We start from the raw sequence: 221793 nt of genomic DNA on the forward strand, positions 1-221793 counted from the left end.
CGGCGTGGCTGTTCAGCAATTCGCGTGCCCAATGGGGGCGTGCGCCGCTAGCCCTCATTGCCTTGGGTATTTTCGCTGGCGTCGCTTGGGTTGACGGGGGGCGGCTTGTCAGGTGGTTGGGGGGATTTATCGGCCGGCCTTGCAGGTTCGGGCGCTTTGGAGGGGGGCGTGTCAGATGCGGAGATGTTCATGCTGCTGACCTTGAAGATAGGAATGCGAGCCGAGGCAGCAAAACTCATGCCGAAAGAAGCATGCCGGGAAGGCGCTTTCCGAAAGGGGTATGCCGACAGATGCATCCCGAAAAGCGTATCCCGCAAGACAGGCTACGCGGCGACACCGACGGCACAGGTTGGGAAAGAGACTTGCTGATCCGTCGATGACAATCCAAAAAAGCGCCTCACCCACGGAGGATTTCGAAAATGATGATCGAAGTTTTTCAGCTTACCGACGGCCATTGGAGTTTTCGGCGCATCGCTTTGCTAGGCGTGGAAGAAGACGCCGGGCATTACCCCACGCGGGATGAAGCCGTTACCGCCGCCAGTCTTAAATACCCAGGCGAGTCGGTATCTACCGTTGAGGCGACGACGGACCCCGCGACTGGCAAGCTTCGGTCGGATTGACACAGCGTCGTTCGGGCCGTGGCCCGGGGCTGTCTCGGGGGCGTTATCTCGGCGTTATCTGATAAGGTCCGGGTACGTCCCCCACTGCCCAGCCCATGCATAACGTCTTGAAGCCCATCGTCTTGATCCCCGCCCTGTGGCTTGCCGGGTGCGCGATTACGCCGCCGCCGGAAAAGCCGGCGCAATCGCGCCTGGACGAGCTGCCCATGTATGGCGGCATGGACCGGTCGGCCGCCGCTGAACTTCAAGCCAGTGACAAAAAGCTCATCGCGGATGCGACTCGCGCATTTGGTTCTGCGGAAACGGCGTCGCAGGCGTGGGTCGGGCAGGGATACCGCTTCTATCAGTCAGACCAGTTGGGCATGGCGATGCGGCGCTTCAATCAGGCGTGGCTGCTGAACCCCGACAACCCAGAGGTCTACACCGGCTTTGCCGCGGTGCTGCATGACCAGGGGAAATATTGCCAGGCCATGAGCATGATGGACCAGGCGATCAGCCATGATCCGCCTACGTTCCAAGGCATTTATGCGGACGCCGGGCGCATTGCCGCGCGCTGCGCGGCGGACGATAAGACCTTGCCGCCCGAAGCCCGGGTGGCGGCAACGGCCCGTTCCGATGAGTGGTACCGCAAGGGCGAAGCCGTGGAGCCGGACAAGGGCTATCTGTATGCGTCGTGGGCAACGGCCTATTACTGGCGTGGCCAGTATGACCAGGCGTGGGCGATGGTCGTCAAGTCTCGTGCAGCGGGCGGTAACCCCAGCCCGAGATTCATGGACATGCTGCGCGCCAAGCAGCCGGAACCCCGGTCGTAACCGTTGCCGCGCGTCTGCCTGCTCGGCTCCGGCCCCGCATTTGCGATATTCTGCTGACCATCATGATCAAAGCTCTATGGTTGGCGTTGGGCTGCGTGATGCTGGCACTGGGCGTCATCGGCGCGTTCCTGCCGGTCATGCCGACGACGATATTTCTGATTCTTGCCGTGGGCTGCTTCTCGCGGTCGTCGCCGCGTTTGGAAAAGTGGCTGCTGGATAGCCCCACCTACGGCCCAGCGCTGCGCACGTGGCGCGAACAGGGCGCGGTGTCGCGCAAGGGCAAGACGTATGCCTGCCTGGGCATGGCGGTGGGTTACGGGGTGTTCTGGTGGAGCGCGCATCCGTCCTGGCTGCTGGCCGCGGGCGTTGGTCTCTTCTTCATTGCCAGCGCGGCCTACGTGCTGAGCCGCCCGGCGCCAAAAGCGGCTGATTCCCCCGATCGGTTCGGCCAACGGTCAGGCGATTGATATCTGCTTGAAAGACAAGGGCTTGGCGTAACGCAGCGAAATGGTTCGCGCCATTTCGCCTGCTCGCAGCTGGCGCCTTCTCTGATGTAATGCCCCACAGTCGGGCTGTTCAAGCAGCGGCGCATCGTTCCGAAGGCGCCCATGGTCCGGGCAAGGATGCGTCATGTTGAACAAGCGTCGGGAACTTCTATTTGCGGCCATGTCGGGGGCGGCGCTGGGGTGGGCGAGTCCGTCGTCTGCGGTCGCCACGCTGACCACGCAGCAAGAGACCTTGGACCTGTGGCCGGGCAATCGCGCGCCTGACGGGCGCGGCCCGGAAGGGCCTGAGCAGGTCAGCGCCAAGGGTTCCATCACGCAGGTGTCGCGGCCACGTCTGGTGGTCTACCGCCCGGCGCAACCCAACGGTACGGCGGCGCTGGTGATTGCCGGCGGCGGCTACGCGCATATCGAATGCGGAACGGAAAGCACGCCCACTTGCCTATGGTTGCAGGCGCAAGGCGTGACCGCGTTTGAGCTGGTGTATCGCCTGCCGGGCGAGCATTGGCCAGCGATCGCGCCTTTGCAAGACGGGCAGCGCGCATTGCGGGTGATCCGGGCGGCGGCAGGGCGGTTTGGTCTGGATGGCGGGCGTATCGGCGTAATCGGTTTTTCCGCCGGCGGGCATCTGGCGGGCTTTACCGCGGCCACGCCCACCGTGCCGCATTACGCTGCGGTGGACGCTGCCGACAGCATGTCGTCGCGCCCCGATTTTGCAGCGCTGATCTACCCGGTGCTGACCTTCATGCCGCCGTTTGACCACACCCATGCGCGCCGCGAAATTGTGGGCGAACATCCCACGGCCGAGCAAAGCGCGGCGTACTCGGTAGATCATCTGGTGACGGCGCAGATGCCGCCGGTATTCCTGGCGCAAGCGCAGGACGACCCGATCTCGCCCGTCGATAACAGCCTGCTGATGTTCAACGCGCTGCGCCGGGTGGGCGTGCCCGCCGAGATGCACATCTTTCCCCAAGGCAGGCATGGCTGGGGGCTGGGCAAACCAGGCACGCGCGTGCATGCCTGGCCGGACTTGTTCACAGCGTGGCTGGCGTACAACCAGTCAATGTGAATGCCGGGGGTCGCCCCGCGTTTCAATCACCTTCAGATACAGCGTGGCCGGTTCCAGGCAGCCGCCGGTGGATAGTTGGCCGACCAGTTGCCGATAAAGCTCTTGCCACGGTGTTTGCGAGGCGGGCGCCTGATACGGGGGTTCCTGTTTGCGCCGCGCCATTTCGGCGTCATCCACCAAGGCCGTGACGCTGCGTTGATTCAAATCGACGCGGATCTTGTCGCCCGTGCGCAGCAGCGCCAGGCCGCCGCCCACGGCCGCTTCGGGTGACATGTTCAGAATGGACGGGCTGGCCGACGTTCCGCTTTGCCGGCCGTCGCCCAGGCAGGGCAGGGAATCCACGCCGCGCTTGATCAGGTGTGACGGCGGTGCCATGTTGACGACTTCGGCGCTGCCCGGGTAGCCCACCGTGCCCGCGCCGCGTATCACCAGAATGCAGTGCTCGTCGATGTTCAGCGCAGGGTCTTCGATGCGCGCGTGATAGTCCTCGGGGCCTTCGAACACGATGGCGCGCGCTTCGAACGCGTTCTCGGAACCGGGTTCGGACAAGTAGGCGCGGCGGAAGGCTTCGCCCACGACCGACATCTTGATGATGGCGCTGTCGAAGAAATTGCCCGACAGCACGATGAAGCCCGCGCGATGTTTCAGCGGCGCATCGCAGGTGCGAATCACGTCGGCGTCTCGCGTCTTGGCAGCCGAAGCAATGTCGCCAATCGTCTTGCCGGACACGGTGGGGCAGTCGGCATGCAGGCGCCCGGCGACCAGCAATTCATGCATGACGGCCGGCACGCCGCCCGCACGGTGGAAGCCTTCTCCCAGATGCTCGCCGGCTGGCACGCAGTTGACCAGCAAGGGTACGTCTTCGCCCAGCCGCTGCCAGTCGTCCAGGCTTAGGTCGATACCGGCGTGCCGGGCCATCGCAATCAGGTGAGGCGGACAGTTGGTGGACGCGCCCAATGCCGAGGCCACCACGATGGCGTTTTCAAACGCTTGCCGCGTCAGGATGTGCGACGGCCGCAAGTCTTCGCGCACCATGTCGCAGATGCGCAAGCCCGTGGCATAGGCCATTTGCGCGCGTTCCCGGTAGGGCGCCGGGATGCTGGCGCAGGTGGGCAGCGACATGCCCAGCGCTTCGGCCAGCGAGTTCATGGAGAGCGCGGTGCCCATGGTGTTGCAGTGGCCCACCGATGGCGATGATGCCGTGGCCAGCGTCATGAAGCCTTCGTAGTCCAGCTTGCCGGCCGCCATCAAGTTGCGCGCATGCCAGATGACGGTGCCTGACCCCACCCGCTGGCCGTCGTGCCAGCCGTCCAGCATCGGGCCGCCCGACAGCACGATGGCGGGCAGGTCGACCGTGGCGGCGGCCATCAGACAGGCGGGCGTGGTCTTGTCGCAACCGGTCGTCAAGACCACGCCGTCCAGCGGATAGCCGTGCAGAATTTCAACCAGGCCCAGATAGGCCAGGTTGCGATCCAGCGCCGCCGTGGGCCGCCGCCCCTGTTCGGCCAGCGGATGCACGGGGAACTCCATCGGAATGCCCCCCGCGTCCCGGATACCCGCCTTGATGCGTTCAGCCAGCGCCAGGTGATGGCGGTTGCAGGGCGCCAGGTCGCTGCCGGTCTGGGCGATGCCGATGATCGGCCGTCCGGATTGCAGCTCCTGCCGCGTCAGGCCGTAGTTCAGATAGCGCTCGACATAGATCGCCGTCATGTCGGCGTGAGACGGATCGTCGAACCATTTCTGGCTGCGTAACTTGCGGGGTGTCTGAGACATGAGAGGCTCGCTTGCTTCACTTGCGTCAATCGGGAGGCGTCAGTTGCGCGCCTTCTGGATCTCGTCGTTCAACTGCTTGACGAGGTCAGGGCCGAGTTCCTGCGTGTACTTGTCCACCACGGGCTGCACCTTTTGCCGCATGCGCGCCACTTCTTCGGGCGTGACGGTATTGATCTTCATGCCGGCTTGCTCAAGCGTGGTCATGGCCTTGGTGGAATCGGCGCGGCTGTCCTTGCGTTCAAAATCACGCGACGCCGCAGCGGCTTGCCGAATCAGTTTCTGTTCGTCAGGCGACAGGGTGTCCCACCATTTCTTGGACGCCAGCACCACCCACGGCGTGTAGACGTGGCGCGTGATGGTCAGGAAGGGCTGCACTTCATAGAACTTGCTGCTCTGGATAGTGGTGATGGGGTTTTCCTGGCCGTCGACCGTGCGGGTTTCCAGCGCGGTGAACAATTCCGAGAACGGCATGGGCACGGCGTTGGCGCCCAGCGTGTTGAAGACCCCTAGCGCGATCTGGTTCTGCATGACGCGCAGCTTGATGCCTTGCAGGTCTTCCGCGCGCGTGATGGGGCGCTTGGAATTGGTCATGTTGCGAAAGCCGTTTTCCCAATAGACCAGGCCGACCAGGCCCTTGGCTTCCAGCTTCTTCATCAGGTCTTGGCCCAAGGGGCCATCAAGCACCGCGTCGGCTTCCTTTTCGCTGTTGAACAGGAAGGGAAGGTCGAACACGCCGAATTCCTTCACCATGCCCGCCAAGGGCGCGGTGGAGCCCACCATCATTTCCTGCGCGCCGCCGGCCAGCGCGCCTTGCATCTGTTCGTCAGAGCCCAGGTTGGCCGAGCCGAACGTCTTCATCTTCAGCTTGCCATCGCTGACTTTTTCCAGCTCTTGCGCCAGGAAGCGCGCGGCGCGGCCCTGGACGCTTTCTTCATTCAGGCCGTAGCCAAAACGGATCAGGCGCGGCTTGACGTCGGCCGCCGCAGCCACGCCGGCAACAGCGCAGGACAGCGCCGTCGCCAGCACAAGCAGACGAGTCTTGAATTGGATGATCATGGTGCTCCTCCTTGGGGTTTTTCTATGCCGCTAGTGCAACCAGCGTGCGGGTACGGTGATCAGTTCAGGGAAGATCACCAGCAGGACCAGCAGAAGCGTGTAGGCCACAACGTAGCGCCACACGCCTCTGCAGATGGTTTCCATATTGATGCGGGCCACGCCGCAGACCACGTTCAGCACCGTGCCGACGGGCGGGGTCAACAGGCCCACGCTGCCCACCATGACGAACATGACGCCGAAGTAGACGGGGTCGATGCCCGCCTTGATGACGACGGGCATGAGCACCGGGCCAAGAATCAGGATGGTGGGCGTCAGGTCCATCACCGTGCCCACCAGCGTCAGCAGGATCAGCAGCGCGAACATCAGCATCTTGGGCTGGTCCATCACGGGTTCCAGCAGCGCGATCAGGTCTTGCGGCATGTCGGCCAGCGTGATCATGTAGGACGACACCATGGCGGCCGCCACCAGAAACATGACGACGGCAGTGGTGCGCGCGGCGTTGACGAACAGCGGCGCCAGGTCGCGCAGGCCGATCTCGCGGTAGACGAACAGGCTGACCAGCAATGCGTAGACGGCGGCGACGACGGCGGCCTCGGTGGGCGTGAAGACGCCGCCGCGCAAGCCGCCGATGATGATCACGGGCAGCATCAGCGCCCAGAGCGAATCGCGCAGCGCCTTCAGGCGGCTGGCCCACGGCACGCGCGGTGACGGCTTGATGCTGCCGTGCTTGCGCGCCACCCACGCCCACACCGCGATCAGCGTCAGGCCCATCATCAGCCCGGGGGCGATGCCGGCGAAGAACAGCTTGGTGATGGAGACGTTGGTGGCAACGCCGAAGATGATGAACGAAATGGATGGCGGAATGATGGGGGCGATGATGCCGCCCGCCGCGATCAGCCCGGATGCCTGGCCGGCCTCATAGCCTTTCTCGCGCAGCATCGGGATCAGCAGCGAACCCAGCGCGGCGGCGTCCGCCACGGCCGAGCCTGACAGTGACGCCAACAGCACGCTGGCGAAGATGGCGACGTATCCCAGGCCGCCCTGGATGTGTCCCACAAACGAGGTGGCCAGGTTGACGATGCGGCGCGAAATGCCGCCGGCGTTCATCAGTTCACCGGCCAGCATGAACAGCGGCACCGCCATCAAGGTGAAGCTGTTGGCGCCCGTAAGCATGTTCTGCGCCAGGATTTGCGTGTCGTAGAAGTCCAGCTGGAACATCATGGCCAAGGCGCTGAGCAGCAGCGCAAAGGCAATCGGCATGCCCAGGGCGATCAGCCCCAGCAGCACAAGCAGGAAGACGGTCAGGATCATTGCGGGTGTCCGGGCGGGAAGGGGGCTGTTGGGGGGGGCTGTAGTCGGGATCAGACCAAGGGATCTTCGGGGCTGGACTCGGCGGGCAAGGGGCCGCCCATCAAGACCCGTATCAGGTCGATCACCGTCAGCACGCCCATGGCGACGGCTGCGTACAGTGCCGCGGTGTTGAACACCGCCAGGCGCATGCCCGTGACAGGCAGCACCGTGTCCATGCCAATCACGGTCTGCACCCAGCTGCCTTGCGCCATCAGCCACAGCACCCACAGCACCAGCAATTGGCAGAACACGTGGGACACGCGGCGCGCACGCGGGCCGAATCGCTCGACCAGCATCGTGACGCCAATGTGCTGGTGGTCGCGCAGCGCAATGACCGCACCCAGAAAGATCATCCAGACGAATGCCAGGCGGGCGACTTCGTCTGACGCGTTGATGCCGGAATTGAACAGGTAGCGCAGGGCGACGTTGCCGAACAGCAGCACGACCATGACGATCAGACAGGCAACCATCAGCCATGTCTGCAAGGTGAAACACCAGTCGGCGGCGCGGGCCAAAGGCGTACCGCCCGGCCGGCCCGAAGGGCTTGCGTGCATTGTTGTCTCCTATCCGTTTCCCGGAATTTTTTGGATTATGCTGTGGCGAATGTTAGCGCTAACATTTTCTATTTGGCAAGCCCCATTTGTTGCGTCAGACTACGCGCTTCCCATCCCACGCTGCGAGGGCCAATGTCCGTTCGTAAACCCCGAAGCACCCGCGTTGGCCGCGTCACCATGCAGGACGTGGCGCGCCGGGTGGGCGTCAGCGCCATCACGGTTTCGCGCGCCTTGCGCACGCCGGACAAGGTCGCGGAAACGCTGCGGATGCGTATTGCGCAGGTGTGCCAGGAATTGGGGTATGTCCCTAACCACGCCGCCAGCGCGCTGGCGTCGGCGCGGTCGCAGACCATCGTGGTGCTGATCCCGTCGTTGAGCAACGTGGTGTTCGTGGACATCATCACGGGCATCAAAGACGTGCTGGACCGCCACGGTTATCACATGCTGATTGGCGTGACGGGTTATTCGCCGGACGCGGAAGAAGCCTTGGTGCGCAAGTATTTGCAGCATTCGCCCGATGGGCTGATCTTGACGGGCATCGACCACAATCCCGGCGTTTGGGCGCTGTTGCGCGCGCAGCATATTCCCACCGTCCATACGATTGAAACGCTGTCGGACGGCGAGGACATGAGCGTCGGATTTTCTCAATTCGACTCCGGCTACGCGGCCTGCCGGCATCTGGCCGAACGGGGGCATCGGCGAGTGGCCATCGTGGGGGCGCAGCTGGACCCGCGTTCTTTGCGCCGTTGCGAAGGCGCGCGGCAGGCGTTGCGCGATGCCGGCTGCTACGACGAAGCGCTAGAAATCATGACGCCGGAAAAATCGTCCATCAGCCTGGGCGCGTCGTTGATGGAAGACCTGCTGGCGCGGCATCCTGATTGCGACGCCGTGTTTTTCTGCAATGACGATCTGGCCCAAGGCGCGGTATTTCAATGCGGGCGGCTGGGCGTGGAGGTACCAGGGCAGATGGCCATCATCGGCTTTCATGACTTGGCCGGCACGGCGTGGACGACACCGCCTTTGTCGACGATTGCCACGCCGCGCTATCAGATCGGCGTGTCGGCGGCCGACCTGCTGATGCGGCATTTGGCGGGCGATGACATCGACGAGCGGCATGTGGATCTGGGTTTCGCGCTGGTGCAGCGCGAGACCAGTTGAGTCGGCCGCAGATGCCGCATTGGGCGGTTCGCGATCAGGCTGCCCGGCGCATCGCCAGGAACACGCCTGCCGCCATGATCAAGCTCATGCCCGCCAACGCCAGCGCATCGGGCGGACGCTGAAACCAGAACGTGCTGAACAGCACGGCCAGCAACAGCTGAAAGTAATTCAACGGGGCCAGCGTGGCTGCCGACACGCGTTGGAACGCGGCGATCAGCAGAATCTGCGCCAGCCCGCTGCATGCGCCCAGCGCGATGATGAAGATGGCGTCGGCCAGATCTGGCCAGGGGTCGGGCAGGAAGAACGGCGCAGGCAGCGCCGTGACAATCAGGCAAATGATGGCCGTATAGGCGTACTGAACCGGCCCGGGAACCTTGCCAGACAGCTTGCGTGTCAGCACCTGAAAGATGGCGTAGCTGACGGCCGATACCGCCATCAGCACCGTGCCCAGCAGCGGCAAATCGGCGCCGGGGCGCACGATCAGCAGCATGCCCGCAAAGCCCGCCGCCACCGCCAGCCATTGCACCGGCCGCACGCGTTCACCCAGCAGCCACGGCGACAGCGCCACCATGATCAATGGCGAGGTGAAGTAGATGGCCGTGGCTTCTGATAGCGGCATCCAGATCAGGGCGGTCATGAAGCACGTGGCAACCGTTGCCAGCATGACGCCGCGCAGCACCAGCAACGGCTTTTCCGGCGCATCGCGCAAGCGCACGCCCGCGCCGTGCCGCCACAGCATGAACATGGCCAGCGTGATTACCGCCAGATAGCGCATCACGTTGAGAAAAGGCGCGGGGTAGCGTTCCAGCAGGTGCTTGGACCCGGCATCAAAGGTGGCGAACGCCACCAGCGCGGCAAAGAACAGCAGGATGCCGGCGTTGCGCGTGGCGGCAGGCGCGGGCAGGATCGCAGAGGGGACGGAGGCCATGGGGGGTGAACGCGTCAGGCGCCGGCGTGGCCCATGCCTTGCAGAAACGCGTCCAGCGCGGGGCCGATCGCCTGCACCATGTATCCGCCTTCCTGCACGACAACCGTGGGCAGGCGCAGGCTGGCGACACGGGCGCCGATGTCACGATAGGCGTCGATGTCCAGCTTCAGGACGCTGATGGGGTCGTCTTTGTAGGTGTCAAAGCCTAAGGCCAATACCAGCGCTTCGGGGGCGTAGCCCGTCAATGCAGTCAATGCCGTGTCCAACGCAGCCAGGAAGGGATCGTTGCCCGAGCCGTGCGCAAGCGGCAGGTTCAGGTTGTAGCCTTCGCCCGCGCCATAGCCGCGTTCTTCCGCATAGCCCGTGTAGAACGGGTAGTAGGCGCTGGGGTCGGCATGCAGCGACACGGTCATCACATCGGCGCGCTGGTAGAAGATGTTCTGCGTGCCGTCGCCGTGATGCGCGTCCACGTCCAGCACCGCCACTTTGGACCACGTTTGCAGCAAACGGCTTGCCGCCGCGGCGCTGCTGTTCAGGTAGCAGAAGCCGCCCGCGCGGTCACGATGGGCATGGTGGCCTGATGGCCGGCACAGCGCATAGGCCATGCCGTGCGTGCTGGCGACGTGATCGGCGGCCGCTACCGCGCTGTGGGTGGAGCGCAGCGCCGACCGCCATGTCTGCGGGCCGATCGGGCAGGACAGGTCGCTTAAGTAGTAGCCCGTTTGGGCCACGATGGACGGCGACGGACAAGGGCCGCGGCCGGCTTGTTCGACGCGGCCGTTGTAGTAGGGCGACAGGTTGGGCAGGACCTCGGGGCCGGGGTCCACCCCGGGCGCCTTCAGCGACTGCCAACGTGAATACGCCGTTTCCAGGTAGTTCAGGTAATCGGCACTGTGGATGCTATCCAAAGGCTTGCGGCCGTAGTCCGAGGGCGCTTCAACCTTGATGCCCCGCGACGCCAGCGCGCCTTGCAGGCTTTCCGCGCGGGACGGCAAATCGGTGGGGGCGCTGAGCCGGCCCAGCCGCATGAATTGCTGCGGAGTGTGCAGCAACTGTTCTTCCGAGAAAAACGCCTTCATGATGGTCCTCGCTGACGCGTCAAGCCTGCTTGAGTTCGATCTCGACGAAAACGAATTCGGTATCGCTGGGATTGATGACGTTGTGTTCCACGCCAACCGGTCGATAGTAGGCGATGCCGGTCGTCAGCTGGCTGGTGATCTGGCCATCGGGCGTGTCAAGCAGCAAGGGGCCGGTCGTTTGCGGCACCACCACATAGTTCATGCCATGGCGGTGCCAGCCGGTTTCGCCGCCGGGCGGAAAGCGCCACTCGGTGACGGTGACCATGTCGTTGTCGATCTGCACGGTAGGCACGGCGGCGGGGCGTTGCACGGGGGAATCTCCTGGTGGGGTCATGGGCAGGTATCGGAATCAGGCCATTGTCGCCTGGGTCGGGTCCCAGTGCTGGCCGGGCACGGCGGCAATCAGTTGCCGCGTGTACGCGTGTTGCGGGTTATCGAAAATCTGGGCGGGCGAGCCGTACTCAACCACTTTGCCCCGGTGCATCACCAGCACGGAATTGCAGATCTGTGCGGCCACGCGCAGGTCGTGGGTGATGAACACCAGCGCAATCTTCAGGCGCTGTTGCAGGTCGTGCAGCAGTTGCAGCACCTGCGCCTGCACGGACACATCCAGCGCCGATACCGATTCATCGGCCACCAGCACTTTGGGTTCCAGCGCCAGCGCCCGCGCGATGCCGATGCGTTGGCGTTGCCCGCCCGAGAACTGGTTGGGGTAGCGGTCGAAGGCGGACGGGTCCAGCCCTACCAATTGCAGCAGCTCGCGCACCCGGGCTTCGGCCTGCGCGCGCGGCACGCCATTGGCGACCGGGCCGTCGCTGATGATGCGGCCCACGGTGTGGCGCGGGTTCAGCGATGCAAAGGGGTCTTGGAAGATCATCTGGATGTCGTGGCGCATCGGTCGAAAGCGCGACTCCGGCAGCGTAGCGATGTCCTGGCCATTGAAAATCAGCTGGCCGCCATTGATGCCCACCAGCTTCAGCAGGCACTTGCCGATGGTGGATTTGCCTGAGCCGGATTCGCCCACGATACCCAAGGTCTCGCCGCGGCGCACCGCGAAGCTCACGCCATCCACGGCATGCACTTCGCGCTTGCCGCCCAGCCAGCCGTGGCCGATGACGTAGGTTTTTTTCAGGTCTTTCACTTCCAGCACGGGCGCGTCGTTCTCGGTTGCCACGCGTTCTTCGCCACGGCGATGCGGCACGGCGGCAATCAAACGCTGCGTGTAAGGATGGCGCGGGCGGTTGAGCACATCATCGGCCAGGCCTTGCTCGACCAGCACGCCTTTTTCCATGACGGCGACGCGGTGCGCAATTTCGGCCACCACGCCGAAGTCATGCGTGACGAACATCACGCCCATGCCTTTTTCTTTCTGGATGCGAGCGATCAGCGCCAGGATCTGCGCCTGCGTTGTGACGTCCAACGCGGTGGTGGGTTCGTCGGCGATCAGCAGCGCCGGTTCCAGCACTAGCGCCATTGCGATCATCACGCGTTGGCGCTGCCCGCCCGATAGCCGGAACGGATACACGTGATAAAGCGTGGCCGGGTCGGGCAGCCCAACAAACGCCAGCAGCTCCAGCGTGCGCTTCATGCGCTCGGCGCCCGGGTAGGCGTTGTGCACGCGCATGACTTCGCTGATCTGTTCACCCACGGTCATCAGCGGGTTCAGCGCTGACAGGGGTTCCTGGAAAATCATCGCCATGTCTTTGCCGCGCATGGCTTGCAAGGTGGCTTCGTCTTGTTGCAGCAGGTCTTGGCCGCGGAACAGGATGCGGCCTTGTTGCGGCGTCAGGTAATCGGGCAAAAGGCCCATGATGGCGTTGGCGCTCATCGATTTTCCCGACCCGGACTCCCCCACGATGCACAGGATTTCACCCGCGTGGATGTCGTAGGAAACATCCTGCACGGCAAAGGGGCGGTCGCCGCCGCGAGGCAGCGCAATGCTCAGATTCTGGATGGACAACAGAGGCGTGGCTTCGGTCATGTCGGCCTCCTATTCGCCGCGCTTGCGCAGTTGCGGGTTCAGGGCGTCGTTCAGCCCTTCGCCGATCAGGTTGATGGCCAGCACGGTCAGCAAGATGGCCACCCCGGGCCACACGCTCATCCACCAGGCTTCGCGGATCATCGTGCGCGCGGCGCCAATCATGAAGCCCCAGCTCATCAGGTTGCGGTCGCCCAGGCCCAGAAAGGACAGGGACGATTCCGTCAGGATGGCGGTGGCCACCATGAAGGACGCCGACACGATGATGGGCGACATGGCGTTGGGCAGGATCTGCGTGCTGACGATGCGCGCGGGCGTCTGGCCGATGACGATGGCCGCCTGCACGAACTCACGCTGTTTGAGCGTCATGAACTCGGATCGCACCAGCCGCGCGGCCGGCGGCCACGACACGATGGCGATTGCGCCCATGATCGAATACACGGATGGGCTAAGAATGGCCACCAGCACCACCGCCATGGCCAGTTGTGGAATGGTCTGGAAGAACTCGGTGAAGCGCATCAGCGCGTCGTCCACACGGCCGCCGCAGTAGCCGGCCACGGCCCCCACCAGAATGCCGAACAGCAGCGCCACCGCGGTCGACAACAGGCCCACCATCAGCGACACCCGCGCGCCCCAGACGAGGCCTGCCGTGATGTCGCGGCCCAGCATGTCGGTGCCGAACGGGTAGTCGGCGTTGGTGAAGGGCGGAATCAGCGGGTCGGCCACCATCATCCAGGGGGATTCCTGGTACAGCAGTGGGGCGGCCAGCGCCACGACAACCACGATCAGCATGATGGCAAGTCCCGCCACCGCGCCGTAGTTGCGCATATAACGTTGGGCAAAGGCTTTCATGCGGCGGCTCCTTGCTGCGCCCCGGCGCCGATGCGGGGGTCGATCAGGCGGTACATCACATCGGTCAGCAGGTTGAAAATCACGACCATGATTGAGGTGACCAGGAAGATGCCCAGCAGCAATTGGTAATCACGTTGCAGCAGGGCGTCGAACATCAGGCGGCCGATGCCGGGCCACGCGAACACGGTTTCGGTCAGCACCGCGCCACCGGCCATCTGGCCCAGCTGGATGCCGGCAAAGGTGATGACGGGCAGCAGTGCGTTGCGCAAGACGTGCGCGCGGATCACGCGGCTGGGGCTCACGCCCTTGGCGCGCGCCGTTTTCACGAAGTCCATGCCAATCACTTCCAGCATCGACGCGCGGGTCAGCCGCACATACACGGCCATGAAGAAGCAGCCGAGCGTGACGGTGGGCAGGATCAGATGCTGCGCGATGTCTCCAGCGCGGGCCCAGCCGGTAAGCCCCGAGCCCACGGTTTCCATGCCAAAGGCGGGCAGCCAGCCCAGCACTACGGAAAACAGCAGGATGCCCATCAAAGACAGCCAGAACAGCGGGGTGGCGTACAGCAGCAGCGCGCCCGTCATGACCGAGCTGTCGATCCAGCGGCGCTTGTTGCGGTAGCGGGCCTTGGCGGCCACCACCCCCAGGAAAACGCCCAGCACGATGGAAAACACAAACGCGCAGGACATCAGCAGAAAGGTCGCGGGCAGGCGCTCGACGATCAGGTCCAGCACCGGCACGTGGTTGCGATAGGAAAAGCCCAGGTCCAGTTGGACCACGCCCTTCAGGTACAGCATCAGCTGCGTCAGGATCGGCTTGTCCAGGCCGAAGGCCACGCGCAACTGGTCGACATAGGCGGCGTCGCCCGCGCCGGCCTGGCCCGCCAGTACGGCGGCCGGGTCGCCTGGCGCCAGGCGGATCAGGAAGAAATTGATGATCACCACACCCAGCACCACCACCAGGGCTTTGCCGATGCGGGATAAAAGAAAAGACAGGAATTTCATGCGGGGTCCTCTCTGGTCCGCCGCCGTGGAACGCTCCACGGCGGCGTCTTGCTGCACTTGGCTTGCTGCGTATTACCTGGCTGCGCTTACTTCTCGATGTAGACGTCGTCGAACGATTCGTTCAGGCCGATGGCCGTCTTGACCAGGTTCTTGACGTTGGCGCGATACAGCGTGGGGAACTCCATGTCCACCAGGAAGCCGTTGGCCACGTCATTGACCAGCGTCGTTTGCAGCTGCGTATAGAGCGCCTGGCGCTTGGCCGGGTCCACTTCCGAGGCGGCGGCTTCCCACTGCTTGTCGGTCTCGGGGTTGCTGTAGCCCTGCACGTTGGCAAACGGCGAACCCTTGACGATGTTCGACGAGATATACAGGCGCTGCACGCCCAGCGCGGGGTCGCCGTACTGGTAGGTGAACGTCGTCGTTACGTCGAAGTCCCAGTTGCCCGTGCGGCTGGCCCAGCCGCCCGCGTCGGTGGATTCCAGGTTGACCTTGAAGCCCAGTTGCTCCAGCGCCTGCTTGGTGTATTCGCCCAGGCGGTCCCACGTGGAGCCGTAGGGGAAGCTCAGTTGGCGGATCGTGTAGTCCTCAGGCTTGATGCCCGATTCCTTGATCAGCGCGCGCGCCTTCTTCATGTCGAACGGCATGGCCGGCATGTTCTTGTCGTAGAACATCTCGGTCGTCACGAAGGGGCTGGTCGACACCTTGCCCAGGCCAAAGAAAATATTGTTGACCACCATATTGCGGTTCATCGCCGCCATGATCGCCTGACGCACCTTGACGTTGTCGAACGGCGGCTTGCGCATATTGAAGATCAGGTACGCCTGCGGCGAGAACATTTCCCAGCCGGCCGTGGTGTATTCCACCTTGGGCAGGGCGCGCAGGCGCTTGATATCGACGTTGTCGACGTCACCACCGCGCAGCACGTCCACGCTGCCGCGTTCAAACGCCACCGCGCGCGAGGCCGCATCAGGGATCACGTTGAACACCAGCTCATCCAGGTACGGCATGCCCGGCTTCCAGTATTCGGGGTTGCGTGTCAGCTTGATGTATTCGCCGCGCTTCCATTCCTTGAACATGAAGGGGCCGGTGCCAACGGGCTTCTGGTTGGCCGGATTGGTCATGTAGTCGGTGCCGGCATAGAGGTGCTTGGGCATCATCGGCGCAAAGCCCGGTTCGAACATCAGCATGAAGGCGGGGAAGGGCGTCTTCAGCTTGATGACGACGGTCTTGGCGTCGGGCGCCGTCACGGAATCCACGAACTTGTTCAGGATGACGCGGGCGCGCGCATGCGTTTTGGGCAGCATGTCCGCCAGCGAGAAGACCACGTCTTCGGACGTGAACGGCTTGCCGTCATGCCACTTCACGTTGTCTTGCAGGTGGAAGGTGTACGTCAGGCCGTCGGCGGCGGCCTCCCAGGACTTGGCCAGGCCGGGCTGCGGCTTCAGGTCGGTGGAATAGGTCAGCAGACTTTCATAGATCTTGCCTGCGACGAATTGCGTGGGGCCTTGCTGGTTGATGGCCGTGACAATCACGGGCGGCTCGGGCTGAACGATCATGTTCAAGGTGCCGCCCTTGGTCTGGGCCAGGGCTTGGGTCGCGGGCAGCGCGGCCGCAAGGACCAATGCGCCGATGCTTAGGGAGAACCATTTCTTCGATTTCACTGCGAGCCTCCGGGCTGGAAAGGGACGGACAGGTGACCGCCGTTGCACGGCAGATGCCGGGCAATAACAAGCAAACCTCGTGCCACCTGCGTTTCTCAGGGGTACAACGGGTGAAGCCGCACCATTCGTGCTTCATACAGGTGCTGGGTAAGGCGGCCGCGCACCATTGCGGCGAAATCGGCGGTGCTAACGCGCGGCGTTGGCGCGCGCCACCATGGCGTCAAGCAGGACGTTGCAACCGGCTTCCAGATGCCCGGGTTGCGCGTCTTCAATCTCGTTGTGGCTGATGCCGTCTTTGCACGGCACGAAAATCATGGCGGTGGGCGCGACGGCGGCCATGTACACGGCGTCGTGTCCTGCGCCCGTCACGATGTTCATGGCGGGCAAGCCCCGGCTGGCCGCGCCTTGGCGCACCTTGTCCACCAGGTCGGTATCGAACGGCGTGGGCGGGAAGGTCTGCACGTCTTTCACATCCACGTGTACGCCATGCGCCACGGCGATGTCGTCGCAGGCGCGGCGCCAGGCCTGATCCATGCGTGCGAGCGTGGCGGCGTCTTCGTGGCGCAGGTCGGCGGTGAAGCGGACCTGGCCGGGGATGACGTTGCGCGAACCCGGATGCGCATGGATTTCGCCAACGGTGCCGCGCCCATGCGGCTGATGCGCGTTGGCGATGTTGATCACCGATTGCACGAGGAAGCTGGCGGCGAACAGCGCGTCGCGGCGGATGGCCATGGGCGTGGGGCCCGCGTGCATTTCCATGCCGGTGACGGTGACGTCGTACCAGCGCAAGCCCAGTGATCCGGTCACGATGCCGATGGTCTTTTCTTCATGCTCAAGAATCGGGCCCTGTTCGATATGCGCTTCGAAGTAGGCATCGACCGGCCGGCCGCCCACGGGGTCTGCGCCGGCGTAGCCGATGGCTTGAAGCTCATCGCCCACCGTCAAGCCCTGCGCATCGCGTGCGGATAGCGCCGTCTCCAGCGGGAACTTGCCCGCAAACACGCCTGATCCCATCATCACTGGCACGAAGCGCGAGCCTTCTTCGTTCGTCCAGATGGCGACTTCCAGCGGCGCTTCCGTTTGCACGCCAGCGTCGTTCAATGTGCGCATGACCTCCAGCCCGGCCAGCACGCCATAACAGCCGTCGAACTTGCCGCCGGTGGGTTGGGTGTCGATGTGGCTGCCGGTCATGACGGGGGGCAGTGCGTTGTTCCGGCCGTCGCGGCGCGCGAAGATGTTGCCCACTTGATCCACCCGCACCGTCAACCCGGCGTCGCGCATCCAGCCCGTGACCAGATCGCGGCCCTGGCCGTCCAATGCGGTCAGGGCAAGGCGGCAATTGCCGCCCTTGGGCGTGGCGCCGATCTGCGCCAGATCCATCAACGACTGCCAGAGCCGTTGGCCGTTGATGGACAAGGAAGACGATGTCATGGATAGCCTCGGTGGTCGGTGAGTGAATCGACGTCTTCGCGCAGCCGCGCCAGGATGCCCAGCAGATGCGTGTGCATTGCGTGGCGGGCGCGGATCGGGTCGCGCGCCATGATGGCGGCCAGGATGCGCTGGTGCTCGGCATGGGCCGCGGCCCACACCTGTGTGTTCACGAAGTAGTCCTGCATGCGGCTGTACAGCGAGCTCGCCTGGGTCAGATTCCACAAGTGCGCCACCGCTGACGCCAACGCCGCGTTGCCGCAGGCCATGGCGATGGCGCTGTGGAATTCGCGGTCATGCTGGCCTGGGGAATCGGTCAGCGACATGGCGGCGTGCGTGTCGCGGATGGTGGCAATCTGCGCGGGCGTGGCCTGTTGCGCGGCCAGCGCGGCGCATTCCGGTTCGATCAGCATGCGGGCTTCGAGCAAGTCGAAGGGGCCGATGTCATCGTGGCCGGGCAGGGCATTGGCGGCTGTGGAGGACGCTGCGGGAAACGCGGCGCCCTCGGGCGTGATCGTGACGAACACGCCCGTGCCGACGCGCACTTCCACATACCCCTCGATCTCCAGGGCGATCAACGCTTCGCGGATCGACGCCCGGCTGACTTGCAGTTGCTCCGCCAGTTCACGTTCCGAAGGCAGGCGCCCGCCGCGGGGGAAATCGCCCGCCCGGATGCGGCCGGCGATCTGGTCGGCAATGATGCGGTACAGGCGGGTGACGGCGACAGCCTGGAAGGTGCTCATAACGGATCGGTGTATCGATATGGCCTGGTGGTCAGGCCACCAATATAGGCACGCCGTTATTGAAATAACAGGGAAATTTGAGGATTTCAGGGAAAACGATCAGAGGGATTCCACGTCTTCCTATCTGGTGGTCAGGCCAGTTAGGCGTGCGCAGGGCGCACGCCTGAAGTGCAGCTAGCTTGAGGGGCAGCCAGCCTGAAGTACAGCTAGCTTGAGGTGCAGCCAGTCTGAAGTGCGGCCTTATTCGGCCGCGTCGTCCGGTTCGGGCGTTTGCGTGAAGGCGCGGACCAGGCGGGCGATGCCGTCCAGCTCATCTTGCGCGCCGACGACCCATTCGGGTTTGTCAAACGGGCTGTCGGACGGCGCCTTGTCCATGCCATCCTTCAAGTCATTGAGCAGCTCCAGCGCCATGTCGGTCGCTTGGGGGCTGCTGCGGGTGGAAAGGGCGATGGCAATGGCCAAGGCTTGGCGCATGGCCAGCAGGCGGCCATCCAGTTCGGTGTCCATGGGGTGTGTCCTGGTTCTGCAACGTGAATGGGCGCATTTTACGGGCGCAAGCAACGGGCGCTTCGGGGTTTGCGCCAGATCAAGGTGCGTGGGGCCCCGCAGGCGAATAATTCGGGGTATGCAAGCCGCCCTCCGCCCACTCGTTTCAGACTCCCCGGCTCCTGCCGCCGCCGAACCTTTTTTTCCTCCCCAGTTGCTGGCTCGGCTGGACAAGAACGGGCCGCGCTACACCTCGTATCCCACGGCCGACCGCTATCACGCTGGCTTTGGCGAACAAGACTACCGGCTGGCGTTGCAGCAACGCCGCGCCACGCAACCGGCCGAACCGCTGTCGCTCTACGTGCACATTCCGTTCTGTGATTCGGTCTGCTATTACTGCGCCTGTAACAAGGTGGTGACGCGTCACCACGATCGCGCGGCGCGTTATCTGGACGCGCTGGCGCATGAAGTGGCGCTGCATGTCGAGGAGCTTGGTGCCGGCGTTCCGGTGTCGCAACTGCACTTTGGCGGCGGTACGCCCACCTTTCTATCAGACGCTGAATTGACGCGTCTGATGGACGATCTGCGCACGGCCTTCCGCTTTGAGCCGGATGCCGAAATCTCCATCGAAGTTGATCCGCGCACGGCCACCCCCGAGCGCCTGGCGCATCTGCGCAAACTGGGCTTCAACCGGCTGAGTTTCGGCGTTCAGGACTTTGATCCGCGCGTGCAAGTGGCGGTGCATCGCGTGCAGTCTTTCGAAGATGTGCGGACGCTGATGCAAAGTGCGCGGGGGCTGGGCTATGCCTCGGTCAATGTCGACCTGATCTACGGGCTGCCGTTGCAGACCACCGAATCGTTCGAGCGAACCATCGCGCAAGTGGTGGCATTGCGCCCGGACCGCATTGCGCTCTACGCCTACGCGCACCTGCCGGAACGCTTCAAGCCGCAACGCCGCATCAACGAAGCTGACCTACCCGACCGCGCCACGCGCGTGGGTCTGCTCAGCTCGGCCATCGATGGCTTTTTGCAGCAGGGCTACACCTACATTGGAATGGACCATTTCGCGCTGAATACGGATGCGCTGGCCATTGCCAAACAGCGTGGCGAGCTGCACCGAAATTTCCAGGGCTACAGCACGCAGCCGGATCGCGACCTGGTCGCGCTGGGCGTATCCGCCATCGGCCGCATCGGCAATACCTACAGCCAGAACGCCAAGGTGCTGGACGAGTATTACGCTGCGATCGAAGCCGGGAGCTTTGCGGTCGAACGCGGGCTGGAATTGAACGCCGATGACCTCGCGCGCCGTGAAGTCATCATGGACATCATGTGCCAGGGCCGCGTGGATTTTGCGCGCATCGAGGCCCGGCACGGCCTGCGCTTTGGCGACTACTTCAGCCGCGAATTGCTGCAAATGGCGAATCTGGCGGAGTTGGGCCTGGTCAACCTGCGGTCGGGCGAGGTGCAGGTGACCGGTCTGGGCTGGTATTTTGTGCGCGCCGTCGCCATGGCGTTTGACGGCTATCTGCGCAGCGTGAGCAGTGGCGCCAGCTATTCCCGCATCATCTGAAGCGGGCTGCGCAGGCGAGGGAAGTGATGCTTCACTCGGCGAATTTCTCGCGCAGATAGAGCGCCAGTGACAGGTCGTCGGCTAATTGCAGCTTGCGCATTGCCCGCCGCTTGTGCGTGCTGACGGTCTTCTTGCTGCGCATCAGCCGGGCGGCAATCTGCGTGACAGACAAGCCCTGGCTGATGTGGCGAAGAATTTCGACTTCAGACGTCGTCAGCAGCGCGTGGGGGTGGGTGGGCTCAAGCGGGCGTATCTTTCCCTCGTGCACCGACAGAAAAGCGTTCTTGCCGCTAAGCACGCCGCGAATCATTTCCGGCAGCAGCATCATCCCCCATTGCTTTGCAAGATACCCATTTGCGCCTGCGCGAAATGCTGCGTACTGGGTCTCTTGGCGGTTGCCCGCCGAAAACGTGATGATCGCCAGGTTCGGGTGATAGCGCCGCAGCCGGCGCAAGTAATTGACGCCGTCCCAGGGCTCCTGGGGCAGATAGAAATCAATCAGGGCAACGTCACAGGGGGCGTGGGTCAGCTTTTCGAGCATGGCCCGCGCCGACGTTTCGCGATGCAGCACGCGAAACCCTGGCCGGCTTTCCAGATACGCATCCACGCCTAGCGCCACGACGGGATGGTCGTCCAGGATGGCGACTTTGATGACGGTTGGCGTGCGCGACAGCAACAAATGCCGGCGGCCGCCCTGACGGCCACCCCCTTCGTTCCCGCGCGGCGGGTTTGATTGGGATGACGCTTTGGTCACACGTATTGAGACAGCTTTCATCGATGCTCCACGAGCCGTAAGGAGGACGTCGGTGGCGGTTTTCGCTCGGCGTGAGGCGACATCCGAAGCACGCTCCGCACGTAGTCTTAAATTTGCGAAGGCAGATTACGTTTTCATACGGCTGTGCGGACGAGAAACGCGTCAAAATCAGACCGTTGCACCCTCGGCCTAGTAGTGAGCGCGAGCATGACCAAGAAGATTCTGCTGTTAGGACGCGACGGCCAACTGGGTTTTGAGCTGCGGCGCAGCCTTGCTCCGCTCGGTGTGGTGGTGGCGGTTGGGCGCAGTGATTGCGACCTGACCTACCCCTTGCAACTGGCGCGCCTGGTGCGTCAAGAGAAGCCGGATGTCATCGTCAACGCCGCCGCGCTCACGGCGGTGGATCGTGCCGAGGAAGACGCAGTTCGCGCCATGCGGATCAACGCAGAGGCGGCCGGAGAGCTGGCCGCCCTGGCCGCAAGCCGGGCAGCGCTGATCGTTCATTACTCATCGGACTATGTGTTCGACGGCGCGAAATCCAGCCCCTATTTCGAAACCGACACGCCCGGCCCGCTGAACGTCTACGGGCGCAGCAAGCTGGCGGGTGAGCGCGCGGTGCAGGCCATGAATGCCGCCCACCTGGTGTTTCGCACGTCGTGGATCTACGGCGTGTTCGGCAACTCTTTCCTGAAATCAATGTTGATGGCGTTGCGCCAGCCCGAGGCGTTGCGCGTGGTCAGTGATCAGCATGGCGCGCCCACCGGCGCCGCCTTCATCGCCGATGTGACCGCGGTGGCGGTTGCGCGCTATTTTCTTGAACGCGCCGGGTTTCCATTCGGGCTGTACCACGTGGCTGCTGCGGGGCGGGTCAGTTGGCATGAGTACGCCTGCTTCATCGCCGAGCAGGCGCGGCGCGCGGGCTTGCCGGTGACGCTGACCCCGGGCGATATCCAAGCCGTGTCCGCGGATCAGCACCCGAACACAGCGGCCAGGCCCTTGAACTCCTGCCTGGATACGGGCCTGCTGGCCCGGCAGTTCGGTATCCACGCGCCGCCCTGGCAAGAGGGCGTGCGCCACGCGCTGGCGGCCCTTGCGAATTGCCGCAACCTGGTCTGATCAGGGCGGATTTGTCGCGCATTTGCGACGGAAAGGGCGCGAAGGGTGCTACAATCGGCAACGATAAATGCAGTTGATCCGTTGATGTCGCAGGTTGACTCGGGCTTAAGCCCGATTTGTTTTCAACGTTGATCTTGATTGCGCAACATTGCTTCGCGCCGCCTCGGGCGCGTACCAACAGGCTTAGAATCATGTTTTTCCCGCTGGCACGAACTACGACCCGGAACTTTCGCCCTATGTCGCGTTAGTTTTTCGTGCGTCGGGTTTCACCGTGTCAGGTCGGCGGTAGAACTCAGCAAGACAACCAAAAGAACGCGGCTCTCAAGCCGCGTTTTTCGTTTCTGATTTTCGATTTTTAGTTCCAAGAACCCCAGGAAGCACTCCCGATGGTACAGATCACATTGCCCGATGGTTCGCAGCGCCAATATCCGGGGCCGGTAACGGTTGCCGAAGTGGCGCAATCGATCGGTACGGGCCTGGCCAAAGCCGCCTTGGGCGGCCGCGTAACGGTTGAAGGCTCGGAATCCAAGCTGGTCGACACCAGCTTTCGCATCGAAGGCGATGCGCGTCTGGCCATCGTTACCGCCAAAGACGCCGACGGCCTGGACCTGATCCGCCACTCCACGGCTCACCTGCTGGCCTACGCGGTCAAGCAGCTGTTCCCGGACGCCCAGGTCACCATCGGCCCCGTGATCGACAACGGCTTCTACTACGACTTCTCGTACAAGCGCCCGTTCACGCCTGAAGACTTGGCCGCCATCGAAAAGAAGATGGCTGAGCTCGTCAAAAAGGACGAAATTGTCACGCGTGAAGAATGGACGCGCGACGACGCCGTTGAATTCTTCAAGAGCATTGGCGAACAGTACAAGGCCGAGATCATCGCTTCGATTCCGTCGAACGAACCGCTCAGCCTGTACCGCGAAGGCGACTTCATCGACCTGTGCCGCGGCCCCCACGTGCCGTCCACGGGCAAGCTGAAGGTCTTCAAGCTGATGAAGGTGGCCGGCGCCTACTGGCGCGGCGACAGCAAGAACGAGATGCTCCAGCGCATCTACGGCACCGCCTGGGCCACGAAGGAAGAACAGGAAGCCTACCTGCACATGCTGGAAGAGGCCGAGCGCCGCGACCATCGCAAGATCGGCCGCGAACTTGACCTGTTCCACTTCCAGGACGAAGCGCCTGGCCTGATCTTCTGGCACCCCAAGGGCTGGGCCCTGTGGCAGCAGGTTGAGCAGTACATGCGCGCCGTTTACAACAACAACGGCTACCAGGAAGTCAAAGCGCCGCAGATCCTGGATCTGTCGCTGTGGAAGAAGACGGGCCACTGGGACAACTATCGTGAAAACATGTTCACGACCGAGTCCGAGAACCGCGTCTATGGCTTGAAGCCGATGAACTGCCCGGGCCACGTGCAGATCTTCAATTCCGGCCTGCATTCCTACCGCGAGCTGCCCCTGCGCTATGGCGAATTCGGTCAATGCCACCGCAACGAACCTTCGGGCTCGCTGCACGGCATGATGCGCGTGCGCGGATTTACGCAAGACGACGGTCACATTTTCTGTACCGAAGAACAGCTCCAGGACGAATGCGCCGACTTCACGGCCCTGCTGCAAAAGGTCTACCGCGACTTCGGCTTCACCGAAGTGCTGTATAAGGTCGCTACGCGTCCTGAAAAGCGTATCGGCTCGGACGAAGTCTGGGATACGGCCGAACAGGCGCTGATGGAAAGCCTGCGCCGCACCGGCTGCGAATTCGAAATTTCGCCGGGCGAGGGCGCGTTCTACGGCCCCAAGGTCGAGTACACGCTGAAGGACGCTATTGGCCGTCACTGGCAATGCGGTACGATTCAGGTCGACTTCTCCATGCCGGTGCGCTTAGGCGCCGAGTACGTGGACCAGAACGACCAGCGCCGTCCGCCGGTTATGCTGCACCGTGCCATCCTGGGTTCGCTCGAGCGTTTTATCGGTATGCTTATCGAAAACCACGCCGGTGCGATGCCTCCTTGGCTGGCTCCGGTGCAGGCTGTCGTATGCTGCATTTCTGAACCTTCGGCCGATTATGCGGCTGAAATCACACAAAGCCTGAAAAAACAAGGCTTTAGAGTAGAGTCCGATTTGCGTGGTGAAAAAATCACTCGTAAAATCCGGGAGCACAGCCTGCAAAAGGTGCCGTACATTCTTGTCGTCGGCGACAAGGAGAAGCAAAACGGCACCGTAGCCGTACGCGGTCTGGGCGGATTGGACCTTGGCGCCATCGCATACGACGAGTTCGTCGCGCGATTGTCCGAGGATGTCTCCTCCCGTCGCGACGTCAATCAACCTGATAGCAGTGCTGCTTAACATTTCTAGGAGCTTTCAACATCGCCACTGAAAAAGCCAATCGCATCAACGGTGAAATCCGCGTCCCCGAGGTGCGCCTGATAGGTCTGGAAGGAGAACAGCTGGGCATCGTCAAGATCGCCGACGCGTTCCGTCTTTCCGAGCAAAGCGACGTGGATCTGGTGGAAATCGCGCCGAACGCCGAGCCGCCGGTCTGCCGTTTGATGGACTACGGTAAGTTCAAGTACCAAGAGCAGAAGCGTCAAGCCGAAGCTCGTTCCAAGCAGAAGGTCATTCAGGTCAAGGAAGTCAAATTCCGTCCGGCCACCGACGAGGGCGACTACCAAGTCAAGCTGCGCAACCTGCGCCGCTTCCTCGAAGAGGGCGACAAGGCCAAGGTGACGCTGCGTTTCCGTGGCCGCGAAATGGCTCACCAGGAACTCGGTATGCGGGTGCTTGAACGTGTGCGCGATGATCTGCTGGAACTTGCCCAGGTCGAAGCCATGCCGAAGCTCGAAGGCCGTCAGATGGTCATGGTGCTGGCGCCCAAGAAGAAGGCCGTGCCGGTTGGCAAGCCTGAATCGGCGGCCTGAGTTCCAGCCGTAGCCTTCCCCGGAAGGCTTGGCCGCTAGACATCCGACCCGCCGTCCACCTCGTGACCGGCGGGTTCGCTTATTGGGCGGCTCTGCGCTACGATGTCATATAGCCGCCTTCCCGCGAGGGAAGGCGGCGTCCGTTCAGGGTGTCGCGATGCATGTTTTGTTCGTTTTGGATCCCTTGCCGCTGCTCAAAGCGTACAAGGACAGTTCGGTTGCCATGATGCGTGCCCTGGTGGCGCGCGGGCATACGCTTAGCGTGGCCATGCAGGGCGACCTCTACATCGAGGGCGGCACGGTCAAAGCCGTCACCACGCCGATCGCGCTGGTGGCTGATGCCGACCTGCACGGCCACGACTGGTGGACGGAGTCCCCCGCCCAAGATCTGCCGCTGGCCGATTTCGGGGCGGTCGTCATGCGCAAAGACCCGCCTTTCGACATGGAATACGTGTATTCCACGCACTTGCTCGAATACGCCGAGGCCCAAGGCGCCCGCGTGTTCAACAGCGGCGCGGCGATTCGCAACCATCCTGAAAAGCTGGCCATCACCGAGATCAGCGAGTTCACCGCGCCCACGCTGGTGACCCGCAACATGGCTCGCCTGAAGGCTTTCCACGATACGCACCACGACGTGATCGTGAAGCCGCTGGACGGCATGGGCGGCACGGGCGTGTTCCGCCTGCAGCCCAAGGACCCGAACCTGAACGCCATTTTGGAAACGCTGACCGACAACGGCGCGCGCACCATCATGGCTCAGCGTTACATCCCCGATATCGTCAAGGGCGACAAGCGGATTTTGCTGATTGGCGGAAAACCCGTGCCGTATTCGCTGGCGCGTATTCCGCTGGCCGGCGAAACCCGCGGCAATCTGGCCGCAGGCGGCCGTGGCGTGGCGCAGGAATTGTCGCCGCGCGACCGCGAAATCGCCGAAGCCGTGGCTCCCAAGCTGGCGGCTCGCGGCCTGCTGCTGGTGGGCCTGGACGTCATTGGCGATTACGTCACCGAAGTGAATGTCACCAGCCCCACCTGTTTCGTAGAGATTGCCGAACAGACCGGTTTCGATGTCGCGCGCATGTTCGTCCAGGCGCTTGAAAACGCCGTGGCGACCACTGCCACCGCGGCCTGATCTCTCTGGAATCCGTCATGACCACGGGTATTGTTATCGTCGTGCACGCGCCTTTGGGCGCGGCGATGCGCGAGTGCGCCAGCCACGTCATGGGCAACCTTGACGGCATGCTGGCCATTCACGATATCCAGCCTGAAGACCGTCCGGACGATTTGGCGCCGGACGTCCTGAAGGACATTCTTGAGCAGGACCACGGCGCCGGTGTTCTGGTGCTGACGGATCTGATCGGCGCGACGCCCGCAAATATCTCCAAGCGCGCCGTCGCCGATGCGCAAGCACAAGGCATTCAATGCTGCGTGCTGGCAGGTTTGAATACCCCGATGCTGCTGCGCGCTTTGACATATCGCAATCTGCCGTTGGCTGATACGCGCGAAAAGGCGCTGGCCGGCGGAGTGCAGGGCGTCTTGCGTGTAGACTGACGGGCGGGAATTTGCCCTATTATGTCGGCTGGCAATCCAAGCCGAAGAGCGGTTAGCGGTTTGGTTTGTTGCTGCGATCAACACTGCGGCGTTAATCCGCAGTCATAATATTTCCTATGCCTACAAAAGACATCGTCATCAGCAATAAATTGGGTTTGCATGCGCGGGCCGCCGCCAAGCTGACGCAACTGGCCAGCAAGTTCTCAAGCGAGATCTTTATCTCGCGTGGCGCGCAGCGCGTGAACGCCAAGAGCATCATGGGCGTCATGATGTTGGCGGCCGGGCTGGGCGTGACGGTCAAACTGGAGGCTTCCGGCGGCGACGCCGATCAAGCCCTTTCCGAAATCGAAACCTTGTTCGACAGCAAATTCGGTGAGCAGGAATAGAAACTCCCATGAATCCGCCAGCCTGAGCGTTGCTGAGGCTGGCGCGTCTACGACCCCGAACAATGCTCACGACGGAGCTGGCCCTGCCAGCCCCGTCGTTTGTCTTTATGGCAAAGGCGTTGCGAAGGGATATGCCATCGGACGCGCCGTCGTCATGGGCGCCGCTGCCTTGGAAGTGGCGCACTACCGGATATCGCCCGAGGATGTGCCCGCCGAAAGCAGCCGCCTGACTGAGGCCCTGGCTTCGGCGCAGCACGAATTGCTGCTGTTGGCCGACACCTTGCCGGCCGATGCGCCGCGCGAGCTGGGCGCCATGCTGAACGTGCACAGCCTGCTGTTGGGCGACCCGCTATTGGCCGAGCAGACGCTGGCTCTGATCGCCGAACGACACTACAACGCCGAATGGGCGCTGACGACGCAAGGCCAGATTCTTGGCCAGCAGTTTGACGCCATGGAAGACGAGTACCTGCGCGAGCGCGGGGCTGATGTCCGCCAAGTCATCGAGCGCGTGCTGCACGTGCTGTCCGGCACGTCGGCGATCTTGCCCGACATGTCGCACATGGGCGGCGACGATGCGCTGGTGGTGGTGGCGCACGATATCTCGCCGGCCGACATGCTGCGCTTGCGCGGTGGGCGCTTTGCGGCCTTCGTGACCGACCTGGGTGGCCCCACGTCGCACACGGCCATCGTAGCCCGCAGCATGGGCGTGCCTGCCGTGGTGGCCATGGGCAACGTGCGCGAATTGGTTCGCGACGGCGACATGCTGATCATCGACGGCGCGGCCGGCGCCGTGGTCGTCAATCCGTCGGACCGCATTCTTCAGGAATACCGCCGCCGTCAGGCTGTATATGCCGACGAGCGCGCCGAACTCGGCCTGCTGCGTGATGAACCTTCGGTCACGCTGGATGGTATCGATATCGTCCTGCACGCCAATATCGAACTGCCCGAAGAGGCCGCGCTGGCGCTGGCTTCGGGTGCGCATGGCATTGGCCTGTTCCGTAGCGAATTCCTCTTCATGGGTCGCCCGGACCTGCCTGGCGAAGAAGAACAGTACGAAGCCTATTCTTCGGTGGTGAAGGTGATGGCGGGCCGGCCCGTCACAATTCGCACGTTGGATATCGGGTCGGACAAAACGCTGGATGGTGAAGCCACCGTGGCCACCAACCCGGCGTTGGGGCAACGCGCCATCCGGTATTGCCTGGCGCGTCCGGAAATGTTCGCGACGCAGTTACGCGCCATTCTGCGGGCGTCGGCTCACGGTCCTGTGCGGCTGCTGATCCCCATGATTGCGCACATGCATGAAGTGGTGGCGACCAAGGCAGCCATCGAATCCGCACGGCGCGAACTCGATGCGCGCGGTCAAGCCTACGCGCCGCACATGGAAGTGGGCGCCATGGTCGAGGTGCCCGCCATCGCGATTGCAATCGAACCGTTTGCCCAGGCGCTGGATTTCCTGTCGATCGGCACGAACGATCTCATCCAATACACCTTGGCGATCGACCGCGGCGACCACGATGTGGCCGCGCTCTACGATCCGCTGCATCCCGCTGTGCTGCGCCTGGTGGCCAATACCATCAATGCGGGTGAGCGGGCGGGCAAGCCAGTTGCGGTCTGCGGCGAAATGGCGGGCGATTCGCGCATGACGCGCTTGCTGCTGGGCTTGGGGCTGACCGAGTTCTCGATGCATCCGCAGCAGTTGCTGGACGTGAAGCGTGAAGTGCGCCGCGCGCATTCCAACGCGTTGCGCATCAAGGTGGCGACGGCGCTGAACCGCGCCTTGCCCGTTGATCTGGATGCGCTTGATCCGGCTTGATCCCATTTGATCCGCTCCACCCCGGACAGTAGAACGCCCCGATTCGGGGCGTTTTTTTGTCTTCGCGCAACGCAAAAAAAAGCGCCGGGATGTGATCCCGGCGCCGTTTCTTGCCGGCCCGCCACATTTTGCGGCGGGCCGAGATACCGCATTAGCTGTGATACGCCGATTCGCCGTGGCTCGTGACGTCCAGGCCTTCGCGCTCCTGGTCTTCCGGCACACGCATGCCGCACAGGGCATTGGCGATCTTGTAGGCAATCCACGCCACCACGCCGGACCAGACGATGGTCAGCAGCACGCCTTCCAGCTGGACCCACAGTTGGTGGGCGATCATGCCAGGCTCAGCCAGGCCGGGGCCACCGAGGACTTGCGCGTTGAACACGCCGGTCAGCAGGGCGCCGACGATACCGCCCACGCCGTGGATGCCGAACACATCCAGTGCGTCATCGGCACGCAGCATGCGCTTCAGGCCATTCACACCCCAGACGCAGACGATACCGGCAACCACGCCGATGATCAGTGCGCCCACCGGGCCAACCAGGCCGGCGGCGGGGGTGATGCCCACCAGGCCGGCAATCGCGCCGGAGGCGGCGCCCAGCATCGAGGGCTTGCCCTTGATGGCCCATTCCGTGAACAGCCAGGCCAGCACCGCACCCGCCGTGGCGATCATCGTGTTGAAGAAGGCCAGGGTGGCGTTCTCGTTGGCGGCCAGCGCCGAACCCGCGTTGAAACCGAACCAGCCCACCCACAGCAGGGCGGCGCCGATAAACGTCATCGGCAGGTTGTGCGGCTGCATGGCTTCGCGGCCGTAGCCCACACGCTTGCCGACCACATATGCGCCCACCAGACCGGCCACGCCAGCATTGATGTGCACCACGGTGCCGCCGGCAAAGTCCAGTGCGCCCTTGGCATTGAGCAGGCCCGGCGCCGTTTCGGACGCGAACCACACCATGTGGGCGATGGGAATGTAGGCGAACGTGAACCAGATCACCGTAAACACCAGCACCCCGGAGAAGCGGGCGCGTTCAGCAAAGCTGCCCACGATCAGCGCGCAGGTGATGCCGGCGAACGTGGCCTGGAACGAGGCGAACAGCAGCTCGGTCAAGGTGTTCGACATGGCGTACTTGCCGTCAGCCGGTGTGAACATGCCAGAGAAGAAGGCGCGCGACAGGCCGCCGAAGAAGGCGTTGCCCTCGGTGAATGCAAGGGAATAGCCGTAGATGAACCAGAGAACCAGGCCCAGCACAAACGTGCACAGCACTTGGAGCAACACCGACAGCACGTTCTTGCTGCGTACCAGGCCGCCATAGAACAACGCCAGACCGGGTACGGCCATCATCAATACAAGCAGGGTAGAGACGAGCAACCAGGAGATATCTGCTTTATCCATTTTCAGGCTCCAATGAGTCTTTCTTTATTTATTTACAGCGCAGCTTCGCCAGCTTCACCCGTGCGGATACGGATCACTTGTTCCAGGGGCGCGGCGAAGATCTTGCCGTCGCCGATCTTTCCGGTACGGGCGGCTTGTTCAATCGCTTCGATGACCTGATCGACAAGGTGGTCGGGCACGGCCGCTTCAACTCGCAGCTTGGGCAGAAAGTCGACGGCGTATTCAGCGCCGCGATACAGCTCGGTATGGCCCTTTTGGCGGCCAAAACCCTTTACTTCGGTAACAGTCAGGCCCTGGACGCCGATCCCGGATAGAGCCACCCGCACTTCGTCGAGCTTGAAGGGCTTGATGATGGCGATGATGAGTTTCATGGCATTTCCTCTCATGGTTGCACGTTGGCCTCGACTATCAAGCAAGATCCATGCCATGTTGGTGCGTACCCGGAAAGGGGAGGTGCAGGCGCATGAGTTGTGCCTGTTTGCACCAATATAGTGCGCCATGCACCACGCGTCAGCCTCAATGTGGTGCGTAACGTGGTGAATGCCGGTGATGCAACGAAATATGTTTCGCCGCTGGCATTTGTAGCCAGTTGATGCTGTGGCGGTTGCGGTTTGTATTGGATTTTGCATCGATGAACAGCACCCTCGGCGCCTGTTCCGCAGGCCGCACAGCCTTACGGGCCGGGCGTGCAGCCCAAAGTGGCGAGGCATTCAGTTGCCAGCCAGCGATGTTGCAAGGTGCCCAAAATGGGGGAGGGCTTGATACGGGGGTTTACACCCATCAGCTTGTTGACGGCAGCTGGCTGAAGAAGAATCAAGACCAGCTCCTGTTTTCTGGTGAGCGGATCGGGCCGCATAAGGGGTTCCGGTGATGTGGCTCTTAATAAAAAGCAAGAACGGAAAGAGGACACAATGAAGAGTCAACGCAAGTTAATCGGCGTGTTGGCGCTGGCCGCGTCAATAGGGGTACTGGCCGGCTGCGTCGCCTCCCGTGGCAAGTGCGGCAGCGGTGCCGGCGGAGTGCGAAGCGTATCTGGCCAAGGTCAACGCATGCATGGATAAATTAGGCAGCAGCAACCCGGCCGCAGCCAGCATCAAGCAGCAGCTTGATGCGGCCAAAACGCAGTGGGCGTCCATTCCCGACAAGACGCAGTTGGCGGCGCAATGCAAGCAGTCGTCAGATATGTTCGCGCAATCGGCAAGCCAGATGGGCTGCCCGTAACGATGTTGGTAGGGGGTTGCCGCCATGGCAGCCCGGTTTTCTCCTGTGCTTTGATGGGCGGTCACCGCATGCGGCCCGCCCTCTTTTTTTGCATAATCCTTTTCGGACTTCTGCGCCGGATCGGCAAAGCACTACACTTGAGGCATCAAGAACACAGAGAGGCCGCTATGAACAATCGCACCCAATGGATGGAAGACATCCAGAAGAATATTTCCGACCTGATCGCCCGCAGCCCGGCCGCCGACGTTGAAAAGAACGTGCGCGCGATGATGGCTCAAGCCTTCACCAAGATGGATCTGGTCACCCGCGAAGAATTCGACGTGCAGGCGGATTTGCTTGCCCGTACACGCGCCAAGGTTGATCAATTGGCGGCGCAAGTGCAGCAGCTGGAGTCGCGTTTGTCGGCCCTGGACAAGTAAGCTGGCGCCTGTCGTAGGAATATCAAAACGACCGCTAATCGCGGTCGTTTTTCATTGGGTGTAGTGGTTCGAAAAGGGCGGTTGATCGTGGCTAGGTAAGGGATGTTTATGTCCCAGCCCAGTCCACGAGCGCTTGCCGATTGCCGATACTGACGGTCTTGTTCCGCACGGGAGACCGTCTTGACGCTTGCCGTTCTAGCCAGCCGGGCGCTTAGCGGCCTGCATGCGCATGCCGTGCGCGTGGAAACGCATCTTGGCCCAGGGTTGCCGAGTTTCAATGTGGTCGGCTTGGCTGACACCGAGGTGCGCGAAAGCCGCGAACGCGTGCGCGCCGCCATATTGAATAGTGGTTTCACATTTCCGCCAGGCAGAATCACCGTTAACTTGTCGCCGGCCGATTTGCCGAAAGAGTCGGGCCGATTCGACCTGCCTATTGCGCTGGGGCTGTTGCTGGCTTCCGGCCAACTGGCCGCTCCGACCGATGGTGGTGATCCCGTGTTGCCGGCGCCAGACCCCTCCCTGGCGAATCTGGTGTTGGCGGGTGAGCTTTCGCTGACGGGGGCGTTGGTGCCGGTTGCGTCGCCACTGATCATCGCGCTAAGCGTGGCGCGGGATGCCTCCCACACCACGCTGATCCTGCCGGCGGGCAGCGCGGAACAGGCGGCGTGGGTGCCGGGCTTGCGTGTCCTGTCGGCGCGTAGCCTGGCCGATGTGGCCGCGCATGCCGCAGGGGTTTGTTTGTTGCCGGACGCCGTGCCCAAGCCATGGCCGCAAGCGGCCCCCGCGCCATGCCTGTCGGATGTCCGCGGTCAGCCGGCGGCCCGGCGAGCGCTGGAAGTGGCGGCGGCAGGCGGCCATAGCTTGTTGATGATCGGGCCGCCCGGGGCGGGCAAAAGCATGTTGGCCGCGCGCATGCCCGGCCTGTTGCCGCCCCTGGGCCGCGCCGAGGCCTTGGAGGCGGCGGCCGTAGCTGCGCTAGCGGGCTTGCCCGACGTCTTGATGGGGCAGCCCCCGTTTCGGTCTCCACACCATTCCGCTACCGTGGCCGCGCTGGTGGGCGGCGGCAGCCGGCCCCGTCCGGGTGAGATCAGCCTTGCCCACCATGGCGTCTTGTTTTTGGATGAATTACCTGAGTTCAGTCGCCGTACGCTTGAAGCCCTGCGCGAACCGTTAGAGGCGGGCAGGGTGGTCATTGCACGGGCGTTGCGTGCGGCGCAATTTCCCGCACGCTTCCAGCTGATCGCCGCCATGAACCCTTGCCCATGCGGCTGGCGCGGCCATCCCGGCCGGCCCTGTGTCTGCACGCCGGATCAGGTGGCGCGCTATGTGGGCAAGATATCGGGCCCTTTACTGGACCGCATCGACCTGCATATGGCGTTGCCGCCATCCGACCCCGAATCCATGGGAGGGCCGCCCGGCGAAGCTTCCGCGCCCGTCCAGGAGCGCGTCATGCGCTGCCGGGCTCGCCAAATGGCCCGGCAGGGCAAGCTGAATGCGGCGCTGGCGGGGCCGGAGCTTGATCAGCACTGTGTGATGGAAAAGGACGCGCAAACACTGCTGTTCCAGGCGATGCGACGTCTGGCGGGGTCTGGACGCGCCCTGCACCGGGCGTTGCGTGTTGCCCGCACAATCGCCGATCTGGACGGAGAGGCAACGCTAGCCGCCCGGCATGTGGCGCAAGCGGTGCAGTACCGGCGTCCGGGCGTATGATGCGTCTCTGGAAACGTCCCGTGCGCGCTGTTGAGCTTTTTGCGCCGGCTGACTCGACAACAGGCCGGAAATCACCATATAATCAAAGGCTTTCCCGGATCTCGGCTACCTTTTTGCCAAGACCTGGGAGGAAGCCGTGTCTGGCAGCAATGCCATTTCGCGGTTCGCAGCAAGTTGGCACTACGCCAAGAAGTACCTCAGAAGTGGCAACAGGTTTACAAGTTTTGCCGTCGCATCGGTGCTAGCCCTAGGGCTTTTTGCCAGCAACGCCAAACACCTCGCGTCATGTCAAATCAACTACGAGTTTAAGTTTAGGGAATCATCATGCCCAAGATGAAAACCAAGAAAAGCGCCTCCAAGCGCTTTAAGGTTCGCGGCAGCGGCTCCATCAAGCGCGGTCAGGCGTTCAAGCGCCACATTCTGACCAAGAAGACCACGAAGGCCAAGCGTCAATTGCGCGGCTCGACGGCCGTTCATGAATCCAACGTGGCCTCCGTCAAGGCCATGATGCCTTTCGCTTGATAAGGGAGATCTAATATGCCTCGCGTCAAACGCGGCGTAACTGCCCGCGCACGTCACAAAAAAGTCATTGCCGCCGCCAAGGGTTACCGTGGCCGCCGCGGTAATGTGTTCCGTATTGCCAAGCAAGCAGTCATGCGCGCTGGCCAATACGCCTACCGCGACCGTCGTAACAAGAAGCGCACCTTCCGCGCTCTGTGGATCACGCGTATCAACGCCGCCGTCCGCGAACATGGCGTTAGCTACAGCGTGTTCATCGCTGGTCTGAAGAAGGCTTCGATCGAACTGGACCGTAAGGTTCTGGCCGATCTGGCCGTGCGCGATAAGGCCGGCTTTGCCGCCATCGTGCAGCAAGCCAAGGCTGCCTTGGCTGCCTGATCGCGCGCTTTAACTCATCGCGCATCGCTGCAAACGGGGCTGTAATAGCCCCGTTTGCGTTTTGAAGGCTGGATTTCATGACTCTATTGGTTGACGACCTGGTCTCCCAGGCGCAAGAACGGTTCGCCGCGGCTACGGATGCCGCCGCGCTTGAGAACGCAAAGGCTCGATTCCTGGGTAAGGAAGGCGCACTGACGGTGCTGCTGAAAGGCCTGGGCAAGCTCGATCCCGAGCAGAAGCGCGAGATGGGCGCCCGGATCAATCAGGCCAAACAACAAGTCGAAGAGCTCCTGACTTCGCGCCGCGCCGCATTGGCGCAGGCGGAACTGGACGCCCGGCTGGCCTCCGAAACCATTGACGTCACCCTGCCTGGCCGCGGTCGCGCGCCGGGAGGCATCCATCCGGTGATCCGGACCTGGGAACGCGTGGAAGCCATCTTCCGTTCCATTGGCTTCGATGTGGCCGACGGCCCCGAAGTGGAAAATGACTGGACCAATTTCACCGCATTGAACAACCCGCTGGACCACCCGGCGCGTTCCATGCAGGACACGTTCTACGTCGACATGAACGACGCCGACGGCCTGCCGCTGCTGCTGCGCACGCACACCAGCCCCATGCAGGTGCGTTACGCCCGCATGCACAAGCCGCCCATCAAGGTCATTGCGCCGGGGCGCACTTATCGCGTCGACAGCGACGCCACGCACTCGCCCATGTTCCATCAGGTGGAAGGGCTCTGGATCGCCGAGGACATCTCGTTTGCCGATCTGAAAGGCGTGTACACCGATTTCCTGCGTTGCTTCTTTGAAAGCGACGATCTCGTCGTGCGCTTCCGTCCGTCGTTCTTCCCGTTCACGGAACCGTCCGCCGAAATCGACATGATGTTCACCTCGGGTCCCAACCGTGGCCGCTGGCTGGAAATCTCCGGCTCGGGTCAGGTGCACCCCGAAGTGGTGCGCAACTTCGGCCTTGATCCCGAGCGCTACATCGGCTTTGCCTTCGGCTCCGGACTTGAGCGCCTGACGATGTTGCGCTACGGCGTCAACGATCTGCGCCAGTTCTACGAAGGCGATTTGCGCTTCTTGCGCCAGTTCAACGAATAACAGACGGCTGATCATGCAATTTCCCGAATCCTGGCTGCGTACGCTGGTCAACCCTCCGATCGCAACCGACGAACTCGCGCACCGGCTCACCATGGCTGGCCTGGAAGTCGAAGACACCGCGCCCGCCGCACCCGCCTTCACTGGCGTGGTTGTGGGCCACATCGTCGAGATCGCTCCGCATCCCGACGCCGATAAGCTGCGCGTTTGCCAAGTGGACGATGGTTCCGGCGAGCGCCTGCAAATCGTGTGCGGCGCGCCGAACGCTGCCGCTGGCCTGAAAGTGCCGCTGGCTCGCGTGGGCGCAGAACTGCCTGGCGGCATGAAGATTGGCGTGGCGAAAATGCGCGGCGTGCAATCGTCGGGCATGTTGTGCTCGGCCCGCGAACTGGGCTTGTCGCAAGACCACGCTGGGCTGCTGGAACTGCCCGCCGACATGGTGCCCGGCCAGTCCATCCGCGAAGCGCTGGACTTGGACGACACGCTTTTCACGCTCAAGCTCACGCCCAATCGCGCCGACTGCCTGTCGATCCTTGGCGTGGCGCGCGAAGTCGCTGCCCTGACGGGTGCGCCGTTGTCCGTGCCGACGGCCGTCGCCGTGCCGGTCACGCTGGATGAGCGCCTGCCCGTCAAGATTGAAGCGCCTGACTTGTGCGGCCGTTTCGGTGGCCGTGTGATCCGCGGCGTGAACGCCCGCGCGGCAACGCCCGACTGGATGAAGACGCGCCTGGAGCGCGCGGGCCAACGCTCGCTGTCGGCGCTGGTGGATATCTCCAACTACGCCATGCTTGAGCTGGGCCGTCCGTCGCATGTGTTCGATCTGGACAAGATCGGCGGCGACATCTCCGTGCGCTGGGCGCGCGAAGGCGAGACCCTTGAACTGCTGAACGGCCAGACCATCACGCTCGACCCGAAGGTCGGCGTGGTCGTGGCCGGCGATCAGGTGGAGAGCCTGGCCGGCATCATGGGTGGCGAAGCAACCTCGGTCACGCTGGACACGCAAAACATCTATCTGGAAGCCGCGTTCTGGTGGCCGCAAGCCATCGCCGGCCGCGCGCGCCGCTACAAGTTCAGCTCCGAAGCCAGCCATCGCTTCGAGCGTGGCGTGGACTACGCCAGCATTCCTGAACACCTTGAATTCATCACCCGCCTGATCGTTGACATCTGCGGCGGCCAGGTCGGCCCCATCGACGACCAGATCGTCAACCTGCCGGCGCGTCCGCCTGTGCGCATGCGCCTGGCGCGTTGCCATCGCGTGCTGGGTGTGCCCGTCACGCAAGAGCAGGTCGCGAAGATTTTCGCCAGCCTGGGTCTGGAATTCACGGTCGAAGGCGACGACTTCATTGTCAGCCCGCCGTCGTACCGTTTCGATCTGGAAATCGAAGAAGACCTGATCGAAGAAGTGGCCCGCATCTACGGTTTCGAAAGCATTCCTGACGTGCCGCCGATGGCGCGCGCGAAGATGTTCTCGCAGCCCGAAGTGCATCGCGGTGCGCACGCGCTGCGCCGCCTGACCGCTGCGCAGGACTACCAGGAAGTCGTCAACTACAGCTTCGTCGAAGCAGATTGGGAGCGCGACTACGCTGGTAACGACACGCCCGTGCGTCTGGTGAACCCGATTGCAAGCCATCTGTCGGTCATGCGTTCGAGCCTGATCGGCGGCCTGATCGCCAACATTCGCCACAACGCCAACCGCAAGCAGTCGCGCGTGCGTGTGTTTGAATTGGGCCGCGTGTTCATGCGTGATGCATCCGCACAGGATGGTCCGCTGGAAGTGGCCGGCGTGCGTCAACCGATGCGTTTGTCGGGTGCTGCGTGGGGCCCGGCGGTTGAAGAGCAGTGGGGCGTGGCCACGCGTCAAGTGGACTTCTTTGATGTGAAGATGGATGTCGAAGCGCTGTTCGGCGCACGCGGCCGCCGTCTGCGTTTTGAAGCCGCTGCGCATCCGGCGCTGCATCCGGGCCGCAGCGCTCGCATCGAGTTGGACGGCAAGCAAGTGGGTTGGGTCGGTGAACTGCATCCGCGTTGGGCGCAGCAAGCAGACCTGGCGCATGCGCCCGTCGTCTTCGAACTCGATGTTGACGCCTTGTCCGAAGGTGAGTTGCCGCAAGTGCGCGAGCTCTCTCGCCAGCCGGTGGTGGTGCGCGATCTGGCCTTGTGGGTCGATGCTCCCGTGTCCACGCAAGCCATGCTCGACACCGTTGCCGCCGCCGTCAAAGCGGATGCGCAACTGGCTGTGGTGCAGGACGTGCGCGTGTTCGACGTGTGGCGCGAGAAGGCCCACGGCAGCGAGCCCGTCACCGAGAAAAGCCTTGCTTTCCGATTCTGGCTACAGGACACTGAAGTCACTCTGGACGAAGCCCGTGTGGCGGAATGCCTGTCCCGCATCAAGGATGCATTGGTCAGTGCTCACGGCGCGCGCCAGCGTACATGAACCATGGGGAACAGTATGCTTGCTGCCGAGCCACGCACCTTGACCAAGGCTGAGCTGGCCGAACTGCTCTTTGAGCGGGTCGGTCTGAACAAGCGCGAGGCCAAGGACATCGTCGATACTTTCTTCGAAGAAATCCGCGACGCCCTGGCGCGCGGAGACTCCGTCAAGCTCTCGGGCTTTGGCAACTTCCAGGTGCGCGACAAACCGCCGCGCCCGGGCCGCAACCCCAAGACCGGCGAGACCATTCCCATCGCCGCACGCCGCGTGGTTACGTTCCACGCGAGTCAGAAACTCAAGAGCGTGGTGGAGCAGGCAACCCCTGCTGCACCCGAAGCCGCGGAGTGATACGCTTTGTCGGTAATTGTTATCGGCTCCCGGCGCCTTCGCGGCATAAAATTCGCTTATGACACGTACTGAATCCACCGTTACCCTACCGCCCATTCCCGCCAAGCGTTACTTCACCATTGGTGAAGTCAGCGAGCTGTGTGGCGTCAAGCCTCACGTCTTGCGGTACTGGGAACAGGAATTCACGCAGCTCAAGCCGGTGAAGCGGCGCGGCAACCGCCGCTACTATCAGCACCACGAAGTGCTGCTGATCCGCCGCATCCGTTCCTTGCTGTACGAACAAGGCTTCACGATCAGCGGCGCTCGCAATCGCTTGGGCGATGCGCGCGATATGCCGCACGATCAAGACGCCGCCGTGCGTTTGTCGGGCGCCGAGATGCAAGCCTTGCGCAACGAACTCGGCAACGTTTCGACGATGCTTGCCGATGCTTTGGGCTTGCCTGCCAACGTGTCCGCCAACGCAAGCAGCAACGCCAGCACCACGGCTTGAGCGCGTTGATTTCCTCGTCGTCCAAGATGGTTTGATTGATCGCAGTACCCGCAACGCGCGTTGCTCTTGAAGCCATGCGCATTGCACACCGCAGTACGTTGCGCCTCGCGCGCCGCTTTGCATGACGTTAGTGCAAGCGACGAACACGAGGCGCAAATTTTTTTGAGTATTCAGCACTTTTTTTGCACCAATGCGTGCAAACTTATTTTTGTTCTGCTATACTCTTTTTCTTTCGGGGCGTAGCGCAGCCTGGTAGCGCACTTGCATGGGGTGCAAGGGGTCGCGAGTTCGAATCCCGCCGTCCCGACCAGCAATACCCTAAGGGGGTTAGTGATGAAAATCACTAACCCCCTTTCTCATTTACGCGACTTTTGTGTGACGTCTTCTTCACTCGAATCGCCGCCTCCGCGTCGTCAACGCAGGAGTGCACCTGCTGCTTGCTGCAAGACGGTTGGCAAACTCCGTCAGCTTGGCCAGTGCCGCCGACGAACGTAGCCTCGCTGCTTGCGGACGACGGACCTATCCACATCGTTCAGTACGACAAGCCGCTCCTGACCCTAAAGCTCTATTTGCAGACGTACCCGTAAGGTTGCCCACTTGGCCCACACATTCCAGGGCAAGCTACCAAAATGACTTGCTGGCTCATGCATTGAGGTTCATATGCTGTGAAGTTCGGAGTAGACCCCCAACACCCACACATCTGCATGGTGAACCCAGATCCTAATAACGCTGCGCGGACTGGCTGCGGTGCTTGATTTGTTGGCTGGGTCGACGAGCTTTGCTGCGGCGGGATGATAGCCCCCGTCGCCGCCCCACGCGGCGTATTGCACCAGCATGGAGTTCCGACCGGGACGTTGCGATCCACATCGCAAGCGGTGACCGCAGTGCTGCACATTGAGGAAAGCTGAGTTTGGGGAAACTCGTATACGGGTCGATCAATCCGCGGGGCCGGAATAACACCTGTTGGGGCCATGAAAGTGCGCGATGTGTTACGTGCGGCTACCCAGGCCATGTAGCGTTGTTCAGCTTCATACGCAACTGTTTCCACAGAATTGTGATTTCTCACATAGCGAATGGCAAAGTCTCGAAGACCCCAGTCTTGATATTGCTGAACATGCGTAAGCTCGTGTGCCCACAGCACGGGGTTAAAAAATGCATCGTTTTGGTTGGCGAAAACGATGACGTAATCTAGCGTAATTGCTGCTGCGTCACCATACCGAATCGCGTTGACTTGAATGGATAAGTCTCCCCCTCCGCCGACCCGAAAGCGCGCAATGTTCAAGATATGATCCGGGATGTACCCGCTGAGATTCTGCCGAATGGCGGGCGGTATCGGAGAGACGCCTGAGCGCAGGGCGTCATCTCGAGATCTTGCAATGGCTTCTTGGAGCAGAGGGGCGGTTGCTTGAGTCAGGCCTTCGTTCACCACTTTCGACCCGCCTTCCTCGACATCTTTGTACAAAGGAAGATTGTCTTTTATCCCGGCGTGAACTTGGTCCAATGCGGTGCCAGCTCCCGGTGCCACGTGGTTGATGATATCTCCCAGCAGTCCTCCCGCAGATACTGGCCCCCACACGATGCAACAGTACAGTAGTGCCGCAATCTTGCATGTGCTGTTCATGTGGCCACTCCTTTTGTGATGGCTTTTTCTGCTTTCTCATATGCCGGCTCTATGCGGAGCGTCGAAGAGGTATAGACGGTAACAAACGGACAAAACAAGAGCCGTCTGCTCCGGCGTAGTTTGACTATTCCTATTCGTCAGGCTGCTTTTGCACTACAGCCACTGCTGCTGCGCTTTTTCGAATCGGCATGACGCATCAACGATTGCGAACCTCTAGCAGTCGTCTGCCACGAGCGGGGATGCTGGGAAATGTCATGTATACGGTTGTGGAGAGCTCCGAGATTTTGGTCTGTGAGGCCATTTCGTGGGTGCTTTTGCACGGGCGCAATGGCTCGAAGGATCGAACGTGGGAATGTGCCTTGCTACAGCACCTCACCGATGCCTCTATCCCACAATCGAATGCCCTACGATCTGAATCTCTCCAACGCGGCCTTTAGCCCCATGGTCCCGAATGGGCCGCTCGTCATCATTTCGCCTCACCTCGATGACGCGGTGTTCAGCTGTGGCAGCTTGCTTTCTCACAGTGCCGGCAGCACCGTTGTGACGGTCTTTACCGGGGTGCCGCACGAAGGGGGAATCCTTACTGAGTGGGATCGAGAATGTGGCTTTCTTAGTGCGGCAGAAGCCATGCGTGCGCGTGAAGCCGAAGACTGCCGCGCGCTGGAGGCCATACGCTGTTGCGGGCGTTCGTTGGGGTTCATTGACTGCCAGTATCTTGAGCATCCCGATCACGCCATGCCGGCGCTGATGGAGTCTCTGCTGAGTACCGTGATCGACTTGGCGCCGGGCAGGGTGGGCATTCCGCTTGGGCTCTTCCATGGAGATCATCTTCGGGTCAGCGAGGCCGCGCTACGCGTCAGGCAGCTCCTGCCTGACATTGCCTGGTTCTTCTACGAAGACGCGCCGTACCGGGCGCATAGCGGCGTTGTGCAAGCGCGTCTGGTGCAGCTGTATGGCCGGGGCATGGTGTTGACGCCTGCGTGCGGCCAGGCCGATTTAGGCAGCAAGGAAGTGGCCATTGCGGCCTACGCGTCGCAGCTGAAGGCGTTCAACGGAGTGCCGGACGACCTGCGCAGGCCAGAGCGTTATTGGCATATCGAGGCGGATGTCCAAGTCCCCAGCCACGCTTTGCCTGAAGGCTGCTGACTGGAAGGTCGGTATCAAGCCGGACATGTCGCCAACCCGCTCATCAAAAAAACGCCCCGCTAAAAAAACTGAACTGACCCCAAAGGTTGGACGGGTGTCCAACTTTTGGGGTGCAGTTCAAACTCGGGGGCGTTTTGTATGCCTGCACGTGCAACATGGGCGATGGCCCCGGACGTGTCCAACGATGCGGATCACTCGCTGATGTGATTGACCTTGATGGAGTTCGGGTCAATGCCACCCAGGCGGAGTCGTGCATCGATGTCTTCGTCTTGACCCGCCGATGCGGCAATGTCAGGAAGATCCAGCTTGTTGGCCAGTTCCCGCTTGGCCTGAAGCGTGCTTGACGCATCGCCGTCAAGCAGTGCAACACCATCGGAACCATCGGTCTTTTTGAAGCTGATCTGGGTTTTCATCTCGCCTCCTGTTGTGCGGGTGATCCGCAGATAAACCGTAGCACATCGATGAAAGCCGGCGGGGAGGGTGCAATTAAGCCTTAGGTCTTAGCCCTTAGTGCTGGTCCGATTCAACGCCAATCGCTAGCAGCCGCTCTTCTTCTCGCCCATTGCGGCGCTGGTGGGCCGGTAAGGTATATTCTTCGCGGATCATGTTGGGAGCAGGCAAGTCGGCCCCCGATGTGTCAGCCCAAGAACCTATCCACCAGACCAAGGAATACCGTGTCGAAGCCACTTGCGGCGGGTCGCTTTTTTGCTGAGGCGTTCGGTGTCATCCGGCAGCAAGGCCGACGCATGGTGGCCGCTGCGCCATGGTCGTTCGGCCTCTTTGTGTTGAGCTTGCCGTTTGCCTTGCTGGTGTCACGGTCGTTCGGGTCAATTCAATACGCGTTTCTTGTGCTGGCGCTGGTCAACATGATCGCGTTGGCGCGCATGACCTTTGCCTGGCACCGCGTGATTGTGTTGGGCGATGCCGTGGATACGGGGGGCGGAGGCAACGCCGAAGCAAAGCATCTGGCGTTGCTGATGCTGTTCATCATTGTGGCGGCGGCAGTGCTGCGAGCGACGGCCGACATGCCGATCATGATTTATTTTGCGATGGGCGGGGTGGGCGACACCCGCTTCTTCGTCACGCTGTTCGGCATCCTGGCGGTGCTGTGGGTGCCGATGCTGTATGCGGGCTCTATATACGCGCTGAGCCTTCCGCGCGCCGCGGTGGCGGGCGAGTATGGCTTCCGGGAAGCGCGCGCGGCGATGCCGTTCAAGCGTTGGCCGCTGGCCGCCGCGTTGTTCGCGCTGATCCTGTCAGCGGGCCTGGCCAAAGTCATGATGCTCAATGTGGCGAACCGCTTGAAGGTATCGGACATTGCGTATGGTGTGTTGTTTCTGGCATTCACCATCATCATGACGCTCGTCGTGACCGCGATGTGCGCCGTTGCGTATCGGGAATCCACACGTGGCGTGAAGGCGGCGTAGCGGCTCTGTTCGGTCGCCACGTTTGTCGTCGTCCGCGTGCGATTGCTGCGCCGGATTGTCTGCGCGAAGGGTATATTTTCGACTTCGCCATTCCTTTCACCTTGCCCCATGAACACGCTTCGTCATCAGATTCCATCTGGCCGTGCGATGTTGGCGGCCGAGACCGCCGGTAGCGGAGACCCCGTCGTTTTTCTGCATGCCGCCATTTGTGATCGGCGCATGTGGCAGGCGCAGATGCGCGCGCTCAGTTCTAGCAATAAGGTGATTGCTTATGATCGGCGCGGTTTTGGGCAGACGCATAGCGCGCCGGAAGATCATTCCGCCGTGGCGGACCTGATGGCGGTGATGGATGCCTTGGCGGATGGCAAGCCTGTGATTCTGGTGGGTTGCTCGCAAGGCGGGCGCGTGGCGCTCGACGCCGCGCTGCTGCACTCGGATCGTGTGCGCGGGCTGGTGTTGATTGCGCCGACGGTGCCGGGCGCGCCTGACTTGGCCCAACCCGCCGCCATTCAAGAAGCGATGGCTACGTTGAAGCAAGCCGAATCCGCTCGCGATCTGGATCGCGTGAACGCGTTGAAGGCGCGTCTGTTCCTGGATGGTCCGCTGGAACCCGAGGGGCGAGTCGAAGGCGCTGCGCGCCAGCTTTTTCTTGAGATGCACGCGGGCGTACTGCGGTCGCCACCGACCGGGCCGAGCGTCGACCACTTGCCGACGTATCAACGTTTGAATGAGATCAGGGCGCCGTCCATGGTGATGTGGGGATGCAGTGACTTTCCCAACATTCAGGCGCGCAGCCAGCGGGTGGCGTCGATGCTGGCGAACGGTAGTGGACATGAGCTCACGGACACCGCCCATTTGCCGAGTCTGGACCGGCCGGACGAAGTGACGGATTTGCTCGTCACGTTCATCCGGCGTATGGCTGGCAACGTTGCGGGCGCAGCGTAGCCGCTGCGCTGCGTATCAACGCTGGGTATCTGGGCTGCGCATCAAGCCTTCTTATCAACGCTGGGTATCTGGGGTGCGCATCAAGCCATCGCATCAACGCCGGGTATCTGAGCTGCGCATCAAGCCTTCGCATCAACGCAGCGTTTCACTGCTCGACGATCAACGCTTCCGGCTCGGTCGTTTAGGCGCTGGCGTCAGCGGGTCGCCCACATGCGTGGCGAGCCAGTGTTCGATCTTGTCGTCGCGCCGGGCGGCCCAATCCTTGCCCAGTTCCAGCACCAGCATGTTGCGCGTGTCGCCGTAATCCTGGCCGGGTTCCTTTTGGAACATTTCCTTCCAGATCTCTGAGGCAACCAGATCCGTCGTGAGCAGCACGCCGATGCCTTTGGCGTCGATCCACAAGGGCGCGGCACGTTCGTCGACGTGCTTCTTCAGGTTTTCAAGCAGCTTTTGGGCGAGTGAGGCGTTGTCTTTCGATGCCGCGATCAGGACCAGATATTGACGGTGGTCGATGGCGGGTTCGTCGGAGTCGCCAAAAGGGTTTTCCATGGTGCATTCCTTCCGGGTAAGTCTGCTTCGGGCCGCGAGGGCGGCGCCGTGGTACAGGGTACTCGACCCGCGCGCTGGCAAGCGCGTTTTGGTACACTTCGGCCATCTTTGGGGAGTAGCCTGCTGTCAGCCGCGCTGACAGGGTTTGCGTCAACATTCTTGACCTTTCGGTCATGGCGCAACGGCCGATTCGGCTTGGCGAGACCACGGACTATTCCATAGCCTTGTCCGGGCGATATGGAAAGTCTGTGTGTGTCGCCCGGACGGAGCCACCCCCGTGAACCCCCTTTCCACCCTTATCCTGGCTTTTGCCATGTCGACCGACGCGTTTGCCGCCGCGGTCGGCAAGGGCGCAGCGCTGCACAAGCCGCGCCTGTCTGAAGCCCTGCGCACCGGTGTCATCTTTGGCGTCATCGAAGCGATTACACCGGTGATCGGCTGGGCGCTCGGTTCCGTCGCGGCGACGTTCGTTGCCGATTGGGACCACTGGATTGCGTTCTGTATGCTCTGCGTGCTCGGTGCGATGATGATCCGCAACGGCTACAAGGACGATCCCGAAGAGGCCGCGCCGGTTGTGCGCCATTCGTTCTGGCTGCTGGCGGCCACAGGCTTTGCCACCAGCATCGATGCGATGGCGGTGGGCGTCAGCCTGGCCTTCATCGAAAACAACATCTGGATCACGGCGGCGGCGATTGGTCTTGCGACCATGCTGATGGTGACGATCGGCGTGATGGTCGGCCGCTTGGTTGGCAGCGTGGCGGGCAAACGTGCAGAGATATTGGGCGGCATTGCGCTGATCGGTATCGGGGCCACGATCCTGTACGAGCATCTGTCGGCTTGATGCGGGTGACGTGACGGCAAGGCGCCCGCAAGCGCCTTGCTGGGTCAGCCCGGCGGGCTGTTATGGGAAAAGTCCTTCCGTTCTGTGTCTGTTGGCTGCGCCATGGTGTCCGCATACTCGTCTCATTCAACCAGAAAGAGAGACGCTTCTCATGCGCTACCGTTACGTCACCGCCGATGTGTTCACCAGCCAGACCTATTGCGGCAACCCCTTGGCAGTTGTGCTGGATGCCCAAGGTCTGGATACCGCGCAGATGCAACGCATTGCCCGTGAATTCAATTACTCGGAAACCAGTTTCGTGTTGCCGCCGAAAGACCCGGCGCACACGGCCTGGGTGCGGATCTTCACCCCGGATCGCGAAGTGCCGTTCGCCGGGCATCCCAACGTTGGCACTGCTGTGGTGCTGGCGCGCGAAATGATCACCGCTGGCCATCCGGCCCCGGACTCCTTTGTGTTTGAAGAGGCCGCAGGCCTGGTGCGGATTGCACTGAAGTCGGGCGCCAAGGGCGTCGACAGCGTCGAGCTGCTGGCGCCCCAACCGTTGTCGCGCGCAAGCGAGGTGTCGGCGGCGGCGTTGGCGCGGGCGCTGAAGCTGCAGGCGTCTGACATTGATACGTCAGAGCACGCGCCGCAAGTGGTGTCGGTGGGGCTGATATTCCTGGTTGCGCAACTGGCCAGCCGCGATGCCTTGCGCCGCGCGTCGCCAGATTCGCAGGGCTATGCGGCGTTGCTGCCGTTGGACGGGGCAAAGTCCATCTACGTCTACACGACGGACACGGCCTCGGATACGGTGGATGCGCCCACCGACATTCAGGCGCGCATGTTCACCGGCCGCATGACGGAAGACCCGGCAACGGGCAGCGCAACCGCGGCGGTGACGGCGTTGCGCGCGGCGTTGCGTGGCGAAGGCATGCTGCGGCTGCGCGTGGGCCAGGGCGTGGACATGGGCCGCGCCAGCTTGTTGCTGGCGCACGCCGAACCGCGTGCCGATGGCGTGTGGGCGGGTGTGGCGGGGCAAGCCGTTGTGGTCATGGAAGGAACCTTGCCGGCGCCGTCTTTGATCTGATTTCCATCTTGCCGGCACGGTTTTTGACCTGATCGCATTCTTGCCGGCGGCGCGGGCCCTCGTGTATGCTTGCCCGCATGAACGAACTGCAATCCGCACCAAAATTCGCGCCGGCATGCCGCGCGGACAACCGACGAGTCACTCGACGTCTACGTTGAGTGGCAAGTCACGTTCAGGCGCTGAAACTTCGGCGCTTCCTCTTGAAGGCCACGATACCCCTCGTGGCCTTTTTGTTTTCACGTCCGTTGGCGCTTCATCCTTCGGCGGCTATTGAGGGGAATCTTCCGGCCTTCGTTTTCCTACGTTAAGGAACGAAGCATGACCCAACAAGCACTGGCCGTCCGGCCCTACCATCCCTCAGACGAGGCCGCCCTCATTCAGTTGTGGCGCGACTGCGGCCTGACTCGCCCGTGGAACGACCCGGTGAAGGATGTCGCGCGCAAGCTCACGGTGCAGCCCGATCTGTTTCTGGTGGGCGAGGCGGATGGCGTCATCGTGGGCACGCTGATGGGCGGCTACGACGGTCATCGGGGATGGATCAATTATCTGGCCGTGTCGCCCGCACACCAGCGGCGCGGCTACGCGACGGTGCTGATGCGTGCCGTCGAACGAAAGCTGCTTGAGATGGGCTGCCCGAAGATCAATTTGCTGATCCGCTCGGGCAATGCCGCCGTGCAGGGCTTCTACGAAAGCCTGGGCTTCTCGCAGGACGAGGTGATCAGCTTGGGCAAGCGCTTGATCCCCGATCTTTGATTGCCATGCGGGCGTCGGATGCGCGTGATTTAGTCCGACACTCTTGCATGAGATCGCGGCTTGGTCCTACAAACGGGCTTGCCGTCTGGTGAGGCCGTTTGATCCTGAGCACACTCCGTTGAATTGACCTGGGCAGGGGCCTGGGAAATGACACGGGGTTGATGATCATGCGGGGTTCGATTCAAGGCTGGCGCTGGGGCGCTTTCATCCTGCTGGCGCTTGCCGGGATGTCAGTGCAGGCGGATACCGTCCGGCTCAAGATGTCTCACTTTCTTGGGGCCAACAGCTTTTTCCAGGTGGACCTGGTGGAGCCCTGGGCGCGCGAGCTGGAACGCAAGACGGGCGGCAAGGTGCAGGTAGAGGTGCTGAACGCCAGTTCGCCGTTGGGTAACGTGCGCAAGCAGGCCAGTCAGGTGCAAAGCGGGGAAGTGGATATTGCGCTTGGGTTGCGCGGCGCGGAAGGCGACCGCTTTCCACGCAGCGCCATCGTCGAATTGCCGTTCGTGGTGGCGGACGCGGGCAGCGGTTCCAAAGCGCTGTGGCGGCTGTATCAAGAGGGCGTGCTTGCCGAGGAATACCAGGGCTTCAAAGTGCTGGCGCTATTTGTGCACAACCCGGGGCTGGTTCACACCAAGGCCACGCTTGTGACTGAGCCTGCCGACTTGAAGGGCTTGCGCCTGCGTGCGCCCAACGCCACGGTCGCAATGATGCTTGAGCATGTGGGCGCCGTTCCGAAGTTGCTGCAACCCGACGAGATCATTCCCGCGCTACGCGCCCATCAATTGGACGGCATCGTCACGAACTGGGGCACGCCCATTGCGGGCTTCAACGACGAAATGACGCGGCATACGGCGGTGCCGTTCTATGCCTCTGCCTTCTTCATTGTGATGAAGCAGTCGCGCTTTGACGCGTTGCCTGCGGATGTGAGGCAAGCGATCGACAGCCTGTCTGGCGATGGGCTGGTGGCGCGTTTCGGGCCGCTATGGAATCAATGGGACCAGCCCTTTCACGATGGCGCACAGGCGCCGGGCAAAGTGATTTTGCGTCCGGACGCAGCGTTGCTTCAACGGTGGAAGGTGGCGCTGCATCCGGTGTCGGATGCGTATGTCAGCCGGCTCCAGGCCCAGGGCTTTGCGAACGCACGAGAAGTGTACGAACGCTTGCTGGCGGAACCGGCTGGACGCTGACGGCTTAGATTGCCACGGTCAGGTAGACGGCTTCGCGGCCCACGATCGGCATGCGCGTGGGCATGAAGATCGTGCAGTTGTCGCACGGCGAACGAATTTCTTCGGTGCCGTTCATGGCGATCAGCTCGTCTTTGTTGAAGGTCTCGAAACCGATGACAGGGCGCGTGAAGCGGAAGTCTTCGGACTTCACCATGTGCACTTCCAGCAGGCGGTAGCGCTGCGGAGCGGGAGGCGGTACGGCATCGGCGGGCGTGTCGATCAGGCCCGTGTGAGCCAGGAAGCGCAGGGTGACGTCGGTGGCAAGGTCGGCCGCAGACTTCGCGAAGTGCTGGCCGCATTCCACCACCAGCGCGCCGCCGCTATCGGAGTCGGGATCACCGTGGTGACCGTAGCCCATGACGCCCGTGCCAGGGAACTTGTGCTGTGGCATGACCAGGTGCACTAGCGGCGCGCCGACGGCTGCGGCAAGCGCCGTGTTGCGGTCCATCTCGTTATAGACCCAGAAGGGCTGCACCGGCGCACGGGTAGAGTGAATGTCCAGCACGAAATCGGCGGCGTCCAGCACCGGGCGCAATTCACGCGCGCGTTGCAGCTCGGGGCTGTCTTCGGCGCCGTCCAGCATGGCGGCGGACCAGATGCGGTTCAGGTTGTGAACCAGTTGGCGGTTTTCATAAGGCTGGTTGATGTCGAAGGCCTCGTAGGCTTCAACGTGCGCAAAGCTGACAGTCAGTGTGCCGATCTTCGGCCGCACGCCCGTGTCCAGCAGGTGCGTGGCGGCGACCATGCCACAGATCTCATTGCCATGCGTGATGGCGTTGATCAGCACGTGGGGGCCTGGCACGCCGGACTCGAAGCGGTGCACGTACGGAATGCCGGTGTTGCCTTCGCGGTAGGCGGAGAGGTCGCGCGGCAAGACTTCAAGCGGCGCGGTGTCGGGTTCAAAAGCAGGATTTTGCATGGGATGGGGCCTATTCTGGGCGGATGCCGGCGCGGTCGATCAGGTCTTTATACAAGGCCAACCGTTCGGACATCATGGAGGTGAACTGTTGCGGGGTCTGGTCTTCGGGGGGCAGGGCGCCAGCCTTTTCCAACGCTTGCGGCATGCCGTCCTGGCGGGCCACCGAGCGCACGGCGGCCAGCAGTTTTTGGATGATGTCGTCGGGTGTGCCGGCGGGGGCGGCCAGGCCAATCCACGACATGGAGTTCAATACCGGATAGCCCAGTTCTGCGAAGGTGGGCACATCGGGCAGCGCGTCCAGGCGTTTGGGTGCAGCCACCGCCAGTGCACGCATTTTGCCTACCTGGATATGCGGCAGGAACGGCGCCAGGTTGTCCAGCGCAAATTGCGCCTGGTTGGACAGCAGGGCATTGATCAGCGGCGCGCCGCCGCGGTACGGCACGTGCATGGCCTGCACCTGCACGGTGTTTTTCATCAGCTCGGCGTTGAGCTGCCCCATGCTGCCGATGCCGGCGGTGGCAAAGTGCAGTTCGTCGGGGCGCGCTTTCAGCAAAGCGACGAATTCCGCGAACGTCTTGGCCGGAACGTCGATGTTGGTGACCAGCACATTGGGCGTGCGGGACAACTGCGAAATCGATGTGAAGTCTTTGATCGGGTCGTAGCCCAAATCGTTGCGCATCAGCGGGTTGGCCAGGTGCGAGCTTTGCGACGACGCAACCAGCGTGTAGCCGTCGGGTTTGGCGCGGGCGACGCGTTGGCTGCCGATGGCGCCGCCTGCGCCGTCGCGGTTTTCAATGATGATGGTGGTGCCCAGCGCCTTGCCCAATGCCTCGGCGTAGATGCGGCCGATCAGGTCCACCGAACCGCCGGCAGGAAACGGCACAACCAGCGTAATGGGACGCGATGGGTAGGCATTGGCGCGCGCGGCCAGGGGCAGCAGGGCGGCGCCTAGGCCGGCAAGGACGAGGCTACGGCGAGCCAGCGAGGGCGCCGCGATGGGGTGCTTCATGAAACTCTCTTGTGATGGCAATCTGTTTGGACTATCTTGCAATACGCATTGCAGAATGAAATATAAGATGCAATGAATTTTGTGGAATTTAGGGTTATCACCTAGGTTCGTCTTTTGTCCTGTTGCAGCGCTATGTTGCCGCTACCATGAATCTGAACCAACGCATCGCCAGCTACGGCAAGAAACTCAGCAAGACGGAGTGCCTGCTGGTCGAGGAAATGCAGGCCCGCTATCCGCAAAGCCTGCTGGAATCCGCCACGGCATTGGCCAAGCGGGTGGGCACGAGTGCGTCAACGGTGGTGCGCTTGCTGGCCAAGCTGGGGTATGACAGCTATCCGCAGGCGCAGATGGAGGCGCGCTCTGAAGTCACGGCACGTCTGGCCTCGCCGGGCGAACGCGCGGATGCGGTGGGCGCAGACAACTTGTCGGCCAGGGCCTGCCTGCACAACGCATTGCTGCATGACCAGCACAATCTGCAAGAGACGTTCGCATCGATTGACGTAGCGGCGTTTGAGGCGGCGGTGCGTGTGTTGACCCAGCGCAAGGCGCGCGTCCACGTCCTGGGTCTGCGGCAAGCGGCGCCGCTGGCGAGCCACGCGGCGCTGTACCTGAACCTGTGCTTGCCGTCCGTGCGGCACATGGGGGGCGCAAGCCCGATGTTTTTGGAAGACGAGTTGCTTTGGGTGGACGACAACGATGTATTGTTGGCGTTCACGTTCAGGCGCTATTCAATCGCCACTGCCAACGCGGTGAAGGTGTTCCGCGAGCGGGGCGGCAAGGTGCTGTTGGTGACCGATGCGCCGTCGGCGCCGGCCGCTGCGTCGGCGCATCACGTGTTGATCGCGCGATGTTCCAGCGCGTCGCCGTTTGATTCCTACACCGCGGCGTTTTCGGTCTGCAACGCGCTGCTTGCTGCGGTTGCCCAGCGACGCAAAAAAGAACTGGGTGCGGCGCTGGAAAGAGGCGAAGGCTTGTGGGAGTCGAAGTGGATTCGGCCGATGGGAGATGCGCAGGGTTTTTGACTGCGATTGAAAAATCGGCCAAAAGTGCCTGAATTCAGGCCGATTTTGATGTCTGCAAGATGCATGTGTACTAGACGAGTTAGTGCCTGATTACCCGCTAAAAGCATTGCTTTTCAAGCGGTTTTTTTTTTGGCATATTGCGCCCGGATACTCAGATTTCAGGAGCGCAAGCATGAACGCGTGCCCGCAACGCCATATCGATGGATTTCAAGTGGGATGCGAAATCGTCAGCTTGGATGCTGGCGTGTTGGCCATCGTCGTCACGGTGAGCCGTACGGGCAATGGCGATTTTCAACAACGCTGGTCCTTGCCCAGATTCGTGACGTTTGCAGATGCGGCCGTCGCCCGGCGCCATGCCGACCTGGTCTTGTCCGGCATCGTCTCCGTAGACGCTGCAACGGGCGAGCCGCGGTACGGCATTCTGTAGCTACGCCATGATTGGCGCCCGTGGCTGGCCCAGGTAATTGCCCTACCAAATGTTGCTGAGCCGCCACCGCTGTTTTTCCTCGGTCAGGCGCATGGGTTCTGGAGATGGCTCACTTTAATGGGGGCGACATCAGGTAGGTTTTGTTTCGTTTATCACAATCGTGTGCCATGCGCGGTAGAGTTTGGCCGGTACATTGGTACCGGATGACAACAATAAAGGAGAGTTCCATGTTTGATACTTTTCCTGTCCTGCGTCGTGTTGGTCTAGCGGCAGCGACTATCGGTGTGGCAGGCCTGCTGTTTGCGGGTTGCACCACCACCAGCCCCAAGTCCACCGCAACAGCGACTGACAAGCGCGAGTCAATGAACAGCGCTGCGAACGCGACCCTCTCCAAGCTCTACGAAGCATCGCCGCAATCCAAGGAATTGGTGGCGCGCGCCAAGGGCGTCCTGGTCTTTCCTGACGTGTTGAGCGGCAGCTTCATCGTGGGCGCTGAACACGGCAATGGCGTCTTGCGGGTGGGCGGCTCCAATGCCGGCTACTACAGCACGACGGCGGGTTCGATTGGCTTCCAGGCTGGCGCGCAATCCAAGGCCATGGTGCTGTTGTTCATGACGGATGATTCCCTGAACAAGTTCCGCAACAGCAGCGGCTGGACCGTGGGCGCGGATGCGACAGTGGCTGTCGTGAATATCGGCGCCAATGGCCGCATCGACACCAACACGGCGCAGCAGCCGGTGGTCGGTTTCGTGATGAACAACGGTGGCCTGATGGCGGGCGTGTCGTTGGCCGGTACCAAGATTTCGAAGTTGAACTGGTAATCGGTTAATCGGTCACCCCCAAGCAAAACGCCGCGGAGAGTTTTCCGCGGCGTTTTTTTGTGGGTGGCTGGTTTAGCCGAGCAGGGTATCGCCGTTATTGCGGACGGCGCTTTCGCGTTGCATTTCGGCTTCTTCGATGTTCGGGTCCAGGCCGCGCCAACGCACGATGTGGCCGCGGTCTTGCTCGGGTTCCCAACCCAGCATGCCGTAGCGCGTGATTTCAGTTTCGCCTGTGTCGAATTCCACTTCAAAGTAGCCCTGACGATCGGGTAGCGTGCCACCGGGGAACCATTCTGTTTCGGGCATGGTTTGCTCCTTGCTAAGCGATGGGAGGGACGCCGGCGCGCAAGTGCGCACCGACGGATTCATTGTGCGGGCGCGGCCGTGATCCCGCAAGTTTCTGAAAGCGTCGCGCGGTATCTTCAGGCGAGCGGAACGGCGGTGGTGTAGAGCACCTGCTTGAGCGCAAAGCTTGAGCGGATACTGGCCACGCCCGGGATACGCGTGATGTGTTCGACGATCAAGCGTTCCAGCGCATCGACATCCGGCACCAGCGCGCGGATCAGATAGTCGGCATCGCCCGACATCAAATAGCACTCCATGATTTCGGGCAGGACGGCAATTTCGCGTTCGAAGACATCCAGCGCGGCCTTGCGCTGTTTGTCCAGCGAGATCTGGATGAACACGTTGACCTTCAGGCCCAGCTTGCGCGCATTCAGCAAGGTGACGCGGCGATCAATCAGCCCTTCGGTTTCCAGCCGGCGCACGCGCGCCAGGCATGGCGAGGCCGACAGATTGACCCGCGCGGCGAGCTCGACATTGGTCAGACGCGCATCGCGCTGCAGTTCGTTAAGAATTCGGATGTCAGTGGCATCCAGGTTGATTTCCGGCATAAGTCACCTAAGGGCTTTGAATAGACAGTGCATTCGTGCTGTGCGTGCAGTGTATCGAAGTGAATTGAGGTGAAATATGCTGGGGTTTACCCTATAGACTATTCCTTCCTTTGGCTAATCGGCCAAAGCGCAGAATAATCCAGCAGTCATCGAGCAGTAATGAGTCAGCAAAGCACGTTGCGCAAGTTCTTGCCCCTGGTGGGTGCGGTCATGATCTGGGGCGGCAATTGGCCCGTCATGAAGCTTGGGCTGGCGCACATGAGTCCGCTCTGGCTGGCCGCCAGCCGGTTCGGGTCTGCTGCCTTGATCAGTGTGCTGGTGCTGGGCGTGATGGGCCGCTTGCGTCTGCCCACGCGCCAGGAATGGCCATTGGTGGCGGGGGTGGCGCTGCTGCAGATGGGCGCGTTCACCGCGTTGGCGCTGTGGGCCTTGCAATATGTGGCGCCGGGTCGCGCGTCGGTGATTGCCTATGCGACGTCGATATGGGTGATTCCGCTGTCGGCGCTGATTTTGAAAGAACGGTTGTCGGCCGGGCAATGGCTGGCCACCGCGTTGAGCTATGCGGGTATTGGCGTGATCGTTGCACCTGCCTTCAGCCCGTGGCAGGCGCACACGGTGATCGGATTGGTCATGCTGTTGGGCGCGTCATTCGCCTGGGCGTGCAACATCATCCAGTTGCGCGGCAATCGTCATGTGCGATTGGGGGCAGACATGATTCCGTGGCAGACGGCAATTGCAACGGTGCCGCTGGCGGCGCTGGCCTGGATGCGCGACGGTGCGCCCACGTTCCTGACGGTGCCGGACGCCTGGCCCATCATCTTGTACACGGGGCCGCTTGCCACCGCGTTGACGTTCATCGTGGTACTGGGCATGACGCAAAAGATGCCGCCGGTCGCAACGTCCATCGCGATGCTGTGCGTGCCGGTGATCGGGCTCATTGTGTCGTCAGTGGTTTTCCATGAACGCATTTCGGCTGATCTGGCGTTGGGCCTCTCGTTGATCGGTGTGAGCGTGGTGCTGTCTGCTGTGGCCTCGCGCTTCAAGCGGCCGCTGGTGCTGCGTCCGTCGTAGCGGGCCCATGCGCGGATGGGCGGATAGAGACTTGCCTCGTCGTGCTATCGTTTCGCAATTGAAGAGAGAGTCACGCATGGCATTGCATCGTTTCCAGAAGGGCGAACTGGGTCATTGGCTTCGGGCGGTTGCCGACCAAGACGAACCGGGCGCCGCACCCGCTGAAGTGCCTGCCGAGGTTTCGCAGGCGCTCGTGACGCTGCGCTGCATTGTGGCCAGCGCCGATGGCCATTGGCAGATCACTGAAAAGGGCAAACTCGCCCTGCGCATGGAAGAACCGGGCGCCATTCACGTGCGCTAAGCGATCACAGGGCCAGCATTCGCTGGCCTATCGTCACCATCGCTGCGGTCCCCGATATCCCACTTGGCTCGCTGCGTCTTGCATCAAGACGTGCCGGTTTGCTGCATATCTTGCGAATTTTTTCGCTGTATGTCGCGTATTTGCGGGTAAATCTTGCGCAGTACGGGAATCTCCTGAGACGGAATGTGGCAATTGGCATCCTCCGGACGTATCGCGCACATCGGGTCGCCAGTAAGATGAACTTGCGTGACGCTTTCAGGTCTATTTGTTTACGCGGGAATTTGATCCCGCCACGTCACGCGTGGTTCACGCGTTTAGGTAACCGACTGGGAGGTAGCACATGCAGCATCGTGACCAGGAAGTTCTGATCGACGTTTCCACAGCGGCCATGGATACCGGCGGATATGGCGTTTTGCTGACGGTAACGGCCGAGGGCGGCACCGAAGTGGATGCCGCGTTTTCCCACTTGGGCAACTGCGCTTCCTTGGACGAAGCACGTGATCGCGCGGAAATATTCGCGCAGAACTGGGTCGAGGAAAACATCTTCCGATAGGGCGTACTTCCCTTGACGGAGCTGATCGGTTGAACCGGTCTGTGTGTGCATGACGCTTCGGAGAATACTCAAAAATTTGCGACGAAAATTTCGGTTATCGTTGCTGCTCCAAAACCTGGGGCCCTTTTTGGGTATGCGTCGTTCCAAGATGACTGCCGCACAGACCAATCTCTCTCTGACGGAGCATATCCGCGCGCTGCGCGAGCATTACGCCTCTGTCATCCTGCCCATGTGGATGGGGCAGGGCTTCAATAGCGCACTCGGTCTCCCATTTGAATCGCTGGATGGCGCAAGCGGCGAACCCTTGCCGCCCGCGCGTTATCGCGCGATGGCCTGCGCGCGTCAGCTGTATGTGTTTGCGCAAGCGCCGGGCGCGGCCGCGGGTCAGCATGCGGATCGCCTGTTCGAATCGTTGCGCCGTGTGTTCCGTAGCGAACACGGGGGCTGGCGCTACAGCGTGGACGCCCAAGCGCTTCCGCTCGATGACACCCAGGATCTTTATACGCACGCGTTCATCGTGCTGGCCTGCGCTGCGTACTTTCAGCGCAGCCGCAACGCCGATGCGCGCAAGCTCATGCTGGCAACGGCCTCGACGATCGAGTCGCGCTTCAAGACGCAGGATGGGCTTTACCATGCTGCGCTCAGCCCCGATTTAGCCCAGCCGCTGCGCCCGCCTGCGCAGAATCCCATGATGCATTTGACCGAAGCGTATCTGGCTGCCGCTCAAGTTGCGGAGCCGGCGTTGTTTGCTCAGCATCTGCGCAGCCTGGCGCAAGGCATGAGCCAGTTCTTCGTGCATGCCCCCACGCAGTGCATTTCGGAAGCGTTGCAAGGCACTGCCGATAACCGGCTGGAGCCAGGACATCAATTCGAATGGTTGTCATTGGTGCAAGGCGCCGCCCAGGTTTTCGAAGGGCTGGATCTGGTTGAAACCTTGCCGCGCGCCATGCAATGGTCGCGCCTTCATGGCGTGGATGTGGGCGGGCCTGGCGTGTTGGCGTCGTTGGATGAGTCGGGGGCGATGGTGGATGACACCCGCCGTATCTGGGCCCAAACAGAATACTTGCGCGCGCTGGCCGTGGTGGGCGATCTGCCTGCGTTGGCGTCTGGCTTGGCGGCTTTCCGGGCCAATTTCCTGCACCCCGGCGGCTGGTACGAGTGCCTGGACGGCACCGGTGCGGTGGTGCGCAGCGATATGCCTTCGACCTCGCCTTACCATTTGGCGACCTGCCTGGCGGCGTTACCAATCGTTGTTTAATTGCCGTATTAACAATTATTGTTGTTTGATTGACATAAATTGATAGAAAAATATTGGTGAAATCCCTTACAATTTGGCAACACTGTTTGTGGGGAAGCATCAATGAGCGTTATGTGCTTGGCTTGCCAACGCATTAACCCGGGACTTTCGGGCGTGGCCCCGCATTCGCACCTGGGACATCAAGGTTTCACCAATCCGACCCAAAAAGGGCGGGAAGAAAGCCGTGAAGACCACTTTCGGTGCCTAAGTTGCGGGGCAAAGTGGTTGCGCGAGACCGATAAGTGGGGCGTGGATCTCGGATTCAAGCTCGCACCCTGATCGCTTTAGGGCGGTTTTCGGTCGCTTTCCGTCGCATTACAAGCGGGCCTCTGAAAAGAGGCCCGTTTCATTTGGAATTATCTAGCCGTCAAAGGCAGAAACTGAAAGTTTCTTAATATGACCAGACGTTGCTATTCGGCTTGACCCGCCGCCACCACGTCAGGGTCCGCGCTGGCCGTTTGCAGCAGCCATTGGCGAAAGCAGGCCAGCGCGTAGTGGTCTCGCCGCTGCGTGGGTGCGCACAGGTGGTAGCCGCGGCTCAGCCGAATCGGCAGATCGGGGAACGGGGCGGCGACACGGCCGGCCTGAAGCTCATCGCGCACCAGGCAGCGTTGCAGGACGGCGATGCCCATATCGGCCATCACCGCCCGAATCAGGATGGACACCTGATCGAACCCATTGGACAAGGTCACGGCATCCCGCGGCACGCCCGCCGCGGTGAACCACTGCGCCCAATTGCCCATGCCATTCGTGTGATACAGCAGCGGCTCGCCCAGCAAACCGTGGGGCGTGCTCCACAGCCCTTGAGTCTGACGCAAGGCCAGACGATCGGGGTGGCAGATCACGACCATCTCGCGGCCGATCACGTAGTCGGCATCCCAGCCCGGCCATTGCTCCGGCGTGCCAGACAGAATGCTGGCGTCGGGCGTTGCGCCGGAGAAGTCCTCGTTGCGGCGGTAGGCCGCAAAACTCAGCTGAATGTCTGGATGGCGCCGATGAAAATCGGGCAGATGAGGCACGAGCCAGGCGCTGGCCAGCGTGGGCACCGTGGACAAGGTCAGGCGCAGCCGGCGGTCGTCGGCGCGCAATTCGGTGCTGAGCGTTTCGATGGCCTGCAAGGGCGCTTGCGCGCCGTCGTATAGCCGTTGGCCCATCTCGGTCAGGGTCAGCCCGTGCGCGTTTCGATGCATCAACGGCTGGCCGAAATGCGCTTCCAGGCGGGCGATGGCGCGGCTGATCGCGCCCTGCGTGACGCACAGCGTCTGCGCGGCTTGCGTAAAGCTGCCCAAGCGTGCCGCCGTGATGAAGGCATGCAGCTCGGACATGGAGGGCGAATGCAGCCGCATCTAGCATGACCGTTGGTAATGAAGGCGTGCAATATAGTCGTTTGAAAGCAGACCGTAAAGTTCGGACACTGGCGGCCGTGTTCGCAGACCCGCGAACGACCTCACCTTCGGAGTTGCTCCATGTCTCGCCGCCTGTTTGGCCGGTCCGCGCGTTGCGCGCTTGCCGGCATGTTCGCCACGTTGTCCTTTGCCGGCATCGCGCATGCCGCCGGTTATCCCGAGCGCCCCATCAAGCTGGTGGTGCCGTTTGCCGCGGGCGGATCGACCGATATCGTTGCCCGCCTGGTGGCGGAATACGCCGGCCGCGACTTGAAGCAGACCATCGTGGTCGAGAACAAGGCGGGCGCAGGCGGCTCCATGGGCATGGAGCAGGTGGCGCGGTCGACCCCCGACGGCTACACGATCGGCATGGCCACGATGAGCACGCACGGCTCGAACCCGGCCGTGTACCGCAAGATGAATTACGACCCCATCAAGGATTTCGCGCCCGTGGCGAATGTGCTGGCCGTGCCCAGCGTGTTTGCCATCAACCCGAATCTGCCCGCCAAGAACATGGCCGAATTCGTGGCGCTGTCCAAGAGCGCACCCGCCGACCGCTACAGCTTCGCGTCGCCCGGTATCGGTTCGCTGGGACACGTGAACATTGAGAACTTCATGATGCTGTCGGGCATCAAGCTGCTGCATGTGCCGTATCGCGGCGCAGGCCCGGCATTGAATGATGTGATGGGCGGCCAGGTGGATGCGATCACCGACAACCTGTCGTCGACCTTGCCGCAAGTGCTGGGCGGCAAGCTGCGCGCGCTGGCTGTGTTGGGCGCCGAACGTTCGCCGTTGCTGCCGGATGTGCCCACTTACATTGAGCTGGGTTACCCCGACATGGGCACGGGCGGCTGGTTCGGTCTGGTGGCCCCGGCTGGCACGCCGACTGCTGTCATCGACCGCTTGAACCAAGCCGTGCGCGCCGCGATGCAAGACCCGGAATTCCGCAAGAAGGCCGAGGACGTGGGTGGTACGCTGATGCCCACGACGCCCCAAGAATTCCAGGTCCAGATCGAACAGGCCCTGGCCCGTTACGCCAAGGTGGCCAAGGCCGCCAACATTCAGGCTGATTGACGATGACACACGCCGATTTCAACGCGGTATCCGTGCATGAACCCGAAGGACCCGCCTTGCCGCTGGTCTGTGATTCGCCGCACAGCGGCGAACGCTATCCCGATGATTTCGGGGCAGCCGCGACGCAGGCGCAACTGCGCCAAGGCGAAGACACGCACGTGGACGCGTTGTGGTCGGCGGCCCCCGCGCTGGGCGCGACGCTGATTGCGGCGAACTTTCCGCGTGTCTACATCGACCCCAACCGCACGTTGCAGGATCTGGACCCGGAGTTGTTGGCCGAGCCCTGGCCCCACCCCCTGGACCCGGGCGAGAAGACGCGTCTGGGCAAGGGGCTGATCTGGCGCCGGATGGACAAGGCCACGCCCATTTACGACCGCAAGCTGAGCCTGGCCGAAGTGCGCCATCGCATTCAGGCTTATTACGAGCCTTATCACGCGGCCTTGTCGCAAGCGATCAGCCGTGTCGAACAGCGCTTTGGCGCGGTCTGGCACTTGAATCTGCATTCCATGCCGAACGACGCCTACGAGCGTCTGGGCCGGCACAGCGAACATCCGCTTGCCGACTTCGTCTTGGGTGATCGTGATGGCACCACGTGCGAGCCAGAGTTCATCGCACTGATCGAAAAAGCCCTGCGTGACCTGGGCTACACGGTGGCGCGCAATGATCCCTACAAGGGCGTGCAACTGATCGCGCAGATCGGCCAGCCCGCGCTGAACCGGCACAGCCTGCAAGTGGAGATTCGCCGCCCCTTGTACATGGACGAGGCGACGCGTGAACGCAACGCGGGCTTCGAAATTCTGCGCGGGCATTTGTCGACGGTGCTGGAACAGGTGGCGGGCTATGTGCGTGTGCGCATGGAGGCGGTTACGTCGACAAAATAAAATCGTTTGTATGTGCGTTGCGCGCGCCGCACACGACTAAGCCGGGATTGATTCACATCAACCCCGGCTTTTTGTTGGGCGCTTAAGTTTTCTACCGGACGGCCGTTGTCGCTAACAATGAGCTGCGCCGTTTTTGGCCGCAGCGATTGGGGACCGCAATGCTAGAGAAGACGATCAACGGATTTTCAGTGGTGGCGTACGCGACGCAGCCCGAAGGGCGCACGCCCGCTCGCGCGTTTCTGGAGACGAGGCGCCTGCCGCCCAAGGTGAAGCCGGGCGAGGCTGTCGAGCAGGAAGACGCCGATGCCGCAGCGGTTGAGGACAAGCCCGAAGGCCAGCCCTTCGAGATTTTTGTCAGCCGGCGTTTTCGCAGCGCGATCGAAGCGATGTCGGCCGCGCGCAACGCGTTGGACCGCGTGAAAAGCGTGGATGAAGAGGGCGTGCCGGACCATTTGCCCGAATAAGCACAAGCAACACCCACGCGGGATTCCGCTAGCCTGAGGCGCGCTGCGCGGCCATCAGGCCCATATTGTTATCCCCACTTTGTATTTGTCGAACGCCTGAGCACAGGCTGATGATGCCGCATGGCAATCATCGCCATTCACAGTCTGCTCATAAGGAAGGTTGATGAATACGAACGTCCATTCCAGCGCGAATTCGTCGCGTGGAGTTTCACGCCGCGCGCTGTTGCGTGCGGCCGGCATTGCGGGATTGGCCGCGCCGCTTGGCATGCTGGGTTCACGCGTGCTGGCGGCCGATGCGTCGCCCCGAACGTTCAAAATTGCCTGGAGCCAGACGGCAGTGTGCCAGTCGCCGGTGTCGGTGGCGCTGGAACGCGGCTTCTTCGAAAAGTACAACCTGAAGGTCGAACGCATCAATTTCAGCGGGTCCACCGATCAACTGCTGGAAGCGATTGCCACGGGCCATGCCGACGGCGGCATCGGCATGGCGCTGCGCTGGCTTAAACCGCTGGAGCAAGGCTTTGACGTGAAGCTGGCGGTGGGCACGCACGGGGGTTGCATGCGTTTGCTGACGGCTGAAGACTCGCCCATCAAGAGCGTCAACGACCTGAAAGGCCGTCGCGTGGCCGTGTCCGACCAGGCCAGCCCCGTGAAGAATTTCTTTGCGATCCGCGTGGCGCAGTTGGGCATTGACCCGGAATCCGTGGACTGGCGCCAGTACCCACAAGACCTGTTCGGCGAGGTGCTGCGCAAGGGCGAAGTGGACGCCATTGCGGGCGATGACCCCTTGATCTACACGCTGCGCGAAGACAACAAGCTGCGCGAAATTGCCACCAACATCGAAGGCGACTACGAGAACCGCACCTGCTGCGTGCTGGGGCTGCGCGGCGACTTGGTGCGCAAGGACCCGGAGTCGGCCGCGGCCATCACGCGTGCGGTGATTGATGCACAGCGCTGGACGGCATCAAACCCGGATGAAACCGCGCGCATCTTCGCGCCCTATGTGCCGGGCAAGGTGCCCGCCGAACGCGTGGCCGCCATCTTGCGCAGCCATAGTCACGGCCACGCATCGACCGGTGCGGCGCTGCGCGAGGAAATCGTGGGCTACGCCAAAGACTTGAAAACCATCAAAGTCCTGAGCGCCAACCTGGACATCAACAAGTACGCACAAGTGGTGGTGCCCAATGTCCTCGGCTGACGCGTCGTTGCCCGTGCGCGGGGCGGCGCTGGCCGCCGCGCCGGGGTGGAGGCTGTGGAAGACCGGCGTTGCCGCCGCCGCGTTGTGGGCGGGCGTGGGAGCGGTGACGCTGGCATGGCCGAATGTGGAAGTGGGCTTTTCGTCTTGGGGCTACACGCGCGAATTTGGCGTGGCGGCGCTGGTGCTGGCGGTGCTGCTGTTGCTGTTGGCCGCATCCGGCGCAGAACAGCCGCGCGCCGTGCAGGCCGTGCGGCGCGCAGGGCCGTGGCTGCTGGCGCTGGCCATTGCCGTGGGCGCGTGGGAAATCGCCACGGCGAAACTGGCGTGGCTGCCCAGCCCGTTCTTTGCACCCCCGCAGTCGCTGATTGAGGTCTACGTGACCGACTACAAGCGGCTTGCAGACAGCCTGCTGAATTCGCTGTGGCTGCTGGCCAATGGCTTTCTGCTGGGCGCGGCCGCCGGATTTTTAACGGGTGTGGCCATCGGCTGGTCGCGCGGGCTGGGCTATTGGGTGCATCCCGTGCTGCGCTTTCTGGGTCCGGTGCCGTCTACCGCCTTGCTGCCGATGGCGTTCTTCTTCTTTCCCTCCAGCTGGTCGGCCGCTGTGTTTCTGATCGCGCTGGCGACGTGGTTTCCGGTGACTGTGCTGACGTGGTCGGGCGTGGCGGGCGTGAACCGCGCTTACTACGACGTGGCGCGCACCATGGGGGCGAACGAATGGTTCCTGGTGCTGCGCGTGGCCATTCCCGCCGCGTTGCCGCAAGTCTTCGTGGGCTTGTTCATGGGGCTGGGCGCCTCGTTCTCGGTGCTGGTTGCGGCCGAAATGATGGGCGTGAAATCGGGCTTGGGCTGGTACTTGTCGTGGGCGCAGGGCTGGGCGTCGTACGCAAATATGTATGGCGCGCTCATCGTGATGGCGCTGGTGTTTTCCGGTTTGATCACCTTGCTGTTCCTGGGACGCGACCGTCTTCTGGCCTGGCAGAAAGGAGTCGTGAAATGGTGAGCGCAGCGGTGACGGCGGCAAAGACGATGAACCCGCACGCGGTTTCGCGCGGCGCGGCGTTGGCCGTGCAGGGCGTGAATCATCACTTCGATCTGGAAGGCGCGGCGTTGCCGGTGCTGGACAACATCGACCTGGAGGTCAAGCCCGGTGAATTCGTGGCCTTGCTGGGCCCCAGCGGCTGCGGCAAGTCGACGTTGCTGCGGCTGGTGGCTGGGCTGGAGCCGCCGGCGCAAGGCGGCTTGCTGGCTGACGGTGCGCCGATTGATGGGCCATCGCCGTCGCGCATCGTGGTCTTTCAAGACCCGACGCTGTACCCCTGGCGCACCGTGTGGAACAACGTGGCGCTGGGCTTGCAGGCGCGCGGTTTGTTGAAAGCCGAACGTCACCGGGTAGACGACGCGTTGCAGCGCGTGGGCTTGGCGGACTTCAGCCAGGCGTATCCGCATCAGTTGTCGGGCGGCATGGCGCAGCGTGCGGCGTTGGCGCGCGCGTTGGTGAATGATCCGCGCATCCTGATTCTGGACGAGCCGTTGGGCAAGCTGGATTCGCTGACGCGCATCGCCATGCAATCCGAATTGGTCGAGCTTTGGCAGCGCACGGGTTTTACGGCCTTGCTGGTGACGCACGATGTGGAAGAGGCGCTGTTCATGGCGTCGCGCATTATTGTGCTGAGCGAACGGCCCGCGCGGATCAAGGACGAGATCATCAACGATCTGCCGTATCCCAGGCATCGCGGCGACCCGCGTTTGGCGGAACTGCGCCATCGCGCACTGGCCTTGTTGGGGCTGGATGCAACGTGGTGAGGCTGCTGGGGCTGGCGGTGGCGGCGCTGGCGTTATTGACGCTTGCCGCCGCCGTGGTGATCTGGCGGCAACCGCCTTCTGCGTTAGCCATTTCGCACTGGCCGTTCGCGTGGCGCTACGACCCGGATCTGCCCGTCAGCCCGCATACGTGGCGGCAGCTGTGGCTGGCGTTGGCGCAGAGTGGCGTGGCGCTGGTGTTGCTGGTGTGGGCGTTGTTTGTCCGACGCTGGCGGGTGGGTTTGCTGGTGGCCGCAGCGGTGTTGGCCGCAAGCGCGCATTGGCCGCGTCCGCAAATGCTGCTGACCGAGGCGCATCGCACGTCGTATCAGCGTTCACCGCTGGCGTTCTCGGAGGCCAACGTGTTGCAAGGCGGGCGGCTATACCAGGCGCGTTGCGCTGGGTGCCATGGCGTGGCGGCAGACGGGCGGGGGCCGCGCGCGGCCAGCCTGCCTGTGTGGCCCAGCGTGCTGGGCGCGGCGCTGTTTGATAACCGGCTGGAAGGTGACTTGCATTGGCAGGTGGCGCAGGGCGACGCGAGTGCGTCGATGCATGGTTTTCACGCGGTGTTGCATGACGACGAGATTTGGCAGGTGCTGGACTACCTGCGCTTGCAAGCGTACGGCGCAAGTGGCGGCGTGGGCATGCCGGCCATCCCCGCACCCGTCGTGCCGCTGACATGCCGTGACGGACGCGCGCAAGATCTACGCGGACTGCGCGGCTTGCCGCTGCGCGTGGTGGCAGTGGCGCCCGGCGCGCCGGAAGAACCCCAAGACCCGCGTGTGCTGACGGTGGCATTGACGCGGGGGTCGGCGAGTGACGTCAACGCTGATTGCGTCGCGTCTGGCGCGGGGGCGTGGGACGCCTATGCGTTGGCCGCTGGTTTGAGCGCAGATGCGCTGGCTGCTGGCGCCAACGCAGATACGCAGGCTGCTGGGGCCAACGTGGATGCGCTCGCCGGCGCGCAGTTCATGGTGGACCGGCGCGGTTGGCTGCGCGCGCGCCGCTTGCCAGGCGCGGCGCCCGCCTGGACCAGCGCCGACAACGTCTGCGGCCCGGGCGGCCGGATGGAGGGTGCGTCCGCCCGAGGCCTGGGCGATCTATTGCAGGCGATGGACGACACGCCCATCGCCTTGCCTGACCGGCGGCTGCCTTAAAGGGCACCACGATTGGGCACCACGATTGGGCGCCACAAGTTGGCGTCACGAGTTTGCGTCACGAGTTTGCGCCACGATTTCTCTGCACTTTTCTCACTACAAGCGAGGGTTGCACGATGAGTACGTTGAACGAATACCTGGGTCAGAAACGCGCGGCCGTACTGGTGCGCAATGGGCGCGATCCCCAAACCGTGGAGCCCGTGAAACTGCGCGCCCACGTCAGCGCGGAAGGGCGCAGCGGCGTGCGGCGCATCCGCATTCGCGATCATCAGGTGGTCAGTGACAGCCCTGCCGATTTCGCGGGCTACGACTTGGGGCCGAGCTCGCCGGAGCTGTTGTTGGGGTCGTTGGGCAGTTGCCTGACGCATATCTTTCTGATCAAGGCGGCCGAGCTTGAACTGCCGCTGGAGTCGTTGGAAGTGGAGATCGAGGGCGATCTGGACCCGCGTGGCGGCAAGCCGGGGTTCGAGAAGGTGCCGTTCTTTCCGCACAATATCCGCTACACCGCGCACATCGTGTCGCCAGCGGATGACGCGGCGGTGCGCGCCGTGCATGAAGCGGTGGAGCAGTGGTGCCCGATTTTGAACCTGTTGAAGCAGCCGCAGCCGCTGGAAGGCAGCGTGCGGCATACGCGCCCCGCGGCGCAATAGGCGAGGGCGGTTCAGGTCAGCGTGCTGCGCATCAGAATCTCGGTCAGGGCGCGCGTGGGCTTGTTGGGCGCGGGGGCCGAGATGACGATGAATTCCACTTGCGGCAGCGCGGGCAGTTGGGCGCTGGCGGCGGGTGCGGCCAGCCCCGCCGTGGATAAGTGCGACGGCTGCACCGTGATGCCCAGCCCCGCGCGGGCGGCCGCCTGGCAGCCCGCGTAGCTGGTGCTGGTACACACGATCTGCCAACTGCGGCCGGCGCGTGCCAGCGCATCCAGCGTCAGCGTGCGCGTCACGCTGGGTTCGCGCAGCAGGATCAGCGGCAGCGGCTCATCCGGCGCAATGCGCAGGCCGTCCTTGGCGCGCCATAGCAGCGCTTCCTTATGCAGCGTCTGGCCCCGGCGGTCGCCGCGGCGGCGTTTGCCAATCATCACGTCCAGCCCATCGTCGTCCAGCAGCTTGTAGAGCTCACTGGTGACGCCGATGGTCAGGTCCAGCTCGACTTCGGGATGCGCCAGCCGGAACGCCGCCAGCACATCAGGCAGCGGCCCCATGGCCAAGTCATCAGAGGTGCCCAGGCGAACCCGGCCGCGCAACCGGGGCGCATCGAACAGGCGTTCGGCGCGCTCATGCGCATCCAGGATGATGTCGGCGTGCACCAGCAGGCTGCGGCCGTCGCTGGTCAGCGTCAGCGAATGCGTGTCGCGCAGGAACAGCCGGCGGTTGACGGCCTGCTCCAGCTGCCGGATGTGTTCGCTGACGGTGGGCTGGGTCAGGCCCAGGCGCCGCGCGGCCTCGGTGAAACTGGGCGCGGCGGCGGCGGCCTGGAAGGTCTTGAGCCACAAAGGGTTGAGCATGGCGGCGTTGCCTGGTCATTGGATATTCCGATGACAGTTAAAGTAATCAGTGGCCTTCACGATGGCAAGAGGCACGCCTATAGTTCGCGGTAACTTTTCTGGAATCGCCTTTGCTATGCGCCGCTTTTTGCCCGACCAATTCACCCTGATCCTGATCGCCACCGTGGCCTTCGCCAGCTTTTTCCCGGCCGTGGGCAAGGGGGCGTCGTTCATGATGGTGGCCAGCAACGTCGCCATTTCGCTGCTGTTCTTTCTGCACGGCGCGCGCCTGTCCACCGACGCCATCGTGGCGGGCGTGAAGGATGTGCGCTTGCACGCGCTGATTCTGGCTTGCACCTTTTTGTTGTTTCCGGCCTTGGGGCTGGGCCTGCGGGCGCTGTTTCCGGGGCTGCTGACGCCGTCGCTGTGGCTGGGCGTGCTGTTCGTGTGCACCTTGTCGTCGACGGTGCAGTCGTCCATTGCGTTCACGTCAATGGCGCGCGGCAACGTGCCGGGCGCGATCTGCGCGGCGACCGCGTCGAACCTGTTGGGTACCGTGCTGACGCCGTTGCTGGTGGCGGTGCTGCTGCATCGCCAGGGGGGCGGCCATGGGCTGGCCGACGCGGGCCGCATTCTGTTGCAGCTGCTGTTGCCGTTCGCGGTGGGCAGCTTGTTGCGGCCGTGGATTGGCGCGTGGGCGCAACGCAATAGCCGGACCCTGTCCAAGGTGGATCGCAGTTCGATTCTGCTGGCGGTTTACACGGCCTTCAGTGAAGCCGTGGCGCAGGGCATCTGGCACGCGTTTCCGGCAATTGATCTGGCCACGATGGTGCTGGTGAACGCCTTGCTGCTGGGCTCGGTGCTGCTGATCACCACCTGGGGCAGCCGCAAGCTGGGGCTGTCCAAGGAAAACGAGATCACGCTGGTGTTCTGCGGATCGAAGAAGTCATTGGCTTCCGGCATTCCGCTGGCGACGGTGCTGTTTGGCACGTCGCAGATGGGCGTGGTGGTGTTGCCGCTGATGATCTTTCACCAGATGCAGCTGATGGTGTGCGCGGTGCTGGCGCGCCGTTATGCGGAACGCCAGCAGCCGGAGCAGGTGGCGGTGGCGAGCGCGTAGAGGAAGTTGCCCGGGCTTGCCGGATCGGCGGGGTTCGTCCGGTCGGTCAGGGCCAAACCGGCCTTGGCCGGGGCGGTCAGGGCCAAGCCGGCCAGGGCCGGGGCGGCCAGAGCCAAGCCGGCCAGGGTCGGGGTGGCCACAGGGCCAAGCCGGTTTTAGGCAGCAGCCTCGTCCCGCGGGCGAATCTTGCCCGTCGGCTGCCAGAAGACGCTGCCGTCGCGTTCGTCCACCGTCAGCACGGTCAGCCGGCCATTCTTACAGGGGCCGCCCACGCACAGGCCGGTGTCGGGCTGATACGTCGCGCCGTGGCGGGCGCACATGATCAGGTCGCCCGCGCGGGTGAAGAAACTGCCTTCCCAGTCGAGTTCAACGCCGACGTGCGCGCAACGGTTCAGGTAGCCGTGCACGCGGTCCTGGTAGCGGACGAAGAAGGCGGTGGTCTGGCCCGCGCCGTCGGTCACCGGCACCTTGACGCCCAGGCCGCCATTGACAAGCTCAGCGGCGGCGCAAACGCGGACTTCGGGGGCGGCGGAGGAATCCAGCATGGCGGGGCCTTCAATGAAAGGGTGCGATCTTCGGGCAGGTGAAAGGGGTTGTCAATCCGCGGGCGCGTCAGGGCCGCTGTTGGGATTGCTGGCGGACGCGTCATGGGCGCTGGGCGTGCTGTCCTGCTGACGCGCCCACATGCCGGCATACGCGCCGCCTAGGGCCAGCAGCTGCGGATGGCGGCCGCGTTCCAAAATGCGGCCGTCGGACAGCACGATGATCTCGTCCGCGTCGGCCACGGTGGACAGGCGGTGGGCGATGATCAGCGTGCTGCGGCCCTGGCTGACTTCGCGCAGGTTCGCCTGGATTTCGCGTTCGGTATGGGTGTCCAGCGCGCTGGTGGCTTCGTCGAACAGGAAGATGGCGGGGTTCTTCAGAATGGTGCGTGCAATCGCCACGCGCTGTTTTTCACCGCCCGACAGTTTCAGGCCGCGCTCGCCCACCATGGTCTGGTAGCCGTCGGGCATGGTCATGATCAGGTCGTGGATGTGCGCCAGGCGCGCGGCGGCCTGGATTTCCGCGTCAGTCGCGCCGGGGCGGCCATAGCCGATGTTGTAGTGGATGGTGTCGTTGAACAGCACCGTGTCTTGCGGCACCACGCCAATCGCCGCGCGCAGGCTGGCCTGGGTCACGTCGCGCACGTCCTGGCCGTCGACAAGAATTGACCCGCTGTCGGCGTCATAGAAGCGGAACAACAGCCGGGCGATCGTGGATTTGCCCGCGCCTGACGTGCCCACGACCGCAACGGTTTTGCCCGCCGGAATGGTGAAGCTGACGCCCTTCAGGATGGGCCGGCGTGCGTCGTAGCCGAAATACACATCCTTGAATTCGACCTGGCCGCCCGCCACGCGCAGCGGTTGGGCCTCGGGGCGGTCGGCCACTTCGCGGTCTTGGCCCAGCAGTTCGAACATGCGTTCCATGTCGATGATGGCTTGCTTGATCTCGCGGTAGATGAAGCCGAAGAAGCTCAGCGGCTGGTACAGCTGGAGCAGGTACGTGTTGACCAGCACGAAGTCGCCCAGCGTGTAGCGGCCTTCGGCGATGCCGGTGGCGGCCATCCACATGACTAGCGTCAGCCCCACCGAGATGATCGCGGCCTGGCCGATGTTCAGAATGGACAGGCTGACCTGGCTGCGCACGGCGGCGCGTTCGTAGCGGGTCAGCGACGCATCGTAGCGTTGCGCCTCGTGCTCTTCATTGCCGAAGTATTTGACTGTCTCGTAGTTCAACAGGCTTTCGATGGCCTTGGTGTTGGCCTCGGAATCCGTTTCGTTCATCTGCCGCCGGAACTTGGTGCGCCATTCGGTGACGGCCAGCGTGTACGCCATGTACGTGATGACGGTGACGCCGGTGGCCAGCGCCAGCCACACGTCGAACATCTTCCACAACACAATGCAGACAAGCCCGATCTCGAAAAACGTCGGCAGGATGTTGAACAGCAGAAACGACAGCAGTGTCTGGATGCCCTTGGTGCCGCGTTCGATGGCGCGCGTCAGCCCGCCCGTTTGGCGCGACAGGTGAAAGCGCAGCGCCAGCGCGTGCAGATGGCGGAAGATTCGCAGCCCGACCGCGCGGATGGCGTGCTGGCCGACGCGCGCGAAGATAGCGTCGCGCAATTCCGAAAACAGCAATGACAACACGCGTGCCGTGCCGTAAGCCAGGATCAGCCCCAGCGGCACGGTGACGGCCCCGGGCGCGCCTTTGCCGAGCTCGTCGATGGCGTGCTTGTAGATCAGCGGCACGTAGACGGTGGCGGCCTTGGCGGCGAACAGACAGAGCAGGGCCGCCACGACCCGCACCTTCAGCCCGGTCTGGCCGGGCGGCCACAGGTAGGGAAAGAGGGTGCGCAGGGTGGAAAATCCGCCGCGATTCTTGGGCTGCGCGTCAGGGGAATTCATGGTTTTTCAGGGGTGCCGATGCAAGGGCCAGAGGCCGTGTGACGGGCATTATCGGACACGGGCGCTATTATTTGGCAGATAACCCCTGGTACTTGTATACCCTGGCCGGGGGATGAGGTTCCGATATCGTGACGCGGGCGCAGCTCGGCAAGCTCGCTCTTTTTTCTCTTCAATCCTGGGTTAAGCCGGGCTGTGCCCAGGGTTGCGCGATCTGGCGCGTATTCGCCGCGCCAGTGTTGCGGTGCATGTTTCGGAGGGTCTTATGGCGAAGGTACCCGCAGTGAAATTGAACGACGGAAACAAGATTCCCCAGTTGGGGCTGGGCGTTTGGCAAGTGCCGGACGAGCAGGCCGCGGCCAGCGTGAAAGAGGCGCTGGCGGCGGGTTACCGGTCGGTGGACACCGCGGCCATCTATGGCAACGAGGCGGGCGTGGGCACGGGTCTGCGCGCCTCCGGCGTGGCGCGCAAGGATCTGTTCATCACCACCAAGCTCTGGAATGACCGGCACGGCTATGAAGACGCCCACAAGGCCATGGACGAAAGCCTGGAGAAGCTGGGCCTGGCCTACGTGGACTTGTATTTGATCCACTGGCCCGTTGCCGGCAGCACGAAGTTCCTGGACGCGTGGCGCGCCATGGTCGAGATGAAGGAAGACGGCCGGGCGCGTTCCATTGGCGTGTCCAATTTCACGCGGGCCAATCTGGAACAGCTGATGGAGGCATCGAAAGTGGTGCCGGCCGTGAATCAGATCGAGCTGCATCCGGGGTTCGCCCAGCCCGAGCTGCGCGCGTTCCATGCCAAGCACGGCATCGCCACGGAGTCGTGGAGCCCGCTGGCCCAAGGCGGCATCACCAAGGAAAAGGTCATCCTGGATCTGGCGGAGAAGCACGGCAAGTCACCCGCCCAGATCACGCTGCGCTGGCACTTGCAGAGCAATCTGATCGTGATTCCAAAGTCGGTCACGCCTGCGCGCATCCGCGAGAACATCGACGTGTTCGATTTTGAGCTGTCGGCCGACGAAATCGCCGCCATCGACGGCATCAAGGAAGGCGCGCGCCTGGGGCCAGACCCGGAAAAGTTCGGTAAGTAGGTGGGGGCGCCTAGCTGGGGGGCGCCTGGCTGGGGGCGCCTAGCTGGGGCGCCGAGCTGGGGGGGCGCCGAGCCGGCGCCTAGCCGGGGGCGCCAAGTCAGGCGTCTAGCCGGGTGCGGGGCAGCGGGGCCCCGTCTCCGGCCTAGTGTTTCAGCGGGAACACCCAGTAGCGCACGATCACCACAAGAAGCACGGTCAGCGTGATCCACGACGCCCAGTGCCATGCGCCGGTGCCCAGCAGCGCGGCCAGCAGGCCGAATACGCTCAGCACGCCCAGCACGATCGGCGCGCCCCAGACGAACATGAAGCCGCGGCCCCCTTTGGTTTTGCTCTTGCTCATGCAGGGGTCCTTTGCGGGGCGGCGGCGGCCTGGTGCCGTTTCACGAGTTCGTTGATGCGGGCTTCGGTGGCGCGGCGGCGCGCCACCCACAGGTACAGGCCGCTGACGAGCACCACGATGGTGATCAGGTCCAGCAGCGCCCAGATGATCTTCAGCGGCAAGCCGGCGTAATCGCCAAAGTGCAGCGGACGCGACACTTCCAGCGCAGTCAGATACCAGGGCATCTTGGCCACGGTGGTGAGCTCGCCCGTCTTGCCGTCCACCAGCACGGGCGTGTTCAGCTTGGACGTCAGCGGTGTATCGCCACGCATCCAGGCGATGTAGTGGTGCGGGCTGCCGAAGGCGTTGCCGGGGAACGCGATGAACGACACTTCATTGCCGGGCATGGCTTTCTTTGCGGTATCGGCCGCAAGCTGCGCCGACGCCAGTTCGGTGGGCACGCTCTGGCCCTTGTACGGTTCCAGGATGCGGACGAGTTCAGTCGATTGCCACAGGCGGAACAGCGGCGTCGACAGCTCGTTGATAACGCCGGTAAACCCCACCACGAATGCCCAGACCAGCGTGACGATGCCCAGCAGGTTGTGCAGGTCCAGCCATTTCAGGCGCGTGGAGCGCGTGGCGCGCACGGTGCCGAATTCCAGTTTCTTCATGAACGGGCCATACAGCACCACGCCCGACACGATGGCCACGCAGAACAGCAAGCCCATGAAGCCCAGGAACAGCTCGCCGGGCAGCCCCGCAAACAGGTCCACGTGCAGCGCCAGCATGATGCCCATGAACGAAAACTTGTCTTCGGCGTAGGGCGGGCCATCCAGCAGCACATCGCCCGTGCGGCCGTCCATGCGCACGGCGTGGCCAGACACCTGGCCGTCACCCGGCTTCTTCGCCATGCCGACATACACCTGCGGTTCATCGGGATCGAAGAACAGGTAATCAATGACTTCGCCCGGGTACATGGACTTGGCGCTGTTGACCAGCTTGTCCAGGTTGGCGGGCGGGGTGCCGGCAGGCACGTCCGACAAGGGCTTGGCGTCGTCGAGCCAGTGTTCGATCTCGTGATGGAACACCAGCGGCAAGCCGGTCAGACAGATGATGAGCAGGAAGATCGTGCAGACAAGGCTGGTCCATTTGTGGACCCAGTACCAAGTTTTGATGGTGGACGCGGCAGTCATGGCGACGGCAGGAGGGCGGCGTGCGCGGCCCCCCTTTAAGGTATTTGTGAGGAAAGTCGAAACATTATCACGAATAATAGCGATTCTCGTAACGTAATATTTTGACCCCTCTGGCGACAGAGGCCAAGGCCTGCCGCAGGGTAAAGCAGGTTAAAAAGAAGGGTCGTATTTCAACAGGCACGAATCGCCCCGGCGAGCTACCAAGAGACGGATTGCGTCCGTTTGGCGCCGGTGGCTGCGGATCATCATGGAGCAGCGTTTTTTAAAAGTCCCGCGTAACGAACGTGGCCGCGATTTTGCGGTGGGCGACGTACACGGGCATTTTTCACGTTTACAGGAAAGCCTGGACCGGCTGGGCTTCGACCCCGGCGCTGACCGGCTGTTCTCAGTCGGCGACCTGGTCGACCGCGGCCCCGAAAGCGAGGCCGCGCTGGACTGGCTGGCCCGCCCGTGGTTTTTCGCGGTGCAAGGCAACCACGAGGACTACGCGATCCGCCACGTGCGCACAGGGCAGGTCGATGTAATGAACTGGCGCGGCTACGGCGGCGGCTGGTTCCTGGACCTGCCCGAAGACCGCCAGAAGGTCTACGCCGAAGCGTTTGCGCAACTGCCCATCGCGATCGAGGTCGAGACCTCTGACGGCGCCGTGGGGCTGCTGCACGCGGACTGTCCGGTGCTGTTCTGGCCGCGCCTGGAATCCGCCTTGCAAGACCGCTACAAGCGCACCAGCGCGGCGTGCCAGTGGTCGCGAGACCGGCTGCGGCAAATGAACCGGACGGGCATTCAGGGCGTGCGGGCGGTGGTGGCCGGGCATACGCCGGTGGCCGCGCCCCTGCAACTGGGCAACGTTTATCACATTGATACCGAGGGCTGGCGCGAGGGGTATTTCACGTTCCTGGACTTGGAATCCCTGGCGGCTTGGCCGCACGAGGTGGTGACGGAGCTGATGGCCGAGGAATAGGGCGTGTCCGCTGCGGCAACGGCGGCAACGGCGGCAACGGCGGCAACTGTGGCCGCTGTGGCCCGCGCATGAACCGCACTGGAAAAAAAATGGGCGCCGCAAGGGCGCCCATTGTGTTTGGCGGAGAGCCGGTCAGAGCGGGCGTGCGGTCACGGAGCCCACGGGGGTCACCGCACTGGCGCTGGCGGGCGCACCATCGGCGCCGAGCGGGGCGGCGACGGGCGCCGCAGCCGGTGCCGCGCCGTTATCCGTGCGCGGGACTTGAATCGGTTGCAGCGGCGCCTGGACGGCGCTGGTGTTCGGATTCTGCGGCAAGGCCGCGCCGGGCGTCGGCAGCGGCTTGACCGAAGTGTCCACGCCGTCGGTCGAGCGGTTGTTGTTCAGGAAGTCGGTCAGGGCATCGCCCGAAGACAGATCCAGCGACGCCACGGCCTGGCCCGGCGGGAATTCCGAGAAATAGTATTCACCGTTGTCCACCAGCAGCCCGTCCGGACGCGGCGCGGGCTTGCCTTCCGGCACGCCCTTGAGCACCGGCTGCATGTAGTCCAGCCACGTCGACAGGGCCAGGCCGCTGCCGAATTCGTTGGTGCCCAGCGACTTGGGCTGGTCAAAGCCCATCCAGACGGTGGTGGCCAGCGTGGGCGTGAAGCCCGAGAACCACACGTCCACGGCTTCGTTGGTGGTGCCGGTCTTGCCGCCAACATCGTTGCGCTTGAGCACCTGATGCGCACGCGCGGCGGTGCCGCTGGTGGTGACGCCGCGCAGGATGTCGGCCATGACCCAGGCCGTGCGCGGGTCGATGGCGCGCGCGGCTTCATCGCCTGCGGTGACGGGCTGGGCTTCCATCAGGATCTTGCCCGAGCGGTCGGTGACGTGGGCAATCAGATACGGCGTGACGCGGTAGCCGCCGTTAGCGAAGACGCTGTAGCCGTTGACGACTTGCAGCGGCGTGGCGCCGCCCGCGCCCAGCGCCAGCGGCAACACGGCCGGCCAGCGGGATTTGTCGAAGCCGAAGCGGGTCAGGTAGTCCTGCGCGTACTGCGGCGAAATCGCTTGCAGGATGCGGATCGACACCATGTTCTTCGACCGGTACAAGCCCTGGCGCAAGGTCAGCATGGGTTCGTACTTGTTGCCGTCGTTCTTGGGCTGCCAGTCTTTGGAGCCGGTCTGCGCGGCGGTCAGCATGAAGGGCTGGTCCGAGATCTGGGTGGCCGGCGTAAAGCCGCGCTCCAGTGCGGCCGCGTAGACGAACGGCTTGATGTTGGAACCTGGCTGGCGCCATGCCTGCGTCACGCGGTTGAAGTTGCCGCGGTTGTAGTCAAAGCCGCCGATCATCGCGCGGATGGCGCCGTCTTCGGGAACCATCGACACCAGCGCCGCCTGCAGCGCCGGCATGTTGATGATTTCCCAGTTGGTGCTGTCCTTGTCGCCGGTCTTGTGGATGTAGACCACCGAGCCACGGCGGATGCGCTGGCTGTCGCTGGCCTTCGGGTTCAGCGCGCGGGCCACCACGGCCAGCGCCTTCTTGTCGGAAATGGTGATGATGTCGCGCGAGCTGCGGGCCACCTTCACTTCGGTGGGGCTGGCCGACAGCACGACGGCCGCAAGCAGGTCTTCGCTGTCGGGCGTCTTGTCTTGCACGCCGTCCAGAATTTCGTCCAGCGCCTGCCCGTCGTTTTCGACGTTGTCAGGCAGGTCGATCTGGTCTTCCGGGCCGGGGTAAACGGCGCGGCGCGTGTAGTCCATCACGCCGTCGCGCACGGCGCGGTAGGCGGCTTCCTGGGCTTTCGAGTCGATCGTGGTGTAGACGTCGATGCCCTTGGAATAGGTTTCTTCCTGGAACACGCCGTACATCAGCTGGCGCGCCAGTTCGGCGGGGTAGTCGCCGTGCACCGCGAAGCCGCGCGCGCTGGAGCCGTCCGCGCCGCGGATGGTCAGGTGCTGCTTCAGGGCTTCGTCGGCCTGTTCGGGCGTCAGATAGCCCAGCGTTTTCATGCGGCCCAGCACATAGTGCTGGCGGATTTCGGCGCGCGGGAAGTTGGTGATGGGGTTGAATCGCGACGGGGCCTTCGGGATGCCCGCCAGCATGGCGGCTTCGGCCGGCGTCACTTCCGACAAGGGCTTGCCGAAGTACGTGCGCGACGCCGCCGCGAAGCCATAGGCGCGGTGGCCCAGATAGATCTGGTTCATGTAGAGCTCAAGGATCTGGTCCTTGGTGAGCTCGTTTTCAATCTTGAACGTGAGCAGCAGTTCGTAGAACTTGCGCGAATAGGTCTTTTCGGACGACAGGTAGAAGTTGCGCGCCACCTGCATCGTGATCGTGCTGCCGCCCTGCGTCTTGGACCCCTTGACCACGTTGGTCAGCACGGCGCGCGCAACGCCCATCCAGTCGACGCCACCGTGGCTGTAGAAGCGGTCGTCTTCGGCCGCCAGCACGGCTTGGCGCATCACGGGCGGGATTTCGTCAAAGCGCAGCACATTGCGGTGCTCTTCGCCGTATTCGCCGATCAGGACTTTGTCCGCCGTGTAGATGCGCAGCGGCACGCGCGGCCGGTAGTCGGTCATCGCGTGCAGGTCGGGCAGGCTGGGCCAGGCCAACGCCAGGGCGAGCCCCAGCAGAACGGCGCCGCACACGGCGGCGCCGGCCGCGAGGATGCCCGCTTTGACCAGGAGTCGTTTCCAGGGAAGGCCCGATTTGCCGCCCGGGGTGGCGGTGGATTGCTGGGGGGTGCTCATTGCAGGCGATTCTAGGACAGAACGCTATAGACCGGCCAGGGCGCAATAAGGTTTCGGTAACCAAACTTGCCGGGGGCTGGGTGGGGGCGATTTGCCACGTAAATAAGGGGACGGGGTCTAGCATACGCGGGGCGCGGCGTTCGTGCGCGGGCGCGTGAAAAACCTTGATGAAATGCGCTGTGAAATGTATTGCGCGCGGTGACAAACGGCAAGGCCCCAAGCGTGCTTTTTTTGCGCACCCGGCGCGGGTTTGGGGGGCTCGCGCGCGCTTGCGCCGAGCTTAAGCGCGGTTTTATTAGGTATTCAGCTTGCGTTCAGCGCATCGGCATTTTGCAGATATCGCTGGGGCGGCGCGCCCAGCGCCCGATGGAACATGGCGCTGAAGGCGCTGGGGCTGCGGTAGCCCAGGTCGGCGGCAATGCGCGCCACCGGCACGCCCAGCGACAAGCGGCATACCGCATCCGCCAGTCGCACTTGCTGCACCCATTGGCGGTAGTTCAGCCCCAGCTCGGCCTGAAATAGCCGGATCAACGTGCGCGCGCTGGCGCCCACTTCGCTGCCCCAGGCTTCGATGCTGCGTTGCAGGCCCGGCTGGTCCAGGATGGCCGTGCAAATGGTTTGCAGACGGCGATCGCGCGGCCATGGAATCTGGATGGGCACCACGCGCGCCGCCGCCAGTTCGGACAGAATCAGCGACGCAATCTGCTCGACCCGGCCTCCCAGCGGATAGTCGATGGGCTCGGCGGTCAGCGCCAGGATCAGTTCGCGCAGCAGGCCGCTGACTTCGATCACCTGGCATTGCGGCCAGAAGCGGGCGGCGGCGTCGGCCTGAATGTAGAGCGACCGCATTGACACCGGCCCCACCATGTCCACCCCATGCGGCATGCCCGCCGGCACCCAGAGCGCGCGCAGCGGCGGCAGCGCCCAAAAACCGCTGGGCGTGGTGACGCGCATGACGCCGTCGACGGCATACAGCAGTTGGGCGCGGGGGTGGGAGTGCGCGCCGGTCTGGGCGCTGGCGGGAAATTCCTTGGCCATCGCGGTGACCACGCGAGGGCGATGCTGATAGTCCTGCGCATTGACGCTGCGGTCGGGATCGGGGCGCTGAGGCAAGGGCAGGCGGATGGGCATGATGTCACTTCCGACAAAAGGATGAGTCGAACGGTGAAAGGAGGATGCCGGTATTTTGTCACTTGTGCGACGAAAGTTGGCAGATCAATCTGCCAGCGGATTCCTACACTGTAGACGGAGCCCGGCACCGTTGCCGGGCCGTCTTTTCTCTTACGCATACGCCCATGCCCCCCGCCCAGAATCCCGCCGCAGTTTCGCCTGCCTCCGACTCTTCCACCGCCTTCAAGGTTTTGGGCGCCATCAGCGTCGCGCACCTGATGAACGACATGATCCAGTCGATCCTGTTGGCGATCTATCCGATGCTGAAGGAATCGTTCAGCCTGTCGTTCGCGCAGATCGGGCTGATCACGCTGGTGTACCAGCTGGCCGCCTCGCTGTTGCAGCCCTTCATCGGCTTCTACACGGACCGCAATCCCAAGCCGTATTCGCTGCCGGTAGGCATGGGCTTTACGTTGGCGGGGCTTCTGCTTCTGTCGGTCGCCCCGTCGTTCGGCTGGCTGCTGGTGGCGGCGGTGCTGGTGGGCACGGGTTCGTCGGTGTTCCATCCCGAGTCGTCGCGGGTGGCGCGCATGGCCTCGGGCGGGCGGCATGGCCTGGCGCAGTCGCTGTTCCAGGTGGGGGGCAACGTGGGTTCAGCGCTGGGGCCGCTGCTGGCGGCGCTGTTCATCATTCCGCACGGGCAGGGCAGTGTGGCGTGGTTCTCGCTGGCGGCGCTGTTTGGCATCGTGGTGCTGACGGGCATCGGCCGCTGGTATAGCGCCAACCGGGTCCGGCTCAAGCCGCGCGCGCGCAGCGCAGGCGCCGAAAACGGGCTGAGCCGCAATCAGGTGCTGGGCGCTTTGGCCGTGCTGGGCGTGCTGGTGTTCTCCAAGTACTTTTATCTGGCCAGCCTGAACAGCTACTTCACGTTTTATCTCATCGACAAGTTCGGCTTGTCGGTGCGTGAGGCGCAGCTTTACCTGTTCCTGTTCCTGGCGGCGGTGGCGGTGGGCACGGTAGTGGGCGGCCCGGTGGGCGACCGCATCGGCCGCAAGATCGTGATCTGGGTGTCGATTCTTGGCGTGGCGCCATTCACGTTGCTGCTGCCCTATGCGAACCTGTTCTGGACGGCGGCGCTGGTTGTGATCATCGGCATGGTGCTCGCGTCAGCCTTTTCCGCCATCGTGGTCTATGCGCAGGAGCTGGTGCCGGGCAAGGTGGGCATGATCGCCGGCCTGTTCTTCGGGTTCGCCTTCGGCATGGGCGGGGTGGGGGCGGCCGCGTTGGGCAAGCTGGCGGACGCCACCAGCATTGCTTATGTGTATCAGGTGTGCGCCTATCTGCCGCTGCTGGGCGTGGTGGCGATTCTGCTGCCGAATGTCGAAAGAAAGGCATCCGGGGGTAAGCCCGCAAAGTAGAAGTTTTAACTGTCAAATACTGCAAAGGGTGATCCACACGCCCTGAGCTTGGCGTATTCTTCGCTGCATACCGTGCAATCGTCTTGGCGCGGGTAGTAAAGGTTCTGGACACTGACACCGGCCGTCGCGACCGAAAATCGTCGCGACCCCGGTGGTTTCTTTTGTCCTGCTGGTAACAAAAAGCATCAAGCATGCTGACGTGTAACGCGTCCCCACCCATGAACCCAGTGCAACGGCAGATCCAAGCGACGGCGAACGCTAAACAGGCGCCCGCCGGCAGAAACCATGACGACTTCCTTATTCTTCTTGATGTGGGGGCTGGCTACGGCGTTGGCGTTGCCGTTGCTTTTGCCTTTCCACACGCGCGGCGTCGGCGGCATTCAGGCTTTTACCGCGGCCAATGCCCTGGCCGTGGTGTCTCTGCTGTCTTATGCGTCGGCCGAGATCGTGCCCCCTGGCATTTACATCATGCTGTCCAACGCCGCCTGGGTCTGTGCGGCAAGCCTGGTGTATGTGGGCGTGCGCCAGTTCTTTGGCCTGCGTCCGCAGATCGGGCGCATGGTGTGCATCACCCTGGCCTGTTTGGCCGGATTTGCGGTGATGCTGTATGGCCATGACGCAATGAGCGGCCGCATGCTGCTGTTTTCGGCCTACACCTGCGTCGTGATGACCGCCACGGGCCAGATTGTGTTCCAGCAACGCAAGCGCATTGCCACGCGCGGCGTAACGCTCTACCTGATGCTGGCGATCTTCGGCCTGGCCTTGCTGCATGCGGGACGCGTGTTGGTGTATGGCACCGGCCTGGCTGAGCCCGTGTCCATGCTGCACCCCTCGGCGTGGGGGTTGTTCTACATCGTATGCGGGTCGGTGACGGTGCCAGCGTTGTTTCTGGCGCTGCTGCTGATGGTGCAGACCCGCTTGTCGGAACAGATGCAGGCCGCCTTGACGTTCGACAGCCTGACCCACGTGTATTCCCGGCGCACCATTCTTGACGAGCTTGAGCGCGAATTACAGCGTTGCGGGCGTTCGGGTTGCCAGCTGGCGGTGCTGGTGTTGGACATCGACCATTTCAAATCCATCAACGACCGCTACGGCCATGCCGCGGGCGACACGGCGTTGCGTCATTACGCGAAAGTGGTGCAGAACGCGGTGCGCGGAACCGACCGCTTGGGCCGGCTGGGCGGTGAAGAATTTGTGCTGCTGATGGTGGATTGCGACCCGGCGCGCGCGCTGGTGCACGCGCAGCGCGTGTGCGATGCCTTGCGCGATGCGCCGTTGTACCTGCAAGGCGTCGAGGTGCCGATGACCACCAGCGGCGGGTTGGCGTCTTACCAGCCGGGTGATAGCGCCGACGTGATTTTGGCGCGTGCCGACGTGGCCTTGTACCGCGCCAAGGACGAAGGGCGCGATCGCGTGGAGATGGCGTTTACCGGTTTGGGCGCAGGCCGCCCGCAAATGGGCGGCCTGGCCAGCGGCGCGGCGGCAAATGCGCCCGTCGCCGCTCAGCAAGCAGCGGGGACTACGGTTTGAGGTGTTCCGTCAGGAACTTCTCCATGGCTTCGTAGAACTCGAACTTGTTCTCGTCGTTGTGGAAGCCGTGGCCTTCGTTGTCCTTGACCATGTATTCCACTTCGACGCCGCGCGCTTTCAGCGCCTTGACCATCTGATCGCTTTCGTCCTTGTTGACGCGGGGGTCCTTCGCGCCTTGGGCAATGAACAGCGGCGTTTTGATCTTGTCCGCATGCAGCGCGGGCGAGGTCGCGGCCAGCCGGTCCTTGTCGCGTTCCGGGTGGCCCACCATGTCCTGCATCTTGTCGAGCATGGGCTTCCAGTACGGCGGAATCGACTTCATGAACGTGAACAGATTCGACACGCCCACATAGTCCACGGCGGCGGCGTACAGATCAGGCGTGAACGTCACACCCGCCAGCGTGGCGTAGCCGCCGTAGCTTGCGCCATAGATGCCGATGCGTTTGGGGTCGGCGATGCCTTGCTGGATCAGCCATTGGACGCCGTCGGTGATGTCGTCCTGCATCTTCAGGCCCCATTGGCCGAAGCTGGCTTCCCAGAACGCGCGGCCGTAGCCGGTGGAGCCGCGGAAGTTCATCTGCAATACGCAGAAGCCGCGGTTGGCCAGGAATTGCGTTTCCGGGTTGTAGCCCCAGCCGTCGCGCGCCCACGGGCCGCCATGCGGGTTCACGATGCAAGGCAGGTTCTTGGGATCGCGGCCTTTGGGCAGCGTCAGGTAGCCGTGAATGGTCAGGCCGTCGCGGCTTTGATAGCTGATGGGCTGTACCTGCGACATGTCGCTTTCCGGAATGGCCGGGTTGATGTCGGCCAGCTTGGTCAGCGTGTCGGAGGCGGCGTCGTACAGGTAGCGCGAGCCCGGCGTGCGGTCGTTGTAGGCGGCCACGATGAAGACGTTCTCGTCGCGGTTGGAGCCTTGCAGCGCGATGTCGTAGCCCTTCAGTTTTTCAGACAGCGTCTTGAACAGGGCTTCGGATTGCGCGTCGAAGAATTTGTATTGCGGCTTGTCGGTCTGGTAGGCCGCCAACGTCAGCACGCGGCGCTTGCGCGAATAGCCGGCGCCGTCGAGATCAACGGTGTCGGGCGTGAAGACTTCTTCTTCGGCGTCGGGCTTGGCCGGGTCGATGACCACCAGCGAGAGCCGGTCGCGGCCGCGGTTGCTCAGCGCGTACATCTTCTTGTCGTCGAACGTGAAGAATGACGGGCTGACGCTCGTGCGGTAGTCGGTCGTGATCAGCGGACGGAATTCGGACGCTTCGTCGTCGCGGTAGAGCAGGGTGGTGTTCAGGCCGTCGCTGGTGACGGCGGCGCGCACCTTGCCCGCGTGGTCCGTTTGCCAGCCGACGATATTGCCCGGGTTCTGCGCCACCAGCACGGCGGCGCCCGTATGGACGTTGACGCGGTACACGTCGAAGACTTCGGGGTTGCGCTGGTTGTGGCTGATCAGGACGTGGTCGGGATCATCTTCCAGATCGTCTTCGATGCTGGCGCGTGCGCCTTCGTACGGGGTCAGGTCGGTGACCTTGCCGGTCTTGGCGTTGACGGCCAGCACGTGGTAGTTCTCATCGCCGCCGAAGTCCTTCTGGTAGAGCACGACGTCGCCGCCCTTCCAGAAGTAGTTGCTGATGTCGCGGGCGGTTTCGCTGGTGATCTGGCGCGGTTCGCCGATCAGCTTGCTGCCTTCCAGCGGCTGCACATAGATGTTCATGCGGGCCGGGTTGCCGTCCACGCTGGTGGGCTGCATGAAGGCTAGCGTCTTGCCGTCTTCGGCCAGGCGGAAAAAGCCGCGCTCCGGATTGCGGAAGAAATCTTTCAGGGGGTAGGCGCGGGGCGGCGGCTGCGTGGCGCAGGCGCCCAGCGTGGTGCCGACGATGCCGGCGGCCAAAATGGTGCGCGTCATGAATGCAAACAAGGGAAGACCTCCGTGATTTCAATGCCTTAGCTTGCGGTTGGCACGGCTGCGGCATTGTTGCGGATATGGCGCGGGCCGGCATTTGCCGGCCCCGCGAAAGCCACGGGCGCCAGGCGCCAGCGGCTCGTCGATAATGCCATAGTCGCGCGGGCGGTGTCGAACCGGCCCTACTTATGCCGCCGTACGGTTTGCGGGATAATCGCGGCAATTCATCTGGAGAATTACATGTACAGGAATCTGGTCGCGGCATCGGCGCTGGCCCTCGGCCTGGCGGGCTGCTCGCTGGGCATTTCGAAAGACAGCGCGGGGCCTCACAGCGAGTTCAAGGCCCCGGTCGCGTTCAAGGACGCCTACGCCACGGTGATCCGGCAGTCGAACAACTGCCTGCGCAGCACCGACAACGCCTATCGTGTGATTTCTGATCTGAACGAAGGCGCGCAGTCGGGCGTGGTGCGCGTGCTGGCGCCGTACACCGACAATGAAATGTCGCGCGTCGAGCTGAAAGCGGCGGGCGCAAAAAGCACCGACGTGCGCATCGTGATGTGGGGCAAGGGCACCTGGGATGCCGCGGCGATGCAGGCGATGCAGGACGCGATCTACTACAGCATCACGTCGTGCAGCACCTACATGCCGCTGGACCCGCGCCCGGCCGTGAAGCCGTCGCGCGACCTGCCGAAATAAGCGGATGGCGGCGTCCGGCCGGACGCCGCATCTGGCGCGGCTTAATCGCCGCCCGGGCGGCGGCGGATGATCTTGAAGGTGGCGGTGGCGCGCGCGACCAGTTCGCCATCGGCGCGGCGAATATCGCCTTCACAGAACGCGATGGACGCGCCACGGCGCAGGCAGCGCGCTTCGATGACCAGATTGTCCGTGCCGGGAGACAGGAACGTGGTGTTCATGTCGATGGTGGCCATGCCTTCGGTGGCGTCGGCCGAGCCACGCGCCGCCGCGCTGAGCGTGAAGTCCAGCACGCTCATCAGCGTGCCGCCATGCACGTCGCCGCGGCTGTTGGTCAAGTCCTGGCGCCAGGGCAGCGTCGTGCGGGCATAGGCCGGCGCAATGCTTTCAGGCACCAGGCCGATGAAGCTCATGAAGGGAATCGTCAGGCCGAAATAGTCGGTTTGGGCGGGTGCTGTCATGGGTAGGCGTGGACGCAAGGGATAAGCGGATAAGCCGGTCATAATATATTTTTTTGGTGTGGGCGCCATTGCCAGCTGCGGGCGGCCACGTTGTCTTGAACGGAATGTCTGAACTCTTGCGCAAGATCGTGCATGTGGACATGGATGCGTTTTACGCGTCTGTAGAGCAGCGCGACAATCCTGAACTGCGGGGCAAGCCGGTCGTCGTGGCCTGGACTGGCCCGCGTTCGGTCGTGTGCGCCGCATCCTATGAGGCGCGGCGCTTTGGCGTTCACTCGGCCATGTCGGCCATTCGCGCTGAACGGCTCTGTCCGCAAGCCATCTACGTGCCGCCGGATTTCAACCGCTACCGCGAGGTCTCGCGCCAGATACGGCAGATCTTCGCGCGCCACACCGACCTGATCGAACCCTTGTCGCTGGACGAGGCCTACCTGGATGTCACCGTCAACAAATGCGGGTTGCCGTCAGCCACGGAAGTGGCGCTGGTCATTCGCCAGCAGATTCGCGAAGAGACCGGGCTGACGGCCTCGGCCGGCATTGCGCCCAACAAGTTTCTGGCGAAGATTGCATCCGACTGGAACAAGCCCGACGGCCAGTTTGTGGTGCGCCCAACCAAGGTGCTGGAATTCTTGCAGCCCTTGCCCGTGCGCAAGGTGCCGGGCGTGGGCAAGGTGACGCAGGCGCGGCTGGAGCAACTGGGCATTCAGACGGTGGGCGACCTGGCCACGCACAGCGTTGAAGAGCTGACCCATTATTTCGGCCGTTACGGCAGGCGCCTGTATGAGCTGGCGCGCGGCATCGACGAGCGCGAGGTGCAGACCGATCAGCCCTTGCAGCAGGTGTCGGCCGAGACGACGTTTTCAGAAGACATCCGGCTGGACGCGCTGGGCGACGCCATTGACCGCATGGCGGACAAGGTGTGGGATCAGGCGCTGAAGAAGGGGGCGCTGGGGCGCACGGTGGTGCTCAAGCTGAAGACCGACCGCTTTCGCATCCTGACGCGCAGCCAGACCAGCCCGAACCCGCCGGGGTCGGCGGCCGAGCTGGCCGCGGTGGCCAGGCTGCTGTGCGAGCGCGTGGAATTGCCGCCGGAAACGCTGTACCGGCTGGCGGGCGTGGGGATGAGCAACTTTGCCGACCCCGCCGAGCAGTCGCGCCAGCCGGATCTTTTCGGCGGTGCGTTTTAGGGGCTAAAAGCGGGGGCTAAAAAGCAGGGGCTAAAAAGCGGTGGCTAAAGCGCGGCGGCTAAAGCGCGGCGGCTAAAGCAGCGGCTGATGCCGCGGCCATAGCCCCCGCGGCAGGCGATCAGGCCAGACGGGCCTTCACTTGGGCCGACAATGCGGTCATGTCGGCACGGCCGGCCAGCGCTTGCTTGAGCAGGCCCATGACCTTGCCCATGGCGGGTGCGCCCGTCACGCCTTGCGCGGCCACTTCGGCGAACGCGGCGTCGATGGCGGCGGCGACTTCTTCAGGGCTTGCGGCCTGCGGCAGGAATTCCTGCAGCACCAGCAATTCAGCCTTTTCCTGCTCCGCCGTTTCGGTGCGGCCGGCCTGTTCGAACGCGGCGATGGACTCGCGGCGTTGCTTGACCTGCTTTTCGATGATGGCGGTGACTTCGGCGTCGTTCAGTTCGCGGCGTTCGTCCACTTCTTTCTGCTTGACGGCAGCCAGCAGGAAACGCAGCGTGGTCAGGCGCTCGGAGGCCTTGGCGCGCATGGCGTCCTTGACGGCGTCCGAGAGGCGGGTCTTGAGCGTAGCAGTGCTCATGGGGAAACCTTTAATGTGGTGTTGCGGCAATCGCCAAGTGTAAACCGGGCGTGCTGAATCGGGCGTCGCCTGAATCGGCTTTACTTCACCTGGGTCAAGTCGCCGCGCAGCGCCACGCCCGCCACCGTGGCGCCCGCATGGCATTCGTAATCCGTCTTGCTGGTGGACACGTTCTTGCGATAGTAGCTAACGATATTGGTCACCGCATTGGCGTTGGCCTTTTTGGCGGCTTCGTGCAGGGCGATCACGGCGGATTGCGCCACCCATTCGCAGGCCACGGCGTCCTTCTTGGCGATGGCGTTGGTCTTGCGGTTGGTGACCACGCCCGATTCCAGCACCTTACCCTTGGGGCCCGTGCCGGCCAGGTAGAACTTGACGCTGCCGTCGATCTTGCCTGCCGCCAGCGCGGCGTCGATGGCGGGTTGCAGCGGCAGGAAGACGGTGCGATCCGCAGCCAGCGCCTGGGCCGAGCAGGCAAACGACAAGGAGAGGGCGCCGAACAGCTTGTAGGAAATCTTCATGACTTCTCGTTCCAAAAGTGAAGGTTGAAATACGCGCGCGCGTTGTCGGCGCTCAAGGCCAGCGGCGGAAAATAAGGGACGTATTTATCCCGCCAAACGCGAAATTGTTGTTCATGACGTATTCGTTATTCATGTGGCGGCCCTCGCCCTGCAGGTAATCGAGCTCGCCGCAACGCGGGTCGATATTGCGCAGGTTCAAGGTGGGCGCGTACCAGTCGCGGTTCATCATTTCGATGCTGAACCACGACTCCAGCACGCCGCACGCGCCCAGCGTGTGGCCCAGAAAACTCTTCTGCGAGCTGATCGGCATGCGGCTGCCAAACAGGTTGTGGGTGGCTTGGGTTTCGGCGATGTCGCCTTGTTCTGTAGCGGTGCCGTGGCCGTTCACGTAGCCGATCGCCTCGGGCGGCAAGGCGGCATCAGCCAGCGCCATTTCCATGGCGATGCGCATGGTGGCGGCTTCGGGGCGGGTGATGTGCGTGCCGTCGGAGTTGCTGCCAAAGCCCACGATTTCTGCGTGGATGCGCGCACCGCGCGCCAGCGCGTGGTCCAGCGATTCCAGCACCAGCATGCCGCCGCCTTCGCCAATGACCAGGCCGTCGCGGTCACGGTCATAGGGGCGCGGCGTCAGTTCCGGCGTGCCGTTCTGCTGGCTGGTGGCGTAGAGCGCGTCGAACACCAGCGCTTCGCTGGCGCACAACTCTTCCGAGCCGCCCGCCAGCATCATTTCCTGACGGCCGTAGCGGATGGCTTCGTAGGCGTAGCCGATGCCCTGGCTGCCCGACGTGCAGGCGCTGGAGGTCGGGATGATGCGGCCTTTCAGCTCGAAGAAGATGCCGACGTTGGCGGCGGTGGTGTGCGGCATCATGCGCACGTAGGAGTTTGCGTTCAGGTCTTCCGTGACGCCGTTGAGCAGCATGTTGCCGAAGGCGCGGATTTCGGCGGTGCTGCCCACTGATGACCCGCAAGCCACGCCCATGCGGCCATCGGTAATGCTGGGGTCGCCCAAGAGCGCGGCGTCGGCCAGCGCCAGTTCGGCGGCGCGCACCGATAACTGCGACACGCGGCCCATGCTGCGCAGTTGCTTGCGGGTCCAGTGCGCGGGCACCTTGAAATCTTCAATCGGGCCTGCCAAACGGGTATTCAGTTCGGCAAAGCGCGACCAATCGGGCATGTAGCGGATGGCGCTGCGGCCCGATGCAAAGGCTTGCTGGACGCTTGCCCAATCGGAACCCAGTGCGCTGATGCCGGCCATGCCGGTGATGACGACGCGTTTCATCAGCACAGCCCTCCGTTCACAGCGATGACCTGGCGCGTGATGTAGGCCGCACCGGGCGACATCAGGAACACCACGGTGGCGGCAACCTCTTCGGGCCGCCCCATGCGTTGGGCCGGCACGGCTTTCAAGATTTCTTCCACGGGCACGTGCTCGTCAATCATGTCGGTGTCGATCAGGCCGGGGGCCACGCAATTCACGGTGATCTGGCGTTTGGCCAGTTCAACCGCCAGCGCTTTCGCCGCGCCGATCAGCCCGGCTTTGGAGGCGCTGTAGTTGACCTGGCCACGGTTGCCCACCAAGCCCGACACCGACGCCATGCAGACCACCCGGCCTGCCGCACGGCGCCGGATCATGGGCATGGCAAGCGGGCTGAGCACGTTGTAGAAGCCGTCGAGATTGGTGCGCAGCACCTGGTCCCAGTCGTCGCCCGTCAGCGCGGGGAACGCGCCGTCGCGAGTCAGGCCGGCATTCAGCACAACACCGTAATACGCGCCGTGCGCATCAACGTCTGCTTGCAGGACGGCGGCGCATTGGGCGCGGTCAGACACGTCAAATTGCAGGACGCGGGCTTGCCGGCCGCGCGCCTGGACTTCGGCCTGTACGGCTTCGGCTTGTTCGCGTTGCTGGCGGCAGTGCAGCACCAGGTCATGGCCTGCGTCGGCCAGGGCCAGCGCGATGGCGCGGCCGATGCCGCGGCTTGAGCCGGTTACGAGGATGGGGGCAGCGCTCATTGAAGGGGGGCTTCCTGAATAAATGCAGTGGGGTCTTTGGGCTGATAGACATTCAGCCGGGCCAGGGCCAGCAGGCGGGTCTCGTCGCGCAGTTCGCACTCGAAGACGCTCATGCCGCTGGCGTCGATCAGGCCGCGTTGGACGTGGATGAATAGCGCCGCGCCTGCGGGCAGGCGGTCGATATGGCATTCGTAGCGGCGCGTGCCAAGCAGAAAGCCCAGCTTCACGGCGTCACCCGCCTGGCGCGCCTGGCAACCGGCCCACGCGCCAACGGCTTGCGCCATGAGCTCCATGCCCAGCCAGGGCGGCAGCGAACCGTCGGGCAGCGAGTACGGGCCGGGTCTGACGACGGCGCGGGCGCGCAGGCTGTCATCGTCATAGCCGTCGACGTGGTCGATCAAAATCATGTTGCCGGCGTGCGGCAACAGGCTGGCCACGGGCCAGGGGCAGGCGTTCATGTGCGGGCTCCCAGGATCAGGCTGGCGTTGTTGCCGCCGAAGGCAAACGAGTTGCTCATGGCGATGCGCGCGCGTCCGCCGGCGTAGTGTTGCTGGCCGGTGCTGAACGTCAGGGCGGGCAACGCCGGGTCGCCTTGGCCGTCCCACACGTGGGGCATCAGGCGGCCGTCGGCATTGCGTGACGACAGCGTCATCCACGCCAGCGCGGCTTCCATGGCGCCGGCCGCGCCCAGCGTGTGGCCGGTCAGCGCCTTGGTCGACGCGCACGGCACGCCGTCGGGGAACACGGCTTGCATGGCGTGGCTTTCCATGGCGTCGTTGTGCGGGGTGCCAGTGCCGTGCAGGTTGACCCAGCCGATGCTGGCGGGCGTCACGTTCGCCGATTGCAGGGCCGCCAGCATGGCCTGCCGCGCGCCTGCGCCGGTGGGTTCGGGCGCTGACATGTGCCAGGCGTCGGAACTGGCGCCGCCGCCCAGAAGCGCCACGGCATCGGCGTCGGCGGCCTCGCGCTCCATCACGAACAGAACACCGGCTTCACCGATGTTGATGCCGCGGCGGTTGGCCGAGAACGGCAGGCAGAGCGCGTCGTCCACGGCTTCCAGCGTGGCGAACCCATTGATCGTCAGGCGGCACAGCGTGTCTGCGCCGCCGCAGACGACGGCGTCGCACAGGCCGGCGACCAGCAGCCGGCGCGCCGACAGCAGCGCGCGGGCGCTAGACGTGCAGGCGGTGGACAGCGTGTAGGCCGGGCCCGTCACACCCAGGTGCGCCGCCAGAAACGAGGCGGGCGACGACAAGGCCTGGCGCCGATAGTCGTAGCGGGCGGGCCAGGCCCCGTGCGCCGCCAGATGGCGGAAGTCGGGCGCGTTGTCGTTCACGCCCGACGTGCTGGTGCCCAGCACCACCGCCACGCGGTCCGCGCCGTAGCGGGCGATGGCGCGTTGCAGTTGCGGTGCGATCTGGTCTGCGCACGCCAGCAGCAATTGGTTGTTGCGGCTGTGATGCTGCGCGGGCAGGGCGTCAGGGATGGCGGGCAACGCGCCTGCGTAGCCGCCCAGCGTCAGGCTGCGGCCATCGACCCAGCCGGTTTGCGCGCGCATGCCCGAGGTGTCGCCGTTGAACGCGGCTTGCGCGACCGTATCGACGCCTGCACCTAGCGCGCAGACGATACCCGGGGTGCCCAACCAGCTGTTCATGGTTGCTCCTTGAGCGGCGAGATGCGCCACGTGACGCCGCTAGCGGTGGTAATCGAAAACACGTCGGCGTTTGAGACGTTTGTTGTTGTGGTTTGCGCATTCGTGGCTTGCGCATTGGTGGCTTTCGCGTTGGTGGCTTGCGCATTCGTGGCTTGCGCATTGGCGGCGTCCGCGTTGTTGGCTTGCGGCCAGCGGACCTTCCAGCGCACCGCGCCCCGCTCCAGCAGGCTGCGTTCGGCCGCGCCGCCGCTGTCTGTCTGCGCACGCCAGTTGCCCGCGCCATAGGCGGCATCCAGATTTTCTTGCGGCGTCCACGCGAACATCAGCGCGGCGAACAGGTCGCGCGCCTGCGCATTGGGCCGCAAGAAACCGTCATTGCGCCATTGCCCGTGTTCCAGCATCTGGCGCGCCTGCGGCACGCCCATGGGGTCGAACAGCGACCAACGCAGCGCCGCGCCTTCGCGCTGCACGACCAGCATCGCGTCCAGTGCCGGTTGGCCCGGCGCTTCCTGCACCACATGCAACTGGCGCGGAACGGAAAAATCGGCATCGCGCGCAGGCATGGGCGGCGCGCCCGCGCAGCCGGCCAGCAGGGCGAACGTCATTGCCACGGCCAGCGTGCGGCAAGAGAGCAGGAAGGACGGAATGGCGCGCATCGTTGGAATCAGACCGGTTCCGCTTGCGCGTCGGCGCTGCGGCACAGTTCGCTCAGCATGCGCAGACGGCGCTGCGGGCTGGCGACGAAAGGGTTGCTCGCGTCCCAGGCGTAGCCGGCAAGAATCGAGCTGATCATGCGGCGGATTTCCGGCTGCGCGTTCTTGTAGAACACGACGTCCTGGAATTCGCCGCTGTACCAGCCTTGCACGTAAGCGCGGAACGTTTCCACGCCCACCATCAAGGGGTCGGCAAAGTCCGCTTGCCAATCCACGATTTCACCGCCCAGCTGGCGGTGCAAGGCGTCGGTGGCCAGTTTCGACGAGCGCAGCGCAATGGTGACGCCGGAGGAAAACACCGGGTCCAGGAATTCGGCGGCGTTACCCAGCAGCGCATAGCCCGGGCCATGCAAGCGCGTGACGCTGGCGGAATAGCCGCCGATGGTGTTGGCGGGCGTGTCCCAGACCGCGTTGGCCAGCACGCGCTTCAGGTTGGGGGCGGCGTCGGCCATGGCGCGCAAGGTGGTCATCAGGTCTTGGTCGGGGCCGCCGAAAAGGTCTTGCCCGCCCACCACGCCGAACGAGCAGCGGCCGTTCGAGAACGGAATCAGCCAATACCAGATGCCCGGTTCTTCGGGGTGCACGCTGATCAGGATCTTTTCGCGGTCAAAGCCGGCGTCGTCGATGCGGTCTTCGATGTGCGTGAAGATGGCCTTGCGCGGCGGCATCGACGACGGGCGTTCCAGGTCCAGCAGGCGCGCCAGCACCCGGCCGTAGCCGCTGGCGTCCAGCACAAAGCGGCTCTTGATTTGGCGGGTGACGCCGTCGGCGTCGCGCACGTCCAGCACGGGGCTGTCGCCGTTGAAATCCGCCGCCGTGACTTCTTGCAGATAGCGCACTTCAACGCCCTGGCGGGCGGCGTCGTCGGCCAGCACCTTGTCGAAGGTGGCGCGCTGCACCTGGAAGGTGGTGCCGGGGCCGGGGCTGAATTTGTCGCGGAAATCGAAGTAGGTGTATTCATCGCCGCGCGCGAAGGCGGCGCCGTTCTTGACCTGGAAGCCTGCGGCCTGAACGGCGGGCATCATGCCGGCCTCTTCCACGAATTCCAGGCAGTGCGCCAGCAGGCTTTCGCCAATGGAAAAGCGCGGGAACTGCTGGCGTTCCAACATCAGCACATCGTGCCCTTGCCGCTTGAGCAGGGCGGCCGCGACTGCGCCGGCAGGGCCTGCTCCGATAACGACGACTTCACGATGTTCCATGCGAGATGCTTCCATGTCAGTGTGATGAGTGGGGGTAAAGGTCAGGCGGATTGCGGTGGGCGTATCCACGGGGCCCACAGCAACGAGAACGCAACGCCTAGCGCCACCGCCAGCCCGAAATTGGCGATGGCGGGCGTTTGGCTGATGGCCAGCAGGCCGAACGACAACAGCGTGGTGACGGCGCCCAGCAAGATGCCGACAAGGCTGGCCGCCGCGCCCGCCACGCGTTCGTACATGAAGATGGCGTAGTCCACGCCGATGGCGGACACCAGCAGCAGGCCGAACAGGCTGAACAACGTCAGCGGTTGGCCCAGGTATCCCAGCGCGGCCAGCGCGCAGGCGGTGGCGGCCAGCGGCACCGCCAGAATGCGCCAGGTTGCCGCGCGCCCCAAGGTCAACAGCAGCAGCACGGCGGCCACGCCGTAGGACAGCAGCTTGAGCTCGGCGGCTTCAATGCGGGTGGCGGCGAACATGTGGTTCAGGTCGCCGCTGCGGTCCACCAGCACGACTCCCGGCAGGCCTTCTGCAATGCCCTCTAGCGCGGCGGCGTTGCGCAGGCCCAGTAACGTGACCATGCCTGCTGCTTCGCCGTCGTGCACGCCCAGCCATTGACCGCGCCAGCGTTCGGCCAATGGCCCTTGCAACGCGTCGTCAATGGTGATTGCGGGCAGCGTGGCCATGGCTTGCAAAGTCTGCTGCAAGGCGTCAAACGGAATACCGATGTCTGTCAGCGGCTTCCACACGTCAGGCTGCGCGGCCAAGGTTGCCAGGCGTGCGCCTAGCGCTTGTTGATCGGCTGCCGGCGACACCAGCTGGCTAAGCGCGTTGTAGGCGGCAAGGTCGCCGTTCTTGACCAGCGCATCCAGCTTTCGGCCCACTTGCGCTTGACGGCGCAACAGCTCGTCGGCGTTGGCGGCGCGAACCAGGAAGAACTGGCTCGTCGGCGTGAAGCCGGTGATCTCGCCAATCTGGCGCGCCTGTTGCAAGAGCGGCGCGGGCAGGCTCAGCCATTGGCGCAAATCATCCTGGATGACCAGCCGGCTGATGCCGCCCACCGTGGCGGCGGCCATGATCAGCGCGCCGATGCCCAACAGCGCGCGCCGGCTGGCCAGACGTTCGCGCGCGCGCAGCGCGGCGTTGGCGGCGTGCAGCAGCGGCGGCCAGGGGCGCGGACGCCATCCGTCCATCCAGGCGGGCAGCTGGCAGACCGTGCAGGCGTAAGCGCCCAGCAGGCCAGCGGCGGAAAACACGGCCGTCTGCGTCAAGGCGGGGAAGGGGGTGAAGGCCAGCGCGATGTAGCCGACCAGGCTGGCGGCCAGGCTGATCGTCAGGCCCGGCAACACGCGGCGCAACGCCGGCCACGCGCGCCAGTCGGGCATGCCATAGCTTTTGCCGAGCCAATGCATGGGAAAGTCCACGGCCACGCCGATGAGGCTGGCGCCAATCACCAGCGTCAGTACATGGATCGACCCAAACACCGCCACGCAAGCCACCGCGCCCGTCAGCAAGCCCACCGCTACCGGCACAAACGCCAGCAGCGCGCGCACGCGGCGCAAGGCCAGCAGCAAGACCAGGATGATGCCGGCCATGGCGCTGGAACCGATCCACGAACTTTCCGCTACCGCCTGCTGGCGGCCGGACGCAGCGTACAGCGGGCCGCCCGCCACGAGCAGTTCCGCGCCATCCGCGCGCAGCGCTTCGCGGTCTCGCTCGATTTGTGCCGACATGCCTTGCGGCGCATCGGTGTCGAACGCGTCGGCGCGCGTTTCAGCGCGCACCAACACCCAGTGCTTGCCGCCGTGCTCGGCTTGCAGCATGCCCGTGCCCATGTCGTACTGCACCGCGCCGCCCGGGCGCAGCGCTTGTTCGGCGCGGCGGGTCAAGCCCAGCCAATCCTGGTCCACGGGCACCAGCCCCGATGACGAGAACGGGTCCGACAGCTCGCGCGCGCGCCGTTGGGCGTAGGCGGTGGGGTCGGACAGCAACTGATCACGGTCGGCCGCAGGCAGCATGGCCAAACGGCCGGCCAGCAATTGCGCGCGCACGGCGGACAGGTCCACGTTCAGTTCAAGCTTGACCGACGCGAACAAGCCGCTGCGCGCCCAGCGTTCGGCGAGCAACTTCGCGGGCGCGGCCGGGTCCGCGGCGTCAGCTCGGGCGGCAACCAGCGCCAGCACTTGGCGCGACAGCGGCTCCTGGATGCGGGCTTCGGCCAATTGGCGCGTGGCGTCTGCGGTGGCGGCGTGCGGCACCAGCTCCATCAGGTTGGCCGACACCGGCCAGCCGTGGCGGCACTGCCAGGCGCCTACACACAGCACCAGCAGCAAGCCCAGCTTGAATAGCCGGGGCAGCCAGCGTTCAATCGGCAAACGCACGTTGCTCCTCGGGGGTCAGCGCGTCGGCGGCAGCGGCGTCCGTCATTTGCAGCACGCTGCGGTCGCCTTGGGTTTCGCGCAGTTCGATGCGGTCGACGAGCTTGCCGCCGTTGATCTGAATGTTGTCGAAAATCTGGCGCAGCAAGGCCGAACGCGGCGTCAAGAGCAGTTGCCAGGCATCGGCCTCGCCGGTCAACGCCAGGTCAAAGTTCTCTTGCAGCCCTCGGGTATCGCCCGCCAGCACCGACAGGAACAACCGGTTTTCACGGCCCGAGCCGGTCTGTTGCGGAAGCGCCTGCCACACGCCGGCCTCGTTGCGCCGCGAAATGCCATTGGCGTTGATGCGCAGGTCTTGGGCGATGGGCGTGCGCAGCAGCCACAACAGCCCCTTGCCAGCAGCCAGCGTGAAGTCGCCACGGCTCGTCAGCGGTTGCGGCAGTGAACGCAGAAATTTCTGCTGCACGAAATGGCCGCGCACGATGGGCGTGGCGCGCAGCTGCGTTTGCAAGTCGTTCAGGTCGAACGCTTGGGCGGACCAGGGCAGGGCGGCGAGCGTGAGCAGCAGGGATCGCAGCAGGAGCGGCAGCAGGAATCGCTGGTGGATTCGCCGTTGGAACCGCAGTTGGAACCGCAGTTGCAATATGCTGCGCGGCATGTGTGCCGCAACGGCGCGTTGGGCGAATAGCGTCAACATCTTCATGCCGTGGCCTCCAGGGCTTGCAGCTTGCGTTCCACCGCCTCAACAAATACGGCAGGCGAGGCCAGCTGCATTTCACGCGTCTCAATGCTGACCGCGACTTGTTCAGTGGTGGCGCGCGTCAAACGCGTGCCGGTGGCCGAATCCAGAATCAGGTAGTTGATCTTCAAGCGGTTTTCCCATTCCACCAGTTCGGCGCGCACGGTCAGGCGCTGGCCGAACTGGGCGGGTTGCGCGTAGCGCAGGTGCAGGTCGATGACCGGCCAGGCGTAGCCGCTGGCGCGCATGGCGTCGTAGTTGTGGCCCAGCAGGTCCAGCAATTCGCAGCGCGCCTGTTCCAGATACTTCACGTAGTGGCCATGCCAGACCACGTGGATGGAATCGACATCGAAAAAGGGCACGCGGATCTCGACTTCGGCGCCGATCAGGCCTCGTTTACGCATCGTCTTTCCAGAAAGGGTAGAAGTTGAACCATTGCAGCGGCGCCAGGCGGCAGTGCGCGGCCAGGCGGTCGGCGTAGCGCTGCGCCCAATAGGCGATGCGTGCCTGCCGCGTGGCGCGCGTCCATTCGATACCGTCAGATAGCCGTTCCATGGCCACGCGATACCGCGCGCCGTGCCGCGTGCAGAACAGCACGTTGACGGGGCAGCGCAACAGGCCGGCCAGCAGCCATGGGCCTTGCGGCAGCGGGGCGCTTGCCCCCAGAAACTGGACGGGCGTGGTGCGGTCGCCTTGCAGTGGCACACGGTCACCGGCGATGGCGAGCCATTCGCCGCGGTCCAGCCGCTGCGCCAGGTCCAGCATCACGGGCGCATCCAGCTCGCTGACTTGAATCATGCGCAGCCCGCCGCCCGCTTCGCTCAGCAGGCGGTTGAAATGCACCGCGTGTTTGTTGTGGACCAACACGTTCAGGCGCAGCGCGCCCGAGCGTTCGGCCAAGGCGCGGCACACTTCAATGTTGCCCAGGTGCGAGCCCACCAGAATCTGGCCCCGGCCCGCGCCCATTTGTGCGTGCAGGCCGTCAGGGTCGGCAATGTCCAGATCCGCCATCGTGATCTTGCTTTGCCAGACGTCCAGCTTGTCCAGCATGGCGTCGGCAAACGCCAGGTACTGGCGGTACACGGGCAGGGTGCGCGGCAGCGGCACGGGCAGGTCGCCCGATTGCGTCAGCCGCTGCTGGTATTGCGCGATGGCGCGGCGGGCGCGGCCGCCGAAGGCGTAGAAGTACAGCACCACCCCCCACACCACGGGCGCAACCACGCGGCGGCCCAGCTTGCGGGCGGCCCACGCGGTCAGGCGCATCAGCAGCGGGTTGCCGCGTTCGGGCTGAGCCGCCCAATGCGGATCGGCGGCGGTCAAGGCGCGAGCCCTCGCGTCAGACGGCGCCATAGCAGGGCTGGCGAGCGGGCCAGCATGCCAAAGAACAGCCGCGCATGCATCCGGCTGATCAGCAGGTTGTCTTGCAGGCCCTTGAAGTGCGAGACGCCGCCTTCGGGATAGACCACGCGCGTGGGCAGCCACGCCATGGGAACGCCACGCCAATGCAGGCGCACCAGGATGGCGATGTCGAAATCCATGCGGCGGCCCACATGCGTGCCGTTGATGACGGGCAGCACTGCCGCCAGCGGGTACACGCGAAAGCCGCACATGGCGTCGGGAATATCCAGCGACAAGGTGTTGATCCACACCCACACGCGCGTGAGCCAGCGGCCATAGAGACGGCTGCGCGGCACGTCGTCGCCGTAGACGGGCGCGCCGCAGATGACGGCTTGCGGCTGCGCTTGGGACGCGCGGGCAAACGCCGCGGCATCCGGCAGCGCGTGCTGGCCGTCGGCGTCCACTTGCAAGGCGTGGGTGTATCCCAGTGCGGCAGCGGCGCGCAGGCCATCTTGCACGGCGGCGCCCTTGCCGCCGTTTTCGGCGCGGCGGACCAGATGCGTATGCGGCAAGGCGCCCAGCGCGTCCAGCGCCGCGGCGCAACCGGGTTCGGAGCCATCGTCCACCAGCACGCAGGGCAAGCCTTGCGCGGCCAGTTGTGCGTGGACGGCGGCAACCGTGGCGCCGTGGTTGTAGACCGGGATGACGGCGCAGAGCTTATAGGCCGTCATGGCCATCCGCCTGAAGAATGCGGCCCGACGAGCAAGGCGCATCGTCCACCGTGCACGTGAAATACAGCTTCTGTTTGGCGTCGTCCCAACGCAGGGCTAGCTGCGCAATGTCGCCGGGGCGTAGCAGGCGTTGAAACTTCAACGCCTCCATGCCGCCGAAGCGCAAGCCAGGGCACAAGCCGCGCTGGGCCAGCGACATCGCCCAACTGATCTGCGCCACGCCCGGCACGACAGGCACCGACGGAAAATGCCCGCTGAAGTGCGCCAGGTCGTAGGGGATGTCCAGCGTGTAGCGGCGTTCGTTGTCGGGCTGGCCAGGCAGTTCCACGGCAACCGGCTCCACCGGACGGAGGCCGGCGGCGATGTCAAAAACGGACTGCGGCAGCTTGCATTGCGCGTTGGCGGGCAGGTGCCGGAAGAAGCGCCAGGTGCGCGGAATGGCGAGCGATTCGAAGCCCCCGGCCAGATGCGCGCGCAAGGCATCCACCAACGTTTTGCGGCCCTGGTTGCGCAAGGCATGCAGGCCCGCGGCGGACAGGGCGATCAGGCCGGTCAGACGGGCGCTGCCGCGGTGATCCGCGCGTCCGGGTTGCCTCGTGTCACCGGGGCCGTCGGGTTGAGCTGGCTGGCCGGGTTGGCCCAGCCGGGCGTCGGCCACGAAGGCATGGCGCATCAGCGCCTGCTCCAGCATGGGCAGCGAGATGCGCTTTTCCTCAATCTTCACGATGCGGTCCAGGCGGCCCAGCAATTGGAAGCCGCCGGACGTGAGCTGGGCGCCGTCGGACGTCTGCTCATCGGCCGCGTTCACCCAAGGCGATTGCACGTGCAAGGCACCGTCCGCATTCAGGCTGACCACCGCGCCGGGCAAGGGCTGCCAGTCGGCCGAACCGGTGCGCCACGCCACCGCGCCCGTTTCGGAACTGCCGTAGATTTCGGTGGGGCGCAGGCCCAGACCGCGTTCGATATCGTCGGACACGTCGGGCGGCAGCGCGCCGCCTGATGAATGGATGCGGGTCAAGCGGCCGCGCAGTTGCGCCCAGTCCAGACGCTGCCCCAGCCGGCGCAGCAGCGCGGGGCTGGCGATCCAGGTGAAGGACGGGTAACGCAGGCTGGCCTGTTGCAGCTCTTCGGGATAGAGCCGTTGGCGGCGGTCGATCTGGCGGCCCGAACACAGGGGCCACAACACACGAAACGGCAGGCCGTACATGTGTTGGGCGGACACGCTGCCCAGCACGGGCGCGCTGGAGTCCGGCCATTGCTGTTGCAAGGCCTGAACCTCTGCCGCCAATTGCCGCCACTGTTTGCTCAACGGCTTGGGCGTGCCGCTGGACCCGGATGTGCACAGCACAAGCGTCACGGACGGGTCCAGCGCGGCGGGGGGCAATGCGGCGTGGTCTTGCAGAGTGTCCAGGCGCCATTGCCGGGTGGCGGGCACGGGCAGGTCGATATCGGTTAGCCAGGCATCGACGTCCGCATCCAGCGCGGCGCAAGTTTGCGCCTGCGCGTCGCCAGGAAGCACGGCGACGACGCCCGCGCGCCAGCACGCGAACAGGGCGATGGCCAGTGCGGCGGCGTCGTCGAACCAGAGGGCGACCCGGCGGGGGCCGCGCGCCTGCAACGCGCCGGCGGCGAGCAGGCTGGCGTGCGCGAACGCCGCGCGCGTCAACAGCGGGTGATCAGCGACCGGGGCGGCAGCGGCGGCAGGGGCTGCGGCGGCAGCAGGGGCGGCAGGGGCGGCAGCGGCAGCGGCGGCAGCAGGGGATGCAGCAGCAGCAGCAGCAGCAGCGTCCCCGGCGTTATCCGCGTCCGACGCCGGCAGCAACAGGTGGGGAAGCGGTGTCCAGCGCATGATCAAACCGCCCGCGCGGCTGCGGGGCGCAGCAGCCATTCGCCCGCGATCAGCAGGCCCATCAGGCCGTAGCTGGCCGCGCCGTTATAGGCGACCCACCAGCTCCACGGCGCCCATGCCGCCAAGCCCGCCGCAATGCCGCCGTTCACCGCAAAGAACACGCACCACGCGCGCGTGACATTGCGGGTATAGCGCACGCCTTCGGGCGGCAGATCGGGGTGGCGCAGACGCGCCAATTGTTCGATGACCGGGCGGCCAACGCGCAGGCTGATGCCGAAGACGGCAAGCATCATGGCGTTGACCAGCACCGGGTACCAGCGCAGCCACGCCTGTGAATTCGAGACGGCAAGGATCAGGCAAAAGGCAACCGCCACGGCGGGCAGCAAGCGTCCGCCGGGCTGGGCGCTGCGCGCGGTGAGCCCGCGCGCGAGCCACAACAGGGCGAGCGGCAGCGCCAGCCACGCCGGGCTGACGCGCCCCAGCGTTGCGTAAACCACAAAGGGATACGCCACGCCGGCAACGGCCAACGCGGCCGCAGCCCCGCGCCTCATGCGTCGGGCGCCTGCTTTTGCCACATGGCCTGGACGACGTCCTCAACGGTGCGCACCGTGCGGAAGTCGTTGGCGTCCAGCTTGCGGCCGGTCTGGCGGCGTACGTGGTCGATCAGGTCGATGGCGTCGATGCTGTCGATCTCAAGGTCCGTATAAAGATTGGCCTCGGGCGTGACGCGTTCCGGTTCGATTTCAAACAGTTCGACCAGCGCATCGCGCAACGTGTTGAAGATGTCCTCGCGGGTATGCATCGTGGACTCCGTATGCGTTAATCGCGCCGTTGCGCGGTGACAAAGGCCGCAAGGCTATTGATGCTGGTGAAGTGTTCGCGCATGTTGCGCGTTTCGGGGTCGATGGTGATGCTGTAGCGCTTTTGCAGCGCCAGGCCCAGTTCCAGGGCATCTACCGAGTCCAGGCCCAAGCCGTCACCAAAGAGCGGGGCGTCGGACGCGATATCGTCGGGGGTGATGTCTTCCAGCCCCAGCGATTCGATGACGAGCGTTTTCAGCTCAAGTTCCAATTCATTCATCCCGCTTAGACTCCGCTGCCACCGTCAGGGGTGGCGTGTTCGTTCATGAGAGCACCGGCCGGCGCGGTGCGCGCCAGTTCGGCTTCGAAATAGGCATGCAGCCAGGCATTCATCTTGCGTCCCGCCGCCGGCAGCGGGTGCGCGCTGCTCCAGACGGCCGGATCAATATCTTCGCCAACCTGAATCACGTAACGCATCCGGCGCGCCGGAATGCGGTACCAGGGCTCGCCTTTGGTCAGGCTGCGCGGATTCATCTGGATGACGACGGGCGTGACGACCCGCGCGCCGCGCAGCGCAATGGCGCAGGCGCCACGGTGAAATTGGGGCAACGCGTCCGGCGGCGTGCGCGTGCCTTCGGGAAAGACGATCAGCGTTTCGCCGTTGCGCAGCACGTCGGCGGCGCGGTCGAACATGTCGAAGCTTTCATCGTTGGTGATGTAGCCGGCGTTGGCGATGGGGCCGCGCGTGAAGGGGTTGGTGGCCAGCCCGTGCTTGACGATGCAGTTGGCGTTCTTGACGTGGCCCACCAGGAACACGACATCAAGCAGCGACGGGTGGTTCGCCAGAATCATCTGGCCCGGCTTGCCCAGGCGTTCCGCGCCCTTGAACTCCACCGTCAGGATGCCCACGCGGACCATGAACCGGATGAAAAGACGGAACGTGCCGTTCAACGCCCAGCGGGCGCGGCGCTGGCGGTCCAGCCTGTCGCCCGGAAAGAGCCGCTGCGGCGGGAAGACCAGCACGCGCAGCAGCAGGCCGCCCAGGCCGAACATCGTGAACGCCATGCCGGTGGCGACCAGGCGCCAGAGCCAGAAATCCTGGCGGGGTTGCGTGGTGCTAGTCATGCAGTACGGGTCCAGGTCCAGCAGCGGACGTCATTCGCGTGCCGCCATGTGGGCGTGCAAAGCGTCAGGTGGCGCAGCAGATTCAAGGGGTTGGGCCAGGCGGGCGCCGCTGCCGGGGCGGGCAGGGCGGATGCGCTGGCCGATGCATTGGCCGACGGGGCAGCCGCTGTATTAGTGGATGCCGTCAGCGTCCAGTCCGTGCCCGGACGCAGGTGAAACGCGGCGGCGTAGGTATAAGGCGCGTCGTCGATCCAGGGGGCGTAGGGCGCGGGCGGGCGTTCTTCGGCCAGCACGACGAGCACGTCTTCATGCCCCTCGCCAAACAGCATGGCGGCTTCCAGGAAGGCGTGCTCCAGCCCGTCGTCTTCCACAGAAAGCGCGATGGACTCGGTGGTTTCGCGGCGTATGATCGACCACTGCGCGGCAATGGCGTTGTGCACCGACAAGCCGAACGCCGTGGGCGACAGCGGCTCATCGGCCGCCAGCGCTTGCAGCAAACCGAAATTGCGCGTGGTTTCCCCATGGCGCGAGGCGAACACCAGCGGCATGGCGGGGCGTTCTGCGGCTAACGGCCAGGCGCACTCGAACACCGCGCGGGCCAGCGGGCTGAGCCGGCGGCGCTGCATGGGCGGCAGAAAGTCGAGGCAGGGCGCGCGTTGTTCACCAAGGGGGCAGTAAGGATGTTCGGCCCACTGTAACCAGTCAGCGGGGGAGTCGATTCCTTGCGCCCAACCTTGCCATTGCGCGATTGAGAACGTCAACATAGCGCGCGATTCTACTATGGCCGCGCGCCTGGATTTTGTTTTTGATGGTTACGTTGTATTCAGTTACTGCCTGTGGGCGTGGTTTTTTTGACCAATAATTAGTTACTTAATTCCGTGGAAGTTCAGGAACTATTCATGTATTGGGCGGACCAACGCGCCGCCGCTCACTATCAAGTGAAGGATCTGTCACCTGATGACGCCCGGCGGGCGCCTCGCGTCACGCCCCGGGCCATAGCAGACTGGCAGGTCAGCCGCGTGTTGCTGCACGCCGTCAGGCAAACCCACCCTCTTTCTGGCGTGACGTCGCTGAGCCACAGCCATGGCCACGCGCTGTGTGGGCGCGCGCCTGCGGGCTGGGCGCTGGGCGTGGATCTGGAACGCCTGCGCCCGCGCAACTTTCTCCAATTGGCGGCCTGGGTGTGTTCCGCGCAAGAGGCGGCGGCGCTGTCCGCGCTGACGGGCAAGGCGCAAGCGGAACGGTTCTATCTGCTGTGGACATTGAAAGAAGCGTTCATCAAGGCCGCCGGGCTGGACTTTCCGGCGGACATGGCCACGGTGGGCCTGGAAACGGACGCGCAAGGCCGGTGCCGGCTGCGCGCGCCGGCAGGCGCCTGGCGCGCGTGCACCTGGCGGGTGGGAACGGAATGGATGGCGTCGGCGGTGTGGCTGGCGCCAGATGGTGACGCGACGTTTCCGTCGTGGCGTCCGGTGGCCGATTGCGGCTTGCCCGCGCTGACACAACTGGGCATCTGGTCTTCCTGAAAGTAGGGATTGGCGCCTGCGCAGCGGGCGTTTTGCCATTGGCCGTTAAAGATGTATTATGAATATATATTTAAGAGCGAGCACGATCGCAATCCAAGGAGCAGCAGATGTTGAGCCCCCAAATCCGCGCGCTGGTCAAAGCCACGGCCCCCGTTCTCAAGACCCATGGCGTGGCGTTGACCCGCCATTTTTACGCGCGCATGTTCGAGCACAACCCCGAGCTCAAGCACATCTTCAATCAGGGCCATCAGGCCGGCGGCCAGCAGCAGCACGCGCTGGCGGGCGCGGTCACGGCCTATGCGGAACATATCGACGATCCCTCAGTGCTGATGCCGGTGGTGACGCGGATCGTGCACAAGCATGTCAGCCTGGGCATCCGCCCCGAGCACTACGCCATCGTGGGCAAGCATTTGCTGGCGTCCATCCGCGAAGTGCTGGGCGAGGCCGCCACCGACGAACTGGTGGACGCCTGGGCGGCCGCGTATGGGCAGTTGGCCGATCTGCTGATCGCCGAAGAGGCGCGGCTGTACGCCGAGTCGGCCGGCAAGCCGGGCGGCTGGACGGGGTGGCGCGCATTCCGAGTGGTGGGCAAGCAGCCCGAAAGCGCCGAGATCACGTCGTTCTATCTGGCGCCCGCCGATGGCGGCGCAGTGCCGGCTTATCAGCCCGGCCAGTATGTGTCCGTGCGCGTCTACGTGCCGGAACTGGGCTTGATGCAGCCGCGCCAATACAGCTTGTCGGATGCGCCGGGCCAGGACCGCCTGCGCATCTCGGTCAAGCGCGAAGCTGCGGGTGCGCAGACGCCGGCCGGGCGTGTGTCCAATGCCCTGCATGACCGTCTGGAAGAGGGCGGCGTGCTGGACGTGGCGCCGCCGCAAGGGGATTTCCATCTGAAGCAAGACGGCGATGCGCCGGTGGTGCTGCTGAGCGGCGGGGTGGGGCTGACGCCGATGGTGTCGATGCTGAACCATCTGGTCAAAACCAACGACGCGCGCCAGATCCGCTTTGTGCACGGCTGTCGCAACCGCTCGGTGCATGCCATGAAAGACCACGTGAACCGCATCGCCGCCGAACGCGGCAACGTGCAAAAGGCCGTGTTCTACGAGGAAATCGCCCACGACGACCAGCCCGGACGCGACTACGATCACGCGGGCCGCGTGGACTTGCACGCCATCCGCGACAACGCCATCGTGCCCGGCGCCGACTATTACCTGTGCGGCCCGGCGCCCTTCATGCAGGCGCAGCGCGCGGCTTTGCTGGAACTGGGTGTTGCCGCCGATCGCATTCACGCCGAGGCCTTTGGCACCGGAGGCGCGCCGGCCTGAGCGGTGTATCCTGGCGGGCTGATCCGGCTGATCCGGCTAATCCCAGCTGATCCCGGCTGATCCGGCTGATCCGGCTGAGTCCGCCCGACCCGGCTGACCTGCCTTACCCGCCTGATCTGCCTGGGCTGACCGCAACCCCGCCGCCCCTGCCACTCCTGCCATGCAACTGACCCGATTCACTGACTTCGGCCTGCGCGTCCTGATGTACCTGACGCAATGCCGCGACCGGCCCGCCGCCGTGACCATTCCCGAAATTGCGGAACGGTTCGCGGTGTCGCGCAATCACCTGGTCAAAGTCGTGCATTTCATGTCGCAGCGGGGGTGGGTCAGCACGTCGCGCGGCAAGGGCGGGGGCATGAGCCTGGCGCGCCCGCCCTGCGATTACCGCGTGGGTGACCTGATCCGCGAACTGGAACAGCAAGGCCCGCTGATCGATTGCCGCGAACCGCCCTGTGCGCTGGACGGCGCCTGCCGCCTGGCCGGCGTGCTGGCGCAGACCTTGAATGCCTTCTACGACGCCCTTAACGGCTACACGCTGGCCGATCTGGTGCGCGACCCGACCGCCGCCGCCATCATCAAGCTGCACCGCGCCGCCTGAGCCGGGGCATGATGTTTTGTTATGGATGCTGCGGCGTTTGGCATTTGCCGGGCGGGCGGCGCGCGTTTCAGAATAGCGGCAACTTCCCGTTTTCTTGGATATAGGTATGCGCGTTTGCGTGATCGGTGCGGGCGTCGTCGGCGTGACGTCCGCCTATTTCCTGGCGCGCCAGGGGCACGACGTGGTGCTGGTGGACAGCCAGGCGCGTCCGGCCGAGGTGTCCAGCTACGCCAACGGCGGCCAGCTCAGCTATAGCTATGTGGCGCCGCTGGCCGGCCCCGGCGTGCTGCCCAGCGTGCCGGGCTGGCTGTTGCGCCGCGATTCCCCGCTGCGGTTCCGGCCCCGGATGGATCTGCATCAATGGCGCTGGTGCCTGCAATTTGCGCTGGCGTGCCGCGCATCGGTGGCCAAGGCGTCCACCGCGCAACTGTTGGGGCTGTCCTATCTCAGCCGCGACGTCATGCATACGCTGCTGGCGCAGGAAGACCTGGCGTTCGGCCATCTTAAAAACGGCAAGCTGATCGCGTATCGCAGCCCGGCCTTGCTCGACAAGGCGCGCGCGCTGGTGGCGTATCAGGCGGGGCATGGCGCCGAACAACAGGTGCTGGACGCCGCACAAACGCTGGCCATGGAGCCAGCGCTGGCCGCCATGGGCAGCAAGCTGGCGGGCGCCATCTACACGCCCAGCGAAGAAGCGGGCGACTGCCGCCAGTTCACAGAAGCCTTGTTCGACCGCCTGCAAGCCATGGGCAATGTGGAATGCGCCATGTCGAACCCGGTGTCGGGCTTGCAGCGCGAAGGCCGGCGCATTGTGGCCGTGAACACGCGCAACGGCGATATCGGCGCGGACGCCGTCGTGCTGGCTACCGGCATCGGCACGCGTAATTTGCTCAAGCCGTTGGGCCAGGACGTGCCGCTGTATCCGCTGAAGGGCTACAGCCTGAGCGTGCCGCTGGCTGATGACGAGACCGTCGCGCCGCGCATCAGCGTGACGGACTACGAACGCCGCATCGTCTATGCGCGCGTGGGCGGCGTGTTGCGCATCGCGGCCATGGTGGATATCGGCAGCGCAAACGCCGACATCGACCCTGCGCGCGTGGCCTTGCTGAAAGAACAGGTGCTGGAAGCGTTCCCCTCGTTGGACCTGCGCCAGGCCATTCCCTGGGCGGGTCTGCGCCCGGCCACGCCCACCGGCAAGCCCCTGATCGGGCGCAGCGGCGCGGCAGACAACCTGTGGCTGAACGTCGGCCAGGGCGCGCTGGGCTTCACCTTGGCTTGCGGCAGCGCGGCGCTCTTGACGGCCCAGATGGCCGGCGTGGAGCTGCCCTTGGACCCGGCGCCTTTCAGGCCCTGATGAATCCACGTTTTGTACGGCAGGCCCTAGTCAGCGGCGCAATATCCAGCAGAGCAATGTCCATTTTGCGATAGTCCGTGCCATTTCATCGGGAGACGGGCTGAACGCCGCTCAATAGGATAGCGATCGTCCCCCGCGCCAACGCGCTTGCGCACGTTGAACGCGGGCGGGTCCGATCCCCTTCCTGCGAGCGTACGCATCATGTCCTATCTGTTCCCCTTGTTCGCCATTCTGTTCTGGGCGGGCAATGTCATCGTGTCGAAGATGGCCGCCAGCGCCATCTCGCCCACCGCCATCACCTTCTACCGCCTGGTGCTGGCGCTGTTTCTGATGGGCCTGTTCACGGCCCGCCCGGCCTGGCGCAACCGCAAGGTCATTCTTCGCCACTGGCCCAAGCTGGCGCTGTACGGCGCACTGTCGTCGGCGGTGTTTCAGGCGCTGTCGTATCGCGCGGCCGAAACCACCACCGCCACCAACATGGCCATCCTGACGGCGCTGATTCCGTTGCTGAGCATGCTGCTCAGCGTCGTGATCCTTCGCGATCCGCTGACGCTGGGGATGGCGGCGGGCGGTGTGATGTCGTTTCTGGGGCTGCTGTACCTGGTGGGGCAGGGCGACATGCTTAGCGTGTTTCAGCACGGCATCCACGTGGGCGACGGCCTGATGCTGCTGGCCGCCTTGTCTTATGCGCTGTACGGCGTGCTGCTGCGTCATTGGAAGGTGCCGGTCCCGGCCTGGCAGTCCACGTTCGTGCAATCGATTTTTGCGCTGCTCTACATGCTGCCGCTGTATCTGCGCGTGCCGGCGGCGCAGGCCGCGCTGGATGTGAACACGATTCCGCTCATTCTCTACGCGGGCATTTTCTCGTCGGTGCTGCTGTCGTACCTGTGGATTGAAGGCGTGCACCGGCTTGGCCCCAACCGTTGCAGCATCTTCATCAACCTGCTGCCGCTGTTCACGGCGTTGGCGGCCTTCCTGATGCTGCGCGAGCAACTGCACGGCTATCACTTGCTGGGCGGCGCGGTGACCTTGGCGGGCGTGCTGTTGGCGCAGACGGTGCAACGCCCGCTGTTCGGCCGCACGCCGGCCGCGACGCTGGTCAGTGGCAAGGTGTAGGCGGAGGCGGTTCGATAGCCGCGGCTGAACCACGGGGCGTCCCGCTTCACGGGCGTCCCGCTGCACGGGCGTCTCGCTGCACGAGCGTCTCGCTGCACGAGCGTCCCGCTGCACGGGCGTCTCGCTGCACGAGCGTCTCGCTGCACGAGCGTCCCGCTGCACGAGCGTCCCGCTGCACGAGCGCCCCGCTGCACGAGCGTCCCACTGCACGGGCGTCCCGATTCGCCGGGCGACCCGATTAGCCGGGCGGCCCATTCACGGGCGTTCAATACGGACGCCCGCCAGCCCGCCATAGTGGTGCTCTCTAGCGGGAGCACCCATGAGCATTTTTCAAAGAACCACCATCGCGCTGGCGCGCAGCCCCCTGATGGGCCGCACGATGCGGGCGATGGCGGCCCGGACGTCACTGGCGCGCCGCTTTGTTGGCGGCGCGGACGTCGATGCGGCCGTCCAGACCGCCTTGCGGCTGCGCGACGCGCACGGCATCCGCGCATCACTCTTCTATCTGGGTGAGTACGTGGCCGAGCCGGTCGCGATCAAGCACAACGTGTCGCAAGCCATCGAAGCGTGCCACGCATTGGGCGCGGCGGGCCTGGACGTGCATGTCTCCATCGATCCCACTGCCATCGGCTTCATGGCAAGCGACGCACTGGGCACGGAAAACGCCCGGCGTATTGGGGCGGCGGCTAGTGCAGCGGCTGGTGCGACGGCCAGTTCGGCGGCCAGTTCGGCGGCCAGTGCGACGACTGGTGCGGCGGCCAGTGCGGCGGGATGGGCGGCTGATGCGGCAGCTCGTGCGACAGCTGACTCGGCCGCTCCCCGCATCGGCGGCGCCGCCCGCAATTGGGTTGTGCTGGACATGGAAGACTCGGGCATCCGCGACCGCACCTGCGCGCTGCATCGCGACTTGCTGCAAGCCGGGCTACCCGCCGGGCTGACCTTGCAGGCGCGCCGCCGCCGCACGCCGGAAGACCTGGCCTGGGCGATCCGGCAACGCACGTCGCTGCGTCTGGTCAAAGGGGCATTCCCCGAGCGCGCGCTTGACCACGCGGGCCGCGCGCGCATCGATCAGGCCTATCTGGATGCGGCCGGCATCATGTTGTCGCACGAGGCCCGCGAGTCCGGCTTCTACCCCGTCTTCGGCACGCATGACGACCGCTTGGCGGGCGCCATCATGACGCTGGCGCGCGAGCGCGGATGGCCGCCGGACGCGTTCGAATTCGAGATGCTTTACGGCGTGCGCCCCGACTGGCAACTGGCCCTGCGCGGCTTGGGCTATAACGTCAGGGTCTATCTTCCTTTCGGCGCCGATTGGTGGCCCTACGCCATCCGCCGGGTGGGAGAAAATCCTCGTAACGCGTGGCTGCTGGCCCGGTCGCTGACCTCCGACGGGCACTACTTCGGCTAGCCCCAAGATGGCGGTTTCATGGCGGTTTCCCAACATATCTGGCATTGCGGCGCGGGCCTGCCCGGCGACGTGCTGATCGCCGATCTGCGCGCGTATCGCTACGCGCCCCATTTTCACGACGCCTGGTCCATCGGCGCCATCGAACAAGGGCGCTGCTCCTTCACCGTGCATGGGCAAGCCCATGTGGCCGGCGAGGGCGATCTGGTGGTGATTGCGCCCGGCCAGGTCCACACCGGCGGCACGTCGGCCGCGCCGCTGGCGTATCGCATGGCGTATATCGACGCGGCCTGGTTCAACGACCATGCGCGCGCCTTGTTCGAAGGCGATGCGCAACTGCCCGGGCCGGTTATCAGCGCGCCCGCTTTGTGCACGCAGTGGCTGGCGGCGTTGGCGCCGGATGCCATGGCCGGGGCGGAGCGGGGCAAACAGCTATCCGCTGCCTTGTTCAGCTTGTTGGCGGCCCATGCCCATTGCGCCGACACCGCTTCCACGGATGCCCCAGACGTTTGCGAGCTGCTGCGCGCGCGCATGGCCGCCGATCCCGCTTGCGCGCCAGACTTGGAAGCCTTGGCGCGCGCGCAGCGCCGCCATCGCACCACGCTCGTCAAACAGTTCGCGCGCCGCTATGGCCTGCCGCCACAGGCATGGCTGCGCAATTGGCGGGTGGCGCGCGCCCGCGTGTTGCTACGCGATGGCTTGCCGCTGGCGCAGGCGGCGCACGCGGTGGGTTTCGCGGATCAAGCCCATCTGACCCGCGTCTTCAAGCAGGTTTACGGCAGCACGCCCGGCGTGTTGCTGCGCGCGGGCGCGGCCGCTTCCCAGACGTTGTGAGGGCGGGGCGTTTCAACGCGGTAGTCTGAATACTTCCGTTCAAAGAACGACGCGCCCAATTGCTCGGCCGCCAGCAGCGGCTGGCGCGGGTCGGCCGCAATTTCACCCCGGTGGTTGCCCGCGCCATGCACGTAGCCAACAAAATCCGAATGCGTGTAGCGCGAAAATTCCTGCAACTGATGCACGATGCCCAGCGCTGCGCCCGGGTAGGTTTCCTCGGACGCCACCGCCAGCCCCAGCCGCTTGCCCGTCATGCGGGCCTTGACCCGTTCCGGCTCGGGCCCCGCGCCCGCGTAGTGGCTGAACGAGCGGTCAAAGAACGCCTTGGTCTGCGCCGACATCCCGTACCAGTAGATTGGCGTGCAGAACAACACGCCGTCGGCGGGCAGAAAATGTTCCAGGAATAGCTCGTCGTAGCGGTCGGCGGGCACGGGCCGGTGGCGCAGGTCGGGCAGGAAGCCCTGGATGTAATCGTCCAGGAACAACAGGCTGGCGGGCGTGCCGGCCGCCTCGGCGCCGCGTTGCGCAGCGGCGCCCAATGCGGCGCTGTTGCCGTCTTTCCGGGGGCTGCCCACCAGGATGAGCAGGCGCTTTGATTGATGATGTGAATTCATGTCGGGGTCCTTGGTTTCGTAAGGCGCGCCGCGAAAAGGGGCGGGATGCCTTGGTGTCGATGAATCAATATCGATGCCCCAATGTAGAAAACCCGGTCCGCCGCGACAAATGACGATTCCTTGATTAAGATGAATTCACTTCATCTATATAAGCCGCCTCATGTTCGCCTCATTGCCCGTGACCGCCTTGCGCGCTTTTGAAGCAGCCGCCCGGCTGCGCAGTTTCAAGCTGGCGGCGGCTGAGCTGTCGGTCACGCCGACGGCGGTATCGCATCAGATCAAGGCGTTGGAGCGCCAGGCGGGATGCGCGCTGTTTGACCGCGTGCCGCGCGGCGTGCGGCTGACGGACAAGGGCGCGCGCCTGTTTGTCAGCGTGCATGGCGGCTTGCTGGACATTGCGCAGACGCTGGACGCGCTGCGGCCCGCGCCGGCATCGGGGGCGTTGACGGTATCCACCACGCATTCGTTTGCAGCCTTGTGGCTGGTGCCCAGACTTGGCCGCTTCTATCAGGCCTTTCCGCAGTACCAGCTGAATCTGAATGCCAGCGCCGAGCCGGTGGATCTGCTGCAAGACGCCAGCGTGGACGTCGCGGTGCGTTACAGCCCGCATAGCTACCCGGCGTTGCACACCGCCTGTGTATTGCAGGAATGGTTTGGCGTCTACGGCGCGCCCGCGTTGCTTGCCCACATGGGCAAGCGCAGCGCAAATCGCGCACCCGCGTTGGTGACCGTGCGCTGGCGTGATTCCGAGCTGTACGAACAGGGCTGGCAGGCATGGTGCGGTGCAGCCGGCTTGCCCGCCTGGCGCAAGCCGTCGGCCGTGCATGCCTATGCGGAAGAACACTACGCGTTGCAGGCGGCCATTGCCGGGCAGGGGTTGGTGCTGGCCAGTTCCGTGATGGTGTCTGACAGCGTGGGCGCGGGCACCTTGGCCGCCGTGCGGCCAGACGTGCGCGTGCCGGGTTCGGCGTACACGGCGCTGTGCGCGCCGGGCCGCGAACGCCATCCGCCGGTCAAGGCGTTTCTGGGCTGGCTGAACCAGGAATTTCAGGCGTAGCGCGCGATCGGGCAGGCGCGGCTGGCCGGGGCAGCAAGGGCAACGCGGCCAGCATGCACAGGCCAGCCACCGCCCAAACCAAGGGCCACGAACTTGCCGCAACGCCATGCGCAATGGCAAGCGGCGTCAGGAACAAACCCAGGTAGACGCAGGTGTTGGCCAGCCCCAAGGCGGTGCCTGCGCGTTTGGCACCCGCCAGCGTTGCCAGTTCCGTGTACGCCACCCCGTGCCAGGCCGACGCGCAGATGCCCGCCACCGCCAGCAGGCACGCCACTGCCGTTACGGCCAACGGCGCCGATGCCGTGTCGTTGATGGCCCAGGCCAACGCGCCCAGCGCGGCAAACAATACAAAGCTCAACTGCACGCATCGGCGGAGAAAGGCGCGCCGGTTGCCATGGCGGTCGGTCCACCGGCCCGCGGCAATGCGCGCCACCATTGCACCCAGTTGGACGGCCACCATCACCGCCGTCAATGTGCCGATGCCGGCGTGGCTGAAGTCGTGGAGGAAGACGGTGGCGAAGGTCAGCACGGCAAATTGCGGGCAGCACATCACTCCGATGGCGACGGCCGCCCGCCAGACGCGAGCATCGCGTAACGGCGAGGCAGGGGCGGGGCCTGCATCGCGTGCTGACGTGGCGGTGGGCGAGCCGCCGTCAGAGGGCGCTACGCTGCCCGGCCTGACGGGTTCGCGCAGCCAGCAGACCGCAAGTAGCGCCGCCGTGGCGCACATCCCGGCCAGCACGCCATACACCGCCGCGAAGCCGGCGTGCGCCGCCAGCCACGGCAGCAACAACGCGCCCAGGCCGCCGCCCAATGGCACGGCGGTTTGCCGGATGCTCATCGCCAGGCCGCGTTCGCCTTCGTCGAACCAGGCCATCACCGCGCGGCCACTGGCGCCGTTGACGCTGCCGCCCAGCATGCCCACCAGCAACAGGCCCAGCGCCAGCAGCCACAAGCCAGGCACGTCGGCGCCGGCCGGGGCTGCGTACAGACTCATCCACGCCAACGCCGCAGCGGTGGCGCCCAGGCCGGTCAGCAGCACCGGGCGGTCGCCCCAGCGGTCGGTCAGCAATCCCCATGGCAGTTCGAATAGCGCCACGCCCAGGCCCATCAAGCCCAATGCCAAGCCCAGTTGATCGTTGTCCAGCCGGTAGCCGGCGCGCATGTACACGGCGGTGGTCGGCAAGCCTGCGGCGGCGGCGGAAAAGGCGGCGTTGGCGGCCACGCCCACGGCCAGCACTTTCCAGCGGTGGGCGGGGCGTTCGGCGGGGTCAAGAGTGACAGGCATGCAAGGCTCCAGCAGACAAATCAAAAAAAGACCTGGCCAGTCTGCGCCTCTGCTATCGTTCTGAAAATCAGGAAATATTGATTCAATAGTTTTGAAAATCAGGATTATTCATTGAGGACAACCATGCGGCAGATCACTTTCGACCTGGACGTGTTGCGCAGCTTCGTCGCAGGCGTGGACCTGGGCAGCTTCGGCCGGGCGGCGGATCGGCTGGGCCGGTCTACATCAGCGGTCAGCGCCCAGATGAAGAAGCTGGAAGAACAGGCCGGCGTGCCGCTGCTGCGCAAAGAAGGGCGAGGCCTGGCGTTGACCGACGCCGGTGAAACGATGCTGGCGTATGCGCGCCGGTTGCTGGACTTGAACGATCAGGCGGCGCGCGCCGTGCGCGGGGTCGAGCTGCAAGGCATCGTGCGCCTGGGCTTGCAGGAAGACTTCGGCGAAATGCTGTTGCCCCAGGTGTTGGGGCAATTCGCGCGGGCGCATCCAAAAGTCAGGATCGAAGCGCGGGTCGCGCGCAACACCGACTTGCTGGAACGCATTGCGCTAGGCCAGTTGGATCTGGCGCTGGCGTGGGATCACGACGCGCGGGTGCCGCATGCACAGCATTTGCTGGACTTGCCGATGCGCTGGATCGGCCCCGCACAACCCGTGTCCGCGCCGCTGCGGGACGACGCAGGCGAGATGCCGCTGGTGGCCTTCGAGGCGCCTTGCCTGTTCCGCAACTGCGCGACGGGCGCGCTGGACCGCGCCAATCAGCCGTGGCGCGCGGTCTACACCAGCCCCAGTCTGGCGGGGTTGTGGGCGGCGGTGGCGGCGGGCCTGGGGGTAATGGTGCGCACCCCGCTTGGGTTGCCCGCATCGGTGCGCGCCTTGGCCCCGGGCGAGCACGATTTGCCGGCGCTGCCATCCATAGCGCTATCGCTGTATCGCAGCCAGGCGCAGCCCGATTCCGTTGCGGCCGCGTTAGGCGATATCGTTCGCCAGTGCATCCAGGACAGCGCCGCCCGCCTGTAGGCCGCGCAAGACCGAGACCCCTCCATGAATCAATTCCATGAAATGACCGTGTTCCTGGCCGTGGCCGACGCGCAAAGCTTCGCCGCCGCCGCCCGGCGTCTGGCCATGTCGGCGCCGACGGTGACGCGCAGCGTGGCGGCGCTTGAACGGCGGCTGGGCGCGTTGTTGCTGGTGCGCACCACGCGCAGCTTGCGTCTGACCGAAGCGGGCCAGCGCTATGCCGCCGACTGCCGCCGCATTCTGGACGAGGTCGAGCAAGCCGACGACGCCGCCGCCGGCGTGATGGCCGCCCCGCGTGGCGCGCTGCACATCACCGCGCCCGCGCTCTTCGGCGAGCTTCACGTGATGCCGGCGGTTTTGGGCTATTTGCGCGCGCATCGCGAAGTGTCGGTGCGCACCTTGCTGGTGGACCGCGTGGTGAATTTGATGGACGAGGGCGTGGACGTGGCCGTGCGCATCGGCCCCTTGCCGGATTCGTCATTGACGGCGGTGCCGGTGGGGCAGGTGCGCCGCGTGGTGTGCGCCTCGCCCGCCTTCCTGCGCGAACACGGGGTGCCGGAAGATCTGGAAGCGTTGCAACGGCGCTGCACGATCACCGCCGCCATGGAAGGGCGCAGCGCGCAATGGCGCTTCATGCAAGACGGCGAACTGCACCGTCTGAGCATGGAATCGCAGCTGACGGTCACGTCGTTTCAGGCCGCCGTGCTGGCCGCGTGCGAAGGGTGGGGGTTGACGCAGGTGGTGTCGTATCAAGTGGCCCGCCACCTGCAAAGCGGCGCCTTGCAGGTGGTGCTGCGCGAATTCGAAGCGCCGCCGATGCCGGTGCATGTGGTGTATCCCGAGGGCCGGCGCAGCTCCGCCAAGGTGCGCAGCTTTGTGGAATTCTGCGTTGAGGCCTTGCGCCGGGATCTGGCGGCGCTGCCGGTATAGGCGCCGCGCGTCCGGCGTTCTTTCAGTTTCTGTAATAGTGTCTTGCCGCCGCTGGCGGTTCACGGCAGGCGCGCATCGGCTCAAGATGCAGACATCGCTTATCCATTTGGAAACTACGCCATGTCTGCCGCTCCGTTGACCTTCTACAGCTTCCCCTTGTCTGGCCACGCGCACCGCGTCGCGCTGATGTTGTCTTTGCTTGACGTGCCGCATCGTTGCGTTGACGTCAATTTGCGCCAGGCCGAACAGAAGCGTCCCGAATTCCTGGCGCTGAACGCCTTCGGCCAGGTGCCGGTGATTGACGACAACGGCACCGTAGTGGCGGATTCCAATGCCATCCTGGTCTATCTGGCCAAGCGCTACGGGGGTGCTGCGTGGTTGCCCGAAGACGCCGTGGGTGCGGCGGCGGTGCAGCGCTGGTTGTCAGTAGCGGCCGGCCCCTTGGCCAACGGCCCCGCTACGGCCCGCCTCGTGACCGTGTTTGGCGCGGCATTCGATATCGACGCCACGCTGGCGCGCGCACATGCCTTGCTGGCGGTGATGGACAGCGAACTCAGCCGCCGCGACTTCCTGGCGGGCGACACCCCGACCATCGCGGACGTGGCCTGCTACACCTATGTGTCGCATGCGCCCGAAGGCAATGTGGCGCTGACGGGGTATCCGAACATCCAGCAGTGGCTTGCCCGCATCGAGTCCCTGCCGCGCTTCGTGCCGATGGCGCGCACGGCGGCCGGCTTGCAAGCGGCTTGAATGGCTTAACGGCTTGAACGGCTTAATGGCTTGACCGCCTTAACGCCTTAACGGCTTAACGGTTCGAGCGGCTTGAACGGAATGTACCCCGGCCCCCGCGCCGGCAAGGAGCGCATCATGATCCCCGCTGATTCCCTACCCGAAGCCTCGCCCTGGCATGCCGGCGAACGCGCGCTGCATGCGCACGTCGGCATGGCCGAACGCATGGCGCAGATCGGCCCCAAGCTGCTGCGCGACTACATGCCGGACCAGCACCGCATGTTCTTCGCGCAACTGCCTTTTCTAGTGATGGGAACGGTGGACGAGCAGGGCGACCCCTGGGCGGGCGTGCTGGAAGGCCAGCCGGGGTTTGCGATGTCGCCGGACCCCCACCTGCTGCGCGTGGCGGCCGTGCCGGATGCCGACGACCCGCTGCGCGCGGGCCTGGCCGATGGCAAGTCGGTTGGCCTGCTGGGCATTGAACTGCATACCCGCCGGCGCAATCGCATGAATGGCCGGATCGCAGCCTGGGACGGCAAGCGTTTCGACGTGGCGGTGTCGCAGTCCTTCGGCAATTGCCCGCAGTACATCCAGTCGCGCGAGTTTTATTTCTCGCGCTCGCCCGCATTGCGATTCGCCGCCCCGCCGCAAGAAAAATCGCAGCTGGACGACGCCGCCCGCGCGCTGATCCAGGCGTCCGACACGTTCTTCGTGGCGACCTATGTTGACGACGCGAATGGCGGCCGCTCGGTCGATGTGTCGCACCGGGGCGGCAAGCCGGGCTTCGTGCGCGTAGACGGCAACGTGCTGACCATTCCCGATTTTTCAGGCAACCGGTTCTTCAACACGCTGGGCAACATCGTGGCGAACCCGCGCGCGGGACTCGTCTTCATCGACTTTGAACGCGGTGATGTCTTGCAGGTGTCAGGCCAGGCGGAAGTGGTGCTGGACAGCCCCGAGATCGACACCTTCGCCGGCGCGGAACGGCTCTGGCGTGTGGACGTGCGCCGCGTGGTCCGGCGGCCCGGCGCGTTGGCGCTGCGGTGGAAATTCGACGCGTATTCGCCGACGTCGCTGGGGACGGGGGCGTGGCCAGCGGGCCTTATCGCAGGAATTTGACCATGGCCCAGCAGACGTCGCGGCCATTCACCTGCGGCATCGGGGTTTGGTACGCGAAGGGTTGCGGGGCGCCGGGCTCGTCTTCACAGACCCAGATTCCCGGATAAGGGCAGGGCTCGCCTGAGCGTACGCGAACCGCGCCAGGCGACGCCAGACTTGGCGGTTCAGCCTTCGCGGCGTCTTGATCGATGTCGCGTTGCCAGATGACTCGGCCCCGTGATGCGCCCTGCGAGATTTGCGGGGCTAGATCGCCTGCCTTGAAATGCTGGCGCGAGCCGTGCTTGGCCAGCGTGTACCACCAGCCTTCGGTCGGGATCGGTTCCCCGGCGATGACGTGTGAGGGCGTAGGTTCGATCAAGGGGGCGCGGGGCGCCAGGCCACGAATTTCCGGTGTGGGCCAATCGCTGTCGTCGTCGAATCGGGCAAGCCAGCGTTGCGTATCGCGGCGGTTGAAGCGTTCGTTGGGGTCCCCATCCCATTCGCCGGAACCGATCAAATCCAACTGCGGATGGCGGATGCGGCGCAGCATGCGATTGAGCATAACGGGCAGCTCGGGCAAGCCATTTTCAACGGGATAGAGGTCGGGTTGCTGGCCGAGCTCTATCCATTGCCCGGCGCTTAGCGTGTCGATGCGGATACGCGAGTCGTGCAAATGGGCGGCCACGTCCTCGCGTGTCATCGAGAGTTTTTTTCGCCACACGTCAGACAGGAAGAACCCCCACGTGGGCGGGCGGATGCCAGAAGGCAGGTCGGGCGTGAACATCATGCCGAAGGGATAGTCGGTGTCCAGCCCATAGAAGTGCGGGGCCAACGCCCGGTCCCAGACCGCGACCTCCGAACGCATGCCGAATTCCAACGGGTTTGCCATGGAGAAGCCGCTGTAGACCTGCGCGGGTTTCAATCGGGCGATCGTGTCCAGAACGAATTTGCGCCACGCCTCTTTGTTGTCCAGCCACCATTGCCAGCGGTAGTAGAACTGGATTGAGGAGTAGCACTGCTCACGTTGTCCAAGAGTCGGTTCGCGCCAAAGATAGGCGGCATGAGTCGGCGAGCTTTGATGGTTTTCTTCGTCTGTAAATTTGACGGTGAATGTCTCTTCCACGGGTGTCTTTTTTATCCACTCCCGCAGGTCTCCCAGCTTCTTTGATCCGTAGGGATGCGGACGTTCAGAGTCCGGGTGGGTAGCGATCAAATACGGATTGCCCAGTAATGCTTCGAAGGCCGTATGGACATCGACCATATCCAAGGTGGCTTGTAGGAAATGTACGGGCTCGTAGGTGAAATAGAAGGTGAGGTAGGGCGTGACCGCGAGTTCAAAAGGGCCATGGTCAATCGCTACGTTGGGCCACCGTTTCAGGTCGGTCACCATGCCCGATAGGTCGTCTTCGTCTAGCAGAGGATGGCTGGTGCTCATCGGTCTCTCCGGGGGCGCGCGCCGCGCTCGGGTTTTCCATCGGCGCTGGGCTCATATCCCGTGCAATCTTCTGGAACCCGCATCAGGGCCACTTTGGTCTTGTCTTCGTTCATCAGACGCGCGTAGTCTCCCATCTGCTTCCCTTTCACCCAGTCATTCGGAAACTTGATCTCGATCGCAGCAAACACGTTGTTCACCTCAAACGGCTGCTGCCGATACTCGACGATGACGAGGTCCGGCGCCAGGCTGCCTCTGGGGCGGGGCCAGAAGGGGAAGTATTTGCTGATCCGCTTGGGGCGTGTCGCCGGTTCGCCCAGCAGCGCTACGCGAGACGCCGCGTCGTAGTTCGGCTCTGCCTTGAGCGGGCTTTGCCAAGTCAGCAAGTCATCTACCGCTTCAAACACCAGTGACGCGGTGGTCTGCTTCAGCGCAATATCGATCGTGGTTTCAATGACCTCGCCAGGAATTCTCTTGCGTATCCGGCGAGGCACTTTCAGCGGCGATTTCAACGCCCATTGGCACACGGTGCTGATGATGGGACGGAATGGAATCTTGCGTTCTATGTATTGCCGATAGGTCACGTTTTCGCTTCGGCCGCGCGACACCGTGACGTTGCCGCCGGTACGGACGAACGTGGAGCTTTTGATGTCGATCTCTTCCTTCATGCCTTTGATGACATCCTTCAGAAGCGCCTCAACGTCCTTCTTGCGCTGCTGAATCTGCGCCAGTGTTTCCGCCGATTCGATGGCGGTCTGTGCGGTTTCGTAGGCGGCGTAAGCGCGATAGGCCCGGTAGCCCCAGATCAGCGCGGCCGCAACGGGGGCGGCCATCAGGCGTCCCCGAGCTGGGGAGAAAAACGCAGGTCATTGAAATGCGATGGCACGGCCACCCCCTGACAGGACAAGGCGGGAGAGGCAATCTTGCGTTGCGGGGTGCGCGCGCGTCTATAGAAGAAGTCTGATATTGAAAGCGCGGGGCCGCAGTTGTCAGCGGCCTAAACCACCTACGCCGCCTGCGCTGTCTTCTGCACCAGCGTGTCGTCCGGCTCCAGCAACCGTCCGTCTTGCGCGCGGATTTCCAGGCGGCGTACCGGCTGGCCGCGCTTGCGGTCGATCAGGGTGGAATGGGCTTCGGACGGGCCGTAGTAATGGTCTTCGCCCCATTGGCGCAAGCCCACGATGACGGGGAAGAGCGCGCGGCCTTTGTCCGTGAGCACGTATTCCTGATAGGCGCTGCCGTCCGACGCGGGAGCCACGGCAAGGATGCCGTGGGCGACCAGGGTGCGCAGCCGGTCGCTCAGGATGTTCTTGGCCACGCCCAGGCTTTTCTGGAATTCCCCAAAGCGCCGCAATCCATCAAACGCATCGCGCACGATCAACAGCGACCACCAGTCGCCGATCGCGTCTAAGGAACGCGCCACCGGACAGGCGGCGCCTTCAAGGCTGGTGCGTTTGACCATGTCGAACCCTTAAGCAAGTAGAAGACGGGGGACTGCGCATCGGACTTAACGGTTGCATTATAAAACCTTAAGATCTAGCATTCTGGTTTCGTAATAAAACCACAAGAGGAAACCTGATGCTGCCCGAATCTGACCCTGCAAGGGGGGAACCCGAGGTTCGCCTGCCCACGTCGACGGTGTTGCTGCTGGCCGTGGCTTGCGCGTTGAGCGTGGCCAACGTCTATTACGCGCAACCCTTGCTGGATGCGATCGGGCGCGAGTTCGCGCTGGACGACGCCGCGGTGGGCGTCGTTGTCACCGCCACGCAATTGGGCTGCGCGCTGGCCTTGCTGTTCGTCGTGCCGCTGGGTGATTTGCTGGACCGGCGCCGTTTGATGATCGGGCAATTGGGCTTGCTGGTGCTGGCGTTGATGGCGGTGGCGCTGTCGTCCAACACGCCCTGGCTGCTGACCGGCATGGTGGCGCTGGGATTGCTGGGAACGGCGATGACGCAGGGCTTGCTGGCGCTGTCTGCCGCGTTGGCCGCGCCGGGGGAGCGCGGGAGTGTCGTGGGCGCGGCGCAGGGCGGGGTGGTGATTGGTTTGCTGCTGGCGCGCACGGTGGCGGGCGTGGTGGCGGATGCCGCGGGATGGCGTGCGGTGTATGTCGTGTCAGCGATAGTGGCCGCCGTGTTGGCGATGGTGCTGATGCGCCGCTTGCCGCAACGCCGCTTGCCCACGGCGAACCTGTCGTACTGGGCGCTGCTGCGTTCGCTGTACACGTTGCTGGCCACCGAGCCGGTGCTGCGCGTGCGCGGCATGATCGCCTTGCTGATGTTTGCGGCCATCAGCGCATTCTGGACGGCGCTGGTGTTGCCGTTGAGCGCGCCGCCGCATGGCTTGTCGCACACGGCGATTGGCGCGTTTGGGCTGGTCGGCGTGTTGGGCGTGTTGATGGCGGCGCGGGCCGGGCGTTGGGCTGACAGTGGGTTCGCGCAGCGCACCACGGGCGCGGGCTTGCTGCTGTTATGCCTGGCGTGGGCGCCCATTGCGTTGCTGGACCACAGCCTGTGGGCGCTGGCGCTGGGCGTGCTGATTCTGGACGTGGCGCTGCAAGCGCTGCACGTGACCAATCAGACGATGATCTTCAGCATCAGCGCGCAGGCGCACAGCCGCCTGGTCGGGGCCTACATGATGTTCTACGCCGTGGGCAGCGGGCTGGGCGGCATTGCCTCCACGGCGGTGTATGCGCGCGCGGGTTGGCTGGGGGTGTGTGCGCTGGGCGCCGGCATCAGCGCGGCGGCGTTGCTGTTCTGGGTGGTGACCTTGCCGCGCAAGGTATCGCAGCCGCTGCGGTGCTGAATCAAGCCCGTGATTTCAAGCCCGCATATACGCCCAGCCGTCCGCCTGACGCTGCGCAATATGCAGCACCGCGGCAGGCGCCGTTTGCACGTGGGCTGGCGCGGTGGCGCCCGTCGCGGTCAGCGTGTTCTGGCACAGCACCAGATGTTCGTCCGTGGGATGCGGTTCGGCCAGCGCGGCGGCCACGGCGCCGGCGTTGGCCACGATCTCCACCCGGGCTTGCGGGTCGGCCTTCTTCAGGTTCGCGGCGTTGCGGCGGGCGCGGTCCAGCGAGGCGGGAGTGGGGGCGTGTATCAGCAGTTGAATCATGTCAGTGGTGTTCCAGCGTGTGGGCGATGGCCGCCACCTGTGCGGCGAAGGCCGCCGTACCCCGGTCGCGGGGGCGCGGCAGGCCGATATCGTAACTGCCCACGATATTGGCGGGGTGCCCGCCTAGCACCACGACCTTGTCGGCCAGGAACACCGCTTCTTCGATGTCGTGCGTCACGAACAGCACCGCCGCGCCAGAAGCCTGCCAGACGCGGATCAGCTCTTGTTGCAGGTTGCGGCGCGTGATGGCGTCAACCGCGCTGAAGGGTTCGTCCATCAGCAGCAGGTCGGGCTTGACCGCCAGGGCGCGCGCAATGCCCACCCGCTGCGCCTGGCCGCCCGACAGCTGATGCGGCCAGCGCCGGCCGTAGTCGGCCATGTCCGTCAGTTGCAACGCCGAGGCGATGCGTTGCGATTTTTCTTCGCGGTCCAGCCCCAGGCCTTCCAGCCCATAGCCCACATTGCCGCCCACCGTGCGCCACGGCATCAGGCGGCTGTCTTGAAACACCACGGCGCGCGTGCGGCGGCCCGGGCGCGGCTGCGCCTGGAACCGGACGTCGCCGGAGGTCGGTTCGGTCAGCCCGGCGGCGGCGCGCAGCAAGGTGGACTTGCCCACACCCGAGCCGCCCACCACCGCCACAAAGCTGCCCGCTTCAATCTGCAACGACAAGCCCTGGATGACCGGCGCGGCCGCGCCCGGATGCTGATAAGACAGCTTCGAAAACTCAATTACGGACGCCATTGCAGCACCTTGCTTTCGACGGCGGAGAACGCCAGGTCGCAGATTGTGTAGACCAGCGAAATGATCAGCATGTAGACGACGACGGCGTCGTAAGCGCCGACGCCGGCCGCAGCGTTCATCTCTTGGCCCATGCCCGGCACGCCCAACAGTTCGGCCGCGATCAAGGTCATCCAGGCCTGGCCGATGCCGGTGCGCACGCCCGACAAGGCGCCGGGCGCGATGGCGGGCAGCGTCACGGAAAACGCGCGCGCCAGATAGCCGCCGTGGCCAAACGCGCGGGCCAGTTCGTAATAGCGCGGGTCTACGTTGCGCACGGCGCTGTAGGTGGCGAAGTAGTTCACCCAGAACACGCCGATGGCGATGACGAAGGCCGCGCCAGCGTGGCTGACCTTGAACCAGGCAATGGCGAATACCACCCAGGCCAGCGGCGGAATCGGGCGCAGGATGCGGGCCAGATACGCCTGCATCAGATCAAAGCGCGGCAGCGTCGCGGCGGCCAGCCCCACTCCGAAGCCCAGCGCAGTGCCCAGCGCCAGCCCCCAGAAATAGTGCACCAGGCTGGACCCGATGGCGGGCAGCAAACGGCCCGATTGCCATTCCTGCGCCAAGGTGCCGGGCAGCGCGAACGGATCGGGCAGGGTGCCGCGCGGCGCCCATTCCCAGATCAGCGCGGCTTTCCAGATTCCAATGAAAATGATCAGCCCGGCAATGCCATAGGCCGCCCGGCGCGCGGCGGCCAGCCAGGGCGGCGGGCCGTTGCGGGGCGATGACTGCGGGGCTGTCCGCAGGGATGATGACCCCGGCGCGGCGGTCACGTGCGCGCCCTGGCTCATGGCTTGGCGGCCTTGTCGTAGTAGCGGGTGTCGAACAATTGCTTCACATCCACGGGCGGCGCTTCCACCGTGCCAAGCGTGGCCTGGAACGTTTGCAGCTCGGCCGTCGCATTGACGATGGCGTGCGGGTTGGCCTCGAACTGGTCGTGCGAGCTGCGGATGGCTTTCTCGACCAGCGCGCGGTCCAGGCGGCCGCCACCCACGTATTTCTGTACGTAGCCTGCGGCCTTGGCCGGGTCGTTCTTCAACAGCGCCGTGGCCGCCAGATGCGCGTTCACCAGTTGCTGCACGGTGTCGGGATGGTCGGCGATGAGCTTTTCACGCACCAGCAGCACAGCGCCCGGCTGCTTGGGAAACAGCTCGGACCCCCGCGCCACCACGCGCGATTCCGGGGCGCGGGTCAGCACGGTGGTGACGGTGGGTTCGAGGATGGCCGCGCCATCAATGGCGCCCGTCAGCAGCGATTGCTGGATCTGGGCTTCGCCTTGATAGATGAGTTCGACGCTGGCCGGGTCAGCCTTGATCTGATTGCGCAGCCAATATTGCAATGCGGCTTCCGGCACGGCGCCCTTGGGATAGCTGGCGATGACGGGCTTGCGGCCGTGATCCTTGGCGAAGCGGGCGAAGGCGGTGGCCGGGTCGCCCGACGCGAAGTAGGGCGCCAACGGGCCCAGCGCCACCACATTGACCTGTTCAACGATGTTCGACGCCACGACCTTGATCGGCGCGCCCTTTGCGCGCGCCACCAGCGCCGGCCCAATGCCCACGTAGGCAGCGTCTAACTGGCCGGCGATCAGCGCTTGCGTCAGCGCCGGGCCGCTCTGGAATTGCACCAGCTTGGGCGCGGGGGCGCCCTTGGCTTGCAGCGTGCCTTCTTCCAGTCCGACGAACAATTGCGCGTCGGGCAAGATCGGCAGATAGCCGATTTCCAGGACGGGCGGGGCGGACAGGGCGGGGGCAGTGGCGGCAGCGGAAAGCAGGGTGGCAATCAAGAGCTTGCGGAACATGGGGAATCCTGTGAATCGCGCCTTGATACGGCTGGCGCTTTGCCTACGGGCAAAGGGTTTTCCGGTGTCCGTTTAATGATTTTAAATATGTTTATTCTCGTTCTTTATTCTTTATGGTTATATGCTTAATGACGGGGCCAGAGCGCATTCTGACCGCCCGCGCATGCAAAGAGACCGCCCTGAAGGCGGTCTCTTTGGGTAGCACACGCTGTCACGCTGGCTATTGCGCTCGTTGTCGCACGAGGGGCAAGCCAAGTGCCCAGCTGCCGCGCTCGTTATCCTTCCGGGCGCGAACCCCGTGCCGAGCCGGTCGCTTGCTGGCTTAAGGCTGGACCTCGTAATCCTTCGAACCCAGCACCACCGCTGCCAAGCCCGGCGCCTGCGTCAGCTTGTGCAAGGCGTAGCACTGCACGGTGGCGATCTTGGCGTCGTGGAACGCCGGGTCTTCCTGGCGATGGTCCAGGCTCGCGAGCAACGCGCGCGCCATCTGCCAACCGGCCAGCGTCGTGCCCGCCAGCAGCAGATACGGCACGGCCGAACCGAAGACGGCGTTGGGCGCGCCGGCCGCGTTGGCCAGCACGAAGTCCACCACATTCGCCAACGCCATCCGTGCCTGGCGCAGCGGCTTCAGCACCAGAGCAGCGGCCGGTTCGCTGCGCGATTCCAGCTCCTTTTCCGTTTGCTGGATGCCGGCGAGCAAGGCTTGCGCCACCGCGCCGCCATCGCGCAAGGTCTTGCGGCCGACCAGGTCATTCGCCTGGATGGCGGTGGTGCCTTCATAGATGGTCAGGATGCGGGCGTCGCGGTAGTACTGCGCGGCGCCGGTTTCCTCGATGAAGCCCATGCCGCCGTGCACCTGCACGCCCAGGCTGGCGACGTCGATCGACATTTCGGTGCACCAGCCTTTCACGATGGGCACCAGAAATTCCTGGATGGCCAACTGGTGTTTGCGTTCGGTGGCGTCGGGGCTGGCGTGCGCCAGATCGGCATGGCCGGCGGTCACATAGGCCAGCGCGCGGCCCGCTTCGGTCAGGGCGCGCATCGTGCCCAGCATGCGGCGCACGTCGGGGTGCTGGATGATGGGCACTGCCTCGCGCGATGAACCATCAACCGGGCGGCTCTGCACGCGTTCGGCGGCGTAGGCCAGCGCATGCTGGTACGCGCGGTCAGCGATGGCGATACCCTGCACGCCCACCGCGTAGCGCGCGGCGTTCATCATGATGAACATGGCGTCCAGCCCGCGGTTTTCCTGGCCGACCAGATAGCCCAGCGCGCCGCCCGCATCGCCGAATTGCAGCGTGGCGGTGGGACTGGCCTTGATGCCCAGCTTGTGCTCAATCGACACGCACTCGACGTCGTTGCGGGCGCCCAGCGAGCCGTCTTCGTTCACCAGGAACTTGGGCACCAGGAACAGCGAAATGCCCTTCACGCCTTCGGGCGCGTCGGGCAGCCGGGCCAGCACCAGGTGCAGGATGTTCTCGGTCAGGTCGTGGTCGCCATAGGTGATGAAGATCTTGGTGCCGGACAGCCGGTACGTGCCATCGCCCACGGGCTGTGCGCGCGTGCGGATCATGGCCAGGTCGGAACCGGCCTGCGGCTCGGTCAGGTTCATGGTGCCCGTCCACTGGCCCGAAATCATGGGGCCGATGAAGCGCGATTTCAATTCGGGCGAGCCGGCCGTCAGCAGGGCTTCGATGGCGCCGTTGGTCAGCAGCGGGCACAGCGCGAACGACAGGTTGGCGGCGTTCAGCATTTCAGAGCAGGGCGAGCCGATCAGGCCGGGCAGGCCCTGGCCGCCGTACTCAACGGGATGCGACATGCCCTGCCAGCCGGCTTCGGTGTATTGGCGGAAAGCCTGCTTGAAGCCGGGCGAGGTCGTGACCTTGCCGTCGCGCCAGGCGCTGGGTTCGCGGTCGGCGGCGTGGTTCAGCGGCGCCAGCACATCGGCGGCGAAGTGGGCGGACTCTTCCAGCACGGCTTGGGCGGTGTCGGGCGTGGCCTCCTCGTAACCGGGCAGCGCGGCAACTTGCTGCAGGCCGGCCAGATGGTTCAACACGAACAACATGTCTTTCACGGGGGCTTGGTACGTCATGGCCTCGGAGCTCCTGATTGGGGGTGTTGGCGCCGGCGTTCAGACGGCTTTCTTGGGATTGGCCACCGCGGTGGCCTCGGGATTGGCGTTGGGCTTGGCGTCGGACTTCGCATCAGACTTCGCGCCAGGAATGGCCACATCAATGGCCTGGGTCGCGCCGACCGCGGCGCGCAGTTCAAACTTCTGGATCTTGCCGGTGGATGTCTTGGGCAGTTCACCAAAGCGCACCGCGCGCGGGACCTTGAAGCCCGGCAGCAGCAGCTTGCAGTGCGCGATGATTTCTTCTGCGGTAGCCGTGAACCCGGGCTTCAGTTCCACGAAGGCGCACGGCGTTTCGCCCCACTTCGGGTCGGGCATGGCCACCACCGCCACGGCGGCAACCGAAGGGTGGCGGTACAACGCGTCTTCGACCTCGATGCTCGAGATGTTTTCACCGCCCGAAATAATGATGTCCTTGCTGCGGTCTTTGATGCGCACGTACCCGTCCGCCGTCATCACGCCCAGGTCACCTGTGTGGAACCAGCCGCCCGCAAACGCATCGTCGGTGGCGCGGTCATTCTTCAGATAGCCCTTCATGCAGATGTTGCCGCGGAACATGACTTCGCCAACGGTCTGTTCGTCGGCGGGCACTTCTTCCATGGTCTCGGGGTTGCGCACCGACACGCCCGCCTGCAAGTGATAGCGCACGCCCTGGCGCGCGGTCAGCATTGCGCGGCGTTCGTCGTCCAGCGCGTCCCACGCTTCCTGGCGGGCGCAGACGGCGGCCGGGCCATAGACTTCCGTCAAGCCATAAACGTGCGTCAGCTCGAAGCCGATGTCGCGCATCTTTGCGATGACGGCCGGCGCGGGCGCGGCGCCCGCGACCATCGTGCGCACGGTATGCGTGATGCCGGCGCGCATCTCGGCGGGCGCATTCGCCAGCGCGCTTTGCACGATAGGCGCGCCGCAGTAATGCGTGACGCCTTCGGCACGGATCAGGTCGAACACGGTCTGGGGATCAAACTTGCGCAGGCACACGTTCACGCCCGCGCGCGCGGCCACCGTCCAGGGGAAGCACCAGCCATTGCAATGGAACATGGGCAGCGTCCACAGATAGACCGCGTGCTTGGGCATGTCCCATTCCAGGATGTTGCTGATGGCGTTCAGGTAGGCGCCGCGGTAGTGGTAGACCACGCCCTTCGGGTCGCCTGTGGTGCCTGACGTGTAATTCAGCGCGATGGCGTCCCATTCATCAGCGGGCGGTTTCCAGTCGAACGTGGCGGGCGCGTCGGCCAGGAAGGCTTCGTAGTCGGTCGCGCCAGGCAGGGTGGCGGGCGCGGACGCCAGGTCGTGCACGGACACGATCTTCAGATGCGGGAATTCGGCGCGGGCGCGCTGCGCGACGTCGCCGTATTCGGTGTCAACGATCAGCGCGCGGGCTTCGCCGTGGCCCAGCATGAACAGCACGCTGGGCGTATCGAGCCGGGTGTTCAAGGTGTTGAGCACAGCGCCCAGCATCGGCACGCCGAAGTGGGCCTCGACCATAGCGGGAATGTTGGGCAGCATGACAGCGACGGTATCGCCGCGCTTAATACCGGCCTGCGCCAGCGCGTTAGCCAGCCGCTGGGCGCGTTCATAGGTCTGGCCCCAGGTGCGGCGCACGTTGCCATGCACCACGGCCAGGCGGTTGCCGTAGACCTCGGCGGCGCGCGCGATGAAATCCACCGGCGTCAAGGCTTCGTAGTTGGCGTCGCGGCGCGCCAGGCCATGGTCGAACATGCTGCTCATGCGTTGTCTCCGAATGGAACGCACAAGGCGCCCCTTATTTATTTCGGGGAAAAGGTTGATCCCCGTCGCTTGCGTGAGCGTAGGGCCGGCCGGAAAATACTGTCTGTCGTCTGCATGACAGACCGCCGTCTGACCCCGCAATCTTCCAGTTTTACACGGTTTCCACCCATGTCCGATGTTTTAAACCCTGTTTCCGCCACGGAGCTTGCCCGCCTGTTTCGGGCCTGTGCCTGGTTCGGCGCGCTGGACGCCCGCCACCAGGATCTGGTGCTGGCGACGGCGCGCGCCGAACACGTGGGAAGTGGCGCATGGATCGCGCGGCGCAATGCGCCGTCTGATTACTGGCTGGGCGTGCACACGGGCTTGCTGAAGCTGGCGATCTACAACGAATCGGGGCGCAGCTGCACATTTTCCGGCGTGCCGCCGGGCGGCTGGTTTGGCGAAGGCAGCGTCATCAAGCGCGAGCTGCGCAAGTACGACGTGGTGGCGATTCAGCCGTCGCTGGTGATGTCGGTGCCGGCCGCCACCTTTCACGCGTTGCTGGCCGCCAGCCTGCCGTTTTCGCACTTTGTCATCGGCCAATTGAATGACCGCATGGGCGAGTTCATTGCGTCCATCCAGAACCATCGGCTGTTGGATGCGGATGCGCGCGTGGCGCAATCGCTTGCGCAGTTGTTCAACCCGCAGCTGTATCCGTCCACGGACTTGACGCTGGCGATTTCGCAGGAAGAGCTCGGCTATCTGACCGGACTGTCGCGCCAGCGGGTCAACCAGGCGTTGCAGCTGCTGGCTGACCTGGGCATCCTGGCGCTGGCGTACAACCAGATCAAGGTGATGGACCTGAGCCGGCTGCGCCAATACGGCCTGGACCAGATTTAGCCGCAGTCAGCGAAGGAGTGGGCGCCTGGCAACGCCGAGTTGATGGCCGCCGTGAGCGCCGCGCGCGCCAGCAGCCGGGTGGAGTCCAGCGTGGGCAGCTCCGAATTCGTGTCGTTCAACACCAGCGGCAGTTCCGTGCAGCCCAACACCACCGCATCGCAACCGGCATCGCGCAAGTGTTCGATGATGGTTTGCAGCCGCGCCACCGACTCCGGCTTAAACTCGCCATAGACCAGCTCGTCCATGATGATGCGGCCCATCGCGATGCGGTCGTCTTCCGAAGGCCGCACAGCCTCCAGCCCCACCGCGCCCAGTTTTTCCGGGTAGACCTCGCTATCCACCAGCCAGCGCGTGCCCAGAATGCCGATGCGCCGAAACCCGCGCGCCACGGCGTCGGCGGCCACCGCTTCGGCGATGTGCAGCCAGGGCAGCGGCGACGCCGGCAGCACATGGCCCAGCGCCTGATGGATGGTGTTGTCGGGGCAAATCAGGAAGTCGGCGCCGGCACGCGCCAGCTTGCCGGCAGACGACAGCATCAGCGCGCCCACGCCGGGCAGGTCGCCTTGATCCAGGCAGACCACGTAGTCGGCCAGTGAATGCGTGTGCAGTGAAATTTCCGGATGCGCGTGCGGCCCCATGCGCGCGGCGCCCTCCGCGCACAGCGTGCGATAACACAGCGCCGCGCCTTCGGCGGAGCAGGCGACGATGCCGATATGCAGCGGGCGGGCGTGGGAGGTCATTGCGAGAATTCCTGGTTCACATTGTGGGTGGTGCGGTTTTGGCCCGCACGTGGCGGGCGATGTGGCGAAAGCTCTCGGCCATGGCGGCTTGTTGCGCTTCGGGCAATTGCGACAGGAACAGCTCGTCGATGGCGGGGCCGTAAACCTTCCACATTTCGCGCCGCAGAGCGCGGCCCTTGGGCGTCAGCCGCGCATAGGTTGCGCGCCGGTCTTCATCGGAACGAAAGCGTTCGACCAGGCCAGCCGCTTCAATGCGGTCCATCAGACGCGTCAGGTTGTAGCGCGCGATCACCATGCGTTCGGCCATTTCGAACATGCGCGCCGTGCCATCGGGCGCGCGTTCCAGCGCCCACAGCGCGTCGTACCAGGCCAGCGGCGGCAGGTCGGCGGCCGACAGCCGCTTTTCAATTTCCTCGACGACCAGCGCATGCGCGGTCAGAAAGAGGCTCCACGCGTCAGGCTTGCCCGTGGCCATGCGATCCGTTCCTTTTGATTCAGAGGTGCAGCGGCGATTGTAAGAGGCTGGCGTTCGGCCGTGCGCGCAGATTTGTCCTGAAGTAGTTGCACTTGCAATTGTTCAAGATCCTTTTTACGATTGCAATTGCACATTATGCAATTGCAATTCACGATGTGAAATGCGAGCGCCGTTGGACCTGATCCCGGCGCCGCCCACGCACCCGAAGGAGGACGCCCATGGATACCCCGCTCGACCCGATAGACGCCGACCCGATTGACGCCGACCCGCAGGAAACCCAGGAATGGCTGGAAGCCATGCAGGCGGTGCTGGCGCATGAAGGCCTGCCGCGCACGCACTATCTGCTGGATCAACTGATCAATCAGGACCGCGCCGCCAACGGGCGCTATGCCGCGCCCGGCGTCACGCCCTACGTGAACTCCATTGCCCCGGCCGCGCAGGGCGCGTTCCCGGGTGACGTGGGCATCGAGCTGCGCCTGGACGCTTACCTGCGCTGGAACGCCATGGCCATGGTGCTGCGGGCCGGCAAGACCTCGGGCTTGGGCGGGCACATCGCCACCTACGCATCGGCCACCACGCTGTACGAAACCGGCTACCGCCATTTTTTCCGCGCCGCGACGCCGGAATTTCTGGGCGACATGCTCTACATCCAGGGCCATTCGGCGCCCGGCATCTATGCCCGCGCCTACCTGGAAGGCCGTATCTCGGAAGCCGAGCTTGACCGCTTCCGGCGCGAGATCGGCGGGGGCGGGCTGGCCTCGTATCCGCATCCGCGCACCATGCCGTCGTTCTGGCAGTTTCCGACGGTGTCGATGGGGCTGGGGCCGTTGATGGCGGCGTATCAGGCGCGCTACATGCGCTATCTGGAAGACCGCGAACTGATCCCCGCACAGGGCCGCAAGGTATGGGGCTTTCTGGGTGACGGTGAACAGGATCAGCCTGAAACGCTGGCGGCGGTGGCCATGGCTGGCCGCGAGAAGCTCGACAATCTGATCTTCGTCGTCAACTGCAATCTGCAACGGCTGGATGGGCCGGTGCGCGGCAACGCCAAGATCATCCAGGAACTGGAAAGCGTGTACCGCGGGGCGGGCTGGAACGTCATCAAGGTGATCTGGGGCGCGGGCTGGGATGCGTTGCTTGCCCAAGACCACGACGGCCGCTTGCGCCGCCGGATGATGCAGTGCGTGGACGGCGAATACCAAGTGTTCAAGGCACGCGGCGGCGCTTATGTGCGCGAGCATTTCTTTGGCGCCGACCCGGTGCTGCGCGAACGGGTGGCGCATCTGTCCGACGACGAGATCGGCGCGTTGAACCGCGGCGGGCACGACCCGGCCAAGGTTTACGCGGCCTATGCCTCGGCAGTGGCGCATCGCGGCCAGCCTACGGTCATTCTGGCCAAGACGGTCAAGGGCTACGGGATGGGCGCGGCGGGCGAGGCCGCCAATACCAACCACCAGCAAAAGAAAATGGCCGACCCGGCCGTGCGCGCGTTTCGCGATCGCTTTTCGATTGCCGTGCCTGACGACCAACTGGAACAAATTCCCTACATCAAGCCTGCGCCCGGCAGCGCCGAGCAGGCCTACTTCGATGCAGCCATCGCGCGGGCGGGCGGTCATTTGCCGCGCCGCGCGGCGGGCCCCGGCCCCTTGGTCACGCCGTCGCTGGACGCGTTTGCATCGCACCTGAAAGGCAGCGACGGCCGCGAGTTTTCAAGCACGATGGCGTTCGTGCGGGTCTTGGCGCAACTGCTCAAAGACCCCGTGATTGGCCAGCGCGTGGTGCCCATCGTGCCGGATGAGTCACGCACGTTCGGCATGGACGGCATGTTCCGCCAGGTGGGTATTTATTCGCATGTGGGCCAGCTGTATACGCCGCAGGATGCTGACCAGCTAAGCGTCTATCGCGAAGACCGCAAAGGGCAGATCCTGCAAGAAGGCATCAATGAGTCGGGCGCGATGTCGTCATGGATTGCCGCCGCCACCGCGCACAGCACCCATGGCGTGGCCACGATTCCGTTCTACATCTTCTATTCGATGTTCGGTTTCCAGCGCGTGGGTGACCTGGCCTGGGCCGCAGGCGACATCCGCGCACGCGGGTTCCTGTTAGGCGCAACGTCGGGGCGGACCACGCTGGAAGGCGAAGGCTTGCAGCATGACGACGGCCACAGCCAGGTGCTGGCCTCGGTCATTCCGTCGTGCCGCGCGTATGACCCGGCCTACGCCTATGAAATTGCCGTGATCGTGCAGGACGGCATGCGCCGCATGTATCAGGAGCAGGAAGACGTCTTCTACTACCTGACGCTGATCAACGAAAAGACCGCGCACCCGCCCATGCCGGAAGGCGCGCAGGACGGCATCCTGCAAGGCATGTACCGTTTGCGCGAAGGCGCGCCGGGCCAGCTGCGGGTGCAACTGTTGGGCAGCGGCGCGATTCTGCGCGAGACCCTGGCCGCGGCCGATTTGCTGCAACAGGATTTTGGCGTGGCTGCCGACGTCTGGAGCGTGACCAGCTATTCGGAGCTGGGCCGTGACGGGCAGGAAGCCGAACGCTGGAACCGTCTGCATCCGCTGGAAGACGCGCGGCGCGGTTACGCCGAAACCGCGTTGTCAGCCAGCAGCGGGCCGGTGGTGGCCGCCACTGACTATATGAAGACGGTGCCTGAACAGATTCGCCCGTTCATGGCCGGGCGGCGGTATGTGACCTTGGGTACCGACGGTTTCGGCCGGTCAGACACGCGGCAGGCGCTGCGCGCGTTCTTCGAGGTAGACCGCCACCACATCGCACTGGCGGCCTTGAAGGCGCTGGCGGATGACGGCTTGATCGACCGGACTCGCGCCGCCGAAGCCATCACCCGTTACGGGATCGACCCTGAATCGGTGTCGGCGGCGCTGCCGTAACGACAGAGCGGTGCGCTGCCGCCGTGCGGCGGTGCGCTGCCCGCCGCGCCGTCCGCGGTTCGCCTTCTACACCCGCCGCGCCAGCATCGCCCAGACGCCGGCGGCGGACAGCATGGCGCCGCCGCCCAGGTTGAAGCCACGCTGTGCGCGGGGCGACGACAGCAAGCGGCGGGCCGATCCGGCAAACACCGCATAGGCTGCCGCGTTGATCCCCGCGCAGGCGACAAACGTGGCCGACAGCATCCAGAGCTGGCGCGTCACGTCGCCTGCCGGGTCGATGAATTGCGGTAGGAAGGCCACGAAGAAAATCATGCCCTTGGGGTTCAGCGCCGTCACCAGATAGGTGTTGGCGAACAGCTTCCAGCGCGAGCCCACGGCTTCCGTTTTAGGCAGGGTGGCAGGCGCCACGCCCGCGCGCAGCAGCTTGAAGCCCAGGTACAGCAGATACAGACCGCCCACGGTTTTCACTACCGTGAACCAGAACGCAGACGCCGCCAGCAGTGCGCCCAGGCCCAGCAGCGACAGCACAAGTGCAGTGGAATCCCCCAGCGCCACGGCCAGCACCAGCGGCAGGCGGGCGCGTTTGCCATGGGTAATGGAATAGCTGATGACTGTAAGGATGGTGGGGCCAGGCAACATCACAAGCAGGGCCGACGCGCCTAAAAAGGCCAGCCAGGTTTCAAGCGACATGAGTGAAACGCTCCGGTGATTGGGGCGGCGTGATGCCACCGTGGCAACGACTGTAGGCCAATCGTCATACCTTGGGAATGCCCGGCGTGACCAATCCGCCACGCCGGGTAGTGTTAAATACGGTTTTCCCGGACAGTGAACGCGGGCCCGCAAGGCGCACGCGAAGGAAACAACATGGCATTCGATTTTGATCTGTTTGTAATCGGCGCGGGCTCCGGCGGCGTGCGCGCGGCCCGCTTTGCGGCAGGCTTTGGCGCCCGCGTGGCCGTGGCGGAAAGCCGTTACCTGGGCGGCACCTGCGTCAACGTGGGTTGCGTGCCCAAGAAGCTGCTGGTCTACGGCGCCCATTACAGCGAAGACTTCGAACAGGCCCACGGTTTTGGCTGGACGACGGGCAAGCCGTCGTTCGATTGGCCCACGCTGATCGCCAACAAGAATCGCGAAATCGAACGTCTTAACGGCATTTACCGCAACTTGCTGGTCAATAGCGGCGTGACGCTGCTGGAAGGCCACGCCCGCATCGTCGACCCGCACACGGTCGAGATCAATGGCCAACGCCACACGGCCGCCAACATCCTGGTGGCAACTGGCGGCTGGCCGCAGGTGCCCGATATCCCCGGCAAGGAACTCGCCATCACGTCCAACGAGGCCTTCTTCCTGAAGGCGCTGCCGCGCCGCGTGCTGGTGGTGGGCGGCGGCTACATCGCCGTGGAATTCGCTTCTATTTTCAATGGCTTGGGCGCGGACGTCGTGCAGGCTTATCGCGGCCCGCTGTTCCTGCGCGGCTTTGACCAGGGCGTGCGCGAACACCTGCGCGACGAGCTCGTGAAGAAGGGCGTCGACTTGCGCTTTTCCACCGACGTGACGCGTATCGACAAGCAGGCCGATGGGTCGCTTGTGGCCACCTTGAAGGACGGCTCCGTCATCGAGACCGACTGCGTGTTCTACGCCACCGGCCGCCGTCCGATGCTGGACAACCTGGGCCTGGAGAACACCGGCGTCAAGCTGAAAGACGACGGCTTTATCGACGTGGATGACGAATACCGCACGGCCGAACCGTCCATTCTGGCCATTGGCGACGTCATCGGACGCGTGCCGCTGACGCCGGTTGCGCTGGCCGAAGGCATGGCGGTGGCCCGCCGTCTGTTCCGCCCCGAGGAATACCGCAAGGTCGACTACAAGCTGATCCCGACAGCCGTGTTCAGTCTGCCGAACATCGGCACGGTGGGCATGACAACCGAAGAAGCGCGCGAGGCCGGCTACGAGGTCAAGCTGTTCGAAAGCCGCTTCCGCCCCATGAAGCTAACGCTGACCGAATCGCAGGAAAAGACGCTGATGAAGCTGATCGTGGACGCCAAGACCGACCGCGTGTTGGGCGTGCACATGGTCGGCCCGGACGCAGGCGAGATCGTGCAGGGCATTGCCGTGGCGTTGAAGGCCGGCGCCACCAAGCAAGTGTTTGACGACACCATCGGCATCCACCCGACGGCCGCCGAAGAGTTCGTCACGCTGCGCACGCCGGTCGCGCAGTAAGTGGCGTAATCCACCGTGCAATAAGCGGCGCAATCCACCGTGCAGTAAGCGGCGCAATCCACCGCGCAATAAGCGGCGCAATCAAACGCAGCATCAACGGTGCAATCGCGGCGGCCACGATGGCCGCCGCTGTCACGAAAGCCGTTCAATCATCGCGCGCGCCGCTGCGGGCGCGCGTTCTTTTGCGCCATTGATGAAGAACGCGTACACGTCTTGCGGCCGCGCCGTGCCCGATGGCGGCTGGCCGATGCACGGCAAATCCGCAGGGTCGGCCCCTCGCGCCCACGTGCGCAGGCGGTCGGCCCAGGCGTCCAGCACCTTGGGCGCGTAACCGGCCTTGAACGTGGTGCTGGCCCGCATCAGGCGCGCGTAGACGAAGTCGGCGGTGCGGTCGGCAATGGACGGAAAGTCTTCACTGTCGGTGTAAACCGTGGCCACGCGGTGTTTTCGCGCCAGCGCCAGATAGTCTTCACAGGCAAAGCTTGCGTGGCGCACGTCCATCACATGGCGCAGCGGCAAGCCGTCGACCTTGTCTGGCAACAGGTCAAGAAAGGCGCCGAAGTCGGCGGCGTTGAACGTCTTGGTAGGCGCAAATTGCCACACCACCGGCCCCAGCTTCGGGCCGAGTTCGGCGATGCCGCTATGCACGAAGCGGTGGATGGAATCTTTGGCGCCCGCCAGTTCGCGGCGGTTGGTCGCGTAGCGCGACGCCTTCAACGAAAAGACGAACCCGTCAGGCGTTTCGTCGCGCCATTTGGCGAACGTGGCGGGCTTCTGCGTGCTGTAGTAGGTGCCATTGATTTCGATGGCGCTGAGCTGCTGGCTGGCGTATTCCAGTTCCCGAGCGTGGGGCAGGCCTTCGGGATAGAACGGGCCGCGCCAGGGGGCAAATGTCCAGCCGCCGATGCCGACGCGGATGATGGGGGAAACGTTGGGCCGATGACGATGCGGCATGTCCAGGCGCTCCATGCAGACGAACGAACCGGTTCACTGTATTCCTGTGCAGAGGCGGGCGTAAAGCCCACGCCGCGGGATTCGCACCGCTTGATCCGGGGTTTGTCGTAGCGGTGATACGGACCGTTGGCCGTTGCCGCCGTGCACAAAAAAACACCTGTTTCGATACAGTTTTGCGATAACGTGTGCGAATCTCTTCCGATATCGCCCGGCGCGCGCCGGCTCATCATGCCCGATCTGACTCATCTGCTGACGTTCGCCCTGGTTGCGCTGGGCATGGTGCTCACCCCCGGGCCCAACATGATTTACCTGGTGTCCCGTTCCATCTCGCAAGGCCCGCAGGCTGGCTTGATTTCCCTGGGGGGCGTGGCGGTTGGCTTCATCTTCTATGTGTGTTGCGCGGCGTTCGGCATCACGGCGCTGCTGCTGACCGTGCCGGTGGCCTATGACGCGCTGCGTATCGGCGGCGCGCTGTATCTGCTGTACATGGCGTGGCAGGCGATCCGGCCCGGCGGCCGCTCGCCGTTCCAAGTGCGCGAACTGCCCAAGAGCAGCCCGCGCACGTTGTTCACGATGGGGCTGGTGACCAATCTGCTGAACCCGAAGATCGCCGTCATGTATGTGTCGTTGCTGCCGCAATTCATTCAGCCTGATCACGGCAGCGTCTTCACGCAGTCGCTTGTGCTGGGCATGACGCAGGTTGCCGTCAGCCTGTCGGTGAATGCCGTTATCGCCATCACCGCCGGCTCCATCGCCGGTTTCCTGGCGGGCCGCCCCTTGTGGATGGTGATTCAGCGCTGGCTGATGGGCACCGTGCTGGCCGGCCTGGCCGTGCGCATGATCATGGACACGCGCCGCTGATGCCGAAAGAAGACGGTTTCTTTGCATCGCTGGGCGTCATGCTCGGCGAGGCCCTGCGCGCCATCGTCGCGGGCATCAAGTGGTTGCTGGGCGGCCTGGGCGGCGCGTTGGGCGACTTCTATTCCGGCTTGTCCAAGGCAATGGGCATGAGCCCGTCGCTGTTCAACTTTGTGCTGCTGGTGCTGGGGCTGATGTTCCTGTGGGCGGCCGTCAAGGCATTGCTGCGCCGCTCCATCGTGGGCTTTCTGTTCTGGCTCGTGCTGGCCGTGCTGGTGCTGGGCGGGCTGGTCGATTAGGACCGGCAGCCGGCGTTCGCGACGGCCGAGTCGATTCGGACTGGCAGCCGGCGTTCGCGGCGGCCGAGCCGATTCGGACTGGCAGCCGGCGTTCGCGGCGGCCGAGCCGATTCGGACTGGCAAGGGCGCTCAGGCCGTTCTCCGCGCCTGACGCGCCACGTCACCCAGCCGCTTGATCAAGGCAGGAAAGCGGTCGGCGCTGGTGTTGCCATAGCCGATCACCACGCCGTTATCTTCGGGCCGTGGCTTCACCGCGAACGACGACAGCGAGCTGGGGTTCATGCCGAGCTTGCGCGCGTCGTCCACAATGCGCTGATCGGGAAATTCAGGCGGCAAACGCACGGTCAGATGCAGCCCGCTATGGCCGCCCAATACCTCGTGGTCTACGCCCAAGTGCGCCGCCAATGCGTCGCGCAGCGCCGTCTGGCGCTGGCGGTACAAACGGCGCATGCGGCCCAGGTGGCGTGAGAACTGCCCGTTCTCGATGAAGGCGGCCATCGTCAGCTGCTCCAGCCGATGGCCGCCGCGCAGCATCTCGATGATGGACGGCATCGCGGGCTTGGCGATGGCTTCGGGCAGCACCAGAAAGCCCAGTCGCAGAGCGGGGAACATCGTCTTGCTGAAGGTGCCCACGTACAGCACGGGCGCGTCCGGCAGCAGGCCCTGCATGGCCGCGATGGGTTCGCCTTGATGGCGGAATTCGCTGTCGTAATCGTCTTCGATAATCCACGCGCCCGCCTGCCGCGCACGTTCCAGCAATTCCAGCCGGCGCGCCACCGACAGCACCGCGCCCGTCGGATATTGATGCGTGGGCGTGGTCTGGATCAGGCGCGGCGGGTTCGACAGCCACGCGTCAGCCGGGATGGCAATGCCGTCGGCATCCACCCGCATGGCCACCACGTTCAGGTCGCCGGCATTGAAGGCGGACTTGGCGCCCCGATAGCCGGGTTCTTCGAGCCAGGCCGTGTCGCCCGGGTTGGTCAGCAACTGCACGCAGAGCGCCAGCGCCCCTTGCGCGCCTTCGGTGATGATGATGCGCGAGGCATCGCAATGCACGCCGCGCGACACGCGCAGGTATTGGGCGATGGCTTCGCGCAAGGCGGGTTCGCCGATGGGATGGCCGTAGCCCAAGGTGGCTGCGGGCGCGGCTTGCAGGGCGCGGTCTTGCGCGCGGCGCCACGCGTTGATGGGGAACTGGGTCAGCGCGGGCGTGCCGGGCGTCATCGGCAAGGAACTGTCGACGGGTGAACGCGTGGAGACGATGCGGGATAGCCGCGTGGCCGTAGCCAGTGCGTTCGCGGCTGCCGGCGATGAGGAGTCGGGCGCGCGGGCGGCGCGGGCGGCACGGCCCGCGGGTTCGAGGGCGGCGGACGACGCGGCGGTCGTCACCGCGGCGGTCGATACCGAGGGGGTGGACAACGCGGCGGTGGACAACGCGGCGGTCGACACCGCGCCGGTCGTCACCGCTGCGGCCGACAAGGGCGCGGCCGACAACGCCGCAACCCGTGTTCCTTGCCGGTCGGCGATGACGTAGCCTTCGGCCGTCAACTGCTCGTAGGCAATCAGCACGGTGTTGCGGGAAATCTCCAGGTCTTCGGATAGCGCGCGGGACGAGGGCAGCTTGCCGCCCGCAGGCAATTGGCCGGCCAGGATGGCCTGCTTGAGCCGCTGGATCAACTGGCGCTGGCGTGGCGGCGCGCCGGGGCCGCGCTGCAATGGGCTGGAAAGCAGGGGGCTGGACCGCAGTGGGCTCGCAAGCGCAGCAGGGTCGGCAGGATGGCCCGGGGGTGAGGGTGTCATGGCCCTATTAAATTCAGTCGTCGTGGTGCTTTTTATGATGCCACGATTCCGATATCGTGAGGCCATGCGTGTTGCGTCCGCCACGGCCGGCGGCGCGCGCTAACCAGGATGAGGCTCCGTCGCATGCAACCCCGCGTCAATGCATTTCAACAACCGATTGGCCCCGATGTACCCGGCTGGACCCCGCGCGCGCGTCCGCCGCTGACCCCCGCCGTGGGCCGGTATTGCCGGCTGGAACCCTTGTCCGCCGAGCGCCACGCGGCTGACTTGTACCAAGCGTTCAGCCAGGCGCCGGACGATAGCGACTGGACTTACATGGGCGTCGGCCCCTTTGCCGACGAGGCCGCGTACCGCGCGTTCGCCGAGTCCGCTCAAGCGGGCAACGACCCGCTGCACCACGCCATCATCGATCTGGAAACCGGGCGCGCCATTGGCACGCTGGCGCTGATGCGCATTGACCCGGCCAACGGTGTCATCGAAGTCGGCTTCGTGTCATTTTCGCGCCAGCTCAAGCGCACCCGCATCGCCACCGAAGCGCAATTTTTGCTGATGCAGCGCGCGTTCGATGAACTGGGCTACCGCCGCTACGAATGGAAATGCGACAGCCTGAACGCGCCGTCGCGCAAGGCGGCGGCACGGCTGGGCTTTCAGTTTGAAGGTGTGTTCCGCCAAGCCACGGTCTACAAGGGCCGCAGCCGCGACACGGCGTGGTTTTCGATCATCGACACCGAATGGCCCGCGCTGCGCGCCGCCTACCAACGCTGGCTGAGCCCCGAGAATTTCGATGCCGAAGGCAATCAGCGCGTGGGTCTGGCTGAACTGGCCGCCCAGGAAAAGGCCGCGTGCGCCTGATCCCGGTTGCGCTCGCCCTGTTCTGGGGGCTGAACTGGCCGGCGGTGAAGATCATCCTGTCGATCTTCCCGCCGTTTACGTTGCGGCTGCTGGGCCTGGGCAGTGGCGCCGTGCTGCTGTTGTTGCTGGCGGGCGCGAAGCGGGTGGCCTTGTTGCCACCCCGCGCGTCGTGGCCCGGCATCATCGTGGGCGGCGTGCTTGCCGTGGCGGTGTTCAACCTGGCGGTGGCCTGGGCGCAGCTCAGCACCAGCACGTCGCGCGCGGCGGTGCTGACGTTCACCATGCCCATGATGTCGGCGCTGCTGGCCTGGGCCGTGCTGGGCGAACGCCTGGACCGGCGGCGCGCGCTGGCGTTGCTGCTGGGCGCGATGGGCGTGGCGATTCTGGCGTGGCCGGTGTTGCAGGCGGTCTTCGGTGAACATGACCCGGCAGCCGCCAAGGGGCTGGTGTTTCCGCTGGTGGCGGCATTTGGCTGGGCGGCTGGCACCGTCTATCTGAAGCGCTGGCCGGTGGCGGGCAACCGCATCGTCATCACGGCATGGCAATTGGTTGTGGGCGCCACCTGCGCGCTTGCGGGCATGCTGATCGCGGGCGAATCGTTTCCCACGCAGGGCTGGAATGGACGGGTCGTGGCGGCGCTGGCGTTCCACATCATCTTGGGAACGGCGGTGGCGTATTGGCTGTGGTTCGTGCTGAGCGAACGCGTCAGCGCGACGGTTGCCGCGTTGACGACGCTGATGGTGCCCGTGGTGGGCGTGCTGGGCGCGATGGCCTTGGTTGGCGACCGGCCCGGCGCAGCGGATTGGTGGGGATTTGCGCTGGTGTTGGCCGGCGCGGCGTTGATTGTGTTGAACCTTGGGGCGGTGCAAAAACGCGCCTGAGGTGGGTTTGACCCGGGTCCGCTGCGGGCCTGACGCGGCGGTTGCCTCTGGCCTGAAGCGGCGGTTGCCTCGGGTCTGAAGCGGGCCTGCCTCGGGTCTGAAGGGGATGTCCCTCGGGCCTGAAGCAAGCCCGAGGGATATCCACTTCACCGCCTGCGCAGCTTCTCGCGCAGCAAGCCCGCGCCGCTGACCAGTGTGATCCCCGCCAGCACCATGACCGCGCCCAGCACGAAATGGCGGTCCAGCGGTTCGTCCAGAATCAGCACGCCAAAGCTCACGCCAAACAACGGTGTCATGAACGACAGGATCGACAGGCGCGACGCCAGATACCGGCGCAGCAGCCAGAACCACGCCAGATAGCTCGACAGCGCCACTACCACCGACTGAAACGCCACGCTGAGCACGGCGGCCTGCGTGTAGCGGATGCCGTGCTGGCCCGTGAAGGCCGCGTAGGCCAGCAGGACGACCGAGGCCACGGCCATTTGATAGAACAAGGTCTTCGACGGCGCGGCTTCCGACAGCGAGGTCTTGCGGATGGCGACCGTGGTTGCGCCCCACAGTAAACCCGCCGCCAAGCCCATCGCGTCGCCCAGCAGCATGTTGATGCCGCCCGCCACAGTGCCGCCCGCCGCATCACTGCCTCCGCCCAGGAACGCCACCCCAATCCCTCCGAACGCCACGGCCACGCCCAGCCATTGCAACGGCTGCATGCGCTCTTCGGGCAGCAGCCAATGCAGCCCCAGCGCGGCGAAGATGGGCGCGGTGTACAAGAACACCGACATATGCGAGGCCGTCGTGTACAGCAACCCCTGCGCCACAAACAGGAATTCGCCCGCGAACAGCAGGCCCACGATCAGGCCGGGCAGGGCAGTGCCGTCGCGGAACGCGCGTCCGCCTTCCGCGCGGCCCACCACCACCGCCAGCACCAGCGCCGCGAACGTCGAACGCAGGCCAATCTGCATGATCGGCGCGATGTCGCCCGCGACGAGCTTGATGGCGATCTGTTGAAAGCCCCAGCACACGCACAGCGCCAGCATGCCGGCGGTGGCCAGCGTGTCCAGCGGCAGACGCAGCGGTTTGGAGGAGGGGGCTGAGAGCGGCGCGCTCACGGCAGTTCGGCGGGGTAGCTGTCCAGCGCCAGGCCGATCTGCTGCCGAAGATCCCATTCGGCAAGCGTCGATTGCACCGGACCAAAGAAAGCGCCATCGCGCGTGACGAACATGGCGGGCAGGTGGAAGACTTCGTAGCGTTCCACCAGGCCGCGGTTGTCGCCCGCATCCACCCAGCAAACCCGTTCCACGGGTAATTCCAGCGCAGGCAATTGCTCACGCGCGATGCGGCAGGTGCCGCAGGTGCGGCTGTGAAAGACCAGCAGCGTCAGGCCGGGGGCATCCAGCAGGAAGCGGTCGGCGGTGCTGTCGTTGAGTTCTATCTGTTCCATGGGCGGCAAGAATACGTGCGGTGGGCGCCGGGCGAACCCGGCGCAAGGCGTCCATTATGGCAGCGCACCGCCTGCCGCCCGGCGATAACCGCAGCGGCGGCAGGGGTCTGCCGATATCGGGGCTGCCGAAGCCGGTCTGCCAGCAACAAGCCGGCCTCAGTTGCCGCGCAGCACGCGGTCAAGCTCCAGCACCGATTGATACAGCACGCGCGTGCCGTCCAGCAACTGCGCCGGTTCAATCCACTCTTCCGGGCAATGGCTGCGGCCATTCAGACACGGGATGAAGATCATGCCGATGGGGCCGGTGGGCGCCATGTAGACGGCGTCGTGGCCCGCGCCGCTGGGCAGGCGCATGGACGCGTAACCCAACTGGTCGGCGGCGGCCTTCACCGCGTCCATCACCAGGGGCGAACAGTCGGTGGGCTGGGCGCGGCTCAGCTGCGAGAAGTGGGCCGTCAGGCGCAGCGCCTTCAGGTCGTCGGCCACGCCCGCCATCAGCGTTTCGGGAAAGGCGTCCAGCACGGCATTGCTGTCGCTGCGCATTTCAAGCGTCAGCTCGACACGGCCCGGCACCGCGTTGGCGGCGTTGGGCGTCATCGACAAACGGCCCACCGTGGCCACCACGTAATGCGGATTGCCGCTGGCCGCGCTGGCCTGGCGGCTGGCGGCATCAATAATGCGCGCCGCGCCCACCAGCGCGTCGCGCCGGATATCCATGGGCGTGGTGCCCGCGTGGTCGGGCTGGCCTTCCACCACAATTAGCACGCGGCGAATGCCGACGATGTTGGTGACCACACCAATCGGCAGCCCACGGCTTTCCAGCACGGGGCCTTGTTCGATATGCAGTTCAACGAACGCGGCCGTGTCGCCCGCGCGGCGCAGCGGCGCACTCAGCGCGGCCGGGTCGCCGCCGATGCGGGCGATGCCTTCGGCCAGCGTTTCACCTTCCGGGTTGCGGGCGGCCAGCATGTCGGCCGAGAGCTGGCCGCACAGCGCGCGGCTGCCCACGCACGAGATCCCGTAGTCGCTGGGCTCCTCAGAAAGGAAGTCGATGACTTCAAACGGATGGTCCAGTTCGATGCCGTGTTCCTGCATCGTGTGCGCAACTTCAATACCCGCCAGCACGCCGATGATGCCGTCAAAACGGCCGCCTGCCATGACGGTGTCGCAGTGCGAGCCGGTGGCGATGGGTTTGCCGCCCGGGTTGCGGCCGGCGCGCGTGCCGACCAGATTGCCGCCCGCATCCAGGCGCGTGGTCAGGCCCGCCGCTTCAAACTCGCTGCGCAGCCAGGCACGCGCGTCGTTGAACAGCGGCGAAAACGCGCGGCGCGTCCAGGGGACGTCGGGCAGGGTGAAGCGGGACAGGGTTTCAACGCGGGCCCAGAGGCGTTCGGCATTGAGAGGGGGAAAAGCGGGGGAGGGGTGCGGCATGAGAATTCCTGAACGATGCGCCAGGGATTATGTCATGACGAACTTCCGGTCTGGGCTGCGTTGCGGACGTCACGGTATCCCGCGTGCAAATGGGGCATGACGTCACGCTGACGCAAGGCGCTGGCGTCATCGTTCACGTCTGCTCGATTCAGCGCATGATGCCGCTGCTGGACATCAATGCCAACTGCCTACTGCTGATCTTGCCTTCCTCCAACTGTCGAACGGCCTCAATCTTGAACTCTCGGCTGTGGTGCTGGCGCTTGGCATCGCTCGGCTTGGCTTCGGGTTTGGATTTGGGTTTGGATTTGGATTTGGATTTATCCATGGGACACCTCCTTCAAATATTGTCTACGTCTTAGGGTGTCCGGAAAACCCGGGTTCGCTCAGACTGAAATATCATAGATAGCTCATCCGAGGAAACCGACATGACATCGCAACAACGCTTCCTGGATCATCTCGCCGCTCATGGCTGGACGGTGCTGCGGACCACGCCCACCTCGACGCCAGCGGGCGCGCCGGGCGAGGCGTACGGCTATGACGCTTTCTTGGCGACATTCACCGAATTGCACAACGCAAACCAGACACGCTGGTTCCTGAGCGCAGCCGACCATGACTGCACGGCGGACAGCGCCTTTCCCTGGCACACCCTGCGCGATATCAGCCTGGAGGCCGCGCTGGACGACGCCGGCCGGCAGGCGGTCCTGGACTTCTGGCAACAGCACACGCCGATCTACATGAGCGTTGCCGGCGATTACGAATTCCTGGCGATAGAACGCGACTCGGGCCGCATCGTGCACGGCATCGAGCCGGAATTCGAGGACACGCGCGACGTCGCCCCGAATCTCGCGGCCCTGTTCGAAGACATGATTGCGGGCCGCGCCATGGCGGCGCTACTGACGTAACGTCGTATGCAACAGCCTACGCAGCCCCATATGCCGCCCGATCTCAAGGCGTATACCCACGACGATATTCCGGCTCAGGAAACTGGGTTGGACTGTGCAACCGCCGACGTCTTCCGGCCCGTTGCTGCCGTTCAAACTCCGTCGAGAAAACGCTGATTCGTAGCGGATGATCCTGCGGCATGTCACTTGACGCGCTACTTCTTCGCGAGAAACGCCGCCACTAAGGCGTTTGCGTGACCGTGACCAATCTGGTGCTGTCCCCAACGCCTACGCGGCCATTGGCGCGTCACGGGTTCGTGCATCCCGTTGATTGGCTGGCTGCCCAGTGCCGCACCCCCCCGAATCTCCACATGGGTGGGATTTGTTCTATTGATGGCGCCTACGACTTTAGTCTGATGCGGGTCTCGCCAGATGCTGGTCCAATCGGCCCCTATTTCTTTTGAATGTCCCCTAGGCATCCACGGCTTGCCATCCATCTTCGGTGGCCTGTGGGGTGGCGCTTGGCGGGGCAGTCAAAGAAGCATCTAGGCATTTATTGCCAGGTCGACCATAAGATCTATTCGAAGAGTGGCCCCCGGTTTGGAAACACGGCTTACCTATAGGCATCGCGTGTCACACCACCGTGTGAGCATTCGCGACGTATGAGCGACCTGCAATTGATTTACGCCGGCTACACAAGGACGGAATCGACATGACGGATCGCCAGTTTCCCACAGTGCTGACTGCACTCAGCGCCGCTATTGCAGGCGCGTTGCTCTCGGCCACGGCGTCGGGCCAGACGACGCTGCCCTGCTCAGGTAGCACTGCACTCAATTGCCAGGTGTCTGGGACCTATTCCCAAGAGATATTCGTCCATCCCACGGGAAATAATTCGCCGGTGCCCACGATGACAGTTGGCGCGACGGCCGACATTACCGTTTCGGTGCAGGCGTCCACCACGGCGGCGCTGAAGATCTTGTCGTTCGGTGATAACGGCAATACCAGCGGCACGCTGACCGGTGGCGATACGCAAGGTTTAACCGTTACCAACAGCGGCAATCTGACGCTTCAAGGTAGCTCGACCGCCATCAGCGGGGACTTCTATGGCCTGTTTGCCCAGATGCTGGGCGGCAACGGCGTGAGCAGCAATGATGGACATGATGGGGGCAATGGCGGCGTGGCAGGCCGGTCGCCGGCACAGATTTTGTCGCTGACCAATAGCGGCGCGATCACCATGACGATGCCAAGCGTGAGCGTCACCCAAGGCGCAGCCTTATCTGCACTGTCCGAAGGCGGTGTGGGTGGCGAGACGTCGGAAGGCAGCGGGGGCGCAGGCGGTCAGTCTATGGGTGTCACGTTGGTCAACACGGGCGGCATCAATGTCACGCTGACGGGGACCGGTAGTTACGCAGGGATTCAGGCCGTCAGCAAAGGGGGCTCTGGGGCGTCCAATAGCGAGGGCAACGGCCTGGAAGGTGGCGGTGGGGGCGCCGTGTCCGTGATTAATTCCGGCGCGGTCGCACTGAATTGGAATTGGAATAGCGGCAGTGACAGCGGCTCCACGCTATACGGCATACAGGCTCAGGCGCAATCGGGCGATGGCGGCACCGCAAGCCTGGACGGCAATGGCGGCAACGCGGGGCAGGGCGCCGCGCAATTGATGAGCGCGTCGATGACGTTGAATGCGGGTGGAAACGTCAAGGTGACCCAAACGGGCGCGCCGCCCGGCGCGGGGGCGGGAGCCGCAGTCATCATCAAGGGCGGAAAAGGGGGGGATGCCCCCTCCAATCACGATGACGTGATTGGCGGCAACGGCGGCGATGCCGGTCAGATTCAGTCTGGCAAACCCGTGTCATCCGCGTCGGCGCAATTTACGGACACCGATGCAAGCGTGACCACATCCGGCGACAAGGTGTCGGCGATTGTGGTCACCACGACAGGCGGTAACGGTGGCGGCAATTTCAGCACGGGAAGCTTCCACGACTTGAACGGCGGACGCGGCGGCATCGCAGGCGATGGCAGCATCTTGGTCTCTGCATTGACGACTGCCATCACCTTCTCGACTGACGGCTCAACGGCGCCTGGCGTCGTCGCCTTGCTGCAGGGTGGGGCAGGAGCCGCTGGCGGTTTTTACGGCGGTGACATTGCGGGCCTGGGTTCCAGCAATGCGGGTAATGGCGGCGCTGGCGGCAATGCCGGGCAAATCAATATTGCGCTGAACGGGCAGTCCCAACTGCCGATTACCGTCAAGACAACCGGTAGTGACTCGGCGGGCGTGTATGCGTTCACGGGCGGCGGCAAGGGCGCGGATGGCGGCGCGTTGTCGGGCACGATCGGCGGCGGGGCGGGCGGCATCGGAGGCGCGGGCGGCCGCAGTGGTGACGTGAACGTGACCTTGGCGTCGACGGTGCTTACCACGCTGGGTGACAACTCCCCCGGCGTGGTGGCCCAAAGCATCGGTGCCAGCGGGGGAACAGGCGGCACCGCCTCTCAAACAGTGGCCAATGGCGCGCCGGGGGGCGCGGGCGGATCGTCCGGCAACGTCAGCGTGTCGATCGATGGCGCCTCCAGCATCACGACGCAAGGAGTTGACGCGATTGGCATATTGGCGCAGAGCGCCAGTGGAGGCGGAGGTAATGGCGGGGGCAGCGATGGCGAATTGGGCGGAACCGGGGGGGCGGGGGGCGCGGGCGGCAACACCGGGGCGGTCACCGTCAGCAATAACGGTGTCATCACGACGTCGGGCAACACCGCACGCGGCATTCTTGCGCAATCGCTCTCCGGATCAGGCGGAGCGGGCGCCGATGGATACGGTGTCTTCTATAGCGGCGCGGGAACGGGCGGATCAAGCGGCGAAGTGGGTACCGTCAACATCACCAACATTGGCACGATCTCGACCGCGGGCAGTAATGCGCAAGGCATTCTGGCGCAATCGGTTGCGGGCGGGGGCGGTGCGGGCGGTCAGGCGGGCGGGCTGATTTGGTCGGTTGGCGGCAACTCGACAACCAACCCGTTTACGGCCAATGGCAACTTGGTTTCGGTGAACGGTTCATCGGGCAGCATTACGACCACGGGCACCGCCGGCATCGGCATTTTGGGGCAGTCCATTGGCGGGGGCGGCGGTGACGGCGGCGGCTCGACTGGCATCGTCAGCATCGGGGGAACAGGCGGTCTGGGCGGCGCGGGCGGGGTGGCCTCTGCCAACCTCAGCAGCGTCAAAATCGCCACGAGTGGTGACGGCGCGCACGGCATCGTCATGCAGTCGGTGGGCGGCGGCGGCGGGAATGCCGGCAACGCCGGCAGCACGGGGCTGTTTGTATCGGTGGCCTTGGGCGGGACGGCGGGCGACGGTGGAGCCGGCGGCAATACGTCGGCCAATCTGACCAATACCACTATCAGCGCATCGGGAACCAAAGCCGCCGGGTTAATCGCGCAGTCTGTCGGTGGCGGGGGCGGCACGGGCGGGCAGGCATTTGCGAGTTCGGTCGGCATGGGATTTTCCGCTTCTGTCGCACTAGGCGGCACAGGCGGATCAGGGGGGAATGGCGCCCCGGTCTCATCGCAAATGATTGGGGGAACCATCGCCACCGGCCAAAATCCGCTATTGATATTTGGCGCTGGCGCGTGCGGCGGATCTTGCGCCCCGATTGCCTACAACACACTGCCGGTTGACGCCTATGGCGCGGTGGTTCAAAGCATTGGTGGCGGCGGTGGGCTGGGCGGCTCGGCATCGGCGCAAGCGCTGGCGTTGTCGGTTCCTGTCGTCCCAAGCGGCAGTGTTCAGTTTGCGCTCGCGTCGGCGGTCAGCATGGGCGGCGCTGGCGGCAGCGGTGGCGACGGTGAATATGTCACTTTTGCGGCGTCTCAAGGGGCGCAAATCACCACCAGCGGGCAAGGCGGAACCGGCGTACTGATTCAGAGTATTGGCGGAGGCGGCGGTGCAGGCGGCGATTCGTCGGCGCTTGCTGCCAGCGCGGGCTACGGGACTCTGCCGGACGAGGCGATCTCGCTTTCCGTGACGCCTACGTTCACGGTGGGCGGGTCGGGCGGCGTGGGCGGCAATGGCGCTGCGGTCTCGATGGCGCTGGGTGGCTTGATCAATGTCTCAAGCGGCGTAGCAAGCTTCACGCCGGATGCGGCGGGCACGTCCACATCCCGTATCACCACCTTTGGCGACTACGCGAATGGCGTCAAAGCCCAGTCGATTGGCGGGGGCGGGGGCGATGCGGGCTTCGGCACGGGAAATACGCAGGCGTTTGGCAGCGGCTATAGCCTGACGGCCAATGTGTCACTGGGTTCGACGGGTGGCTCAGGCGGTGACGGCGGCGCGGTGCAGGTGCAAGTCCTTCCCACCGCCGCCATCACAACCTATGGCTCGGGTGCGATCGGTGTCATTGCACAAAGCATCGGCGGCGGCGGCGGCACCTCGCAAGGCGGATCGATCAACGTCGGCATCAGCGCCAGCAATATTTCGCCGACCGCGAACCTCGCAGTGGGTACGAAGGGCGGTGGCGGAGGCAGTGGCAGTACCGTCATCGTCGACGTTGATGGAAGCATCATCACAAGCGGGGGCGACGCGGTGGGGGTGTTGGCGCAATCCATCGGTGGGGGCGGCGGCCTGGGTGGTTCAGCCGGCTCAGATGCGTCAGCCGACAACCCGGTCATTGCAGCTACTTTCGTGCGCGCAGGGGTGACCAACATCACCAACGCAGCCGTTGCCGATAGCGCTAGCGGCGCGCGGGTATTCAAGGGCTCGTTCAGCGTGGCCCTGGGCGGCACGGGAGGCGCCGGCAATACCGGGGGCGCTGTGACCGTGAACCTGGGCGCTGGCGGCTTCATTCAAACGGCGGGCGACTGGGCCAGCGGCATCGTCGCCCAGAGTGTTGGGGGTGGCGGTGGCAAGGGCGGCATCGCCGCAGCAACCGGCATCGCCCACCTGCCGGACGTGACCATCAACTCCAACGTCACCCTTGGCGGATCGGGCGGTTTAGGCGCCGATGGCGGTCAGGTCACGACCAACCTGTCGGGTGGCGCGATCAAGACGGCGGGCTATGCGGCGTCGGGCGTGCTCGCGCAAAGCATCGGCGGCGGTGGCGGCTGGGGAGCCGACGGGTCGGACAAGTCTGGCGGGCTGTTTTCAGTGGGCAGCGGTAACGGCGGCAGCGGTGTCGCTGGCGGAGTCGGCGGCAATGTCACCTTGGTCACCAAGAACAGCAATACGATCACGACCACAGGCGAAGGGGGCTTTGGCGCGGTGCTGCAGTCGGTAGGCGGCAGTGGGGGTTATGCCGGTTCGGGCAGCGGGCAAACGCTTGGCCTGGGGCCGCTTGCCATGCCGGCCACCCAGTTGGTTAGCGGCAGCCAGGCAAGCTATAACTCTGGCGGCGGCGGCACTGTGGCCTTCCAGGACCAAGGCAGCATTACCTTCAACACCTATGGCAATAACGCTTTCGGCATATTGGCGCAGAGCATTGGGGGCGGTGGCGGCATCATTGCCAATTCCCAAGCCCAGCTTGCATCCAGCGTTCAAACCAGCATCTATGGTTCCAAGCCGTTTTCAGATAGTGTTTCTGACGGTGGCGCGGTCAACGTGACCTTGGGCGCGGCCAGCAGAATCAACACATCGGGTACCGGTGCTCACGGTATCGTCGCGCAATCGGTGGGCGGCGGGGGCGGCATCATCGGCCTGCCGAACACCGGGGCGATATTGACAATCGACCGCAGCAAAGTCGGTACATTGACGCCGGGGTCTGGAAGCGGCGGAGATGTCACCGTGACGGTGCCAGGCACCATCTCGGTCACCGGCGATGGCGCAGTAGGCATCCTGGCGCAAAGCGTAGGCGCTGGCGGTGGCCTGCAACTGGGCACTGATGGCAACTCCGTCTACGCGGGCTCCGCCATGAGGGGCGTCATGAACGATGCCACCGTCACGGTGAATGTGCCCGCCAGCGGCTATATCGGATCGCACGGCATGAACAGTGTTGCTATCTTTGCGCAAAACACCAATGGCAGTGGCGGTGTCAAGATGACGATCGATGGCCTGGTCGTGGGCGGCGGCGGCCCCGGCGCAAGCGTATGGATCGACAGCGTTGTCGACAGCACGCTTACCATCGGTCAAGGCGGTGAGCTGACACAGGTACAAGAGAACGCCATTCTTGCAACGGGTAGCGCGCTTGGGGTCACCAACAATGGAACGATCCAAGGCTCCGTGGCGTTGAATGGGGGCAAGATGGTCAACAACGGCAGTGTGATGGCCGGCGTGGAATTTGAAGGCGACCTCGTCAACAATGGCCTGGTTGCACTCGGTGGCAAGGAAGGAAGGCTGCTGGGGTATCAACGCACACGGTTCGCGCAAACCACGTTGACGGGTGACTTCTCGCAAAGCGCGTCGGGCGTCTTGCAAGTGGGTGCGGATTTCAACGCGCTGGTGTCCGACAAACTGCTCATCAACGGCCCGGCCACGTTTGATGGCGGCGTGCTCATCGCGCCGCGCGCGTTGCTGCCCAAGCGTGAGCTGTCGGTATTGACGGTGAATGGCACGCAGGCCGGCGCGCTCACGGCCGTGGATTCACCCGTGTTCGATTACTCCGCCCGGCAAAGCGGCCAAGAGACGTATGTGCATGTGGCTAGCGCCAACTTCAACGCCAACTCCATGGGACTGGCGGGGAATCAATCCGAAGTGGGCAAGCACCTGCAACAAGGTTGGGATCTGGGTGGCAGCAGTGCGCTCTCGACGCTGTACGCCGTCTTGGACACCGCATCCAGAACCGGCGCGGGCGAATACCAGGCGCGCCTGACGGACTTGTCGCCCGGCGTGGCCTTGGCGCCGGCTGCGCAGATGCAGTTTGCGATGGCACGGTTCACCGGCGCGATGATGTCTTGCCCCACGTTCAATGCCGCGGACTCGTCTACCAAAGAACAGAACTGCTTCTGGGGTGAAGTCAGCGGCCGCCGCACGAAGCAGGATGGGGTCGACCGCACATCAAGCTTTAGCTACGACAGCACAACGTATCAGTTTGGCGGTCAGCGCGAGATTGCACCCAACACATTTCTGGGTGGTTCCATGGCATACCAGAACTCCCGCCTGGCGGGTGATGACCGTCGTGTCAGCGGATCGGGCGATGCGGGTTACGCCGGTATCGTGCTCAAAAGGCAAGTGGATCAGTGGACGTTTTCGGGTGCACTGGGCGGCGGGTATGGCTCGTACGATATGGACCGGAACCTGAACATTGCGCGCTACGGCAATACGGCCAAGAGCAGCCCGAATGTGTATAGCTTTGGCGCACGGCTGCGCGCCGCGCGCACCTTCGCGCAAGGCAGCTTCTATCTGAAGCCCTATGTAGATCTGGACGCCACGTACTCCCGCATGCCGGGCTACACCGAGTCGGGCGACGCGTTGCGCTTGAAGGTCGATGGCAGCGACCAGTTCGTGCTGGGCGTGGCCCCGACGCTGGAGCTGGGTGGGCGAGTCGACCTGCCCAAAGGCGCAATGATGCGGCCGTTTGCTTATGCCGGCGTGTCGTTGCTGTCGGAAGACGGCTGGAAGACCAAAGCGCGTCTCGACGGGGCGCCTGCGGGCGCGGGTTCGTTCACAACCTCCATGCCAACTGACAACGTGATCGGACGCGTGGGAGCCGGCTTCCAAGTATTGAACGCAGCCGGTCTGGACTTCCGCTTGCAGTATGACGGCGAGTTCGCCTCCAAGGGCAGCAGCCATGCGGGAGCTCTGAAGGTATCGATGCCGTTTTAGGCAGTGTGCCGCTGCGGGAGTATGCGCCGCATGTTCATCGTGACCAAATAGCGCATTCGTGGCGGTGAGCCATCACCAGTTCACCAGGGGCGACGGCTAGGAAGGCGGCCTTTTCTGGCAACCGGGTCACAGATGAATGGCGGGCGGCGCGGCTGCACCGATCGAAGGCGAGGGTACTTTTACGCGCATCCAGATGAAGAGGCCGGCAAACAGCATGAGACACCCTCCTGCAACGAAAACGCCTTCAATGCCTCTCAGGCTGAACATTGCACCGCCTGCTGCGGCGCCTATGGCGATTGAGGACTGCACCGACGCTACGACCATCCCGCCCGCACTTTCGGCTTGATCCGGCACGGCGCGCGCGACCCAGTTTGACCATGCAACGGGAACGCCTCCGAACGCGAGGCCCCACGCTGCAATCAGCGTTGCCTGACCCGGTATGGACGCCGGGAAAAGCGCCATCGCCAAGGCGCTCCCACCGACGAGGGCCGGCATCAGAGCCAAGGTGACATACAAGCTACGCTGCATCAGCCAACCTGCCAGCATGGTGCCTGCGAAGTTCGCAATGCCGAAGCCAAGTAGCATCAGCGCCAGGCCGTTCGTTCCAACGCCCGCAGTGCTTTCCAGGAACGGCCGGATATAGGTAAAGAGAGCGAAATGGCCTGTATGCGCCAAAATGCAGCCAAACATTCCAAGGGCAATTCCGGGCCGTAAGAGCACGTCCAAAATCGTTCTGAGCCGGGCGGGCCGGCGCGGCGCCATGCGCGGCAACGTGAACCATTGGAACGCCAGCGTCAATACACCCACTGCCGCAGCGGCGACAAAGGCGCTGCGCCATCCAAACTGGCCGCCAAGATAGCTCCCCAACGGTACGGCGACCACTGTCCCCACGGCAATGCCGCTAAAGATGATGGATAACGCGCGTGGCAGGAGCGCCGCCGGTACCAATCGCATGGCGACAGCTGCCGCCATGCTCCAGAACCCTCCTAAGGCGATCCCGAGCAGGACGCGCATCAAGAGCAGCACCCACATGCTCGACGACGCCGCAACCAGCAGGTTGGACACAATCATTAACGTGGAAAAGCCCAGCAGAACCGTACGCCGATCGAGGCTGCGGGTAAGACCGGGCACGAGCAAGCCCGCGAAAAGCGCCACCACCGCAGTGACCGTCACTGCCTGACCCGCCATGGCTTCTGATACGCGTAAAGCTTCCGCCATGGGCGTCAGGAGGCTTGCCGGCAAGTACTCCGCCGTCAAGAGGCCGAATACACCCATCGCCAGCGAGAACACTGCGGTCCATGCGGCTGACACCGGCTCAATGTCCACCGGGCTGGCTGAACCTTCGGGGTTGGAAAGATCAACAAAACTACGCATTGCACTCATCCAAGAAAATCAGTGAGTGCAGTCTAGGACTTGGGATCGGGATGATCTATGATGTTCCGTACTGAATTTTTGATAGAAAATCCGATGTCGTTGTCTCACGATTACGCTCTTCCTCCGCACTTGATCAGTGAGTTGCTTACCGGAATGCGTCTGCGCGGGGTGCAGTACCGGCGTGTGCAGACCGGGCCCAGTTTTGGACTGAGCTTTGACGCGAAGGCTGGCCACGGTTTTTTCTACTACTTGGCTGTGGGCTCGGCCGTACTACGTACCGAGGCGGGCGGCTTGCACAAGTTGAGCGCCGGCAATGCGGTGTTTCTGCCTCATGGGCAGGCTCATCAATGGCTTTCCGCCGAGGACGCCGACTTGCAAGATATCGAGACGCTTGAAGCCGCCTTGATCGGCAATTCCGTGACCGATGTGGATGCCTGCCCAAGTACCAGCATCGTACCCAGCGCAATCTTCTTTTACGGTTGCATGGAGTTCGACCTTGGCGGCATGCGGGCTCTGGGGCAACTGATGCCGGACGTCATGTGCGTGAATGCCGACAGCGACCGCCTTCCTGGCATGGTCCCAATTCTGTCCGCGATGAAAGGCGAAATCTGTTCCCGACGCGTGGGGTTTGCGGACATTCTGGCCCGATTAGCCGAAGTGGTCGCCGCGATGATTGTCCGGGGATGGATCGAGTGCGGTTGCGACAATGCCTCCGGCCTGGCCGCAGCGCTGCGTGATCCAAGGCTTGCTCGCGCCATTCTCGCCTTGCACCGCCAACCAGCCCGAGATTGGAAATTGGCTGAGTTGGCGAGCGAGTGCCATATTTCTCGCTCTGTTTTCGCCGAGCGATTTCATGCCACGGTGGGAACGCCACCTTTGCGCTACGCCAACGAGTTGAAGATGCGTCTTGCCAGGCAATGGCTGACGCACGACAGGTTGCCGATCGACACGGTAGCGGAACGCTTGGGCTACACGTCGCAGGCAGCATTCAGCCGTGCGTTCAAGCGTGTTACCGGTCTTCCCCCAGGCTCTAGCCGAAATGCGCGTTGAACTTCCACGTAAGGGCCCACGCAGACAGCGTTGGCCGGAACGGCGGTGGATAGCAACGCATCACGCATCACGCATCGCCTTCGCCCTATGTTCGGCCAAGGAAGTCTAATGGACAGCATGCGACCAACGTCCGATTCTGGCCGATTAACGTCGTAGCGGAAGTTCGATTGGATAGCCGAAGGCAAGCTCAGAGTGCTTATCGGAGGCGAGTATCCACTTGCCGAAGCCGCAAGGGCCCCCGTAGAGATGGCAAGCCGTTTCACCGTGGGCAAGCTGCTACTGCACATGGCTTGAAACTGAAGACGCTTCAGCGCGTGGGCGCATGAGTCAGATGTGGGCTGGTTTGAGCAACCGGGGAAATCCGGGTGAGTCCAGCCTGACCCCATTGTTTCGCATCTGACTATCAGCATGGCGCGAATTGCCGTGTATTCGACATTCCCGCCAACACGACATTGGCCTATTCTGCGCTCGCCCAGAACCGTCTTCGAGTGCCGTCATGACCGCGCAGACCGATTCCCGCAGCCGTGACGTCCAGACCGAGCGCCTGCTGACCGCCCCGATTTTGCCTGTGATGTTGTCGCTTGCCGGCCCGACACTGCTGGTGATGCTCAGCCAAACCTTTGTCGGACTGATGGAGGTGTGGTTTCTCTCCCAGCTCGGTGAAGACGTGCTCGCTGGCGTGTCGGTTGTGTTTCCACTGCTGGCATTGACGACGGCGCTTGCGACCGGCGCGGTCGGTGGGGGAATGCTTGGCGCAGTTGCGCGGGCGCTGGGGCGCAACGACCGCGTGCAAGCCAACGCGCTGGTTTGGCATGCTGTCGCCATTGCGGTGGCGTTTGGGCTTGTCACGGCAGGGCTCGTCTTGGCTTTTGGCTCCGCGGCGTTCAGTGCCATGGGAGCTAGCGGCGAAGCGCTTGCGCACGCCGACCACTATGCCGCCGTCGTCTTTGGCGGCGCACCGCTGATATGGCTGTTCAATGCACTGCTGGCGGTCATTCGGGGCAGTGGCAATGTGCGCTTGCCGATGCGGGTGGTGTGCGGCGGCGGCGTCATCCTGATACCGGTATCGTGGCTGCTGATCTTTGGCGCGGCAGGCTTTCAGGGGCTGGGCGTGACAGGCGGCGCGTTGGCAATGGTTTTGTATTACGCCGTTGGTAGCCTGGTTTTCGCAATATATCTTTGGCGTGGCCAAGGGGTGCTGCAGCCGGCCGCGAGACCGGTGCGGCTGCAACGTCGGCTATTTGCCGAAATTCTCAAGGTCGGCGGCGTGTCGGCCCTTATCGCGACAAGTACCAATCTCACCATCGCCATCGTTACCGGCTACGTTGGGGCGTACGGTCTGGCGGCCGTGGCCGGATACGGCGCGGCTGCGCGATTGGAATTCTTGTTGGTGCCGCTCAGTTTCGGCATCGGCGGGCCTGCCGCGATCCTGATTGGCACCAACGCGGCGGCAGGCAGGATCGATCGCGCACGCCGCGCCGCGTTGATCGCAGCCTGTCTGGGGTTCGGCGTTGCCGAGACTATTGGGTTGGTGGTTGCGATATGGCCCGAGTTATGGCTGGGCGCGTTTTTGACGGACCCCGAAAGTGTGGCGACGGGAAGCGTTTACCTGCGCCATGTTGGCCCCTTTTTTGGCTTCTTCGGGCTTGGATTCACGCAGTACTGCGCCGCGCAAGGCACCGGAAAGATGGCGGTACCGTTGGCGGGGGCCTTGGCGCGCACGGTGGTGGCGTTGGGTGGGGGGCTGATCGCCACCACGCAGACCGGGCTGTTCGTCAGCGTGGGCCTGGGTATGGCGGCTTTTGGTGCGGCGGGGCTTTATGCGCTGCTGCGCGATTGCCGGAAACAGGAATAACGAAGGATGGCTTTCGACGTCCAAATGGCGCAACAAAGTGGGCCGATATTTTTCAACAACGTGGATGCCGTTCCCCGTGCCGGATTAAGCTGATCTTTCATTGCCTGAAAAGGAAGCATGATGCGGCACGTTGGTTTGATCCTGGAAGATGGCTTCCAGCTGATGGGTTTGGCGGCGCTCTCTGCCTTTGAGCTCGCCAATACTGAGCTGGGCGATAAGGGCTATCGGCTGACGGTGCTCTCTGAAAAAGGCGGCACGGTCAGGTCGTCCATGAACGCAGGTATCGAAACGACGCCGCTAGGTGTCATACCCGATACCCTGATGGTTGCCGGCCAATTGGCGCCCCAGGATATTTCGCCCGGGCTGCGTGCGTATCTCGCCCGTGCGGGGGAACAAGCCCGCCGGGTGGCTGGGGTATGCACAGGCGCTTTTGTACTAGCGCACGCCGGTCTGCTTGACGGCCGTACCGCCACCACGCACTGGGCGCATGCGCCAGCGCTTCGGGCGCGCTTTCCGAAGGTCAGGGTCGAAGAGGACCGAATTTTCATCCGTGACGGCAACATCTGGACGTCGGCGGGAATGTCATCGGCCATCGACCTGACGCTTGCGCTGATCGAGGACGACCATGGGGCTGCGCTTTCCCGGGCACTGGCTCGTAGGCTTGTCGTCTACCATCGTCGCCACGGCGGGCAATCGCAATTTTCGGCGATGCTTGCGCTGGAGCCTCGCTCTGACCGGGTAAAGCGCGCGCTGGCCTACGCCCGTGAAAACCTGCGCAATCCCTTGTCTGTCGAAGAGCTTGCCGAGGCTGCCAGCCTGTCACCGCGTCAGTTCAGCCGGGTATTTCGCGAAGAAACCGGGCGGTCTCCGGCCAAGGCCGTGGAAATGCTGCGCTTGGAGGCTGCGCGCGTCATGTTGGAAGACGGTCGTCACCCTTTGGAAATCGTGGCGCGTGACACGGGTTTTGCTGACCGTGACCGAATGCGGCGCGCCTTCCTGCGCAACCTTGGCCAGCCCCCGGCCAGCGTGAAGCGGAGCCTGGTGTCGATGCAAGACCGCGACGCCGCCTGACTGACCTTGGGTGGCCTGCTTATAACCCGTGTCCGTTTTTGCCGGATCTATGGCATTTGAGACTTCACCCGACCCGCGCATAGTACGTCCATCGAAGGCGCCATCCAGGCGCAACACAAGGACAAATCATGCAGATGACGGGCAACACAATCTTTATCACGGGCGGCACCTCGGGCATTGGCCGCGCGCTTGCCGAACAGTTTCATTCCCTGGGTAACAAGGTCATCATCGCCGGGCGCCGTCAGGCGCTGCTGGATGAAGTGGCGGCGGCCCGTCCGGGGATCGAGGGCGTCGCCCTGGACATCTCGGATTCGGCCGACATCGACCGCGTTGCCGCGCAACTGATCCGCGACTACCCGACGCTGAATGTACTGATCAACAATGCGGGGATCATGCCGTTCGACGATCCTTCGGGCCGGATCGATGATGCCGTGTCGCGCCAGATTCTCGACACGAACCTGCTTGGCCCGATCCGGCTGACCTCTGCGCTGATCGAACACCTGAAGGCGCAGCCGCGCGCGACGATCATTCACAACACCTCGGTTCTGGCCTACGTGCCTATCGCCACCAATGCCGTCTATTCCGCCTCGAAGGCGGCGCTGCACTCGTATGCCTTGTCGCAGCGCTTCATGCTCAAAGGCACTAGCGTGTCCGTCCAGGAAATCGCGCCTCCGTGGGTCGACACCGACCTGATCAAAAAGAGCGGTGACCCTCGCGCCATGCCGCTGGACGCCTTTATCGCCGAAACGATGAAGGGGCTGGCGACCGACGCACCGGAAGTGTTTGTTGAGGCGATTCGTGCCCTGCGAGACAACCCCGGCATTGGTGAACATGCGCTGATTGACGGTTTCAACACTGAAATCGCCGCCAATCCCATCCCCGTCTAAGACGCCTGATAGGCGGGCTTGCGCCCGCACAGACTGCATTTTTAGGAGAGTTGCGTCATGACCGCAACGCTTGCCGACGATTCGCGCACGGTGTTGCTGCCGGCGGGATTCCTGGCCTTGGGAACGTTCGCCATTGGCACCGAAGGCTTCATGATCGCGCCCTTGCTGCCGGTCATGGCGAAGGACTTTGCGCTGCCCGTTCCCACGGTCGCCCTGTTGGTGATCGTGTTCACGCTGGTGCTGGCATTGTCGTCGCCGGTGACCACCGTGGCCACCGGCCGCATGGCGCGCAAGCAGGTGCTGCTGATTGCGATGGCCCTGTTCGCCATTGGCAACGTCGTGGCCGCGCTGTCTTCGTCGTTCACCGTGCTGATCGCCGCGCGCGTGCTGATGGCCATTGCGGCGGGGCTATATGTGCCCGCCGCCAATGGCCTGGCCGGCGTCATCGTCCCACCCACGATGCGGGGGCGTGCGCTTGCCATTGTCAGCGGGGGGCAGACATTGGCCATCGCATTGGGCCTGCCGCTTGGCGGACTGATCGGCCACGCGTTCGGCTGGCGGGCAACCTTTCTGCTGGTCGGCGCGATGAGCCTGGTGGCCATTGCAGGCATTTTGACTGGCATCGACCGTGACGCGGGGCAGGGCATCGCGGTGGCCAGTTTGCGCGAACGTGTCTCGGTGGTGGCGCAGCGTTCCGTGTTGCGCTTGCTGGCGGTCAGCCTGTTCTGGTCGATTGGCGCCTTTGCTGCCTACCCGTATATCGCCGAGTATCTGAGCGCCGTGTTGGCCTTTGGTCCATTGGAGATCACAGCGTCTGTCTCGCTCTGGGGGCTTTGTGCAGCGGCTGGGGTCATGACGGGTGGGGTCCTCAATGATCGCTTCGGGGCTGACACGGTGGTGCGCGGGTCGCTCGTGCTGTTGGCGTTGTCGTTCCTGGCTTTGGCCGTTGCAACGACGCTGCCATCGGGCGTTTCGTTGGGTCTGGTGATGGTCGCCGTGGCTGTGTGGGGCTTCACCGTGTGGTCATTCTTTCCCGCGCAGATGGCACGGCTTATCGGCGCGGGCGTCCCCTCACAAGCGCCCGTTGCGCTAGCGCTTAACACCTCGACGATGTATTTCGGATTTTCAATCGGCAGCGCCCTGGGGGCCACCGTGTTGGGCGCTGGCGCCATTTGGGCAATTGGCGTCGTGGCGGCCATGGCGGAACTGATCGCCTTGGGCCTGAACGCCGCCATTGCGCGTAGAGCTTGAATTTCTCTGGATCGGCGGGTTCACCGCTGCCGGTTTTCAGCAACACCACTTTGAAAGGAACCAAGAAAATGACTTCCCGTATCAATACGCCCGCCGCCGCTAGCGCCTCCGGCGAAACCGCCGACGTTTTCGCCGCTATCCGCAAAGCGGTGGGCATGGTCCCCAATGCCTATGCGGCCATTGGCGCCTTGAATACGCCCGCACTTAAGGCGATGCTGTCCGCCGACGCGGTGCTGGCGCAAGGCGTCCTGTCCGCGCAGGACCGGGAAACCGTCAAGTTGGTGGTGAGCGCGATTGCCGGTTGTGACTACTGCGTCGCTGCACACAGCTTGGCGGGCAAGGCGTCGGGCCTGCCCGTGGACACCGTGCGCGCCATCAGGGCGCTGCAGCCGACCGGCGATGCAAAGCGCGATGCGCTGATCCAGTTTGTCCGGCACCTTCAAGAAGGCCGAGGCACCCTCGACGCCGAGCAACTCACGGCCTTGCGCTCGGCGGGCTTTCCAGACGCGGCCGTCGTGGATATCGCATTGGCCATCGCCGTCATCACGTTTACGAACGTGTTCAATCGTGCGAATGACACCGTGGTGGACTTTCCAGAACTGAAGTGATGGGAGTGACGGGGGAACGAGAGCAGTAAGGAGGGGCGGTCGAGTCGGGTCGATGACCGTTCCCGACCCGAAGCGGTCCTATGTGCGGTCAGGGTGTACTGATTGAAAGCCGAGGCCATCGGTGGCCGAATCGCTTGGAATTCACGCGGTGCATAAACGTTGAGACGCTCGCCCGCCGAGGGTTGTGCCGAACTCGCAGTTCAAACAGGTCATTCAATCCGTACGGCGCTATGACCTTCAATGATTCATCACCGTCCAGGCAAATGCCAACGCAAGTGGCAAACTCTGGCCAAGTGGCCAGCCCATCTTCCAAAGACGTTAGGGGTGAAACCGCCTGGCCGAGCGCTTCTGCGAACCACTCGTGCACTCTGGCCTGGTTTGTCACTTCCCAAGTGAGCGAGGGAAGGAGCCAATGCAGCCGCTCTTGAAGTTCGGCATCCAGAGCTAGAGGCGCTTCGGCATCAAAGTACGCAACGTCCACGTCATCCAAGTTCGAGGGCTCCTGAAAGCCATGCAAGCTATCCCAAACCAAGGATCTGATGGCCCCTGCACCGATGCACCACGAGGGCAAACCAAGGCAGCGCACCGCCCGCAGCGCAGCCATCAGTTGCTCAGAGGATTCGACGAGGTCGCATAGTTGTTGCTCATAGCCCGCTCGAACGTTTGTCATCATTTCGCCAGGAACTAGAATTTCCGGTTGCTTGTATGTGGAAACAGCATATCCGGAATCGTCGGCTGCCCGCTTATGGCCGTAAGCAGTCCTCAATGTGCCACATCGCTTCGTTCAGACCCGACGTGACACAAGCTCGGCCAGAACCGTCTCAAGCTCGACATCGCCGTGGGTTATTTCATCCGGGCGCCCTTCGAAATCGATCCAACCTTCATTGAATCCGTCCAGCATGCGCATCCGTGGCAGCGGATACTTCATGCCCTGTGAGCGGAACAGCGCTTCCCAGGTCTGCCTGTCGACACGCTCGGCGCGGACGGGGCGATCGAGCACGCGAGCGAAAGCCGACGCGAGATCGTTGGGCGACACCCGGCGCGGGCCTTCGAGTTCGAACACGCGTACGCCGGCCCAGGTCTGCTGGAGAAGTTCGGCTGCAACGCGCCCGACGTCTGCGGTAGCGACCATGGGTACGGGCTTGTCGAGCGGCAGCAGGTAACTGGCGATAACGCCATCGTCACGCGCGGACGCGACGTCCCATGCTGCGTTATCCATAAACCAGCCCGGCCGCAGAAATGTCACCGGCATGGGCATCTTGCGCAACGCCTGCTCCATCAATGTGCGCTGAGTGAGCAGATTGCTTTCTTGCGCCTGGGCTCCGATCGTCGACAGGCAAACCACTTTTTCGGGCCGTGCCTTCACAATCGCCGTCGACACGGCATCGATCACCGCCTGCGCCTCGGGAAACCCTGGCTCGGGATCGAACTCGGAAGGAGGCAGGATGAATACACCTTTTGCGCCTTCGAACGCAGCGGTGAGCGACGCAGCGTCTTCCATGCGAGCCGTCGCGATTTCACAGCCTAGCGCGGCCCACGGACCCGCTCGTGTTGTGTCGCGTAACACCGCACGCACCGGTTGACCGGCCGCGAGAAGCTGGCGGGCGACTGCGCCGCCGACTTTGCCTGTGATCCCCGTAATTGCAAACATTGCCACTCTCCTTACATGGATAAATAACGTGGCGCCGCAAAGGCGCCGTTCATCGACGAAGCGTCGGTGAGGTGCATTCTGCGGAAATGCCAATCAAAACAAAATGACAGGGATGGCACTAGATAAGTGACACAGAATCACTAATTAGGCATGATTGAAATCGGTATGCAGCATGGACGTCCGGGGCGAGGATGCTGTGCTGACCTTTAGCCGACCACTTGTTATCCCTCATCCGTCCTACGAGCGCGACCATGAAATACAGTAGCGAGAAGCTGTCCGGCGGCATTGGTGTGTTCGCAGCGGTAGTCGATGCAGGGACGTTTGCCGCCGCTTCGGAAGTGTTAGGAATGTCGCCGCCGGGCGTCAGTCGGGCGATTGCGCGGCTGGAAGAGAAATTGAAGATCCGGCTCTTTAACCGGACGACGCGCTCCGTCTCCCTGACAGAAGAAGGCCGCCGGTTTTACGAACAGGTCATGCCTCATCTTGCAGGGCTGGAGGAAGCAGCCGCGGCCGCGGCAGGTGGCGCGTCGGCGGTGCGCGGAAAGCTGAGAGTCAATCTGGACCCCGTGTTCTACCGGATCATTCTTGGGCAGCGGCTCAATGCGTTCATGGATGCGCACCCTGAGCTCGAAATCGAGTTCATCGCGCGAGACAGTCTGGGTGACCTCGTCATGGACGGCTTCGATCTTGCGCTACGGTTCGGCGAGCCCAAGTCATCCACCTTGATCGCGCGGAAACTGCTGGATAGCGGCATTGTGACGGTCGCCGCGCCGTCGTACATCGCGCGTTGGGGGCGACCAGCTAAACCGGAAGAGCTTGAACGCGGCAACCACCGATGCCTTGAATTCCGTAATCCGGAGACGGGCAAGCCGTTCCCGTGGGAGTTCCATCGCAGGCGAAAACGCATCTTGGTCGACACCCGAGGCCGCCTCACGGTCAACGATCCCAGCGCGCTTCTCAATGCATGCCTGGCCGGCTCAGGGATTGCGCAGATGCTTGTCCTGGGCGCCGAGCATCTGATTGCCGAGGGCCGCTTGGTCAATCTGTTTCCCGAATGGACCGACGAGCGATATCCCTTTTACGCCTACTACCCGTCGCGGCATCACATGCCGGCAAAGACCAGGGCGTTTCTTGACTTCGTTATCGAGCTGACCCGCAATCCATGACGCGCCGGCACAGGCTGGCGCTGCGACGGCGTGACCGCGTCAACGCCGTTCTGTGCCGTTACGCACGTCGCACAAACTCCACAAAGGCGTCTGAGCTAAGCGGCCGGCTGACCAGATAACCCTGGATGGCGTCGCAGCCCGCGTCCTTTAACTCATCGGCCTGATGTTGGTGCTCGACCCCTTCGGCAATTGTTTTCATGCCCAGCGAACGAGCAAGACCGACGATGCCTCGAATTACCGCCGAGGCCTTCTCTGACGCCGCCAGCCCGCGGACAAAGGATTTGTCGATCTTGAGCGTGTCCACAGGCAGCCGGACCAGATAGCTCAAACTGGAGTATCCCGCACCGAAGTCGTCGAGCGACGTGGATAGTCCGGCTTGTTTCAGCGTGGCGAGAACGGAAGTCGCCATTTCGATATCGCTGACCAGGCAGTCTTCCGTGATTTCCACATCGAGCATGGCGGCAGAGATGCCGTGTTTCCGGACGGCATGGTGAATGCGATCTGCCAGCCCCATATCGAGTAGTTGCCGAGCCGATAGATTCAGGCTGATTCGCGGTACGTTGACGCCCATCTGTTGCCATGCGGCGATATGCAAGCAAACCGCATTGAGCAGCCAATCGACAAGGACGCCCTCGTAGGGGGACTCAAGCAGCAGTGCCAAGAATGCGTCAGGTGTCAGCAAGCCCCGTTCGGGATGACGCCAGCGAAGAAGCGCCTCGGCGCCGATCAGGGTGGCGTCCGCGAGAGATATCTGGGCCTGGAAATGAAGCTCGAACTGGTTCTGCGCAAATGCCGCACGCAGATCGGAGCGCAACGCGACCCGGTTGCGCACGCCCCGGTCCAGTATCACGTCATACGTGCGTACTTGAAGCCCGCCAGCCGACTTGGCCGCGTACATGGCCGTATCGGCCTGACTCAGCAACGTCTCGGCGGTTTCGGGGTCTTCTCCCATTAGCGCGATACCTATGCTGGCAGACAGAGAGATCGCTCGGCCGCCTATTTCGAACGGCATGGCAAGCGCATTGAGCACCGCGAAGGCGCACGCTTCTGCGGCGCTTTTTGTGGTGTTGCGCAACAGTAGAACAAACTCGTCGCCGCCTACGCGCGCAGCAAAAAAGGCAGGTCCGAGACTTGCGGTAAGCCTTACCGAGAAATTACGCAGCAGTGCGTCACCGGCGGCATGGCCGAACGCGTCGTTGACTTCCTTCAGATGGTCCAAGTCGATAAACAGCACCGCGACAGAGACGTCATTCGGCGTGCTTGGCAAAGCAGCTCCAGCGACGGCACGAGACAGGGCTTCCATGCAACTGCGTCGATTCGCCAACCCCGTCAGATAATCGTGACTCGCTTCAAACTCCAGTTGGGCAGCGTGCTCGTGTTCGCGCGTGACGTCGCGAAAAAGCACCGTAATACCCTCATCGTGGCGAAATGAGCGCGCTTCAAACCAAGTGCGGAGCGGGGCGTAATAGCCAGTGTGGCAGCCGGGACGTCCTGTGGCCGCTGTGTGCCGGTAGATCCGGTAGTAGCCGGAGTTCACCAAGTCCGGGTAACACTGCCAGATTTCGCGTCCGAGGAGGTTTTGTCGCTCCTGCTGCAAATATCGCTCGGCGGTGTTGTTGAGGTACGTAAAGCGCCAGGACTTGTCTATCGACATGAATCCGTCGCTAAGGCTATCAAGCATTTCCGCCAGGTGAGCCGGTGCCGGCTGGTGGGCGCCAGCAGCCAGTGGATCTTGCGTATGTCGTGCCATTTTTCGGACCTATGTTCGCGTGGAACTTAAGAGCCATTGTTGGCCCGCAAACTGTGCGTCCGCGCATTTTAACGGCCTTTGTGCAGCACAAAAATCGCGGTTTCTCGGGCCCCAGCCACCGCTGATGTTCAGTGACCGGCCCTCAGAGTCCCCGGATGGATATCGACCTAGCGGGCGCCAAGGCCGTCTGCGAAAACGGCGTGCTTGTTCTGACGCTGCCGAAATCGGCAGGCAACCAGAACAAGATCCTTCAGATTGAATGAGTTCCGGACTCCACCCGCCACGACGGCTCGCGCTTTTCCAGGAACGCCGCGACGCCTTCGCGGGCCTCATCCGTGCTGCGGCAAGCCGCGATGCGTTCGACCGTGTCGTTGATGAGCGCGGCGTTGACGGGTTGCCCGGCGAAGTCTCGCACCAGCCGTTTGCTGGCCTGTACGGCGTCGGGGCCATTGGCGCACAACGTGCGGCAGATGGCGTTGGCGGTGTCGTGCAAGTGTTCGGCCGGCACCACCTCGTGCAGCAGGCCCAGGCGCAGCGCGGTGGCGGCGTCGAAGCGCTCGGCCGTCAGGAAGTATCGATTGGCCGCGCGCTCGCCCATGGCGCGGATCACATAGGGGCTGATCGTGGCGGGCAGCAGGCCCAGCCGGGTTTCGGACAAGCAGAAGTGCGCGCTGTCTGCCGCCACCGCGATGTCGCAGGTCGACAGCAGGCCCATGCCGCCCGCGTAGGCGTCGCCGTTCACGCAGGCGACGACGGGTTTGGGGCATGACCAAATGGTGTGCAGCATGTCGGCCAGCCGGCCGGCGTCGGCGCGGTTGTCGGCGTCGGAGTAGGTGGCCATCTTGCGCATCCAGTTCAAGTCGCCGCCGGCGCAGAACGCCTTGCCCGCGCCCGTCAGCAGCAGTACGCGCACGCGGGGGTCTTCGCCCGCCTGCTTGACGGCGGTGGTCAGCGCGGCGATCAGCGTTTCGTCGAATGCGTTGCGCATGTCGGGGCGGTTGAGCGTCAGGCGGACGATGGCGCCGTCGTAGGTGATGTCCAGCGGGGCAGACATCGGGGCAGACAGCGAGGCAGACAGCGGGCCAGACAGCGGGGTGGTCACAGTCATGCGGAACCTCCGGATATTTTGAATTTGGCTCAATTACGTTGGATGATAAAGCTGATGATTCCAGCCGTAAATCGGGCCACCCAGGATGACTTCTATAAAAATATTGAGTTATCCTCAAAAAAATAACGGAGCGAGACATGAATCCACTTTCCGACGGCCAGGCTGCCGGTACGCGCACTGATTCCCACGCCAATGCCGGCGCGGATTCACGATACGCGTCGGTTTTTCGGCCCGGTTTGTTCGACGGCAAGACGGTTGTGGTGACGGGGGGCGGCAGCGGGTTGGGGCGCTGCACCGCGCACGAACTTGCGGCGCTTGGCGCCCGCCTGGCGCTGGTGGGCCGCAAGCAGGACAAGCTGGATGCGGCGGCCGCTGAGCTTGCACGCATCTATCCGGAAGCCGCCGAGCGCATCAGCCTGCACGCCTGCGATATTCGCGATGAAGCCGGCGTGCGCGCCACGGTGTCTGACGTGCTGACCCGCCATGGCGCCATCGACGGGCTGTTCAATTGCGCGGGCGGGCAGTTTCCCGCGCCGCTGGACCGCATCAGTTTCAACGGCTGGAATGCCGTGGTGCAGAACAATCTGCACGGCACGTTCCTGATGGCGCGCGAGGTCTATACGCAGCACATGCGCCAGCACGGCGGGGCCATCGTCAACATGTTGGCCGACATCTGGGGCGGCATGCCGGGCATGGGGCATTCGGGGGCGGCGCGCGCCGGGGTGTGGAACCTGACCGAAACCGCCGCCTGCGAATGGGCGCATGCCGGGGTGCGGGTCAATGCGGTGGCGCCGGGCTGGATCGCGTCCAGTGGCATGGACAGCTACGACGACCACTACCGCGCGGTGCTGCGCGAGCTGAAAACGAAGGTGCCGCTACAGCGCTTCGGCACCGAGGCCGAGCTGGCGGCAGCGGTGGTGTTCCTGCTGTCGCCCGCGGCGGCCTTCATCAACGGCAGCGTCATCCGGGTGGATGGCGGGGTGCCCAACGCGCGCCATTCGTGGACGTTGCAGCCCGCCGAACGCGGCGAGGTCTACAACGGTTTTCCTCAGTACGTGGCGCCGTCCTTGTTTGCAGAACCCGCGCCGGGTTCGTCTGATTCGTCCGACGCTTCGGACGCCTGAAGCCGATGCAGCGCGTCGCGCACTTCGCCGCGGAACCGGGCCAGCGCCAGCGTGTCCTGGCGCGGCGGCTGCAAGGCCTGCCACAGAAAGCCGACCAACTGGTCGGCGGTGGCGGCCACGTCCACGCGCGCGCCGCGCAGAATGGCGTCCCACAGCACATGCTCCATCGGGCCATACACGGTGGACCGCAGCAAGCGCAGCGGCATGTCGCGCCGAATGTCGCCGTCCGCCTGGCCCTGCGCCAGAATTCGCATCAGCGGCGCGGTGTAGCGGCGTTGCAGCCCGGCGTAGACCTCGCCGAAATCATCGTTGCGCGCGCGCCCTTCGGACAAAATGAACGCGCACAGCCCCGGCCCCTCGGCCAGCAGATGCCGCAAATGCGCATGCACCAGATAGTGCAATTGCGCGCGCGCACCCTGCACATGGGGCAGGCTGTCTTCCACCTTGGCGATGATTTCGTCATACCAATCGCCGATCACCCGCACGCACAGTTCACGTTTGCCGCCGAAGTACGTAAAGATGGTGGCTTCGGACACGCCCAGCCGCTGCGCGATGTCGGTCGTCGTGGCGGCCTGGAAGCCGGCCTCGGAAAAGACCTGGCGGGCCATGTGCAGGATGTCGCGTATCCGCTGCTCGGACTTGGCGCTGGCAGGCGGGCGGCGTATCGGTACGGCGGGGGTTTTTTCCATGCGGACGGCGGTGGGGCGGGTAGGCGGAGCTTATTATTGAGCCAGGGTCAAGCCGGTAGAGCAAGCCCCTGGATGAATCCATAACAACATCAGAGACAAAATCATGCTGTCCCGAGCCGGATCTTATAAGCAGCTTGTGTCCGAATTCCAATGGCAGGTGCCGGCGGCGTTCAACATCGGCGTCGACGCCTGCGACAAATGGGCCGACGGCAGCGGCCGCCTGGCCCTGATCTTCGAAAAGAGCGACGGCGCGCAAACGCGCTACTCGTTTGACGACATCAAGGAACAGTCCAACCGCCTGGCGCACAGCCTGGCCCGCCACGGCGTGCGGCGCGGCGACCGCGTGGCGGTGTATTTGCCGCAGGCGCCTGAAACGGCCATGACCCATATCGCCGTCTACAAGATGGGCGCGGTGGCGGTGCCGCTCTTTACGCTGTTTGGCGTGGACGCCATTCAGTACCGGCTGGCCAATAGCGGCGCGGCCGCGCTGGTGACAGACACGGAAGGTTGCCGCAAGCTGCGCGAGATTCGCGCGAGCCTGCCGGATTTGAAAGTCATCTATTGCATTGATGGTGACGGCGACGGCGACGGCGAGGCCGTGCCGTTTCACCCGGCGCTGGCCGCCGAGTCCCCCGACTACACCCCGGTGCAGACGGCGGCCGACGACCCGGCCGTGATCATCTACACATCCGGCACCACCGGCAAGCCCAAGGGCGCGCTGCACGCGCATCGCGTGTTGCTGGGCCATCTGCCGGGCGTGGAGATGTCGCATGAATTTTTCCCCGAGAACGCCGCCCTGATGTGGACGCCGGCCGACTGGGCCTGGATTGGCGGGCTGCTGGATGTGTTGCTGCCCGCCTGGCACCACGGCGTGCCGGTGCTGGCGCGCCGCTTCGAAAAGTTTGACGGCACGTCTGCCCTGGAGCTGATGGCGCGCCACGGCGTGACGCACACCTTCCTGCCTCCCACCGCGCTGAAGATGATGCGCGGGTCGGCTTACCCGGAAGGCGCGAGGCCGTTGGCGCTGCGCTCGGTGGCAAGCGGCGGGGAATCGCTGGGCGCTGAACTTATCGACTGGGGCCGCCGCGTGCTGGGCGTGACCATCAACGAGTTCTACGGTCAGACCGAATGCAATATGTTGGTGTCGTCGTGCTCGTCGCTGTTTGACCCGGAAATCGGGTCAATCGGCCGCGCCGCGCCGGGCCATCGGGTGGTTATTGTGGATGACCAAGGCGTTGAAGTGGCCGATGGACAAGAGGGCAACATCGGCGTACTGCGGCCGGACCCGGTCATGTTCCTGGGCTACTGGAACAACCCCGAGGCCACCGCCGAAAAATTCGTGGGCGACGTCTTGCTGACAGGCGACTTGGGCGTGCGCGACGCCCAGGGCTTCATCCGTTTCGTGGGCCGCAACGACGACGTCATCACCAGCGCGGGCTACCGCATCGGCCCGGCCCCCATCGAAGACTGCCTGATCGGTCACCCCGCCGTGCGCATGGCGGCGGTGGTGGGCGTGCCGGATGCGCAGCGTACCGAAATCGTCATGGCCTATGTGGTGCTGAATGAGGGCGTCGAGGGCAATGACGAACTCGTCAAAGCCTTGCAGGCGCACGTGCGCACCCGGCTGGCCGCCCATGAGTACCCGCGCGCCATCCGGTTTGTAACCAGTTTGCCAACTACGGCCACCGGCAAGATCATCCGCAGGGAGCTGCGTGACGGCACCTATGCTTGAGCCGTCTCAACCCGTGACAATCTCGTCCATGTGGATGGGTTGACGGGTTGCCCAGCGCTGCAAGTATGATGGCGCAAATTGCATACGGCCCCACACAATTGGGGCCGTATCACCATTAGTCAAAGCATGGAGATAGCCCCAATGAATAAGCCATTGGATGGGGGTTTGGCCGCGTTGAACGTGCCAGCCTACGTCAAGCATCGCGGCCTGGTCGACTGGGTAGCCAGTTTTGTTGCACTGGCCAAGCCGGATCGCGTCGTGTGGTGCGACGGCTCGCAAGAAGAATATGACCGCCTGTGTGAACAGATGGTCCAAGCCGGCACCATGCGCCGGCTCAACCCCGCCAAGCGGCCCAATTCTTTCCTGGCGTGCTCGGACCCGTCCGACGTGGCGCGCGTGGAAGACCGCACCTTCATCTGTTCCGACCGGCCGGAAGACGCCGGCCCCACGAACAACTGGGCCGATCCGGCCGAGATGCGCGACACCTTGAACGGCCTGTTCGACGGGGCCATGCGCGGCCGCACGCTGTACGTCGTGCCGTTCTCGATGGGCCCGCTGGGCTCCGACATCGCCCACATTGGCGTTGAACTGTCTGACAGCCCGTACGTGGCCGTCAACATGCGCATCATGACGCGCATGGGCAAGCAGGTGTATGACGTGCTGGGCGCCGATGGTGACTTCGTGCCTTGCGTGCATTCCGTGGGCAAGCCCCTGGCCGACGGCGAAGCCGACGTGGCCTGGCCGTGCAACCCCACCAAGTACATCGTGCATTTCCCCAAGAGCCGCGAAATCTGGAGCTTTGGTTCCGGCTACGGCGGCAACGCGCTGCTGGGCAAGAAGTGCTTCGCGCTGCGCATCGCGTCCACCATGGGCCGCGACCAGGGCTGGCTGGCCGAACACATGCTGATTTTGGGCGTGACTTCGCCCAAGGGCCGCAAGTACCACGTGGCGGCGGCGTTCCCGTCCGCCTGCGGCAAGACCAACTTCGCCATGCTGATTCCGCCGCAAGGCATGGACGGCTGGAAGGTCACGACCATTGGCGATGACATCGCCTGGATCAAACCCGGCCCCGACGGCCGCCTGCACGCCATCAACCCGGAAGCCGGCTATTTCGGCGTGGCCCCGGGCACCAGCGAGCAGACCAACTTCAACGCCATGGCCACCTTGAAGGCCAACGTCATCTTCACCAACGTGGCGCTGACCGATGACGGCGACGTCTGGTGGGAAGGCATGACCGACACGCCGCCCGCGCACCTGATCGACTGGCAAGGCCAGGACTGGACGCCCGCCATCGCGCGCGAAACCGGCCGCAAGGCCGCGCACCCGAACGCGCGCTTCACGGCGCCCGCCGCGCAATGCCCGTCCATCGACCCCGAATGGGAAAACCCGAAGGGCGTCGTCATCGACGCGTTCATCTTCGGCGGCCGCCGCTCCACCACCGTGCCGCTGGTGACCGAAGCGCGCAACTGGGTCGAAGGCGTCTACATGGCCGCCACCATGGGTTCGGAAACCACCGCCGCCGCCGCCGGGCAGCAAGGCGTGGTGCGCCGCGACCCGTTCGCCATGCTGCCGTTCTGCGGCTACAACATGAGCGACTACTTCAACCACTGGCTGAAGCTGGGCAAGCAACTGGAAGCCACCGGCGCCACCTTGCCGCGCATCTACTGCGTCAACTGGTTCCGCAAGGGCCCAGATGGCAAGTTCGTGTGGCCGGGCTTTGGTGAAAACATGCGCGTGCTGCGCTGGATGCTGGGCCGCATCGACGGCCAGTCCAAGGGTGTGGACCAGGTGTTTGGCGTGTCGCCCAGCTACCAGGACATCGACTGGACCGGGCTGGAATTCACGCCCGACAAGTTTGAGCAAGTCATGTCGGTGGATGCCGGCGCGTGGCGCGACGAGCTGGCGCTGCACGACGAGCTGTTTACCCAACTGGCGGCGGGCTTGCCTGAAGACCTGCCGTCCACCAAGACGAAGATCGAAGGACGACTGGCGGCCTGATCTGCCAGGCTTGGACCGGTGTGCTGAATGTGTAGCTGAGCGTTTAGCCGGTGCCGGTTAGCTGAACCGCACTCTGATCTGCCCGCGCGCCCCATCGGCGCGCGGGCTTTTTCTTTTCCGCTGGGCGGATCGCACCACCCCGCCGCAGATCACAAGGCACAATGCGTTCATGAAACTCGATCCGGAAGACCTGGCCAAGATCTCCTCATTGACCTTGGCGCATTACGAAGAGAACGCGGTGTCGTTTGAAGCGGGCACCCGCGACCACGACGTCAGCCAGAACATCGCGGCCTTGCTTCGGCATATCCCGGGCGCACCACCCTACGACATCCTGGACCTGGGCTGCGGCCCCGGCCGCGATCTCAAGACCTTTGCCGCCTTGGGGCACCGGCCGGTGGGGCTGGACGGCACGCCCAGTTTCGTCGATATGGCGCGCGCGGCCAGCGGCTGCGAGGTCTGGCAGCAGGACTTCCTGCAACTGGCGCTGCCCGCCGAGCGCTTTGACGGCATCTACGCCAACGCGGTGCTGTTCCATGTGCCGGGCCAGGAATTGCCGCGTGTGCTGCGCGAATTGTGGACGGCGTTGCGGCCGGGCGGCGTGCTGTTCAGCTCCAACCCGCGCGGTGGCAACCAGGAAGGGTGGAATCGCGGGCGCTATGGCGCGTATCACGACCTGGACGGCTGGCGCGCGTTGATGACAAACGCGGGCTTTGAAGAGCTGGAACACTATTACCGGCCGGATGGCTTGCCGCGTGAGCAGCAGCCTTGGCTGGCCAGTGTGTGGCGGCGGGTGGGGTAGGGCGGCGCCGCGCGCTTGCAGGAATCGGACAGGCGCCGCGAATTTCGGCCAGGTCCGTCGACATAGATCAGACTTTCATCGAATAGCCGCAGTCGGCGGATAGCCGCCGCCGGATCTGGCTACCGGGGCGGCCGTCCGCAGCGCCAGTATTCACCTCATCCAATCAGCACTGCGATGAGGTGATGCGATGAAAGGTCTGGAAAACAAAGTCGCCATTGTGACGGGCGGCGCCACGCTGATCGGCGCGGGCGTTGTCCACGTATTGCGCGCCAAGGGCGTGCGCGTGGCGCTCTTCGATATCGACGCCGCCAATGGCGAACGCGTGGCCGCGGCTGACAAGGCCGGCGAACGCGTCGCCTCGGCCGGCAAGGCAGGCACGCGCTTCTGGCCGGTGGACATCACCGACGACGCACAACTGGCGCGCGGCGTGGCGGATGTGGCTGCCCACTTCGGGCGCATCGATTATCTGGTCAACCTGGCCGCCACCTATCTGGACGACGGCGCTGCATCCGGCCGCGCCGACTGGTTGCGCGCGTTGGACATCAACGTGGTCAGCGCCGTGATGGCGGCGCGTGCGGTCCACCCGCATCTGGTCGCCGCAGGCGGCGGCGCCATCGTCAACTTCACCAGCATCTCGTCGCGCGTGGCGCAGACGGGCCGATGGCTTTATCCCGTATCCAAGGCCGCGCTGCTGCAAGTGACCCGCAGCCTGGCGATGGATTACGCCGCCGACCGCATCCGCGTGAATTCCGTCTCGCCGGGTTGGACATGGTCGCGCGTGATGGACGAGCTGACCCAAGGCGACCGCGCCAAGACCGACCGCGTTGCCGCCGACTACCACCTGCTGGGCCGCGCGGGCGACCCGGCGGAAGTGGCCGAAGTCGTGGCGTTTTTGCTGTCCGACCACGCCAGTTTCGTGACCGGCGCCGACTACGCGGTGGATGGCGGCTATTCCGCCATGGGCCCGGAGCAGGCGCGTCCCGCCATCCCGCGTCTGGCCGAGTAAGCGCGCCGCCTTGCCACTACCGGCCCGCGCGCGCAGCGGCGGAGCCAGCAATCCAAAGGAGAGTAATGATGCGTCGAATCGCAATCGTGGGCGGCGGGCAGGCCGGACTGCCCCTGGCGTTGGGCCTGCTGGACAAGGGATACGCGGTGACGGTCGTCACCAACCGCGACCCCGACAACATCCGCAACGGCAAAGTGATGTCCAGCCAATGCATGTTTGATGCGTCGTTGCAGGTGGAGCGTGACCTGGGCCTGAACCTGTGGGAGGCCGATTGCCCCACCGTCGACGGCATCGGCCTGGCCGTGCCGCATCCCGAACAACCGGGCCAGAAGGTGATTGACTGGGTGGCGCGGCTGGACAAGCCGGCGCAAGCCGTGGACCAGCGCATCAAGATGCCGGCGTGGATGGAATTGTTTGAAGCGCGCGGCGGCAAGCTGCTGATCCAGGACGGGGGCGTGGCCGAGCTGGAACTGCTGGCGGCGTCGCATGACCTTGTGCTGCTGGCCGCAGGCAAGGGCGACGTGGTCAAACTGTTCGAACGCGATGCGCAGCGCTCGCGCTTTGACCGGCCGCAACGCGCGCTGGCGCTGACGTATGTCAGCGGCATGCGCCCCGCGCCGGACTATTCCCGCGTGGCGTTCAACCTGATTCCGGGCGTGGGCGAATACTTTGTGTTCCCCGCGCTGACCACAAGCGGCCCCTGCGAAATCATGGTGTTCGAAGGCATTCCCGGCGGGCCGATGGACTGCTGGCGCGACATCAAGTCACCGCAGGAACATCTGGCGCAAAGCCTGAACATTCTGCGCACGTATCTGCCGTGGGAAGCCGAACGCTGCGGCGCGGTGGAACTGACCGACGCCAATGGCATTCTTGCCGGCAGCTTCGCGCCCACCGTGCGCAAGCCGGTGATGACCTTGCCGTCGGGCCGGCTCGTGTTCGGGCTGGGCGACGCGGTGGTCACCAACGACCCGATCACGGGGCAGGGGTCGAACAACGCCACCAAGGCGTGCGCCGTTTACCTGGATGCGATTGTGGCGCACGGGGATGGCGCGTTCACCGCCGACTGGATGCAGCGCACGTTCGAACGCTTCTGGGAATACGGCGAAGCGGTTGTGGAATGGACCAACTCGATGCTGATGCCACCCGCGCCGCATCTGTTGAAGCTGCTGAAGGCGGCCGATGACGCGCCCGCGCTGGCCAGCGCCATCGCCAATGGCTTCAACCATCCGCCCGCCTTCTTCCCGTGGTGGCGCGACGATGTCGCCTGCGACGCGTTCATCGCCTCGAATGCAGCCCGGGCAGCGCGGGCGGCCGCATGACGGCCCCGCTGGACTGGGGCAGCACGGACCTGCATCCCAAGGTCCTGCGTGGCGTGCTGGGCAGCTACCCGACGGGCGTGGCCATTGTGGCCACGCGTTGCCCGGACGGGCGCAATGTCGGGCTGACCATCAATTCCTTTGCCTCGCTATCGCTGGACCCGCCGCTGGTGTTGTGGAGCCTGGTGAACCACTCGCCGAACCTGGCGGCGTTTCGGGATTGCCGCCACTTCACCATCAGCGTGTTGGCCTGCGGGCAGGAAGCGCTGGCGATGCGCTTTGCGAGTTCCGCCGTGCCGGACAAATTCGACGGCACACCGCTGCATGAAGTGCCCGAAGGCGTGCCTGCCATCGCCGGGGCCGTCGCCACCTTGGTCTGCGCCAACGATCAGCAAAGCCCGGCGGGCGACCATCTGCTGCTGTTTGGCCGCGTGCTGCGCGTGGCCAGCGCGGCCAGCGCCGTGGCAACACCGCTGGTGTTCCACGCCGGGCGCTTCACCGCGCTGACCGCCGCCTAGCAGCACCCCCCCACTTCACGTTGGAGCAAGTCATGGCGACCCGGTCAGCGGCGCAGATCATCATCGTCGGCAGTGGCATGAATTCATTGGTGTGCGCGGCGCTGTTGGCGCAGCGCGGCAAATCCGTGCTGGTGCTGGAACGCAACGACCGGCTGGGCGGCTGCATCCGTACCGAAGAACTTTTCCCCGGTTATCGGCACGACGTGCTGTCTTGCTGGTATCCGTTGTTTGTGGGAAGCCCCGCCTACGCGGCGTTGAAACCCGCGCTGCATGCGGCCGGTTTGGAATTCATGCAGGGCGATTACACGACGGGCCTGGTGCTGCCCGACGGTTCCGGCCTGGCGCTCAAGCAAGACATCGAAGACACCGCGCGCCGGCTGGACGCCTGGGCGCCGGGCGACGGCACGGCCTTTGCGCATATGGCGCAACGTCTGTTTGGCGAAGATGCCGCGCTGACCTTCGGCCTGTTGGGGCAGAACCCCTATGGCGCCGGCATGGTGAAGCTGTTGTTCAAGGAATGGCGCAAGCGCGGTGCGGACGGCTTGGCCGCGTTTGCCGCGGACTCGATGGAGCCGTTTCGCCGCTGGGCCGAACGCGCATTGCAGTCCGACGCCGTGCGCGCCCTGATCGCGCCGTGGGTGTTGCACACGGGCCTGGGTCCGGATGACGCCGCGTCCGCGCTGATCGGCAAGCTGACGTTTGCGGCCGTGGTGGCGGGCGGCATGCCGGTGGTGAAGGGCGGAGGCAGCGGCATCGTCGCCGCACTGGCCAAGGTGATCGAACAACACGGCGGGCAGTTGCTGACCGGCACGACGGTCGAACGCATTCTGACGCGTGGCGATGGCCGCAAGCGCCGCGCGGTGGGCGTGGTGGCGAACGGCCGTGAGTACGCCGCGTCCGACGCCGTGGTGTGCAACGTGACGCCGGGCCAGTTGTATGAACAGCTGCTGCCGGATGCGCCCGCGCCCGTGCGCCAGCGCGCCGCCGCGTATCGCTACGGCCGGGGCGGCATGCAGATTCACTTCGCGCTGAATGCGCCGCCTGATTGGCTGACGCCGGAACTGCGCCACGTGCCGCTCGTGCATCTGACGGAAAGCATGGAGCAGGTCTGCCTGTCGGTCACCGAGGCCAACAACGGCCTGTTGCCCGCGCGGCCCACCTTGGCCATCGGCCAGCCCGTTGCCGTGGACCCCTCGCGCGCGCCGGACGGGGGGTGGATCTTGTGGGTGCAGATGCAAGAGCTGCCGGTGCGCGTCAAAGGCGACGCGGCGGGCCAGATCACCGTGCCGGCGGACGGCCGCTGGACCGATGCGCTGCGCGAAGCCGTTGCCGACCGCGTGCAAGCGCGTCTGGAAGGCGTGATGCCGGGCCTTGCCGGCCGCATCGTGGGCCGCCGCAGCTATTCACCCGCCGACCTTGAAGGCATGAACGTCAATCTGGTTGGCGGCGATCCGTATTCAGGGGTGTGCTCGCCCGACCAGTTTTTCTGGCTGCGGCCCTTTGCCGGCAACCACGGCGCGCGCGGGCATCGCACGCCGCTGCGCAACCTCTTTCATATCGGCGCTTCTACCCATCCCGGCCCCGGCCTGGGCGGCGGCTCCGGCTATCTCGTCGCGCAACATCTGGCGCCCCGTGCGGGCAGGAGCGGAACATGAGCACACACTTTGAACCCCGGCGGCTGGCTTGTGCCGTGGCATTGGCGCTGGCTAGCGGGGCGGCGTCGGCTACCGAAGGGGGCGGGTTGGGCATCTACCCCGATGGCCTGGAAAACTTCATGTCGGGCGCGCTGCCGCCGCCCGGCGTGCACATGCTGGTCTACGGCGGCGGAGCGCGCTACGACACGCTGCGCGGCAACGATGGCCAACGTGTGCCGGTGCCGGGCTTCAAGGTCGACGTCAACGTGCTGGCGCCGCGGTTGATCTGGGTGACCGAGCAGCAGGTGCTGGGCGGGCAACTGGCCTTTCACGCCATCGCGCCCTTGCTGGACGTAACCTTCAAGGCGGCCGGCGAACGCTACCGCAGCACGGGCCTGGGCGACATGACGCTGGGCGTGGCGCTGGGCTATCACGTGTCGCCGTCGCTGCACTACGTGGTTGGGCTGGACATGTACGCGCCCACCGGCGAGTACAACCGCAACGACCCCTCCAGCCTGGGCAAGAACTACTGGACGGCGCAGCCCGTGTTCGCGTTGAGCCGCATCAGCCCCGATGGCTTTAACGCCGACCTCAAGCTGATGTACGACTTCAACTTCACGAACTCGGCCACCAACACCCGTTCCGGCCAGGCCATTCACGCCGACTACGCGCTGGGTTGGGGCGTGGGCAAGGGCTGGGTGCTGGGCGTGGGCGGCCACGCCTTCCAGCAGGTAACGGACGACAGCGGGCCGAACAGCGCCGCCGGCCGCGCCCGCGCGTTTGGTGTCGGGCCGGCGGTGCGATACCTGAACGACAAGGGCTGGCTGTTCACCGCCAAGTGGCAGCAGGAATTCAAGGTGAAGAACCGGCCCGAAGGGTCGCAGCTTTACGTGAAGCTGGCGATTCCGTTCTGATGGCCGGGCGGCCAGGGTTTGCCCGCCGCCGCGCCCGCGTGATACAAGACGGGCCTCTTCAGCTGTCTGCCTTGGTTTCATGGTCTCCGCTTCGACGCTTGGATTGTTCCTGGCAGGGGTCGCCGTCATTCTGGCGATGCCCGGCCCCACCAATACCTTGTTGGCCGCGGCCGGGTTGCGCCAAGGCTTCCTGCGGTCAGCACGCTTGACCGGCGCAGAACTGGCCGGCTACCTGATCGCCATCACGGTCTGGGGCCGCTTTCTGGAACAGGCGGCGCAGGCGTTCCCGTGGCTGCCAGCGGTGGTGCGCGTGGCGGCCAGCGTGTACATCGCCTATCTGTCCATCCGCATGTGGCGCGCGGCGCAAACGGTGCCATCGGCCGCGCAACAAATGATCGGCATGCGGACGCTGTTTGTGGCGACGCTGCTGAATCCCAAAGGCATCCTGTTCGCCAGCGGCATCTTCCCGCCTGCGGCCTTTTTGAACTTGTCCACGTACCTGGTCTTCATGGCGATATTCGCGGCGCTGCTGGTGCCGATCGGACTGATGTGGGTGGCGTTCGGCGCGTCGCTGGGCAACCAAAAAATCAAGTGGATCAGCCCGGCGCAAGTGCAGCGCGGGGCCTCAGTGGTGTTGGGACTTTTTTCGCTGAGCCTGGCCTGGGCGGCGTTCCGATAGCGCGGTGCCCCATCGAGCTGCGTTCCGATGCGCGGCGCTCCATCGAGCTGCGTTCCGATAGCGCAGCGCTCCATCGCGCCGCGTTCCGATAGGGCGCAGGGAGCAGGGCGGTCTTATTCGCCCAGCCGCCGCAAGCTCTCGCTTGGGCTTTCGCCATAGCGCGCCTTGTATCCGGCGCTGAACCGCCCCATGTGCGCAAACCCCCAGCGCAGCGCCACGCTGGCGATGTTCTGGCTTTCGCCAGACAGCAGCTCGGCGCGCGCGCGTTCCATGCGCAGGTCACGCAGATAATGCATGGGGCTCACGTCCAGAAATTCCTTGAACCCCGCATACAGGCTGCGCACGCTGACGCCCGCGATGCGCGCAAGATGCTCGGCGCTGACCGGTTCATGCGCGTGCGCTTGCAGGTAGTCTTGCACGCTGCGCACATGGCGCGGCAGCACCGCGCCGCGACGGCCAGGCGGCACGCCCGTGTAATTGTGGGGATGGGCCGACAGCAGGGTGGCGGCCACCAGTTGCTCCATCTGATGCACGATCAGCTTGTGCGTGGCCAGGTCCGCGTGCTGCGAAGAACAGTCCAGCAAATACGTCATCAGGCATCGCCATGCCGGACAATCGCGCCAGCGGAACCCCAGCTGAAAACGCAGCGGCCGATCCAGCGTGCCGCCCAACTGGCCCACCAGCGTGCGCTCCAGCAACGAACGCCCCACGCGCAGCATGAACTGATCGTTGTCGCCGCTCCAGCACATGGCCAGATCGTCGTCAGGGCTGACCACGGAAGCCAGCTCCGATGTGGAATCCACCTGCTGCGGGCCGCTGCGGATACAGGCGGAACCCGACAACGGCATCTGCACCAGAAAGAAATCTTCCAACGGCCCGGGCCGAATCTCAACCTGCGCCCCGTAGCGCAGGCGGTTCAGCGAGACCTCGCCCAGCGGCAGATGATGCATGCGCGCGTCCAGCCGCTGCGCCGCGCCCACCACGCCCAAATGATGCGGCCGCATCACGCGGCCAACCATGGAACGCGCTTCGTCCAGATCGCCCGACGCAAACAACTGCTGCGCCGGCAAGCCCAGCACCGACTCGATCCGGGGGCCGGCGGGCGGCCAGGTCGTGCTGAAGGCGGACGATGTCGGGTTGAGCATGGCGGGGGCGTCCTTGCGGGGTCTCACGGGCCTTGAAGGCTCTGATAGTAAAGCGGTGCCGGTCCCGGGTGACTGGTGGAAAACCCGTCCCGCAGCCCGGGAGCCTGTCCGCTTTTTGCGTACGCTGTCCGCAAAATGCAGAAAACCGCGGAGGGCATCCGCGGTTTTCTGACGATGGCAACAATGCCGGCAGGTCAGTGCATCTGGCCGTAGCGTCCGGCGTTGAAGTCCTGGATGGCTTCAACGATTTCCGCCTGCGTGTTCATCACGAACGGGCCGTACCCCACCACAGGCTCATCAATTGGCTCGCCGCTCAAGATGAGGAACACGGCGTCGTTGTTCGCTTCGACCGTGATGCTTTCCCCATCCTGCGAGAACAGCGCCAACTGCGCATCACGCGCCACCGTTTCCCCATTGACCAACACCGTGCCGCGCAGCATCACCAGCATGCTGTTGCGGCCCGCGGGAATGGGAAACGCCGCCGACTTGCCCGCATTCAAGCGCACGTCCCACACGTCAATCGGCGTGAACGTATGCGCCGGCCCGGCATGACCCGCGAAACTCCCCGCAATCACCCGCACGCTGCCCGCGCCATCCGGCAATTCCGCCACCGGAATATCCGCATTGAGGATGCTCTGGTAACCCGCCGCCGCCGACTTGTCCTTGGCCGGCAGGTTCACCCACAACTGCACCATCTCAAGCTCACCACCCGTGCGCGTGAACGCGTGCGAATGGAACTCCTCGTGCAGAATGCCCGACGCTGCCGTCATCCATTGCACATCGCCCGGACCAATCACGCCGCCGTTGCCGGTGGAATCGCGGTGTTCCACTTCGCCGCTGTAGACAATCGTCACGGTCTCAAAGCCGCGATGCGGATGCTGACCGACGCCGCGCGGATGGTCGGCCGGCTCGAACTTTGCGGGGCCGGCGTAATCCAACAGCAGAAACGGGCTCACGTTCTTGCCCTTGTCGTTGTAAGAGAACATCGAGCGCACGGGAAAGCCGTCGCCCACCCAATGGGGGCGAGGGGCTGCATGCAGGCCGAGGATCTTCTTCATGTTTCAACTCCTATTGCGCGGCCCCATCGGAGCCGTTCGACATAGCAATAAAGATAAGGGCGGAACGCTCGTTTCGGTAGACCCGGAAAGTGATAAGGACTGTTCCATGAATCGGACGATGACTATCAGTTCACACCTACAACTTTATGGCATCGGCCAGATGGATGACAGCCTGTTTTTTAGGAAAAGTCCGATATTTCAATCGGTTGGGCAACCGTAGAGTTCACCCATGCCGCCGGCAGCGCCGGCATCCCACCTACCGCCCACGCTCCAATTGCCTTCCGATCCCATGACGTCTAACACTCCCTTTCGCTTCCGCTCCGTTGCCACTTTTCTGTCCCTGGCCGCCGTAGGCATCGCCTCCGGCCTGCTAGCCGGCAAGCTCTACCTGCTGTGGCAAACCCTGGCGTGACGCGGCAAACCCTGGCGTGACGCGGCAAACCCTGGTGTGATGCGGCAAATTTCCGCCTGACGTATCCTTCCCGGCATGAAACAACGCGTGGACCCCGCGCCCGCCGGGCGCATCGAACCTGTCACCGGCTTTGCCCCCGTCGCCACCCCCGACGCGCGAGTGCTTGTCCTGGGCTCCATGCCCGGCGTGGCGTCACTGAAGCAAGCCCGCTACTACGCCCACCCCCGCAACGCGTTCTGGCCCATCGCCGCCCAGGTCCTGGGCTTTGACGCCACCGCAGACTACCCCCAGCGCCTGCAAGCCCTGCAAGCCGCCGGCGTCGCCCTATGGGACGTCCTGCAAACCTGCGAGCGCCCCGGCAGTCTGGACGCAGACATCCGCCACGACACCCTGATCCCCAACGACTTCGCCGCCTTCCTGCAAGCGCACCCGGCCATCACCCGCATCTGCTTCAACGGCGCCAAAGCCGCAACACTCTTCCGCCGCCACGTGATGCCCACCCTGACGGCCACCCTGGACTACCAAGACCTGCCGTCCACCAGCCCCGCCCACGCCGCCGCCTCATACGATAAGAAACTGGCAGCTTGGAGCAGGGCGCTGAAAATCTAGGCAAGCACCCCGGCACCAGCACCAGCACCAGCACCGGCACCGGCACCAGCACCAGCACCGGCACCAGCACCAGCACCAGCACCGGCACCGGCACCGGCACCAGCACCAGCACCGGCACCAGCACCAGCACCAGCACCGGCATCGGCATCGGCATCCCGCAGCCCGCCCCCAAAGCCCATCCGTCCAGCAAGGCCCCCAAAAAAGCCCATCCGTTCAGCAGGCACCCCCCCAAGCCAAAAAAGGCCGCGCAGGGCGGCCGTCTTTGGCGACCCTGCACGATCTTCCCGCAGCGTCCGCCCCTGGCCAAAACGCCAAGCACCCCGCTCGCCCCAGCGGCGGTGGCTCAGCACTGACGCAGCCGGGTGTCCCGTGGGCGGGGCGGGCGCGGCCGTTCGGTGACGCCCGACGGAATCCGAAGGAAGCCGAAGGCGACGAGGATGAGGACGGGGCAGTCCGGCCCCGGCGGGCCGGACCGTCATCGTTGGCCGCGCCCGCCCCGCCCACGGGACTCCCGGCGGCCCAAGAACACCAGCCCCCACTAAATCCCCAGCCCCCAAAAACAACACCCCCAACATCTCCGTCCCCAATTGACCCATATCAACTCCCTATATAACCAGGAGTGATAAGTTCATAACAACTAATAGCTACCCGTCACGAACACCTCAAACCCCATGCCTCCCGCACCCGACCACCCCCCCTCCAGCAAACGCGGCTTCCTAAAAGGCCTTCTGGGCTTAAGCGCCGCCGCCACCATCATCCCCATCCACGCCGAAGCCACCGGCCTGAACGGCCAACCCCCACGCCGCCCCGGCATCCCCGGCAAGCGCTACGGCATGGTTGTCGACATGCGCAAATGCATCGGCTGCCAGTCATGCACCGTCAGCTGTTCGCTAGAAAACCTGCCCCCCATCGGCCAATTCCGCACCACCGTTCTGCAATACGAAGTCACCCCCGACGACGGCGGCCCCTGTGCCATGGTCATGTTGCCGCGCCTTTGCAACCACTGCGACAACCCCCCGTGCGTCCCCGTCTGCCCCGTACAAGCCACCTTCCAGCGCGAAGACGGCATCGTGCTCGTCGACAACGAACGCTGCGTCGGCTGCGCCTACTGCGTCCAAGCCTGTCCCTACGACGCCCGCTTCATCAACCACGACACCCAGACCGCCGACAAATGCACCTTCTGTGAACATCGCCTGGAAGCCGGTCTGCTGCCCGCTTGCGTCGAAAGCTGCGTGGGCGGCGCGCGCGTCATCGGCGACATGAACGACCCCGACAGCGCCATCTCCAAACTGCTCGTCGAACACAAGGCCGACATCAAAGTCCTCAAGCCCGAAATGAAAACCGACCCCCACGTCTATTACATCGGCCTGCCCGATGCATTCGTGCACCAGGTCGACGGCCAAGCCGGCGTGCGCCTGGCTGGCGGACATTGAGCCACTGAAGGGGACATTCATGCAGATCTCGGAATTGCTCACGCCGGTCTATGACGCCGCCTGGCTGCCTTGGGCCGTGCAGTATTTCTTTCTTATCGGCATCGCCGCCACCACCGCACTGACCGCCGCCTTCGCCGCATTCGGCCACGCCGGCTCGCCCGCGCGCCAACTGCTGCCCGCCGCCGCGGCCGTACTGCTCGTCACCGCTATCGCAGCGCCTGTATCGCTACTTGCCGACTTACATCAACCCGGAAGATTCTGGCACTTCTACGCGCACCTCACGCCCTGGTCATGGATGTGGCTCGGCGCCTTGTTGCTGCCCGTCTTCGTCGGCCTGTCCGTGCTGTTCTGCGCCGCCTGGTGGTGGGGCCGAATCGCGTGGGCTCGCCTGCTGGCCGTTGCCCTGGCCCTGTCCGCCTTGTCCATCCTGGTCTACACCGGCGCCGAAGTCATGGTGCTGCGTTCACGGCCCTTGTGGCACACCGTGTTCCTGCCCATCAACTTCGCGCTGACCGCCTGGCTCGGCGCATTGGGCGCCATGTTCCTGGTGGGCCGCTGGCTGCCGGGCGGCCTGAAGGCGGTGCCGGTGGGCCTGCTGCGCCGCTTGAGCCTGACTGCGGTCGTCATGATGACGCTGGGCGCAGGCGCCTGGAGCCTGCTCGGCATGCTGGGCCTGGACCCGTCGTTTGACGCCGCGCTGCGCCTGTTCGCCGAATTCCCCATCTGGCGCATCAGCCTGGCCGGCGCCGTCATCACCGCCTTCTGCATGATCGCCTTGCTGCAACGGCCCGCATCGTCGCTGACCGCGCCGCTGCCGTCCGCCACGCTTGCGCTCACGATGCTGGCCGCCGCATGGATCTTCCGCTGGGTGGTCTTCATGAGCGTCCAAGGCGTACCCAAGTACGGCGCCGGACTCTATTTGTACGAGATGCCATGGGGCAGCGACGGCCTGCTGGGCATGGTCGGTGTGCTGGGCCTGTGCGTGGCGCTGGTCACCATGGTGACCTGGGCCTTGGAACGGTTCCCCGCACGCATACGCGGCATGGCGGCCTGACGCGGCCGCCACATCAGGCCGCTAAATGATGCCGCTAAATCAGGCCCGCTAAATCAGGCCCGCCAGATGAGGCCCGCCAAATGAGGCCAGCCAAATCAGGCCAGCCAAATGAGGCCCGCCAAATCAGGCCAGCCAAATGAGGCCAGCCGAATAAGGCCAGCCAGATGAGCCCGCCCGAACAAGACATGGAAGACAACACAATGAACAAGCTCCCCGATCACGACAAGCCGGACCCTACGGCTGACGGTCCCCACGAAAACTCCCCGCAAGACGCCGCCCGTCGCAAGCTGATGATGCGCGGCGGCCTCGTCGCCGGCGGCATGGCCGCCTTTGCGGCCGGCTACGGTGAAACCGTCACGCGCGCCGTCAAAGGCCTGGCCCACGGTACGGCCGGCGTCCCCACCGCCCACGCCGTGCGCGGCAACTCGCTGACGCCGGAATTCCGCATCGACCCGCTGACCGGCCTGCTCAACGCCCAACCCGGCCAGACCGTCAGCCCCTCCAGCTGTCTGGGCTGCTGGACGCAATGCGGCGTGCGCCTGCGCATCGACACCAAAGAAAACCGCATCCTGCGCGTGGCGGGCAACCCGTATCACCCGCTGGCCACGACGCGGCCCGCCGCCATGGAAGCGCCCGTGCGCGACGTCTACGCGCAACTGGGCGGCGACAACGGCCTGGAAGGGCGAGCCACGTCCTGCGCACGCGGCTCCGCCATGCTGGAACAAATGAACAGCCCGTTCCGCGTGCTGCAACCGATGAAGCGCGTCGGCGCCCGCGGCGAAGGCAAGTGGCAAACCATCTCGTTCGAACAGCTGGTGCAGGAAGTCTGCGAAGGCGGCGATCTCTTTGGCGAAGGGCATGTGGACGGCCTGCGCGCCATCTACGACCGCGACACCCCGCTGGACCCCGACAACCCCGAGTACGGCGCACGCGTCAATCAGTTCCTGTTTACCGATGCCTCCAATGAAGGCCGCACGCCGCTGATCCAGCGCTTTGCCGCGCAGTCGTTTGGCACGGTCAACTTCAGCAACCACGGCTCGTATTGCGGACAAAGCTTTCGCGTTGGCGCGGGCGCGGCGTTGGGCGACTTGAAAGGCATGCCGCACGGCAAACCCGATTGGGACAACGCACGCTTTGGCCTGTTCATTGGCGCGGCCCCGGCGCAGGCCGGCAACCCGTTCCAGCGGCAAGCCCGCCAGTTGGCCGAAGCCCGCGTGCGCCCGGAAGAAGACAGCTTCACCTACGTCGTCGTGTCGCCCATGCTGCCCGCATCATCCAGCTTGTCGGCAGGGTCGGGCAACGAATGGCTGCCCGTGAACCCCGCCGGTGACCTGGCGCTGGCCATGGGGCTGATCCGCTGGATTCTGGATCACGAACGCTTCGACGCCCGCGCGTTGGCGCAGCCCGGTCCCAACGCCATGAAGGCGGCGGGCGAAGCCACCTGGACCAACGCCACGCATCTGGTCGTGGCCGAACGCGGCCATCCGCGCCTGGGCAGTTTCGTGCGCGGCGCAGACATGGGCTGGCCGCGCCCGGCCGACGCCGATGACAAGTGGGAAGACGTCTACGTTGTGCGCCTGGAAGACGGCACGCTGGCGCCGCACACGACGGCGTCGCCCGCCACCCTGTTTGTGGACGACGCCATTGCCGTACCCGGGCTGTCGGCGGACCCGCTGCGCGTGTGCTCGTCGCTGGCCTTGCTGCGCGAAGAATCGCACCGCAAGTCGCTGGACGAATACGCCAGCTTAAGCGGCGTGCCGGCCGACAAGATGGCATCGCTGGCGGAACGCTTCACCAGCTACGGCAAACGCGCCGTGGCCGATGCGCACGGCGGCACCATGAGCGGCGCGGGCTTCTACACCGCCTACGCCATCGCCATGCTCAACACGCTGGTCGGCAACTTGAACGTGGACGGCGGACTGGTGCTGGACGCCGGCCCGTTTCCGCCTTACGGCCCCGGCCCGCGCTACAACATCGCCGGCTTCGCCAACCGCGCCACGCCCAAAGGCGTGGCCCTGTCGCGCAACCGTTTCCCCTACGAGAAATCCAGCGAATTCAAGCGCAAGAAGGCAGCCGGCCAGCCGGTGTACCCGGCGTCGGCGCCCTGGTATCCGGCAACCGGCGGCTTGAGTTCAGAGATGCTGGCATCCGCCTTGGCCGGGTATCCCTACCGCGCCAAAGTCTGGTTCAACCACATGAGCAACCCGGTCTACGGCATTGCCGGCTTCAAGACCGTGCTGGCCGACAAGATGAAAGACCCGCGCATCTTGCCGCTGTCGGTGTCGATCAACCCCTTCATCAACGAGACCAACGCGCTGGCCGACTACATCGTGCCCGACACCGTCACCTATGAAAGCTGGGGCGTGTCGGCGCCGTGGGCGGACGTGGTCGCCAAAGCGTCCACCGTGCGCTGGCCCGCCGTGCAACCCCGCGTGGCGCGCACCGCCACCAACGAACCCGTGTGCCTGGAAACATTCCTGATCGCCTGCGCCAAGCGCCTGGGAATGCCAGGCTTCGGCGCCAACGCCATCTCGGATAAAGACGGCGGCAAGCACGCGCTGGACACGCCGGAAGACTTCTTCCTGCGCGGCATGGCCAACATCGCATTTTCTGCGGGCCGCCCCGTGCCGGAAGCCAGCGACGACGACATGGCGTTGACTGGCGTGGACCGCTATCGCGGCCTGCTGGAGCAAAAGCTCAAGCCCGGCGAATGGCGGCAGGTGGCAATGCTGATGAGCCGGGGCGGGCGCTTCGACAAGATGGAAGACGCCTGGGTGCAAAACGGAGAATCGCGGCAGACGCGTCTGGCCTACGCCAAGCCTCTGCAAATCTGGAGCGAAGAACTGGCCGGTTTCCGGCACGCGATGACGGGCGAACGCTATAGCGGCTGCCCCACGTGGTATCCCGCAAGGCTGGCCGATGGCCGGGACGTGCGCGCCGAGTATCCCGCGCAGCAGTGGCCGTTCCTGCTTAGCTCGTTCAAGTCGAACCTGATGAGCTCGATGTCCATCGGCGTGAACCGCTTGCGCCAGGTGCATCCGCATAACCCGGTGTCAATCAACCGGCAGGATGGTGAACGCCTGGGCATCCGCAACGGCGACGCCGTGCGCATCGTGACGCCGGGCGGCGCGGTGACGGGGTTGGCGCTGCTGCGCGACGGCATCCAGCCGGGCGCGGTCGGCATCGAGCACGGCTATGGCCATACCGAACTGGGCGCGCGCGTGCACGTGGTGGACGGCAAGCCCATGCCGCATGACGCGTCGCTGTCGGCGGGCGTCAACCTGAACGACTTGGGCTTTGGCGACACGACTCGGGGCGAGCACGCCAACGTGTGGATCGATTGGGTGTCGGGGGCGGCGGTGCGCCAAGGCTTGCCGGCGCGCATCGAGCGGGTGTAGGGAAGGGGGGCCGATGCCCCAGCCTGACGCGGAAAGCCTCGCGTCAGTGCCTGAGGCTGGACGTCATCACGGCGTGACCGTGTCGGCCACCAGTTCCAGCCCGTCGGCAGGCACTGCCACGTCAGGCAGCATGCCGCTCAAGTCGCCAGGCTGAGCGGCGGCCGTGCCAGACCGGCTGATCCGGATTTCCACCCGGACCTTGCTGGCGCGGGACAGCGTGGCGTCGGGCGACATCGCGTTGCTGTCATCCAGTACGAAGGCGCGCGGCAAGTCCGACACGCGCATGCGCAGAATAGCCAGAGGCATGCGCGAGCCTTCAACGGGCCGCGCCAGAATGAACACGGTATCGCCGGGCTGCACGTTGCCGCGCAGCGATTCGGCGATGCGTGCGCGGCCGCTCAGGCGGGGCGTGGTGGCGGCGGTGCTGGCCTGCGGCGCCGGTGTTGCGCGTGCGCCGGCAGCCGGGCTGCCCGAAGCCGGTACGCCCGAAGCCGGTACGCCCGAAGCCGGTACGCCCGAAGCCGGTACGCCCGCAGCCGGTATGCCCGAAGCCGGTATGCCCGCAGCCGGTACTCCCGTCGCCGCCATCCCCCGAGCTTGCGCGATGTTCGATTGAATCTGACGTGCGGCTTCCGAATCCGGGGGCAGCAGCGTTTGCAAGCGTTCCCAATGCGCCAGCGCTTCGGCCGCGTCGCCCCGGCGCAGCGCCATCATGCCCGCCAGCGCCAAGGCTTTGGGCTGGTCGGGTTGTGCCGCCAACGCTTGCGCCACGGCCGCGATGGCGTTCGCGTCTGGCACGCCCTGATTGGCTGAAAGCAGTGCGTCGGCCAGATCGGCCAGCACGGCGGGTTGCCCCGGCACCAGACGCAGCACCTGCTGATACGCCGCCACCGCATCCGTGTAGCGGCCCAGCGTTTCGTAAGAGCGCGCCAGCGTGTACCAGCCGTCGGCGTCATCCGGCGTGGCGCGCAGGCGCTGCGCCAACGCGTTGATGGCTAGCGCCATGTCGTCGCCCGAGTCCTCGGCATGCGGTTCGGCCGCACGCGTCATGGTCACATCCGCCGCCGCCCGCGGGTTGCCCAGCTTGCCGTACAGCAGCACGGCGGCCACGGGAATCAGAACGCTTAACAGGCAGGCGGCGGCGATGCCGGCGCGCTGCCCACCGGCCGGCGCCGCTTGCGATTGGCGCAGCGCCAGGTCTTGCAACAGGTCACGCTGCAACTCCTCTTCCGCCCGCACACGTGCGGCCGGACTGAGACTGCCGTTGTTCAGGTCGCGCTGCAATTGTTCGCGCTGAGCCAGATAGAAGGCGCGCACATTGGCGTCTGCCGTGGCGGACGGCCGCGTCGGCGGACGGCGCACCAGCGGCGGGATCAGACACAGCAGCGTGGCCAGCAACAGCAACAGCACAACGAGCCATAGCGTGGTCATGAGCCAGTGTCCAGAAAGCGGGCGGCGCGGGCGCGTTCGTCGGCGGTCAGCGGCGCGCGGGCGCCGGCGCGCCGTTTGAGCGTACGCAGCAACACCCAGAAGCCCAGCGCCAGCAGGGCAAAGGGGCCTAGCCACAGCAACCAGGTGATGGGTTTGAAAGGCGGGTCGTAGCGCACGAAGTCGCCGTAGCGGTCTTCGAAGAAACGCATGATCTGGGCGTCGCTACGGCCTTCGGCCAACTGCGCATGGATCAGGTTGCGCATGTCATGCGCCAGCGGCGCGTTGGAGTCGGCCAGCGTCTGGTTCTGGCAGACCAGGCAGCGCAAGCCGTGCGCGAGTTTGTCGGCGCGCTGCTGATCGGCGGGCGATAAGGCGGGCAGGGCGGCAGCCGGAGGCGTGGCGGCAAAGGCGGCGGGCAGCGCATTCAACGCCGTCGCCAGGGTCAAGGCCAGCGTCAACGCCAACGCCAGCCTCATGCCCACCCGCAACGCCAACCTCTCCCTCAGCGTCAGCGCAGTCATCCCTTGCCGGCGCGCCGTCATTTCAGCTCCTTGATCAGCGGCTGAATCCGCGTGCGCCAGATCTCCGGGGTGATCAGCCCCAGCTGCTTGTAGCGAATACGCCCTGCGCCATCGATCACAAACGTTTCCGGCACGCCGTAGACGCCGTATTCGATCCCGACGCGGCCATCGGTGTCGGACGCCGACGCGATGTACGGGTTGCCATTGCGCGCCAGCCAGGCCAGCGCGTCGTCCGGTTTGTCTTTGTAGTTCAACCCATACAACGGCACGCCGTGGCGCTGGGCGGCTTCGCGCAGCACGGGCAATTCTTCGCGGCAGGGCGCGCACCACGACGCCCACACGTTCAGCAGCCACACCTGCCCGCGCAGCGATTGCACATCCAATTGTTGGCCCGGCGCTTGCAGCAGCGGCAGGCTGATTGCGGGGGCGGGCTTGTCGATCATGGCGGACGGCACGGCGCGTGGGTCACGCGACAGGCCCATCGCCAGGAAAATGGCCATCGCCATGAACACGCCCAGCGGCAGCAGGTAGCGCAGCATCAGACGCCCTCCCGCGATGCGTGGTGAACCGGGCGGCTATCGGGGGGCAAGGTTTTCGGATCGCGCACCCCCGCTTCTTGCGTGCGGCGATAGCGCTTGTCGCCCGCCGCCAGCAAGCCGCCTAACGCCATCAGCAAGCAGCCCGTCCAGATCCATGTCATGAAGGGTTTGACCTGAATACGCACCGTCCACGCCGTGTCGCCCACGGGTTCGCCCAGCGCCACGAACAGGTCGCGCGTGAAGCCGCTGTCAATATCCGCCTGGCTCAGCGCCATGTCCTGCACCGTGTACAAGCGCTTTTCCGGGTACAGCGTCACCACCGGCTTGCCGTTGCGCGTGACGGGAAACACCGCGCGCTGCGCACTGTAGTTCGGCCCGGTTGCTGGCGCGAGGCTGGCGAATGTGAATTGGTAGCCGCCCGCTTCCTGCGTGGCGCCCAGCTCCAGGCGTAGCTCGTGCTTGACCTCATAGCCGTTGGCCAGCGTGACGCCGGCAATGAAGATGCCCACGCCCGCATGCGCCAGCAGCATGCCGTACCAGCTGCGCGGTTGGCGGCCCAGACGGCGCAGCCATTGTCCGCGCCCGTCGGTCTTGTCGGTAAGCCGTTGCCAGGCATGCACGGCGGCGCTGGCGACCGACCACGCCGCCAGCCACAGGCCCAGCATGATCATCGGTGAGCCCAGCCGCCACGGGCCCGGCATGGCCAGCGGCAACAGCACGGCGGTGGCCACGCTGACGGCGAAGGCTGCGCGCAGGCGGCGCGCCAGTTCTGGCACCTCGGCCTGCTTCCAGCGCGCCATGGGCCCAACGCCCATCAGGAAAATCGCAGGGGTCATCAGTGGCACGAACACGGCTTCGAAGTAGGGCGGCCCGATCGAGATCTTGCCCCAGTCCAACACGTCCAGCACCACCGGATACAGCGTGCCCAGCAGCACCGAGCCCGCCGCCACCGTCAGCACCACGTTGTTCGACAGCAGCAGGGATTCCCGCGACAGCAACGAAAAGCCGCCGCCCAACCCCACCGAGGGCGCGCGCCAGGCATACAGCAACAACGACCCGCCGACGATTACCGTCATGAAAGCCAGGATGTACAGGCCGCGCCCCGGGTCCACCGCGAAGGCGTGTACCGACGTCAGCACGCCCGAGCGCACCAGGAACGTGCCCAGGATGCTGAGCGAAAACGTGCAGATCGCCAGCAACACCGTCCAACTGCGAAACGCGCCGCGCCGCTCGGTGACGATCAGCGAATGAATCAGCGCGGTGCCTGCCAGCCAGGGCATGAACGACGCGTTCTCCACCGGGTCCCAGAACCACCAGCCGCCCCAGCCCAGCACGTAGTACGCCCACGCGCTGCCCAGCAAAATGCCGACGGTCAGAAATGTCCACGCCGCCAGCGTCCAGGGCCGCACCCAGCGTGCCCACAGTGCGTCCAGCTCGCCCGACAGCAGCGCGGCGATGGCGAAGGCGAAGGCCACCGAAAATCCCACATACCCCATGTACAGCATGGGCGGATGCACGATCATGCCGGGGTCTTGCAGCAACGGGTTCAGGTCGCGGCCGGCCATGGCGGGGGGCATCAGCCGTTCAAACGGGTTGGACAGAAACAGCAGAAACAGCAGAAAGCCCACGCTGATCCCGCCCATCACCGCCAGCACGCGGGCGGCAAAGGGCAGGGGCAGGCGGCGGCTGAAGACGGCCACGGCCAAGGTCCAGGCGGTAAGCAAGTACAGCCATAGCAGCAGCGAGCCCTCATGCCCGCCCCACACAGCGGCGAAACGGTAGGCGGCGGGCAGGTCGGCATGCGAATTGCCCGCCACGTACAGCACCGAAAAATCGTTATGCACGAACGACCAGGCCAGGCAGCCAAAGGCCAGCGTCGTCAGCGCGAATTGGCCGACAGCGGCGGGCCGGGCCACGCGCAGCCCCGCTTGCCAGCCAGTGGCCGCGCCAATCAGCGGCAGCGTCGTTTGCGCCAGCGCCACCAGCAGCGCCAGGATCAGGCTGAAAAGGCCGATCTCGGGAATCATCGCGCCTCCGCCCGCATGGCGCTGTTGGCCGTGGCCGTGGCGTTGGCGTTGGCGGGACCTTTGTTGCCCGCCCGCTTCAACGCGTCGGCGGCTTCGGGCGGCATGTAGTTTTCATCGTGCTTGGCCAACACCTCGGTGGCGCGGAATACGCCGTCGGCATCCAGCTTGCCGGCGGCGACGACGCCCTTGCCCTCGCGGAACAGGTCGGGCAACAAACCTTGGTAGGTGACGGGTACGGTGTGCGCGGTGTCCGTCACGATGAAGCGCAAGGTCAGGCCGTCGGCGTCGCGGCGGACCGAGCCTGGCTCCACCAGCCCGCCCACGCGGAAACTGCCGGTGCGCGGCGCTTCCTTGGCCGCCACTTGAGACGGGCTGAAGAAGAACACCAGATTGGATTGCAATGCGTTGAGCACCAGCGCGGTGGCCAGCGCCAGCAGGCCGAGCCCGCCCGAGATGGCCAAGGCGCGACGCTTGCGCGGGGTCATGGGCGGTCCTCATCGGGGCGGACGGTACCGGGGCGGTCCATACCGGGGCGGTCCACACCGGGGCGATCCGCACCCGCGCGCCTATCGCGGCGAACGCGTGCGCGGCGCCACAGCAGCATGACTTCCACGCCCATCAGCACCGCCGTCACGCCATACGCGCCCAGAATGTACGGACCATGCCCCTGAAGGGAAAAGATCGCATCCCAAGTCATCGGGCCTCCTTCGCGTTGGCGTGCAGCACGCCCGGCTCACGCTCCGCGATGATGCCGCGCACGCGCGCCAGCGCCACGGCCGCGCTGTATAGCCAGAACGCCGCCACCATCAGCAGCATGGCGGTGACCATGATGCGCGCCATGCTGGGCGCGGCCGTCAGATTGATGGACGCGCCTTGATGCAGCGTGCTCCACCAGCGCACCGAGAAATAGATGATGGGCACATTCACCACGCCGGCCAGCAGCAGAATGGCGCCGCCGCGATCGGCGCGCCGGATGTCGTCGGTGGCGGCCTGCAAGGCCATGAAGCCCAAATATAAGAACAGCAGAATCAATTCCGACGTCAGGCGCGCATCCCACACCCACCACGCGCCCCACGTGGGCTTGCCCCACAACGCGCCTGTCCACAAGGTCAGGAAGGTGAACAGCGCACCCGTGGGCGCCAGCGCACGCATCATCATGAACGACAGCCGCGTGTTGTAAATCAGGCCCAGCGCGGCATACCCGGCCATCACCAGATACAGAAACATCGACATCCACGCCGCCGCCACATGGATGAAAAGAATGCGGTAGACCTCGCCCTGCTGGCTGTCGGTAGGCGCAACCGCCAGACCCACCACCAGGCCCGCGGCGGCGAATAACGCGGCGGCCAGCGCCAGCAGCGGAATCAGCCGCCCGGCCAGCGGGTAAAACACCGCCGGCGATGCGTAACGCATCCAGCCCGAGCCAGACGCGGCGGCGTGCGCTGACCCCGGCAGCGACGGTGACATGGACCCCGGCGAGGGCTGAGGCGAATGGAAGGCGGGAAGCTTCTGCATGGGGCCTCTTAGTCCAGCGCCACGCGCAGCGCGGCGGACGCGCTCCAGGGGCACAACAGAATGGCCAGGCACAGGCAGGCGCCCAGCAGCGACAATTGCGGCCCGGCGCCCAAGCCCGCGTGCGTGGCCGACACCGCGCCCGCGCCAAAGATCAGCACGGGCACATACAGCGGCAGCACCAGCAAGGGCAAGAGCGCGCCGCCGCGCAAACCCAGCGTCAGCGCCGCGCCCAGCCCGCCCACCAGCGCCAGCGTGGGGGTACCCAGCAGCAGCGATAGCGCAAGCACGCCAATCGCCTCGGGCGGCAAGCCGAATTGCAAGGCCAGCACGGGGCTGGCGAGTATCAGCGGCAAGCACACGCTGAACCAGTGCGCGGCCAGCTTCACGCCCACCAGCAAGGGCAGCGGATGCGGTGACACCAGCAACTGTTCCAGCGCGCCGCTGTCATGGTCTTGGGAAAACGGACGATGCAGGCTCAGCAGGATGCCCAGCAGCGCGCAGACCCACAGCACGCCTGGCCCGATGGCCAGCAGCAACGCGGGGTCCGGGCCTATTGCCAGCGGGAACAACGAGCCCGCAACGATGAAGAACAGCGTGGCGCCCAACGTATCGGCGGGCCGGCGCCAGGCGAGCCGGATATCACGCAGCGCCAACTGAGACAGCGTAGCCAGCATCCGCGTAGTCATCCAGGTTGAGGGTTTGCGTGCGGGTTGCGGCCGCGGCCACCGCATTCGGCTTGCGATGCGACGCCACCACCGCTGCGCCGCCGGCGTCCAGGTGCGCATCCAGGGCCGTCCACAACTGATCCAGGCTGGCCGCGTCCAGCCCCGCATCGGGTTCGTCCAGCAGCCATAACGGCTTGCCGCCCAGCACCACGGCGGCCAGCGCCAGCCGGCGGCCCTGGCCTTGCGACAGGCGCGCGGCAGGGGTGTGCAGACAGGCATCCAGGCGCCAGGTGCGCAAGGCGCTTGCGATGGCGTTATCGTCTTGCGGCGTGCCTGCCACGTGCAGGCTATACCGCATGTTCTCCAATGCGCTCAACTCGCCGGTCAGCCCATTGGCGTGGCCCAGAAACGCCACGCGGGCGAAGTAGGCGGATGGGTCTTGCCGGAAGTTGCTGCCTTGTGCATACAAGTCGCCGGACAGCGGGCGCAGCAGCCCCGCCAGCATGCGCAGCAAGCTCGTCTTGCCGCTGCCGTTGGCGCCTTGCACATGCAGCAGCTGGCCGGCGTGCAGATCAAAGCTGACCGCGCGTAAGCCATCGGGTTCGCCATGGAGTGGGCCACTGCGTTCGCCATGGGGGCCGCCAACCTGTCCGCCGTTCAGTCCCCCGCGCGGGCTGCGTAGCGCGCAAGCCGCCAGCATCGGCGGCGGGGCGTCAGCGGGCCGCATTCGCAACCTCTTTGGGCGCGCCGGGCGGTGTTGCATCGGAAGTCTGGCCCGGTGGAATGTGCGGCAGCGTGTGGGCAATGCCCTTGTGGCAATCGATGCAGGTCTTGGACTTGTCCGCCAGATACGTGCTGTGCATGTTCTGCGCACGCACGCTCTGGCGCGTGAAGTCCATGTATTCGTAGTTATGGCAGTTGCGGCATTCCAGCGAATCGTTGGCCTTAAAGCGCGCCCATTCGTGCTGCGCCAGTTCCAGCCGCTTGTCCACAAACTTTTCCCGTGTGTCGATGGTGCCGAAGATCTTGCCCCACACTTCCTTGGACGCCTGCATCTTGCGCGCGATCTTGTCCGTCCAGTTGTGCGGCACGTGGCAGTCGGAACACAGCGCGCGCACGCCTGACCGGTTGGTGAAGTGGATGGTGCCCTTCAATTCGGCGTACACGTTGTCGCGCATTTCGTGGCAGCCGGTGCAGAATTTTTCGGTGTTGGTCAGTTCCATTGCGGTGTTGAAGGCGCCCCAGAACAGGATGCCGCCAATAAAGCCGCCGATCGTCAGAAAGCCCAGGCTGAAATGCACGCTGGGGCGGCGGATGATGTTCCAGTAGCGCTTCAGAAGCTTGAACATGGCGGCGTCCTCTTCCTTACTTCTTCTGGGACGCCGGGGCGGTCAGGCGCTTGAGGATCACGTCGATGTCTTCATACGTGTTCGACACCAGCGGTTTGGCCTCGGCCTGCGGCACGTGGCATTGCACACAGAAATAGCGGCGCGGCGACACCTCGGCCAGCACATTGCTGTCGCGGTCCATGTAGTGCGTCACGCTTAAGGGTGGCGCCTGCGTTTCCTCGGTGTTCACGCGGGCATGGCAGGCCAGGCAGCGGTTGTAGTTCTTGTCGATCTGATAGCCGTCGATCTTGTGCGGAATGGTGGGTGGCTGCATCGAATACGTCCGCATCCGCTTGATGTCCTTGTTTTCAATCGGGCTGATCAGCGGCGGATTGGTTTCCTCGGCAATTGGCGTAGGGCCGCGCATGGGGTCTTCGACCTCAAGCGGCGGGGCGGCCCAGGCGGCCGAACTCAGGGCCGAGCCGATGGCGATCACGATGGCGATGGCGGTAGCGCGTACGTTCATGGCTGTCTCCCGGGCGCCTTCAGACCTTGACGATCTTGACCGCGCACTTCTTGAAGTCGGTCTGGAACGAGATCGGGTCGGTGGCGTCCAGCGTGACCTTGTTGATCAGCTGGCCGGCGTCAAACCAGGGCACGAAGACAAGGCCGCGCGGCGGCTTGTTGCGCCCGCGCGTCTCAAGCCGCGTGCGCATCTTGCCGCGCCGCGACACGATCTCGACTTCCACGCCGCGGCGCAGGCCCATCGCCTGCGCATCGTCGGGGTGCATGAAACAGACCGCGTTGGGAAAGGCGCGATACAGCTCAGGCACGCGCCGCGTCATCGAACCCGAATGCCAGTGCTCCAGCACGCGGCCGGTGGACAGCCAGAACGGATATTCCTGGTCTGGCGATTCCGGGGGCGGCTCGTAGGGCAGGGCGTAGATGACGGCGCGGCCGTCCGGGTTGCCGTAGAACTCGAAGCCCGCGCCGGCTTTGACGTAAGGGTCGCTGCCTTCGCGGTAGCGCCACAGCGTTTCCTTGCCATTGACGACCGGCCAGCGCAGGCCGCGCGCTTCGTGGTAGGTGTCAAACGGCGCCAGGTCGTGGCCGTGGCCGCGGCCGAATTCCGCGTACTCCTCGAACAGCCCTTTCTGCGCATAGAAACCGAACGCCTTCGCTTCCTGGTTTTCGTAGTCGGCGTTCAATTCGCTGTTGGGGAATTTGTTGACCTTGCCATTGGCGAACAGCACGTCGAACAGCGTCTTGCCGCGGTACTCGGGCTTTTTCGCCAACAAGTCCGCCGGCCACACTTCTTCCACCTTGAAGCGCTTGGAAAACTCCATCAGCTGCCACAAATCAGAGCGCGCATCGCCCGGCGCATTCACCAGCTGATGCCAGAACTGCGTGCGCCGTTCTGCGTTGCCATAGGCGCCTTCCTTTTCCACCCACATCGCGGCGGGCAGGATCAGGTCGGCGGAAATGGTGGTGACGGTGGGGTAGGCGTCCGACACAACGATGAAGTTGTCGGGGTTGCGGTAGCCGGGCAAACCTTCATTCATCAGGTTGGCGGCGGCCTGCATATTGTTGTTGACCATCACCCAGTAGGCGTTGATCTGCCCGTCTTTCAGCATGCGGTTTTGCAGCACGGCGTGCGCGCCCACCTTGTCGGGGATGGTGCCGTCGGGCAGTTGCCACAATGCTTCGGCATGCGCGCGGTGCTTGGGGTTGGTGACCACCAGGTCGGCGGGCAGGCGATGCGAGAACGTGCCCACTTCGCGCGCGGTGCCACAGGCCGAAGGCTGCCCCGTCAACGAGAACGGGCTGTTGCCCGGCGTGGAGATTTTGCCCGTCAGCAGGTGGATGTTGTAGACCATGTTGTTGGCCCACACTCCGCGCGTGTGCTGGTTGAAACCCATTGTCCAGAATGACGTCACGCGGATTTTCGGGTCGGCGTAAAGCTCAGCCAGATCCTGCAATTGCTTTTGCGGCACGCCGGTCAGTTTGGACGTGTATTCCAGGTCGTACTTTGAGACGAACTTCGCAAAGTCGTCATAGGTGATGGGCTTGGAGCCGCCGGCCTTGTCGGCGTTCTTGGCGGCCTTTTGCAAGGGGTGGTCGGGCCGCAAGCCATAGCCGATGTCGGTATTGCCTTCGTGAAACACCGTGTGCTTGTCCACGAAGTCGCGGTTCACGCGCTTGGTCTGGATGATGTAGTTGGCGATGTAGTTCAGAATGGCCAGGTCCGTTTGCGGCGTGAACGTCAGCGTCAGGTCGGCCAGTTCGTACGAGCGGTGCTCGAAGGTGGACAGCACCGCCACCTTGGTCTTGGGCGCAGACAAACGCCGGTCGGTGACGCGCGTCCACAGAATGGGGTGCATCTCGGCCATGTTCGAACCCCACAGCACGAAGGCGTCGGCGTTCTCGATGTCGTCATAACAGCCCATGGGTTCGTCGGCGCCGAAGGTGCGCATGAAGCCCACGGCGGCCGACGCCATACAGTGCCGCGCGTTCGGGTCCAGGTTGTTTGACCGGAAGCCCGCCTTCATCAGCTTGAGTGCGGCGTAGCCTTCCCATACGGTCCATTGCCCTGAACCGAACATGCCCACCGCAGTCGGCCCTTTGTCCTTCAACACCCGCTTGAACTGTTCGGCCATCACGTCAAAGGCCTGGTCCCAGGACACCGGCGCGAACTCGCCGTCCTTGGCGTACTTGCCGTCTTTCATCCGCAACAACGGGGTCGTCAACCGGTCGTTGCCGTACATGATCTTCGACAGGAAATAGCCCTTGACGCAGTTCAGGCCCTTGTTGACCTCGGCGTTGAAATCGCCATGCGTGGCCACGACCTGGTTGTCTTTCACCGCGACGTTCACGCCGCAGCCGGTCCCGCAGAATCGACAGGGCGCCTTCGACCATTTCAGTTTGGCGGCCTCGGATTCGGTCACGATGTTCTGCGTGTAGCCCACGATGGGAATGCCGGCTACGGTGGCGGCGGCAGCCGCTGCGGATTGCTTGATGAAGTCTCTACGAGCCATGGACATCGCCAATCTCCTCGTTCATCGCGGCGAGCGTGTCGGCGTGCTGGTAGACCAGCGCCGAAGCCAGCACGCCATCCAGGCGCTGGATCTCGGAGATCCGCGCCATCATGTCGTCGGTGGAGGGCGCTTCCAGCGTGACGACCAGCTTGCCGGTGTCGGACGCGCCATGGATTTCCGATCCCGCAATCGCCAATATCGCGGCGCGGACCTCGGGCAGTCGTTGGGGCAGGGCGTGCACCACCAGGCTCGCGATGTGCAGCTCGGGCGCCGCAGCGGGCGCAAGGGGGGGAAGCGCGGACATGGAGGGTTCCGTCGCGTCTGTTCAGCTGCCCGGAGGGCCGGCAAGCAGCTGGTAGAACCAGACGATGAAACCGTATCCCGCCACGATGATGACCGTAAGGACGGGGGCCATGACTGCCGTCAGGAACAGAAAGCTTCGCAGCTCCTGCGGCTTGGTATAGCCATCAGACTCGTTTTGCACACACCACCTCACTTTGATAGTTGGGGTATTGCATTGAACGTGCGGATGTCGAAGTTTTTAGCAGTGCTTTTACATGCCGTCAATGTTGCATCACGGCGAAACAATCATGAATTGGCGCTGTATAGGCAGGTGCCTGACGCTTGCCCGGACGGGTGTCCGGGGCAAGCGTCAGGCAGCCGTACTGATTCGCGTTGCTAATCAGAAGAAGGGTGACGGCTTCCAGTAGGAAGGGTGAGGGCTTCCTACTGGAAGGGCGAGCGCTTCGCTGGATCAGCCGATTGCGCCGTAGATGCGGCGCGCATCTTCTGCCGTGGCCAAGGTCCGGCCCAGCGCGCGGGCGCCTTCGGCGGCTTGGCGCACCAGGTCGGCATTGCCCGGAGCAATGCCGCCGTCGCGCAGCTTCAGATTATTTTCGAAGCCCACGCGCATGTGGCCCCCGAACGCCGCCGCCGTCGTGACGCAGGCGTTTTCCTCGGGCCCGAAAGCGCAGATCGCCCACGGCAGCGAATGATCGTAGGCAGCCAGAAAGGGCAGCAAGTCATACGCGGATGAGGTCTGGCCCACGCTGTACCGGCCCAGCACGAACAGCACTGACCACGCGCCGGGCGGCACCAGCCCGCGCGCGCGCAGCGACAGCCAGCGCCGCACATCGCCTTCGTCATACAGAATGATCTGCGTCATGATGCGGCGCTCGGCAATCCAGGCCAGGAACGCCGCCAGTTCCGCTTCGGGAATATCCGGCACGGCAATTTCACGCAGGCCGATCGACACGGCTTCGGGTTGCAGTTCACGCACCAGCGCGATTTGTTCCGCGGCCTTGTAGACGCCCGCGGCTTCGCTCGTGACCTGCACCAGCAGCTCGCGGCCCACGGCGCGTTCCACGGCCGCCAGCGCGTCGCGGTACGCCTGCGCATCCAGCAGATGGCTGCCGTCGGGCTTGCGCACGTGCATGTGCATCATGCCGGCGCCCGCGTCCAGGCAGGCGCGCGCTTCACGCGCCAGGTCGTCGGCCGTCAACGGCACGGCGGGGTGGTCGGCGGCCTTCTTGTAGGCGCCGTTGGGCGCCACGGTGATGATGACGGGGGAATCGGCCAGCGCGGCGCGCGGCAGGGCGGGGGCGTTCAAGGTTGAATCTCCGGCAGCTCGGGGTTGATCAGGTCCAGGCCGGCGCGCAGCAGGCGGTCATAGCGCGCGCGCTCGGCGGCGATGGTCTCGGGCGTCCAGGTGTAGAAGCCTTCGCCCGCCTTCATGCCATAGCGGCCATCAGCGGCGCGCTCGGTGAGGCAGCGCGCGGGGTGGTCCGCGTTGCAGAAGGTGGGATACATGGTGGCGCCCGCGGCGGCGTGCACATCAATGCCCGCGTGGTCGCGCTGCATGACGGGGCCGGCGGCCAGAAAGCGGAAGCCGAAGCCAAAGCGCACGGCGGCGTCCACGTCTTCCGGCGACGCGATACCGCGGTCGATCAGGTCGAACGCTTCGCGCGACAGCGCGTGCTGCAAGCGGTTGGCCAGAAAGCCCGGCAGGTCCTGCTTGACCTTCACCGGCACGCTGCCGCAACGGCGCATGAAGGCGATCAGTGAATCTGCGCACGCGTTGTCGCTGGCCTCACCCAGCACCACTTCCACCAGTGGCACCAGGTGCGCCGGCATGAAGAAGTGCAGGCCCAACATGCGGCCGCGCGTCTCCAGGCCCTGGCCGATGGCGCTGATCGGGAAGCTGGAACTGTTGCTGGCCAGGATCGCGTCCGGCCGCGCGCGGCGCACCAAATCCGCAAACAGCGCCTGCTTGATGTCCAACCGTTCGGGAATGCACTCGATGACGAGGTCAACCGTGGACCAATCCACCTCGTCCAGGCTGGGCGCGGTGGCCAGCAGCGAGGCATTGGCTTCGCGGCCTATCGTCTTCAGGTTTTCGGCCACGCGGGCGGGCAGGCCCGCCGCGCGCTCGGTGTTCGATTCGATCACGGTCGTACGGCAGGCCGCGCGGGTCAACACCACCGCCACGTCAGCGCCCATCGTGCCGCCGCCCACCACCACTGCATGCGCCGCGCCCGGATTGGGCAGCGCTTTTGCGTCCGTCTGCATGGTTTGCTCCTATGTCTGGATCATCATTGGGGGCGAGTGTAGAGAACCCGCTTTGATTGATGAATCAGATTTTTTGGATAGAATGATCGCCAAATCAGATCAATAGGGCGGGGCGGCAAACCATGCAGATCAATCTTTCGATGCGCGATATCGACACCACCCTGGTGCTCGGCCGCACGCTCAACTTCCGCCAGGCGGCCGCGCAGCTGCATTTGTCGCAATCGGCGCTGTCCACGCAGATTCAACGCATTGAAGAGGCGCTGGGCGTGCGCCTGTTTGACCGCACCACGCGCACCGTGCGGCTGACGGCGGCGGGCGAGGTCTTCATGCAGCAGGCCGCGACCTTGCAGGTGGCCTTCCGCGACGCCATTGCCGCCGTCAGCGGCGTCACCAGCGCCGAGCAGGGCCAGGTGTCGGTCGCCGCGTTGCCGTCGCTGGCCGCGCGACTGCTGCCGCGCGTGCTGATGGCCTATCGGCAGGACCATCCCAACGTCGCCCTGAAAGTGCGCGATACCTTGTCTGGCCCCGCGTTCGACCTGGTGCGCGCAGGCGAGGTCGACTTCGCGCTCACCGCCGCCGACCCCCAACACGCCGACCTGCACTACGTGCCGCTGATGTCCGACAGCTTTCTGCTGCTGATCCCCGAGTCGCACGCCCTGGCGAAAACGCGTGGACCGCTGCGCTGGGCCGACACCGCTACCGCCGCGCACGTATCGATGGTGCAGCCCAGCAGCGTGCGGCAGTACACAGAGTGGGCCTTCCTGCAAAACCGCATCCGCTTCACGCCCGCGTTTGAAGCCGAACACCTGACCACCATTGTTGCGATGGTTGAATGCGGTTTCGGCGTGGCGGCGCTACCTGAGATTGCCGCGGGCGCAGTGTCGCAAACCGCCATTGTTCAGCGCCCGCTGATCGGGCCGGTGGCGGAACGGTCGATCGGCTTGGTCACGTCACGCAACCGCAGCCTGTCGCCCGCCGCGGCAGCGCTGGTGCAAACGCTGCGGGAGTATCTGGCGGCGCAGGTGCGGTAGGCGGTCAACGGTCGCGATTCTGCCAGCGCCCTTTTAACGAGAATCGCTTGGGACGCGGCGGCGGCGAACCCGGCTTGACGACCCAGCGGTGCACGTTCTCCAGCAGCGCCGCTCGTACCTTCGGCGGATAGTCGTCGATGGTCGTCAGCGGCGGAATTGGTTTGCCCGGCAGGCCCGCTTCCTGAATGATCTTCGGCCAACGCGGCCGCCAGCACAGCAACAGTGACGCCCAATGCGCCAGGCCCAACACCACCAGCGCAGGCGAGATCAGCAGCATCCCGAACCAGGTAATCGGGCCGCTGTGCCGCAAGTACGGGCCTAGCGCCTCGAACTGTGCGGCGAACGCGGGCCAGGGCAAAGGCAGGTGCGAGCTGATACGCGGCGGGTCAACGGCGTCTAGGCCACCTTCGTCCATGTAGCGGCGGATGTATTCCCATTCAGCTTTCATCTCGGCTTCGCTGACGCTTTTCTTGCCGACAAAAACCATGTTGGGGAAAGGCAGCGGAGAGTAGGGCGTATACCAACCGACGATGAGATTCACACCCGGGACTTCATCGTGATGGATGTCGTCCCAAGGCAATACCGCAATGCCGCCGCAACTGGGCGGGCGATGGAGATAGACCTGGCGGGTGATGCGATTGAAGCGGATGAGGAGGTGGCGAGAGGTGAAGGATTCTAGGCGGGTGAAGCGGAAGAGGTATTTGAATCGTCGCTGGCCAGCTCAAGATTCAGGATGAAAGGCTCGGAAAACGCTTCCTCCAGCGTGAACTCGACGACCTCGAACACCATGCCGCCGACGATGCTGAAACTGAAGTGCAGGTCGCGCTGTCCGGTCACGATGCCCCCCGAAATTTGGTGCCGATATGGTCGGCCACATTCCGGCAAGGGGCTATAGGAGGACTATGAAAGTCGGGGACTTGGAGCCCGGCGACCCCATGATGAGCGCGCACCCGGACGTCAGCAGCAATACGGACGCCGCCTCCGCCTACTCGGCTGCAACCGGCTCGGCAAAGCGGAATATCTCGGTGTAAACCGGCTCGCTCCAATAAGTGAGCCTGGCGCCCAGCTCGTCCCGCGCGGCCTTGTAGTCGCCCAGTAGCCCCGCGTACGTCATGTAGGTCTTGTCCGACTCGCCGTAGAACCGCGTAAACGCGCGCGACATCAGCGGGGTGCCTTCCGAGTCCTTCAGCGCGTACTCGATGATCGTCACGGGCTTGTACGAGTCGGTGGCCGACGTGGCCCCATAGCCCGTGCTGACGCGCAACATCAACTGCATGTAGCCATCCGAGGCCACCAGATCATTGGACGTGCTTTGCGCCAGTTCGCCGCTGCCGCTGGGCCGAGTCACCTGCGTCACCTTCACCTGGCGGCCGTCCTTTTCAAGCAAATCCCCAATCTGCCGGGCGAACCTTTCGTTGATGCTCTCGCCGGGCAGATTGTCGGTAATCAGTGCGGAGAATTCTTCCGAGCGCCGTTCGGTGCGTGACTTGACATCCAACTTGTGCGCGGCGTCGGCGCCAAGGCCGGCCAATAAACCGATCGGCCCCAGCAAGCCCAGCAGGCTGAGCGACTTGGAACCGCCTAAATCCACCACGACGTATTCGTCAGCGTGGTAGAAAATCTCGACCTGCTTGCCGGACTGGATCGCCGTCCGATTGGCTTGCTTATCTAACTGGTATCTCGGGCTGGGCTGTTTGACTGCGCAACCACAAAGTGCCATTGCTGCAACGACTGCAACTGCGGAAAGCTTCTTCATTTCTTATTCCAAGCCTGACCGTTTCTTTGACGGTATGGGTAAAAGGGACGTGCAATGGGTCCCGCAATGGTCGGCCACATTTCAGAAAGGGGCTATAGGACGACTATGAAAGTCAGGGGATGGCTTCTCTGCTTCGCTCTCGACTATCATGGATATACTTTTTATATGTATATCCAAGGAGGGCTTACGATGCGAGTCGCCAAATGGGGTAACAGTCTGGCCGTGCGTCTTCCGGCCAGCGTGGTGGAGGCGTTGGATCTGCAAGAAGGCGACGATATCGAGATTCACGTGCAGGGTGACCGTCGCTTCGAAGTGCGCAAGACGGCGGGCGAAGAGGGCGTGCTGGCCAAGCTACGCGAATTTCGTGGCAGGTTGCCCGCGGACTTTGTCTTTAACCGAGATAAGGCGAACCGCCGTGATGGCTAACGCGCGCGTGTTTCTCGATAGCAATATCGTGGTCTATCTCTTGAGCGCGGATTTGGCCAAGGCCAACGTCGCCGAGGTTCTACTCAGAAGCAAACCCGTCATCAGCGTGCAGGTGTTGAATGAAGTCGCCAACGTCTGCGCGCGCAAGTTGAAAATGGGCTGGGGCGAGATCGACGAATTTCTGGCGATGGTCAGGGTGTTCTGCCGTGTCGCGCCACTGACGGTAGAGACGCACGACAAGGCTCGGCAATTGGCCGAACGCTATCAATTGTCTTTATATGATGCGTGCATCGTGGCGTCGGCGCTGGCGGCGGACAGCGAAATTCTTTACACCGAAGACATGCAAACTGCGATGTCGATTGACGATCGGCTGACGCTGATCAACCCGTTTGTTCAACAGCGTTCACGTCTGGCCGAACCGGGCGCTTGAGCCGCATTGGCGCCGTTGGCCTCAAGCATCACGCCCGCAACCGCATCTGCTCCGACGCCAGATACGCGTCTCTCGACGGCAGCAGATGGTCCCGGCAGATGGTCATCAGCGCATTTCGGTCGCCGTCGCGCAGCGCCTGGATCATGGCCCAGTGTTCTTGTCTGGCGCGTTCTCTGTAGCCAGCGGCAACCAGCGTACCGAAGCGGATCGGGTGGGTGCGGCGGGCGTATTCTTCGATGGCCTGGCCCAGCACGGCATTGTCGAGCAGGCCGAAGAATTCGCGGTGAAAGCGCTGGTTGCTGCGGAACACGCGGCGCGCGTCGCCGTCGGTGACTGCGGCGTCGTGTTCGCGCTGCACCGCCACCAGCGCCGCCAGCCGGGCTTCGGGCACGGGTAGCGGCATCTGGCTGGCGGCGTGCACTTCCAGCACTTCGCGCAGCGCGTACAACTCCATGACTTCGCGCGCGGAGAACGTCCGCACGACGGCGCCGATGTTGCGCTTTTTCTCGACCACGCCCAAGAGTTCTAGCTCGCTCAGCACTTGCCGCACGGCATGGCGCTTCATGGAAAAGCGCGCCATCAGCTCGTCCTCGGTCAGGCGTTCGCGCGGGTGCAGCCGGCCGAAGACGATGTCTTCTTCCAGGGCGGCCACCGCGGATTGCGTGGCGTCGGGGGCCTCTGCTTGCAGGGCGTCGGGCGTGATGGCGTTCATGGCGGCGGTGGGGTTGCGGGGGCCTGTGGCGTGGGGGTTGACAGCGTGGGGCTTACTTCTTGGGCACGGTGTCGTGCGTAACGCCGGCGCGCAGGAAGTCGAAATCAACGCCCTGGTCGGCTTGCGTCACGGTTTGCAGGAACAGCTTGCGGTAGCCGCGGTCGGCGGTGGGGCGGGTGATGGGCTTTTCCGCCGCGCGGCGCGCGAGTTCGGCATCGTCCACCAGCAGGGCAATTTCACGTTGCGCCACCGACAGGCGGATGCGGTCGCCATTTTGCACGTAAGCCAGCGGGCCGCCAATGGCGGACTCGGGCGTGACGTGCAGCACGATGGTGCCGGCCGCCGTGCCGCTCATACGTCCGTCGGAAATGCGCACCATGTCTTTCACGCCCGCGCGCGCCAGCTTCTTGGGGATCGGCATGTAGCCTGCTTCGGGCATACCCGGCGCGCCGGTCGGGCCAATGCGCTTGAGCACCAGGATGTCGTCGGCGGTCACGTCCAGCGCGTCGTCATCGATGCGGCGCGCCATGTCTTCGGCGTCTTCGAACACCACGGCGCGGCCTTCGTGTTCCATCAGCTTGGGGTTGGCGGCCGATTGCTTGATGATGGCGCCGCCCGGGGCCAGGTTGCCGCGCAGCACGGCCAGGCCGCCCACGGGGTAGATCGGCGACGCGGCCGTGCGGATCACGTCCTGCTTAAAGGGGGCGGGCGCGGCGTCCAGTTCTTCGCCCAGCGTGCGGCCGGACACGGTCATCACGTCCAGGTGCAGGTAGGGGCGCAGTTCGCGCAGCAGCGCGAGCATGCCGCCGGCGTCGTGGAAGTCTTCCATATAGTGCTGGCCCGACGGCTTCAGGTCGACCAGCACGGGGGTTTCGCGGCTGATGCGGTCCAGGCCCGCCAGGTCGATGTCGATACCCAGACGGCCGGCGATGGCGGTCAGGTGGACGATGCCGTTGGTGGACCCGCCAATGGACAGCAGCACGCGCAAGGCGTTTTCGATGGACTTGCCGTTGATGATCTGGTCGGGCGTCAGGCGCGACGCGGCCATGGCAACCGCCGTGGCGCCGGTGCGTTCGGCCACGCGCACGCGGTCGGCGGTGACGGCCGGGGCCGACGCGCCGCCCGCCACCATCATGCCCAGCGCTTCGGTGATGCAGGCCATGGTGCTGGCCGTGCCCATCACGGAACAGGTGCCCACGCTGGCGACCAGCTGATTGTTGACGTCGGCAATTTCCGGCGCGTCGATCTCGTCGGCGCGGTAGCGGCCCCAGTAGCGGCGGCAGTCGGTGCAGGCGCCCACGCGTTCGCCGCGATGCGAACCCGTCAGCATCGAACCGGTAACCAGTTGAATGGCCGGCACGCCGGCCGATGCCGCGCCCATCAGTTGCGCCGGCACCGTCTTGTCACAGCCGCCGATCAGCACGACCGCATCCATGGGCTGGGCGCGAATCATTTCCTCGGTGTCCATGGACATGAGGTTGCGCAGGTACATGCTGGTGGGCTGCGAGAAGCTTTCGTGCACCGAGATGGTCGGGAAGTCCATCGGCAGGCCGCCCGCCAGCATGACGCCGCGCTTGACCGCTTCGATCAGTTGCGGCGCGTTGCCGTGGCAGGGGTTGTAGCTGCTGCCGGTGTTGACGATACCGATGATGGGACGAGCCAGCGCGTCGTCGGACAAGCCGGCGCCCTTGATGAACGCCTTGCGCAAAAACAGCGAGAAACCCTTGTCGCCGTAGTTCGTCAGCCCGCGGGCGACGCCGTGGGCGGTGGCGCTGTCGCTGTCAAAAGGGCCCATCGCGGGCTTGTCGCCCTTGGTCTCGTCCGTCATTTTCAGTCCCGATAATATTATTGATAATCCAGGTGCAAGATCATATCCAGCCTTTGAAAGCGACCGCAAGCGGTTTGTGCGCCCCGATATATTGATCTATTTATCAGATCAGTCGATAGAAAAATTCTGATTCTTCTATCAAGTTTGCACTCCTACACTGGCGCGGTTGACGAGCCGGGCGTCCGTCCTATTCCAATACTCATCCCGGCTGGAGAGACCCCTATGTCAGACCTGCGTCTGCGGCCGCGCCGTGCCGTCCTGCTTTCCCTGCTGGCCATCTGTGCCGGTGTGTCCGCCCCGGCGATGTCCGCCGATGCCTACCCCGACAAACCCATCCGCCTGATCGTGCCGTACCCGCCCGGGGGCGCCACTGACGTGATCGGCCGCGTACTGGCGCAAGAGCTGACGGGCGCGCTGGGCCAGTCGGTGATCGTGGAAAACCGCGCAGGCGCGGCGGGCAATATCGGCGCCGACCAGGTCGCCAAGGCGCAGCCGGACGGCTACACCTTGCTGATGGGCGCGCTGACCAGCCACTCCATCAATGCCGCGCTGTACCGTGGCCGCGTGACGTATGACGTGGAAAAGAGCTTCGCGCCGGTGTCCATCGTTGGCACGGTGCCGCTGGTGTTCGTCGTGAACCCGTCGGTGCAGGCCAAGACGCTGTCGGAATTCATTGCGCTGGCCAAGTCCAAGCCGGGCTACATCACGATGGCGTCGGCCGGCAACGGTTCGCCGCAGCATCTGGCGGGTGAAATGTTCAAGCGCACCGCAGGCGTCGACATCCTGCACGTGCCGTATAAGGGCAGCGGCCCGGCCATGACCGACCTGATGGGCGGCCAGGTGCTCAGCATGATCGAAACCGTGCCTGCCGCGCAGGGCAACATCAAGGCCGGCAAGCTGCGCGCGCTGGCGGTGACCTCGCCCCAACGCGTGGATGCGCTGCCGGATGTGCCCACTGCCGCCGAAGCCGGTTTGAAGGACTTCGAAGTCAGCTCCATGTTCGGCATCGTCGCGCCCGCCAATACCCCGGCGCCGGTGATCGACCGCCTGAACGGCGAGCTGAAGAAGATTCTGGCCAAGCCGCAAGTGCAGGCATCGCTGTTGAACCAGGGCGCCATCGCCACGTGGACGACGCCGGCCGACGCCAGCGCCCGCGTGTCGGCAGAACTGGCTCGCTGGACGAAGGTGATTGATGAAGCCGGCGTGAAGGGCGACTGACCGCCTGCTCGCGCTGCAAACGGCTCCGGGCGCTGATTATTCGCCCGAGTCCTCGCAAATTTGCGCCATTTACGCCACACGCCAGAGATTTCCCAAGGAATCTCTGGCGATATTTTTTGTGCGTTGCGTAGATGCTTGACGCAACAAGCACTTCAAACGCCGGTTCGCAGACGCATTAAATGGTCGGGAATGGCAAGAGTATTACGCGGCGCACCACAACGCCGATGCAATAATCCGTAATACAGCGTTTGACGCCCCTTAAGCGGGTATTGACCCCATTCGGACTAGGCCGTAATGTACTTTTCGGTCCAGGCCTTGGACAGTGGGGGGATACCACGATGACTGAGAATCAGGACGAAAAGTCGATCCTGTACACGCATTTCGGTACGCATAGCCCTTATTGGAGGCTGGCGGCCGATAGCGATGCCATAGAACTGGCTGCCATCAAGGGCGCAACGAATGTCGCGATGGGATTGCGCCCGGATCAGGCGGACATCATCCGCGCGCTGACGGGCATTACGTCCAGCGTGCGCATCGATATTGCGTTGTACGGCGATCTGCTCAGGCTCCATCTGGTGGGCCGCAAGATCAACCCGAATGAATGGGCCGGCACCGCATCGGCGCATTCCGATACCGAATCGGTTGCCAAGGACCTGGTCGAAGGCTTGTCGTTTGCCGAAACCGTGGTGTCCGAAGCCAACTCGGTGATCGTCATCGTGGACCAGAACGGCCGTGTGCAGCGCTTTAACAAGCTCAGCGAGGAATACACCGGCAAGCGCGAACAAGACATCGTCGGACGCAGCGTGTTCGAGATGTTCATGACGCGCGAAGAGGCCATGGCCTCGCGCCGCAATATCGCCGAGTTCTACAAGCGCGGGCAGTCCTATGAAGTGGAACGCCTGATCAACACGGTCAAGGGTCCGCGCCTGTTCCTGTTCCGCAATAAGTTCGTCACCAGCGGCAGCGGCGAAAAGCGCGTCTACCTGATCTGCTCGGGCACCGACATCACCGAAGAACGCGCCGCGCAGGAACGCCTGCGCGTGCTGGCCAACACCGACATGCTGACCAATCTGCCCAATCGCCACGCCATCACGGCGCGGTTGAAAGAGGCGCTGGCGGTGGGCAAAGACGGGCATGGCGGCGTGTTGTTCCTGGACCTGGACAACTTCAAACGCATCAACGACCACTACGGCCACGGCTTTGGCGACCGCCTGCTCAAAGCCGTGTCGGTGGCCATTTCGACTTGCCTGGCAGAAGGGCAGACGCTGGCCCGGCTGGGCGGCGACGAGTTCATCGTCTTGCAGGAAAAAGCGCAAGCCTGGGAACTGGAAGCCACGGCCGAACGCATCATCGAACGCCTGCGCGAGCCGTTCCGCCAGGGGCTGATCGAGGTCTACACCAGTTGTTCGATCGGTATCGCCATGTACCCCGACCACGGCGCGGATCTGGACAGCGTGGTGCGCAGCGCCGACATCGCCATGTACGTGGCCAAGGAAGCCGGGCGCCACACTTACCGCGTGTTCCAGCCCGAGATGGACCGCCGCAACGCCGACTACGTGTGGCTGGACACCAACCTGCGCAAGGCCTTGGCCGAAAACCACCTGATGCTGTACTACCAGCCCAAGCTGGCAGGGCGCACGGGCGAAGTCGATAGCGTGGAAGCCTTGCTGCGCTGGCGCTCGCCCGAGCGCGGCATGGTCTGCCCCAGTGTCTTCATTCCCTATGCCGAAGAATCGGGGCTGATCTCGCCCTTGGGCGTGTGGGTCATGCGCGAAGCTGCAAGGCAGGCGGCCGCATGGAAGCGCGACGGCCTGAACATCCGTATCGCCATCAACATGTCGGCGCGGCAGCTGGACGACAAGGGCGTGGTCAGCGACTTCATGCGCGCCATCAACGACGCGGGGATGGGCCCGTGCATGCTCGACATCGAGCTCACGGAAAGCTGCCTGATCGAAGACGAGGGCGCCGCCATCGACCTGATCAAGCAATTCCGCCAATTGGGCGCGCGCGTGCACCTGGACGATTTCGGCACGGGGTATTCGTCGCTGTCGCAGCTGGCGCGCATTCCGTTGGACGCCATCAAGCTGGACGCGAGCTTTGTGCGCGGCGTGAATGAAAATCCGGTGTCGCAAGCGTTGGCGCGGGCCATCGTGGCGGTGGCGCGCACGCTGGAATTGAAGGTCATTGCCGAAGGGGTTGAGACGGTTGAGGAAACCACGTTCCTCGATACCCTGGGCGTGGACGCCAAGCAGGGCTATCTGTACGCCAAGCCCATGCCCGCCGCCGAACTGTCGGCGTGGCTGGCGCATCGGCGCCGGCTGCATCTAATCGCATGACGTTTATTGCTTGACGCACATCGCCTGATTTGATCGCGTGATGTCTGCGCGTTGCGATCGACGGGGCCGGACGCCGGACGCCAGCCCCGTTATGCCAGTAGCGGCAATTCAATGCCGTGCTATCGGCGGCGGTATCAATGCATCGTCGCCTCCTGCACGGCGTCCGTGCTGGAAGCGCTGCGGCGGTTCTGCGCCAGCACCAGGCGTTCCATATAGGCGCGGTCCTTCGGATCGATCGAGAACGCGGCTTCGACCCAGTCTTCGGTAATGTCCATCAATTCGGAGCGTGACAGGTTCAGCACGCGCTGGCGCGCCCGCAGCATGGCCCGCATGCCGTTGAGCTTGGGCCGCATGACGTCGATGAAAGTGCGCGTGGCGCGGTACGCCTCGCCCGGTTCGAACAGTTTGTCGACCAGGCCCTTGCCGTGGAACCATTCGGCCGTGTGCGATTCGCCGGAGCTGATCAGCTCTTCGGCCAATTGCATGCCCGACCGGCGCGCCACCAGCGAATAGCCGCCCATGCCCGGGAACAGGTTGAACGCCATTTCCGGGAAGCCCATGCGGGCATTGTTCTGCGCCAGCACGAAGTGGTGGGCCAGGGCGGCTTCAAAGCCGCCGCCCAGCGCCGTGCCTTCGATCATGGCCAGCGAGATTGCGCCGGTGTCGAAACCGCGCGAAGCGGCATGCACGCAGTCCACGCAAGCCCGCGCATAGGCGCGCAGCGCTTCGCGCTTGCCCGTCCGGATGGCTTCGGCGAAGAAGTTCAGGTCTCCGCCCACGTTGTAGATCTGCGGCACCAGCGAGCCCGTGACCCAGAAGTCGATGGGCAGGCCCGAATCCTTGGCGGCGCGCGCCAAGGTCATGATTTCGTCGATAAGTTCGTGGTTAAAGCAAGGCCGCGGCTGCGCCCGGAGCATCATCCACATGACACGACGTCCTTCCTCATAAAACGCAGAAATCTGCTTCATGTTGCCGGCTGCGGTAAAGGGGTGGCAGTCTGTATGAATGAGTTGATTCATGTGCTTTCGTCCAATCGATCAAGGTGAGTCGGAGTACTGCCGGGTCAGCCTAATACAGAGCTTCCGGCTGTCGTCTCATGCAAACCTCGTCCGGCTGGCCAGACTTGTCCGTAGGTCAAAGGCCCGAGTGATGAATGCGAAAACCGTGCGAACGGCGTTGCCGGCTCAACCGGTCGAACGAGCCGCGCATCGGCGCAACGGATGAGCACCTTCGCAAACTCAAGAAGATCCGGGCGTTCCCGGATGACCCGCTGAAATCAACAGGACTCATGCGTTGGGATGACACTGTGGCGGAATGCCGACACAAAATAATTCTCATTTGCAAACAAAATTCGTTCTCGTTAGCATCGCGGCTTTCATAAACCTGAATTGTTGAAGGCGTTGCGATGTTTCCCCCGTTTGTTCCGCGCTCTCTGTCGTTGAGCGTTGCGCTTGCGCTGTCTTGCGCCTTGCCCCAAGCCGTTGCCCAGACGGCGCAGTTGCCCGCGATCAGCGTCGAAGGCGCCAATGCCGACGATCCCCGCGTGCCAGAAGTCACCACCGCCACGCGCACGCAGACGCCGGCCCGCTACGTGCCGCAGACGATCGACACCGTCAAGGTTGAAAACGTGCAGAACTACGGCGTCTCGACCATCAGCGATGCGCTGTCCGGCATGCCCAACGTGTCCAGCGCGCAAGACACGCGCTTTGACTCCGTGCGCATCCGCGGCTTTGACGCCAGCAATGACTTCTATCTGGACGGCATTCGCGACGACAGCCAGTACGTGCGCGACCTGCACAACATTGAACGCATCGAAGTGCTGAAAGGCCCCGCCGCCGTGTTGTACGGGCGGGGCAGCCAGGGCGGCATCATCAACCGCGTCAGCAAGGCGCCCACGCCGGGCCGCGAGTCCACCGTGGAAGCGCAGACGGGCAGCTGGGACCTGCGCAGCGTGTATGGCGACCTGAGCGCCGACCCCAGCGACAACGTCAGCGTGCGCCTGAACGTGGGCCAGGAAGACACGAACAGCTTTCGCCACAAGATCGGTGGCACGCGCCAACTGGTGGCGCCCGCCATCAACTGGCGCATCACGCCCAACCTGGACTGGCTGGTGCAGTACGAGTACAGCCGCTATGACCGCACGCCTGACCGCGGCATCCCCAGCGTTAACGGCCGCCCCGCCGACGTAGGCCGCAGCACCGTCTATGGCGACCCCGACCGTGACTACATCGACGACCGCGCCCAATCGTTCCGTTCACGCCTGGCCTACACGCTGGCGCCTGACTGGCAACTGCGCTACACGCTGGGCGTCTTCAAGCTGGATAGCGATTTCGACAACACCTACCTGACCGGCTACAACGCCGCCACCGGCAAAGTCACGCGCACGCGCTGGCAGCAGAACCTGTCCACCCGCAACATCACCAACAACCTGGAAACCGAAGGCCTGTTCCACACAGGCAGCCTCGAACACCGGGTGTTGTTCGGCGTTGAGCTTTCGCACCAGGACCGTTCGCCCACGCTGTATTCGGCGGCCACCAGCGGGCCGGGCGCGCAGCCCGTGCCGGCGTTGGACTTGGTCGATCCGAACCTGTCCTTGCAGCACAACGGCCGCATGGCGGTCAGCAGCGATGCGCGCCACAAGGTCAAGAGCCAGGGCTATTACCTGCAAGACCAGATCAAGCTGAACGACGCGTGGCAGGTGTTGATGGGCGTGCGCATGGACCGCTTCAGCATAGATTCCACGAACAAGCTGCTGGACGCGTCGGCCTCGCATGACAGCAGCGGCGTCAGCCCGCGCGTGGGCCTGGTGTGGACGCCGGTGCGCGACCATTCCTTCTATGCGTCCTATAGCAAGACGTTTTCCCCCACGGGCGGCGGCACCATCGGCATCACGCCGAATGCGCGCGGCAATACCAACGACCTGGACCCGGAACACACGCGCCAGACGGAAGTGGGTGTGAAGAGCGATTGGCTGGACGGGCAACTGAGCACGACGCTGGCCGTCTATCAGCTTGAGCTCTACAACCGCCGCACGACGGACCCCAATGATCCGACCCTGGTGCTGCTGACGGGCAAGCAGCGTTCACGCGGGGTCGAGCTGACCGCGGCGGGCCGCCTGATGGGCAACTGGTATCTGCGTGGGGGCGTGGGCTTGCAGAACGCGTCCATCGTGGAAGACAACAATGGCCTGGCCGGCAACCGCATCAGCAACGTGGCGCGGCGTAACGGCAGCGTGTTCCTGACGTACAAACCCGCTGAAGGCTTGTACGGCGAAACCGGCCTGACCTTTGTGGGCGAACGCTATGCCGACAACACCAACCTGACGACGCTGCCGGGCTATGCGCGCTGGGACGCGCTGCTGGGATACCGCACGGGCAAATGGGATTGGCGCCTGGCCGTGCGCAACATCACTGACAAGACCTACTACAGCTCGGCCACCAGCGCCGGCCAGATCCAGTTCGGCGAACCGCGCACCGTTGTCGCCACGGCGCAATACCGGTTCTAGGCAAGGCGGGCAGGGCGGGCCAGCGTCAGTGGCCCGCATTCATGGCACGCAGCGTTGGCACGGAGCGTTGGCACGCAGCTTTGGCCCGCAACGATGGCCCGCAACGATGGCCCGCAACCATGGCCCGCAACCATGGCCCGCAACCATGGCCCGCGCTACCCGCTACCCGCTACCCGCCCAGCGGTCAGGCGATGCCGCCGTTGGCGCGCAGAATCTGGCCGTTCACCCAGCCGCTGTCCGGCCCCGCCAAGAACGACACCACGCCCGCGATGTCGTCGGGCTGGCCCAAGCGTTCCAGCGGCGGCAGCTTCGTGAAGTGTTCGATCAGCTCCGGGCTTTTGCCTTTCAGGAACAGCTCGGTGGCGACGGGGCCGGGGGCCACGGCGTTCACGGTGATCTGGCGGCCGCGCAGTTCTTTTGAAAACACATGCGTAAAGCTCTCGACCGCCGCCTTGCTGCCGATGTAGATCGCGTAGCCGGGCAGGTTCAGCGCAATGGTGGTGCTGGACACGTTGACGATGCGGCCGCCATCGGCCAGCCGGGTCGCCGCCGCGCGCAGCGTGTTGAAGGTGCCGCGCGTGTTGATGTCGAAGGTGCGTTCGAACTGTTCGTCGGTGGTGTCGGCCAGCGGTTGCACACTCAGCACGCCCGCGCTGTTGACCAGCACGTCGATGCGGCCGAGTTCGGCCTGCACCTGGTCAAACAGAGCGGTGACGTCGGCGGCCTTCGACACGTCAGCGCGCACGGCAAGCGCGCGGCCGCCGGCGTCGCGGATCTCAGCGGCCAACGCATCGGCCTCGGACGCGCTGGAGGCATAGTTGATGGCCACGGCAAAACCGTCGCGGGCCAGGCGGCGCACGATGGCCGCGCCAATGCCGCGCGAACCGCCGGTCACCAGCGCAACACGTTGGGGGGCTTGTTGGGTCATGAGGCTAACTCCGTCTACAGGGTGGGGATGGAACGAATCATGAACTATTCCAAACAGAAGATAATTACCCTATATTCGCGAACATAATTCCATCTGCATTAATAATGGGCCGCCGCCATGGATCGTTTTCAAGAAATGCAGGTGTTTGTGCGCATCGCCGAACGCCGCAGTTTTTCGCAAGCGGCCGAAGACCTGCAAATTCCCCGCGCCACCGTCACCACGCTGATCAAGCGCATGGAAAAGCGCTTGGGCGCGCGCCTGCTCGAACGCACGACGCGGCAGGTGCGCATGACGCACGATGGTGAAGCCTATTACCAACGCTGCGTGCGCCTGCTGGCCGATCTTGAAGAAGCGGACGGCGCCTTTCTGAACACCGCGCCCAAAGGCTTGCTGCGGGTCAATGCGCAAGGCACGCTGGCCAAGAACTTCGTCATGCCCGGCTTGCCTGGTTTTCTGGCGCGCTATCCCGATATCGTTCTGCACCTGGGCGAAGACGACCGCCTGGTGGATCTGGTGCGGGAAGGGGTCGATTGCGTGTTGCGCGCGGGGGCCTTGCAGGACTCATCGCTGGCAGGGCGGCAGATTGCGCAGATGCCGCAAGTGACGGTGGCCAGCCCCGCCTATCTGGCGCGCTTTGGCGTGCCGGCGCGGCTGGAAGACCTGGCCCATCATCAAACCGTGGACTTCCTGTCCAGCGCCACCGGGCGCGGCATTCCGCTGGACTTCATGGTGGATGGCCGCAACGTGCAAATCCGTGCGGCGGCGATTGTCAGCGTGACGGGGGCCGAACTCTATACCAGCGCAGCGGTGGCCGGCTTGGGGCTGGTGCAGGTGCCGCGGTATCGGGTGGAGCAGGAACTGGCGGCGGGGCAGTTGCAGATCGTGCTGCCAGACTGGCCGCCCGCGCCCATGCCCGTGTCGGTGCTGTATCCGCAAAACCGCCAGGTGTCGGCGCGCGTGCGCGTCTTCACCCAGTGGCTCGCGGAGGTTTTCGCCAACGCCTTCGGTCAGACGATGCCGGTCAGGTAATACACGGCGATCACCACGAACACAGACATCGTCGATATCAATGTGATGGCGAAGATGTCGCCGTAGGACTGCCGGTGCGTCAGCCCCGTCACCGCAAGCAGCGTGATGACCGCGCCGTTGTGCGGCAGCGTGTCCATGCCGCCGCTGGCCATGGCGGCGATGCGGTGCAGCACGTCCATGGGGATGCCGGCGGCGTGCGCACCGTCGATAAACGTCTGCGCCATGGCCGCCAGCGCAATGCTCATGCCGCCGGACGCTGACCCGGTAATGCCCGCCAGCGACGTCACCGCAATGGCTTCGCCCACCAGCGGATCGGGAATGGACTTCAATGCGTCGGCCACCAGCAGGAAGCCGGGCAACGCGGCGATGACGCCGCCAAAGCCGTATTCCGCCGCCGTGTTCATCGATGCCAGCAACGCGCCCGACACGGCGCTCTTGCTGCCTTCGGCAAAGTGCGCCTTGATGCTGCGAAACGAGAACAGCAAGATCGTGAAGATGCCCGCAATCAGTGCGCCCATCACCGCCCACAACGCCACCTGGTCTTCCACATTGACGGCCATGGGCTTGGGCAGGCCGGGCAGGTTCACTTCGGAACCGGCCGGATACCAGCCCGGAATCCAGCGCGTCAGCAGGTAGTTCATCACGCCCACCACCACCAGCGGCAGCAGCGCAATCAGCGGATGGTGGTTGCGTTCGTTGGCGGGCGTGACCGGCTCATTGCGCAGTTCGGTGCCATAGGTTTCGCCCGCGGCGGCCGCGCGCTTGCGCCGCCATTCCAGGTACGAGACCCCTACCGTCAACGTGAACGCTGCGCCGATCAAACCCAGCCAGGGCGCGGCCCAGGTCGTGGTTTCGAAGAAGGTGGTGGGGATGATGTTCTGGATCTGCGGCGTGCCAGGCAGCGCCGTCATCGTGAAGGTGAAGGCGCCCAGCGCAATCGCGCCCGGCATCAGCCGCTTTGGAATGCCGCCTTGGCGGAACATCTCGGCCGCGAACGGGTACACGGCAAACACCACCACAAAGAGCGACACGCCGCCATACGTCAGCACCGCGCACACCAGCACGATGGCGACAATGGCGCGCTCCGCGCCAATCATGCGCAGCACCGCCTGCACGATGGCGCGTGAAAAGCCTGATAGCTCGATCAGCTTGCCGAACACGGCGCCCAACAGGAACACGGGGAAATACAGCTTGGCGAAGCCCGCCATGCGTTCCATGAACACGCCTGAGAACATGGGCGCCAATGCCGACGGGTCCGTCAGCAGCACCGCGCCCATGGCAGCAATGGGCGCGCACAGAATCACGCTATAGCCTCGATACGCCGCCAGCATCAGGAACGCCAGCGCCGCCACCACGATAAACAATCCGGTCATTCATTGCTCCTGGAATGAAGAGATAAGGGGTGCAGGGGGTACACCTTACCCGATCACGCCGGGAGATCAGACGCGCAGCAGCGCGAGGGCCTGATGCGCGATGTTCAGGTCGACCGCGGCATCGTCGCCGTCGCCCAGATACCAGGCGGCCGACAGCCCGCACCAGGCCACCACCCATTGCAGCAGGCGGCGGCGCTCCAGGCCGGATTCATCCACCACGATCTGCAAGCGGCGTTCGAAGCAGCCGGGCACGGTGGCCACGGGTGGCACGGGGTCGGACAGGTCGGGGTTGCAGAAGATGTTGGCGTAGTCGAACGTGCGTTCGCCGGTCAGGCGCTTGGGGTCGATGACCAGCCAGCCGCGCTCGCCGAAATCCAGCACGTTGTCGTGATGCATATCGCCGTGCAGCACGGAGACGTCGCGGGGGTCGTCCAACAGGGCGCGCGCGTAACGGGCGCTTTCGGCCAGGATGCCGCCGTGCGATTGCGCCATGGGCCAGAGATCGGTAAACCATCCCTCCAGGCCGCGCAGAGGGGGCAGCGGCTTGGCGCGTGGCGCGTGTAAATCGTTGAGCACGCCGCAAAGAATGCGCGTGGCTTCGTCGTCGCGGCCGCTGCGGGCATAGGCGGCGAGTGAGCGCGGGCCCATCGCGCGCTCAAGCAGGATGGCGTCGTCGTCGTGCGCCAGCACACGGGCCGCGCCGTGGCCGTCCCACCAGCGCATCAGCACGCCGCCTTGCCGTTCGTCTTCTTGCAAGGCGATCTTCAGCATGGCGGGCGCGCCCTGATGGATGACGGGCAGCAGCCGCGCCGCATGCGTCTCGATAGGCGCGCCGTCGGGCGTAAGGTTCCAGCGGGACAGGTAGGCGTCGAACATTGTGGGGACCATCGCTCAGCAATCCGAACAGGAATCCGAACAGGAATCCGAACCGGAATCTGAACCGGAATCCGAAGCGGAATCCGAACCGGAATTCAAACCTGAACCCGAACTCGAACCGGAATCCAACGCCGCAGTCAGCGCCGCCGCCTTGCGCGCCAGCCTCGCCACGCCAAAGCTTGTGGCCAGTTCATGGCCTTCCAGATCGGCAAGCGGTATCCAGCGTGCGTCCCGCGCATCGTCGCCCGCCACGGGCTCGCCCGATTGCCAGCGGCACAGCACGGCGATCAGGATGAAATGCCGGCGTAATGCGCCCGCGTCGTCGCGGTCGAAGACGTCAACGGCGTCGAATACATGCAGGGGTTCGGCCACCACGCCGGTTTCTTCCAGCAATTCGCGCGCCGTCGCCGCTTCGATGCATTCACCGGCGTCAATCTTGCCGCCTGGAAATGCCCAGCAGTTTTCATCAGGCGGATTGGCGCGGCGCACCAGCAGCACGTGGCCGTCTCGGACGACGGCGGCGATGGTGGCGGGAATGGGGCGAGCGGGGAGAGTGGTCATGAGGGCATCCAGCGGCAATGCGTGCAGTGTAGAACGCGGACGGGCAGGCGCCCGTCCGCGTGTCTATTGATGGCCCATGCTGATGCCGGGTGCCCATGCTCACTGCGGATGCTCAGTACCGAGCCTCCTTCCTGAGCCTCCTTCCCGAGCCTCCTTCCTGAGCCTCCGCTTACTTCTTCACCAGCGGGCAGGTCGACTTCGACAAGGGCATGAAGGCTTGATCGCCCGGCAAGGTCGCCACCAGCTTGTAGTAGTCCCACGGCCGTTTGGATTCTGACGGCTGCTTCACTTCAAACAGGTACATGTCGTGCACCATGCGGCCGTCTTCGCGGATGCGGCCGTTGGTGGCGAAGAAGTCATTGATGGGCATGGCCTTCATCTGTTTCATCACGGCCTCCGGCGCATCGGTGCCCGCCGCCTGCACGGCCTTCAGGTAATGCATCACCGACGAATAGGTGCCCGCCTGGCTCATGTTGGGCATCTTCTTCAGCTTGTCGTAGTAGCGCTGCGACCAGGCGCGCGTCTGGTCGTTCATGTCCCAGTAGAAGGCTTCGGTCAGCGTCAGGCCGGCCGCCGCGTCCAGGCCGATGGCGTGGATGTCGTTGATATACAAGAGCAATCCCGCCATCTTCTGGCCGCCCTTGGTCAGGCCGAATTCGCTGGCGGCCTTGATGGCGTTGACCGTGTCGCCGCCGGCATTGGCCAGCCCTACGACCTGCGCTTTGCTGGCCTGGGCCTGCAACAGATAAGAGGCGAAGTCGCTGGAGCCCAACGGGTGGCGCGCCGCGCCCAGCACCGTGCCGCCATTGGCCTTGACGACCTCGGTGGCGGACGCCTGCAAGGTGTGGCCGAAGGCGTAGTCGGCGGTCAGGAAGTACCAGCTCTTGCCGCCTTTTTCGACGGTGGCGCGCGCGGTGGTATTGGCCAGCGACCAGGTGTCGTAGGTGTAGTGCACGGAATAGGGCGAGCACAGGTCGTTGGTGATGCGTTCGGTGCCGGGGCCGCTGAAGACCACGATCTTCTTCTTTTCGCGGGCCACTTCCAGCACGGCCAGCGCGGGCGCTGACCCTGCCACGTCCATGATGGCGTCGACTTTCTGCGTGTCGTACCATTCGCGCGCCTTGGCGGCGGCGATGTCGGCTTTGTTCTGGTGGTCAACCACCATCAGGTCAATCTTCTTGCCCAGCACCGTGCCGCCGAAATCTTCAATGGCCATCTGGGCGGCGGTGGCGCTGCCCTTGCCGGTGACGTCGGCGTACACGCCGCTCATGTCCAGGATCAGGCCGAGCCGGACGATGTCGTCAGAAATGGCGGCGGGCTGCTGCGCCCAGGCCGGTGCGGCGGCGGCCGCCGATAGGGCGGTGGCGGCGAACAAGCGGGTAATCGTGCTGCGGCAATGCATGGAAATCCGGGGCGTGTTGGCGTAAGCCATGGTTTGTCTCCTCTTGTGCCGGATCTGTCTGAAACTTGCTGGCGCTTCAATGGCGCTCTGGTTTGGGGGCGGGCCGCGCAAATGGACGTGGCGGTGGGGTGGGGCTCCTTGGGCGGTTGAACGAAGGGCGCGCGAATCAGCGATGGGCAAGCAGATCGAATTCCATCCGCACCTTGCGGAACGGAAATTCCAGCCGCGCGAAATACACCACGCGGCCGTCGATGCAGGCATAGCGGCGCAGCTCGGCCACGGGCGACGACACGGGAATTTGCAGAGACTCGGCGGATTCCTGGCCCGCTTCGATCACGTTCAGCACCTGACGCGCTTCGGTGATGCGCGCGCCGTAGAACTGATCCAGCACCGGGGCCACCGTGCTTTTCTGGATGCGGGTGCGATGCTTGCGGAACAGCCCGCTTTCCAGAAAGACTTCGCTGTAGCAGAAGGGGCCGGCGTCGGTCGTGTGTACGCGGCGCAGGTATTGGAACAGCCCGCTGCGGTCGGCCTGGCAAGGCATGCCCAGCGAGTCGGGCAGCGGAGAATCAGCGCTGGATTCCACCAGCGACACCGTGCCCAGCTGATTGCTCAGCTCGACGGTTTCCGCCCAGGTTTTTGGAATCAGCAAGGTTGGCGTCTCGGGCAGCTCGGCATTGACGAACGTGCCAGACCCGCGCGACCGCCGGATCAGGCCGTCTTGTTCCAGCAGCCCAAACGCCTGACGGATGGTCGCCCGCGAGATTCCATAGGTTTCCATCAGCGATTCCAGCGGCGGGATCTGCTGGCCCGGCCGCCAGGTGCGGTTCTGGATATGGCTGCGGAACAGCGCCGCCGCTTGCAGATAAAGCGGCTGGGGGCTGCGCGAGAAAAGCTTGCGGGCGGGCATGGTCAGGGGGCGGCTGGTGGGGAAAGATCCGAGAGCATAGCCTCCGCCATGTCGCGCAGGCGGTGTTTCTGAATCTTGACCGAGTTGGCGCTTTCCACGGACGGGAAGGCGTCCAGCACGGTAAAGCCCACGGGCGCCTTGAAACCGGCCATCGCCGCCTTGCACGCCGCCGTCCAGCCGGCGGGGTCGGCCGTGGCGCCGGCTTGCAGCAGCACAAACGCATACGGCACGATTTTGCCGTGGCGGGTGGCGCCCACCACCTGGCAGGCGCGCACGCCGGGCAGGGTTTCGACGACCTGCTCGATTTCCACGGGGTTCACCAGAAAGCCGGATAGCCGCAACGAATCGCCCATGCGCGTCTGGAAGACGAATTGGCGCGGGGTCAGCGTGTAGCCCAGGTCGCCTGTCTTGAAATAGCCGTCATCCGTGACGGCGTTGCGCGTGGCGTCGGGGTTGTCCAGATAACCCTGCATCAGGCTGGGCGACAAGATTTCGATTTCGCCCGATTGGCCGTGCGGCAGCACTTGCCCGGATTCAGGGTCGCGGGCGCGCACGCGGGCATCAGGATAAATCAGCGTGCCGCCGGGTTGATGGCGCGCCGACACGTCACCCTCTTGCGGGTCGCGCGGCTGGCCTGCCACCAGCGCGATCAGTTCGCTGGAACCGTACAGCCCCGTCAGCGGCACGCCCGCGTCGCGCGCCAAGTCCAGCATGTTGTCCAACGCGGGGGTGAAGCTGGCGAAGCCGAAGAGGCGCGCCGACGCAAACGTGCCGGGGGCTGCCGCCTGCATCATGCCCACCAGCGCTTCGTTGTTCGCATAGGTGTGCGTGACGGCGTAGCGGGCAACGGCCTGCGCGGATTCCGCCGCATTGAATACCGGCGCGCACACCACGGGCACGCCTTGCGCCAGCCCGCCCACCAGCGTCGCAAAGCCGAACGCCCCGCAGAACGGGGCGCTGGCCAGCACGCAGCTGTGGTCATCGTAGCCGAACGCCTGCACCACCGCCGCGCCATGACGCAGCAGCGTTTGCTGGTCGTGCAGCACAAACTTGGGCTTGGACGTGGTGCCCGACGTGGTGAAGCACAGCACGCCCGCGTTGCCATGCGGGGCGGGCGGCGGAGTTTGGGTGGCGAGCAGGTCTGCGTAGCGATGCGCCGGTTTGTCATGCAGGGTAGCCGGCGCATGTTCATCGTCAGCCCCCAGCGTGACGACGCCTTGCAAACGCGTCAGGTGTTCCGGGGCGACGCCGTCAAGAATCCCGGCGAAGTCGATGCCCTTGAAACCCGGCCAGAACACCAGCCAATCGGCCTGGCCGCGGCCAAGGATATCGGCCACTTCCAGCGCGCGAAATCGCGTGTTGACGGCCAGCACCAGCGCGCCCAGATGCGCGCAGGCCAGAAACGATTCCACCCAGGCCGCGCAGTTGGGCAGCCACACGGCCACGCGATGGCCGGGCTGCACGCCGATGCGTGCAAGCCCTGCCGCCAGGGCGCGGCTTTGTGCGCGCAGCTGTGTGGCGCTGATCCGCTGGTCTTGATCGATCAGCAGCGTGGCGTCGGGACGGCGGGCGGCAAGCGCGTCCAGGTGCGCGGAAAAAGTCGACGTGGGTGCGGTCATGGCTTACACCGTGGCAATCGGCGTTACCGGAGAACCCACGGCGCCGGGCATGCGCAAGGGCGGGGCGGTCAACAGGAAGCGGTTGCGTCCCTGGGCATGCAGCCAGTCGGCCAAGTCCTTCAAGTACCAGAGCTCGGCTAGCGGCACGCCCAGCTTGAACAGGCAATGGTGATGCAGCGGCAAGATCGAATGGCCGGGGCCGGACGTGCGCGCAGGGTAGGACTCCACGGCGTAGTTGTCGGCGCAGATGGCGGCGATGCCGCTGGCGGTGATCCAGTCCAGCAGGGCGGAGTCGGCGCCGTCCAGCACCGCGCCCGTCTGTTCCAGTTCGTGGGGATCGGGCTGGCCGTTCATGGCGACGACGCGCTCGGCGAAGCCTGTGCGCAGCACCAGCATGTCGCCGGGTTCGACGACGACGTTCTGGTCCCGCA

Annotated in this window: 216 protein-coding genes, 1 tRNA gene, 1 pseudogene and 1 riboswitch (1 of these 219 only partly in view); of the genes and pseudogenes, 106 read left to right on the top strand and 112 right to left on the bottom strand. The window is 64.4% G+C overall.

Annotated features, from left to right (window positions below; all coding sequences use genetic code 11):
• Positions 1-419: 419 nt before the first annotated feature.
• The 4 genes from HV765_RS12145 to HV765_RS12160 all read left to right on the top strand — a co-directional run bounded on the left by HV765_RS12145 (position 420) and on the right by HV765_RS12160 (position 3004).
• A complete protein-coding gene (locus HV765_RS12145) occupies positions 420-620 on the top strand; it encodes a hypothetical protein (RefSeq protein WP_175169830.1) in 201 nt (66 codons plus the stop codon).
• 95 nt (positions 621-715) lie between these two features.
• Entirely contained in the window at positions 716-1432 is a 717-nt protein-coding gene (locus tag HV765_RS12150; RefSeq protein ID WP_175169831.1) for a tetratricopeptide repeat protein, read from the top strand.
• Positions 1433-1494: 62 nt separating this feature from the next.
• Positions 1495-1899 carry a YbaN family protein gene (locus HV765_RS12155; RefSeq protein WP_217483366.1) on the top strand — a complete coding sequence of 135 codons (405 nt, stop codon included), beginning with the start codon at positions 1495-1497 and terminating at the stop codon, positions 1897-1899.
• Between the two features lie 163 nt (positions 1900-2062).
• On the top strand, positions 2063-3004 hold the full coding sequence (locus HV765_RS12160) for an alpha/beta hydrolase (protein WP_175169832.1): 942 nt from the start codon (positions 2063-2065) through the stop codon (positions 3002-3004).
• Here HV765_RS12160 and HV765_RS12165 read toward each other — a convergent pair.
• From HV765_RS12165 to HV765_RS12180, 4 genes are read right to left on the bottom strand one after another with little or no spacing between them, the layout of a single operon-like run.
• A complete protein-coding gene (locus tag HV765_RS12165; RefSeq protein WP_054422349.1) occupies positions 2996-4777 on the bottom strand; it encodes an IlvD/Edd family dehydratase in 1782 nt (593 codons plus the stop codon). The genes HV765_RS12160 and HV765_RS12165 overlap by 9 nt on opposite strands.
• Positions 4778-4816: 39 nt before the next feature.
• On the bottom strand, positions 4817-5833 hold the full coding sequence (locus HV765_RS12170) for a TRAP transporter substrate-binding protein (RefSeq protein ID WP_175169833.1): 1017 nt from the start codon (positions 5831-5833) through the stop codon (positions 4817-4819).
• Between the two features lie 30 nt (positions 5834-5863).
• Positions 5864-7144 (bottom strand): TRAP transporter large permease, encoded by a 1281-nt coding sequence (locus tag HV765_RS12175; RefSeq protein ID WP_054422347.1) that lies wholly within the window; start codon positions 7142-7144, stop codon positions 5864-5866.
• Positions 7145-7194: 50 nt separating this feature from the next.
• Positions 7195-7737, bottom strand: coding sequence for a TRAP transporter small permease (locus HV765_RS12180; RefSeq protein ID WP_054422346.1), 543 nt, complete (start codon positions 7735-7737; stop codon positions 7195-7197).
• Between the two features lie 132 nt (positions 7738-7869).
• On the opposite strand from HV765_RS12180, the gene gntR reads away from it, so the two are divergent.
• Positions 7870-8895: an HTH-type transcriptional regulator GntR gene (gene gntR / locus HV765_RS12185; RefSeq protein ID WP_175169834.1), complete on the top strand. Its 1026-nt coding sequence runs from the start codon at positions 7870-7872 to the stop codon at positions 8893-8895.
• A gap of 34 nt (positions 8896-8929) precedes the next feature.
• Here the strand turns inward: gntR and HV765_RS12190 are convergent, their stop codons facing one another.
• The 10 genes from HV765_RS12190 to HV765_RS12235 form a co-directional block, all read right to left on the bottom strand.
• The gene (locus HV765_RS12190) at positions 8930-9823 is read right to left on the bottom strand and encodes a DMT family transporter (RefSeq protein WP_054422344.1); all 894 of its coding nucleotides are present in this window, start codon (positions 9821-9823) and stop codon (positions 8930-8932) included.
• Between the two features lie 14 nt (positions 9824-9837).
• Positions 9838-10902, bottom strand: coding sequence for a histone deacetylase family protein (locus tag HV765_RS12195; protein ID WP_054422343.1), 1065 nt, complete (start codon positions 10900-10902; stop codon positions 9838-9840).
• A 19-nt stretch (positions 10903-10921) separates the two neighbouring features.
• Positions 10922-11212, bottom strand: coding sequence for a cupin domain-containing protein (locus HV765_RS12200; RefSeq protein ID WP_054422342.1), 291 nt, complete (start codon positions 11210-11212; stop codon positions 10922-10924).
• Positions 11213-11251: 39 nt separating this feature from the next.
• Complete coding sequence (locus HV765_RS12205) at positions 11252-12883, bottom strand: ABC transporter ATP-binding protein (RefSeq protein ID WP_054422341.1); 1632 nt, start codon at positions 12881-12883, stop codon at positions 11252-11254.
• 9 nt (positions 12884-12892) lie between these two features.
• A complete protein-coding gene (locus HV765_RS12210; RefSeq protein ID WP_054422340.1) occupies positions 12893-13732 on the bottom strand; it encodes an ABC transporter permease in 840 nt (279 codons plus the stop codon).
• The gene (locus HV765_RS12215; protein ID WP_175169835.1) at positions 13729-14736 is read right to left on the bottom strand and encodes an ABC transporter permease; all 1008 of its coding nucleotides are present in this window, start codon (positions 14734-14736) and stop codon (positions 13729-13731) included. Before HV765_RS12215 ends, HV765_RS12210 begins: the two co-directional genes overlap by 4 nt.
• A gap of 86 nt (positions 14737-14822) precedes the next feature.
• On the bottom strand, positions 14823-16397 hold the full coding sequence (locus HV765_RS12220; protein WP_054422339.1) for an ABC transporter substrate-binding protein: 1575 nt from the start codon (positions 16395-16397) through the stop codon (positions 14823-14825).
• Positions 16398-16583: 186 nt separating this feature from the next.
• Positions 16584-17828, bottom strand: coding sequence for a Zn-dependent hydrolase (locus tag HV765_RS12225; protein WP_054422338.1), 1245 nt, complete (start codon positions 17826-17828; stop codon positions 16584-16586).
• Positions 17825-18568, bottom strand: a complete 744-nt coding sequence (locus HV765_RS12230) for a FadR/GntR family transcriptional regulator (protein WP_175169836.1) — start codon at positions 18566-18568, stop codon at positions 17825-17827. Before HV765_RS12230 ends, HV765_RS12225 begins: the two co-directional genes overlap by 4 nt.
• Positions 18569-18808: 240 nt before the next feature.
• Positions 18809-19075, bottom strand: coding sequence for a hypothetical protein (locus HV765_RS12235; protein WP_175169837.1), 267 nt, complete (start codon positions 19073-19075; stop codon positions 18809-18811).
• Between the two features lie 118 nt (positions 19076-19193).
• Here HV765_RS12235 and hemN point away from each other — a divergent pair, with 118 nt between their 5' ends.
• Positions 19194-20624: an oxygen-independent coproporphyrinogen III oxidase gene (gene hemN / locus HV765_RS12240; protein WP_175169838.1), complete on the top strand. Its 1431-nt coding sequence runs from the start codon at positions 19194-19196 to the stop codon at positions 20622-20624.
• 31 nt (positions 20625-20655) lie between these two features.
• Here hemN and HV765_RS12245 read toward each other — a convergent pair whose 3' ends face one another.
• The gene (locus HV765_RS12245) at positions 20656-21399 is read right to left on the bottom strand and encodes a response regulator (protein ID WP_054422334.1); all 744 of its coding nucleotides are present in this window, start codon (positions 21397-21399) and stop codon (positions 20656-20658) included.
• A gap of 186 nt (positions 21400-21585) precedes the next feature.
• Between HV765_RS12245 and rfbD the strand changes: the two genes are divergently transcribed.
• From rfbD to ptsP, 7 genes are all read left to right on the top strand, one after another.
• A complete protein-coding gene (rfbD, locus tag HV765_RS12250) occupies positions 21586-22494 on the top strand; it encodes a dTDP-4-dehydrorhamnose reductase (protein WP_175169839.1) in 909 nt (302 codons plus the stop codon).
• A gap of 386 nt (positions 22495-22880) precedes the next feature.
• Positions 22881-24833, top strand: coding sequence for a threonine--tRNA ligase (gene thrS, locus HV765_RS12255; protein WP_054422332.1), 1953 nt, complete (start codon positions 22881-22883; stop codon positions 24831-24833).
• Between the two features lie 20 nt (positions 24834-24853).
• Entirely contained in the window at positions 24854-25405 is a 552-nt protein-coding gene (infC, locus tag HV765_RS12260; RefSeq protein ID WP_082386983.1) for a translation initiation factor IF-3, read from the top strand.
• A gap of 157 nt (positions 25406-25562) precedes the next feature.
• The gene (gene gshB / locus HV765_RS12265) at positions 25563-26534 is read left to right on the top strand and encodes a glutathione synthase (RefSeq protein ID WP_175169840.1); all 972 of its coding nucleotides are present in this window, start codon (positions 25563-25565) and stop codon (positions 26532-26534) included.
• Between the two features lie 17 nt (positions 26535-26551).
• On the top strand, positions 26552-26953 hold the full coding sequence (locus HV765_RS12270) for a PTS sugar transporter subunit IIA (RefSeq protein ID WP_054422329.1): 402 nt from the start codon (positions 26552-26554) through the stop codon (positions 26951-26953).
• A gap of 116 nt (positions 26954-27069) precedes the next feature.
• Positions 27070-27339, top strand: coding sequence for an HPr family phosphocarrier protein (locus HV765_RS12275; protein ID WP_054422328.1), 270 nt, complete (start codon positions 27070-27072; stop codon positions 27337-27339).
• Positions 27340-27361: 22 nt separating this feature from the next.
• The gene (ptsP, locus tag HV765_RS12280) at positions 27362-29152 is read left to right on the top strand and encodes a phosphoenolpyruvate--protein phosphotransferase (protein ID WP_082387008.1); all 1791 of its coding nucleotides are present in this window, start codon (positions 27362-27364) and stop codon (positions 29150-29152) included.
• 151 nt (positions 29153-29303) lie between these two features.
• On the opposite strand, the gene amt is transcribed toward ptsP, so the two are convergent.
• The 3 genes from amt to HV765_RS12295 all read right to left on the bottom strand — a co-directional run bounded on the left by amt (position 29304) and on the right by HV765_RS12295 (position 31398).
• Positions 29304-30542, bottom strand: a complete 1239-nt coding sequence (amt, locus tag HV765_RS12285) for an ammonium transporter (protein WP_054422326.1) — start codon at positions 30540-30542, stop codon at positions 29304-29306.
• A 32-nt stretch (positions 30543-30574) separates the two neighbouring features.
• Positions 30575-30913 (bottom strand): P-II family nitrogen regulator, encoded by a 339-nt coding sequence (locus tag HV765_RS12290; protein WP_006218735.1) that lies wholly within the window; start codon positions 30911-30913, stop codon positions 30575-30577.
• A 302-nt stretch (positions 30914-31215) separates the two neighbouring features.
• Positions 31216-31398 carry a hypothetical protein gene (locus HV765_RS12295; RefSeq protein WP_175169841.1) on the bottom strand — a complete coding sequence of 61 codons (183 nt, stop codon included), beginning with the start codon at positions 31396-31398 and terminating at the stop codon, positions 31216-31218.
• 197 nt (positions 31399-31595) lie between these two features.
• Here HV765_RS12295 and HV765_RS31860 point away from each other — a divergent pair, with 197 nt between their 5' ends.
• From HV765_RS31860 to HV765_RS12345, 10 genes are all read left to right on the top strand, one after another.
• Positions 31596-31763, top strand: coding sequence for a DUF5339 family protein (locus HV765_RS31860; protein ID WP_245636292.1), 168 nt, complete (start codon positions 31596-31598; stop codon positions 31761-31763).
• Between the two features lie 167 nt (positions 31764-31930).
• Complete coding sequence (locus tag HV765_RS12305) at positions 31931-32182, top strand: accessory factor UbiK family protein (protein ID WP_054422324.1); 252 nt, start codon at positions 31931-31933, stop codon at positions 32180-32182.
• A 180-nt stretch (positions 32183-32362) separates the two neighbouring features.
• Positions 32363-33892, top strand: a complete 1530-nt coding sequence (locus HV765_RS12310; RefSeq protein WP_175169842.1) for a YifB family Mg chelatase-like AAA ATPase — start codon at positions 32363-32365, stop codon at positions 33890-33892.
• 324 nt (positions 33893-34216) lie between these two features.
• Positions 34217-34414 (top strand): 50S ribosomal protein L35, encoded by a 198-nt coding sequence (gene rpmI / locus HV765_RS12315; RefSeq protein ID WP_006218740.1) that lies wholly within the window; start codon positions 34217-34219, stop codon positions 34412-34414.
• Between the two features lie 15 nt (positions 34415-34429).
• On the top strand, positions 34430-34789 hold the full coding sequence (rplT, locus tag HV765_RS12320; protein WP_006218741.1) for a 50S ribosomal protein L20: 360 nt from the start codon (positions 34430-34432) through the stop codon (positions 34787-34789).
• A 77-nt stretch (positions 34790-34866) separates the two neighbouring features.
• Entirely contained in the window at positions 34867-35889 is a 1023-nt protein-coding gene (pheS, locus tag HV765_RS12325; protein WP_054422322.1) for a phenylalanine--tRNA ligase subunit alpha, read from the top strand.
• Positions 35890-35902: 13 nt separating this feature from the next.
• Entirely contained in the window at positions 35903-38320 is a 2418-nt protein-coding gene (pheT, locus tag HV765_RS12330) for a phenylalanine--tRNA ligase subunit beta (protein WP_175169843.1), read from the top strand.
• Between the two features lie 3 nt (positions 38321-38323).
• Positions 38324-38665 (top strand): integration host factor subunit alpha, encoded by a 342-nt coding sequence (locus HV765_RS12335; protein ID WP_175169844.1) that lies wholly within the window; start codon positions 38324-38326, stop codon positions 38663-38665.
• 58 nt (positions 38666-38723) lie between these two features.
• Positions 38724-39155: a MerR family transcriptional regulator gene (locus HV765_RS12340; RefSeq protein ID WP_054422320.1), complete on the top strand. Its 432-nt coding sequence runs from the start codon at positions 38724-38726 to the stop codon at positions 39153-39155.
• Between the two features lie 233 nt (positions 39156-39388).
• A tRNA-Pro gene (locus HV765_RS12345) sits at positions 39389-39465 on the top strand.
• Positions 39466-39720: 255 nt separating this feature from the next.
• On the opposite strand, the gene HV765_RS12350 is transcribed toward HV765_RS12345, so the two are convergent.
• Positions 39721-40776, bottom strand: coding sequence for an eCIS core domain-containing protein (locus tag HV765_RS12350; RefSeq protein ID WP_175169845.1), 1056 nt, complete (start codon positions 40774-40776; stop codon positions 39721-39723).
• A 399-nt stretch (positions 40777-41175) separates the two neighbouring features.
• Here HV765_RS12350 and HV765_RS12355 point away from each other — a divergent pair, with 399 nt between their 5' ends.
• Positions 41176-41922 carry a PIG-L deacetylase family protein gene (locus HV765_RS12355; RefSeq protein ID WP_175169846.1) on the top strand — a complete coding sequence of 249 codons (747 nt, stop codon included), beginning with the start codon at positions 41176-41178 and terminating at the stop codon, positions 41920-41922.
• 191 nt (positions 41923-42113) lie between these two features.
• Here the strand turns inward: HV765_RS12355 and HV765_RS12360 are convergent, their stop codons facing one another.
• Complete coding sequence (locus tag HV765_RS12360) at positions 42114-42335, bottom strand: hypothetical protein (protein WP_054422317.1); 222 nt, start codon at positions 42333-42335, stop codon at positions 42114-42116.
• A 261-nt stretch (positions 42336-42596) separates the two neighbouring features.
• On the opposite strand from HV765_RS12360, the gene HV765_RS12365 reads away from it, so the two are divergent.
• Entirely contained in the window at positions 42597-43349 is a 753-nt protein-coding gene (locus HV765_RS12365) for a hypothetical protein (protein ID WP_175169847.1), read from the top strand.
• A gap of 108 nt (positions 43350-43457) precedes the next feature.
• Positions 43458-44294: an alpha/beta fold hydrolase gene (locus HV765_RS12370; protein WP_175169848.1), complete on the top strand. Its 837-nt coding sequence runs from the start codon at positions 43458-43460 to the stop codon at positions 44292-44294.
• 159 nt (positions 44295-44453) lie between these two features.
• Here the strand turns inward: HV765_RS12370 and HV765_RS12375 are convergent, their stop codons facing one another.
• Entirely contained in the window at positions 44454-44843 is a 390-nt protein-coding gene (locus tag HV765_RS12375; RefSeq protein WP_175169849.1) for a hypothetical protein, read from the bottom strand.
• A gap of 98 nt (positions 44844-44941) precedes the next feature.
• Positions 44942-45118, top strand: a riboswitch (yybP-ykoY riboswitch).
• 2 nt (positions 45119-45120) lie between these two features.
• On the opposite strand from HV765_RS12375, the gene mntP reads away from it, so the two are divergent.
• The 4 genes from mntP (at position 45121) to HV765_RS12395 (ending at position 48690) form a co-directional block, all read left to right on the top strand.
• Positions 45121-45684, top strand: coding sequence for a manganese efflux pump MntP (gene mntP, locus HV765_RS12380; protein WP_054422313.1), 564 nt, complete (start codon positions 45121-45123; stop codon positions 45682-45684).
• A gap of 151 nt (positions 45685-45835) precedes the next feature.
• Complete coding sequence (locus HV765_RS12385) at positions 45836-46750, top strand: PhzF family phenazine biosynthesis protein (RefSeq protein WP_175169850.1); 915 nt, start codon at positions 45836-45838, stop codon at positions 46748-46750.
• Positions 46751-47068: 318 nt separating this feature from the next.
• Positions 47069-47503, top strand: a complete 435-nt coding sequence (locus HV765_RS12390; protein WP_175169851.1) for a GNAT family acetyltransferase — start codon at positions 47069-47071, stop codon at positions 47501-47503.
• A 167-nt stretch (positions 47504-47670) separates the two neighbouring features.
• The gene (locus tag HV765_RS12395; RefSeq protein WP_175169852.1) at positions 47671-48690 is read left to right on the top strand and encodes a TRAP transporter substrate-binding protein; all 1020 of its coding nucleotides are present in this window, start codon (positions 47671-47673) and stop codon (positions 48688-48690) included.
• A gap of 4 nt (positions 48691-48694) precedes the next feature.
• On the opposite strand, the gene HV765_RS12400 is transcribed toward HV765_RS12395, so the two are convergent.
• Together HV765_RS12400 and HV765_RS12405 are read right to left on the bottom strand one after the other, a co-directional pair.
• Positions 48695-49648: a M14 family metallopeptidase gene (locus tag HV765_RS12400; RefSeq protein WP_175169853.1), complete on the bottom strand. Its 954-nt coding sequence runs from the start codon at positions 49646-49648 to the stop codon at positions 48695-48697.
• 10 nt (positions 49649-49658) lie between these two features.
• Positions 49659-50657, bottom strand: a complete 999-nt coding sequence (locus HV765_RS12405; RefSeq protein WP_054422308.1) for a Bug family tripartite tricarboxylate transporter substrate binding protein — start codon at positions 50655-50657, stop codon at positions 49659-49661.
• 146 nt (positions 50658-50803) lie between these two features.
• On the opposite strand from HV765_RS12405, the gene HV765_RS12410 reads away from it, so the two are divergent.
• The 3 genes from HV765_RS12410 (at position 50804) to HV765_RS12420 (ending at position 52927) form a co-directional block, all read left to right on the top strand.
• Complete coding sequence (locus HV765_RS12410) at positions 50804-51679, top strand: MurR/RpiR family transcriptional regulator (protein WP_175169854.1); 876 nt, start codon at positions 50804-50806, stop codon at positions 51677-51679.
• 172 nt (positions 51680-51851) lie between these two features.
• Positions 51852-52106 carry a hypothetical protein gene (locus tag HV765_RS12415; protein ID WP_054422307.1) on the top strand — a complete coding sequence of 85 codons (255 nt, stop codon included), beginning with the start codon at positions 51852-51854 and terminating at the stop codon, positions 52104-52106.
• 227 nt (positions 52107-52333) lie between these two features.
• Positions 52334-52927: a BPSL1445 family SYLF domain-containing lipoprotein gene (locus HV765_RS12420; protein WP_054422306.1), complete on the top strand. Its 594-nt coding sequence runs from the start codon at positions 52334-52336 to the stop codon at positions 52925-52927.
• A gap of 72 nt (positions 52928-52999) precedes the next feature.
• On the opposite strand, the gene HV765_RS12425 is transcribed toward HV765_RS12420, so the two are convergent.
• The gene (locus tag HV765_RS12425) at positions 53000-53233 is read right to left on the bottom strand and encodes a hypothetical protein (RefSeq protein ID WP_054422305.1); all 234 of its coding nucleotides are present in this window, start codon (positions 53231-53233) and stop codon (positions 53000-53002) included.
• A 116-nt stretch (positions 53234-53349) separates the two neighbouring features.
• Entirely contained in the window at positions 53350-53820 is a 471-nt protein-coding gene (locus tag HV765_RS12430; protein ID WP_006226939.1) for an Lrp/AsnC family transcriptional regulator, read from the bottom strand.
• 159 nt (positions 53821-53979) lie between these two features.
• Here HV765_RS12430 and HV765_RS12435 point away from each other — a divergent pair, with 159 nt between their 5' ends.
• The 5 genes from HV765_RS12435 (at position 53980) to HV765_RS32120 (ending at position 57321) form a co-directional block, all read left to right on the top strand.
• Positions 53980-54891, top strand: coding sequence for a DMT family transporter (locus HV765_RS12435; protein WP_054422304.1), 912 nt, complete (start codon positions 53980-53982; stop codon positions 54889-54891).
• A 76-nt stretch (positions 54892-54967) separates the two neighbouring features.
• Entirely contained in the window at positions 54968-55192 is a 225-nt protein-coding gene (locus HV765_RS12440) for a hypothetical protein (protein WP_175169855.1), read from the top strand.
• A gap of 340 nt (positions 55193-55532) precedes the next feature.
• Positions 55533-55745: a hypothetical protein gene (locus tag HV765_RS12445; protein WP_006218759.1), complete on the top strand. Its 213-nt coding sequence runs from the start codon at positions 55533-55535 to the stop codon at positions 55743-55745.
• Between the two features lie 148 nt (positions 55746-55893).
• Positions 55894-57003: an AGE family epimerase/isomerase gene (locus HV765_RS12450; protein WP_054422302.1), complete on the top strand. Its 1110-nt coding sequence runs from the start codon at positions 55894-55896 to the stop codon at positions 57001-57003.
• 102 nt (positions 57004-57105) lie between these two features.
• On the top strand, positions 57106-57321 hold the full coding sequence (locus tag HV765_RS32120) for a hypothetical protein (RefSeq protein ID WP_082386981.1): 216 nt from the start codon (positions 57106-57108) through the stop codon (positions 57319-57321).
• 131 nt (positions 57322-57452) lie between these two features.
• On the opposite strand, the gene HV765_RS12455 is transcribed toward HV765_RS32120, so the two are convergent.
• Positions 57453-58388, bottom strand: a complete 936-nt coding sequence (locus HV765_RS12455; protein WP_054422301.1) for a LysR substrate-binding domain-containing protein — start codon at positions 58386-58388, stop codon at positions 57453-57455.
• 120 nt (positions 58389-58508) lie between these two features.
• On the opposite strand from HV765_RS12455, the gene HV765_RS12460 reads away from it, so the two are divergent.
• The 8 genes from HV765_RS12460 to HV765_RS12495 all read left to right on the top strand — a co-directional run bounded on the left by HV765_RS12460 (position 58509) and on the right by HV765_RS12495 (position 65651).
• Positions 58509-59501, top strand: a complete 993-nt coding sequence (locus tag HV765_RS12460) for a Bug family tripartite tricarboxylate transporter substrate binding protein (protein ID WP_054422300.1) — start codon at positions 58509-58511, stop codon at positions 59499-59501.
• 2 nt (positions 59502-59503) lie between these two features.
• Positions 59504-60382: an N-formylglutamate amidohydrolase gene (locus HV765_RS12465; protein ID WP_054422299.1), complete on the top strand. Its 879-nt coding sequence runs from the start codon at positions 59504-59506 to the stop codon at positions 60380-60382.
• A gap of 158 nt (positions 60383-60540) precedes the next feature.
• Positions 60541-60846 (top strand): hypothetical protein, encoded by a 306-nt coding sequence (locus tag HV765_RS12470; protein ID WP_175169856.1) that lies wholly within the window; start codon positions 60541-60543, stop codon positions 60844-60846.
• A 163-nt stretch (positions 60847-61009) separates the two neighbouring features.
• Entirely contained in the window at positions 61010-62041 is a 1032-nt protein-coding gene (locus HV765_RS12475; protein ID WP_054422297.1) for an ABC transporter substrate-binding protein, read from the top strand.
• Positions 62028-63044: an ABC transporter permease gene (locus tag HV765_RS12480; protein ID WP_054422296.1), complete on the top strand. Its 1017-nt coding sequence runs from the start codon at positions 62028-62030 to the stop codon at positions 63042-63044. Before HV765_RS12475 ends, HV765_RS12480 begins: the two co-directional genes overlap by 14 nt.
• The gene (locus tag HV765_RS12485) at positions 63038-63847 is read left to right on the top strand and encodes an ABC transporter ATP-binding protein (RefSeq protein ID WP_175169857.1); all 810 of its coding nucleotides are present in this window, start codon (positions 63038-63040) and stop codon (positions 63845-63847) included. Before HV765_RS12480 ends, HV765_RS12485 begins: the two co-directional genes overlap by 7 nt.
• Positions 63841-65001 (top strand): c-type cytochrome, encoded by a 1161-nt coding sequence (locus tag HV765_RS12490; protein WP_254600548.1) that lies wholly within the window; start codon positions 63841-63843, stop codon positions 64999-65001. Before HV765_RS12485 ends, HV765_RS12490 begins: the two co-directional genes overlap by 7 nt.
• A 116-nt stretch (positions 65002-65117) precedes the next feature.
• Positions 65118-65651 carry an OsmC family protein gene (locus HV765_RS12495; RefSeq protein ID WP_054422293.1) on the top strand — a complete coding sequence of 178 codons (534 nt, stop codon included), beginning with the start codon at positions 65118-65120 and terminating at the stop codon, positions 65649-65651.
• Positions 65652-65662: 11 nt separating this feature from the next.
• Here the strand turns inward: HV765_RS12495 and HV765_RS12500 are convergent, their stop codons facing one another.
• On the bottom strand, positions 65663-66505 hold the full coding sequence (locus tag HV765_RS12500) for a LysR family transcriptional regulator (protein ID WP_054422292.1): 843 nt from the start codon (positions 66503-66505) through the stop codon (positions 65663-65665).
• Between the two features lie 115 nt (positions 66506-66620).
• On the opposite strand from HV765_RS12500, the gene HV765_RS12505 reads away from it, so the two are divergent.
• Entirely contained in the window at positions 66621-67604 is a 984-nt protein-coding gene (locus HV765_RS12505) for a bile acid:sodium symporter family protein (RefSeq protein WP_175169858.1), read from the top strand.
• A 155-nt stretch (positions 67605-67759) separates the two neighbouring features.
• Here HV765_RS12505 and HV765_RS12510 read toward each other — a convergent pair whose 3' ends face one another.
• Both HV765_RS12510 and HV765_RS12515 read right to left on the bottom strand, forming a co-directional pair.
• The gene (locus tag HV765_RS12510) at positions 67760-68149 is read right to left on the bottom strand and encodes a Rieske (2Fe-2S) protein (protein WP_175169859.1); all 390 of its coding nucleotides are present in this window, start codon (positions 68147-68149) and stop codon (positions 67760-67762) included.
• A gap of 51 nt (positions 68150-68200) precedes the next feature.
• Positions 68201-70048: an ABCB family ABC transporter ATP-binding protein/permease gene (locus tag HV765_RS12515; RefSeq protein WP_175169860.1), complete on the bottom strand. Its 1848-nt coding sequence runs from the start codon at positions 70046-70048 to the stop codon at positions 68201-68203.
• Between the two features lie 262 nt (positions 70049-70310).
• Between HV765_RS12515 and HV765_RS12520 the strand changes: the two genes are divergently transcribed.
• Positions 70311-71138 (top strand): aldo/keto reductase, encoded by an 828-nt coding sequence (locus HV765_RS12520; protein ID WP_054422288.1) that lies wholly within the window; start codon positions 70311-70313, stop codon positions 71136-71138.
• Positions 71139-71280: 142 nt separating this feature from the next.
• Here HV765_RS12520 and HV765_RS12525 read toward each other — a convergent pair whose 3' ends face one another.
• Both HV765_RS12525 and HV765_RS12530 read right to left on the bottom strand, forming a co-directional pair.
• On the bottom strand, positions 71281-71478 hold the full coding sequence (locus HV765_RS12525) for a hypothetical protein (protein WP_054422287.1): 198 nt from the start codon (positions 71476-71478) through the stop codon (positions 71281-71283).
• The gene (locus tag HV765_RS12530; RefSeq protein WP_054422286.1) at positions 71475-72650 is read right to left on the bottom strand and encodes a PepSY-associated TM helix domain-containing protein; all 1176 of its coding nucleotides are present in this window, start codon (positions 72648-72650) and stop codon (positions 71475-71477) included. The genes HV765_RS12525 and HV765_RS12530 overlap by 4 nt, the downstream gene beginning before the upstream one ends.
• Positions 72651-72897: 247 nt before the next feature.
• Between HV765_RS12530 and HV765_RS12535 the strand changes: the two genes are divergently transcribed.
• Positions 72898-73611 carry a metallophosphoesterase gene (locus HV765_RS12535; protein ID WP_175169861.1) on the top strand — a complete coding sequence of 238 codons (714 nt, stop codon included), beginning with the start codon at positions 72898-72900 and terminating at the stop codon, positions 73609-73611.
• Between the two features lie 132 nt (positions 73612-73743).
• Here HV765_RS12535 and HV765_RS12540 read toward each other — a convergent pair whose 3' ends face one another.
• Positions 73744-76347, bottom strand: a complete 2604-nt coding sequence (locus HV765_RS12540; RefSeq protein ID WP_175169862.1) for a penicillin-binding protein 1A — start codon at positions 76345-76347, stop codon at positions 73744-73746.
• A gap of 303 nt (positions 76348-76650) precedes the next feature.
• On the bottom strand, positions 76651-77478 hold the full coding sequence (locus HV765_RS12545; protein WP_175169863.1) for an AraC family transcriptional regulator: 828 nt from the start codon (positions 77476-77478) through the stop codon (positions 76651-76653).
• 164 nt (positions 77479-77642) lie between these two features.
• Between HV765_RS12545 and HV765_RS12550 the strand changes: the two genes are divergently transcribed.
• Positions 77643-78875: an MFS transporter gene (locus HV765_RS12550; RefSeq protein ID WP_054422282.1), complete on the top strand. Its 1233-nt coding sequence runs from the start codon at positions 77643-77645 to the stop codon at positions 78873-78875.
• Between the two features lie 285 nt (positions 78876-79160).
• Complete coding sequence (locus HV765_RS12555; RefSeq protein WP_054422281.1) at positions 79161-80405, top strand: GGDEF domain-containing protein; 1245 nt, start codon at positions 79161-79163, stop codon at positions 80403-80405.
• Here the strand turns inward: HV765_RS12555 and HV765_RS12560 are convergent.
• Positions 80395-82302, bottom strand: coding sequence for a S9 family peptidase (locus tag HV765_RS12560; RefSeq protein ID WP_156336437.1), 1908 nt, complete (start codon positions 82300-82302; stop codon positions 80395-80397). The two genes, HV765_RS12555 and HV765_RS12560, sit on opposite strands and share 11 nt — an antisense overlap.
• 237 nt (positions 82303-82539) lie before the next feature.
• Here HV765_RS12560 and HV765_RS12565 point away from each other — a divergent pair, with 237 nt between their 5' ends.
• On the top strand, positions 82540-82995 hold the full coding sequence (locus tag HV765_RS12565; RefSeq protein WP_054422279.1) for a BPTD_2524 family lipoprotein: 456 nt from the start codon (positions 82540-82542) through the stop codon (positions 82993-82995).
• A 41-nt stretch (positions 82996-83036) separates the two neighbouring features.
• Here HV765_RS12565 and HV765_RS12570 read toward each other — a convergent pair whose 3' ends face one another.
• On the bottom strand, positions 83037-83453 hold the full coding sequence (locus HV765_RS12570; protein WP_175169864.1) for a PaaI family thioesterase: 417 nt from the start codon (positions 83451-83453) through the stop codon (positions 83037-83039).
• A 104-nt stretch (positions 83454-83557) separates the two neighbouring features.
• Between HV765_RS12570 and dinB the strand changes: the two genes are divergently transcribed.
• Positions 83558-84640, top strand: a complete 1083-nt coding sequence (gene dinB / locus HV765_RS12575) for a DNA polymerase IV (RefSeq protein ID WP_054422277.1) — start codon at positions 83558-83560, stop codon at positions 84638-84640.
• 118 nt (positions 84641-84758) lie between these two features.
• On the opposite strand, the gene HV765_RS12580 is transcribed toward dinB, so the two are convergent.
• The 19 genes from HV765_RS12580 to HV765_RS12670 form a co-directional block, all read right to left on the bottom strand.
• Positions 84759-85220 carry a GatB/YqeY domain-containing protein gene (locus HV765_RS12580; RefSeq protein ID WP_054422276.1) on the bottom strand — a complete coding sequence of 154 codons (462 nt, stop codon included), beginning with the start codon at positions 85218-85220 and terminating at the stop codon, positions 84759-84761.
• 80 nt (positions 85221-85300) lie between these two features.
• Positions 85301-85741, bottom strand: a complete 441-nt coding sequence (locus tag HV765_RS12585; RefSeq protein ID WP_175169865.1) for an excinuclease — start codon at positions 85739-85741, stop codon at positions 85301-85303.
• A 52-nt stretch (positions 85742-85793) separates the two neighbouring features.
• Entirely contained in the window at positions 85794-87020 is a 1227-nt protein-coding gene (locus HV765_RS12590) for a beta-ketoacyl-ACP synthase (RefSeq protein ID WP_054422274.1), read from the bottom strand.
• A complete protein-coding gene (gene fabG, locus HV765_RS12595; RefSeq protein WP_054422273.1) occupies positions 87020-87751 on the bottom strand; it encodes a 3-oxoacyl-ACP reductase FabG in 732 nt (243 codons plus the stop codon). The genes HV765_RS12590 and fabG overlap by 1 nt, the downstream gene beginning before the upstream one ends.
• Positions 87748-88209 carry a hotdog family protein gene (locus tag HV765_RS12600; protein ID WP_175169866.1) on the bottom strand — a complete coding sequence of 154 codons (462 nt, stop codon included), beginning with the start codon at positions 88207-88209 and terminating at the stop codon, positions 87748-87750. Before HV765_RS12600 ends, fabG begins: the two co-directional genes overlap by 4 nt.
• On the bottom strand, positions 88206-89405 hold the full coding sequence (locus tag HV765_RS12605; protein WP_175169867.1) for a beta-ketoacyl-ACP synthase: 1200 nt from the start codon (positions 89403-89405) through the stop codon (positions 88206-88208). The genes HV765_RS12600 and HV765_RS12605 overlap by 4 nt, the downstream gene beginning before the upstream one ends.
• Positions 89402-90061, bottom strand: a complete 660-nt coding sequence (locus HV765_RS12610; RefSeq protein ID WP_254600549.1) for a hypothetical protein — start codon at positions 90059-90061, stop codon at positions 89402-89404. The genes HV765_RS12605 and HV765_RS12610 overlap by 4 nt, the downstream gene beginning before the upstream one ends.
• Before the next feature lie 8 nt (positions 90062-90069).
• On the bottom strand, positions 90070-91317 hold the full coding sequence (locus tag HV765_RS12615; RefSeq protein ID WP_175169868.1) for an NAD(P)/FAD-dependent oxidoreductase: 1248 nt from the start codon (positions 91315-91317) through the stop codon (positions 90070-90072).
• 41 nt (positions 91318-91358) lie between these two features.
• Positions 91359-93692 carry an MMPL family transporter gene (locus HV765_RS12620; protein ID WP_175169869.1) on the bottom strand — a complete coding sequence of 778 codons (2334 nt, stop codon included), beginning with the start codon at positions 93690-93692 and terminating at the stop codon, positions 91359-91361.
• Positions 93676-94392 (bottom strand): outer membrane lipoprotein carrier protein LolA, encoded by a 717-nt coding sequence (locus HV765_RS12625; protein WP_254600550.1) that lies wholly within the window; start codon positions 94390-94392, stop codon positions 93676-93678. The genes HV765_RS12620 and HV765_RS12625 overlap by 17 nt, the downstream gene beginning before the upstream one ends.
• Positions 94389-94832 carry an acyl-CoA thioesterase gene (locus tag HV765_RS12630; protein WP_054422267.1) on the bottom strand — a complete coding sequence of 148 codons (444 nt, stop codon included), beginning with the start codon at positions 94830-94832 and terminating at the stop codon, positions 94389-94391. Before HV765_RS12630 ends, HV765_RS12625 begins: the two co-directional genes overlap by 4 nt.
• A complete protein-coding gene (locus HV765_RS12635; protein WP_175169870.1) occupies positions 94825-95748 on the bottom strand; it encodes an LpxL/LpxP family acyltransferase in 924 nt (307 codons plus the stop codon). Before HV765_RS12635 ends, HV765_RS12630 begins: the two co-directional genes overlap by 8 nt.
• Positions 95745-96497 (bottom strand): glycosyltransferase family 2 protein, encoded by a 753-nt coding sequence (locus tag HV765_RS12640; RefSeq protein WP_054422265.1) that lies wholly within the window; start codon positions 96495-96497, stop codon positions 95745-95747. Before HV765_RS12640 ends, HV765_RS12635 begins: the two co-directional genes overlap by 4 nt.
• Complete coding sequence (locus tag HV765_RS12645; protein WP_254600552.1) at positions 96484-98385, bottom strand: ApeI family dehydratase; 1902 nt, start codon at positions 98383-98385, stop codon at positions 96484-96486. The genes HV765_RS12640 and HV765_RS12645 overlap by 14 nt, the downstream gene beginning before the upstream one ends.
• Positions 98349-98897, bottom strand: coding sequence for a COG4648 family protein (locus HV765_RS12650; RefSeq protein ID WP_054422264.1), 549 nt, complete (start codon positions 98895-98897; stop codon positions 98349-98351). Before HV765_RS12650 ends, HV765_RS12645 begins: the two co-directional genes overlap by 37 nt.
• Positions 98894-99148 (bottom strand): acyl carrier protein, encoded by a 255-nt coding sequence (locus HV765_RS12655; RefSeq protein WP_054422263.1) that lies wholly within the window; start codon positions 99146-99148, stop codon positions 98894-98896. The genes HV765_RS12650 and HV765_RS12655 overlap by 4 nt, the downstream gene beginning before the upstream one ends.
• Positions 99149-99165: 17 nt before the next feature.
• A complete protein-coding gene (locus HV765_RS12660) occupies positions 99166-99426 on the bottom strand; it encodes a phosphopantetheine-binding protein (protein WP_054422262.1) in 261 nt (86 codons plus the stop codon).
• 5 nt (positions 99427-99431) lie between these two features.
• Complete coding sequence (locus tag HV765_RS12665) at positions 99432-100271, bottom strand: lysophospholipid acyltransferase family protein (protein WP_175169871.1); 840 nt, start codon at positions 100269-100271, stop codon at positions 99432-99434.
• Entirely contained in the window at positions 100268-101035 is a 768-nt protein-coding gene (locus HV765_RS12670) for a beta-ketoacyl synthase chain length factor (protein ID WP_175169872.1), read from the bottom strand. The genes HV765_RS12665 and HV765_RS12670 overlap by 4 nt, the downstream gene beginning before the upstream one ends.
• A gap of 135 nt (positions 101036-101170) precedes the next feature.
• Between HV765_RS12670 and HV765_RS12675 the strand changes: the two genes are divergently transcribed.
• The 7 genes from HV765_RS12675 to HV765_RS12705 all read left to right on the top strand — a co-directional run bounded on the left by HV765_RS12675 (position 101171) and on the right by HV765_RS12705 (position 108429).
• Positions 101171-101797 (top strand): 4'-phosphopantetheinyl transferase family protein, encoded by a 627-nt coding sequence (locus HV765_RS12675; RefSeq protein WP_245636288.1) that lies wholly within the window; start codon positions 101171-101173, stop codon positions 101795-101797.
• A 107-nt stretch (positions 101798-101904) separates the two neighbouring features.
• Positions 101905-103122, top strand: a complete 1218-nt coding sequence (hmpA, locus tag HV765_RS12680) for an NO-inducible flavohemoprotein (RefSeq protein WP_175169873.1) — start codon at positions 101905-101907, stop codon at positions 103120-103122.
• A 160-nt stretch (positions 103123-103282) separates the two neighbouring features.
• Positions 103283-103720: an Rrf2 family transcriptional regulator gene (locus HV765_RS12685; RefSeq protein WP_054422257.1), complete on the top strand. Its 438-nt coding sequence runs from the start codon at positions 103283-103285 to the stop codon at positions 103718-103720.
• A 106-nt stretch (positions 103721-103826) separates the two neighbouring features.
• Positions 103827-105074: a D-amino acid dehydrogenase gene (locus HV765_RS12690; protein ID WP_175169874.1), complete on the top strand. Its 1248-nt coding sequence runs from the start codon at positions 103827-103829 to the stop codon at positions 105072-105074.
• Positions 105075-105275: 201 nt separating this feature from the next.
• Positions 105276-106190, top strand: a complete 915-nt coding sequence (locus tag HV765_RS12695) for a DMT family transporter (RefSeq protein WP_175169875.1) — start codon at positions 105276-105278, stop codon at positions 106188-106190.
• A gap of 319 nt (positions 106191-106509) precedes the next feature.
• Entirely contained in the window at positions 106510-107598 is a 1089-nt protein-coding gene (locus HV765_RS12700) for a proline dehydrogenase family protein (protein WP_175169876.1), read from the top strand.
• Positions 107599-107616: 18 nt separating this feature from the next.
• Positions 107617-108429 carry a helix-turn-helix transcriptional regulator gene (locus HV765_RS12705; RefSeq protein WP_175169877.1) on the top strand — a complete coding sequence of 271 codons (813 nt, stop codon included), beginning with the start codon at positions 107617-107619 and terminating at the stop codon, positions 108427-108429.
• Here HV765_RS12705 and HV765_RS12710 read toward each other — a convergent pair.
• Positions 108369-109043 carry a flavodoxin family protein gene (locus HV765_RS12710; RefSeq protein ID WP_175169878.1) on the bottom strand — a complete coding sequence of 225 codons (675 nt, stop codon included), beginning with the start codon at positions 109041-109043 and terminating at the stop codon, positions 108369-108371. The two genes, HV765_RS12705 and HV765_RS12710, sit on opposite strands and share 61 nt — an antisense overlap.
• 160 nt (positions 109044-109203) lie before the next feature.
• On the opposite strand from HV765_RS12710, the gene HV765_RS12715 reads away from it, so the two are divergent.
• On the top strand, positions 109204-110100 hold the full coding sequence (locus HV765_RS12715; protein ID WP_175169879.1) for a LysR substrate-binding domain-containing protein: 897 nt from the start codon (positions 109204-109206) through the stop codon (positions 110098-110100).
• On the opposite strand, the gene HV765_RS12720 is transcribed toward HV765_RS12715, so the two are convergent.
• Positions 110057-111388 carry an MFS transporter gene (locus HV765_RS12720; protein WP_175169880.1) on the bottom strand — a complete coding sequence of 444 codons (1332 nt, stop codon included), beginning with the start codon at positions 111386-111388 and terminating at the stop codon, positions 110057-110059. The genes HV765_RS12715 and HV765_RS12720 overlap by 44 nt on opposite strands.
• Before the next feature lie 123 nt (positions 111389-111511).
• On the opposite strand from HV765_RS12720, the gene HV765_RS12725 reads away from it, so the two are divergent.
• From HV765_RS12725 to HV765_RS12740, 4 genes are all read left to right on the top strand, one after another.
• On the top strand, positions 111512-112402 hold the full coding sequence (locus HV765_RS12725; protein WP_175169881.1) for a LysR substrate-binding domain-containing protein: 891 nt from the start codon (positions 111512-111514) through the stop codon (positions 112400-112402).
• A gap of 24 nt (positions 112403-112426) precedes the next feature.
• Complete coding sequence (locus HV765_RS12730; protein WP_175169882.1) at positions 112427-113332, top strand: LysR family transcriptional regulator; 906 nt, start codon at positions 112427-112429, stop codon at positions 113330-113332.
• A gap of 120 nt (positions 113333-113452) precedes the next feature.
• A complete protein-coding gene (locus HV765_RS12735; protein WP_054422249.1) occupies positions 113453-114082 on the top strand; it encodes a glutathione S-transferase family protein in 630 nt (209 codons plus the stop codon).
• Positions 114083-114199: 117 nt separating this feature from the next.
• On the top strand, positions 114200-115180 hold the full coding sequence (locus HV765_RS12740; RefSeq protein WP_175169883.1) for a pyridoxamine 5'-phosphate oxidase family protein: 981 nt from the start codon (positions 114200-114202) through the stop codon (positions 115178-115180).
• Here HV765_RS12740 and HV765_RS12745 read toward each other — a convergent pair.
• From HV765_RS12745 to HV765_RS12755, 3 genes are all read right to left on the bottom strand, one after another.
• The gene (locus HV765_RS12745; RefSeq protein WP_175169884.1) at positions 115164-116594 is read right to left on the bottom strand and encodes a type VI immunity family protein; all 1431 of its coding nucleotides are present in this window, start codon (positions 116592-116594) and stop codon (positions 115164-115166) included. The genes HV765_RS12740 and HV765_RS12745 overlap by 17 nt on opposite strands.
• Complete coding sequence (locus HV765_RS12750) at positions 116591-117424, bottom strand: VRR-NUC domain-containing protein (RefSeq protein WP_175169885.1); 834 nt, start codon at positions 117422-117424, stop codon at positions 116591-116593. Before HV765_RS12750 ends, HV765_RS12745 begins: the two co-directional genes overlap by 4 nt.
• Positions 117425-117597: 173 nt before the next feature.
• Positions 117598-118053 (bottom strand): winged helix-turn-helix transcriptional regulator, encoded by a 456-nt coding sequence (locus tag HV765_RS12755; RefSeq protein ID WP_175169886.1) that lies wholly within the window; start codon positions 118051-118053, stop codon positions 117598-117600.
• A gap of 116 nt (positions 118054-118169) precedes the next feature.
• On the opposite strand from HV765_RS12755, the gene HV765_RS12760 reads away from it, so the two are divergent.
• Entirely contained in the window at positions 118170-119393 is a 1224-nt protein-coding gene (locus HV765_RS12760) for an MFS transporter (RefSeq protein ID WP_175169887.1), read from the top strand.
• A gap of 15 nt (positions 119394-119408) precedes the next feature.
• Here HV765_RS12760 and HV765_RS12765 read toward each other — a convergent pair whose 3' ends face one another.
• The 6 genes from HV765_RS12765 to HV765_RS12790 form a co-directional block, all read right to left on the bottom strand.
• Positions 119409-119702, bottom strand: coding sequence for a hypothetical protein (locus HV765_RS12765; RefSeq protein ID WP_175169888.1), 294 nt, complete (start codon positions 119700-119702; stop codon positions 119409-119411).
• Between the two features lies 1 nt (position 119703).
• Entirely contained in the window at positions 119704-120444 is a 741-nt protein-coding gene (locus HV765_RS12770; protein WP_175169889.1) for an ABC transporter ATP-binding protein, read from the bottom strand.
• Positions 120432-121277: an ABC transporter permease gene (locus HV765_RS12775; RefSeq protein WP_245636287.1), complete on the bottom strand. Its 846-nt coding sequence runs from the start codon at positions 121275-121277 to the stop codon at positions 120432-120434. Before HV765_RS12775 ends, HV765_RS12770 begins: the two co-directional genes overlap by 13 nt.
• The gene (locus HV765_RS12780; RefSeq protein ID WP_054422242.1) at positions 121274-122284 is read right to left on the bottom strand and encodes an ABC transporter substrate-binding protein; all 1011 of its coding nucleotides are present in this window, start codon (positions 122282-122284) and stop codon (positions 121274-121276) included. Before HV765_RS12780 ends, HV765_RS12775 begins: the two co-directional genes overlap by 4 nt.
• Before the next feature lie 322 nt (positions 122285-122606).
• Complete coding sequence (locus tag HV765_RS12785; protein ID WP_175169890.1) at positions 122607-124376, bottom strand: acyl-CoA dehydrogenase; 1770 nt, start codon at positions 124374-124376, stop codon at positions 122607-122609.
• 39 nt (positions 124377-124415) lie between these two features.
• Positions 124416-126143, bottom strand: coding sequence for an acyl-CoA synthetase (locus HV765_RS12790; protein ID WP_175169891.1), 1728 nt, complete (start codon positions 126141-126143; stop codon positions 124416-124418).
• 168 nt (positions 126144-126311) lie between these two features.
• On the opposite strand from HV765_RS12790, the gene HV765_RS12795 reads away from it, so the two are divergent.
• Positions 126312-127022: a Crp/Fnr family transcriptional regulator gene (locus HV765_RS12795; protein ID WP_175169892.1), complete on the top strand. Its 711-nt coding sequence runs from the start codon at positions 126312-126314 to the stop codon at positions 127020-127022.
• Here the strand turns inward: HV765_RS12795 and HV765_RS12800 are convergent.
• Together HV765_RS12800 and HV765_RS12805 are read right to left on the bottom strand one after the other, a co-directional pair.
• Complete coding sequence (locus tag HV765_RS12800) at positions 127019-127762, bottom strand: aspartate/glutamate racemase family protein (RefSeq protein ID WP_175169893.1); 744 nt, start codon at positions 127760-127762, stop codon at positions 127019-127021. The two genes, HV765_RS12795 and HV765_RS12800, sit on opposite strands and share 4 nt — an antisense overlap.
• A 16-nt stretch (positions 127763-127778) precedes the next feature.
• Positions 127779-128237 carry a MarR family winged helix-turn-helix transcriptional regulator gene (locus HV765_RS12805; protein ID WP_175169894.1) on the bottom strand — a complete coding sequence of 153 codons (459 nt, stop codon included), beginning with the start codon at positions 128235-128237 and terminating at the stop codon, positions 127779-127781.
• Between the two features lie 218 nt (positions 128238-128455).
• On the opposite strand from HV765_RS12805, the gene aceE reads away from it, so the two are divergent.
• Complete coding sequence (gene aceE / locus HV765_RS12810; protein WP_175169895.1) at positions 128456-131134, top strand: pyruvate dehydrogenase (acetyl-transferring), homodimeric type; 2679 nt, start codon at positions 128456-128458, stop codon at positions 131132-131134.
• Positions 131135-131200: 66 nt separating this feature from the next.
• On the opposite strand, the gene HV765_RS12815 is transcribed toward aceE, so the two are convergent.
• Positions 131201-131824: a LysE family translocator gene (locus HV765_RS12815; RefSeq protein WP_175169896.1), complete on the bottom strand. Its 624-nt coding sequence runs from the start codon at positions 131822-131824 to the stop codon at positions 131201-131203.
• Between the two features lie 174 nt (positions 131825-131998).
• Between HV765_RS12815 and gorA the strand changes: the two genes are divergently transcribed.
• Complete coding sequence (gene gorA / locus HV765_RS12820) at positions 131999-133357, top strand: glutathione-disulfide reductase (RefSeq protein ID WP_175169897.1); 1359 nt, start codon at positions 131999-132001, stop codon at positions 133355-133357.
• 132 nt (positions 133358-133489) lie between these two features.
• Here gorA and HV765_RS12825 read toward each other — a convergent pair whose 3' ends face one another.
• Complete coding sequence (locus HV765_RS12825) at positions 133490-134311, bottom strand: DUF72 domain-containing protein (RefSeq protein WP_175169898.1); 822 nt, start codon at positions 134309-134311, stop codon at positions 133490-133492.
• Between the two features lie 228 nt (positions 134312-134539).
• Between HV765_RS12825 and HV765_RS12830 the strand changes: the two genes are divergently transcribed.
• Together HV765_RS12830 and HV765_RS12835 are read left to right on the top strand one after the other, a co-directional pair.
• A complete protein-coding gene (locus tag HV765_RS12830; RefSeq protein WP_054422234.1) occupies positions 134540-135172 on the top strand; it encodes a LysE family translocator in 633 nt (210 codons plus the stop codon).
• Positions 135172-135468, top strand: a complete 297-nt coding sequence (locus HV765_RS12835) for a hypothetical protein (protein WP_054422233.1) — start codon at positions 135172-135174, stop codon at positions 135466-135468. The genes HV765_RS12830 and HV765_RS12835 overlap by 1 nt, the downstream gene beginning before the upstream one ends.
• Positions 135469-135597: 129 nt before the next feature.
• Here HV765_RS12835 and pdxR read toward each other — a convergent pair whose 3' ends face one another.
• Positions 135598-137268 carry a MocR-like pyridoxine biosynthesis transcription factor PdxR gene (gene pdxR, locus HV765_RS12840; protein ID WP_254600553.1) on the bottom strand — a complete coding sequence of 557 codons (1671 nt, stop codon included), beginning with the start codon at positions 137266-137268 and terminating at the stop codon, positions 135598-135600.
• A gap of 123 nt (positions 137269-137391) precedes the next feature.
• On the opposite strand from pdxR, the gene HV765_RS12845 reads away from it, so the two are divergent.
• Entirely contained in the window at positions 137392-138120 is a 729-nt protein-coding gene (locus HV765_RS12845) for a GNAT family N-acetyltransferase (RefSeq protein ID WP_175169899.1), read from the top strand.
• Entirely contained in the window at positions 138111-139001 is an 891-nt protein-coding gene (locus HV765_RS12850) for a DMT family transporter (protein ID WP_054422231.1), read from the top strand. Before HV765_RS12845 ends, HV765_RS12850 begins: the two co-directional genes overlap by 10 nt.
• A 146-nt stretch (positions 139002-139147) precedes the next feature.
• Here the strand turns inward: HV765_RS12850 and HV765_RS12855 are convergent, their stop codons facing one another.
• The 4 genes from HV765_RS12855 to HV765_RS12870 all read right to left on the bottom strand — a co-directional run bounded on the left by HV765_RS12855 (position 139148) and on the right by HV765_RS12870 (position 142198).
• Entirely contained in the window at positions 139148-140038 is an 891-nt protein-coding gene (locus tag HV765_RS12855; RefSeq protein WP_054422456.1) for a DMT family transporter, read from the bottom strand.
• A gap of 68 nt (positions 140039-140106) precedes the next feature.
• Positions 140107-140442: a thioredoxin family protein gene (locus HV765_RS12860; RefSeq protein WP_006226863.1), complete on the bottom strand. Its 336-nt coding sequence runs from the start codon at positions 140440-140442 to the stop codon at positions 140107-140109.
• Between the two features lie 156 nt (positions 140443-140598).
• Entirely contained in the window at positions 140599-141873 is a 1275-nt protein-coding gene (locus HV765_RS12865; protein WP_175169900.1) for a Zn-dependent hydrolase, read from the bottom strand.
• Between the two features lie 148 nt (positions 141874-142021).
• Positions 142022-142198 carry a hypothetical protein gene (locus tag HV765_RS12870; protein ID WP_175169901.1) on the bottom strand — a complete coding sequence of 59 codons (177 nt, stop codon included), beginning with the start codon at positions 142196-142198 and terminating at the stop codon, positions 142022-142024.
• A gap of 100 nt (positions 142199-142298) precedes the next feature.
• On the opposite strand from HV765_RS12870, the gene HV765_RS12875 reads away from it, so the two are divergent.
• On the top strand, positions 142299-142775 hold the full coding sequence (locus tag HV765_RS12875) for a hypothetical protein (RefSeq protein WP_175169902.1): 477 nt from the start codon (positions 142299-142301) through the stop codon (positions 142773-142775).
• Between the two features lie 886 nt (positions 142776-143661).
• Positions 143662-150504, top strand: a complete 6843-nt coding sequence (locus HV765_RS12880; protein ID WP_420840117.1) for an autotransporter outer membrane beta-barrel domain-containing protein — start codon at positions 143662-143664, stop codon at positions 150502-150504.
• A gap of 126 nt (positions 150505-150630) precedes the next feature.
• Here the strand turns inward: HV765_RS12880 and HV765_RS12885 are convergent, their stop codons facing one another.
• A complete protein-coding gene (locus HV765_RS12885; RefSeq protein ID WP_175169904.1) occupies positions 150631-151878 on the bottom strand; it encodes an MFS transporter in 1248 nt (415 codons plus the stop codon).
• Between the two features lie 57 nt (positions 151879-151935).
• On the opposite strand from HV765_RS12885, the gene HV765_RS12890 reads away from it, so the two are divergent.
• The 7 genes from HV765_RS12890 (at position 151936) to HV765_RS12920 (ending at position 158600) form a co-directional block, all read left to right on the top strand.
• Positions 151936-152928 carry an AraC family transcriptional regulator gene (locus HV765_RS12890; RefSeq protein WP_338077798.1) on the top strand — a complete coding sequence of 331 codons (993 nt, stop codon included), beginning with the start codon at positions 151936-151938 and terminating at the stop codon, positions 152926-152928.
• Between the two features lie 171 nt (positions 152929-153099).
• Positions 153100-153222, top strand: coding sequence for a zinc-binding dehydrogenase (locus HV765_RS31865; RefSeq protein ID WP_080564215.1), 123 nt, complete (start codon positions 153100-153102; stop codon positions 153220-153222).
• A gap of 202 nt (positions 153223-153424) precedes the next feature.
• Positions 153425-154783 carry an MATE family efflux transporter gene (locus tag HV765_RS12900; protein WP_175169905.1) on the top strand — a complete coding sequence of 453 codons (1359 nt, stop codon included), beginning with the start codon at positions 153425-153427 and terminating at the stop codon, positions 154781-154783.
• Between the two features lie 120 nt (positions 154784-154903).
• Positions 154904-155854 carry a GlxA family transcriptional regulator gene (locus HV765_RS12905; RefSeq protein ID WP_006385423.1) on the top strand — a complete coding sequence of 317 codons (951 nt, stop codon included), beginning with the start codon at positions 154904-154906 and terminating at the stop codon, positions 155852-155854.
• Between the two features lie 128 nt (positions 155855-155982).
• Positions 155983-156741, top strand: a complete 759-nt coding sequence (locus HV765_RS12910) for an SDR family oxidoreductase (RefSeq protein ID WP_175169906.1) — start codon at positions 155983-155985, stop codon at positions 156739-156741.
• Between the two features lie 57 nt (positions 156742-156798).
• Positions 156799-157992 (top strand): MFS transporter, encoded by a 1194-nt coding sequence (locus HV765_RS12915; RefSeq protein ID WP_088589717.1) that lies wholly within the window; start codon positions 156799-156801, stop codon positions 157990-157992.
• A gap of 68 nt (positions 157993-158060) precedes the next feature.
• Positions 158061-158600, top strand: coding sequence for a carboxymuconolactone decarboxylase family protein (locus HV765_RS12920; protein ID WP_175169907.1), 540 nt, complete (start codon positions 158061-158063; stop codon positions 158598-158600).
• Positions 158601-158688: 88 nt separating this feature from the next.
• Here the strand turns inward: HV765_RS12920 and HV765_RS12925 are convergent, their stop codons facing one another.
• Together HV765_RS12925 and HV765_RS12930 are read right to left on the bottom strand one after the other, a co-directional pair.
• Positions 158689-159273: a nucleotidyltransferase family protein gene (locus HV765_RS12925; protein WP_338077799.1), complete on the bottom strand. Its 585-nt coding sequence runs from the start codon at positions 159271-159273 to the stop codon at positions 158689-158691.
• Positions 159274-159384: 111 nt separating this feature from the next.
• On the bottom strand, positions 159385-160251 hold the full coding sequence (locus HV765_RS12930; protein WP_175169908.1) for an NmrA family NAD(P)-binding protein: 867 nt from the start codon (positions 160249-160251) through the stop codon (positions 159385-159387).
• Between the two features lie 251 nt (positions 160252-160502).
• Here HV765_RS12930 and HV765_RS12935 point away from each other — a divergent pair, with 251 nt between their 5' ends.
• Positions 160503-161417 (top strand): LysR family transcriptional regulator, encoded by a 915-nt coding sequence (locus HV765_RS12935; protein ID WP_175169909.1) that lies wholly within the window; start codon positions 160503-160505, stop codon positions 161415-161417.
• Positions 161418-161475: 58 nt separating this feature from the next.
• On the opposite strand, the gene HV765_RS12940 is transcribed toward HV765_RS12935, so the two are convergent.
• The gene (locus HV765_RS12940) at positions 161476-163167 is read right to left on the bottom strand and encodes a sensor domain-containing protein (RefSeq protein WP_254600554.1); all 1692 of its coding nucleotides are present in this window, start codon (positions 163165-163167) and stop codon (positions 161476-161478) included.
• Positions 163168-163417: 250 nt separating this feature from the next.
• Positions 163418-164221 (bottom strand): enoyl-CoA hydratase/isomerase family protein, encoded by an 804-nt coding sequence (locus HV765_RS12950; protein ID WP_175170020.1) that lies wholly within the window; start codon positions 164219-164221, stop codon positions 163418-163420.
• 191 nt (positions 164222-164412) lie between these two features.
• Between HV765_RS12950 and HV765_RS12955 the strand changes: the two genes are divergently transcribed.
• The gene (locus tag HV765_RS12955) at positions 164413-165399 is read left to right on the top strand and encodes an SDR family oxidoreductase (protein WP_175169911.1); all 987 of its coding nucleotides are present in this window, start codon (positions 164413-164415) and stop codon (positions 165397-165399) included.
• Here the strand turns inward: HV765_RS12955 and HV765_RS12960 are convergent.
• Entirely contained in the window at positions 165324-166088 is a 765-nt protein-coding gene (locus HV765_RS12960; protein ID WP_175169912.1) for a TetR/AcrR family transcriptional regulator, read from the bottom strand. The two genes, HV765_RS12955 and HV765_RS12960, sit on opposite strands and share 76 nt — an antisense overlap.
• A gap of 103 nt (positions 166089-166191) precedes the next feature.
• Between HV765_RS12960 and HV765_RS12965 the strand changes: the two genes are divergently transcribed.
• The 9 genes from HV765_RS12965 to HV765_RS13005 all read left to right on the top strand — a co-directional run bounded on the left by HV765_RS12965 (position 166192) and on the right by HV765_RS13005 (position 176684).
• Positions 166192-167820, top strand: a complete 1629-nt coding sequence (locus tag HV765_RS12965; RefSeq protein ID WP_175169913.1) for an acyl-CoA synthetase — start codon at positions 166192-166194, stop codon at positions 167818-167820.
• A 141-nt stretch (positions 167821-167961) separates the two neighbouring features.
• On the top strand, positions 167962-169818 hold the full coding sequence (locus HV765_RS12970; RefSeq protein WP_054426312.1) for a phosphoenolpyruvate carboxykinase (GTP): 1857 nt from the start codon (positions 167962-167964) through the stop codon (positions 169816-169818).
• A 169-nt stretch (positions 169819-169987) separates the two neighbouring features.
• The gene (locus tag HV765_RS12975) at positions 169988-170617 is read left to right on the top strand and encodes a class I SAM-dependent DNA methyltransferase (RefSeq protein ID WP_175169914.1); all 630 of its coding nucleotides are present in this window, start codon (positions 169988-169990) and stop codon (positions 170615-170617) included.
• A gap of 187 nt (positions 170618-170804) precedes the next feature.
• Positions 170805-171623: an SDR family oxidoreductase gene (locus HV765_RS12980; RefSeq protein ID WP_175169915.1), complete on the top strand. Its 819-nt coding sequence runs from the start codon at positions 170805-170807 to the stop codon at positions 171621-171623.
• A gap of 68 nt (positions 171624-171691) precedes the next feature.
• Positions 171692-172942, top strand: a complete 1251-nt coding sequence (locus tag HV765_RS12985) for a styrene monooxygenase/indole monooxygenase family protein (protein ID WP_175169916.1) — start codon at positions 171692-171694, stop codon at positions 172940-172942.
• A complete protein-coding gene (locus tag HV765_RS12990; RefSeq protein ID WP_054426308.1) occupies positions 172939-173457 on the top strand; it encodes a flavin reductase family protein in 519 nt (172 codons plus the stop codon). The genes HV765_RS12985 and HV765_RS12990 overlap by 4 nt, the downstream gene beginning before the upstream one ends.
• A 32-nt stretch (positions 173458-173489) precedes the next feature.
• Complete coding sequence (locus tag HV765_RS12995) at positions 173490-175112, top strand: phytoene desaturase family protein (RefSeq protein WP_175169917.1); 1623 nt, start codon at positions 173490-173492, stop codon at positions 175110-175112.
• Positions 175109-176005 (top strand): SphA family protein, encoded by an 897-nt coding sequence (locus HV765_RS13000; RefSeq protein ID WP_156336831.1) that lies wholly within the window; start codon positions 175109-175111, stop codon positions 176003-176005. Before HV765_RS12995 ends, HV765_RS13000 begins: the two co-directional genes overlap by 4 nt.
• A 79-nt stretch (positions 176006-176084) precedes the next feature.
• Positions 176085-176684, top strand: a complete 600-nt coding sequence (locus HV765_RS13005; RefSeq protein ID WP_175169918.1) for a LysE family translocator — start codon at positions 176085-176087, stop codon at positions 176682-176684.
• A 113-nt stretch (positions 176685-176797) separates the two neighbouring features.
• Here HV765_RS13005 and HV765_RS13010 read toward each other — a convergent pair whose 3' ends face one another.
• Both HV765_RS13010 and HV765_RS13015 read right to left on the bottom strand, forming a co-directional pair.
• Positions 176798-177829, bottom strand: coding sequence for an AraC family transcriptional regulator (locus tag HV765_RS13010; RefSeq protein WP_054426303.1), 1032 nt, complete (start codon positions 177827-177829; stop codon positions 176798-176800).
• Between the two features lie 194 nt (positions 177830-178023).
• Complete coding sequence (locus HV765_RS13015) at positions 178024-178887, bottom strand: pirin family protein (RefSeq protein WP_054426301.1); 864 nt, start codon at positions 178885-178887, stop codon at positions 178024-178026.
• A gap of 289 nt (positions 178888-179176) precedes the next feature.
• Between HV765_RS13015 and HV765_RS32065 the strand changes: the two genes are divergently transcribed.
• The 6 genes from HV765_RS32065 (at position 179177) to HV765_RS13040 (ending at position 185793) form a co-directional block, all read left to right on the top strand.
• Complete coding sequence (locus HV765_RS32065) at positions 179177-179299, top strand: hypothetical protein (RefSeq protein ID WP_276529729.1); 123 nt, start codon at positions 179177-179179, stop codon at positions 179297-179299.
• 75 nt (positions 179300-179374) lie between these two features.
• Entirely contained in the window at positions 179375-179908 is a 534-nt protein-coding gene (locus tag HV765_RS13020; RefSeq protein ID WP_175169919.1) for a DNA-deoxyinosine glycosylase, read from the top strand.
• A complete protein-coding gene (locus HV765_RS13025) occupies positions 179884-180261 on the top strand; it encodes a hypothetical protein (protein WP_175169920.1) in 378 nt (125 codons plus the stop codon). Before HV765_RS13020 ends, HV765_RS13025 begins: the two co-directional genes overlap by 25 nt.
• Before the next feature lie 318 nt (positions 180262-180579).
• Complete coding sequence (dsrO, locus tag HV765_RS13030; protein ID WP_054426297.1) at positions 180580-181341, top strand: sulfate reduction electron transfer complex DsrMKJOP subunit DsrO; 762 nt, start codon at positions 180580-180582, stop codon at positions 181339-181341.
• Positions 181342-181360: 19 nt separating this feature from the next.
• On the top strand, positions 181361-182395 hold the full coding sequence (nrfD, locus tag HV765_RS13035; protein WP_175169921.1) for an NrfD/PsrC family molybdoenzyme membrane anchor subunit: 1035 nt from the start codon (positions 181361-181363) through the stop codon (positions 182393-182395).
• Positions 182396-182595: 200 nt separating this feature from the next.
• Positions 182596-185793 carry a tetrathionate reductase subunit A gene (locus HV765_RS13040; RefSeq protein ID WP_175170021.1) on the top strand — a complete coding sequence of 1066 codons (3198 nt, stop codon included), beginning with the start codon at positions 182596-182598 and terminating at the stop codon, positions 185791-185793.
• 66 nt (positions 185794-185859) lie between these two features.
• Here the strand turns inward: HV765_RS13040 and ccmI are convergent, their stop codons facing one another.
• From ccmI to HV765_RS13120, 16 genes are all read right to left on the bottom strand, one after another.
• On the bottom strand, positions 185860-187224 hold the full coding sequence (gene ccmI, locus HV765_RS13045) for a c-type cytochrome biogenesis protein CcmI (RefSeq protein WP_175169922.1): 1365 nt from the start codon (positions 187222-187224) through the stop codon (positions 185860-185862).
• Positions 187221-187700, bottom strand: a complete 480-nt coding sequence (locus HV765_RS13050) for a cytochrome c-type biogenesis protein (RefSeq protein ID WP_175170022.1) — start codon at positions 187698-187700, stop codon at positions 187221-187223. The genes ccmI and HV765_RS13050 overlap by 4 nt, the downstream gene beginning before the upstream one ends.
• Before the next feature lie 62 nt (positions 187701-187762).
• Positions 187763-188284 carry a DsbE family thiol:disulfide interchange protein gene (locus tag HV765_RS13055; RefSeq protein WP_054426293.1) on the bottom strand — a complete coding sequence of 174 codons (522 nt, stop codon included), beginning with the start codon at positions 188282-188284 and terminating at the stop codon, positions 187763-187765.
• Positions 188284-190311 (bottom strand): heme lyase CcmF/NrfE family subunit, encoded by a 2028-nt coding sequence (locus HV765_RS13060; protein WP_175169923.1) that lies wholly within the window; start codon positions 190309-190311, stop codon positions 188284-188286. Before HV765_RS13060 ends, HV765_RS13055 begins: the two co-directional genes overlap by 1 nt.
• Positions 190308-190796: a cytochrome c maturation protein CcmE gene (ccmE, locus tag HV765_RS13065; RefSeq protein ID WP_175169924.1), complete on the bottom strand. Its 489-nt coding sequence runs from the start codon at positions 190794-190796 to the stop codon at positions 190308-190310. The genes HV765_RS13060 and ccmE overlap by 4 nt, the downstream gene beginning before the upstream one ends.
• Positions 190793-191008: a heme exporter protein CcmD gene (ccmD, locus tag HV765_RS13070; RefSeq protein WP_082387181.1), complete on the bottom strand. Its 216-nt coding sequence runs from the start codon at positions 191006-191008 to the stop codon at positions 190793-190795. Before ccmD ends, ccmE begins: the two co-directional genes overlap by 4 nt.
• Positions 191005-191778, bottom strand: a complete 774-nt coding sequence (gene ccmC, locus HV765_RS13075) for a heme ABC transporter permease CcmC (protein ID WP_054426390.1) — start codon at positions 191776-191778, stop codon at positions 191005-191007. The genes ccmD and ccmC overlap by 4 nt, the downstream gene beginning before the upstream one ends.
• 56 nt (positions 191779-191834) lie before the next feature.
• On the bottom strand, positions 191835-192500 hold the full coding sequence (ccmB, locus tag HV765_RS13080; RefSeq protein ID WP_054426287.1) for a heme exporter protein CcmB: 666 nt from the start codon (positions 192498-192500) through the stop codon (positions 191835-191837).
• On the bottom strand, positions 192466-193218 hold the full coding sequence (ccmA, locus tag HV765_RS13085) for a heme ABC exporter ATP-binding protein CcmA (protein WP_175169925.1): 753 nt from the start codon (positions 193216-193218) through the stop codon (positions 192466-192468). The genes ccmB and ccmA overlap by 35 nt, the downstream gene beginning before the upstream one ends.
• A complete protein-coding gene (locus HV765_RS13090) occupies positions 193205-193840 on the bottom strand; it encodes a cytochrome c3 family protein (protein WP_054426283.1) in 636 nt (211 codons plus the stop codon). Before HV765_RS13090 ends, ccmA begins: the two co-directional genes overlap by 14 nt.
• A gap of 16 nt (positions 193841-193856) precedes the next feature.
• On the bottom strand, positions 193857-194345 hold the full coding sequence (locus tag HV765_RS13095) for a nitrate reductase cytochrome c-type subunit (RefSeq protein WP_054426281.1): 489 nt from the start codon (positions 194343-194345) through the stop codon (positions 193857-193859).
• A 19-nt stretch (positions 194346-194364) separates the two neighbouring features.
• Positions 194365-196860 carry a periplasmic nitrate reductase subunit alpha gene (gene napA, locus HV765_RS13100; RefSeq protein ID WP_054426279.1) on the bottom strand — a complete coding sequence of 832 codons (2496 nt, stop codon included), beginning with the start codon at positions 196858-196860 and terminating at the stop codon, positions 194365-194367.
• The gene (locus tag HV765_RS13105; RefSeq protein WP_054426277.1) at positions 196844-197158 is read right to left on the bottom strand and encodes a chaperone NapD; all 315 of its coding nucleotides are present in this window, start codon (positions 197156-197158) and stop codon (positions 196844-196846) included. Before HV765_RS13105 ends, napA begins: the two co-directional genes overlap by 17 nt.
• Positions 197159-197179: 21 nt before the next feature.
• On the bottom strand, positions 197180-197338 hold the full coding sequence (gene napE / locus HV765_RS13110) for a periplasmic nitrate reductase, NapE protein (RefSeq protein WP_054426275.1): 159 nt from the start codon (positions 197336-197338) through the stop codon (positions 197180-197182).
• 270 nt (positions 197339-197608) lie between these two features.
• Positions 197609-198463, bottom strand: coding sequence for a beta-keto acid cleavage family enzyme (locus HV765_RS13115; protein WP_175169926.1), 855 nt, complete (start codon positions 198461-198463; stop codon positions 197609-197611).
• Complete coding sequence (locus HV765_RS13120) at positions 198460-199422, bottom strand: 3-hydroxyacyl-CoA dehydrogenase family protein (protein WP_054426271.1); 963 nt, start codon at positions 199420-199422, stop codon at positions 198460-198462. Before HV765_RS13120 ends, HV765_RS13115 begins: the two co-directional genes overlap by 4 nt.
• A 122-nt stretch (positions 199423-199544) precedes the next feature.
• Between HV765_RS13120 and HV765_RS13125 the strand changes: the two genes are divergently transcribed.
• Positions 199545-200453, top strand: a complete 909-nt coding sequence (locus HV765_RS13125; RefSeq protein ID WP_054426269.1) for a LysR family transcriptional regulator — start codon at positions 199545-199547, stop codon at positions 200451-200453.
• Between the two features lie 4 nt (positions 200454-200457).
• Here HV765_RS13125 and HV765_RS13130 read toward each other — a convergent pair whose 3' ends face one another.
• From HV765_RS13130 to HV765_RS13140, 3 genes are all read right to left on the bottom strand, one after another.
• Positions 200458-200994, bottom strand: a complete 537-nt coding sequence (locus HV765_RS13130; RefSeq protein WP_175169927.1) for a hypothetical protein — start codon at positions 200992-200994, stop codon at positions 200458-200460.
• Positions 200995-201128: 134 nt separating this feature from the next.
• A complete protein-coding gene (locus HV765_RS13135) occupies positions 201129-201290 on the bottom strand; it encodes a hypothetical protein (RefSeq protein ID WP_175169928.1) in 162 nt (53 codons plus the stop codon).
• A 148-nt stretch (positions 201291-201438) separates the two neighbouring features.
• Positions 201439-202209: a hypothetical protein gene (locus tag HV765_RS13140; RefSeq protein WP_175169929.1), complete on the bottom strand. Its 771-nt coding sequence runs from the start codon at positions 202207-202209 to the stop codon at positions 201439-201441.
• 189 nt (positions 202210-202398) lie between these two features.
• Between HV765_RS13140 and HV765_RS13145 the strand changes: the two genes are divergently transcribed.
• Positions 202399-202635, top strand: a complete 237-nt coding sequence (locus HV765_RS13145; RefSeq protein WP_175169930.1) for an AbrB/MazE/SpoVT family DNA-binding domain-containing protein — start codon at positions 202399-202401, stop codon at positions 202633-202635.
• Complete coding sequence (locus HV765_RS13150) at positions 202628-203065, top strand: PIN domain-containing protein (RefSeq protein ID WP_175170023.1); 438 nt, start codon at positions 202628-202630, stop codon at positions 203063-203065. The genes HV765_RS13145 and HV765_RS13150 overlap by 8 nt, the downstream gene beginning before the upstream one ends.
• Before the next feature lie 28 nt (positions 203066-203093).
• On the opposite strand, the gene HV765_RS13155 is transcribed toward HV765_RS13150, so the two are convergent.
• Both HV765_RS13155 and HV765_RS13160 read right to left on the bottom strand, forming a co-directional pair.
• The gene (locus HV765_RS13155; protein ID WP_054426262.1) at positions 203094-203777 is read right to left on the bottom strand and encodes a GntR family transcriptional regulator; all 684 of its coding nucleotides are present in this window, start codon (positions 203775-203777) and stop codon (positions 203094-203096) included.
• Between the two features lie 52 nt (positions 203778-203829).
• Positions 203830-205605 carry an IlvD/Edd family dehydratase gene (locus tag HV765_RS13160; RefSeq protein ID WP_175169931.1) on the bottom strand — a complete coding sequence of 592 codons (1776 nt, stop codon included), beginning with the start codon at positions 205603-205605 and terminating at the stop codon, positions 203830-203832.
• A 222-nt stretch (positions 205606-205827) separates the two neighbouring features.
• Here HV765_RS13160 and HV765_RS13165 point away from each other — a divergent pair, with 222 nt between their 5' ends.
• Both HV765_RS13165 and pdeR read left to right on the top strand, forming a co-directional pair.
• A complete protein-coding gene (locus HV765_RS13165) occupies positions 205828-206823 on the top strand; it encodes a Bug family tripartite tricarboxylate transporter substrate binding protein (RefSeq protein WP_054426258.1) in 996 nt (331 codons plus the stop codon).
• Positions 206824-207161: 338 nt separating this feature from the next.
• Positions 207162-209159 carry a cyclic di-GMP phosphodiesterase gene (gene pdeR, locus HV765_RS13170; protein ID WP_054426255.1) on the top strand — a complete coding sequence of 666 codons (1998 nt, stop codon included), beginning with the start codon at positions 207162-207164 and terminating at the stop codon, positions 209157-209159.
• Positions 209160-209293: 134 nt separating this feature from the next.
• Here pdeR and HV765_RS13175 read toward each other — a convergent pair whose 3' ends face one another.
• The gene (locus HV765_RS13175) at positions 209294-210178 is read right to left on the bottom strand and encodes a crotonase/enoyl-CoA hydratase family protein (RefSeq protein ID WP_054426253.1); all 885 of its coding nucleotides are present in this window, start codon (positions 210176-210178) and stop codon (positions 209294-209296) included.
• Positions 210179-210564: 386 nt separating this feature from the next.
• Here HV765_RS13175 and HV765_RS13180 point away from each other — a divergent pair, with 386 nt between their 5' ends.
• Positions 210565-212664, top strand: coding sequence for a TonB-dependent receptor (locus HV765_RS13180; protein ID WP_175169932.1), 2100 nt, complete (start codon positions 210565-210567; stop codon positions 212662-212664).
• A gap of 184 nt (positions 212665-212848) precedes the next feature.
• Here the strand turns inward: HV765_RS13180 and HV765_RS13185 are convergent, their stop codons facing one another.
• Positions 212849-213592 (bottom strand): SDR family oxidoreductase, encoded by a 744-nt coding sequence (locus HV765_RS13185; RefSeq protein WP_175169933.1) that lies wholly within the window; start codon positions 213590-213592, stop codon positions 212849-212851.
• A 117-nt stretch (positions 213593-213709) separates the two neighbouring features.
• Between HV765_RS13185 and HV765_RS13190 the strand changes: the two genes are divergently transcribed.
• Positions 213710-214621 (top strand): LysR family transcriptional regulator, encoded by a 912-nt coding sequence (locus HV765_RS13190; RefSeq protein ID WP_175169934.1) that lies wholly within the window; start codon positions 213710-213712, stop codon positions 214619-214621.
• Here HV765_RS13190 and HV765_RS13195 read toward each other — a convergent pair.
• From HV765_RS13195 to HV765_RS13225, 7 genes and pseudogenes are all read right to left on the bottom strand, one after another.
• Positions 214600-215994 (bottom strand): GntP family permease, encoded by a 1395-nt coding sequence (locus HV765_RS13195; RefSeq protein WP_175169935.1) that lies wholly within the window; start codon positions 215992-215994, stop codon positions 214600-214602. The two genes, HV765_RS13190 and HV765_RS13195, sit on opposite strands and share 22 nt — an antisense overlap.
• A gap of 66 nt (positions 215995-216060) precedes the next feature.
• Positions 216061-216870 (bottom strand): aminoglycoside phosphotransferase family protein, encoded by an 810-nt coding sequence (locus HV765_RS13200; RefSeq protein ID WP_175170024.1) that lies wholly within the window; start codon positions 216868-216870, stop codon positions 216061-216063.
• A 129-nt stretch (positions 216871-216999) separates the two neighbouring features.
• Positions 217000-217431, bottom strand: a pseudogene (locus HV765_RS13205) (NUDIX hydrolase); the annotation flags it as partial.
• Between the two features lie 169 nt (positions 217432-217600).
• Positions 217601-218863 carry an ABC transporter substrate-binding protein gene (locus HV765_RS13210; protein ID WP_175169936.1) on the bottom strand — a complete coding sequence of 421 codons (1263 nt, stop codon included), beginning with the start codon at positions 218861-218863 and terminating at the stop codon, positions 217601-217603.
• 136 nt (positions 218864-218999) lie between these two features.
• The gene (locus tag HV765_RS13215) at positions 219000-219743 is read right to left on the bottom strand and encodes a GntR family transcriptional regulator (RefSeq protein WP_175169937.1); all 744 of its coding nucleotides are present in this window, start codon (positions 219741-219743) and stop codon (positions 219000-219002) included.
• 2 nt (positions 219744-219745) lie between these two features.
• Positions 219746-221362: an AMP-binding protein gene (locus HV765_RS13220; protein WP_175169938.1), complete on the bottom strand. Its 1617-nt coding sequence runs from the start codon at positions 221360-221362 to the stop codon at positions 219746-219748.
• 3 nt (positions 221363-221365) lie between these two features.
• Positions 221366-221793, bottom strand: the final stretch of a protein-coding gene (locus tag HV765_RS13225; RefSeq protein WP_054426240.1) for a cyclase family protein. Its footprint extends 613 nt past the window's final position; the window shows 428 of its 1041 coding nt (coding positions 614-1041); its start codon lies beyond the right edge, outside the window; the stop codon is at positions 221366-221368.

It is taken from the genome of Achromobacter kerstersii (assembly GCF_902859595.1).
GTDB lineage: Bacteria > Pseudomonadota > Gammaproteobacteria > Burkholderiales > Burkholderiaceae_B > Achromobacter > Achromobacter kerstersii.

What these genes read in the sequence shown, in the direction of transcription:
- HV765_RS12155 (WP_217483366.1), top strand. Translation starts at nt 1,495, where the DNA reads ATGATCAAAGCTCTATGGTTGGCGTTGGGCTGCGTGATGCTGGCACTG.
- HV765_RS12710 (WP_175169878.1), bottom strand. Translation starts at nt 109,043, where the DNA reads ATGAATTCACATCATCAATCAAAGCGCCTGCTCATCCTGGTGGGCAGC.
- HV765_RS13215 (WP_175169937.1), bottom strand. Translation starts at nt 219,743, where the DNA reads ATGCCCGCCCGCAAGCTTTTCTCGCGCAGCCCCCAGCCGCTTTATCTG.
- HV765_RS12180 (WP_054422346.1), bottom strand. Translation starts at nt 7,737, where the DNA reads ATGCACGCAAGCCCTTCGGGCCGGCCGGGCGGTACGCCTTTGGCCCGC.
- amt (WP_054422326.1), bottom strand. Translation starts at nt 30,542, where the DNA reads ATGGATAAAGCAGATATCTCCTGGTTGCTCGTCTCTACCCTGCTTGTA.
- HV765_RS12590 (WP_054422274.1), bottom strand. Translation starts at nt 87,020, where the DNA reads ATGAAACGCGTCGTCATCACCGGCATGGCCGGCATCAGCGCACTGGGT.
- HV765_RS12835 (WP_054422233.1), top strand. Translation starts at nt 135,172, where the DNA reads ATGCCGAAAGAAGACGGTTTCTTTGCATCGCTGGGCGTCATGCTCGGC.
- HV765_RS12870 (WP_175169901.1), bottom strand. Translation starts at nt 142,198, where the DNA reads ATGGATAAATCCAAATCCAAATCCAAACCCAAATCCAAACCCGAAGCC.
- HV765_RS32065 (WP_276529729.1), top strand. Translation starts at nt 179,177, where the DNA reads ATGACGTCTAACACTCCCTTTCGCTTCCGCTCCGTTGCCACTTTTCTG.
- HV765_RS12410 (WP_175169854.1), top strand. Translation starts at nt 50,804, where the DNA reads ATGAATCTGAACCAACGCATCGCCAGCTACGGCAAGAAACTCAGCAAG.
- HV765_RS12750 (WP_175169885.1), bottom strand. Translation starts at nt 117,424, where the DNA reads ATGGCCGCCCCCGTTGCGGCCGCGCTGATCTGGGGCTACCGGGCCTAT.
- HV765_RS12230 (WP_175169836.1), bottom strand. Translation starts at nt 18,568, where the DNA reads ATGAGCACCTTCCAGGCTGTCGCCGTCACCCGCCTGTACCGCATCATT.
- HV765_RS13105 (WP_054426277.1), bottom strand. Translation starts at nt 197,158, where the DNA reads ATGTCCGCGCTTCCCCCCCTTGCGCCCGCTGCGGCGCCCGAGCTGCAC.
- HV765_RS12385 (WP_175169850.1), top strand. Translation starts at nt 45,836, where the DNA reads ATGCGCTACCGTTACGTCACCGCCGATGTGTTCACCAGCCAGACCTAT.
- HV765_RS13090 (WP_054426283.1), bottom strand. Translation starts at nt 193,840, where the DNA reads ATGTTCAAGCTTCTGAAGCGCTACTGGAACATCATCCGCCGCCCCAGC.
- HV765_RS12295 (WP_175169841.1), bottom strand. Translation starts at nt 31,398, where the DNA reads ATGCGGCCCGATCCGCTCACCAGAAAACAGGAGCTGGTCTTGATTCTT.
- HV765_RS13005 (WP_175169918.1), top strand. Translation starts at nt 176,085, where the DNA reads ATGGTCTCCGCTTCGACGCTTGGATTGTTCCTGGCAGGGGTCGCCGTC.
- HV765_RS12655 (WP_054422263.1), bottom strand. Translation starts at nt 99,148, where the DNA reads ATGCATACCCGCGAGGACATCTTCAACACGTTGCGCGATGCGCTGGTC.
- HV765_RS12465 (WP_054422299.1), top strand. Translation starts at nt 59,504, where the DNA reads ATGACACACGCCGATTTCAACGCGGTATCCGTGCATGAACCCGAAGGA.
- HV765_RS12195 (WP_054422343.1), bottom strand. Translation starts at nt 10,902, where the DNA reads ATGAAGGCGTTTTTCTCGGAAGAACAGTTGCTGCACACTCCGCAGCAA.
- HV765_RS13125 (WP_054426269.1), top strand. Translation starts at nt 199,545, where the DNA reads ATGCAGATCAATCTTTCGATGCGCGATATCGACACCACCCTGGTGCTC.
- HV765_RS12430 (WP_006226939.1), bottom strand. Translation starts at nt 53,820, where the DNA reads ATGCCGGAAATCAACCTGGATGCCACTGACATCCGAATTCTTAACGAA.
- HV765_RS12425 (WP_054422305.1), bottom strand. Translation starts at nt 53,233, where the DNA reads ATGCCCGAAACAGAATGGTTCCCCGGTGGCACGCTACCCGATCGTCAG.
- HV765_RS12165 (WP_054422349.1), bottom strand. Translation starts at nt 4,777, where the DNA reads ATGTCTCAGACACCCCGCAAGTTACGCAGCCAGAAATGGTTCGACGAT.
- HV765_RS12540 (WP_175169862.1), bottom strand. Translation starts at nt 76,347, where the DNA reads ATGAGCACCCCCCAGCAATCCACCGCCACCCCGGGCGGCAAATCGGGC.
- HV765_RS13155 (WP_054426262.1), bottom strand. Translation starts at nt 203,777, where the DNA reads ATGAACGCCATCACGCCCGACGCCCTGCAAGCAGAGGCCCCCGACGCC.
- HV765_RS12860 (WP_006226863.1), bottom strand. Translation starts at nt 140,442, where the DNA reads ATGGAACAGATAGAACTCAACGACAGCACCGCCGACCGCTTCCTGCTG.
- HV765_RS12780 (WP_054422242.1), bottom strand. Translation starts at nt 122,284, where the DNA reads ATGTTCCGCAAGCTCTTGATTGCCACCCTGCTTTCCGCTGCCGCCACT.
- HV765_RS12845 (WP_175169899.1), top strand. Translation starts at nt 137,392, where the DNA reads ATGCAACCCCGCGTCAATGCATTTCAACAACCGATTGGCCCCGATGTA.
- HV765_RS12530 (WP_054422286.1), bottom strand. Translation starts at nt 72,650, where the DNA reads ATGACTGCCGCGTCCACCATCAAAACTTGGTACTGGGTCCACAAATGG.
- HV765_RS12855 (WP_054422456.1), bottom strand. Translation starts at nt 140,038, where the DNA reads ATGCTGGCGCTGTGCGTGTGCTGGGGCTTTCAACAGATCGCCATCAAG.
- HV765_RS12605 (WP_175169867.1), bottom strand. Translation starts at nt 89,405, where the DNA reads ATGAACAGCTGGTTGGGCACCCCGGGTATCGTCTGCGCGCTAGGTGCA.
- HV765_RS12630 (WP_054422267.1), bottom strand. Translation starts at nt 94,832, where the DNA reads ATGCGTAAACGAGGCCTGATCGGCGCCGAAGTCGAGATCCGCGTGCCC.
- hmpA (WP_175169873.1), top strand. Translation starts at nt 101,905, where the DNA reads ATGTTGAGCCCCCAAATCCGCGCGCTGGTCAAAGCCACGGCCCCCGTT.
- HV765_RS12885 (WP_175169904.1), bottom strand. Translation starts at nt 151,878, where the DNA reads ATGCGTAGTTTTGTTGATCTTTCCAACCCCGAAGGTTCAGCCAGCCCG.
- thrS (WP_054422332.1), top strand. Translation starts at nt 22,881, where the DNA reads ATGGTACAGATCACATTGCCCGATGGTTCGCAGCGCCAATATCCGGGG.
- HV765_RS12700 (WP_175169876.1), top strand. Translation starts at nt 106,510, where the DNA reads ATGAGCATTTTTCAAAGAACCACCATCGCGCTGGCGCGCAGCCCCCTG.
- pheS (WP_054422322.1), top strand. Translation starts at nt 34,867, where the DNA reads ATGACTCTATTGGTTGACGACCTGGTCTCCCAGGCGCAAGAACGGTTC.
- HV765_RS12190 (WP_054422344.1), bottom strand. Translation starts at nt 9,823, where the DNA reads ATGGCCTCCGTCCCCTCTGCGATCCTGCCCGCGCCTGCCGCCACGCGC.
- HV765_RS12935 (WP_175169909.1), top strand. Translation starts at nt 160,503, where the DNA reads ATGAAATACAGTAGCGAGAAGCTGTCCGGCGGCATTGGTGTGTTCGCA.
- HV765_RS12920 (WP_175169907.1), top strand. Translation starts at nt 158,061, where the DNA reads ATGACTTCCCGTATCAATACGCCCGCCGCCGCTAGCGCCTCCGGCGAA.
- ccmE (WP_175169924.1), bottom strand. Translation starts at nt 190,796, where the DNA reads ATGACCCCGCGCAAGCGTCGCGCCTTGGCCATCTCGGGCGGGCTCGGC.
- HV765_RS12555 (WP_054422281.1), top strand. Translation starts at nt 79,161, where the DNA reads ATGACGACTTCCTTATTCTTCTTGATGTGGGGGCTGGCTACGGCGTTG.
- HV765_RS12900 (WP_175169905.1), top strand. Translation starts at nt 153,425, where the DNA reads ATGACCGCGCAGACCGATTCCCGCAGCCGTGACGTCCAGACCGAGCGC.
- gntR (WP_175169834.1), top strand. Translation starts at nt 7,870, where the DNA reads ATGTCCGTTCGTAAACCCCGAAGCACCCGCGTTGGCCGCGTCACCATG.
- HV765_RS12775 (WP_245636287.1), bottom strand. Translation starts at nt 121,277, where the DNA reads ATGAGCCAGGGCGCGCACGTGACCGCCGCGCCGGGGTCATCATCCCTG.
- HV765_RS32120 (WP_082386981.1), top strand. Translation starts at nt 57,106, where the DNA reads ATGAGCGTTATGTGCTTGGCTTGCCAACGCATTAACCCGGGACTTTCG.
- HV765_RS12600 (WP_175169866.1), bottom strand. Translation starts at nt 88,209, where the DNA reads ATGAACGCCTGCCCCTGGCCCGTGGCCAGCCTGTTGCCGCACGCCGGC.
- HV765_RS13050 (WP_175170022.1), bottom strand. Translation starts at nt 187,700, where the DNA reads ATGAGGCTGGCGTTGGCGTTGACGCTGGCCTTGACCCTGGCGACGGCG.
- HV765_RS12585 (WP_175169865.1), bottom strand. Translation starts at nt 85,741, where the DNA reads ATGAAGATTTCCTACAAGCTGTTCGGCGCCCTCTCCTTGTCGTTTGCC.
- HV765_RS12985 (WP_175169916.1), top strand. Translation starts at nt 171,692, where the DNA reads ATGCGTCGAATCGCAATCGTGGGCGGCGGGCAGGCCGGACTGCCCCTG.
- HV765_RS12550 (WP_054422282.1), top strand. Translation starts at nt 77,643, where the DNA reads ATGCCCCCCGCCCAGAATCCCGCCGCAGTTTCGCCTGCCTCCGACTCT.
- HV765_RS12770 (WP_175169889.1), bottom strand. Translation starts at nt 120,444, where the DNA reads ATGGCGTCCGTAATTGAGTTTTCGAAGCTGTCTTATCAGCATCCGGGC.
- HV765_RS12955 (WP_175169911.1), top strand. Translation starts at nt 164,413, where the DNA reads ATGAATCCACTTTCCGACGGCCAGGCTGCCGGTACGCGCACTGATTCC.
- HV765_RS12470 (WP_175169856.1), top strand. Translation starts at nt 60,541, where the DNA reads ATGCTAGAGAAGACGATCAACGGATTTTCAGTGGTGGCGTACGCGACG.
- HV765_RS12375 (WP_175169849.1), bottom strand. Translation starts at nt 44,843, where the DNA reads ATGGAAAACCCTTTTGGCGACTCCGACGAACCCGCCATCGACCACCGT.
- HV765_RS12890 (WP_338077798.1), top strand. Translation starts at nt 151,936, where the DNA reads ATGATGTTCCGTACTGAATTTTTGATAGAAAATCCGATGTCGTTGTCT.
- HV765_RS12910 (WP_175169906.1), top strand. Translation starts at nt 155,983, where the DNA reads ATGCAGATGACGGGCAACACAATCTTTATCACGGGCGGCACCTCGGGC.
- HV765_RS12355 (WP_175169846.1), top strand. Translation starts at nt 41,176, where the DNA reads ATGCCCTACGATCTGAATCTCTCCAACGCGGCCTTTAGCCCCATGGTC.
- HV765_RS12395 (WP_175169852.1), top strand. Translation starts at nt 47,671, where the DNA reads ATGCGGGGTTCGATTCAAGGCTGGCGCTGGGGCGCTTTCATCCTGCTG.
- HV765_RS12510 (WP_175169859.1), bottom strand. Translation starts at nt 68,149, where the DNA reads ATGCTGGATTCCTCCGCCGCCCCCGAAGTCCGCGTTTGCGCCGCCGCT.
- HV765_RS12500 (WP_054422292.1), bottom strand. Translation starts at nt 66,505, where the DNA reads ATGCTCAACCCTTTGTGGCTCAAGACCTTCCAGGCCGCCGCCGCCGCG.
- pdxR (WP_254600553.1), bottom strand. Translation starts at nt 137,268, where the DNA reads ATGACACCCTCACCCCCGGGCCATCCTGCCGACCCTGCTGCGCTTGCG.
- HV765_RS12925 (WP_338077799.1), bottom strand. Translation starts at nt 159,273, where the DNA reads ATGATGACAAACGTTCGAGCGGGCTATGAGCAACAACTATGCGACCTC.
- rpmI (WP_006218740.1), top strand. Translation starts at nt 34,217, where the DNA reads ATGCCCAAGATGAAAACCAAGAAAAGCGCCTCCAAGCGCTTTAAGGTT.
- HV765_RS12205 (WP_054422341.1), bottom strand. Translation starts at nt 12,883, where the DNA reads ATGACCGAAGCCACGCCTCTGTTGTCCATCCAGAATCTGAGCATTGCG.
- HV765_RS12970 (WP_054426312.1), top strand. Translation starts at nt 167,962, where the DNA reads ATGAATAAGCCATTGGATGGGGGTTTGGCCGCGTTGAACGTGCCAGCC.
- HV765_RS12495 (WP_054422293.1), top strand. Translation starts at nt 65,118, where the DNA reads ATGAGTACGTTGAACGAATACCTGGGTCAGAAACGCGCGGCCGTACTG.
- HV765_RS12965 (WP_175169913.1), top strand. Translation starts at nt 166,192, where the DNA reads ATGCTGTCCCGAGCCGGATCTTATAAGCAGCTTGTGTCCGAATTCCAA.
- HV765_RS12690 (WP_175169874.1), top strand. Translation starts at nt 103,827, where the DNA reads ATGCGCGTTTGCGTGATCGGTGCGGGCGTCGTCGGCGTGACGTCCGCC.
- HV765_RS13165 (WP_054426258.1), top strand. Translation starts at nt 205,828, where the DNA reads ATGTCAGACCTGCGTCTGCGGCCGCGCCGTGCCGTCCTGCTTTCCCTG.
- HV765_RS12730 (WP_175169882.1), top strand. Translation starts at nt 112,427, where the DNA reads ATGAATCAATTCCATGAAATGACCGTGTTCCTGGCCGTGGCCGACGCG.
- HV765_RS12795 (WP_175169892.1), top strand. Translation starts at nt 126,312, where the DNA reads ATGTCCGATGTTTTAAACCCTGTTTCCGCCACGGAGCTTGCCCGCCTG.
- ccmD (WP_082387181.1), bottom strand. Translation starts at nt 191,008, where the DNA reads ATGACTTGGGATGCGATCTTTTCCCTTCAGGGGCATGGTCCGTACATT.
- HV765_RS12930 (WP_175169908.1), bottom strand. Translation starts at nt 160,251, where the DNA reads ATGTTTGCAATTACGGGGATCACAGGCAAAGTCGGCGGCGCAGTCGCC.
- HV765_RS12615 (WP_175169868.1), bottom strand. Translation starts at nt 91,317, where the DNA reads ATGGAACATCGTGAAGTCGTCGTTATCGGAGCAGGCCCTGCCGGCGCA.
- ccmB (WP_054426287.1), bottom strand. Translation starts at nt 192,500, where the DNA reads ATGCTGGCTACGCTGTCTCAGTTGGCGCTGCGTGATATCCGGCTCGCC.
- HV765_RS12665 (WP_175169871.1), bottom strand. Translation starts at nt 100,271, where the DNA reads ATGACTAGCACCACGCAACCCCGCCAGGATTTCTGGCTCTGGCGCCTG.
- hemN (WP_175169838.1), top strand. Translation starts at nt 19,194, where the DNA reads ATGCAAGCCGCCCTCCGCCCACTCGTTTCAGACTCCCCGGCTCCTGCC.
- HV765_RS12720 (WP_175169880.1), bottom strand. Translation starts at nt 111,388, where the DNA reads ATGCCTGTCACTCTTGACCCCGCCGAACGCCCCGCCCACCGCTGGAAA.
- HV765_RS12790 (WP_175169891.1), bottom strand. Translation starts at nt 126,143, where the DNA reads ATGAGCAGCATGTTCGACCATGGCCTGGCGCGCCGCGACGCCAACTAC.
- HV765_RS12960 (WP_175169912.1), bottom strand. Translation starts at nt 166,088, where the DNA reads ATGGAAAAAACCCCCGCCGTACCGATACGCCGCCCGCCTGCCAGCGCC.
- HV765_RS12610 (WP_254600549.1), bottom strand. Translation starts at nt 90,061, where the DNA reads ATGCGCGCCATTCCGTCCTTCCTGCTCTCTTGCCGCACGCTGGCCGTG.
- HV765_RS12735 (WP_054422249.1), top strand. Translation starts at nt 113,453, where the DNA reads ATGTCTGCCGCTCCGTTGACCTTCTACAGCTTCCCCTTGTCTGGCCAC.
- HV765_RS12245 (WP_054422334.1), bottom strand. Translation starts at nt 21,399, where the DNA reads ATGAAAGCTGTCTCAATACGTGTGACCAAAGCGTCATCCCAATCAAAC.
- HV765_RS12765 (WP_175169888.1), bottom strand. Translation starts at nt 119,702, where the DNA reads ATGATTCAACTGCTGATACACGCCCCCACTCCCGCCTCGCTGGACCGC.
- HV765_RS12305 (WP_054422324.1), top strand. Translation starts at nt 31,931, where the DNA reads ATGAACAATCGCACCCAATGGATGGAAGACATCCAGAAGAATATTTCC.
- HV765_RS13095 (WP_054426281.1), bottom strand. Translation starts at nt 194,345, where the DNA reads ATGAACGTACGCGCTACCGCCATCGCCATCGTGATCGCCATCGGCTCG.
- HV765_RS12915 (WP_088589717.1), top strand. Translation starts at nt 156,799, where the DNA reads ATGACCGCAACGCTTGCCGACGATTCGCGCACGGTGTTGCTGCCGGCG.
- HV765_RS12785 (WP_175169890.1), bottom strand. Translation starts at nt 124,376, where the DNA reads ATGACGTACCAAGCCCCCGTGAAAGACATGTTGTTCGTGTTGAACCAT.
- HV765_RS12450 (WP_054422302.1), top strand. Translation starts at nt 55,894, where the DNA reads ATGACTGCCGCACAGACCAATCTCTCTCTGACGGAGCATATCCGCGCG.
- HV765_RS13210 (WP_175169936.1), bottom strand. Translation starts at nt 218,863, where the DNA reads ATGGCTTACGCCAACACGCCCCGGATTTCCATGCATTGCCGCAGCACG.
- HV765_RS13015 (WP_054426301.1), bottom strand. Translation starts at nt 178,887, where the DNA reads ATGAAGAAGATCCTCGGCCTGCATGCAGCCCCTCGCCCCCATTGGGTG.
- HV765_RS13195 (WP_175169935.1), bottom strand. Translation starts at nt 215,994, where the DNA reads ATGACCGGATTGTTTATCGTGGTGGCGGCGCTGGCGTTCCTGATGCTG.
- HV765_RS12800 (WP_175169893.1), bottom strand. Translation starts at nt 127,762, where the DNA reads ATGACCTCCCACGCCCGCCCGCTGCATATCGGCATCGTCGCCTGCTCC.
- HV765_RS13140 (WP_175169929.1), bottom strand. Translation starts at nt 202,209, where the DNA reads ATGAAGAAGCTTTCCGCAGTTGCAGTCGTTGCAGCAATGGCACTTTGT.
- HV765_RS12660 (WP_054422262.1), bottom strand. Translation starts at nt 99,426, where the DNA reads ATGAATGAATTGGAACTTGAGCTGAAAACGCTCGTCATCGAATCGCTG.
- HV765_RS12760 (WP_175169887.1), top strand. Translation starts at nt 118,170, where the DNA reads ATGCTGCCCGAATCTGACCCTGCAAGGGGGGAACCCGAGGTTCGCCTG.
- HV765_RS13055 (WP_054426293.1), bottom strand. Translation starts at nt 188,284, where the DNA reads ATGCTGCGCTACCTGCTGCCGCTGGGCGTGTTCATGGCGATGGCCATT.
- HV765_RS12650 (WP_054422264.1), bottom strand. Translation starts at nt 98,897, where the DNA reads ATGAGGCGCGGGGCTGCGGCCGCGTTGGCCGTTGCCGGCGTGGCGTAT.
- HV765_RS12455 (WP_054422301.1), bottom strand. Translation starts at nt 58,388, where the DNA reads ATGCGGCTGCATTCGCCCTCCATGTCCGAGCTGCATGCCTTCATCACG.
- HV765_RS12990 (WP_054426308.1), top strand. Translation starts at nt 172,939, where the DNA reads ATGACGGCCCCGCTGGACTGGGGCAGCACGGACCTGCATCCCAAGGTC.
- gorA (WP_175169897.1), top strand. Translation starts at nt 131,999, where the DNA reads ATGGCATTCGATTTTGATCTGTTTGTAATCGGCGCGGGCTCCGGCGGC.
- HV765_RS12815 (WP_175169896.1), bottom strand. Translation starts at nt 131,824, where the DNA reads ATGTCGCTTGAAACCTGGCTGGCCTTTTTAGGCGCGTCGGCCCTGCTT.
- HV765_RS12435 (WP_054422304.1), top strand. Translation starts at nt 53,980, where the DNA reads ATGAGTCAGCAAAGCACGTTGCGCAAGTTCTTGCCCCTGGTGGGTGCG.
- HV765_RS12695 (WP_175169875.1), top strand. Translation starts at nt 105,276, where the DNA reads ATGTCCTATCTGTTCCCCTTGTTCGCCATTCTGTTCTGGGCGGGCAAT.
- HV765_RS12480 (WP_054422296.1), top strand. Translation starts at nt 62,028, where the DNA reads ATGTCCTCGGCTGACGCGTCGTTGCCCGTGCGCGGGGCGGCGCTGGCC.
- HV765_RS12370 (WP_175169848.1), top strand. Translation starts at nt 43,458, where the DNA reads ATGAACACGCTTCGTCATCAGATTCCATCTGGCCGTGCGATGTTGGCG.
- HV765_RS12170 (WP_175169833.1), bottom strand. Translation starts at nt 5,833, where the DNA reads ATGATCATCCAATTCAAGACTCGTCTGCTTGTGCTGGCGACGGCGCTG.
- HV765_RS12175 (WP_054422347.1), bottom strand. Translation starts at nt 7,144, where the DNA reads ATGATCCTGACCGTCTTCCTGCTTGTGCTGCTGGGGCTGATCGCCCTG.
- HV765_RS12805 (WP_175169894.1), bottom strand. Translation starts at nt 128,237, where the DNA reads ATGGCCACGGGCAAGCCTGACGCGTGGAGCCTCTTTCTGACCGCGCAT.
- HV765_RS12740 (WP_175169883.1), top strand. Translation starts at nt 114,200, where the DNA reads ATGATCCCCGCTGATTCCCTACCCGAAGCCTCGCCCTGGCATGCCGGC.
- nrfD (WP_175169921.1), top strand. Translation starts at nt 181,361, where the DNA reads ATGCAGATCTCGGAATTGCTCACGCCGGTCTATGACGCCGCCTGGCTG.
- HV765_RS12445 (WP_006218759.1), top strand. Translation starts at nt 55,533, where the DNA reads ATGCAGCATCGTGACCAGGAAGTTCTGATCGACGTTTCCACAGCGGCC.
- HV765_RS12875 (WP_175169902.1), top strand. Translation starts at nt 142,299, where the DNA reads ATGACATCGCAACAACGCTTCCTGGATCATCTCGCCGCTCATGGCTGG.
- HV765_RS12400 (WP_175169853.1), bottom strand. Translation starts at nt 49,648, where the DNA reads ATGCAAAATCCTGCTTTTGAACCCGACACCGCGCCGCTTGAAGTCTTG.
- HV765_RS12290 (WP_006218735.1), bottom strand. Translation starts at nt 30,913, where the DNA reads ATGAAACTCATCATCGCCATCATCAAGCCCTTCAAGCTCGACGAAGTG.
- HV765_RS12570 (WP_175169864.1), bottom strand. Translation starts at nt 83,453, where the DNA reads ATGACAGCACCCGCCCAAACCGACTATTTCGGCCTGACGATTCCCTTC.
- ccmC (WP_054426390.1), bottom strand. Translation starts at nt 191,778, where the DNA reads ATGTCACCGTCGCTGCCGGGGTCAGCGCACGCCGCCGCGTCTGGCTCG.
- HV765_RS12485 (WP_175169857.1), top strand. Translation starts at nt 63,038, where the DNA reads ATGGTGAGCGCAGCGGTGACGGCGGCAAAGACGATGAACCCGCACGCG.
- HV765_RS12580 (WP_054422276.1), bottom strand. Translation starts at nt 85,220, where the DNA reads ATGAGCACTGCTACGCTCAAGACCCGCCTCTCGGACGCCGTCAAGGAC.
- HV765_RS12390 (WP_175169851.1), top strand. Translation starts at nt 47,069, where the DNA reads ATGACCCAACAAGCACTGGCCGTCCGGCCCTACCATCCCTCAGACGAG.
- HV765_RS13060 (WP_175169923.1), bottom strand. Translation starts at nt 190,311, where the DNA reads ATGATTCCCGAGATCGGCCTTTTCAGCCTGATCCTGGCGCTGCTGGTG.
- HV765_RS12515 (WP_175169860.1), bottom strand. Translation starts at nt 70,048, where the DNA reads ATGAATTCCCCTGACGCGCAGCCCAAGAATCGCGGCGGATTTTCCACC.
- HV765_RS12560 (WP_156336437.1), bottom strand. Translation starts at nt 82,302, where the DNA reads ATGACGCGCACCATTTTGGCCGCCGGCATCGTCGGCACCACGCTGGGC.
- HV765_RS12980 (WP_175169915.1), top strand. Translation starts at nt 170,805, where the DNA reads ATGAAAGGTCTGGAAAACAAAGTCGCCATTGTGACGGGCGGCGCCACG.
- HV765_RS12625 (WP_254600550.1), bottom strand. Translation starts at nt 94,392, where the DNA reads ATGAAGATGTTGACGCTATTCGCCCAACGCGCCGTTGCGGCACACATG.
- HV765_RS13145 (WP_175169930.1), top strand. Translation starts at nt 202,399, where the DNA reads ATGCGAGTCGCCAAATGGGGTAACAGTCTGGCCGTGCGTCTTCCGGCC.
- HV765_RS13220 (WP_175169938.1), bottom strand. Translation starts at nt 221,362, where the DNA reads ATGACCGCACCCACGTCGACTTTTTCCGCGCACCTGGACGCGCTTGCC.
- HV765_RS12210 (WP_054422340.1), bottom strand. Translation starts at nt 13,732, where the DNA reads ATGAAAGCCTTTGCCCAACGTTATATGCGCAACTACGGCGCGGTGGCG.
- HV765_RS13000 (WP_156336831.1), top strand. Translation starts at nt 175,109, where the DNA reads ATGAGCACACACTTTGAACCCCGGCGGCTGGCTTGTGCCGTGGCATTG.
- HV765_RS12940 (WP_254600554.1), bottom strand. Translation starts at nt 163,167, where the DNA reads ATGGCACGACATACGCAAGATCCACTGGCTGCTGGCGCCCACCAGCCG.
- HV765_RS12670 (WP_175169872.1), bottom strand. Translation starts at nt 101,035, where the DNA reads ATGTTGACGTTCTCAATCGCGCAATGGCAAGGTTGGGCGCAAGGAATC.
- HV765_RS12545 (WP_175169863.1), bottom strand. Translation starts at nt 77,478, where the DNA reads ATGCCCATCCGCCTGCCCTTGCCTCAGCGCCCCGATCCCGACCGCAGC.
- HV765_RS12865 (WP_175169900.1), bottom strand. Translation starts at nt 141,873, where the DNA reads ATGCCGCACCCCTCCCCCGCTTTTCCCCCTCTCAATGCCGAACGCCTC.
- HV765_RS12235 (WP_175169837.1), bottom strand. Translation starts at nt 19,075, where the DNA reads ATGGACACCGAACTGGATGGCCGCCTGCTGGCCATGCGCCAAGCCTTG.
- HV765_RS13120 (WP_054426271.1), bottom strand. Translation starts at nt 199,422, where the DNA reads ATGCAGACGGACGCAAAAGCGCTGCCCAATCCGGGCGCGGCGCATGCA.
- HV765_RS12535 (WP_175169861.1), top strand. Translation starts at nt 72,898, where the DNA reads ATGGAGCAGCGTTTTTTAAAAGTCCCGCGTAACGAACGTGGCCGCGAT.
- pheT (WP_175169843.1), top strand. Translation starts at nt 35,903, where the DNA reads ATGCAATTTCCCGAATCCTGGCTGCGTACGCTGGTCAACCCTCCGATC.
- HV765_RS12645 (WP_254600552.1), bottom strand. Translation starts at nt 98,385, where the DNA reads ATGGCTGCTGCGCCCCGCAGCCGCGCGGGCGGTTTGATCATGCGCTGG.
- HV765_RS12880 (WP_420840117.1), top strand. Translation starts at nt 143,662, where the DNA reads ATGACAGTTGGCGCGACGGCCGACATTACCGTTTCGGTGCAGGCGTCC.
- HV765_RS12725 (WP_175169881.1), top strand. Translation starts at nt 111,512, where the DNA reads ATGCGGCAGATCACTTTCGACCTGGACGTGTTGCGCAGCTTCGTCGCA.
- HV765_RS12405 (WP_054422308.1), bottom strand. Translation starts at nt 50,657, where the DNA reads ATGAAGCACCCCATCGCGGCGCCCTCGCTGGCTCGCCGTAGCCTCGTC.
- fabG (WP_054422273.1), bottom strand. Translation starts at nt 87,751, where the DNA reads ATGAGCGCTGCCCCCATCCTCGTAACCGGCTCAAGCCGCGGCATCGGC.
- napA (WP_054426279.1), bottom strand. Translation starts at nt 196,860, where the DNA reads ATGTCCATGGCTCGTAGAGACTTCATCAAGCAATCCGCAGCGGCTGCC.
- HV765_RS12160 (WP_175169832.1), top strand. Translation starts at nt 2,063, where the DNA reads ATGTTGAACAAGCGTCGGGAACTTCTATTTGCGGCCATGTCGGGGGCG.
- ccmA (WP_175169925.1), bottom strand. Translation starts at nt 193,218, where the DNA reads ATGCGGCCCGCTGACGCCCCGCCGCCGATGCTGGCGGCTTGCGCGCTA.
- HV765_RS13010 (WP_054426303.1), bottom strand. Translation starts at nt 177,829, where the DNA reads ATGCTCAACCCGACATCGTCCGCCTTCAGCACGACCTGGCCGCCCGCC.
- HV765_RS12520 (WP_054422288.1), top strand. Translation starts at nt 70,311, where the DNA reads ATGGCGAAGGTACCCGCAGTGAAATTGAACGACGGAAACAAGATTCCC.
- HV765_RS12440 (WP_175169855.1), top strand. Translation starts at nt 54,968, where the DNA reads ATGGCATTGCATCGTTTCCAGAAGGGCGAACTGGGTCATTGGCTTCGG.
- HV765_RS12215 (WP_175169835.1), bottom strand. Translation starts at nt 14,736, where the DNA reads ATGAAATTCCTGTCTTTTCTTTTATCCCGCATCGGCAAAGCCCTGGTG.
- HV765_RS12685 (WP_054422257.1), top strand. Translation starts at nt 103,283, where the DNA reads ATGCAACTGACCCGATTCACTGACTTCGGCCTGCGCGTCCTGATGTAC.
- HV765_RS12225 (WP_054422338.1), bottom strand. Translation starts at nt 17,828, where the DNA reads ATGACATCGTCTTCCTTGTCCATCAACGGCCAACGGCTCTGGCAGTCG.
- HV765_RS12745 (WP_175169884.1), bottom strand. Translation starts at nt 116,594, where the DNA reads ATGAGCACCAGCCATCCTCTGCTAGACGAAGACGACCTATCGGGCATG.
- gshB (WP_175169840.1), top strand. Translation starts at nt 25,563, where the DNA reads ATGCATGTTTTGTTCGTTTTGGATCCCTTGCCGCTGCTCAAAGCGTAC.
- pdeR (WP_054426255.1), top strand. Translation starts at nt 207,162, where the DNA reads ATGACTGAGAATCAGGACGAAAAGTCGATCCTGTACACGCATTTCGGT.
- HV765_RS12905 (WP_006385423.1), top strand. Translation starts at nt 154,904, where the DNA reads ATGCGGCACGTTGGTTTGATCCTGGAAGATGGCTTCCAGCTGATGGGT.
- HV765_RS12420 (WP_054422306.1), top strand. Translation starts at nt 52,334, where the DNA reads ATGTTTGATACTTTTCCTGTCCTGCGTCGTGTTGGTCTAGCGGCAGCG.
- HV765_RS12350 (WP_175169845.1), bottom strand. Translation starts at nt 40,776, where the DNA reads ATGAACAGCACATGCAAGATTGCGGCACTACTGTACTGTTGCATCGTG.
- rplT (WP_006218741.1), top strand. Translation starts at nt 34,430, where the DNA reads ATGCCTCGCGTCAAACGCGGCGTAACTGCCCGCGCACGTCACAAAAAA.
- HV765_RS12460 (WP_054422300.1), top strand. Translation starts at nt 58,509, where the DNA reads ATGTCTCGCCGCCTGTTTGGCCGGTCCGCGCGTTGCGCGCTTGCCGGC.
- dsrO (WP_054426297.1), top strand. Translation starts at nt 180,580, where the DNA reads ATGCCTCCCGCACCCGACCACCCCCCCTCCAGCAAACGCGGCTTCCTA.
- HV765_RS12705 (WP_175169877.1), top strand. Translation starts at nt 107,617, where the DNA reads ATGGCGGTTTCCCAACATATCTGGCATTGCGGCGCGGGCCTGCCCGGC.
- HV765_RS13150 (WP_175170023.1), top strand. Translation starts at nt 202,628, where the DNA reads ATGGCTAACGCGCGCGTGTTTCTCGATAGCAATATCGTGGTCTATCTC.
- HV765_RS13180 (WP_175169932.1), top strand. Translation starts at nt 210,565, where the DNA reads ATGTTTCCCCCGTTTGTTCCGCGCTCTCTGTCGTTGAGCGTTGCGCTT.
- ccmI (WP_175169922.1), bottom strand. Translation starts at nt 187,224, where the DNA reads ATGACCACGCTATGGCTCGTTGTGCTGTTGCTGTTGCTGGCCACGCTG.
- HV765_RS12755 (WP_175169886.1), bottom strand. Translation starts at nt 118,053, where the DNA reads ATGGTCAAACGCACCAGCCTTGAAGGCGCCGCCTGTCCGGTGGCGCGT.
- HV765_RS12340 (WP_054422320.1), top strand. Translation starts at nt 38,724, where the DNA reads ATGACACGTACTGAATCCACCGTTACCCTACCGCCCATTCCCGCCAAG.
- HV765_RS12565 (WP_054422279.1), top strand. Translation starts at nt 82,540, where the DNA reads ATGTACAGGAATCTGGTCGCGGCATCGGCGCTGGCCCTCGGCCTGGCG.
- HV765_RS13175 (WP_054426253.1), bottom strand. Translation starts at nt 210,178, where the DNA reads ATGAATCAACTCATTCATACAGACTGCCACCCCTTTACCGCAGCCGGC.
- HV765_RS12715 (WP_175169879.1), top strand. Translation starts at nt 109,204, where the DNA reads ATGTTCGCCTCATTGCCCGTGACCGCCTTGCGCGCTTTTGAAGCAGCC.
- HV765_RS12360 (WP_054422317.1), bottom strand. Translation starts at nt 42,335, where the DNA reads ATGAAAACCCAGATCAGCTTCAAAAAGACCGATGGTTCCGATGGTGTT.
- HV765_RS12415 (WP_054422307.1), top strand. Translation starts at nt 51,852, where the DNA reads ATGAACGCGTGCCCGCAACGCCATATCGATGGATTTCAAGTGGGATGC.
- HV765_RS12145 (WP_175169830.1), top strand. Translation starts at nt 420, where the DNA reads ATGATGATCGAAGTTTTTCAGCTTACCGACGGCCATTGGAGTTTTCGG.
- HV765_RS12275 (WP_054422328.1), top strand. Translation starts at nt 27,070, where the DNA reads ATGCCTACAAAAGACATCGTCATCAGCAATAAATTGGGTTTGCATGCG.
- HV765_RS13040 (WP_175170021.1), top strand. Translation starts at nt 182,596, where the DNA reads ATGAACAAGCTCCCCGATCACGACAAGCCGGACCCTACGGCTGACGGT.
- HV765_RS13190 (WP_175169934.1), top strand. Translation starts at nt 213,710, where the DNA reads ATGGATCGTTTTCAAGAAATGCAGGTGTTTGTGCGCATCGCCGAACGC.
- HV765_RS12505 (WP_175169858.1), top strand. Translation starts at nt 66,621, where the DNA reads ATGCGCCGCTTTTTGCCCGACCAATTCACCCTGATCCTGATCGCCACC.
- HV765_RS12475 (WP_054422297.1), top strand. Translation starts at nt 61,010, where the DNA reads ATGAATACGAACGTCCATTCCAGCGCGAATTCGTCGCGTGGAGTTTCA.
- aceE (WP_175169895.1), top strand. Translation starts at nt 128,456, where the DNA reads ATGGATACCCCGCTCGACCCGATAGACGCCGACCCGATTGACGCCGAC.
- dinB (WP_054422277.1), top strand. Translation starts at nt 83,558, where the DNA reads ATGTCTGAACTCTTGCGCAAGATCGTGCATGTGGACATGGATGCGTTT.
- HV765_RS13160 (WP_175169931.1), bottom strand. Translation starts at nt 205,605, where the DNA reads ATGACGGACGAGACCAAGGGCGACAAGCCCGCGATGGGCCCTTTTGAC.
- HV765_RS31860 (WP_245636292.1), top strand. Translation starts at nt 31,596, where the DNA reads ATGGATAAATTAGGCAGCAGCAACCCGGCCGCAGCCAGCATCAAGCAG.
- HV765_RS12150 (WP_175169831.1), top strand. Translation starts at nt 716, where the DNA reads ATGCATAACGTCTTGAAGCCCATCGTCTTGATCCCCGCCCTGTGGCTT.
- rfbD (WP_175169839.1), top strand. Translation starts at nt 21,586, where the DNA reads ATGACCAAGAAGATTCTGCTGTTAGGACGCGACGGCCAACTGGGTTTT.
- HV765_RS12640 (WP_054422265.1), bottom strand. Translation starts at nt 96,497, where the DNA reads ATGACGGCCTATAAGCTCTGCGCCGTCATCCCGGTCTACAACCACGGC.
- HV765_RS12675 (WP_245636288.1), top strand. Translation starts at nt 101,171, where the DNA reads ATGTATTGGGCGGACCAACGCGCCGCCGCTCACTATCAAGTGAAGGAT.
- HV765_RS12975 (WP_175169914.1), top strand. Translation starts at nt 169,988, where the DNA reads ATGAAACTCGATCCGGAAGACCTGGCCAAGATCTCCTCATTGACCTTG.
- HV765_RS12995 (WP_175169917.1), top strand. Translation starts at nt 173,490, where the DNA reads ATGGCGACCCGGTCAGCGGCGCAGATCATCATCGTCGGCAGTGGCATG.
- HV765_RS12825 (WP_175169898.1), bottom strand. Translation starts at nt 134,311, where the DNA reads ATGCCGCATCGTCATCGGCCCAACGTTTCCCCCATCATCCGCGTCGGC.
- HV765_RS12335 (WP_175169844.1), top strand. Translation starts at nt 38,324, where the DNA reads ATGGGGAACAGTATGCTTGCTGCCGAGCCACGCACCTTGACCAAGGCT.
- HV765_RS13020 (WP_175169919.1), top strand. Translation starts at nt 179,375, where the DNA reads ATGAAACAACGCGTGGACCCCGCGCCCGCCGGGCGCATCGAACCTGTC.
- HV765_RS13185 (WP_175169933.1), bottom strand. Translation starts at nt 213,592, where the DNA reads ATGACCCAACAAGCCCCCCAACGTGTTGCGCTGGTGACCGGCGGTTCG.
- HV765_RS12830 (WP_054422234.1), top strand. Translation starts at nt 134,540, where the DNA reads ATGCCCGATCTGACTCATCTGCTGACGTTCGCCCTGGTTGCGCTGGGC.
- HV765_RS12525 (WP_054422287.1), bottom strand. Translation starts at nt 71,478, where the DNA reads ATGAGCAAGAGCAAAACCAAAGGGGGCCGCGGCTTCATGTTCGTCTGG.
- HV765_RS12950 (WP_175170020.1), bottom strand. Translation starts at nt 164,221, where the DNA reads ATGTCTGCCCCGCTGGACATCACCTACGACGGCGCCATCGTCCGCCTG.
- HV765_RS13200 (WP_175170024.1), bottom strand. Translation starts at nt 216,870, where the DNA reads ATGTTCGACGCCTACCTGTCCCGCTGGAACCTTACGCCCGACGGCGCG.
- HV765_RS12270 (WP_054422329.1), top strand. Translation starts at nt 26,552, where the DNA reads ATGACCACGGGTATTGTTATCGTCGTGCACGCGCCTTTGGGCGCGGCG.